The organism is Paenibacillus sp. S-12 (genome assembly GCF_030363895.1).
GTDB lineage: Bacteria > Bacillota > Bacilli > Paenibacillales > Paenibacillaceae > Paenibacillus_B > Paenibacillus_B alvei.
Genome location: NZ_JASIUF010000005.1, coordinates 692059 through 896926, shown reverse-complemented (window position 1 = coordinate 896926; position 204868 = coordinate 692059). Strand labels below are relative to the sequence as shown.

Genomic DNA, 204868 nt, shown 5'->3' with positions numbered 1-204868 from the left:
ACCATGTTGCGATGCTCCAGCATAACCCCTTTCGGATTGCCGGTCGTTCCCGACGTGTAGATGATATAGAGCAGATCGGACGGTTTATTGCCGTTCGGGACATTTTCACCGCTGCCTGCATACAGCGATTCATCGCGTACATCCAACTGACGAATCTCGTCCGGAATGATGCCCGGAAGCGCCGATTGGGCCAGCACCAGCTTGGCGCCGCTGTCCGCCAACATATAGCGAATACGCGTCTCTGGATATTCCGGATCGATTGGCACGAACGTGCCGGATGCCTTGAGCACTGCTAGTACGGCGACAACCGTCTCCAGCGTACGTTCGACGATGATGCCGACAGGCTGCTCAGCAGTTACGCCATGCTCCCTCAGCTTCCAGGCAAGCTGGTTCGCCTTCCGGTTCAGTTCCCCGTAGGTCAACTGCTTGCTGCCGCAGACAACAGCTATGGAATCCGGCGTCTGCTCCGCCTGTTCCGCGAACAGCTCGTGAATAGTTTTGTCGTTCGGAACCACCATTGCAGTGTTGTTAAATCCATTTTGCAACTGGCTCTCTTCCTCAACGGTTACCATCTTCAATTCAGACAGGCTTGCTTGAGGATTATTCAACACAGCAGTAACCAATTGCTCGAAATGACTTGCCATTCGCTCAATCGTGCTCGGCTTGAACAAATCTGTCGCGAATTCAATGCTGCATACGATTTCAGTACCATCCTCTTCGGCTTGGAAGGTCAAATCGAATTTGGATACGGTATGCTCATTTTGGGCCTGCTGGAGTCGCACTCCGTCAATGCTCATTTCACCTTGTTCCGCATTTTGCAAAATAAACATCGTATCGAATACCGGATTACGGCTCATGTCGCGCATCACTTGCACTCGCTCGACGATTTCCTCAAACGGATAGTTCTGATTCTCGAATGCACCCAGCGTCGTTTCTTTTATTTCGCCCAAATAAGTCAGGAATGGCTTGCTCGCAGCCGGATAACTACGTATTGCCAGCGTGTTGACGAACATGCCGATCAGTGGATGTAAGTCTCCATGGTTGCGTCCTGCAATTGGCGTTCCGACAATAATGTCTTCCTGTGCGGAATACTTGTGCAGCATTGTCATGTACAGGGCCAAAAGCACCATATACATTGTCGTTCCGCTGTCCTTCGCAATTTGCCGCAAGCCAGCGCTCTTCACTGGATCAAGGGCAAACTGCAGCAAACTACCGCGGAAGCTTTGCGTAGTTGGACGAACAAAATCCGTCGGCAATTCCAACACCGGAAGCTCTCCGCCCAATACTTTCTGCCAATAAGCCTCCTGTTGTGTCAATGCTGCTTGCTGGGCCTCCGATTGCTGCCACACCGCATAATCCTTATATTGAATCCGTAGAGGCGGAAGCTCCTCTCCGTCGTACAAGCGAACAAACTCATTGATAAGAATGCCCATCGACGTTCCGTCTGAAATGATATGGTGCATGTCGAACATAAGCGTAAAGCGTTCCGCTGACAATTCGATTACCCCGATGCGCAGCAGCGGCGGCTTTTCCAATTGGAAGGCACGTACAAATTGCTGCATATATTTCGGCGCATCTTCCTCGTTAGCGTGAATATGCTCAATTGCGAAATCTGCTTCTGGGTGAATGCGCTGCACAGGCTGACCGTTCACAATTTCAAAGCCGGTCCGCAACGTTTCATGGCGTGCAATCAGCTTCTTAAAGGCAGATTCCAATCGCCCAATATCTAAAGTCCCTTCAAGCAGCAACATGTTCGGCATATTGTAGCTCAGTTCGGCTCCTTCGAGCTGATGTAGAATATACAGGCGCTTTTGAGCTGATGACACTGGATAATGCATGCTTGAAGCTGCTTCCGGTATGTGAACATGACGGCTTCCCTCTGCACTGCTGAGCCGGTTCGCCATCTCTTCGAGTGTAGGATATTGGAACACGTCTTTTAGCGGTAGTTCGATGTTAAGTTCCTGATGCAGTCGGTTCACCAGTATCGTCGCCTTCAGAGAATGTCCTCCTACTTCGAAGAAATGATCCGTGACACTGACGCTGCCTAAGCCAAGCACATCCTGCCAGATGCCTGCAAGCTGTACTTCGAGCGGCGTCCGTGGCGCAATGCGTTCACCGTCGTTCAGATTATCCTCCGGAGCTGGCAGTGCCTTGCGATCTACCTTGCCGTTCGGCGTAAGCGGAAGCTGATCCATCTGGATGAAATGCGATGGTAGCATATAGCTCGGCAGAACTTGCCCCATAGCATTTCTGATCCCATTGGCTTCTAATGAGCGCTTTGCTACATAGTAGGCGCACAGCTGCTTCTCGCCAGCATCGGTATCGCGTGCAACAACGATTCCTTCCTGAACATCATCCAGCTTCAGCAATTGCGCCTCGATTTCGCCAAGCTCAATTCGATACCCGCGAATTTTCACCTGTTGGTCGATACGTCCTACATATTCAATGGATCCATCAGGCAGCCATTTCGCCAAGTCTCCGGTCCGATACATCCGTTCTCCCGGAACGAATGGGGAATCAACGAATTTTTCTACTGTTAACTCAGGCCGGTTCAAGTAACCTCTTGCGAGTCCGTCACCCGCAACGCATAACTCCCCTGCAACGCCTACCGGCTGCAGCTTATTGATCGCATCGACGATATATATCGACGTATTGCTGATCGGTTGTCCAATCGGAATGGTGACGGCGGTTTCTGCAACTTCGTTCACATTATGGCAGGTGGCAAACACCGTGCTCTCCGTTGGCCCGTATACATGTTTAAGCTTGCCTGGCCCGACTTCTCTAAGCGCTTTGCGCACATGACTGACGGATACCCGCTCGCCCCCGAACAAAATGGCCCGGACATTGCGCAGACATGCAGCTTGAACATCAACCAGCACGTTGAAGTACGCCGTCGTAATGAACATGACAGAAATGCTCTCTTTTACGATCATCTCAGCCAACTGTCGAACTTCCAGTAGTGTCTCTTGTGGAACGAGAACGAGCTTGGCTCCATTCAACAGAGCTCCGTATATATCGAATGTCGATCCATCAAAGGCGTAGCTCGACAATTGGAGCACGTTATCACGATCCGTTATTCCGATATACGCAGCGCCCCTCACTACACGCACAATATTTCGATGCGTCGTCAGATTTCCCTTCGGCTTGCCTGTCGTACCGGACGTATAGATTACGTACGCCAAATCCTCTGCGCTGCCGTCCAATTCAAGATTTGAACCGTCGTTATCGTAGAATCGCTCATCGTCCACAGCTATAATTGCATTCAGATCAAGATCTGGTAGTTTCGCTGTCAAGCGCTGCTGTGTCAACATAATGCGTGCCCCGGAATCCTTGAGCATGTACCGAATCCGATCTTCCGGGTATTCCGGATCAATCGGCACATATCCGCCCCCTGCCTTCAAGATCGCCAGTATGCCTACGATCATATCCAGCGAGCGCTCGACCATGAATCCTACCAGCTTATCCGTTCCAACTCCTTGAGCACGCAGCGTACGTGCCAAACGGTTCGCCTGCTCATTCAGTTCGTGATATGTCAACTGAGCCGTGCCAAAGGATACAGCAATTGAATCTGGGATTCGCTTCGCCTGCTGCTCAAATAAATGGTGCAGTGTCATATCTCTCGGATATTCCGCAATCGTGTCGTTAAAGCTATGAATCATTTCTAATTTTTCGGCTTCTGTCGCCAGTTCCAGCTCCTCTATTGCAACTCGAGGATTGGCGGAAACTTGCTCAAGCACATGCATCAGGTGACCCATCAATCGCTCCATATCGGCTCGCTTGAATCGGTTGGCGTTGTAATCAAATCGAATGGAAAGCTGCTCTCCCGGAACGACAATCAAGTTGAAATCGTAATTGGTTTGCTCCTCTACCGCTACATCCGTGATCGATGGCAATCCTTGTTCGTCGACGCCCGCCTGCTCCAGCCGCTCGTCCATCGGGTAGTTCTCGAACACCATGATTTGTCTGATCGCATTTTGCTTTAACGCGGTGCGGGACTGGATTTCGTATAGCGGATAGTAATCGTATTTCCCTGATTCCAGCGCTTGCTCTTGCAGTTGCTCCATCACTTCGGCAAAGCTGATGCTTGCCTCACAATTGACGCGGATCGGAATCGTATTGATAAACAGGCCAATCATCGTTTCGATGCCTGGAACTTCCGCCGGTCTGCCGGACACCACACTGCCAAAGACGACATCATTTGTGCCGTTGTACTTTTGCAAAATGACCCCCCACACTGCTTGCAGCAAGGTGTTGAGCGTAACCTGATGCTGTCTCGCGGCTCGGTTGATCGAAGCGCTAAGATGAGCATCCAATTCACGGCTCAATTTCTCAGCCTTGTACAATTCGCTGTCTCCTGCAGATGATTCCTGTGGGATTACCGTAACTTGATCGTAATCAGCCAAATATGCGGACCAGTATGACCCCGCCGCTTCTTGATCCTGATTTTCCATCCATTCAATGTACTGGCTGTACGCGGGCACTGCCGTCGAATCTGGTGACTGCTGATTCAATAAGGCCGAATACGTATCGAACAGCTCTTGCATCAATTGCGGCAAGCACCAGCCGTCCATCAGAATATGGTGTGAGCTCCACAGTACCCGGTAAGTCAATTCGCCCGTCTGAATGACGGACACGCGCATAAGCTCATCGTGCGCTAGATCGAATCCTCGCAGTTGATCATTGCCTGCTGTCTCCTTGATATAGGCTTGTTGTTCCTCTTTATGAAGACTGCGCACGTCAATGAATGAGTATCCAATCGATTTATGCCGGAACACAACTTGTACCGGTTCCCCTTGCGGCCCGCTGATGAAGTTCGTACGCAGCACGGCATGCCGTTTGGCCAATTCGTTCAGGCTGCGGGAGAAGAGTTCTCCATCAAGCTTGCCTTCGAGGGTAAACAGCGTTTGTTCATGATACGCTCCTGTCTGACCGTTCATAGCGCTGTGGAACCACATTCCCTTTTGCATCGGTGTTAGTGCATATACATTTTCAATCTCGCCGATATGCTGCATCTGAGTCACAAGCTGATCGAGCCAATCTACGCTCAGCCCCTTGAATAGAACATCGCTTGGCGTCAATTGCGGCCGTTGCTGCGCTGTACAATGAGAGATAATTTCCTTAAGAGACGCTTTAAGCCGTTCTCCCAATTCCTCCATCGTCTCTTTGCGGAATTCCTTGGCGCTGTAGCTCAAATCGAGTGTTAACAGTCCGTCGGCAATCACGCCGTTAATATCCAGTGAATACTTGCGCTCCTGCTCATCGCTGATATCTGAGCCGCTTGCATACGGAGATACGCTTAGCTCGTTATTGCTTAAATCCTGATCAAACTGCCCCAGGTAGTTGAAGCGAATTTGCGGTGTAGGCGCCTGAGACCAGGCTTGCTTGCCTGAATCGGTCAAATATCGGGATAAGCCGTAACCGATGCCTTTGTTCGGAATGAGGCGCAAGTCCTCTTTTACTTTTTTGATTTGGGAAGCAAGGCTGCTGCCCGGCTCGATTGCCAGCTCAAACGGATACTCAGTCGTAAACCAGCCGACAGTACGCGTAATGTCAAGGTCTTTCAAAATGGATTCACGGCCATGGCCTTCCATCGTTATTAGCACGCGTTCCATACCGCGCCACTGCATGAGAGATCTGCCCAGCGCTGTTAGTAAAATATCATTCATATCGGTGTTATAGGCTCGATGAACGTGCTTCAGAAGCTGCTCCGTATCATTCTGATCCCACTCGACCACAACAGATTCACTATCCCGCTGCAAGGAAGCTTCGACTTCGAAATCTGCAGGAAGGGCTGTCGATTTCGTTTGTGCAATACGATTCCAGTATGCATGCTCCTGCTCCATTGCCTCGCTGTTCGCATGATGAGCAAGCTGTTCTGCCCATGTACGGAAGCTGTCTGTTTTCATAGGCAGACGAATCGGTTCATTCTTCATTGCCTGTTCGTAGCCAGTCGCCAAATCCTCGAGCAATATTCTCCAGGATACGCCATCGATGGCCGCATGGTGGATAACGAGAAGCAAATGATCCCCGTCCTTGACTCGGAACAATCCAGCCTTAACCAAAGGACCCGCTTGCAGGTCGATGCCGCTCTGAATTTCGCCTGCTCTCGCTTCGATAGCTGCGCCTACATCGTCTATATTTGAATGATCCGTTAAATCAAACACTTCCATTCCGTAGAGTTCGCCTTCCGCAACAGCCCGATTCCAAAGTGAATATGACTCCTGCTCTGTCGGACGGAAAACGATGCGGAGTGCATCGTGATGCTGGATTAGCATGTGTAACGCCTTGCGTAGAGCTTCTGCGTCAAAGCCTTCCTTGCGATACAGCATAATCGACTGGTTGAAATGATGCGGATTCGCGAACTGCTGATGCTGGAACCAGTGAAGGATCGGCGTCATCGGCAACTCTCCGCATACTTCTCCTTGATCCGCTACTCGATTGATCGGCTGCATGTAAGGCAGAACCTGCGCGATAGTCGGATATTTGAACAGATCGCGAATTTCCAGCTTAAAGCCTGCTTGCTGCATCCTTGCCGCTACTTGAATAGACTTAATAGAATCTCCGCCTAGCTCGAAGAAGTGATCCGTTATGCCAACGCGGTCGATCCCTAGTACGGATTGCCACACAGAGGCCATCATTTGTTCGACTTCCGTACGCGGCGCAACATACTCGGCGCCAACCTGAAGGCTTCTCTCTGGAGCCGGCAGTGCTTTGCGATCCAGCTTGCCATTCGGCGCTAGCGGCATCTGCTCGAGCTGTACAAAGTAGGATGGAATCATATAGCTCGGCAGCTCTGCGGCAAGCGCTGCTCTCAAGTCGCTCACTGCTGGCTCACCGTCTGCTACATAGTAAGCGCACAGCGATTTCTGGCCGCTCTCGTCTTCCCGCGCTACGACGACCGTCTCTCTAATCGCATCGATATTTAGAAGCGCCGTTTCCAGTTCGCCCAGCTCAATCCGGTATCCGCGGATCTTCACTTGATGGTCGATCCGTCCCAAATATTCAATATTGCCGTCTGGCAGCCATCGTGCCAGGTCGCCCGTTCTATACATCCGTTCGCCCACAGAAGATACTGTGACGAATTTCTCTGCTGTCAGCTCCGGACGGTTCCAGTATCCTCGTGCTAATCCAACACCTGCAATGCACAGTTCACCCGCCACGCCGATCGGCTGCACCTGATTATGCCCGTTCACGATATAAATGCGCGTATTGTCAATCGGCTTGCCGATCGGCACGCTTACGTAGGCTTGACCAGGCTCGCAGTCGAAGTACGTAACATCTACCGTCGCTTCTGTCGGTCCGTACAGGTTGATCAGACGTGCATCACTTGCTGGCGCGATGTAGCGATAGAACCGTTCTACCTGTGACACAAGCAGCGCCTCACCGCTCGTGAATACCTGCCGCAGCGGCGACAAGCCGCGCTTGCGCTCTGCTTCAGGCAGCTGCTCCACATGCTCGAGGAAGGCGTGCAGCATAGACGGCACGAAGTGCATTGTCGTGATGCCGTGACGCTCGATCGCTTCGACGATCGCTGCCGGATTCTTCTCTCCGCCAACTGGAAGCATGAGCACCTTCGAGCCGACGAAAGCCCACCAGAACAGCTCCCAGACGGATACGTCGAACGTAATCGCCGTCTTCTGCATAATGGTGTCTTCTGCGCCAATCGGATACTGCTTCTGCATCCACAGCAAACGATTGATGACCGATGTATGCTCGACCATAACCCCTTTTGGACGGCCAGTCGTGCCTGACGTGTAGATAATATAGGCCATATCGGTCGGCTTATTGACCGCTTCTAGATTGGAAGCATCCTCATCGTACGCTCCAGCATCGTCCAGATCGATGACGCGTCCCGCAAAGTCTATTCCTTCTCCTGCACTGCCCTGCACGAGCAGCACTTGAGCCTCGGAATCCTCCAGCATGTACCGGATGCGATCTTCCGGATAATCCGGCGCAATCGGCACATAGGCGCCGCCGGCCTTCAGAATCCCCATAATCCCGACCATCAGCTCCAACGAACGTTCCGCCATAATGCCGACGATCTGATCCGGTACGACACCGGCCGCCCGCAATGTTCTCGCTAGTCGGTTCGAGCGTTCATTCAATTCCCGATACGTTAAGCACTCGTCCCCGAACAGCACGGCCGCCGCATCTGGCATCCGCTGCGTCTGCTCCTCGAACATCCGATGAATCGTCTGTTCGCAAGGATATTCGGCTGCCGTATCGTTGAATGCCGTCATCAGCTCCGCTTTCTCTGCTTCAGTTGCCAGTCGCAGCTCGCTTATGGCAATACTCGGATCAGCCGTTACCTGCTCAAGTACATGAATCAGATGATGCCGCACACGCTCCATGTCTGCCCGTTCATACATGCCGGCATTATATTCGAGGCGAATCATCATATCATCGCCAGGCATAACAACGAAATTGAAATCATAGTTCGTTTGCTCTGCCACTTGCACGTCTGTAATGTTCAATTGCCCTTGTTCGTCTCCAGCCTGCTCCATTTGCTCTTCCATCGGGTAATTTTCGAACACTAAAATATGGTTGAGCAAATCCTGCTTATGCGCGCTTACCGCCTGGATCTCATAAAGCGGATAATAATCGAATCGGCTTGACTCCAGCGCCTGCTCCTGAATTTGTCTCATCACATCGGAAAATCTGTTGTGTTCCTCGCACGCAACGCGAATCGGAATCGTATTGATAAACAGTCCGATCATTGATTCGATTCCCGGAATTTCCGCCGGTCTGCCTGATACGACGCCCCCGAACACGGCATCGCCGGTGCCATTGTACTTTTGCAGCATAATGCCCCATACCGTTTGCATTAGCGTGTTCAGTGTGACTTGATGCTGCTTCGCTACCCGATTCATCTTCGCCGTTAAGGCATCGCCTAAACTAAATACAAGATTTTCAGCTGTATAAACGTCGCTGCGTCCGCTTGATTTCTTTTGCGGCAGAACGGTTTGCTGCTCGTAACCTGCCAAATAATCGAGCCAATATGCGGATGCTGCTTTGTAATCCTGCTTGTACAGCCATTCGATATATAGACTGTACGGTGCAGTCTCTGCCCGGGTGCTTGCTCGTCCTTGCACAGAATCCGAATACGTATCGAACCATTCCTGTGTCAGCTGCGGCAAGCACCAGCCGTCCATCAGAATATGATGAGAGCTCCAAATGACGTGACTGCTGTTCGCGCTCGTTCGCAGCACCGTCACTCTCATGAGCGCATCGCGCTCCAAATCAAAACCGCGCTCCTTATCGACAATCGCCTTTGCTTCAACTTGATCCTGCTTCTCATGCTCAGGCCAATCGGTCAGATCTTCATAGCCGAATTCGATTTTTTTATTCCGATATACGATCTGCAATAATTCGCCGTCCCAGCCGCTGAAGAAGTTGGTGCGCAGTACTGCATGGCGTGTGGCAAGCACTTCAAGACTATTCGCGAATAACTGTACGTCAAGCTCTCCCTGTATCGTAAAGCGAGTCTGCTCGAAATACGCACCCGCCTTGCCATCCATGGCGCTATGGAACCACATTCCCTTCTGCATCGGAGTTAGCGTGTAAATGTTCTCGATTTCCCCGATATCCTTCGTCTGCTCCGCGATGCGATCCATATCCTCAATGCCGAGACCTTTCACCAATACGTCGCTTGGCGTCAGCTCAGGCTTATCTTTCGCGATGCAGTGCGCGATAATTGCCTGCAGTCCTTCCCGAAGCAAGCAAGCCAGCCGTTCGATCGTGTCGCGGTGATATTGCTTGCTGCTATAGCTAATTTCCAAGGCAAGAGATCCATCCGAGATCATGCCGTTAATATCCAGTGTACTCGTGCGTGTGTGGCGCGCGCTTAGCTCCGCTCCACCCGAGTACGGCGATACTTCCATTTCATTATTTTGCAAGTCCTGATCGAATTGCCCCAAATAGTTGAAGCTGATTTCCGGACGCAATGCTGTTTTTGAACGAACCTCAGAACCATTGCTGGAATCCGCTAAATAACGATAAATTCCGTACCCGATGCCTTTGTTCGGAATGCGTCGCAGGTTTTCCTTCATTTGCTTGATTCGGTAGGATAAGCTTTTGTCCGGATCACTTTCAAGCAGGAATGGATATTCGCTTGTGAACCATCCTACCGTGCGCGATATATCAACTGTCGGCACAATATTCTCCCGACCATGTCCTTCAAGCGTAACCAACACGCGATCATGTCCGCTCCATACTTGTACGGCAATGCCGAGAGCTGCCAGCAGAATGTCGTTCATTTCCGTATTATAAGCCCGGTGAACATGCTTCAAGAGCTGATCCGTTTCCTCGCGGTTCCATTCTACGACGACGGATGCACTATCTTGTTGCAAGGATATCTCCGCATCGAAATCCTTCGGCAAGGCAGCGATCGCGGTTACATCCGCTTCAATCCGCTCCCAGACGGCTTTTTCTTCTTCCATTGCTGCGCTATTGGCATATGCGGCAAGCTGGCTTGCCCATGTGCGGTAGCTGTCCGTTTTGGATGGCAGACGGACTGGCTCGCCCTTCAAGGACTGCTCATACCCGGAAGCGATATCCTCCAGCAATATGCGCCAGGATACTCCGTCAACGACGCCATGGTGCATGACGATCAGGAGATGGTCTCCTTCGTCGGTTTGGAACAATCCTGCTCTCACCAATGGCCCATTATGCAGGTCAAAGCCGCTCTGAATCTCATTGGCCTTGGTTTCAATAACTTGGCGAACCTCATCTTCACCACGATCTGAAGCATTTCCTCTCAGATCCAACACGTCCAGATGGAACAATTCTCCTTCTTCAATTGCCCGGTTCCAGGCCATGTACTCCCCTTGTTCGTTGCGGCGGAATACGATGCGAAGTGCATCATGATGCACCGTTACCGCTTGCAGCGTGCTGCGAATGGCAGCTTCATCGAAGCCTTGCTTTTTGAATAGCATGACTGACTGATTATAATGATGCGGGTCTTCGAATTGCTGTTCGAAAAACCAGCTGAGAATCGGAGTAAGCGGTACTTCGCCCGATACTTCTGCTTGATCCGCAATTTTGCTTGCCTGCTGCAAATGGGAACCAAGCTGAGCAATCGTCGGGTACTTGAACAAATCGCGAATTTCCAGCTTGTAGCCTGCTTGTAGCAAACGGGACGCGACTTGAATAGACTTGATTGAATCGCCACCAAGCTCAAAGAAGTGATCCAAAATGCCGACTCGTTCAACGCCAAGCACGGTTTGCCAGACAATGGCGAGTGCTTGCTCCGCTTCCGTCCGCGGCGCAACGTATTCTACGCCTGTATGCGCACCGCCTTCCGGAGCCGGGAGCGCCTTGCGGTCGACTTTGCCATTCGGCGTAAGCGGCAATCGTTCCAATTGAACGAAAAATGACGGAATCATATAAGCCGGCAATTCGTCCGCCAAAGCGTTTCTCATTTCGCTTACTGTCAATTCACGATCTGCTGTGAAATAGGCGCATAGTGCTTTCGTGCCGTTTTGATCCTCACGCGCTACGACGACGCTTTCTCTCACGGACTCCACCTTCAGGAGCTTGGATTCGACTTCGCCGATTTCGATGCGATACCCGCGAATTTTCACTTGGTGGTCGATGCGGCCTAAATATTCGATGTTTCCATCCGGCATCCAACGAGCCAGATCTCCGGTACGATACAGCCGCTGTTCTGGATAAAATGGATCGACGACGAATTTCTCTTCTGTTAAATCTGGCCGATTCCAATATCCGCGGCCCACGCATGGCCCGCCAATATATAATTCGCCGATGACCCCAACCGGAAGTAAATTCCGCTGGCTATCCATCATATACATCGTAACGCCTGGCATCGGTTTACCGATCGGCAAAGCTCTCGGGATGTCCCGAGTTGTCGGTTCGTAATAACTGGAATCGATGCATGTCTCTGTTACCCCATAGCTGTTAATTATGCGGAACTGAGAGCCGAAACGATCAAGCAGTTTCTGGAACTCTTCCGGCGGGCAATAGTCCGCCCCTACGACTGCGAGTTTCAAGCTGCTGATGTCCAGCTTGTTATCATACACGTATTCCATGAGCGGAATAACGATAGACGGCGTGCAATCGAACATTTGAATGCGATGTTCTCGAATCAGTTCGTATATTTCAGCCGGGTTCGCGCGTGCGTCCTCAGGGCAGAGGATCAGCTCGCCGCCGTGCAGCAGTGCCCGAATCAAATCACCTGAAAATACGTCGAACGAGAAGCTTGCCCATTGCATCCAGCGGATGCCTTCTGTGCCTTCTTCCCGCAGATGATATTCTTGTTCCCAAGCTTTTGACAGAACTTCCAGCTGCCTGTGCTCAATCATGACGCCTTTCGGTTGGCCTGTCGTGCCCGACGTATAAATGACGTAAGCCAAATGCGATGGTTCATTTACCATTTCCAGATTGGAAGCATCCTCGGCATAGGATGACTCCTCGTCCAGCATCACCCAAGTGCCCCCGAACGCAGAACGCGACTGCAAATGGCTTTGCGAAACGAGCACGCTCGAGTTCGAATTCTCCAGCATGTAGGCAATGCGCTCTTCCGGATATTTCGGATCAATCGGCACATAAGCGCCTCCGGCTTTCAAAATCGCCATAATCCCCACGATCATGTCCACAGAACGATCAGCCAAAATACCTACAAGCTGTTCAGGCCGAACACCGTGCTTGCGCAATGTTCGTGCCAAACGATTCGCTTTCTCATTCAACTCACGGTACGATAATTGTTCATTCTCGTCCGTTACCGCAATTCGATTTGGAGTAAGCTCCACCTGTGCTTCAAAGAGCTGGTGGACTGTATGTTCTTGTGAAATCGTTGTCGTATCGCTATTGAACACGAATCGAATCTGTTCTTGTTCTTCCTGTGTCAGCATGCCAAGCTCGGCAATTTGCAGCTCTGGTGATTGCGCGATCGAATGAAGCAGTTGTCTAAAATGGTTAGCCATTCTTACGATCGTATCTCGCGTATATAGAGCCGAAGCGTATTCGATGCTGCAAGCCAGCCCGTCCGTTCCTTCCGCTACGTCCAAGCTGAGATCGAATTTTGAGACCTGATGCTCGAAAGCGTACGGCTTTAATTGAAGACCAGGAAGCTCGAAATCTTTGTTATCCATATTTTGCAGCGAGAACATCGTATCGAATAACGGGTTGCGACTCATGTCTCTTGTCACACGAAGCTTCTCTACGAGCTCTTCGAACGGATATTCTTGATTCTCAAATGCAGATAGCGCCTGCTCCTTCACTTGATTCAAGTACGCACGGAACGGCATTTCCCCAGCAGGGTGATTGCGAATTGCTAATGTATTCACGAACATGCCGATCAGCGGCTGCAAATCATCATGTGTTCTGCCCGCATTTGTCGTGCCGACAACAATATCTTCTTGGCCTGTATACTTGTGCAGCAGCACTGTATAAGCCGCAAACAGCACCATGTATAACGTCGTTCCACTATTCGCGGCAAGACGATGCAGACCTTCGCTAATGTTCGTGTCGACCTCAAATTCATACGTTTCACCTTCATAGCTCTGGACGGCTGGACGCGCATAATCCGTTGGCAGCTCCAATACCGGCAGCTCGCCGGCAAATGTGTGCAGCCAATAAGCTTCCTGTTGCTTCATTCGTGCCTGCTGTGCTTCCGAATGCTGCCAAGCCGCATAGTCTTTATATTGAATCCGAAGCGGAGGAAGCTCCTCCCCGCCATAGAGACGAACGAATTCTTCCACTACGATTCCCATAGACGCGCCGTCGGAGATAATATGGTGCATGTCATAGAGTAGGATATGGCGTTCCGGTTCCAGTTCAATTAGGCCGACCCGCAGCAGCGGCGGTGTTTTCAAATCAAACGCACGTATGAACTCGCGGGATTTCTGCGCTGCTTCCGCGTCTCCGTTTGCCTGCATATATTCCACCGCAAAGCTGACATCCTGATGCACCTTTTGCACCGTTTCGCCGTCAACCAACTCGAATCCCGTGCGCAGCGTCTCATGGCGAGCAATCAGTTTTTGGAAGGCCTCTTCAAATCGTCCCCGATCAAGCTGCCCCTCCAGCAGCATTGCTCCCGGCATATTGTAGCTTTGCTCTGCTCCTTCCAGCTGCTGCAGAACGAACAGCCGCTTTTGCGCCGAGGACACCTTGTAATGCTCGCTTTCGCGAACGATCTCAATTGCACTAAATTCCTGCTGCTCCATTCCTTCTATTAGAAGAGCCAGTTCCTCGATCGTCGGATTGCGGAACAGCTCCCGCAGTGGAACATTCACGTTCAGCTCTTTGTGGAGCTTGCTAACCAACGCAGCCGCACGAAGAGAATGCCCCCCAAGTGCAAAGAAATTATCCTTAATGCCAACTTTCTCGACAGTGAGCGACTCCTGCCAGATTAGTACAAGCTGTTCTTCCAGCGGTGTGCGGGGAGCAACGTATTCCGTGCCGATGGCGATATTGGCTTGTGGATCAGGCAATGCCTTGCGATCCAGCTTGCCGCTCGGCGTAAGCGGAAACTGATCCATTTGCACAAAATGAGAAGGGATCATATAATCCGGCAATTCGGCAGATAGTGACTCCCTTAGTTCATTTACAGTAAGCTCACGTTCCGCCACCATATATGCACACAGCATCTGCTGTCCGTTCCCATCCTGCCGGGCTATCGCAAGCGCTTCTCTTACGCCTTCTATTTTCAACAAGCTCGACTCAATTTCGCCCAGCTCGATTCGGAAGCCGCGGATTTTGACCTGATGGTCGATTCGCCCCAAGTACTCGATCGTTCCGTCAGGCAGCCATCTGGCGGAATCCCCAGTACGATATATGCGTTCGCCTGGTGCATACGGATGGGACGTAAACTTCTCGGCAGTAAGCGCGGGACGATTCAAGTAGCCTCTCGCCAGCCCCACGCCTGCAATGCATAATTCTCCGGGAACTTGCATCGGCTGCAGCTCGCCGGAAGGATTCAAAATCAGCACGCGGGCATTCGAGATCGGCGTTCCAATCGTAATCGCCTGCCCTTTCTCCAAGCCGCTTGCGCATGTCGTTACAACGCTATTCTCTGTCGGGCCATATTCATTGAACAGTTCCACATGGGGCAGCAGTCCTTTGCTTCTAGCAACCAATGCGCTGCTGACAGCCTCGCCGGCCAGTGTCACTTTCCGCAGCGTGGACGCTGATTCAGAATCCGCCACGTTGAGCAATGCTCCGTACAAATTCGGAACACAGATGAAATGCGTTATGTTCGATTGACGGATTGCAGCATGTAAAGCCAACGGATCCTTTGCTTCTTCTTCCTTCAACAGATATAAGCCGGCACCAGACAAAAGGGAACTGAAGGCACTCATAACAAAACCGTCGAAGGAAAAAGAGAATAGTTGAAGAACGCGATCAGAAGAGTTTAACTCGTATGTTCGAATTCTCCACTGCAGCGCATTTGTTACGCTTCGATGTTCAATCATGACACCTTTTGGATTGCCTGTCGTTCCGGACGTATAGATGACATAAGCCAAATTGCTCGAATTGGAGACAGAAGCGAAATCAAGATCGTCCTCCTGATAGTTGTTAGCGTCGTTGATATCAATAACCGTACCTTCATAATTGATGCGGTCGCGAAGATGGCCTTGGAGGATAAGCGTTTGAGCTCCCGAATCTTCGAGCATGTAACGAATACGTTCCAACGGATATTCGGGATCTATCGGCACATAGGCTCCACCCGCCTTCATAATGGCCAGTAAGCCTACGATCATCTCAAGCGACCGCTCCGCCATCATGCCGACAAGCTGATCCGGCTGAACGCCGGACTCCTTCAATGTGCGGGCAAGCCTGTTCGCGCGGGCATTCAGTTCGCTGTAGGTTACATGCTGCTGCCCATACACAACAGCAACTGCATCCGGGGTGCGGTGAACTTGTTCTTCAAAAAACTCATGGATGGTTCCGTCGCGAGGATCATCCGTCGCTGTCTGATTAAAATCTTCCAGCAGCCGGGAAGTCTCAATATCTGAAAGCAGGCGAATGTCGCTCAATTTCGTAGTTGGCTCAAATACCAAAATGCTCAGCATTCGCTGCAAATGGTCAATAATTTGGGCAATAAATTCCGAAGAAAATGCGTGTTCATTGTAAACGACGTTTAATAAAAGACGATCATCTTCGAATTCAAACTGAAATAATATGTCGGCAACGACCGTTTGAATAAAATTAACGGTATGTATGTTTTTAAGAGCCACCATCGTATTGACGACAGGCAAGCCGTTCTTTTCCTGCATGTTCATCTGCTCAGTCATGAGCCGAAATGGGATATTTTGATGGCGAATCGCATCGGTAAATGATTTTTTCAGAGAAGTGAGTAAGGATTTGAATGTAAGCTCTTCATGGATGTCTTCCTTTAAAATCACGACTTGGTTAATCGGGAGTCTCTTTTCACCGGCTTTGCGTACGATAGGCATACCAATAACAACGCGCTGTTCGTTCGTATATTTGTACAGCAGGCACTGAATCGTGCCCAGCAGGATCATAAAAGCTGCTTGATGAGCCCCTTTGGAAAGTTGGATAATCCGTTCCGAAATGTCGGAAGGTAATGTAACGGAAGTAGAATAATACGGTGTCGCTTCGCTGCTTGGGGTGTTCGTGTAAGGCAAGGTCGTAGGAGTATCTTCAGCATCGAGTTTCAATCTCCAAAAATCTATTTCTTTTTCAAATGCCATTCTGATCATCTCCCTCTCAAGTCAAGTAAATCCTTGAAGCGGACGGCAATCGTCCATCCGGGTGCATGTGAGAATGCTGCACGCACCCGGTATGAACGAGGCCAGACCTTCTGCAATCACTGTTCAGACGGAACAGCAGCTTAGAGCGAAATTAAAAGGCAAAATCGATTTCTTCCTCCAACACTTCGTCTTCTTCCCCGCTGCCGCTCAATTGAATATCGCCCAATCTAATGTCAGGTCGATCACAAAGTTGAGACAGAATATCCAAGAAATCCTCCACAAAGTTCGCAATCATATTCGAAGAGAACAGCTTGGTGCAGTATTCGAATTGCCCGCTCAGCTTTCCGTCTTCGATCTCCATTTCCAAGGTTAAGTCGAATTTTGCTACGGTATGCGATGGAATTAATGGCTCAAAGGACATTTCTCCCACATTGACCGTGCGGGCAGTTGCATTTTGCAGCACGAACATGGTATCGAATACCGGATTTCGACCAGGAACCCAAGCTGACTGCAGTTGGTCCACAAGCTTGTCAAACGGGTAATCCTGATGTTCGAAGGCATTCAGCGTCGACTCCTTCACTTCCTCCAAATAATGAAGGAAGCTCTTATCCGCATGCGGATAATTGCGAATTGCCAGCGAGTTGACGAACATTCCGATCAATTGCTCCGTATCTGCATGCGTTCTGCCTGCGATTGGAGTACCGACGACAAGATCGTTTTGACCTGAATATTTATGAAGCAATGTCGTGTAAGCTGCCAGCAGCACCATATAAATGGTTGCTCCAGTTTGGGCTGCGAGGTGCTGCAGCTTTTCATTCAACTGCCCGTCAATCGCGAAATGCAGCTTGTCTCCGTCATAGCTGCGGCGATCGGTTCTGGCGAATTCGGTTGGGAGCTCCAACAACGGAAGCTCGTTGCCCAATGAGTTCAGCCAGAATTGCTCATGCTCTTTCATTCGCTCGCTTTGCGCTTCTGACTGCTGCCACAGCACATAATCCTTGTACTGTATCTCCAGTGGAGGAAGCTCCTCCCCGTCATACAAACGGGCAAGCTCGTCAATCAATATGTTCGTTGAAATCCCATCCGAAATAATATGGTGCATATCGAACAGTAAGAGATGCTGCTCCTCATGCTCCAGTTGGACGAGTCCGACTCTAAGCAGCGGCGGCTGCTCCAAATCGAATTCTCGGACGAATTGCGCAGCGATGTCTTCAGCATCCTTCTCTGTGGCATACGAATACTCAAGTTCAATTTCGACTTGCTGACGAATCCGCTGTACCGGTTCTCCATCCACCATTTCAAAGCTGGAACGCAGTGTATCATGACGGGCAATCAACTTCTGAAGCGCCGCTTCCAAGCGGGAGCGATCGATATGCCCTTGAACCAGCATAGCCCCTGGCATGTTGTAGCTCTGCTGCGCCCCTTCAGCCTGATGTAAAATGTAGATCCGCTTTTGAGCCGAGGAGAGCGGATAATGTCCAGCTACCGGTGCTATCGGAATCGCACGGTATTCCTGCTTCTCCAATTTGGCGATCGCCTGCGCCATCGTTTCAACCGTCGAATTGCGGAAAATGTCCCTCAGCGGAAGAGCAACGTGCAGTTCCTTGCTCAGCTTGCCGGCAAGCGCGGTTGCCCGCAGGGAGTGTCCGCCCAATTCGAAGAAGTCGTCCTTCACACCGATATGATCTAGACCAAGCACTTCCTGCCAAATACGCACAAGCTTCACTTCTAACGGCGTTCGCGGTGCTGCGCGCTCAACGTCGGTACGGATCATATCTTTCGGAGCCGGGAGTGCTTTACGATCCAGCTTGCCATTCGGCGCCAGCGGCATCTGCTCCAGCTGCACAAAGTAGGATGGAATCATATAGCTCGGCAGCTCTGCGGCAAGCGCTGCTCTCAAGTCGCTCACTGCTGGCTCACCGTCTGCTACATAGTAAGCGCACAGTGATTTCTGGCCGCTCTCGTCTTCCCGCGCTACAACAACCGTCTCTCTAATCACATCGATATTTAGAAGCGCCGTTTCCAGTTCGCCCAGCTCAATCCGGTATCCGCGAATCTTCACTTGATGGTCGATTCGTCCCAAATATTCAATATTGCCGTCTGGCAGCCATCGTGCCAGGTCGCCCGTTCTATACATCCGTTCGCCCACAGAAGATACTGTGACGAATTTCTCTGCTGTCAGCTCCGGACGGTTCCAGTATCCTCGTGCTAATCCAACACCTGCAATGCACAGTTCGCCCGCCACGCCGATCGGCTGCACCTGATTATGCCCGTTCACGATATAAATGCGCGTATTGTCAATCGGCTTGCCGATCGGCACGCTTACGTAGGCTTGACCAGGCTCGCAGTCGAAGTACGTAACATCCACTGTCGCTTCTGTCGGTCCGTACAGGTTGATCAGACGTGCATCACTTGCTGGCGCGATGTAGCGATAGAACCGTTCTACCTGTGACACAAGCAGCGCCTCACCGCTCGTGAATACCTGCCGCAGCGGCGACAAGCCGCGCTTGCGCTCTGCTTCAGGCAGCTGCTCCACATGCTCGAGGAAGGCGTGCAGCATAGACGGCACGAAGTGCATTGTCGTGATGCCGTGACGATCGATCGCTTCGACGATCGCTGCCGGATTCTTCTCTCCGCCAACTGGAAGCATGAGCACCTTCGAGCCGACGAAAGCCCACCAGAACAGCTCCCAGACGGATACGTCGAACGTAATCGCCGTCTTCTGCATAATGGTGTCTTCTGCGCCAATCGGATACTGCTTCTGCATCCACAGCAAGCGATTAATGACCGATGTATGCTCGACCATAACCCCTTTTGGACGGCCAGTCGTGCCTGACGTGTAGATAATATAGGCCATATCGGTCGGCTTATTGACCGCTTCTAGATTGGAAGCATCGTCGTCGTACGCTCCAGCATCGTCCAGATCGATGACGCGTCCCGCAAAGTCTATTCCTTCTCCCGCACTGCCCTGCACGAGCAGCACTTGAGCCTCTGAATCTTCCAGCATGTACCGGATGCGATCTTCCGGATAATCCGGCGCAATCGGCACATAGGCGCCGCCGGCCTTCAGAATACCCATGATTCCGACCATCAGCTCCAACGAACGTTCCGCCATAATGCCGACGATCTGATCCGGTACGACACCGGCCGCCCGCAATGTTCTCGCCAGTCGGTTCGAGCGTTCATTCAATTCCCGATATGTTAAGCACTCGTCCCCGAACAGCACGGCCGCCGAATCTGGCATCCGCTGCGTTTGCTCCTCGAACATCCGATGAATCGTCTGTTCGCAAGGATATTCGGCTGCCGTTTCGTTGAATGCCGTCATCAGCTCCGTCTGTTCGGCTTCTGTAGCCAGTTGCAGTTCGCCTACAACAATGTCCGGATTATTTGCCACTTGTTCGAGCACATGCTTAAGATGGTTTTGCAGCCGCTCCATGTCGGCACGATCGTAAACCTGCGCATTGTAATCAAAGCGAATAAGGAGATTATCACCCGGCACGATCATGAAATTGAAATCATAATTCGTCTGTTCGGCAGCCTGCACATCCGTTATGGCAAGATCCCGACCGATGCCATCGCCGGTTTGTTCCATACGCTCATCCAGCGGATAGTTCTCGAACACCATGATATGGCTGATCAAGTCCTGCTTCTGCGCCGTTCTGGATTGGATTTCATATAACGGATAATAATCGTATCGTCCGGATTCGAGCGCCGCATTTTGCAGTTGTTCCGCTACCTTGGCGAAGCTTGCGTCGGTTGTGCAGCTTACTCGTACTGGAATCGTGTTGATGAACAATCCAATCATCGATTCGACGCCCGGCACGTCAGCCGGACGACCCGATACAACGCCGCCAAATACGACATCTTCGGTGCCGTTGTATCTTTGAAGCACGATCCCCCACGCCGCTTGCAGCAACGTGTTCAACGTCACTTGATGCTGCTTGGCAGCCCGGTTCATGCGGGATGTCAGCTCGATTCCCATTTTGCAGGACGCTTGTTCTAGCATATACGGCTTATCTTTGCCTGCGATCTTACCGTTAGGCAATCGCGTTTGCTGGTCATATCCACCCAAATAGCCACTCCAATAGTCAGCCGCCGCATTCATGTCCTGACGCGCCAGCCATTCGATGTATCGGCTGTAGTCAGGCATATCAGCCTCCTCGTGCAGCGCCGATTGGACTGGTTGATCCATGAGGGCTGAGTACGTGCGGAATAGTTCTTCCGTCAGCTGTGGCAGGCACCAGCCATCCATCAGAATATGATGGGAGCTCCACAGCACATGGCAGCTTAATTCTCCTGTCCGCATTAAGGTGACGCGCACTAGCGGATCCCGCTCAAGATCAAATCCTCGCAGCTTGTCACCCGCCACGATACTTTCGATTGCTGCCGTTTGCTCGTCAGGCAGCAGCTCGCTCAAATCCTTACATGTGCACGTAATTCGTCCTTCGCGGAACACGATTTGCACCGGTTCGCCTTCCAAGCTGTAGAAATTCGTACGCAGCACGGCATGCTTTAGAGCCAGCTCATTCAAGCTTCTGGCAAACATGTCAGGATCAAGCTCGCCCCGCAGCGTAAATCGAGTTTGCTCGAAATAAGCACCATGAGTCCCTTCTTCCCCATCCACTGCATTGTGGAACCACATGCCCTTTTGCATCGGGGTCAGCATGTACATATTTTCGATGATACCAAGATCCTGCGTCTCTTCTGTAATCCGCTCCAACTGCTCAATGCTCAGCCCTTGCAGCAGTAAGTCGCTCGGTGTCAACTCCGTGTGCTCCTTCGCCATGCAATGATCAATGATCTCAAGCAGACTCGCACGCATATGGCTGGCCAACTGCTCAATCGTCTCCTGACGATATTCCGAACCGCTGTAGCTTATGTCAAAGGACAGTGCGCCGTCTGTAATCGCTCCGTTGATATCGAGCGCATATTGTCTAGCATGCTTGGCGCTTGCATCCGCTCCTCGCGAATACGGAGATACGGACATGCCGTCACCCATTGTTTCTTGATCGAACTGCCCCAAATAGTTGAAACTGATGTCAGGCGCAGCGCCCCAGTCCAAGCCTTCTTCCGTTGCTGCCAGGTAACGGCATATTCCGTATCCGATTCCCTTGCTCGGAATTCGGCGCAGATTTTCCTTGAGCTCCTTGATATGATAAGCCAAGCTCCGGCTCGGCTCCCATTGCAGCAGCACCGGATACTCGCTTGTGAACCAGCCTACCGTCCGCGTAATATCAAGCTCGCTGAGGATTGGCTCACGTCCATGCGATTCTAGATTCACGAGTACTCGATTTTGCCCGCTCCATTTCTGTGCAGCCATTGCGAAGGCAGCAAGCAATATGTCGTTCATGTCCGTGTTATAAGCACGATGTACCTGTTTCAACAGTTGCTCAGTTTCCTCTTCGCTCCACGCAACGACGACGGAATGGCTGTCTTGCTGCATGCTCTTCTCTGCTTCAAAGTCTTTCGCCAGCGGAGCAGCGCCGGCGCTCAAAACGTTTATCCAGTATTCACGCTCTCTGTCCATCGCCGTGTCTGCAGCGTATTCAACTAGACTACGCGCCCAAGCGAGATAAGAATCTGTCTTCGAAGGCAAACGGATATCGCCGCCATTGAGCGCTTGTTCATAGCCTGCCGCAAAATCCTCCAGCAGGATGCGCCAGGAGACACCGTCCACAACGGCATGATGGATAGCCAAAAGCAAATGATGTCCTTGTTCGGTGCGGAACAAACCAGCCTTCACAAGCGGACCGCTATGCAAATCGATGCTTGCTTGAATTTCGCTTGCTTTCACTTCGACGACCTGTGCAACGTCTTCTTCGTTCTCCACATCCAGAGTAACAAAGCCAAACAGCTCGCCCTCTTCGATTGCCCGATTCCAAGCTGTATATCCAGCATCGGTTTTGCGGAATACCATCCGCAGCACATCGTGATGTTCCACAATTTTACGTAAAGTTTTGCGTAGAGCCGTCTCATCAAATCCGTCCTGCCGATACAGCATAAACGACTGATTGTAGTGGTGCGCTTCATCCAATCCCAGTCCGAAATACCAGCGTTGAATCGGTGTCAGCTCGGCTTCGCCGAATACTTCTCCTTGGTCGGCTATTCTGCCGATCGGCTGAAGCTGGTGCGCCAATTGTGCAATTGTCGGGTATTTGAACAGGTCTCGGATTTCCAGCTTGTAGCCAGCTTGGTGCAGCCGTGAGGACACTTGGATTGATTTAATCGAATCCCCGCCCAGCTCAAAGAAATGATCGTTCGTTCCAATCCGTTCTACATGCAGGACGCTCTCCCATGCCGCAGCCAACGCCTTCTCTGCATCCGTGCGCGGCGCTGCGTATTCTATACCGGTATACGCAATGCCCTCCGGCGCTGGAAGTCCCTTGCGGTCAAGCTTGCCGTTCGGTGTAAGCGGCATTTGATCAAGTCTCAGGAAATGCGACGGTATCATATATGCTGGAAGTTCCTTCGCCAGCGCCGCCCTCCATTCGCCTGCTGTCAGCTCGCGTTCTGACGTATAGTAAGCACACAGCACCTTCCGTCCGCTGCCGTCTTCCCGTGCAACGACGGCCGCTTCGCCAACATTTGGCATGTTCTGTAGCTTCGATTCAACTTCTCCAATTTCGATGCGGTATCCGCGTATTTTGACCTGATGATCTGTACGTCCAATCAATGCGATGTTGCCGTCAGGCAGCCATTTTGCCAAATCGCCCGTGCGGTACATGCGTTGACCAGGTGCGAACGGATCATCTACGAACTTGTCCGCCGTCAATTCTGGTCTGTTCCAGTATCCGCGGCCCACCCCAGCTCCTCCGATATAGAGTTCTCCTGCCAAGCCGACAGGTTGGAGCGATTGGTTTTCACCCAGAACGTACATCGCAACGTATGGGAGCGGCTTGCCGATTGGGATTGCACGAACCGTCACCGCTGATTGCGGTTCATAATAGCTGGAGTCCACGCACGCTTCGGTTACCCCGTAGCTATTAACGATGCGCAGGTGTGAACCAAAGCGGTCAATCAGCCTGCGGAAATCATCCGCTGGACACAGATCCGAACCGATAATCAACAACTTGAGACTGCCGATGTCCACCCGATGCTCATGGACATGCTCCATAAGCGGAATGACAAGAGCAGGCGTCGATTCGAACATATGGATGCCGCAGTTGCGAAGCAGCTCGCAAATTTCGGCTGGATTCGCTCTTGCTTCGCTCGGGCAAAGTATCAGTTCTCCGCCGTGCAGCAGTGTGCGAACAAGATCTCCGGAAAATACGTCGAACGAAAAGCTGGCCCACTGCAGCCAACGGATTCCCGGCTCATGCAGTCCATATTCCGACTTCCAGGCATCGGCCATGGCAGCCAGATGACGGTGCTCGATCATAACTCCTTTCGGATTGCCAGTCGTTCCCGACGTGTAGATGACATAGCATAGATCAGAATGCCCGCTGATCGGCTCTAGATTCGTCGCGTCCTCCTGATAGGAAGCTCCCTCCTCAAGCAGTACCCACGTTCCGTCAAAGGATACTTTTGTCTGCAAATGGCGCTGTGTCAACAGCAGCCGTGCGTTCGCATTTTCCAGCATATAGCGAATACGATCCTCCGGATATTCCGGATCAATTGGGACATAAGCTCCACCGGACTTCAAGACAGCCATGATTGCAACAATCATGTCGAGCGAACGATCAGCCATAACGCCGATCAGCTCATTCGGCCTTGCGCCTTGTCCTCGAAGTGTTCTTGCTAGTTTATTGGCCCGTTCATTCAGCTCTCGGTAGGTCATTCGCTCTTGCTCGAACACGACCGCAGTGTGCTCCGGCGTGCGCGCAACCTGCTCTTCGAACAAGCTGTGAATCGTGCCCGCGGAAGGGATTGAGAAATTCTCACGATTGAATACAGTCAATATTTCTTCCCGCTCTGTCGTCGTCAACATGGCAAGCTCTTTCAGGCAAGCTTCCGGCTGTGTGACGATATCGGTTAACAATTGCTTGAAGTGCTGGGCCATGCGGACGATCGTTTCCGACTTGAACAAGGAAGTTGCATATTCAATGCTGCAGTCCAGTCCGTCCCCATCTTCTTTCACGTCCAAGCTCACATCGAATTTAGAAATTGTGTATTCCAACGGATATGGCTTCATCTCCAGCTCGCCCAGTGAATCGTTCATCAGCTCCGTATTGTCTAACGCGAACATCGTGTCAAACAATGGGTTGCGGCTTAAATCTCTAGTCAATTGCAGGCTGTCCACCAAATCCTCGAATGGATAGTCCTGATGCTCATAAGCGCCTAGCATTGTATTCTTGATCTCGTCCAAATACGAGCGGAACAGCTTCTCGCCTTCTGGATAAGTGCGAATCGCGAGCGTATTAACAAACATTCCGATAATCGGCTGCAGCTCGCCATGCGTTCTTCCTGCAATCGGTGTCCCAACCACGATATCGTCTTGGCCCGTATACTTATGAAGCATGACGGTATAGGCGGCCAGAAGCACCATATATAGCGTCGTACCGGTTTCAGCAGCAATTCGATTCAAGCCCTCGCTCACGTTCTTGTCGATTCTGAAAGGAAGTGTTAGGCCGTCATACTTCTGCACAGCCGGTCGAGCAAAATCCGTCGGCAGCTCCAATATCGGCAATTCTCCGCGGAATTCGTCAAGCCAGTACGCTTGCTGCTGCTTCAATTGTTCCTTATGTGCCTCCGACTGCTGCCATACTGCATAATCCTTATACTGGATGCGGAGCGGTGGTACGTCTTCCCCATGATAGTGCTGTGACAATTCCCGCAGCACGATACCTATCGATACACCGTCCGAAATAATATGGTGCATGTCGAACAGAAGTACATATTGATGCTTTGCTTCCGCAATTTCGATCAGTCCTGCTCGCAGTAATGGCGGCTTATTGAGATCGAACGAACGAATAAACTGCCGCGTTAACTGCTGGACGTCACGTTCTGCGGCTTTGTGGTATTCGATTGCAAAGTTCACGGTATCGAGTACACGCTGTACAGGTTCCCCAAACTCCAAATCGAAGCTCGTACGCAATATATCGTGCCGCTCGATCAATTTGCGGAATGCGGTCTCGAATCTGTCTCGATCCAGTTCTCCTTCGATCAGCATGACGCCAGGCATATTGTAGCCTTGCTCTGCGCCTTCAAGCTGATGCAGAATGTACAGCCGCTTTTGTGCGGAGGACACTGGATAATACTCGCGTGCTTCAGCTACCGCGATCGACGAATAAGCGTCCTCAGCCATTGCGGACACGGCGGCTGCCAGCTCTCCGATCGTAGGATAGCGGAACACATCTCGCAGCGGTAACTGAATATTCAATTCTTGATGCACCTTATTAACCAAAGCCGTCGCGCGCAGGGAATGGCCGCCGAGCTCGAAGAAATTATCATTCACGCCGACTCGTTCAAGGCCAAGCAACTGCTCCCACATGCGGGCAAGGCTCGCTTCGAGCGGTGTGCGCGGCGCTACATATTCCGTGCCTATATTGATGCTTCCCTCCGGAGCAGGCAGCGCTTTGCGATCTACCTTGCCATTGGAAGTGAGCGGCATGCGCTCCAGCTGCACGAAATAAGACGGTATCATATATGCCGGCAATTCCTGCGCCAGCTCGATTCTCAATTCGCCTACGGTCAACTGGCGATCCGCCACAAAATAGGCGCACAGTAGTTTTTCTCCGCCGTTTTCTTCCCGAGCAATAACAATTCCTTCCCGAATCGATGCTATCTTAGTAATTTGTGCTTCAACCTCGCCAAGCTCGATTCGATAGCCGCGGATTTTGACTTGATGATCGATCCGGCCCAAATATTCAATATTGCCGTCTGACAGCCATTTCGCCAAATCGCCGGTCTTGTACATCTTTCCTCCCAGCTCGAACGGATTGTCAACAAATCTGTCGGCTGTAAGCTCAGGACGATTCAAATATCCACGTGCAAGACCTTCTCCCGCGACATACATTTCTCCCGCCACGCCTACCGGAACGCATTGCCGGTTCGTGTCTAGAATGTAAATGCGCAAGGTCGGAATCGGGAACCCGATGTTGCTTCTCGCTTGATCGATTTCCGTCTCAGTTATCTCCTTGTACGTAACATGGACTGTCGTTTCGGTAATTCCGTACATATTGATCAGCTTCGTGCTCGGATATTTCGCTCTCCAATCCTTCAGCAGTTGTGGACTTAGCGCTTCTCCACCAAATATGACCATACGGATGTTCAGTTTCGGACTTCCGTCAGCCAATGCCTCCCGCATCAACTGATAAAAATAGGTCGGCGTCTGATTGAGGACAGTTACCTGTTCTTCGGCCAGCAGTTCTAGGAACTTCGCCGGATTTTTGGCCGTCAGTTGCGGCACGACTACCAATTTCCCGCCGTATAGTAACGCGCCGTACATTTCCCATACCGAGAAGTCGAAGCAGAAGGAATGGAATAGCGTCCATGTATCGGATGATCGGAAGTCAAACAGATTTTTGCTGTTGAACAGCAGGCGCACGACGTTTTTATGTTCAATCAGAGTTCCCTTCGGCTTGCCAGTCGTTCCCGACGTATAGATGACATAGGCCAAATCGGAAGGCTTGTTGACCGGTGCCGGGTTAGAAATGTCTCCGCTGTATGCTTGCTCGTCATCAAGGAACATAACTTTGCCTGCAAAATCAACCTGCTCCTGCAGATGCTGCGGCAACAGCAAAATATCCGCACCGGAATCGCTCAGCATATAGCCGATGCGATCGCTCGGATACTCCGGATCGATCGGCACATAGGCTCCCCCAGCCTTAAGAATGGCAAGAAGCCCTACAAGCATGTCTGTTGTACGCTCGGCCATGATGCCTACCAGCGTATCAGCGTTGACTCCTTCCGTACGCAGCGTCCAAGCCAAGCGGTTCGCCCGTTCGTTCAGCTCCCGATAAGTCAGGATACCATTCGCTGCCGTTACAGCAATTGCATTTGGTGTTCGTTCGACCTGTTCCTCGAACAAACGGTGAATCGTCATGTCTCTCGGATAGTCTGCCGCCGTATCATTGAACTGCTCCATTAATTGCTGCTTCTCTGCTTCGGTTACGATGCCGAGCTGTTCCAATCGAATGTCCGGATTATGGATAACCGCCTCCATCAATTGATTGAAATGGGCCGTCATTCGTTCAATCGTTTCACGCTTGTACAGAGCAGTTGCATATTCCATACTGCACATGAGGCCCGCATCGTTTTCTTCGATGTGCAGTGTAAGATCGAACTTGGCCACCGCATGCTCGATTGGATTCGGCGTCACAGTAAGTCCATCAATGGACCATAAGCCTTTTTCCGTATTTTGCAGGACGAGCGCAGTATCGAATACCGGATTGCGGCTTACGTCCCTCGTCGGCTGAATATGATCGATCAGTTCCTCGAACGGATATTCCTGATGTTCATAGGCCTGCAATGTCGTATGCCGGACTTCCTTCAGGAAGGAACGGAATGTCTTCTCTCCTGCCGGGTAATTGCGGAGCGGAAGCGTGTTGACGAACATACCGATGAGCGGTTGAATGTCATCATGCGTTCTGCCTGCAATTGGCATGCCGACAATGACGTCCTCCTGCCCCGTATACTTATAAAGCAAAGATGAGTACAGGGTCAGCAATACCATGTACATGGTAGCATCTGATCCTGCCGCAATCTGCTTCAGCGCATCTACCTTGTCAGCAGAAATGGAGAACTCCAGCGTGCTGCCTGCAAAGCTTCGGAAGGCAGGTCGCGGATAGTCCGCAGGCAGCTGCAGAACCGGCAGCTCGCCGTCCAACGATTTCAACCAGTATGATTTCTGCTCCTTCATCCGAGACAGATATCCTTCGCTTTGCTGCCACACTGCATAATCCTTGTACTGGATATGCAAATCCGGCAGAGTTTCGCCGCTGTATAGCGCTGCGAACTCTTCGAGCAAGATGCCCATGGAAGCCCCATCCGAAATAATGTGATGCATGTCGAACAACAACATATGGCGCTCAGCGCCTAATTCGATTAGTCCCACGCGAATCAGCGGAGGCTGATTCAATTGGAACGTACGGACGAAAGTACGCAGAATAGATTCGACTTCCGATGCTTCATCAGCTTGCCAATGCTCCACAGTGAACTCTGCCTGCTCATATACGATCTGTACAGGCTCGCCGTTCTTCATTTCGAACCCGGTGCGCAGTACCTCATGCCTTTCAATCAAGCCGTGGAACGCGGATTCCAAGCGTTCGCGATCTAGCTTGCCTTCCATCATCATGACACCCGGCATATTATAGGACTGCTCTGCCCCCTCCATCTGATGGAGAACGAACAACCGCTTCTGAGCGGACGATACTGGATACCACTCGCGTTCCTCTGTTTTGTTGATGGAATGGAAATACTCCTGCTGCATGCCTTCAATGGCGATCGCCATCTGCTCAATCGTAGGGCATCGGAACACGTCTCGGAGCGGCAGCAAAACACTGAGTTCCCGATGCAGCTTGCTGACGAGCGTCGTGGCGCGCAAGGAATGGCCGCCCAATTCGAAGAACGAATCGGTAACGCCGACATGCTCGAGACCAAGTACATCCTTCCAAATGCATGCCAGCTTTGCCTCCAAGTCCGTGCGCGGCTGGACGAGTTCATGGACACGAAGTCCTTCCTCTGGGACAGGAAGCGCCCTGCGATCGACCTTGCCGTTAGGCGTCAAAGGCAGCTTGTCAATCTGGATGAAGTGAGACGGTATCATATAGCCCGGCAATTCTCGGGCTAGTGCCTCGCTGAGTTCTGAAGGCGCAAGCTCATAGCCTGCCGTGAAATAAGCACATAATACTTTTTGTCCACTTGCATCTTCACGCGCTATGACCGCAGCTTCGCTCACTTGTTCGATCCGTAGTACATGGGCCAGTACCTCGCCGAGTTCAATCCGGTAACCGCGAATCTTCACTTGTTCATCACAGCGTCCCATAAATTCAATCGTTCCGTCCGGCAGCCATCTCGCCAAATCGCCGGTTCGGTACAGCCGCTCGCCTGGGACGAACGGATCGTTTACGAATTTTTCCTCCGTCAATTCAGGACGGTTCAAGTAACCACTAGCCAATCCGTCTCCACCTGTATACAGCTCGCCTACTACGCCAACCGGAAGAAGATTTCCAGCTTCATCAAGCACATACACCCGCGTATTGCCGATCGGGCGGCCGATCGGAATCGACGCACGCTCTAAATCCGCTTCTGCAATGTGATGGCAGCAGGTGAAGGTTGTGTTTTCCGTCGGACCATAGCCATTGATGAGGCGAATTCCGCTATGATGCTCCAACACTTTACGGGCATGTGCGGATGATACGACATCGCCGCCTACCAGCAGCTGCTTGACTCCGCTAAAACCATGAATATGCTGTTCAGCCATCACTTGGAATAACCCGGCCGTCATCCACATTGTCGTTACCTGATGGCGCTGTATCGCTTCTGCCCAATCCGCAAGCGATTGATTGCCTGGAGGCAGGATAGCAAGCGCTGCTCCATTCAGCAGACTGCCCCAAATTTCGAAGGTAGCCGCATCAAATGAAATCGTGGATCCCTGCAAAAATACATCATTTTCATTGATGTCTACATAGGTTGCGGCACTGACGAGACGAACGACCCCGCGATGCGTTACACATACGCCCTTCGGCGTACCTGTGGAACCAGACGTATAGACGATGTATGCCAAGTCTTCTCCCGTCCCTGCATCCGGCAGGTTCTCGCACTGCGCTTTGTTGGCAGAATAGTCTACTGCAGATTCAGTTTCATCGAGTGCAATGACGCTCATGCTTTCCGGCCACATGTTCCGCAAATGCTTCTGCGTCACCATCACTGCCATCGACGTATCTTCCACCATGGCATTTATCCGCTCTTGCGGATATGCCGGATCGATCGGCACATAGGCTCCGCCAGCCTTAAGGATAGCCAGCAAGCCTACAAGCATTTCCAATGAGCGTTCCACGCTGATGCCAACCCGAGCCCCAGTACTGATTCCGGTTTCCCGCAGTTGCCGCGCCATTCTGTTGGCCTTCGCATTCAGCTCCCGATAAGTCATCTGCTTATTGCCGAATATGGCAGCTATCGCGTCTGGCTGCTGTTCGGCCCGCTCTTCGAACAAATGATGTATCGTCTTGTCGCGCGGATAACTTACGGACGTATCGTTGAATTCGTTCAAAATAACCGTTTTTTCTTGCTCCGTTGCCAGTTCCAATTGACCAACAGCCGTTTGCGGATTGGTGGCAATTTGCTTCAATAGGTGCAGCAGATGCCCTTTCAATGCGGTTATGCCAGCCTGATCCAACGCCAGCTTGTTATAATCAAAGCGAATAACGATATTGTCGCCAGGCACAATGATAAGGTTCAAATCGTAATTCGTTTGTTCGGACACAATCACATCCGCCAATTTCAGACCTTTGCCGTCCAAGCTGCTGAACTGATCAAGCTGTTCTTCCATTGGATAATTCTCAAGCACCATGATGTGGTTGATTAAGTCCTGCTTCTGCGCACTCTGTGCTTGAATCTCATACAGTGGATAGTAGTCATGCTTGGCAGACGATAAAGCCTGCTCCTGTATCTGCGTCATCACTTCTGCAAAGCTGATGTCCGCTTGGCAGTTAACACGCACTGGAATCGTGTTGATAAACAAGCCGATCATGTCTTCGATTCCGACGAGTTCCGCCGGTCTGCCAGATACGACGCTGCCAAAAACCACGTCAGATGTTCGGTTATACTTTTGCAGCAAAATACCCCATGCCGCCTGCAGCAGCGTATTTAACGTCACTTGGTGCTGCGTCGCTGCTAGATTGATTTTAAGACTTAGATCTGCACCAAGCTCACACCGCAATTGATCCGCTTCATACGTGCCGGAATGTCCGCGCACAATGCTGTGCGGCAATGAAGTTGTCTCTTCAAATCCTGACAGGTAGTCCTGCCAGTAAGCTGCAGCAGCCGACTCATCCTGCCGTCCAAGCCACTCGATATATTGATTGTAAGAAGGAATGGAAGCTTGAACTGGCTTTTTGCCTCCGACGAGCGCGGAATATGTGCCGAACACTTCTTTAGCAACTAGCGGCAAGCACCAGCCGTCCATCAAAATGTGATGAGAGCTCCACATCACCTCATAAACCTCGTCTTCTGTTTGCAGAACGGTTACACGCATTAAGTCCCCATTCTCCAAATCGAACCCTTCAACACGTTCCCTTGTCTCTACCTTCTCAATAGCCTCAGCCCGTTCGGCTGGTTCCAAGGCACGCAAATCTTCATGCCTCAGTTCGATTTGCTTGCTTCGAAACACAACTTGCAGCGGCTCGCCGTTCGTATCGACAAGGAAATTGGTACGGAACACAGCATGCCGAGCCACCAATGCGTTCCAACTGGCAGCGAAGGCTTGAATGTCCAGCTCTCCCTTAAGCGTCAAGCGAGTAAGCTCAAAATATGCTCCCTTCTGACGATCCATGGCAGCATGGAACCACATGCCCTTCTGCATTGGTGTTAGTACATAAATATCTTCCACTTCTCCAATGCTGCTCGTCCGTTCAACAATTTGCTCCAGTTCCTGAATGCTGATTTGCGGCAGTGTTACATCACTAGGTGTTAGTTCTGCTCGTTCCTTACTCACGCAATGCTCGATAATTTCTTGTAAGCTGACCTTAAATAGACCAGCGAATTGCTCGATCGACTCCATGCGGTATTGCGTGCGTCCGTAGCTGATATCGAGCTGTAATTTTCCGTCTGTGACCATCCCATTAATATCAAGCAAATAAGGGCGCGGTTGATCTCCGCTAATATTGCTTCCCGTTGAAAGCGGCGACTGAGAAAATCCGCTGTTCTGGAAATCTTGGTCGAACTGCCCTAAGTAGTTGAAGCTTACTTCCGGTGTAGTTCCCCAATCCAATTGGGCACAAGACTTGGATAAATAGCGGCAAATGCCATAACCAATGCCTTTATTCGGTACGCCGCGCAAGTTTTCTTTGACCGCCTTGATCGTACGCGGCAAGTCCTTTTCCGATTCCGTCTCGAGAAGCAGCGGATATTCGCTCGTAAACCAGCCTACTGTTCGTGTAATATCGATATCCGGCAGGATCGACTCCCGCCCGTGTCCTTCCAGGTTAATTCTGATCTGCCCATGTCCGCACCATTTGCGGATGGCAATGCCAAGTGCTGCCAGAAGGAGATCATCCATTTGTGTGTTATAAGCACGATGCGCTTGCTTCAACAGCAGCTCGGTGTCGTTAGAGCTCCATTCAATCGTGACCGATTCACTGTCCCGCTGTAGAGCAACTGCCGATTCGTCCGTTGGAAGCGGCTGAACTTCTTTCTGGGCGATTTGCTTCCAATATGCTTTCTCCTGCTCCATTGTCGACTGCTGTGCGTATTCAGCAAGCTGCCGGGACCATAATCGGAAGGAATCGGTTTTGTCAGGAAGACGAATCTCACTTCCGTTCAATGCCTGCTCATAACCAGATGCGAGATCCTCAAGCAAAATACGCCAAGATACGGCATCAATGACAGCGTGGTGAATGGCGATAAGCAGGTGATCCCCATCCGTGCAGCGGAACAGACCCGCACGAACAAGAGGCCCTGATCCAAGATCAATTCCGGCTTGGATGGCTTCCGCAGCGTCCAGAAGCTTGTTCTGAACCGACTCAGCACTTTCGACTTTCTCCTTAAAATCTATTACTTCCAAGTAATATAACGAGCCTTCATCTGCTCGCCGATTCCAAGCCTCATATTTCCCGCGTTCCGTGCGGCGAAAGACGATGCGAAGCGCGTCGTGATGCTCTGTAATCTTTTGCAGCGCCTTGCACAGCGCCTCCTCCTCAAAGCCTTCCTTGCGGTGCAGCATGATGGATTGATTATAATGATGCAAATGATCCCCGCGCTGCCCGAAGTACCAGCGCAGAATTGGAGTGAGCTCGACTTCTCCGCTTTCTTCTCCTTGTTCAGCTTTCCTCCGAACCGCCACCATACGCGGGCTCAGCTGTTCAATAGTCGGGTATTTGAACATATCCCGAATATCCAGCTTGTATCCGGCCTGCTGCATGCGAGAAGATACTTGAATCGATTTGATGGAATCTCCGCCAAGCTCGAAGAAATGATCCAGCAGTCCGACTCTTTTCACACCCAGAACCGTTTGCCATACGCTTGCCAATGTTCGTTCCGCTTCAGACCGAGGTTCCAAATATTCCTTGCCCGTATATGCTTGTCCGGATGGAGCCGGCAGTCCGTTGCGGTCGATTTTGCCGTTCGGCGTAAGCGGCATCCGCTCCAGCTTCATGAAGTAAGACGGAATCATGTAATCCGGCAATTGATCCGCAAGTGCTGACCTCAATTGATGAATCGCAATTTCCCCGTCAGCAACATAATAAGCGCATAATACCTTAAGTCCATTTTCATCCTCGCGCGCAACGATGACAGCTTCACGAACGAGTGATGTTTGCAGCAAGCGAGTTTCAATTTCACCTATTTCTACCCGATTACCCCGAATTTTAACTTGGTGATCGAGTCTTCCAAGGTATTCAATGTTTCCGTCCGGCATCCATCTTGCCAAATCGCCGGTTCGGTACATCTTTCCTTGTGAATAGGGATCATCAATGAATTTTTCGGCCGTCAGGTCTTCACGGTTCAAGTATCCTCTTCCAACTCCAGCTCCGCCAATGTATAGCTCACCTACAACCCCAATCGGCTGCAGCGCCTTATTTTCGTCCAAAATGTACATGGATACCGAAGGAAGCGGCTTGCCTATCGGAAGCACTTGCAGGGATTCCGCATTATTTCTTTCGTAATAGCATGCATCAACGCAAGCTTCTGTTACGCCGTAACTGTTCAAAATTCGCATTTGCGAACCGAATCGTTCGACTAATTTGCGATACTCGGTGGTTGGGCAGTGATCAGATCCAACGACGAGCAGGCGTAAGCTGCTAATATCTTTGTTATGTTCATACACATATTCCATTAACGGAATAACGAGCGCCGGGGTCGATTCAAAAATATCGATGCGATGTGCTTCAATTATCTCGCAAATGGCCGCCGGATTGGCTCGCGCCTCGCTAGGACAAATAATCAGCTCTCCGCCATAGAGAAGTGCTCGCACCATGTCTCCTGTAAATACGTCAAACGAGAAGCTGGCCCATTGCAGGGTTCGTATGCCCGGCTCATCCAAGCGATAGGCTTCCTTCCAGGCGCTCCCTAATGCAGTGATTTGCCGGTGCTCTATCATGACGCCCTTCGGCTGGCCTGTTGTCCCTGAAGTATAGATAACGTAAGCTAAATGGCTCGAATCGTTTATTTGCTCCAGATTGTGGCAATTTTGGTCATAAAAGTTTTCATCATCAAGCATAATCCAAGTGCCTTTATAATCGACTCGCGATTGCAAATGACTTTGTGATACCAGCACTCGTGCAGCGGAATCCGACAGCATGTATAAGATACGTTCTTCCGGATACTCCGGATCGATTGGAACGTAAGCTCCGCCTGCCTTCAATATCGCTAGAATGCCCACGACCATTTCTAAGGAGCGATCCGCCATGATGCCAACGAATTGTTCGGCTGCTACCCCGTTGGCGCGTAAGGTTCGGGCTAGGCGATTGGCCCGGTCGTTCAACTCTTTATAAGTCAGTTGTCTATCCAGATATACGACGGCTACCTTGTCAGGCGTGCGTTCCACCTGCTCCTCAAACAACTGATGAACCGTTAAGGCAGGCTGCTGCACCGCCAAAGCTGTATTGAATCGGGTTAGAATCGTTTGGGCCTCTTTATCGCTGATCATGGACAGCTCATGCAGCGTCTGGCTCGGATTGCTCAGCATTTGATCCACGATGGTCATGATTTGTTCCATGTAGCGATTGATTTCATGCTCTCCAAACAACTGTACACGATAATCAAGATTGAAATTAATCTGCTTGTCGTCCAGCATGTCCTCTAAATGAATAGCAAAATCGTCTACTTCATGCCCGCAAAAGCTGCTGCGCTGGCGGACGGAAAGATCTCCGTAGGTTGTCCAATGAATCGGCATGTAGTTTATAGAGAGGCGATACAAATCCTGTAAATCGGAATTGTTATTTTGTTCTCTCAAGTCAAGAATAAGCTGGTTATAAGGGTATTTTTGATGACGCAGGTTCGCTTTTTGCTCTTTGGCGACATTATGTAGGAAGGTCAGCACATCGTGCTCTGGATCTAGCGTTAAACGGGCGGCTACTGTACTAACGAACATGCCGATCGCATCTTTGTCCTGTCTGGATGTTCGGTTGGCATAAGCGGTACCGACAGCAATATCATTGTTACCGGTCGTTTTATATAAGAAGGCGTACAAAGAACCCAAAAACAATGTAAATAGGCTAATTTTGTGCTGCTCGCTAAATAAGTAAATTTTTTCGTACGTTTCACCGCTAATCGCGATGCTTGTCCGTCTGGCCTCCGTTCCGATTGAAAAAGGAGGATATGATTTCATGCCTACTACTTCCGGCATTGTTCTGAACTTGTCCAGCCAATAAGATTTATCCTTGGCAGATCGTTCGGAGTTATCGTATTCCCGCTCCGCGAATATGTAATCCAAGTAGGTGCTATCTTGCTCATTCGCCGCCACGTTGCCGCTTACCAGCTCTGTGTAGTTCTTCATAATTTTATTGGCGATAAGATGGGATGACACGCCATCCGTGACAATATGATTCATTTTAAGATTGAACCAGAACTCTTCTTCATTGATGTTAAAAATAACAAAATGATACAACAATGAATCCGATATATGAATAGGGATATGGTTAAAGCGATTTAGCCAAGACTCGGCTTCTTCACGATTTTCCCACTCTAAGTAATCAATATTCGGTATAACTTGTTCCTCCGGCACGAATTGCTGCATCGGCTGATTATCAGCCGTTTCAATTCGGATTCGAAAAGCATCATGCTGCTTGATCACCTGGCTAATCGCCATCTTCAATATATCAACGTCGACCTTGCCTCGAATGTACATCGTACCGGCAACGGTAGAAACCGACGTATTAGGATGCATCATTTCCATGTACCAAATTCTTCGCTGCGCTTGCGTCAAAGGAAACCATTCGTTAGGATTTACGTTCACATTGACTCTCCCCTATTCGAAATATTCGTAAGCGTCCGAACCCGTCAATTGACGTTCCGGATAAGTTCGCGATCATCTCCGCAGAAGAGATTAGATGCATGGCTATATGAAATTAAATTTGCAATTGTTCGTCATGAGTGTGGGCAACAAAACAGTTGATAAGTCGGCAGCAGTGTAGCAGTGTTAATCATGAGGGCATCTAGGAAGTAAGGGCAAATAACCTGTTCATGTCAAAGATGCAATGTGGTCGGTCGATCAGAAGTTGAACTGAATAAGAGAACAAAAAGAACGTTCATGAGGCTTTGGCCAAGCCCTCCTGTTGAATATTGGACACCTCCTTAGTTCCCTCTTCCTTTGTAAATTTATGCAAGGAGATAACCTTTTGCAGGGATAGTTAATCATTTCCATAACGTATTATATACAGGATTGAGCCCATTAACAATATCATTTACTATAAATTAGTATAATTCTTTAATTTTATGTAAATGGACGCCGTTTTTTGTCAATCATTATTCACAATTGAACTCAACTTCTTTTGCAACGAAAAAAGACAGGAGTTACTCCTCCTCTAATAGACGATTGTATCTACAAAAGAAGGGCTCCTGTCCAGAATATTAGCTAAATAAAAATTCGTCCCCGCAAAAGCTTAACCATCATAATTAACGACATAACTGTGGAGCTCCGTGTGATAGTAACCTTCACTATATTCAATAAGCGACCCATCCACGTCATAGGAATACCGGGAACGTTTCAATAACGGTAGATCATTACTCACAGTAAGAATTGCTCTTGCGGTCTCTGGTGCTGTCGCGACAGCAAATTCGTCCTTATATTTCCCCAGTTCGATCTGCTGCTCTTCCAGCCATTCATATAATGACTGCTCATTTAATTCTGACAAATCAAGACCTTCCGCTTGATGCACCAAATAGTGAGTATAGTGGATATACGGTGAACCGTCCAAATCATATACGCGCTCGATGCACAGACATCGATCACCAAACAATCGGTATGGAACGCTTCCTTCCACATTCGGAACGACCTCGGCCCGAATAACCCGTTTTTGAATTGTATGTCCTTCCTCAACAAGAATTTCCGTAAATCGCTTCCATTTGGACAGCTTTGAGGCAGATGTATTGCGAATGACCTTCGTGCCTCTTCCGCTTCCTTTTTCTACATATCCTTCCTGTACAAGCTCTATAATCGCATTGCGTACTGTAATTTTGCTGACTTGAAATTCTTCTTCCAACTGAGGCTCTGACGGAATATAGGATCCAAGCGGGTATACCCCATGCAAAATGCGCTCGCGCAAAATATTTCTTACTTGTACGTATAAGGGTCGTTTGTTGCGTGACAATCTCAATGTTACGGCCTACCTTTCCACATCTATCCCTGACTCCATCATTGCCCGCAGCACCTCTCGTTCGGTCGCCATTGGCGTATCACCTTCGATCGTATGCGCCAGCATACTAGAAGCAGCAGCGAATTCTACCGTTTGTTCCGGCGAATAGCCTTGAAATTCTCCGTGCAGAATGCCGCAAGTGTAGGCATCACCTGCTCCAATTCGATCATGGACAGCAAATGTTAACCGTTCTGAAAACGCAAAGGATTGCTGCTTATATAAAAAACCTTGCAGCGAATGCATCTGATTCTCATGGATCGAGCGATGAGTACCTGCGATGACCGAAATATTATACTGCTTGGCGACGCGCGGAATCAACTCCTCTAGTTGTTCACGCCGATCCAGCTTCTCGGTCTCCATTCCTAATGTCAGCATGGCGTCCATCTCATTCATCATGACAATATCGGCTGCACGCAGCATTTCTTCATAGTGGGTTTTAGCCTTCGCATAACCGCCCTCTCCCCAATGCGCAGGACGATAATTGCAATCGAAGATGACTAATCCTCCTGCTGCCTTCACCGCATATGCCAGCGCCTTCATATGGCGGCGTACACTATCATTCATGGCAAGTGCAATACCGCAGAAATGAATCGCGTCAATATTGGCTGCGATATCTGCATAGGAATATGTATCCTCGGGAGCTGTATTGAAACTGCTCCCAAGCCGGTCTGTATAAGTCACACGGCCTGGACGCGCCCCGAACCCCTTCTCCAAAACGTACATTCCGATATATTTGCCGCCCTGGGTGATGAACGCCGTACCAATTCCAAGCTTGCGCAAATAGGCTTCAGCAGCTTCCCCAAACGGATTGTCCGGCAATCTGGATACTAAATATGCTTCGTGACCGAAGCGGGCCAGCTGCGAGCTGACATTAACGCCCGTTCCTGAAAACGAGTAATCAAGCCTGCTGGCTTGACTCAACCGCTCAACTCCCGGAACCGTCAGCCGCATCATCACTTCTCCGAAAGCAGCAACTCTCTTGAAGCCCTGCTTAGGCACATTAAGCATAATGCTCGACCCATTTTTTCATCACTGCGTATAGGGTATGGATGTCTTCCACCTTCGTCTTGCCTGTTGCTTGATCGATAATGGATGAGTACACATGCGGGATTACGATCGGCACGTTCGCTTCAAGCGAAATCCGCAAAATGGCTTCGAAGTTGTCAAGATCGATGCCGCCCGTTGGCTCAAGCGCGAATCCTGCCTCGCCGCATGCCTGCGCAACAGCACGAAGCTCCTGTTCACAGGCAAGCCCATTCATTGGGAAGTATTTCAAAGCATTTCCACCCATATCACGCACGAGCGCGATTGCACTCTTAATTGGAACAATCGCTTTGTCTGCTTGATCCGCACTTACAGGGCCCGTCGAAATGTTGACATATCCAACCTGTCCGGTCGGTGACACTAAGCTGTTAATCCAGCTATCCTTGCCGCCCAAGTTTGCACGAGTTGCCCCAACTGCCGGGAACACCTGGTTGATGTGTCCGCCGCCATAATATTTTGCAATCTCGGCTACCACTGCCGCTTGGCGATTGTCTCCGGCGCCAAGTCCAATCGATACCGCATCATCAATTGCTGCCCCGTACTCCTTCATCGCTGCGACGGCTGCTTCGACAGTCGGATAATTTTTGGACAGTACGCCTACCAGCACATGCCCTTCTGCCGCCTTGAATACTTCCTTCGCGTTCTCCACACTGTTGGCCAGCACGTTCAGCGCTGCACGTCCTTTGTACAAGCGTTTATCCATATTAGACATGTGTAGCCCCTCCTACTAGTTTACGAATATGTGCTGCAATAACATCCATGTCATCGCCCATAAGTGGACGCGGATCGATATCAAAGTATCCTTGTCTAACCCCATAATCTCGGGTATAAATAGCGATCTCACCCGCTTGAAGTCCTGTCACGACTTCTCTCGCAGTTGTGCCGGACAGAGCAGAATCAATGCTGATTCGTGCACGGAAAATGGCGCGTCCCGCTTCATCCTGCACGATCGTACAGGAAACGCCCTCAAGCTCATTAAGCGGCATTAGCTTGGCAAGCTCCACCTTCTCTTGCTCGCTTTTGTCTTCCTTCACCATATATTCATCCAACGCCTGCAGCAATCCAAATACCGATTCTTTTCCGACTTTCATGCTGCGCCCGATGCCATGCAACTGTGCCTTTACCCATTCAACGGCTTGCCGCTTCCCGGCAACGATGCCCGTTGTAGGTCCTTCAATAGCCTTCGAACCGCTATAGATCGCCAGATCGGAGACTTGCACGTACTTCTGCACATCTTCTTCCGCGGCCGCATCGACGATGAGCGGTATTCCATTTCGCTGTGCGACTTCCCAGGCTTCTTCGACCGAAATCATATTTTTCTGGACGGCATGATGGGATTTCACATACAGAATCGCTGCTGTCTTGTCGTGAATCGCATCCTCAATATGCTCAACCTTTCCCTCATTTGCATATCCGACCTCTACAAGCTTGCCTCCCCCTAAATACACCATCGTTTCAACAGGAGCACCGTACTGTACGTTGTGGCCTTTTAAAATGATAATTTCGTTCTTCTCGATCGGATCCTGATGCAGTCGAAGACTCTTACGACGATCTCCCTGCGTGACAACGCCAGCTACCGAGAGTGCAATCCCGCTCGATGCTGAATTCACGATTACAGCCGCTTCCGAGCCGATAAGTTCAGCAACATAATCCCCCGCTTTGTTGACAAGGTCAGCAACTTCTACATAGCTTTGTCCGCCGAGCTTCATGGCCTCCATAACCGTGTCCGACACAGCGGAAACTCCCAAAATGCTCATTCGTCCACTCGCATTAATGACGCGCTTCAGTCCGTACTTCGCATGCAACGTACTTGCCATTTGCAAATACTCCCTTCGTTACGATATGTTGATGCCCCGTACGGACATCGCCCTCCGAATCGATAAGCTGAATCGGTTCATTCCGTACTTCGAATAGCGTCAAGTTCGCGCGATCGCCCACCTGGATTCGGCCAAGCTCTGGCTTGCCAAGCCATGTTGCAGCGCGTGTCGTTACTGACGCAATCACTTCATTTAATGTATAGCCAAGATAAAGGAACTTGGACAACACGTGAGCAAGGCTATATACCGGACCTTTCAGCCGGTTCCCCCGATAAATGTCCGAGCTGATCGTGTGGAGCGGAACGCCGTTCCGCTTAGCTGCCTCCGCTACGCAGAAGGAGAAACTCGCGGTTCCATGACCCACATCGAGATGAACGCCGCGTGCGATTGCGTCGAGCAATACGCGAAGCGGTTCACCATTTTCATCAAATAAGTTATTCGGCTTGCCATTCAAATAATGAGTAATGACGTCCTTATCCTGTAAATATGGGACAATCTCTTCAATATTGGGTGGGGCCGATCCGATATGTACCATAATAGGAAGCCCTGTGTCCTCAGAAAATTGCCGTGCCATTCGAAGCGGTTCAATACCGCTGCCCCGTACAACACTACGGCTAATCCGCGCCTTTAGACCGATGATGAAATCCCTATGCTTTTCTATGGCTTCTTGCACAGCGGATTCATCAATCCATGCCAAATCCGATAATTCGTCGATTCGTTTTAGTCCGATTTTGGATATATTGAGAAACGCAAGTACATTTGTATCTGACTGTCCAGCCTTCTCTCTTAACTCACCAATCCGTTCCGCACCCAAGCTGCCGGCATCGACGATGGTCGCAACACCTTGTTCCACACCGATCTTATCGATCGCATCTCCATAAGGATCGAACTCCTCAAAAGCATGGACATGCATATCAATCCAGCCGCTGGACACAAAGGTATCGGAGCCGCTGTAATCCAGAATGTGTTCCCCTTGACCCTCGCCTGCTTCCGTGATATGTGCAAGGATTTCATCTTCAATCACGATGTCCATAGCTGTTCCGTCCAGACGCTTCACGCCTCTTACGACGATCCGTTCGCTCATGCTGTTCACCTCGCTTTGAGTAATAATCTATGAATGCCTACTAGATTCATAACAATAAATCCAATCAAACATTATAATGTTTGAATTCATAGTAGCACCGTATCATTGAGGAGTCAATATAACGTTATAATGTCTTGTGAAATAAAAAACGAGTCACCGTTTCCCCACGATAACTCGTTGATTTAACACATTTTATTTCTCCGGAAATAATTCACTTAATCGGTATAAGATTTTCGCAACATTCCCGTTTTGAACAACAGCAGCAAACAATCCTTCATTAAAACGGTCACCGCGAATATAGCAGGTCATCAGCTTGCGCAGCGTATCGACGTCCGCCTTTTTAATCTGCTCTTCAATATTTTGCTCGATATCCTTATATATTTCGTGCTCCGAAATCCACGCCCTCCAATCAAATACAATCAAAAATCCGCACTCTTCGAGCGCTTTCCGAAACGCAATAACCTCTTGGCTTTCACTCGGATATCCGTTCACGAATTGAAGATGTTCATGATCGGCGTTTTGAAAGCAATCAATGAATCCGAGCAGTCTATTGATTTTTGTTTTTGTTAGGATATGAATGTCATTCAACGAAGCAGCCTCCTAGTTAAGAAATCTATTCATTTTCAAGTTGTAAATTTTCCTTTGGTACCCATCCTTCTTCGAAGTTCATTCGGTGCGTACACCATACCCAGCCATTCAGTTCTTTGTGGCCTGCGAGTCTATCGCCTTCATTCACATTCAATTCTCGTGCGGTATAATCCACTAATGCAATTCCTTCCGCTCCCTTAGCATCGAGAAACTGCATCGGCACCCATCCGCTGATTTTTTGGTTTTCCTCTTTATTCGTCGTACAGAAAATCCAGTTCTCCCAGTTTTCCGTCCCTTTATAAACTTCCCCGACAATGACGGATTGTCCCTTCACTAATTTGAGCGGGTTGGGGTAATTGGATCTGTGGTTCTTAATCACGATATATTTTTCCATTTGCAACACCTCGTCATGGTAAATACTACTTCACCTTGCGTATTGTACTATCAAACTACTTCCTGATAAAGAACAAATGTTCTTGTTTATGATGTGAGCGAGTTTATAGAACGACCCATTCCTTGATACTTTCTATTATAAGACGGATCGCTCAAAATCCTCTTACTATAAGGACTAAGGCAATGAGATTTCCACTAAGCCGTTCATAATCGATCATAACAAGCCACCTGATGGTTGTAGGTTGGTTGGTGCGCACCCAAATTCATATAAAAATATAGCCCAGCGATATGCCAATAATAATTGTCATCTTATTGCCCCAATATTTTGCGCAATTGATTGGTATAGCTTTTTCCGATCTCATAGCCAATCTGCGAAGCTGCAAGATTTACAACAATTCCCTTTTTGGCTTGATCTGTTCCGATGGACAAATGATATTGTTCTACAGCGTTGTCCGAATAGTGGATTGTAACCATGTATTGCGGCACATAGTTCAGTTCACCTGACATCTTGGTTGCTGTCTCGATCGCCCTTTCGAATTTTTGAATGACCTTCTCGTCATTGCTTTCGTAATTGGTGCATTTCTCGGCCATTGATGTTTGCTCACATTCGAGCTTGATTGAAATCATGTGTCTCTCTTCTTCGCAGCCGGTTGTGAGCAAAAGAAGCAACAGTATTGCAATTGCAACAATTCCTTTTTGAATAGGTATCAATTCCCTGCTTGTCATTTCATGCACCCCTCAAAATTTAGGCATTTTTTAAGTATTGTTCAGGCAGCTTGTGAATGGCTATATAGAAGAACTGATTTGTAAGGAGGAGCAAACTCATGAGTTTTTATGGGACGATCGATTCCATCAAATGGTTTACAATTTGGCAGATAGCTCTTGCTGTCATAAATCTAATTGTCCTGTTCTGGTATGCAGTACCGATTCAGAAGACCCACAGATGGTTTGACTTTTTGCCAAGTGCCAACGTTTTGCTTGCTGTTCTCTGCATCGCATATGGTGACACATCAGACTTGTCTCTATTGATTTATGCTTGGACTTTCCTTCTCTTCCTCTGCACGATAAAGAGGGTATTTAGACCTGGCAACCACAGGCCTATGCCTAAGCATCGCGTGGCAAGAGTGATCTTGTGTATAATCGGGGCTATCCCATTCGTAATCGCCCTTATGTTTGCAGGTGAACTTAGGTACAATCCCACTAGTGAATTAAGTGATATGGGCTATTCGCAAGCTTTTGTGAAGATGAATGAACGATTGTCGATTGAGTACCCATTTGGAGAATGGAAAAAAATCAATTGGGATGAACTAAGAAGCAAATACGAGCCGCTTTTTCAAAAAGCCGAACAGAAACATGATAAAGCTCTGTATTACCATACCCTTAAGGAATACATCAGCTCGATTCCCGATGGTCATGTAGCCTTAACCAACATCATGACAGAGCTCAAAGCTGAAATCGGAGGAGGATTCGGGATTACGGCGATTCGGTTGGATGATGGTACGGTACTTGTAAATAAAGTAATCAAGGATAGCCCCGCAGACAAAGCTGGTATAAAAATTGGTGCAGAAATAGTGACCTGGGATGGACGCAACGGTAAAGAAGCTTACAATAACTCCGGCATCATCGCAGCCTCATTAGCTACCGAGCAAGCTAAAACATACAATCAAGGACTGCTTATGACAAGAGCTCCGATTGGTAAGGATGTTACAGTCGAATATATCAACCTAGACGACAAGGAAGCAAAAAAAGTTACTCTGCAAGCGTACGATGACAACTTCAAGACGCTGCAACGAGCAATTGCCGGCCATGATGCCATTGAAGGAAAACTTCTTAGTAGCGGCTACGGTTATTTGAAACTCTCTTGGTTTCCAGAGGATCTTCTCTCAACCTTTAACAACATCGTGTCCGATTATCTACAGCAGTTTCTCGATAAACAGATGAAAGGCTTAATTATTGATCTTCGCGACAATAAAGGCGGGTACGATCAACTAGCTGCTGATATAGCTGGGCATTTTGTCACGAAAGAACGCTTTTACGAAATAACGAGCTTTTATAACCGAAACACCAAGAAGTTCGAAATTAACTATAATGAAAAACGAATGGTTACTCCGAATAAGCCAATATATAATGGAAAGATTGCGATCTTAATCAACAGTCAAACGATCAGCACCGGTGAAGGACTCCCTCTCGTTCTAAAGGGCTTGCCGAACGTGAAAATCATCGGATTCACTCCTACAAATGGCTCTTTTGGTGTGGTTACAAACGCAATAGCGATTAACATGCCTGAGGGGTTCACGGTTAGATTGCCAGATGGAAGATCTTTGAACCAGCATTACGAGATTCAAGGAGACAGCGATTATAGCGGAAATGGCGGCGTTGTACCCGATATTCAAATTCCCTTGAATCGAAATACATTTATAGCGAAATATGTAGATGGGATTGATCTTGAATTGGAATATGCAATGAAAGTAATGCACTAAATTATCATTTCGTCATTCTTTATTCATAAGCGGCTTTAGCATTTGATTTAATTACAATTTGAATGACAATCCTGCTTCATGCAAAACAGATCTTAACTTCGGCATCGAGGCTGGCCCCATCCCATGCAGCTTCAATATCTCTTTTTCGCTGTATGTTGCCAGTTCGTCCAGAGAAGTAATACCGATGTTCTCCAATGCACGTCTAGCCGGCGCCGAAAGCAGGGACATAAATTCTTGATCCGGTTTTCGCTCTCGCTCACAGATTGGACAAATCGGACAATCACTGCTTCTCTCGTACTGGTGACCTCGTTTACATGTTCTAATTATTTTATTCGATCTTTCCATTTTCATTATTCTTCCTTCCTCTTACTCCTTATCTCAATGCGCATCTTAAATGTAGTTGGAAATGTTCTCCTAATCAGCTACCATACATTACGTGACGTTGAGGATTCAGTTCCTCTGTAAGTATTATTTCATTGTAGCATCATTGCATTCTCCACGATTCATGGCATCCAAGCGTCGTTAGCAAATAATAAAGCGGCCCCAATCCATGACGTACCGGATGAAGACCGCTTGCCTTTTGCTATTAGATGCGATTGTCTACATGACTGGCTGTAACTCATCGTGCAAACCAAGTGATTTTGCCGTTGCTGCTTGAATTTCACGGATAAGCTCAGGATTACCCGCTAAGGACTGACCATAGGATGGAATCATCAGTTTAATCTTTGGTTCCCATTCTTTCAAATGCTGAGGGAAGCATTGCTCAATGACTTTCAGCATGACATGAACAGCAGTGGAAGCCCCCGGTGAAGCGCCAAGCAGCGCAGCAATCGAACCATCTGCGGCATTAATGACCTCTGTGCCAAATTGAAGCGTTCCTTTACCGCCATGTGAAGTGTCCTTGATCACTTGCACACGCTGTCCTGCTACGACCAAGTCCCAATCCTCGCTCTTGGCGTTCGGAACAAAATCGCGTAAATCCCTCATGCGCTTTTCTTTCGATAACATAACTTGCTGAATCAGGTATCTAGTCAGCGGAACGTTCTTAGCCCCTGCTGCCAGCATTGTCACGAGGTTGTGCGGCTTGACAGATGTGATCAAATCAAACATGGAGCCTGTTTTCAAAAACTTAGGCGAAAAGCCGGCAAACGGCCCGAAGAGCAATGTTTTTTTGTTGTCAATATATCGTGTGTCAAGATGCGGTACAGACATCGGCGGAGCGCCAACAGGTGCTTTTCCATATACCTTGGCATGATGCTGCTCGATAATTTCTGGATTGTTGCACACCATAAATAGCCCGCTTACAGGGAAGCCTCCGATTCCTTTTCCTTCAGGGATACGGGACTTTTGCAGCAAATGCAGGCTTCCACCGCCGCCGCCAATAAAGACGAAATTGGCCGTATGTCGTTCAACAGAACCACTTTGGAGATTGCGCACCTTTAGTTCCCAAGCTCCATCTCTCGTACGCTTGAGGTCTTCCACACTTTGCCTGTAATGAATCTTGACATTTCTCTTCGTTAAATGATCAAGAAGTATGCGCGTTAAGGCGCCGAAGTTGACATCCGTTCCGGAATCAATTTTAGTTGCCGCCATCGGTTCATTTACAGTTCTGCCTTCCATAATGAGCGGAATCCATTCATGCAATTTAACCGGATCATCGGAAAATTCCATTCCCTGGAACAAAGGGTTCGATGATAGCGCTTCAAATCTTTTTTTCAGAAATGCAACATTATTATCCCCTTGTACCATGCTCATATGAGGCAAAGGCATAATAAAGTCCTGCGGATTGCGAATGAGATTGTTGTTAACTAGGTAAGCCCAAAATTGCTTGGACACCTGAAATTGCTCGTTAATTTTAATTGCTTTACTTATATCTATTGATCCGTCCGGTTTTTCGACGGTATAGTTAAGCTCGCAGAGTGCAGCATGCCCAGTTCCTGCATTATTCCACTCGTTGGAGCTTTCCTCTCCTGCGTTTGCAAGCTTTTCAAACACAGTAATTTCCCAGTCCGGTGCTAATTCTTTTAGAATTGTCCCCAATGTCGCACTCATGATTCCGGCACCAATTAAGATAACGTCTGTTTTAGTTTGTCTGTTGATCATTTTTACCGTCCTTACATGCTAATGTATTTGTAGAAAAGATATAGGCGCATCTGCCTGCTTGACTCATTCATCCAGATAGTCAATCGGAATGCACAAAACCAATGCCATCACTCAACTACTTACCGAGCGTTATTGTTTTGGTTTGCCGATTCCAGTGAATAACAGCCCTGCGAGCCCCCTTAATTGCGCTAGTACTGCTTTTTTGGACATAAAAAATGCTCTACGCAATAACTTCGTGGTACCACCAATTTTTGATTAGCGATCATCCCCATTATGCTTTTCTCACCAACGACTTGAAAACAGCAATCTTAAACAGCAAAAAAATTCAACCTGAGAGCAAAGACCCCTGTTCTCAGTGGAAAGGAATATCAATTGAGACCCCTTCGTTAAACTCTAGATTCAAAAACATTGAATCTCCTTATTTGACCTCATTTGCTGTTAAATCTGGGGTGCCGTGACTCCTTGAGGATTAATATTATCATAACATAAAAAAATCCATTTGTTAGTATTGATTTTAAACATAAATGTTTGGATAGTCTTTGATTTCTTATTGGGACTACTTCTCTTATGGTTTATAACTGATCATTAGTCATTACCTCTATAATAGTTAAGTTTTATCCTTTGATTATAGTACATACGAGGAAGTGACGGAGTAGAAGCCCACGCTGCTCTCGACAGAATGCACTCTGCGGTCTCGACAATGGCGCAACTTTCCCAGGCGTAAAAAGAGAGCGTGCATCAGGTCGATGAGTACATCATCATTGGCGAGATGCTGAAGGCAACGTCATTCTATGCCCGTGCGATCTATTAGTTCGCCAATCTGGAAGACTGATGGAAGCGGATGGCTCACAGATCGTGTTTTCCCTCCTCCTCTCGGGTGTATCAATGCAATTAGATCCTCCTGGGCATATTAGGGATATTACGATGAGGGAGGAATTGGGAACGTGAGTGATTTGTTGAAAAAAAGCGGTCTCCCTGGGCTGGGGCCTCGCCGTGGTCAGCAAGGAGAAAATCGAGGCAGCCGTGGACGAGCTTGTCCAGAAGGGACAAATCGCTCCCGAGCAGTCGAAAGCGCTTGTTAACCAACTCGTGGAACGGGGGCAAGAGGAGCAAGCCTCCTTTAGCGCCTCTATTCAGGATATGGTGAAGCGCAAGCTGCAGGACTTCGATATGGCCGCCAGTTCCGACCTGATCGCACTGAAGCAACGGATGATGCTGGAGCAGCGGATTGCCGCGCTCGAAGGGGCTAGCTCGGATGAACCTGGCGATGAGGATGGACAGCCGAATATGGAGACGGACGGCCGTGCGGATTAGGCATGCGGGCCGCTACCGCGATATCGCCTGGCGTTGATGCGTCATGGCTTCGGCGATGTTGTGGAGGAAATTGGACTGAGTCGGGTATTGTCCCTGCCCCGCCGCTGGATCCCGGCATTACTTCCATCATCGAGCGGGATCTTGGAATTCTCCAGGGGCTGACCAAAGCGGCGACGCGCCGCTGGCCCTGGGTATCCGAATATCAGATCCCAGAAATGGTTCAGGAATTCGCCCAGTCAATGATTGCCGAGCTCGACTATCAGCATGAAGGGCGCAACACCGATAAGATAGCACAACTGCTGCGCAGAGATCCCGGCATCCATATTCCGCGCATCGATTGGGAACGATCCTCGGCCAAGGTGCTGACAATGGAATATATGGACGGCATGATGCTGAACCACTATATGGAGCGGTTCCCGAACGGGCCAGAGCGCAAATCGATCGCCGAGCGCCTCGTGCATGCGATGCTGCACCTGATCTTCATCGATGGCTTCTTCCACGCCGACCCTCATCCGGGCAATATTATGGTGCTCGATCAGAACCGGATCTCCTTCAGCATCGTGCTGCTTGCCTTTAGTGTTATTATGGTCGGGCTGATCGTTGGCTCCTCGCTAAGCAGGAGGCCGACGCTGCTCTGGGACATTCCCGCGATCGAGATCGGCTTCCTCATCGCGGCCTTGATGTTCATCTGTCTGCTGTTGTCGATTTTCCGATCCGGCAGGTTCTAGCAAGGAAATACGGGGAGCTGTGCTGAAGGCGCAGCTTCTCCAGCATTTATTCCTCTTTACTCTGCGCAGCTTTGAAGCGGGATGTCCTTCCTCCCCCACCATCCCTCCGGATCCGGAGAAGCATACACAATCTCTTGCTTGGAATTCACATAGACAAAGTATGGATACTCCGTTATCTGGTAGGCTTCAAATATGTTCTCGTCAGCTTGCAAAAATCGGATTCCATTGCTATGTCTATACAGATCTTTGTAGCTACCAATTCCGCTTTCTTTTAGCAAAACTGCTGCATTTAGGGCGCTTCCCCGTTCCATGCTTGCTTGTATCCATCTCTCTAATGAGGGGATGCAGTATGGGCAGTGTGAATCGATAAATATAAGCAGGATTCCATTCTTCGCTATGGCATGGCTTAAGTCAAAACGGGTATCACCGACATCCGGCAACACAAACGAGGGAGCTTGCTGGTGCAATAAGGGGTATTGTCGGCGACTTTCCCATTCTCCCCCCATGCTTTTCGTCCGCTGAAGCATAGAAGACAAGGTTTTGTAAACAACGATAGTTGCAAATATAACGCATGCTAGCAAAGCGAATTGAAAATAGATAGCCATATCAACCTCCGCCATAAAAAATCTCGTCCTTGCGTACCTACCATATTATGTATATACTCGATTTATATCTTACCTGCCTTTTACTGTTATGGCAAATACTTACGAAAGGCGATAAATGATGTATTCTTTCTTACCTATTTGGCGAGGTTCCGGGTTTGCCCTTCTTTATATTTGGAGATTGAACAAACCCTATTTTTACGTTTCTATTACGCTTCATCTCGCGCTAGGTTTATTGCCTCTGCTTAGCGTATGGACAATGCAAGAACTCGTGAACGAGGTTATTTTAATCGCTCAACCCGGGCATGGATTTGCCACAGCGTTATCGATTTTATGCTTCCAAATGGTCATCATTCTGTCTGCCTATATTCTTCAATTTTTATCTCAATTAAATGATCAAAAACTTGAAAATCTGCTCGGACTGGTGCTCAAAAAACAGATATTCCGCAAAATTATGAATCTGCCTTACTCCACCTTTGAGGATCCGTCTTTTTATGATCAGAACCAGCGAATTATCAATAGCCACTTCCAAATCGTTTCGATGGTTAAGGCCATTATGTCTTTAGGAAGCACCATCATCACGGTTGTGTCGTTAGTGGGCTACATTACCCATATTCATTGGGGATTGCTGGTTATTATCTTTCTATTTTCAATTCCGATCCTGATGATTCATATCCGTTTCGGCAATAAAAGATATGCGCTCACTCGATTTCTGACTCCCTACCACAGAAGAGAAATGTACATATCCGATCTCCTAACCCAACGAGATTCCTTGAAAGAGATTCGCCTCTTTGGACTAGGCTCGCATCTGATCGAGAAATGGTCTTCCTTCTATAAGCGGAGCGCACAAGAAAAATACAATTTATCTAAAAATCAAGGCATATGGGAGCTTGTCGGCAGCATGCTGCTCACGTTGACCTATATTGTGTCCGGGATTCTAATTATCCTGCTGATCTCGGCCAAAAAGATAGCAATTGGGGCGTTCGTGGCGTCCCTGCAATCGATTCAAAATATTCAGTCCAGTTTAACCGAAATTTCCGCTTCACTATCCAATATCTACGAAATCAGTTTGTACATCGAGGATTTCAAATCTTTTCAACAAAAAAAAGAACTGTCAAGCTCATCTTCTCAAATCAAATGCGGCGCCATCAACCAGATCAGCGTGCAAAATCTCACGTTTACTTATCCGAATCAAATAGAACCGACTCTTAAAAATATTCATCTGTCTATAAAAAAAGGACAAAAGATAGTCATCATCGGAGAAAACGGCTCCGGCAAGACCTCGCTGATCAAATGCATACTAGGTCTGTATGATACGGTAGAAAATACGATATACGTTAACCAAGTTCCTTTGCACAACTATGATATTGCATCCTATCATCAACGGATTGCTGCTTTATTTCAGGATTTCATTGAATATGAGTTCAGCGCCTGGGAAAATATCAGCTTTGGCAATCTAAACAACCCAAGTAAGCCCGAAGTGATTGCTGCCGCCAAAAAAACAAAAATTCATGAGCACATATCCAAGCTGCCTGATCATTATGAGTCATTGCTAGGACGTCATTTTGAAGGAGGCCATGAATTATCAGGCGGACAATGGCAAAAGCTGGCCTTATCCAGAGCTCTATTTAAAAATAGCGATGTGATCATTCTTGACGAGCCCACCTCATCCATGGATCCGGAATCGGAGCTCGATATTATTCATGAATTATTCCAAGGGAACAATGATAAAGCGGTGCTGATCATTACGCATCGTCTTGGTGTCGCCGTCCAGGCGGACTATATTTTGGTGATGAAGGAAGGCCGCATCGTCGAGGAAGGCACACATCAGGAGCTTATGTACCAACAGGGAGAATACCATCGTTTATATCAGGCGCAGACCAAAATTTATAATAAGGAAAGCGGGGTTGTCGTCTAAAATGGCTCTCGTTGTTATGTTCCAAAATGTGCTTGCCTTTTTGTTTCTCTCCACCTTTTTACATAAAACGCTGAACTACCGTGAACATATTCGTATCATGAATGCTTATCACCTTGTGCCAGCCCGATTTATAGTTCCGTCTTTTATAGGGTTTGCCGCGACCGAGCTTACGATAGGCCTCTCGCTTCTCTTGTCAGGCATTACGGTTTATCATGTGGTTTCCATAGGTTCACTGCTAAGTATTTATACTTTTGCAATCGGTTTCAATTTGATGCGCGGGCATCGGCATATCCATTGCGGCTGTGGCGGGATACTCGAAAATGATCAGCTAAACTGGGGATTAGTGCTTCGTAATCTTCTTCTCGGTTTTTCGGTTGTAGGGATATGGAAATCTCACTCCTGGTATACAGGAGAGATTGCTTTTATCCATAAACTTGAGCTGCTTATGCTCTCGCTCATCCTTTTTTCGTTGCTCTATCTGTTCAAGGAATTGTTCAACATCAAGAAAAAACTTGTTCACCTTATGAAGATGTTTATCTGAAAACGAACGAGGAGGAAGATTCGAATGACCGATTTTATCGTTATCGTCACTTTATTGCTTGTGCTCATCCAGTTGCTGCTTATATTCATGCTGGCGAGGTTCATTGGACAATTTCTTACGAAAATAAAAAGCGTGGGCGGGATTTCGTTTACCGAGCTCCAAATCGGTGAGCAAGTTCCGCTTTTTCGTGAATGGGGCTCCCAGGGGCGCAAAGTGATTCTAAGGGAATTGTTGAGCCATAGAAAAGTGCTGCTTCTCTTTATCAATACGACATGCCAAACCTGCAAAAGCATATTGCCTGATTTAGAAAGAGTGGTTGAAAATTGGGATATACACATCGTCGTTATCAATACAGATAAGCAATCCAATGATGAAGAGATCCAGGCGATGCTCCCCTCCGGCATCGAATACATTCGTTCTGCTGACATTATGGACACTTATGGAGTAAGCAAAGTACCCTATGCTTTTCTAGTGAATCAAAATGGAATCCTAGAATCCCATCAATCGTTAATGAGTCCGAACATGCTGTGGAACATGCTGGAGAATGAAACGGCGAGTTCCCACGGAGGGATCCCCGGCCCCTTATCGGTTATGAATGAGTAGAGTTAGCGGTAAGAAAATGGCCACAGAAAGAAGCGATTTTGCATCTTGGTAGAGGCCAAATCGCTTCCCTGATTCATCCCGTTCCTATTCTGGCGAGAATAGACTTGTTTCTAGCATCCGCATCTTACTTTTGTTTGACTTGAACACACTTCTCCCGTATCTCGATCAACATAGTACTCCCAGGAGGACACTTTTTGCATAATGCACAGGACATCGGAGCGGCAGGAGACAACTTTGCGCGTCAAGATGCAGCGTGAGGCAGCAGGCTGGAATCCTGTCAACTTGCTCAGAAAATTTTTCATTCTTATCACCACCATTACCAATATTTTGATTGCATAGATATTATATACCATTTATATTATAAAATCCATATTTGGTTTTATTTTCAAGAATATGGCGCCATGTCATCTTATTTCATCCTGTACGATCCTGAAAACTTTAATGATCAAGTTGCACTCATAGATATCTATTGTTTATGAAACGGTATTTCTACACCTTCATCAATAAAGATTCCTTCAGAAATATGGATATAACTCATCGTATTTCGAATCCAATACAGGTTAGGTTCAACTTTAAATAAATGGGTATCATGCTGGTCATGGAAAGATAAAATATAGAAGTTTATCCCCTCTTTAATGATGAAGGATGTTTGATATTCATCAGCGAGTTGATAAGTACCTGCGATATGATCAGCACTATTGAATTTCATGATACTAGGATGCTTAGGAGCATCAGGTTCTTCACTGTCATTAGGTTGGACTAAGAATTCTATTATTTGCTGCTCGTAAAAAGGACTTACCTCTTCATTCGTTAAGAGAACCGTCACCTCTCCGCTTGTCAAAGAACATAAGCAATGCGACGAATAGCCAGGCCAACCACCAGAATGACCAAAAGAACCGTCTTGAATGATAAACCCACAACCATATGAGCTATGTAACGGTGAAGGAGTAAGTGCGCGATTCACCATTTCAAGCGATACTAATTTACCTTGAAGAAATCCTTTTACAAATTGGGCAATATCTTGAGCGGTAGCATAAATCCCTCCGTCACCATAAAAATCGTGTTTCTTATTGATATCTTTAAAAATCGGATCAGCTGTTACATGGATATATTTCTTATTTATAAAATCAAATAGCTTGCCGACAGCAACTGGTTTCGATTGTGGCATCGTGGTTGTATTTTGAAGTTGAAGAGGCTTGGCAATCATTCTTTGTAAATAATCCTCATAAGAAAGTTGACTTGCTTGTTCGATAATTTTAGCTAGCAAAACATAATTTGTATTTGTATAAAGCCAACCGCAACCCGGTAGGAAATAAGGCTCCTTGTTATGTAAAATATCTTCAAAATCTTCAACTGAGGAATTACCTATATATTCTGGGATACCAGATGTATGCATCAATAAATCCTCAATCGTTACATCTTTAAAAGTACTTGTATCAAACCATTTTGTCAGGTTGTCTTTAAAATGAATCACCTTCTGCTCTATTAATTGAAGTACCATCACAGCAGTGTACATTTTGCTTAAGGAAGCAATGTTAAATAGTGTTTCCCCCGTAATCGGAACTGAATTTTCCATATCTGCAAACCCTACTGTAACATCTATAATTTCGTTATTGCTCGTTTCTACATAAACTGCACCATTAAACTGGATTTTTTCAAGCGTAGAATAAATAGAGTTAAACATAAGTAAGCCTCCTAAATATATTAGTTATCTAACATATTGGATGTGAAGAACTCAAATGAACTCTTCAGCTGCAATTTGTTTCAATTTTTTTGTAATTCTTTCTAACTCGTTACGTTCGGCAACAGTTAGTTTAGAAAATAAACGATCGGCCACAGAGCGCTCGACATATTCTTGCTTTTCAAAGTACTCCTCACCTTTAATTCCTAACGTAATAAACACTTCACGGCGATTATCAGGATTAATTGCACGATGAATAAACTGGTTTTTCTCCATCTTCGCAATAAGCTGGCTTACTGCACTAGAACTAATGTTCATTTCTATAGCAATTTCACCAACCGTTATCTTGTTGGCAGCGTATACAATATCCAGCAATACAGCTTGCTGAGTGGTGATAGAGCTAGCTAAATATGGTTTATAGTGTTTGTAAATCAAGCGGTTAATGGCATAATCAGCTTCATTAATTTGTTTTACTTGTTCATAGATGTTCAAGCAGCTCACCCTCGGAAATATGTTAGATACCTAATATATTAGAGAAGGAGCTAAGATAAGTCAAATTTCGGTGAGTTACGATTAAAGCTCCCCCTATTATTTCTTCATTAAAGAGCACCTTAAAATAGTCACAAAATTGCATCATATCTGCTTGCCAACTCATGGAATCATATCCTGCTGGCCCACCAATTTCGTTATTATTGAAATGTTTTGATTCTTTATTAAAGCTGTTCGTTTGTATTTCGGCTAGTTTTTCTGCATCGCTCATTGTCGCTCGTTCTAGTTTCAACATTTGATGCGCCTCCATTATTATGCGTTTACGAGTCTCTCCAAACAATCCTTACGTTTGTTATTTCGTATTCTCTTGTTTCAGGCTCGTTTGATTCCGAAAATAGGCTCCGATATTCGGGCAATGCATCGTGTAAATCCTTTATAAACTTATACTCTTTGCCATCAAGCTTGTTTGTAAAATAGATATCATATCTCTTTACAACACCATGTATAATAGCTATCTGATAAGTAGTAAAAGGATTTGTTATTCCACCGCTATTCGTCATTTCCGCTTCGAGCTCATGTAATGATTTAAATTGTGTTAAAAACATGTCTTCATTGTGCCCAACGTAATCAAATAGCAAATAATCCCCCGCTACCATTTCTTCTCCCGATAAAGGGACTTCTCGCTTTCTGAAGTAATATACATTCTCGTCCAGATTCAGAGGATTCCGAAGAGGAAGATTGTCTTCTCCAATAACATCTACATATTCAAGAATGTAATTCACATTTTCCAGGAGTTCTTCCGATGTATATGAATTATCCATTAAGAAGGAGGATTTTGCTATGATTTCAGCTAAGCTTGATATTTTCATTTTCATGATCTAGTTTCCTTTCAAGTTTTTCGCATATTGTATTTCTCTGAGAGGCTCAGGATGCATTTTGCAATCCTTTCAACTAATCTTCCCATTCATAATCAAATACCTCATAAAACTCTTTCGTTTCAAGATTCCTTTCAAAGGCACATTGTGGCTCCCGATCTATAAACGCAAGAATCGAATCATCCATATTCAATACCTTTCCAATCGAAATAAATTGATAATTATCAACATCATCAGGATCATGTTCTTCATATCCCGTAAAGAAACTCCATCCCGTATCCGATTCTGAGCCTTCATTAGGAAAGTCCCTTACCATAAAATTAAACTCATTTCGATCCAACACGTCGTTCGTTACAACGACCTTCTTCTCAAAATAATAATCCCAATTGACAGCGCTAGGATCGTGCTGCATCGTGTCACAAATATGTTCGATTCTAAAATGAATTTCTTGACCGAAAACTAAATCCTTGATAGATATCGGCTCATTCCGTAAGGTTCCAATCAGTTCATCACCTGATCGATGGATGATTTCAACCCACATTCTCTCCCCACAATATTTTGCATCTTCTACATCACTAAGAAAGCTGAGCTTGACCAACTCACCAACCTCAACCTTGCTTAATACGTACTCACTTGGAACATAAAACGTATATAGCGCTTCCTTATGTTTTTCAACAACACTGTCCAAACTCCATGTCATTATATATGTATCTCCTTTGCACAATTGGAGGTTTCAGAATCATTCTACCCCGTTACATGAATCCCTCAAATAAAACTTGAAATTTACCTAATAAAGAATAAAATAATAAAAGTTGAAATAAGTTATCAATCTTTTGGCATCTTAGTTGATTACATTAGAAAAGAAGGAATAATTATGATGATGTTTTTGATGTTGGCATTAAGTCTAGGTTTACTATTTTTCATTCATTATTTATCGAACCATAAGATTCAATATGAAGCAAATCTTCCAATTTCAAAGAAGAGATTTATCATAAACCTTTTGCAGTTCGTTAAATTTTCTCCTTTCATTGCTTTACTTGTTCTACTCGTACTGGTTTTAACAACTCTACATACTAAAGCAGGCATTCGACTCTCTCATGCATGGTATGCTGCACAATTTTGGGCTTATTATACGTTCCTGTATTGCATTTATATGATAACCAAGAAAAAACTTTTTCTATTTTCCATGATTATATCTTTATTCATAGCTATTTATAACACGCCATTATTTCACTTTGAAAACCAATTTACAGGATATAATGTAGTTGTGGCTAATATTTTCGGAACTTTGATGTTTATCAATTTATGGATGGCAATCTCTAAAATTTTAGTGGAAATAAAAAATAAGTAGTACCTTCTGTACCTATGACAGACGGAACGGAAATAGCCAGTGAATTGAGGAAACTGCCACCATAACGTGAATCAAATCAAAACACCTTCAAGAGAATGACCTTATATCGTAAGATACGAGAGTCTACCTTGGAGGTGTTTTTACGTTGGCAATTCCCCCCCATGTAAATCAACTCGACCCTAGATAGCTTGTCTCTTAGGTCGGGTCGTGTAAGTACTCCCATGATTCTACATCTAGTGTTCAATTATATAGATTCATAATTCCCTCAATCATACTTTGCTCAATCTTCAATGGGCCGGGGATAGCGGAATGAAATATATGTACGATATGGCATATTTATCTATTAATAGTATACTTATTAAGTGTGGTTATACCTGTCCGGTAACCGCAAAATATGAATGAAGGAGGCGCTTGAATGACCATAAGCCCGACACTCCCGTCGTTCAATCCATTTTCATCCGATTTCAAGGATCATGCTTATACGCTGTATGAGAAGCTCAGAGAACATGATCCGCTTCACCGAATTACTTTGCCGAACGGCAGAACAGCCTGGATCGTGACACGCTATAAAGATGCCGTAGCAGCGCTGAAAGCCGATTATTTGAGGAAAAATTTGTTCCAATTCGTCACGCCCGAGGAAATGGGACTTCCCCCGTTCCAAATGGATCTGCTAGTCAGACATATGCTGAATTCGGATCCGCCGGATCATACCCGGCTCCGTGGCCTCGTGCAAAAAGCATTTACCCCCCGCATGATTGAGAGGCTAAAGGAAAGTATCCAGAACATAGCGAATTCGCTGCTTGATCAAGTAGAGAATCAGAGATCCATGGAGCTGATTCAAGATTATGCCTATCCCCTTCCGATTATTGTCATATCGGAGATGCTGGGTCTGCCCAACGAAGACCGGGATAAGTTCCGCGAATGGTCCCATGCGCTCGTCTCAGCCATCAATGTGCCGGAGAAATATAAGCAAATCGAATCGGACATAGACGCTTTTACGGACTATATTACGAACCTGATTGAGCGGCGCCGCCAAGATCCGAAGGAAGATTTGTTATCCTTGCTTGTGCAAGCGGAAACCGAAGGGGACTCCTTGTCGGAAAAAGAACTGATATCGACCATTATTCTATTGATCATAGCCGGACATGAAACGACCGTAAATCTGATTGGAAATGGAATATTCACATTGTTGACTCATCCGGACGAACTGGAGAAACTTCGGAACACTCCTTCCTTGATGGATTCCACCGTCGAAGAGCTGCTGCGGTTCATGGGCCCGGTCGAATTCGCAACGAATCGCTGGATCGGAGAAGATTATGAATGGAACGGCAAGCTCATCTCGAAGGGAGACATGGTGCTCGTTGCACTTGCCTCGGCCAATCGTGATCCTGACTACTTCAAGGATCCAGATCGGCTGGTCTTGTCCCGGGAACGGAACCATCATATCGCGTTCGGACTGGGGATCCATCATTGCCTGGGAGCTCCTCTCGCCCGCCTGGAAGGACGAATTGCAATTGATACGCTCTTGCGTCGCCGAAGCCGGATGAAGCTGGCCGTATCGCCCGAGCAGCTCGAATGGCAGCCCACTTATCTTATGCGGGGATTCGTCTCTTTGCCTCTTCAATTCCAATAAGGTAGCGAACCCGTTCACGCGGCTTGTTGTAGCGAAGCCCCTTCCTGCCACATTCCGCTTCCTGCTCCACTCCTTGTGGGGCGGGAGGCTTTTACCCGTTTGATCCAGGTATCTTACATACTTCATCATAGGAACAATCGGAATACCTACCCATCCCAACAGTTTTATGTTTCATTGCAGATTGTGCAATCAGACCACAGGAAATGTGCTATTAAAGGTTGATTTTCATCGGATGGATTGCACAAAATACAATTGCTAAGAACGATAACCCCTGAAGCCTGTGCTCAAAATCAAACTATTGACACAAAAGTGTATTACACGTATAGTACATGCATAAGATGTATGAACCACTTAGTACACACACTAACCGTATGGAGTTGGTTGTATGACAGAAGAACAAAAATTAGGTGTCAGCTTTAATGTTCGAGAACCGGTATATATTCAAGTTGTTCGCTACTTCAAGGAACAGATTGCTACAGGGCAAATCGGAGCGGGAGACAAAATTCCTTCACGGCGTGAACTGGCATCAGTAATGAAGATTAATGCGAACACGGTGCAGAAGGCGTATAAGGAAATGGAGGAACAGGGTTTGATCGTAACAGAAGGAAATTCCCCAAGTCGAATTACACAGGATCAGCAAATACTAAGCTCGATTCGTGCTGAATTAATCGAAAGTGCAGTCGATATATTCATCAGTTCCATTCGGAATATTCAAATTCCAGTTGAAGAACTGGTAGATATCATAAAGACAAAATATACATCCGAGCGAAAGTTATCTCCAGAGGGTGGTGACACAAGATGATCCAGGTGAATCAGATGGTGAAGAATTATGGATTCAAGAAGGTACTAAATGGCGTTAGCTTCACTGCTGCCAAGGGAGAGATTACCTGCCTGATCGGAATCAATGGTGCCGGGAAGTCAACGGTGCTGAAGTCCATCATGGGACTGACACCATACAAAGGAGAAGTCTTAATCGATAATGTAGCACTAACACCTGTGATGTATGAGAAAATTACTTTCATTCCAGATTCGTTAACGATGCCCTCCAATATGCGAATTGCTGATTGCTTGAGCTTTATGGCTGACTTTTATCGGAATTGGAACACTGAACGTGCAAAGGAATTGCTTAAGTTCTTCCAACTGAGCTCTTCGGATCGCGTATCCTCATTGTCGAAGGGAATGGCTGCGAAGTTAAATTTGTTGCTCGGACTTGCCTTGGATTGTGATTACATCCTAATGGACGAACCGTTCTCGGGGATTGATATGTTCAGCCGCGAGCAAATTGCCGATGTATTCACGAGTGAATTGATCGAGGATCGTGGTGTGATTATTACAACTCATGAAATTAACGATATTGAGTATTTAATTGATAAAGCGGTCTTGCTACAGCACGGGAAGGTAGAACGTGAATTCTACTGTGAAGAAGTTCGCGAGCAGGAAGGTAAGTCCATTACAGACGTAATGAGAGAGGTGTACATGAAATGAGCGCTTTTGTGAAACTATTGAATTTTGAAATGAATCGATTTGCCAAAATATATATTGGACTTATGGTGCTGACAGTCGCCTTGCAACTTGCAGCAGTCACCATCGGTGCTAATCAGTGGCTGGATTCTGCGAATGAGGCAATGAGAGTGAATCAATGGACCCTTGAGCAATATCACAATGTGACTGGATATATTCAGCTAAACAGTACGGTGTATGATCACTTTAATAGACTTCTATATTTCGGATCCATATTTTTGAGCATAACAATGTTGCTAGTATATAGCTGCATCATCTGGTACCGTGACTGGAGAGGTAAAAATACAGTAGTATATCGCCTGCTCACGTTGCCATCTAATCGGGCGAATTTGTATTTTGCCAAGCTGGTTACGATCTTGCTATTCGTATTTGGATTTGTCGCCCTGCAAATTGTCCTTGTTCCACTGGAAAGTTTGATAGCACAGTCGATTCTTCCTGCTGAATTATATCGAACCATCTCGGTATTTGATTATTTGAAGCATCCTACTGTGCTTAAAGTTCTGGTTCCGCCCAACTTTTCTGAGTTTGTACTATACTATGGTCTGGTCATTACGGGCTTGATCGTCTTGTTCACAGCGATTCTAATGGAGCGGAGCTACAGACTGAAAGGGCTCGGCTTCATCGTACTATACATAGCGGTTCTAGCTGGATTAGCCTCAATACCCTATCTAATGGGTTATAGCAGATACGATAGCTACTTCTATCCAGGAGAAATCATAGGCGCTTGTATCGGATTAATCGTGATCATTGCTGGAGGTTCGCTTTGGTACAGCTTGTATCTATTGCGTAAGAAAATATCGGTATAATTGAAGGGGTATGGAGGTTAAAGAATGAGGAAATATATGGTTAACGCCATTCTTGCAGTGTTCGCGGTTATTACAATCGGGACGTATTATGTACAGGCTTCACAAGAGACACGACCTAATTATAAGCTGACGATGGTTCAAGGGGATGCTTCTCTCGTTGAAGGTATAGCTTTATACGGAAATTACATGAGTAAGGACAGTGTTTTTGGCATCGAATCAGCCTATATCACGACAAATGGTACAGAGTATACAGATAAAAAGTTAACGATAAGCCAAAGGTTCAACCGAAGACCAGTGAAAACGCAATTGGATAAATGGGTGGATCAGCATCGTCAGTTCATGCGTGGGAAGAACGACTTAGCTGGGTTCTATGAAAATCAGGATATACTTGCTTATGTGAATTGTACCGTAGATGAGCAGCAATCCAATAATCCGTCAGCGAAGAAGAATGCTAAGCTCAGTATTTCTGTGCTTAACAAGCAGAAGGACAATACGCAGGAAATCAGATCCGTTATCCATGTAGATCAGGATGTTTCAGATATCTTTGTACAAAATGTACAGCTTGTTGATCAGCATCTTGTTGCAATGGTGTCTTTGATTCACAGTGCCAAAGGTTATGTATATGAACCGCAGATTATCCGTGTTAATCTAACAACAAAAGAGATTACAAATGAGCCGCTCACGTTACCAGGAGCTAAATCTGTAGCAGCAAATGGGGATAATCAATACGTAAGGTTAGCCAATCAAAATCTGGATCACACGGATCAATGGATTTTAAGTGTTAGTAAAGATAATCATAAAAAGTCATATCAAGTGGATGTTAAAACAGGACAAATCTCGCCGCTCGCGTTCCAAGGGCATGAAATGTTATTGAATAATATTATGAATGCTTATGGACAGAAAATTTATTTCCTGCAAAAAGCTGTATCGAGCAAGGAAAATATAGGATTCACTGTTATTTCTTACGATCTCGTGAGTAAAGAATATGAGACGATTCTGAAGAATACAAATATAGATTTAAGTGACAACATTACCTATGTTTTTAAACAAGACTATCTCTATATTATGGGTCATAAGAATTTCAAAGGTAATCGTCTATATGTATTCAATTTGACAAGCGGTAACCTTGAATACGAAGGAAAAGCAGTATCAACAGAGGCTGCAAATCAGGCTGAAGATGAAGCTAACATGGATTTGAATTATATCGATCTTGGTCAGTTTTAGAATTATTTTTAGAATGGAAAAAGAGAGATAAAGAGAGATAAAAAGGTGACAAAGGCCGAGCTAATGACTTCTAATAGTCAATTAGCTCGGCCTTTTAGTTGAAAATATAAAACAGCCAACAATCACTGTTTTTCGATTAAAATATATTGTAAAACGATAAATTATGTGATAAATTCAATTCACAATAAATCTGTGAGGGGTGTTTTTATGGAAAGAGGATCAACACTTTTTTTAAGGGCTGCGGTTATTCTTATTGGAATCCCGGTTCTTGCTTTATGCATATTTGTGGTGCCAGGGATAGCGAGTTTCGCAGCAGAACTATATCCAGATTTTGGTTTAATGAAATATCTCATTGTCATCGATTTGTATGCCTCGGCGATACCTTTTTACTTTGCGCTGTATCAAGCTTTTAAGCTGTTAGGCTATATTGACAAGAACAAAGCTTTTTCGGAAATGTCTGTACGGGTTTTAAAGAAAATAAAATACTGTGCAATTACAATCAGTTGCTTGTATGCAGTTGGTATGCCACTCTTTTATCTCATGGCAGAGAGAGATGATGCCCCAGGGATTATAGTCATCGGCTTGATTATCATTTTTGCTTCCATGGTGATTGCCGTTTTTGCTGCAGTTTTACAAAAGCTTTTAAAAGAAGCTATTGCTATAAAATCAGAAAATGACTTAACTGTCTGAGGTGCAAACAATGGCGATTATAATCAATATTGACGTGATGCTGGCTAAAAGAAAAATGAGTGTTACAGAACTTTCGGAGAGAGTTGGAATAACAATGGCTAATCTTTCTATATTGAAAAATGGTAAAGCAAAAGCGGTGCGATTATCAACTTTAGAGGCAATTTGTAAGGCTTTGGAATGTCAGCCTGGGGATATATTAGAATACAAGAATGATGTGGAAACTTAAGAATGAAGTCAATAACACAACTATTGCATTTCGGATATCATCAGGCGATGAGTTGCACGTTATTGGTTTGTTGCTGGTTGAATCAATTTCATAATCTAACCCCGTGCAGTGACAAGGTTTTTCAGACATAGAAAAAGGAGTTATCTTTTTCATGAATGACGCTACTAACAACAAGAGAAAGACCCACAAGGAACGAACAGATGATTGCACTAAGATTTAGTCGCTTCATGATTTGTCCTCCTTCAAATAAATGTAACCCATAATGGAACCAAGCAGCGTTCATGCCCCTCCCATTACTATACATTCCATCCCGCAAAAATTTCCACGAACTAACAAATACAATAACCCTCCCGTAAGGAAGGGTTTCAACCAAATCATTACCATTACTTCTTAGCTGCATATTTCCGCATATCGAAGGCAACAGCCGCTACGATGATCGAGCCTTTAATAATCAACTGCCAATACGGGCTTACGCCGATGAAGGTCAGACCGTAGTTAATGACCGTAAAAATCAGTACGCCGGTCACTACACCTGGAACGGTTCCGATGCCCCCAGTGGTCGATACGCCACCGACTACGCAAGCGGCAATCGCATCCAATTCGTACATATTCCCGTAATTATTTGTCGCTCCCCCGGTTCTTGCGGCTTCAAGAACCCCAGCTAGACCATAAAGCGCACCGGCAATGGCATAGATATACACAAGGTTTTTTCCCACGTTAATGCCTGATACCCTTGCTGCCTGCTGATTCCCGCCTATTGCATACATGTTCTTGCCCAGTCTCGTTTGGTTGAAAACAATCCATACGATACACGCAACTGCGATTGCAATCACCACGATAATCGGAATGGATACGCCGCCAAACCCGATGCTTCCTGTTCCGAAATATTCTTTAAAATCTGGCCGCAACCCGCCGATCGGCTGCGAATGATTCGGAGCTGTGTCAAAGTATAAGGAGTTGACACCATACACGGCCACCATCGTACCTAATGTCGCTATGAATGGTGGCACCTTGAACTTAGCGACGATTACCCCGTTAATGAGTCCAAATATTAGGCCTACAACGACCGCTAATAGAATTGGTACGAATAACGGCAACTCCTCCAAATCGGGAAAAAACCTGCGCGCATAATCGGTTGTCTGCAGCATAGACGCAGACACGACTGCGGATAAACCAACAATCCTTCCCGCTGACAAGTCTGTACCGCCTGTAATGAGAACAAATGCAACGCCCAGTGCGATAATGACCCGTGTAGATGATTGATTCAGAATATCCCGGAGTGGATTTAATCCTAGAAATGACGGATCGTAAATCGCAATTCCGATAATCAAAACGGCTAGAACCATATAGATCACATTTTGGGACATAAAACTTTGAATTCGCTTCGCATTCATCGTAGATCTCACCTTTCTCTGCCGCTTAATGCTGTGCCGCAAGCCGCATGATTTCCTCTTCCGTCGCTTCCTTTCCATTCAAAATCCCGGTCAATCGCCCTTCGGACATGACCATAATGCGGTCTGACATCCCGATGAGCTCCGGCATTTCCGAAGAGATCATAATAATGCTTTTGCCCTGCAAGGCCAGTTCAGCAATGATCGAATAGATTTCATATTTAGCGCCGACATCGATACCGCGGGTAGGCTCATCCAGCAGTAATATATCCGGTTCCGTCAGGAGCCAGCGTGCAAACAGCACCTTTTGTTGGTTCCCGCCAGACAGGTTCATGATGAGTTCGCGCGTAGATGGTGTTTTGGTTCTTAATTTCTGCACCATCGCATCCACTTCCGCCTTCTTCTTTTTCCCGTCTAACAGAAAATAAGGCTTGCGATAGTGCTCCAAATTCGCGATTGCCGCATTCTCATGCACCGATAGTACCGGGAAAATGCCAGTCACGCGGCGCTCCTCGGTTAACAATGCCATACCATGTTTCTTCGCAATGACGGGAGAATCGATCCGTACCTCCTTGCCTTGAATCGAGATGGTTCCCGATTGGATGTCCCGGAGTCCGAATAAAGCTTCCATCAATTCGGTGCGCTGTGCGCCTACCAATCCGCCGATCCCAACAATTTCACCGCGGTGCAAGTCAAAACTCACATGCTTGAATGATTTTGCTAGAGGAGAGGTCAACCCTTGAACGCGCATTACGACCTCGCCGGGCACGTTGTTCCGTTCCGGGAAGCGGTTCGTCAGATCGCGCCCGACCATACGGGAAATAATCAAATCCGTTGTTAAGTCGCATGCCGGCCACGTCCCGATTTTTTTACCGTCTCTCATAATCGTTACTTCATCTGATATTTGAAGGATTTCTTCCATTTTGTGTGATATATAAATAATGGCGACGCCATTTTTTTTCAACTCTCGAATGATTCGGAATAGCTGCTCAACCTCGACATCGGTAAGTGATGACGTTGGTTCATCCATTACGATAATGCGGGAATGGAAGGAAACTGCTTTGGCAATTTCGATGGATTGGATTTTGGAAACCGATAACGTGTGAACCATCGTCTCGGGCTGCAAATCGATATCCAGCTGCCTGAATAAATCACGCGTATTCTGTGCCATACGCCTATGGTCGATGAATTGTAAAGGGCCAAGCCCTCTCGTCGGAAATCGTCCCAGCCAAATGTTTTCCATTACATTCCGGTAAGGCACAGGGTGAAGTTCCTGATGAATCATGGATATCCCGATATTCAATGCCGCTTTTGAATTCGGAATCAGCACAGATTCGCCATTCACCATAATCTCGCCTTCATCAGGGGCATACATCCCGAATAGACATTTCATCAATGTTGATTTGCCCGCTCCGTTTTCGCCCATTAATGCATGCACAGTTCCAGGACGCACTTGCAGCGTCACCTGATCCAACGCCTTAACTCCCGGAAATTCCTTGGAGATCTTGTTCATTTCGAGCACGAATTCATGCTGTCCCATCCCTTTCGCCCCCTAAGTCTCTTCGTAAAAAGAGGAGGGACGAATAGCGAATATTCCCCCTCCTTAATCTGAAGCCTATCGCAACGGTTCACATTACTTCGCGTCAGCCATATTGTCTTTCGTAATTTTCTTATAAGAAATCCAAATGTATTGATTATCTGTGATCTCATAACCTACATTATCCTTCGCAGGCTTCTCGCCTTTCGCGAGCACGCTAGCGAGATTGATCGCGGCTTTTCCTTGGTTTTTCGCGTCGTTAAGAACGGTTCCAAGCAATGTGCCTTCTTCCAATGCCTGCAGCGCAGGCGCTGTAGCATCGACACCTACCACAGGAATATATTTGTTATCCTTGTAATAGCCATTCGCCTTCAATGCCTCAATGGCCCCCAAGGCCATATCGTCATTATTTGCAAACACGGCCTCAATCTTATCGCCATGCGCAGCCAAGAATGCCGCCATCTTCTCTTGCCCTTTTACGCGATCCCACATACCTGTGTCTTCTTGCAGCTTCTCGACTTTAATCCCCGCATCTTCGATCGCTTGGATTGAGTACTTCGTACGGAGTTCAGCATCCTGATGACCAGGCTCCCCTTTTAACATGACATATTGCAATACGCCATCCTTGTTCTTATCCGCTTCTGGGTTCGACTTCCAGTAATCTGCAATGAGCTGACCGGACATCGTACCGGATTCCTCCGCTTTCGCGCCGACATAATAGACTTTATCCCATTTCTTCATATCTTCCGGCAATGGCTCGCGATTCAGGAATACGACCGGAATGTCTTTGGCCATCGCCTTATCGATAATGACACCCGCTGCCGTACGGTCAACAGGGTTAACGACCAAGGCTTTAACCCCTTTCGTAAGAAACAAATCCACTTTATCGTTTTGGGTCGGCTGTGAATTCTGACTGTCCACGATATCGGCTTGGGCAATGCCTTTGGCTGAATCCGCAATCGCATTCCGTACGCCCGTCATGAACGTATCATCGAACTTATAAATCGCAACACCTACTTGCGGTTCACTGCCGCCATCCCCGCCTGTACCTTTTCCGCTCGCACAACCGGTAATGACAGCAGCAAATAATGCGCTCGCCATAATCAAAGCTGTTGCTTTCCTCATTTGATCTAGACCTCCTCCAACATCATTCCTGAATGCCCTTCAAAAGAATACGCTTTCATTATGATGGATTCCCCTGAGAAACGGTATCGAAAATCCTCCTGAGTTCTATCGAAATTCTCATCACCTTGCGCCTCATTTATTTCACGAATGGAATCAACAGCTTCTGGTTTTCTGGCCACAGCATATTATCCAAATCAATTAGCTTGATGCCCGTATCCATTCTTTCAGGCACATTCCGCCCCTCAATAATATCCACGGCATTCTTTACAGCGAGATACCCGTTATTAAACGGATTCTGCAGGATCAGCGCCTGAACAACTCCATCTTGCAATAATCCCATTGTCTCGGGCGGACTATCGAATGCGATCACCTTCACTTTTCCGCCTTTGCCGGATCGTTGAATCTCTCGCCCTACGCCGATCGAAGACTCTGCATTTAATGCGACAATCCCGTCCAGACTCGGATATTGTGCGAGCCATCTGCGTGTGATCTCCTCCGCATTTCGTTGATTGGACTGCGAATATTGAATATCTACAACACGAACATTCGGAAATCTCGCCACATAATCTTGAAACCCTTCCTCTCGTTGACTCGCGTTTTTGGCTGCTTGGACAAAATTCATGACTGCAATCTGCCCAGATTCATGAATCAATTCGATCATTCGCTTAGCGGCCAGTTGCCCTGCTTCATAATTGTTCGTACCGACATACGTCTTCACGCGTGCAGACCCCACCTCTGAATCGATGGATATGATCGGGATGTTGTGGTAGGCAATTCGATCGGTCACTTGTGCCAACCCCATATAATCGCTTGCCGCAAGAATTACGGCATCTGGACGGTTCTGTATAGATTGATTCACTAACTCGATCTGGCCTGAAATATCATCTTCATCATTCGGAGCCAGGAATTGAAGCTTCACATTGAATTCCTTAGCCGCAGCCTCAGCCCCGCTCCTCAGTGTATTCCAGTAATCGCCTTGATTCATTTTAACGATCAGATCAATGACGAACCTATTATCCGACATCACATCGGTTTGAATGGAACACGATGATAGGGAGAAAGAAAGTGACAAAATCGCGACTAAGAATAAATTCATTCGCTTCATCACTCGTCCTCTCTTTCATTCCGGACAATGGGAAGCCAGATTTTAACCGTCGTGCCTTCTTCCAGCTCGCTCTCGAACTCCAGTCCGTAGCCTTGACCGTAGCATAGCTGAATTCGATCATGAACATTTTTCACGCCTACGCCTGAGCCTCTTTCGCTTCTTACCTTCTTCGTTAGTAGACCCTTCAAAATCTGTGGCGGCATGCCTAAGCCGTTATCCGTTACTTGCAACATCAATTTATCTTCTACAATAGCGGCTGTTATGGTGATCATTCCTTCCTCCTGCATCATCTCAATCCCATGCACGATCGCATTTTCGACGATTGGCTGCAAAATAAGCTTCATGGTCATGCAATCCAGCGCCTCATCTTGAATATCAATTGCATATTGAAACTTTCGCTTATAACGAATGGTCTGAATAATTAAGTAATGCCTTACATGCTCGATCTCTTCCTTCACGGTAATGATGTTCTTCCCTTTGCTCAGGCTAATCCGAAAAAATCGCGATAAGGACGTAATTGCGGTAACAGCCTCCCTTGTCTCTCCCCGCTCCGCAAGCCGAATGACCGAGTTTAAGGTGTTATATAAAAAATGTGGATTGATCTGTGCTTGCAGCACGTCAAGTTCACTCTTGCGCTTCGCCTCTTGCTCCACAATAATCTGATCCATCAGCTGCCGAATTTGCCGAAGCATCATGTTGAATCGGTTGGACAATTGATCCACTTCATAAATGCCAATCGTCGTAATCGGTACTGTAAAATCCCCTTTTCCAATACTTTTTGCTAATTTTGCCAGATTCTGAATGGGCTGTGAGATTCTCGCGGATACGATGATCGACACGAGCAGCACGAACAATATGACGATGACGAGAAACCACAAAATAAAAGTATTCAGTTCTGACTTGGCCGTTACGATCTCATCTCTGTAGGCGACGCCTACAACCTTCCAGCCGATCGGATTCACCGTTTTGATCGTAATCAACTTACTCTCGTCATTCGTGTTATCTTGGAAGCTACCGTACGCATAGGTAAGGACGCGTTCTAAGTTCTCATACTTTAATCCTGCATAGATCAATTGCTGCTGCGGATGATAGACGATATTGCCGATGGAATCGATGATGTAGATATATCCTCTCTTGCCGAAAGAAACTTGCTTACTCAATTCATTGATCGTCTTGAAGTTCATATCGATAACTAACACACCTTGATCAGGCTTGCCTGCCCCCGCACGATAGGAAGTTTGCTTACTGATGGAGACAGCCCATTTATAAGTGGTTTTAAATAAATTCTGAATATGAGGTGATGAAAAAGATAACTGATCTGGACGCTCCATAGCAGCCTCGAACCAGCTTTGCCGCTCTAATTGTGTATTGCTCCGCATGGGCAGTTCAGGGGTGTTGAATACTAGCTTTCCCTGCTTGGTAAACAAGGCGATCGAAATCAAATCTTCTCTTGTTTTCATAATGGATTTCAGTTGCTCAATTAAAATGGGGTTCGTTACGGAAGAACTCTTACGAATCAGGTCTTGAACGACGTCGAAGATACTTGTCATGTTTTTCACATATATCTCCAGGTTATAGTTAACCTGTTCCACGACTTGCTGAATATTCAAGTCCGCATTTTTCTCCGCCGTATTAGAAAATTTGTTGTACAGCATAATGCTGACTATACACACCGCTGCCACGGTAATGAATATAAACGTTTTTGCAATAATAAACTGAATGCTCTTGGTGTTTACCATAATGCCTTCACCCTCGATCCCGATTGCGGTATTCCTTTGGCGACAATCCGAAGCGTTTGCGAAAGCAGAAGCTGAAATAATTCGGATCTGCATATCCTACCTTTTCGCCAATCTCAAATGCTTTGAGATCCGTCGACCGCAGCAGTTCCTTCGCCGCTTCCATTCTTAGCTCCAGCAGGTAACTTACGAAAGTAGTTTTGGCTTCCTTTTTAAAAATATGGCTGAAGTATCCTGTGCTGATGTGCAAATGCCTGCATACCGTATGAATCGAAATATTCGGATCCGCATAATGTAGTTTCATATACGCTTTTGCCTCATCCACCAGTTTCCTGTAGCCAGTCTGCCGCTCGACGGCGATGCAATTCATGATTTTCAGGCATCGTTGCAGCATCCAGTTCTTTGCCTCTGACGCATTATTGCAATGATAGATTTCCATCAAAGGGTGTACGGTACCTCCAAGGTGCTGCTCGTATTTTACGTCCATATCTTTCACTACTTTCATCATAGCTGTCCACATTTCGATCCAATAGATTTGGAAGTCTTGCAGCGACACCTCTTTGGATGATTCCACGATAGCAAACAGCTCGTCCATCATCGTCCGCGCTTCTTCTATCGTCCCTACCTTCATACAGCGGATTAAGGCCTGCTCCTTCATGTCATCGAATACAAGCGGATTCACCCGCTTCGCCTCTACATCTTCAATCCAGATGACGCGATGATTTCCGTGAATCAATCGATAATGCAGTGCCTGTACCGCTTCCTGATAAGAAGAGGCCAACTCGGACAGATCGTTCACGACAGTTCCCACGCCAATTGTAACTGTTATTTTGAGAAATCGGTGGACACTCTGAAGAACTTCTTCTACGAGCCCGATCGTCTCCCGACTCATTCTTTCTTCCTCTTGACTTATACTCATCGTTAACACAACGACATGATCATGGTGAATAAATACCCGTCCCGGCATATGCTTCAACATGAGCTCTTCGGCAATGTTACATACGGCGAATTGCAATAAATACCGGTTCTTCTCTTCTTTGTTATGATCCATTTGAATTGCAGAGACCAAGTAAGCGGAACCCGATAAATCCATCTCATAGCGCTCGCATTTCTCTTGAATGTCCTCCAAAAAGCACTTGCCTGTAAGGAGAGAAGATAGAAAGACATGCTGCAATACGGGCAAGCTCTTCCTATAATGATCCTGTAAGGTTCGTAGATTGTTCTTCTCCGCAACCTCCTGATCCATCTGCTGCTTGACCTTCACCAATGCGGCTTGCAAATCCAAAGCGGAAAATGGCTTGAGCACGTATTCATCAATTTGGAGCTTGATCGCCTTCTGCGCATATTCAAATTCATCGTAGCCCGTCAGGATTATGATTCTGATCGATGGATCATGGCTGCGAATCCATTCCGCCAACTGCAATCCATTCATGAAAGGCATATGAATATCGGTCACCACAATATCCGGTTGCAATCTTTCAATGTACTCCATTGCCTCTTGACCATTCTCTGCCGTCTCCACGACCGAAAACCCTAATGACTCCCAATCAATTTCATGCAGCACACCTTCTCGTACGTCTTCTTCATCATCAACGAGTATTAATTTGTACATGGGCATCCTCCTTTTTCAATAAAATATTAAAAAAAGCCGGCAATCGAATGCAAGCGTAACACTTTGCTTCAATACCGGCTGTTCCTTATATGAAACTATTATTCGCTAGTGAATTGACTTCACCTGTATATTTCGGAATTACATGACCGCATCTTCCGCATTCCAGTCTTTATCTAACCCCATTTATAATGTCTTGAATTTGTTGAATGTGCCTTTCTTCATGTACATACGTCGATTTCACCCAATCAATCAATAACATCTCTTTAAAAGCAGGGTGAACAAAATGTCTTCTACTCAGTATCGATGGATCCTCTAATGCGTTTAGCATCTCAACAAACTGTTGTCTAGAATTGTTTAGCTTTGCAATGATGTCTCCATATTCGAAACGTTCATCCGTTGGCTTCACAATGTCAGGAGCTTCTAACTTTATTTTTCTATCCAGTAAAGAATCAATTGATTTGTGTTCTGTGGATGATTCTTCTGTATTCTGTAACCCCCTCTTAATGGCTACGACATATATTTCTTCTACCTTGGCAAGGTGTTGACATATCTGACCAATACTCCAACTATCTTCGTCTTTTCGTTCGTTTAATTGCTCTCCACTTAATCCTTTCAGAATTCCGAGCAGTTTGTCTCTAGTTTCCTTTAAGTTCTGCTTGATTTCTTGCAGTTCCATAGAAACCTCCCTTTCATTAATTGTTGTGATGAAACGGTTAGAACGTTACGAAGTGTAAGTTAGGTGGGTGTAAAATGGCACAATAGATGGGGCTGCACGATGCGGATAAACGTAACTGCTGTTGTGACTGGGCTGTTACTATCATATGTAAATATATTTCATTTAGAATATTCCACAAAACGCCCCCCTGTTCCTGCCTCTCCGGAAGCCGTCCAGTGTACGAGAGCAATAAAAAAAGACAGCGTAACTCCTCTTCTTAATAGGAATTCGCTGTCTTTTCTCTATGTTCGAGAGCTAACGTAATGGCTCTTGAAACTCTCAAATCAACTTCCGGCTATACCACTTCTCCCCGCGGAAACGCCAGAGGAAGACGGAGCCGCGGATCCCCCACTCCGTGACCATTGCGATCCATACCCCCATAATACCAAGGCCTAGCGGTATCCCGAGTACATAGCCCAGAATGACGCGGAACAACCACATCGAGAGCATAGCGGTAATCGAAGTAAAGTTGGAATCGCCTGCTGCGCGAAGAGCCGATGGCATAATAAAGCTGATCGACCATAAAAATGGCTGGGTAATCGCAATCAGCACCGTAAGTGTAAAGATCTCCGGAATGATCTCTGCCGGAGGAGAGAACAATCTCACGATCCAAGGGAATAAAGGCATGAGAATCACTGCGGCAATAACGAATATGATGGAGGACAGCCACAGAAATGACTTGATAAACTTCCTCGCATCCTCAATGTTGCGTCGTCCGATGCATTGGCCTACGACCGTGACGATCGCGATGCTCAAGGCATTCGCTCCGATCTGGAACACAAGCGATATGGAACCGCTTATGGCATTGATCGTGATCGCAAGCGTACCGAGCTGAACGATAAACGTCTGCGTCAGCAGCTTCCCGCCGTTAAAGAACATCTGCTCCGCTGCAAATGGAATGCCGATAATCATAATTTTTTTCAAAATTGAAAAATCCAACTTCAGTGCATTCTGAATTCGGAACTGCAGCGTCTGATTGATCTTCAACAAATAAATTAACGATATCGCCATCCCCAGCACACGAGCCGTAAGCATAGAAATGATCAATCCGACTACGCCCATATCGAATACCGTAATGAACAATATATTTAGAAACAGGTAGGTCAAGTTCATAATGAACGATAGACCCAAACAGGCCTTCGTCTCTGCCACGCCGCGCAACGCCCCCGTCACAGCTTGGAAAATCGCAATGAACGGATACGTGAGGCAGCTCCCGATCAAAAAAATCCTTGCGTTATCCAATACATCCGCTTCCGCACGACCGAACAATAAGTCTAGTGTGGGGTTATGAAAAATAATAACGACCGCGCTGATCAAAATCGACAGCAGCGCAACTGCCGATATGGCTTGAGCAGCTGACTTCGAAACCATATCTGCATTGCCTCGGCCTTTATACTGTGCTACGATGACGGTTCCCCCCGTCGCCACAGCTACAAACACGTTGACCAAGAAGATGTTCAACGAGTCCACCATGCTGACCGCACTAACCGCCGCTACTCCCGAGGAGCTGATCATGGCCGTATTCAGCAGGCTCATCAAAATAATAAAAGCTTGATCCACAAATATCGGAATAATAATCGCGATAATTTGCTTATAATCAAGCGTTTCTCCTGTGAAATATTTATTCAACAGGAACGTCGTTCTTCTTTTTATACTGGGAACAATTGTACTCACCGTATCATCTCTTCTTCCTGTATTGTGCCAGATCCCTTGACCTTACATAGTGACGCACTATTATACCACTCTTTTGAGAAGATGAAAGTGAGCTTTGCTGCCTTATTCACGCATATTTCGAGGTTTTCGAGCAGAGTACTTGCTTTTGCAGTCATTTTATGTACATATGGCAGAGATACGGCTTCATACTCGCCTACACATCATGTCCAATCATAAACATACTTTACGGTTGAGTTCGAGATTACTCCTACAGAAAGTTCCTTTATACTGTCCCAGTGAGTTCTAATTGCCAGTCGCCAGTCATAGTATCATTGTTTATCGTATCGTGTTTTACCATTTCGCTTTTAGAAAAGTATCTAATCGTTTTCCCATTTTCAATTGCATACTCAATTTCATTTTTTGTACTACTACCGATATAACCGTCGCATCTTAAACCCAAGAGGCTTTATGGAGAAAAAGGATCTTTTGTTCTATTTCAACAATTCAGACCTTTGATACATCTTTTCGATTATGGTACTATATATGTAATAAAGACCAAGTGCTGCGAACACTTGGTCAATACAATTGGCTTGGATGGGTAATCCCTTCTTAGTCAATACGGAGTTAACCCACCTTTGGCTGCAACCTTGGGGTGGGTTATTACTTTCTCTTGTTGTTATGATTAATGTATGTTAAAAGAGCAAGAATGAACGTTCCAAAAAGGAGCATGATCGTTATTGCATCTTTTACTTCCATGGCTTCACCCCCTTTCGAAGGGAAACCATGCCCACCCAAGATTCAATTGTAGTTATATTTTACCTTTATTCACACTTGCGTACAAGTGTTCTTATCTTGTTTTTTGAATATGGTACTATAAAAATATTGTTTCAATTTGAGCCTGGCGAAGGGGTCTCTCCCCCTAATCTACTTAACTACTGTAGTTCCCCATCCATCATTTTCACCATTACATTCTCCTGCTATATCAACAAGAATATCCGTAACTTCATTTATCGAATGGAAGTCGACGTAATCAGAACGATAGATATGAGAATAAATTTTATCGTCATTAGGAGCATCTAATTCGATTTCGAATCCTAAAAGTTTAACCTTAGCATCGAAATTTTCTTTATCTTCAATAGATTGAAAATAGACCCAGTGATCTACTTTTCTCACATCTTCAAACGTATCCCCTGACTCTCGTAACTGCTCGACAGATCTTCGATTCCCCATATGTTGAATTTGATACTTGTTAGGGTAAAGGTACTCAAAATAAAAATCCCAAGGATTTTCCTCTTCAAGATGAAGAACCTCTGTCTCATATCCATGTTCCAATAAATACGTCTATGCTGCTTTTTCTAGCTCGTAAGGTTTAGAAAAATAATAAAATACATCCCGTATCCCATCAGTAGTCACCCTGCCAACATGGAATCCAAAACCTGCACTTTCATCATTGATTTTGTCTTCTAGGTTGTTGATTAATTTAGCCTCATCATTAATTGGAGTACCGCTTTCTCCAGGGTTCTTGATTCGTATTCTTAAAACCATCGAATGTGGATACTCAGATTTCTCAATTTCCTTCCAGATATCCATATCCAATACAACTGATGCAAATTTACCTTCAATCTCACAAAAATAAATATCCCAATGATCAGACATATCGATCTATACCTCCTAGGAAATTTCATCTTCTTTATACTATTTGGGGATCAAGCGCTTAGCCAAACATATATTTCGACAAAACCTTACTCAATCTTTCGTGTAACGTTGCTTCCTGCTTTTATTTCTTTAATCTTAATTCAAATTCTTGACATGCGATAACGAAAACGTCGTCATATGTATATATTACATATTGCTTCAGCTCTAGACCTCTTGCATTCTTTATATCTTTAAGTATTTTTGTATTATCTATTTCCACGAAGCTACTACTATCATGGTATGGATGATCAAACATCTGTAAACTTACATCCAACTCAACCATATTAAAGTAATAAACTTTCTTGAATAACAATTCGTATCCAATAAACTCATCATCATCTGATTCTGTACATAACAGTCCATTTATCTCGCCAATCAATTTAACTTCTTTCTTTTGATACTTGAATTGAATATCATCTAGGAAGATCGCGTCTCTTCCATGAATTTCACCAAGTTCGGTTTTTATCGCTTTGATTTCTTCCATCTCTTTCATCCCTTTCTAGCCCAATGCGTAGATCGTTGTTAAGTGATGTTCATCTTTTCCAGAGTTCTCGATCATAAAAGTCTAAGCTGAGAGACCATCCGACGTCCTTATAAAATCTTTACTTTCATAATTCTTTATAGATTACTTCATCTATTTTACTTGCTATCATACCAGCACCCTTATTAATATTTCCGATAATATGTGCTTGTAAATTGCTTTTTGGATATACGGATGACTGCATAATTACTCCCGGGTCACTACCCACTACAAAGTATTTAAAAATGGTGTTATCAAACACTGACATCCAAACACCATATCCGTAATACGTCTGGTCATTGTCCTTGATATGTGGAGTCAACAAAATAGTCGTGTATTCTTTAGACAACAATTGATGATCAAACAATGCATTCCAAAACCTACCTATATCATGAACTGACGTAAATGCTCCCCCATCAGGTCCACCTTTGATTGGAACTGAATAAATATTACTTTTCCAAGTTTTATCATCATTATCTATATACCCGATAGCTGTTCGTTCAGGTAGTTGATCCATTCTAAAATAACCTGAATCTATCATCCCACAGCGTTGAAATATATTCTTCTCCACGTAATCTGTAAATTCCATCCCCGTAATCTGCTCCACTACTAAACCTAATAGAATAAAACCTGCATTATTGTAGGAGAATCTCTCTCCTGGATAAAATTCCATTTGACCATTCTGGTGATTGAATGGAATACATGGGTAAGACCTTCCATAGTTCTTCAAAATCATTCATGAACTCTTCATCAACATAATCTGGTATTCCTGAACTATGGGTTAATAAATGATGTATTGTAATTTCGGGATCGAAATTAGGAAAAGAAATATCTAAACAATCTTATAAATATGAATCAATAGACAGTACCCCCTCTTGAACAAGCTGACATATAGCAACCGAAGTGAAAATTTTACATCCAGATGCTATCCCAAATCTCGAATAAGAAGTATTTTGTATTTTTTCGGAGCGATTTGCATATCCATATCCTTGCTCAAACGTCTTTCCTTGTTGTTGGAAGAATATAGCTCCTGAAAAGGGTAGTATTTCATTATGTTTCTCAATAATATTTTAAATCGATTGAAAGAGATTCATTTTATTGCAGTTCCTTTCTTTACCTCTGGTGGTTTCGAATTACATCGGGCTGATCAAGGGGGCTTGACCCCTGCAGCGTAGATACATTGTTATCGGATGTTCATGCCCTTCTTTGCTTCAACTGAAAACCTCTATGCAAAATCATATACATCAAAGTGAATTTCAGCATTTATTGTTCCAGCAAATTTAATAATTCTTTTATCTAAATAGAGTGCCGGTCCTTGCCCATCCCTTACACATATAACAATCATAAATAAAAATTCTATTTCAAATTCTTTTGATAGCTCTATCAATATATCTTTTCTTGATTCTAATACATTTAACACCTGATTTACTTGGTCCATAATGTCATATGATTCTTCGTATTCTATTCCGTAATTCCAGACGGTTTCTTTCCTTAAAAGTAAAGAAGGTTCTTTACGAATTACATCGCCTTTATTATATGATTCAGTTGGATTTAATAATAGTTTCTCAGTTACCTCATCAATCGGAAAAGAATCCCCGAATATACTAAAGTAGACTTTTATATGTGTATTCTCCAATGATATACACCTTCTTTATATTTGTTAATAAAGTAATCGCATGAATTTCCGACAACGTCTTTTTTTGCGAAGTTCGCAAATACGTTATATAAGGTTATATTTATGAACTTCGCGAATACCTGCAAATTCACGAGATTGTTCGAAACCTCCCTGCCGCCTCGAGAATGAGTAGTCTTTTACATCTCTTTTTCTTACTCCCCTATATCACTTATTATCCGATCGAACGGACTCATGATGCGGCCGGATAAGATCATTGCTGTATACTCACTCTCCCCTAAGTATACCGACAGTGTGTAATATTGGAAATATCATCTTATATACAAAGAGAGACACCTCCTCCGCCTGTAGGCAGATTACAGTGTCTCTGAAAAGAACGATGAATATCCTTTTTTATAGTTCGGTAATCCTCCAATGGTACATTTTGTTCTCCTGACTGGTTGTTATCTATGAATAGGTTATTCGTAGCCTGTTCCCACGATTAATCTCAATATAACCCCCATAAAAAACCCAATAGAACTACAATAATAATATGGAATAGTGGAATGAATAATATCCACTTGTTCACATGTGCGTTTCTACTGATTCTATAATGATTAATCGCATATAAGTACGACAGAGGATACGCACTTGACATGGATATAAAAAGAAACACAATTGTGATCAAGAATACACTTTCGTTTCCAGTCCGATGTGCAGCAAGCGCCATTAGGTTCGCGAGTAATACAAAGGGATAAATAAGTAGAGGTAGACCCTCTAGGACGAATAATAAATAAACAAGCGGTTTTCGTATCGATTGCACGTTATACTCCCTTACCTTATTAGGGTATTATAATAAAAGTAAAGTGCGCTAACACTTGGCCTTTCCAATTTAAAACGAATGATCGGACAACGTAATCTTTCTGAGATGACAGTCCACCTGCAGTTTGTTCCATGAATTACATCACGAATTTACCAATCATTCAATCCTACTCTTATGAAGAGATCAAAAAAGCTATTTTCCTTGTAAGGACTGTGCTGCAAATTGATAAAATGCCTCGGCATCCTCTCGAGTGGCAAATCCGGCCTGTGCCATCTTATCGCTGCCTCCACCCTTGCCCCGATAATCGGCCAAATGCTGTTTGAAGAAGGAACCGCAGGCGAGACCATCCTCTCCTCCTCGGGCGAGGAGTACCTTATGATCTGAATTGGACACGAAGAGTACGATGACGTCAGCTTGCTCGGTAAGCTTTGCAGCCAAGTTCTGCATGTCCTTCAGCGATTTATCCGTGAATACATGCTTAACTAAGCTTCCCTGACGGTCTGCCAACAGCTTTCCAGCCAGATAAGCGTCATTCTCGGCCTTTACTGCATTCAATTCAGCTTGCAGTTGCTTCTGCTCCTGATCCCATTTCTCAATCCGAACCAGAATCTCTTCCTTCCCCGTATTGAATCGAGCCGCTAGACTGCCGAGAATCTCCACTCCGGCATTAAATTCGTTCAACGCACGGTATCCGCATTTAAAATAGATACGCATATGCCCCTTCTGCTTCTCAGTTCTCAGCAGCTTGATCATTCCAATCTCACCAGTTGCTGAGACGTGTGTACCGCCACAGGCGTTATACTCGATACCTTCGATTTCAACGATCCGAATATCGTCAGTTACCTTAGGCTGCTTCACTAGCGGCAGCTTGGCCGCTTGCTCCTGAGTCACAACATAATTCGTTACCTTGCGATTCAAGTAAATCTGATCATTAACCTCGAGCTCCAACATCATAAGCTGATCGCGCGGCAAATCAGGTCGGGCAACATCAATAGTAGCGTAATCTTCACCTAGGTGGAAGCTGAGCGTCTCCGCCTGGCATACTTCCAAACACATGGCTGACAGCAGATGCTGACCGCTATGATGCTGCATATGGTCGAACCTTCTATCCCAATGCAAACGGCAGTCAACCTCTTCCTGCTCTGGAGAACTCTCGACTTTGTGAAGAATTTCCCCTTCTTCGAGAACGACATCAAGAACCGGAATTTTATTGATCCACCCTAGATCACAGGGCTGTCCCCCGCCGTGTGGATAAAAGGCTGTTTCATTCAATACTAGATAGGTTCCATCCTCCCGCTCCACTCTGCGAGTGATTTGTGTCTTCCACTCCCGGATATAGGCGGATTCATAATATAGCTTCTTCGTCATCTTCATGCCCTCACTATTCCTAGATTATATTTACTATTAAAAAGTTCTGTATTCCTTCAAAAGGATACTCCGTGTTTTTTATGTTCAAGTTGGCTTCATGATCAGTTTTTTCTTCGAGTTGCGCAAAAATGATCTGATTACACTTTTTGTAGTTCTTCCATCCATTCTTCAAGCGCCACTTTTATTAAAAAACGATCTTTTGAAGATATGCTTTTCATTTCATTCCATTTACCATCCACAAGTTGCAAATGGTAATGACCATTTATATCTGAATCTGGGTACCAGCCTAGATCAAAGAGTAATGTGTCTTCACTTTCAGGAATGTACCATTTTCCATTATGAATTTTTAGTTTAACTATTTGTAATAAATCTTCTGTGAAGAACCCCCAGTTTTCAATAAGGTAATCATTACCCTCACTCAGGACAGGATCTATATCATAGAATTTGTTATAGGTTACGGCATAACCTGCTGGCACCTTAAGTTGCATTAGATTCAATCTATCTCATCCTCTCATACATCATTTGGTCATTTCATTTGTTTTGAGAAAAAATCATCTATGCGTTTCCGAGATTTTTCCGGTGGAATCAGTTGAACCACATCTCCATTTTCATCACAGGTGAAAACTCCTTTGAACGCTTCCGGCATAGCATCGTATTGTTGTTCCAATTGATCATTAAAAGCCTTGAAGCATTCATAATTGTATTGTTTTAGTAAGTACGGCATCAAAAAAGCAGAACGCAATATTTCATACTCCTGGTAATTATATGGTGTGCTTTCTGGACGCTTTTTTAGAAGCTCCAGTAATTTTTTCATTAGGACAGCAACTTCATTCTGGTCGGCAAATGCCGCATAACCTCTTACTGCCATTAGCTTCATATCAAGATAGCGTTCTTTTTTAAATGCTTTAAGGAAAAAATCCTTCCCATCGGGAGGAAGATTAAAAATAAATTGCTTTAAAATCGCATTGCGCTTGGCTATATCTTTCATGGATACGTATTGGTCCATTAGCTCATTTGCATCGTCCATAATGTAATCCCCCTAAAAAAGCAATAATGTGCGCTCGGCCTGTCGGGTTTAGTCATAAGTAATCCTACAATAAAAATCATATATGGTGTTTGAAACCCCAAGAATGGAGAAGTCACCTTGTATATTCTACAAGAAAGTTTGTTTACCTTCGAGGGTCTGCTAACTTATGACCTGAGAGTTTGTAGGTTTCTATTTTTTGAAGCCAACACGGAATTATACAAATTGCTCAATTGCTCAATAAAGTATAAACATAAAAATCAAAAAATTAGTTGACACTATTTTTAATGCATGATAAAAATGTTAATATCAATTCGGAAAATAATATTTGGGCAATGAAGGGATAAAGTAGTGAAAATCTCCCTATATCAGAGAGCTGATGGTTGGTGTGAATCAGTATATAGATTATTCATGAAGTTCGTCCTGGAGCATCTTTCATAAATCTCACGTTGTGAGGAAATGAAAGACGGTAGTGAATACCGTTATCAAATAAAGTGGTGAAGAATTTTTCACAACTAGGGTGGTACCGCGATATATATCGTCCCTACGTATTTACGTAGGGACGTTTTTTATTTAGGTCTTACTCTTGTTGTATCTTTACAACTAGGGTGGTACCGCGATATATATCGTCCCTACGTATTTGCGTAGGGACGTTTTTATTTAGGTCTTACTCTTGTTGTTGTATCTTCACAACTAGGGTGGTACCGCGATATTTTATCGTCCCTACGTATTTGCGTAGGGACGTTTTTTTATTTGAAAGGAAGTGGTTGTATGAGAAAGGAATCACGGTAGAACAATATGAATAAAGATCGAATTGTAATAGACAAAGAAATAGAAGAAAAGAGGAGATAAACAGATGGATTCACAGCAATGGACATCGAAATTAGGTTTCATTTTAGCTGCAGCAGGTTCAGCAATAGGTCTTGGCGCGATTTGGAAGTTTCCGTATATGGCCGGTATTGGAGGCGGCGGTGCGTTCTTTCTTATTTTTATCGGTTTTACTTTATTAATAGGTTTACCGTTATTATTGGCGGAATTTGTAATTGGAAGAAGTGCACAAAAAGAGGCTGTCGAGGCATATAGAGATATTGCTCCTAAGACGCTATGGCCGTGGGTCGGTAAATTAGGGATTGTAACCTGTTTCATATTGCTTTCATTCTACAGTGTTGTAGGAGGATGGATTTTATTATATTTATGGAATGCAATTACAGGTAGACTATGGGAAGGAAATGGCGCGTACGAAGCAACTTTTGGTGAAATCATTTCCATTCCATATTTAGCGGTTGGATCACAGCTATTATTTATTCTGATTACTATTTTTATCGTAAGTAAAGGTGTACAAAACGGTGTTGAAAAAGTAAATAAATATTTTATGCCCGCACTATTTGTTTTATTCTTTGTATTAATTGTTCGAGCACTTACATTAGATGGTGCTGGAGAAGGAGTTCGTTTCTTCTTACAACCAGATTTCTCACATGTAACATCTGAAATTGTGTTATATGCGATGGGGCAATCATTCTTCTCATTATCTGTCGGTGTAGGAGTCATGGTAACGTATAGCTCATACTTACCGAAAGAAGAAAGTTTACCGCGCTCCGCATTTTCTATCGTCGGTTTAACGCTTGTGATTACATTGCTTGCTGGACTTGCTATTTTCCCAGTTGTATTCGCATTTGGAATGGAACCATCTCAAGGGCCAGGTCTATTATTTATTGTATTGCCAGCGATTTTCAGTAAAATGGCATTCGGAAAGCTATTCTTCATTATTTTCCTGTTACTATTTTTCTTTGCAACGATAACATCCGCAATTTCGATGTTGGAAATTAGCGTTGCCTCTTTAACGAAAAAAGGGAGCGGAAAACGCGAAAAAACAGCACTGATTGTTGGATTACTAATCTTTGTTGTAGGGATTCCATCGGCGCTATCATATGGCGTTTTAAGCGATGTGAAATTGTTTGGCAAAACCGTCTTTGATTTAGCAGACTTTACAGTAAGTAATGTTCTTATGCCACTCGGTGTATTATTAGTTGCGATCTTCGTACCGTTTAAAATGAAGAAAGATGTATTAATGAGAGAATTGGGTGTAAGTAAAAATAAAGGCTATCAATTATTTGTATTATGGTTATTCGTACTTCGCTATATAGCACCCATTGCAATTATGATCGTATTTTTAAATGTAATTGGAGTGATTTAAAAATATAAAAGGCCCCAGCATAACATTATGTTAGGGGCCTTTTCACTAGATTTTACACGTTTTAGGAGACAACACTTGCACATGACGTAACGTCATGTTTTATAGTATAGGTGCCGGCAAATAGATGCGCAGCACAAAAAGAGGTGATTATGAAGCAGCTTTGGAAAGTCGGAGATCTTGCCAAGCTCACAGGACTCACATTACGAACATTGAGATTTTACGACCAGATTGGCCTGTTTTCTCCTTCGGCGCATTCCGATTCGGGGCACAGGCTGTATAACCAGGCCGACCTATCGAGACTGCAGCAAATTTTGTCCTTAAAAGAGCTAGGCTTATCGCTTGAGGAGATTAAGTCCGTAGTAACCGGCGGCCATTTTAGTCCGCTGCAAATTGTGTCGCTGCAAATCGCCCGTCTAAAAGAAACGATCCAGATCCAGCAAAAGCTTTTGGCCGGATTGGAATCCGTGTCCGAACTCATGCTTTTGAAACAACCAGTGACGGTTGAAGATTTTACAAAATTATTAGAAATGATGAAAAAGAGCCAAGAAAAAGTGATCCTCGAACGTTGGATGAATTGGGAGCATCGCCTGGATCAACTGGGCGACCTCCTCGACAAGGATGCCGACGAATCGAATCAAGGGAGCTGAAAATCATGAACGAACGATCTTCCATTCATCACACTTTCGTCGTTGAGCGAGTGTACAAAGCTTCGCAGGCAAAGGTTTTTGCCTACTGGGCGAATCCTCGCATGAAGGAGCAATGGTTTTCGAAAGCAGATGAGTTTGACTACCGTGTCGGCGGTGGCGAACGCAGTCAAGGCGGGCCTCCCGGCGGAGCGGTATTTACCTTCGATGCCCAGTACCACGACATTGTGCCGGACGAGCGGATCGTGTATACCTATACTTTGGACATGGATGAGACGCGAATTTCCATTTCCGCAACGACCGTCGAGTTCAAGGCGGAGGGTGAAGGAACAAAGTTGATTTTCACCGAGCAAGGCGTCTTCCTGGACGGCCACGATTCGCTGGCTCAGCGCGAGCACGGCACCAAGGAGATGCTGGACAAGTTGGGTGTGCAGTTGGAGATCGACTAGCCTACTTTAACATGCGAGGGAGGAACGGGCATGACGGAAAACCGTGCAGCAAACAGCGAATTCAGCAGAGCGGAAGAAAACGAATTGGTAACAACGAGGGTGATGAATGCTTCTCCAGCTCTCGTTTACGAAGCCTGGACAAAACCCGAGCATTTGGCACAGTGGTGGGGTCCGAATGGGTTTACGAACACTTTTCATAAATTTGATTTACGGCCGGGAGGGATATGGGAGTTTGTGATGCACGGACCGAACGGAGTCGATTATCCCAATAAAAACGAATTTATCGAAATCGGGCCAGAACGGATCGTGCTGCGCACATGTAAACCCCATTTTCAACTTACGGCAACCTTCGAGGATCTTGACGGCACAACCAGATTAACTTGGCGCCAGCTTTTCAAAGACGAAGCCGAATTCAACGCCTTCAAGAAAATCGCAGCTCCAGCCAACGAGGAAAATCTTGACCGGCTCGAAGCACATATGCAGAAGATGTCCATCTGAGAGCCTGATTACCTGTTCCGATAGACTCCTGCCGGCCGAGAGGCCGGTTTTTTCAGTACAAATAAAGACCCAGCATCTAACAATCCTATCACTACCCTACAACAAAACCAACCCTTCCTGAAATCATACCGTATTATTTCATCTTCTCAGCTTGCAAACTTACCATCACATAACAACATATGATCTCCATTTTCAGAAATATTTCAATTGTTGTATGCTCCACACGACCCAGCCTTAGATAGCTCTATCTTAGACTGGGTCGTGTATTGTCTGAGTTATCGCCCATTATCTACCAGTTCTTTCATTCTGGCACTAACTTCAGCTCATTTCCTGCCTTTCGATATTCATTGGGTATGGAACTCGTAATGTGGTACTGTCCAGTAATCCAATCATCTACCTGGTCATGGTACCACTTGCTCAGCACATGTCCGGATTGGCCGGGTCCCACCACATTCAACGAATGGGTCGGATCGGACATATCGATGACCGTTCGCCACGGTGCTCCAAGAGTGACTTTGCCGTTCTCTGCATTCCAACCTGCAGCCCCGACGGTGACACGCCCACCGCCCATCGCGACAGACTTGGCGTTAAAAATCAGATCCAACGGCTTCACAGCGCCAAGAGGATGGGCAAAATCCACCTGATGGAATTTCCCCCATCGCCATTTGTCCGGATGTTTGCCCTGCAGTGAAGCAGCCTGATCCACAGCCAGATGAAATGCCTGCAGCGCCGCCTTTTCAATTCCGCCTTTTTCGTCGATCCATGGCTCCCGCAGACCTTGAAGCGCTCTGCGGAGCATTTCATCCTTTACGACGGATTTATTGTTAAACAGATCCATCAAGTCAGCATTGATTTCGGGTTTGAACAGCACATCATCAAAACTCTGCATCCATAGCTCATAGACAAGCGGAGCAGCCTGTTCCGGATCATTTACTTTATTCCAGCCTTGCAAGAGCGAAAGCGCGTCGCGGTCGATCTGCCGCAAATCCGGCAAGTCTTTAATCTTGGCAATCAACTCATCCAAAAACTCTGCCGCCTGAAGATTATGGCGATCAATTTGAAGGTTTTTCATATCCTCTACGGTCAGCTTCTCCTTGGCAGACAACACCTGTTGGATACGCGCTTCGCGGTATGGCTGGGACCAGACGTCCGTCAAATGATACGGGTAGCTGTCGCCGATCACTTTATTGTTCGCCGTAGCGATAAACCCTTCCTTTGGGTTCACGGTTGTGGGCAGTTCATCCCATGGGATATATCCCGTCCACTCATATTCATCCGTCCAGCCCGGTACCGGAACCGAACCGTCGCCTTTTTTGCGGATCGGAATCAGGCCGTTCCCACGGTAAGCAATCGTGCCGTCCGTAGAAGCAAAAACAAAATTTTGAGCAGGTGCTTCAAACTGTTTCAACGCCTGCTTGAAATCCTCCCAGTTCCGCGCTTTCGCAAACATCTGAATCGCTTCGAGCTCTGTCGTTGCATTCAGGGCAGTCCATTTCATTGCAAGTGCCGTTTCCTGCCGCTGGTCATGCGCGAATTCTGAGATAATCGGCCCATGCCGGGTCACGACAACTTCATATGGCACCGGAGCCTCGCCTTTTACCTTAATTTCCTCTTTATAAACCTTGGCATCTTCCCATTTTCCCATATATTCAAATTGATGCGGATTATCGGGGTTTCTTTTTTCAATATAGAGATCCTGCACGTCCGGACTCAGATTCGTCACCCCCCAGGCTATTAGGTCGTTATGCCCGAGAATGATCCCCGGAACACCAGCAAAAATCACCCCGCTCACGTTCATCTCCGGCGCCGAGAGATGCGTCTCATACCAGATGGACGGCGAACTTAGACCCAGATGCGGGTCATTGGCTAGTATCGGCTTGCCGGATGCCGATTTTTCTCCCGAAACGACCCAGTTGTTGCTTCCGTTATACGGATCCCGCGGAACCGCAGTAGTAGCCAGCACTGTCAGATCGACCGGATGTTCTGTTAGCGCCTGGATGATCATTGCCCCATCCTTCGGATAGGTTGGCATAAGCGACTGAAATTTTTCCAAGGACAGCTGTTGCGCCATGGCATATCTGAAAGCCTGCCCCTCCCAGTTACCTGCCAGATCATAGGCCATGAATTTGCCAATCGTCAAGGAGTCCACAGGCTCCCATTCCGCAGGTTCATACCCCAATATCGTAAATTCGACTGACAGCGATCTGGCGGCTTTGGCATGTTTGATGTAACTGTTGACGCCATCCGCATACCATTGCAGCACCTCTCTGGACTCTTTTGAGTAAGCGTCAAGAGAAATCTCTGCCGCACGCCGTAAACTGAACGCACGGAAAAATTTGTCGCGGTCGATAGCCTTATCCCCTACCACTTCACTAAGCTGCCCGGAAGCCTGCCTGCGGCTCAAATCCATCTGGAACAGGCGATCCTGCGCCGTTACGTAACCTTGCGCCATGTAGAGATCATGTTCGTTTTGCGCCTCGATATGCGGAACGCCGGAAGCATCTCTCCATACCGTCACTTCCTTTTTCAGTCCAGAAATGTTGAGTTTTCCCTGAACGACAGGCAGACTTTTATTCACGAACCAATATGCGTATCCCCCTGCGCAGGCAATCAAAAGCACTAAAACCAAAACAATGATTCCGATAACGCGCGGCCAACGTTTCTTGCTCCGTTTAACGCTCGGAACGGTTACTGCGGCCAAAAGCTTCATGCAGAACCCCCTCCAGACTTATTTGGATATTTGTGGATTAACATCCATTATAAGTGGTTAAGCGCTTACAAACAAGGTGAATATCTATTCATTAGTATATGAACGAATACTTTATCCAATGTTCATATTTACGGATAAACTTGAAAGCCGCAAGTCATCGGATAACCGGCGAAGAATGAGGATATATTTCTGCGACGTGGAGCGGCCGTATAACAAGAAGACACGCTAGGCGTGAAGAGGAAATCGCCTAGCGTGTTTCTGTTCGGAAGGAGGGGGATATATCGAGTATGTCGGAGCGGATTATTCTTTAATGCGGTATTCTTTAATACGTTATTGTTTAATGCGCTGTTCGATCTTCGCTGTAACTTCTTTCTTTTCCTTCATGTATTGTTCAACGACTTCATAAAGCGTAACGCCGGTATCGAGCGATTTCTTATTCATGAACATGGAGTAACCGTCGCCTCCGGCGATTAAGAAGTCGTTTGTAGCTACACGATACGTTTTGTCGGCTTCTACCGCTTTGTCGCCAACCTTCACATCCGATACGCGGCTTCCTGTCGGCTTATTACTATCGAAAGAGAAGGACAGGCCTGCAACTTGCGGGAAGCGTCCGGAACCGGCGTCAATTTCGCTAACGCCACTTTCCAAAGCGGCTATCAAATCGCTACCCTTTACCTCAACGACAGCCAGTGAGTTCGAGAATGGAAGCACATCATACAGATTGCGTTTCGTAATATCTCCCTTCATGATGCTCGTACGGATGCCGCCTGAGTTCGTGATGGCTACATCAGCTTCGAAGCCAGGCATCGTGCGCGTGCGCGCCAGCATCGCATCTGCCACTAAGTTGCCCATGATCGTCTCTTGCTTCCGCACTCTGGAGCGATCGCCGTCCAGATCCACGCTTGCGATCGCAATCTTCTCATTCAACAGAGTATCCGCTTCTTTCTTTACAGATTCTACGATTGCAGCGACTTCCGGGTCAGCCTTTGTGGATTCATCATACTTTATCAATCCGCCAGAGAAATGAACCAGTTCCTTGCCATGGTAGTATAAGTCTACTCGGCCAAGCGACTTGGCGTATTCCCAGTCCTGAACAATATAAGTACCGTTGACGAGCTCAGGCGCATCAACAGGTGTATGCGAGTGTCCGCCCACAATGATATCGATGCCGGGAACCTGCTTCGCCATCTCACGGTCATAGGATATGCCCGTATGACAGAGGACGATGACATGATCAGCTTCCTTGCGCAGCTTCGGCACCCATTCCTTCGCGACTTCGATTGGATCCTTGAACGTCAAGCCCTTAACGTTGTCAGGATGAGTAACGATTGGTGTATCTGCCGTTACCAAGCCAAGAATGGCGAACTTCTGATCGCCGATCTGCTTCGTTACGTAAGGCTGCAGCAGTGGCTTGCCTTGTGTATCGAATACGTTCGCACCGAGCACAGGGAACTTGAACATCTTCGCCACCTTTGCGAACTGCTCGTGACCGAAGTCATATTCGTGGTTGCCGGACGCCATGAAATCATATCCAAGAGCGTTTGCCAATTTCGTTGCATTTTCCCCTTTTGACAAGTTCACGTAAATCGTACCTTGAATCATATCGCCTGCATCGAGTACCATGGAATTCGGATTCTCTGCACGCAGTTCCTTCATTAAGGTAGCGAGTTTGGCATAGCCCATTTCCTTAGCCTGGGCGTCTTCCAGCATATGTCCGTGCGTATCGTTTGTATGACCGATCGTAATATGTGTCGTAATTGCGTTACCAAGTGCGGTAAAGAACTGCTCGCGTGTTACCGTATCGCCTGTTGCTTCCAGGTTCAGACCTGCTTTATTGGCTACAGCTTGAAGTGTCGCTGCATTTGCCGGACGATGAAGCTCCTTCCATTGCTCTGCATTCACGATGTTTTGTTGCTTCGCCCAAGTGAGTGCTTTGGCTGCCCAGCCTTTAATAGCAGGGTCGATCTGTTGAACTTCTTTTTCCCTGTCCTGTACGCGCGCGATCATGGCTACTGCTTCAACAAGCGTGATTGGACGATCTAGCGCGAGACCGTCATTCGACCCAGATATGTAGCTCTTGGATTGCATCCAATCGACATGGTTAATGGGCTGCAGGGGAGCTGCAAATAATGATCCGGCGAATAGCGTGCTAATCAATGTTGTCAGAACTGCTGATGTACCTAGCTTCTTCTTGTTCATAACGGACCTCCGTGCTTGTTTAATATTAAAATGTTTACGCAATAAAAATATGAAGATATATATGTATCGTAGTGCATGGGGGTTGGGGGGAGCCTGGAAAAGGCGTTGGGTTAAACGTTAAGCGCGCTGCGGTTACGTGTACAGCGTACACAACGACCCGATTCTTCCTCCACAACGATTCAATGTAACCGCATTCAATTGTATCTAAATTATGAAAAATACACAATTGAAAAAATCCCCAAAAGCACGTTATGTTGCACAAAATGAGGTTTGCTTCATCGCCCACTTGTCACGGAAACCTAATTTTATCTCCCAGCTTAAGTCAAGGCCAAGTTTGTACAACAAGGTACGCATGCCGCTAAGTGATAGGAATTGTCGACATTCGACATTTTCACGAAGATATTCCGGATAAATCTTGGCATCTTCTTTAAAGATACTCCGAGCTGACTTGAGACAGCTTAAATGATACGCTTGTGTCAAAAGGTTTCAGTATATCCCCGAGGAATCTTTCGTATTCATTAGGAATTTCAAAACTAATACCTCTTATCAGATCCATTCGCCCCTTTCCAGCTTTGATTACATCGAATGCTGAGATTTCGGATAGGATGACGCCGCTCGCTTCTTCGAATTTTCATTCAAAGACTCATAGCCCCCAGATCCTTCCATCCAAATGCCGTTTCGATTACTATTTGTTCCCCTATCTTGATCTCTTTCTTAGTTATATATTCTCCCCCCATTTTCTCGTAGAATCCAATCGATGGATTCCTTTCAAGTAGCCAGACCATAAGTGAGTTATAATTGTCTGATCTTAATTTCTTTACAAGTCTATTAAAAAGTAATTTACCGTATCCTCTTCCTTGGACTTCCTTCAATAAATAAAAAGAATATATCTCCGCATCATAATCCATTCCAAGCTCTCTATTCTTTCCACCATCTATAAATCCGATGATCTTTCCTCCATCTTCGATTACATAAATCGTTTCATCCTGATTTGGGTTCTTAAATATCAATCCCCAATTCTTCTTTCGTCCTTCAACGGATAAGTTTGATAAATATGCTTCTGGAATTATTCCTTGATATGTTGTCTTCCAGCTATTCACATGAACCATTGCTAATCTTTCAGTATCTTGGTGAGTAGCGACTCTAATGTTCATTAGATTTGTTCTCCTTCATGTTTTTTATGTTTTCGGGCGGTTTCAGCTAATGCTCCCATTGGTCGAATTTTATTGTATAGTCTGAATAATAAGCTGTCTTACATCCGCGATCCGGTTCGGCATTTCTGGAGTCGAACGATTCAGTAAATCACACAAGGCAATCAAATCTTCCAGTTTAGATAATTGAACCCAATTCCCATTCAAGAATCCACCAGAACTCTGGTATGCCTTTATAAAATGACGTTCGAACAAGGAATCTTCCTGTTCATACCGAAGTAAATTCCCAATATCCACATAGCGTCTTCCTGAAAAAGCAAATTCCCAATCCAATACCGCTGATACTTCGTAGCCACTTGGCTTTTCGATCATTAAAAGATTTAAACCATTGAAGTCCGAATGAACAAGGACTGGCGGTTCATGAATTTCAGATAATAGTGATCGGTGAGACTCACAAAATGTTCGAACCTTTTCAGTTGCTTCCGCTCCCAGCCAATGCCCGGTTGCTCCATTATCCAAGCTTTCAGAAATAAAAGAATAATATTCGTCCTCATCCATGTTAAATGGATGGGCGACGGTAAGATCCCCTGCAAAAAAACCTGGACATTCAAAAGAATGGCTGTGAATACGAGCTAGTACACTGCCGACAGACTCCGCAACTTTTGCAATCTCGTGTTCTTCTTTTCTTTGCAGGATATCACGCAGTAACACTCCCTCTTTCCACTCTATTAAAGCCCAGTCATATTCTACTAGCTTTCGGCTTGTATCAAGATATATATAATCGGCTACAGGCACGACGCCGCGCAATCGCTTAGCGATTGCTTCTTCTATTGAAGCTACGTCTGAACCTCCAGCAAAGATCCTTAAAAGGTAGGGTGTAGCAGATCCTTCAATCTCCACTTTATAGGTTCCATTACTAAGTCCTGTTTTTGTTCTTTCCGCTTTTATAAGCCGCTTTCCTCTGAAAACTTGGCTAATCATTCGATTTAGAATCTCATATGTGAAGTGCATACTTTTACTTGATCTTTCCCATGCTTCTTTCACCTTGTATCCCTCCCGTTCACTCAGTAGATCAAGTTCTGTTCTTTATAAAACATCTTTTTAATCATTCATTAAACCATGTATTAATAAAATCAATCTATTACCTTGCTCCATTTATCTATACCATTCTTAAAGAACTGCAATATACTATACCATCCTTAGAAAAAGGAGTGATATAGTTGGCAAACAGAGATTTACGTCTTGCGCTTTGGTCAGGTACCAATTTTACTGGTCGTCGGATCCTCTTCAGACGCGGAGGGGTTGCGGTTCGTGATCTTGGGGCGTTTCGATTTGACAATGTGCTTTCAAGCTTCCGACTCAGAAATGTTGTGCAAAGAAATCAAGTAACACTTGTACTGTTTTCGAGAATTAACTTTCAGGGGTCATTCCGGGTGTTCCGTGGCAGTCAAAATGTAGCTAACTTGGGTAGATTCAATTTCGACAATGTCACATCTTCATTCATTTTGGTAGGCCGTAATCTTACTAACGCGGAAATATCTCAAATTCAAAGAACTGGAATACCTCCTAGAGATATTCTTGTTATCAGTCAATAACTCTAAATAATATAGTCTTTTGAGATAAGAAAACGATAGCCTGCAGCGGCAGTCTAGGGCTTATTTATCGTCCTAGGCTGCCGACTTTATTGAACGTTGAGTTCCATTCTGTGCCACCACTTAGAGTTGCTCCGAATGTATTATCGTTTCTATCGTAGGGAAACACCGCTTAACTTGGGAAAAGCACTTTTATGCTTTGCCACGATTACATATAACGTCATTTTTGCGAAGTTTGCAATCCCCTACACACGATGATTCTATGGAACTTCACGAATACCTCCAAAGTCGAGAAATGGTACAAACCTCCTTATTTCTCATCTATAATATCCTCTGCTTTGCTACCTGGCGCAAAGTTGCGTTGAATCTCTTCCAAGAAGCATTGAACCGCAGGTGCCAAATACCGATTTTTCATAATCATTAAATAAACTGTGCGTTCCAACGCAGGCGAATCTAACGTTTTGCGGACAATCGATTCATCCTTCAACTCAACTAAATAATTTTCCGGAATAATGGCAACGCCTAGATTTTCGCTTACCAATGTCAAAGCGGTCTCAAACCGCTCGATTTCAAATTTGACGTTCGGAGATGCTTGCTCGAGCGCAAAGGCTTTCAATATATCCTCCCTTGTCTGGAATCCTTCCATGCTAATAATGAAGGGTTCTCTCTCCAACTCTTTGAATGTAATGAATTCCTTCTGGGATAGCCCGTGATCCCGATGCAGCACCAGGACTAACTTTTCCTTGTACAAAGGAATCGATTCAATATCGTCTTCGTGGATGCACTGGTTGGTAATGATAAGATGGGTATGATATTTACGCAATGAATCGACCACCGCCTTTCTGCTCAGTACCTCGAACAGCTTAATATGCATCGAAGGAAAACGGCCTTGATATTCGCGAATCACTTGGGGAACCCACTGCCTCACGGACTCGATCATGCCAATCACAAGCTCCCCTCTTCCAGTCAGCTTTACTTCTTCCATCTCCTTTTTCAAAATGTTCATTTGGGAGAGCAGTCGAATCGACTTTTCATACAAAACGCTGCCCGCGTCCGTTAGTTCGATCTTTCTTGTGCTGCGTTCAAACAGCGGCGATCCGACCTCATGCTCCAAATTTTTAATGGCGTTGCTTAAAGATGGCTGTGATATATGCAGTTTTTGCGCGGCTTTGGAATAGCTCAACTGATCGGCAACCGTCACAAAATAATGTAATTGTTTAATATCCAGAACGATCTTCCTTTCTCTATTTATAGCTAAAAACTATTAATTTATTTGTATTATATATTTAAAATTATAAGAATGTCATCATATAATGAAACAACAGCATACGAGAAAGGGTGGGGACATTGCGAAAATCAATTGGAGCCGATGTATGGATCGGCCGAACCGATCATACGGAAAGAAGAAGCAGCTTCCGCTACCATCAAATTGTGGAACGGATGGAGCTGGATGGACCATGTAAAACCTTCTCTACCAACACTTGTGCCATCATCGGTTTTGAATGTGAGGAAGGCGTTCGGCGCAATCAAGGAAGATTAGGCGCGGCAAAGGCTCCGAATGCGATCAGGCAAGCGCTCGCAAGCCTCCCCTGGAGAACAGCGGAAGGCCATCGCCTTGTCGATGCGGGAAATGTGACTTGTTCCAATGACAAGCTTGAAGAAGCCCAGAGAGCATTGGGCCATGCCGTCTCTGATCTCTTTTCCAAATCCGCTACCCCTATTATTTTAGGCGGAGGACATGAGACGCTATATGGACATTATTTAGGTGTTCGGCAGCATATCGGATCAGATGCTTCGCTAGGAATTATCAACATTGACGCCCATTTCGACTTGCGCCCCTACGACAATCAGCCTTCATCAGGAACAATGTTCCGCCAAATAGTAGAGCAGGATGGCAACAGCCGCTATTTTGTGCTTGGCATCCAGCGTTTCGGCAATACACAAGAACTGTTCGACAAAGCGGACGAGCTCGGTGCCCGCTACATTCTAGAAGAAGACATGCATGAAGGACAGATTGATAACATCCTTTCATCCTTACACACATTCATGGAACAACAAGATTATGTCATGCTCACCCTTTGTACCGATGTTCTCAATGCGGCATTTGCGCCAGGAGTTAGCGCTCCCTCTCCTTTCGGATTGACACCGATGGTAGTTCGTAGCCTAATTCGCACGATCGCCGCTCATAAGAAAACGCTTTCTTTTGATATTTGCGAGGTGAATCCTGCTGTTGACGAGAACGGAAGAACCATAAAGCTGGGAGCATACTTAACGAATGAAGCGATCATGACATTTATGGGGAGGAACACTGATGACGCTGGCGCTTAATCAAGTGAATACGATATTTTTGGCCGTAGCCCTGCTTGTACTAGGAACCTTTTTTGTCAAAAAATCAGGAGTACTGCAAAAGTTTTGTATTCCAGCGCCCGTTGTCGGAGGACTGCTGTTTGCTATCCTAGCTACGATCCTCAAAACGACAGGACTTTTGGAAATCACATTGGATACTTCGCTCCAAAGCCTATTCATGCTCACGTTCTTCACCACGGTAGGATTGGGTGCAAGCTTTCAACTTATCAAATTAGGCGGCAAGCTGCTCATCATTTACTGGCTTGCCTGCGGATTCCTCGCTTTGGCTCAAAACGTGATCGGGGTTTCCCTCGCCTCGTTATTCGGCTTACACCCACTGATTGGGATGATGGCGGGGGCCGTATCTATGGAAGGCGGACATGGAGCGGCAAGCGCATTTGGACAAACCATAGAAGATTTGGGAATCCACTCGGCATTGTCTATCGGGATCGCGGCAGCTACCTTTGGTCTTATCGCCGGCGGGTTGGTTGGTGGTCCGACGGTTAAATTTTTGATAGCGAAATACAATCTGAAGCCAACGGAAACAAATGAAGAAGCAGCGAGCGTAGAAGCTTACGTTCAACCGATAACGACAAATTCCTTCTTCATTCAAGTGCTGCTCATTACATTCTGTATGGCGATAGGGACGTATTTGGGAGAGCTGTTCACATCAGCAACAGGCTTTGTCCTTCCCGGATATGTCGGATCCATGTTCGTGGCCGTTATCGTCCGCAACCTCGTGGATAAACTGGGTCCGAATGCCATTGACATGAAGAGCATCAACTTGGTTAGTGACGTGACGCTTGGCATCTTTCTGTCTATGGCGCTTATGAGCATCAAGCTATGGGAAGTGGCGGATCTTGCCCTTCCGATTCTCGCCATCGTGCTTGTACAAGTCCTCTTTATCGTTCTGTTCGGGATTTTCGTTTTGTTCAAGCTGCTGGGCAAAAACTATGATGCCGCCGTGATGGTCGCCGGGTTCACCGGACATGGCCTCGGCGCCACGCCCAATGCGATGGCCAATATGGCTGCCGTAACGGAGCGCTTCGGCCCTTCCCGCAAAGCATACCTAATTGTCCCCATTGTAGGCGCCTTTCTTATCGACGTGTTTGCCGTGCCCATCATTATTACGACGCTCAATTTATTTAAATAGAATCCTCATATAGCTCATCTACCTTAACAAAACCTCCTGTCCACGATATGTGGAATTGGAGGTTTTTCTGCTTTTACATCCGTTTGAGAAAAAAATAAAAAGAGACTCCGAACCGACCTTTCCACTTCTGGCTGCGCGGCTTGGTAATCCGACAAGTGCAGAGATTTCGGGTCAAGGGCTGGCGGAGATTCCGTATTTTTGAACGCATCCGTGCCTTCTCTCGGGAAGAGTCTCTTTGGGATCAACCTACTGTGTTGATGGATGGGACGAACCAAATGATATCGCAGGCAATCCAAAAACTGACCGACAAGCAGCGAACCGTACTTATCCTCCGTTTTTTTCACGAATATACGCTTGAGGAAATACACAGGTTGATGCACAAATCCAAGCTGAACAAAATGGAGAAACTCCTAAAACCAGCCTTTTTCGTTTAAACGGCGCTTAGCATATCCGACAGCCATTAGTCTGGATGAACAACTATTTTGTTACATCACATCACGTAGTGGTTGACCTTAACACCAGTGTCAGGGTTTATAATGAGGAAGAATCATTCGAGAAGGGGATTTTGTCATGAGAATCGGTGAACTTTCCGCCCGAACTGGCGTTAGCCTTCGCTCGCTGCGATACTATGAGCAGCAGGGCTTGCTTGCTCCCGCTAGGCATGCAAATGGCTACCGCGAGTATTCACCTCTGGCGGAAGAACAAGTGCGCACTATTCAGTTTTATTTAGGCCTTGGACTCTCCACGGAGCAAATCGCTGGATTTTTGCAATGCGTTCTCAAGAATAAAGAAGCCTTCTGTCAAGAAGTGCTCCCAATCTATGAACAAAAGCTTGCGGAAATCGACGAGCAAATCCATCTTCTTGAATCTATAAAGTCCAATCTGCAGGAGCGCATCCGCTTTATTTTGAACGAAAGACAAACAACGAACCGGGAGGAATGACGATGAGTATGCACGAAGTTAATGAACAATCATTTCAGGGATCTATTCGTGAGCAGGGGGTGACCCTTGTTGAATTCGGAGCAACGTGGTGCCCGCCATGTAAAGCGCTTCTGCCCATTCTCGACGAGTTAGATCATCAATATGGTGAACAGGTAACCGTACTCAAGGTAGACTGTGACGACTCCCCTGCCATCGCATCCGAATACCGTGTGATGTCTATGCCAACCGTCATTATGTTTCACAACGGCGAGCCGGTCGAAAAACTTGTCGGGCTCCGTCCTAAAAGTGTGTATGAAACACTAATCAAGCGGTATGCTTGATATTAGATATCTGTCTCTGTAGAAAGGACAGCACGATATCGTGCTGTCCTTTCCTATGAAGTCAGTTCGATAATTTTTGCGAGATAGAATATGATATTTTTTGTTAATTGATACAAGATTTTAGATATTGTTTTTAAAGATGCTATTTTTATTACTATCGTTTTTTTTTGGTATAATTGTGATTTGTTTTATATATTACATTCTGGAATACTTGTTACTATTTTCACGTAGTGAAAACAATACAGGAGGTAGTAGCAATGAAATTGTTCAAAAAAGGAGCAGTCTTTGTATTCTCTATTGTGTTGTTGTTTACGTCTTTAGGTGTTGCTAGTGCTAGTGAAGTTCAGTCTACTGATGTTAATGGAGTGCAAGGTATTGACTTAAATCAATTTTTTGAAGAAAATGTTGTACCAAAAGAAAAACAGGAGCTACTTAAGGAAAAAGTCAGAAATAATGAATTATGGGACGCATATAAACCCGAATTGCAACAACAAATTCCTGCTGACTTTTTTGCATTCGAGCCTCAATTAGGTAACCAGGATAAATATTATCGTTTTCCTGATGGTTCTTTCATCTATGTCGGAACGGAGATTGGAACGACAAGTAAGGATCCTGGAATGATACAACCATTTGGAAGCTCAACAGATCAATATGGAACTACATATTGGGATTTTAAATGCCAAAAAATCGTTGGTACAGCAAGTGCCTATGTATACGCAGACTTCTTCTTGGCTTTCGAAGGGAATGGATACAAATCAAAAATCTTTAAATTATATGGTGCAAATGCTTCGGGGTTTGGAGTTACTGGTACTCCTAGCACAGAAATAATAAGACCGATTGAGGATCTTGAAAAAGAAAGATCCGCTCTGGCTCGTTCCTACTGGTTTGCAAAAACTGATCTTAATTTTTCATGGGAAGGAAATGGTATAAATACTTCTATTGGAACCACTTGTTCCCTTTGGCTCGGTGCAATAAGAGGAAAATTGTACGTAGACTCGAAACTTCCATATTGAGAAATCTTATATAATTTAGTGGGAGACATTTAAATGTCTCCCTATTACTTTCATAAGTTGCCTTAGATAAATGTGATGAAAAGGAGGGACCGTATGTTTAGAAAACACTTTGCGTTACCATCATTATGTCTTATTCTAATCGTGGCTACTATTATTCTTTCGTATCAGCAATTTCATTTCCGCCAGGACCCGAAAGTCTATAGCTTTACTATTGAAACACCTGACTTACGAATAAAAAACATCGAATTTGTAGTTTATCCAGGTTCAAACTCTGTGTATGTTTCTGATCACGATTTAGAAATCATTGGGGAAGATAAACAGTTTTCAAGTGTTGCCTACGGTATATCTATTCATGGAAAAATGATTTTGTCGTTAAGTCAAGCAAATGACCCCTTCACTTTACCGGATGCTTCTAATGGAAAGATAACCTATACCTCAAGAAATTTAATTCGAGATGTAAAGGTTCGAACTGATGATGAAATTAATATTGAAATCGTATATAAAGCAAACGGGGTTACTACTAATAAGGTGAGTACTGTTAAATTAACAAATATAATCAAACCTTTTTCCACAACAGGCGATAATAATAATAATATCATTCACTTATAGATCACATAAAGATAAATAAAGTTAGAACCTCCTTAGTCACACCCAATTTTTCAGCTTACTTAGATTTAGGGCATGCTAGATAATGTAAAAACTAACATGCCCGATTACATTACTTCTCCTTACTTATTCTTGTAAAACCCTCCATTATAACACCAGACCTTTACGTGATGATATCGTGCAAAGATGAGGTGATAGGATTCATGAATACGTTCAAAACAGCAGAAATAGCTCGCAGCATTGGAATCCATCCCAACACTGTGCGGCTTTATGAGGAACTTGGACTTATTCCAAAAGCGGAACGAAAAGCGAATGGTTACCGTGTTTTTACAGATTTCCATGTGGAGCAGCTTACATTTGCGAGAACAGCTCTACAAGTTGAGGTTTTGCAAAACGGTCTGCGAAAACAAGCAATTGATATTATTAAGACCTCGTCTGCCAGAAATTTTGACAAAGCTATTCATCTGACAAACCGTTATTACCAACAAATAAAAAGAGAACAAAAAAACGCCGAAGAAGCTATCGCGATTACAAAGAAGCTTTTGTCAGGCGAAAACCAAGAACTAAGTAACACTAACTTAACCAGAAAAGAAACGGCTGACCTTCTGCAAATCTCAATAGACGTCTTAAGAAATTGGGAATTGAATGGTTTATTGACTGTGAAACGAAAGCAAAATGGGTATCGTGTTTATTCCGAAGAGGATCTCAGGAGGCTGAAAATTATACGTTCTTTACGCTGCGCAAATTATTCCCTTGCCGCAATTTTGCGGATGCTAAATGCTTTATCCAGTGATCCCAACGTGGACCTACGAGAGGCAATTGATACACCCGAAGAGACGGACTACATTATCTCTGTATGCGATAAACTGCTTACATCCTTACAATACGCCGAGAACAACGCTCGAATAATGCTCACTCACCTTGAGAAAATGAAAAGGCAATTTACCACAAGCCCTATCCTTTAACACCAGACTTTGCTCTGGTGTTATTTTATTTATGCAAAGAGAGCATTTAGGAAGGATTTGATACCGTGGAAACATCGATCAAGATAGAAAAGGTTATCTAAGTGGTATCGTTCACAAAAAGGCACTCTGGATAAGAAGAAAACCGTACTGAGGAATAAGTAAAGGGCTTGCAGGAAAACCTAAATCCGGTAACTTCATTAATTAACAGATCTGGGAGGTTGGCAAATGGCAAAGTTTTTCGTATTAGCAGTATTATTATTGGTGGCAGGTTGTTCGTCCCATAACAATATGACGCAACAGCAAGTGACTCCTAAACAAACACGAACATCAACTCATGGTCAAACTACTGCGCCAAACTCTGTCCTCACACAGGCATCATCAACAGCTACGTCATGGAAAGAGCGATCTTCCATGACAACAAAAGAAGCACAAAATGGAATTCCGTTGGATTTATTAGATCTGATTCGAACACCGGATGGAAATCCAGCAAACCAGGCGCCTACAGGAAATCCTGAAAATAAGGAGCCGACAGGTTCAACAGGATCAGTACAGGAAGGTAATAAAGAAAATAATCTATCCGAATTCGAGCAGCAGGTTCTGGATCTAGTAAATCAAGAAAGGTCTAAAACAGGATTAGGTTCATTGAGTAGGAGTGGAGAATTGTCAAATGTGGCTATGGTCAAGGCACAGGACATGTACAACAACAATTACTTTGATCATATTTCTCCAACACATGGATCCCCCTTCGATATGCTGAAGGAATTCGGGGTCACATTCAATACCGCTGGAGAGAACATCGCAAAAGGGCAAACCACCCCTACCCAGGTTATGAATGACTGGATGAATAGCCCAGGCCACAGAGCAAATATACTGAATAATAGTTATACCCATATCGGTATTGCTTTTTATAACAACACATGGGTTCAGGTATTTACTGGATAACGCCTTTCCTCTCCGAACAATAACGTACCAAAACCCGCAATTTATGCGGGTTTTTGGTGCTTCAGGCTGTCGACATTCTTATTTTTTACGAGAATTCTCCTTTTACGAATACTGAAATGAAACCCACGAATCCGCACTCGCTTCGGCAAACTTCACCAGTTCAACTCCACTGTACTTATCCATGCTTTCGCAACGCTCGCTTCCCCTAAGTATACCTACAGTATGTAATATTGGAAAATATCATCTTACACTGAAAATAGCCCACTCCTCCACCTATTGGCAAGTTGAAGTTCTCTGACGCTCCCAGATAACATTGTACGAACATCCCACTTACAGCCTTCAACTCACTTTCGAAATTCAGGTCAATATGTTAATGTGTTGGTTATATATTGAATAAATAATCATTTTTAAACGAGGTGGAACAGTGTTAGAAAATACCCCAAAATTGATTGCCATCGTGATATATATGGCAACTATGCTAGGTATAGGGTGGTATGCTTTCCGAAAAACGACCAACTTGACGGACTATATGTTAGGGGGACGTTCCTTAGGGCCTGCTGTAACTGCTTTAAGTGCTGGCGCTTCCGATATGAGCGGATGGCTCTTAATGGGGCTTCCGGGAGGGATTTACCTAACGGGACTGTCAAATATCTGGATTGCCATTGGCTTATCGGTTGGCGCCTATCTTAACTGGCTGTTTATTGCCCCACGTTTGCGCACATACACGGAAGTTTCCGGGAATTCCATTACCATTCCGTCGTTTTTGGAAAATCGATTTAAGGATCGCACCAAACTTCTGCGGATCGTTTCCTCTATTGTTATCCTAACTTTCTTTACGTTCTATGTTTCCTCAGGTATGGTGGCAGGAGCCGTCTTTTTTGAAAATTCCTTCTCCCTTCCTTACATAGCGGGGCTGCTCCTCGTTTCCGGAGTGGTTGTAGCCTATACATTGTTTGGGGGCTTTCTTGCGGTCAGTTGGACGGACTTTGTCCAAGGGCTTATCATGCTGCTTGCCCTTATCCTTGTACCGGTGTTAGCAATGAGCGAGACCGGTGGGTTTGCCAACACCGTTGATACAATCAGAGCCATAGATCTGTCCCTCCTGGACTTATTTGCCGGTACTACTGCGCTCGGCATCATCTCTGCAGTTGCCTGGGGACTTGGCTATGTTGGACAACCGCATATTATCGTCCGCTTTATGGCCATCCGCTCTGTACAAGAGACCAAAACTGCACGACGCATTGGTATGGGCTGGATGGTTGCTTCATTACTTGGCGCTTCATTAACAGCATTGGTGGGTCTTGCTTTTTTTACACAAACAAATTATACATTGTCTAATCCAGAAGCTGTCTTCATTCAACTTGGACAAATTTTATTCCATCCGTTTATTGCCGGACTTGTCCTTGCTGCCGTATTGGCTGCAATCATGAGCACGATTTCTTCTCAGCTCATTGTAACCTCTAGTGCATTAACAGAAGATTTATATAAGCTGATTCTGCGTAAAAATGCCTCTGACAAAGAACTTGTGTTCTTTGGACGAATGGCTGTTCTAACGATTTCAGTCATCGCCTGCCTGCTTGCGTTGGGCGGTGAAAACAAAACCATTTTAAGTCTCGTCGCTTATGCCTGGGCCGGTTTTGGCGCTTCCTTTGGCCCCGTTATCCTGTTAAGCCTGTACTGGAGAAAAATGACCAATTGGGGCGCCATTGTCGGAATGTTAGCAGGCGCAACAACAGTAATCATTTGGAAAAATATTGATTTGCAAATTACGAAAGATATATACGAAATCATTCCCGGATTTATTGTCAACCTTATTGTCAGTATTGCCATAAGCCTATTTACCTATCAACGAGACGAATCAATCGAGAAAGAGTTTGATACCAGCTTGAAACGGTTGCACACGAATGATGCTCACACACCTTGAGAAAATGAAAAAGCAATTACCACAAACCCTACACTTTAACACCAGACTTTGCTCTGGTGTTATTTTATTTATGCAAAGAGAGCATTTAGGAGGGATTGGATAACGTGGAAACGACGATCAAGGTAGAAAACTTGAGCAAATCTTACGCCAACGTCAAAGCGGTTGAACATCTAAACCTATCGATTTGTCGTGGTGAAGTATTCGGCTTGCTGGGCGCAAACGGTGCAGGAAAAAGCACCACCATTGAGTGTATATTAGGCACCAAAAAACAGGACAGCGGTACGGTGGCCATATTGGGAATGAATCCGCAAACGGAACGTAAAAAGCTGTTTGAGAAGGTCGGTGTTCAATTTCAAGAAGCCAATTACCAACAGAAAATAAAAGTGTCGGAACTTTGTGAGGTCACTGCATCTCTTTACAAAACCGCTAAGGATTACACGCGCTTGTTACATCAATTTGGACTTTCCGACAAGCTGAAAAGTCATGTAAGCGAGCTTTCGGGAGGACAGAAGCAACGACTGTTCATCGTTCTTGCGTTAATTCCAAATCCCGAGGTTGTATTTTTAGACGAGTTGACTACTGGGCTAGATGCGAGAGCAAGACGGGATGTGTGGAAAAGCCTTGCTAATTTAAAAGTAGAAGGGTTAACCATTCTGTTGACCTCTCACTTTATGGACGAGGTGGAAGCTCTGTGTGACAAAATCATGATTCTGAAAAAAGGGAAAAGCATTTTTTGCGGAACCGTACAGGAAGCGATTGCAGCCAGTCCTTATGAGAAATTTGAGGATGCATATCTTTGGTATACAGATGAGGAGGAAAGAAAATGAGAGCATTTAGGGCGCTGCTCAAAACAGAGTGCAAACTGTCTCTTCGCGGGATGGACATGTTCATCTTTGCGATCTGCATGCCTGTCGCCGTCGTGATCATTTTAGGCACAATTTTCGGAAATAAGCTAGCATTCGATGGCGCAGCTTATACCTTCCTGGAACAATCGTTTGGAGCAGTGGCCACGATTGCAATATGCGCTGGCGGAATTATGGGACTTCCTCTAGTGGTATCCGATTACCGAAGCAGGAGGATACTAAAACGTTTTAAGGTTACGCCGACCAGTCCCGCTCTTATACTAGCTGTACAAGTTGTAATCTATGCCCTTTATTCCATTGCTTCCCTTATCCTCGTTTATATGACTGCAGCGATTTTTTTTGGTTATCAATTTCATGGCTCGTGGCTGCAATTTTTAGGCGCATACTTACTGGTTATGCTGTCCATGTTCAGCATAGGACTACTGGTGGGTGGACTCGCGCCAAACATGAAAATAGCAAGTGCTGTAGCCAGCCTGCTATATTTTCCAATGCTTATCTTCTCTGGTGCTACCTTGCCTTATGAAGTTATGCCTGCAGCGCTTCAAAAAGTGGCCGATATATTACCGCTGACACAGGGCATTAAGATGTTGAAGGCCACTTCACTCAGCTTGCCAATGGATCGTGTCATCATCCCCGTGGTTGTGATGATTGTGCTTACAGTGACATGTATGAGTATGTCTCTTCGCTTCTTCAAATGGGAGTAAATGGATGCGTCAGGAACGTCAGACGCTAGTGATATAAACAGTGACAGTCTAGGACTTTATTTTCTCGTCCATACTGTCACTGTTTCCTAACAATTTTTATTTTCATAAAACACCTTGCACTACTTTTCGAGGAAAATCTGAGGCCGCTTTATGCCCAGGCGATCATTTTACAATTATGGTTGTGCCGTCGAATTTCGTAAGCGTAAATCCGCGGAATGGTTCGTTAAACGTATGCCTGTAGTTGCGAAGCAAACCAATGGCGGCAGTCTCGCCCAGATTCATTCCATGGAAGCAGTCGGAACGATAATGAATGCCTGCAAATCCCCGACCGATGCCCAAGTTATTGGCAAGCTTATTCAATTCACCGCCTATTGTGAGCGGCGCCCCGTTAAAAGGCTCAAGGGTCAGGCCGTCGTCGCTCGCTATAACTGGATTCGGTAGAACAAAATCTTCTTTGAAGAACGCCTTTAACATGGTGACGCCTGCGCCGGCAATTACGGCATGACCTGCCGGATAAGAAGGATGTGCCGGGCAACCTTCCGGGTAAGCCTGCGGCAGCAAGTAAGTGCCATATTTATTGAAGGTTAGTTCAACTGCGGGAGAATCCAGAAGCTGATGGTTAATCGGATAATTTACTGTGTTCGTTCGTTGATTTTGAACGAGACCGCCAAACTCTTCCGGTCGCAGTCTCCGATGCACCAGAAACTTCTGATACCAAGCAGATTCCATCGAGAAATTCGCGGCCCGAGCGACCAAATCCAAAATATACGGAGCACCAAAGGTGACAAATCCAGTCTGGGTGCGCGATTGGAAATACGGATTGGCCGGGTCAAGTGCGGAAGGCCCCAAGCTCAACAAATATAAACAGGCCATTAACACACCTTGATAAGAAAAATCTTTATGCACCCATTCGCTTAGATCTCTTCCGTTTCTTAAATATTGGGGCTCTGGATCATAGGCAATAGAAGCAGATGGAGCAGCGCCATTTTGAATGCTTAGCCATGATTGATAATCCGTTAAAAAATGTTGTTCTGCCAAAGGAACCTTGTATTTTTGAATAATGGCAGTGGCGCCAAATGGAATCTCTTTATATAAAAATTGCGAGAGATATGGACCTGCCAGATCGCCTTGCGTAACGCCGCGAAATAAGGTTTGCGGCGTTACTTGTCCATTTATTTTGGGTCCGTAAAAATCCGTCAGATTTGACAGGTTTTCCGCTGCTGCAGCCGCTAATGGATCCCTATCGTACCGATTGAAAGGAACATCGCGCAACAGCGATGCCCAATACAGTTCGACCATATCGCTGGCGGCCGCAGCACTGTTTATCGAAGGCGGAGCTGGAATCGTTAATGAATGCCCGTCGGGTCCGGCAAGATCATACACGTATGAGGCTTGCGGATTAACGAGCTTGAGCGTTCCCCCGAGCGGAATTTTTTCAAATTTACTTGGCTTTCCGCTTTTTAATGCTTTGAGATAGGTCTTGTAAGCATGCTGATCAACTTCTCCAAGAACGTTATGCGGCAGGCCTTTCGAGAAGTTCCCGATTTTGTTCGGATATTTTTTTTCATCGTGATTGCAGGGCTGCGGCAGGATTTTGCGCAACTTTTCTTCAATGGCGGCTTGTTTCCGAATTTGGTACGCTTTACATCGCCTTTCCTCCGGGTCGATGGGGCCGAGTACACACGAGTCATCCATATGATTCCTCCTTGAGCATTAGTAAGAAGCACAAAGATCTATATAATTTATTCAAATTTATCGATTTAGTATTGGATATATGTAGAGGACTTGACCATAAAAGAAAAAAGGGCTTTATTCCCATTTTTTCGCATCTGTAAATGCAATCTCGCCAAAGGTGTTCAAACATGGAATGGTGTTTTTAAGGAACGCATTTAAAATAGGGAGGTATCTAGTCGGTGCTTCTTTTAGATGTACGAAAAGCCTGTCCTTATATCGAAGAACAGGCTCATGTATAGATAAAGACCCGCACACTGCGCGGGTTTGCCGATAATGGACAAATATGCTCTTTCCAATAGCAGTGGTGTTGCATGTAAACGTGGAACCTGACGAAATTAAGATCTCATTTTAAAACAAAAAGCGTAAAATGATAATGGAAATAATACCTCCCACTACGGTTCCCAGCAAACTTCGTGTTTTTATCGCAATCAAAAAAGTCGGTATGGCTGCAAAAAATTCGATGTTATTTGTAAGCGGTGGAATCTTTCCATCATGGATAAATATCTCTTGACCTATCAGAGCTGCTATGACAGAAATCGGAACATAATTTAACCATCGCATTCCCCATTCTGGCAATTCAAAACGACTAAGCACCATAAGAGGAACAACCCTTGGAAGGAACGTTACAAACGCTGAGCCGAGAATAATCAAAAAAATGTCCCATCTTACTTCCATTTTTCCACCACCATTCCTATTGTTGAGGCAATAATTGTAGCAATAATAACCCCCATACTGCTGGATAACACGAAAGAACTTCCCACTGCAATGATAACTGCGATAATGGCGACAAAGATATCCAGTTTGATTTTATTTCGCCCTAACATGGAGAGGATGAGAATGCCAATAAACATAGCGGGTAAGGCAAATGCTAGTCCGAATTTCTCAGGATTTGAAATCCATTGTGCCAAAAATGCTCCTGCTACATTAGCTGCAAGCCAATTGATATAAGCGGTTATGTTGAGGCCATGCATCCATTTCTCACTGATTCGTTTTTTCTTTGCAGCCTCGGTAATCGCGACACCGAATGTCTCATCGGTGAGTAGAGAGCCTACCAGCATGTTTCGAAGCGGAGAAAGATGCCGAAAATAAGGTGCTAGTGCTGCACTAAGTAAAATATGACGAAGATTAACAAAGAAAATCGTAATAATTATAGCAGTAAGCGAACTACTTGTTGCGATCATGCCTGCAGCAATAAACTGAGCTGAGCCCGCATAAAGAATTAAAGACATTAGAGCGATCTCAGCTATGCTAAGTCCCGCAGTTTTTTGGATCACGCCAGCAGCTAATCCGATACTTAAATACCCTAGTAAGGTAGGGATACAATCTTTTACTCCTTGGATAAAGCTGTCTTCATCTTTCTGAGTCGAATTCATTTGGACATTCGACAGACTCATTTCATCCCCTCCTTATTTTTAAACATTAGAAGCTAACACACTAACTACTATGAAAAAGAGAAAGAAAATACGGTTCAATTTATTTGAACCGTTTTCCAGTAACAACATGAAATAGGTTAGGGTCGTTTTTCCAAAGTGCTTCTGTTTTCTCTGGACCCACTTCTTTCACTAATTCTGAAAACATAATGTCATGTCTGATGTATTCCATCGCGATTAACACAAGTGCCGGGTCTTCTGTTTTTACCGCCCATGCCGGTGTGTTTGGCGAAAAGTTTGCAATTAATACTTCTTCATTGTCCCGTGCAACAATCGTTAAGCGACCATTCATACGTTCCTCAGCTACTTCTGGAGCCATATAATTGTGATGAGTCGTTACACCAAGCCGAATCTCAGGTGCTCCAAAAAGAATCGAAAAAACGTGAATATCCTCTTTTATCCGCCTATCTACAGCACCTTTTACAGAAGAGACTTGCGGTTCCCAAATCGACAACCATATTTCTTCTTCCGCTTTATCGATAATGTCAATCATTTCGGCCGCAACGCGTTCATCACTGCTGATGCGTCGAATGACATCTACTTCCTGTTCACTTTCTAACGCAGATAAATTCTTTTCCAGATAATCCATAGAATTATCAAAGTCATTACGCAAGCGACGGATTAATTCTTTTGCGGGTAAGGGTGCATAGGTTACAGGGTCAGAAGGTACTGTATAAACCGCACCTTTATCCATTAATTTTGCTAACACTTCGTAAATCGTTGAACGAGGTACACCTGACCTTTTACTTATTTCATATCCGGTAATGGGGAAATTTTTTAACAGCCCTATATACGCCTTACATTCATATTGCGAAAAGCCCCACTTCTGAAGTTCTTTAAAAAGTTCTTCCATGGCAACTCCTTTAGTAGTTAGTGTGTTACTTACTATAAAATAAAATGGATTACCTGTCAAAGCAATCCTGGTTCCGTTTTTGAAAAATGATCGTCAGCCCACTGTTTTATTCCTGATTCTCCAACTTATGGACGAGGTATAATTACCCAAAAACGAAGGATAAATCCTTTTAAATCCATCAAAGGAACTATTTAGTTGCATGAATTTGACTTATAAGGAAAGTTATATTCCGTTATTATTTTGCGAACTCTGGCTCGTTCACCCACACTGCAATACATCTCCCATCCTCCCTAAGACCTACTGCCCAAGCCTTTCCGGACATGAAGAATCTGTAAAAAAGCATTACAAGGAGTAACAAGGGAACGTTGCAGTTACAGGCTTGATGTCCAGTATCAAACCATATGGAATTAACATACATCCCCTTATTCCATCCGAATTTCAACATGATAGATTTCAACTGAATAATAATATCGTCCTATGTTCATATATTCACATTTGAGCCGCATGACCCATTAACGAAACGCGAAACTGCTGTATATTTAACGGTGTAAACATGTATCGTTATGCAAGAGTATGCATGTTTGCACAAGCACGACTAGGCAAAGCTAGGGAAATCTAGTGACGCAAAACTAAAGGGGCTAAGGAAGAAATTCCATGCCTGCCAGACGCCGATTAATAGAACCCCATCTCTATTAGTCGTATTCGTTGTTTCTGTATGATTCATGGCGAGATGCCCCACCCTAGCTGCCTATTAATAAAATCTATTGATAGGAAGTGAATAACGGATGAAGACTGGGAGAAAGCGGAGTGCCCGAAGATTGTTCGCAATGACGGTAATGACCATCATGATGTTCGTATCTTCGTTGGCGCCGGCTTACGCAGGAACGACTGTTTCCGCAGCACAGGAACCTGTGGTCAAAAATGCAACAAAGGAAATCCGGAATGTCATGTACTATGGCGATTGGTCAATTTGGGGAGGACAAGGAAACTTTTATCCCAAGGATATTCCGGCCGATCAATTAACCCATTTGAACTATGCGTTTCTCGATTTTGATGCCCAAGGCAACCTTGTATTTACGGACAAGGATGCGGCTGTAGAAGCGCCTGTCGGCCAGGATGGCGTTCAATGGCAAGCGGCCAATGCAGGCATCCTTATCGCCCTGCAGCAATTGCGCGCAGAAAACCCGAATCTGAAGATCGGCATCTCTCTTGGCGGATGGTCGAAATCAGGCGACTTCGCTGTCGTAGCAGCCGATGCTTCAAAACGGGCGAATCTGATCCAAAATGTCATGAAATTCATCAAGTACACAAACATGGACTTCGTGGATGTCGATTGGGAGTTCCCGGCTGAAGTTCGACAGCCCGATTTGGTCGATAATAAGAACGATGAAGGTACGAAATACGCCATGCCGGAGGACAAAAACAATTATATTTTGCTCCTGCAAGACATCAAAAACGCATTGAATAAGCAAGGAGCCGAGCTTGGTAAAGCATATGAACTGTCTGTTGCGCTTCCAGCGCCGAAGAGCAAGATTGATATCGGCATTGATGTGCCAAGACTGTTCAACATTGTAGACTTTGCCAACATTATGACTTATGACATGCGCGGCGCATGGGATGAAGTAAGCGGCCACCATACCGGCTTGTATACGAACCCGAACGACCCGCTCACGGGCAACAACCTGTCCATCGACGAGAGCGTGAATTATTTGATTCAGCAAGGTGCTGAGCCGAATAAGATTGTGATCGGGGCAGCCTACTATACTCGCGGCTGGGATAAAGTGTCGCAAGGATCCGATCCGAATCATCCGGGTTTATTCGGCGATGCGGCACTATCCGCGAAGGATGCGGATCTGACTCCATCCCGCGGCGCGGTTGGCGAAGCAGCGCTCGCTATTGGGGACGGCGGCCGCCGAACAGGGATTTGGTCTTATCGCAACCTCGACAAGCTGAAGGCCACTTACCCGAATCTCAAGGAATATTGGGATGATGCCGCCAAAGCTCCATATCTGTATGATGGGACAACTGGCGTATTCTACACGTATGACAATGAAAGATCTATTCAAGAGAAAACGAAATATGTGCTTGAAAACGGTCTGGGCGGCGTCATTGCTTGGATGGCTTCCAATGATGCCCCTACTACGGATCCTGCCAAGCGCGACAAATTAACAAAGGCAACGAAAGAAGGCCTCTTCGGAAGCCAGGCGTTGACAACACATGAAATCCAATATACCAAGCTGGACGTAACGGCGGATGTGAAACCGTATACTGAGGCTTGGGGCAACAGCAAAGGGTATGAAATTACCCTCTTCAATAACGAGTCTTTGACCGAATCGAATCAAGTGTTGAAAGCGGTGGAAAGAGGAGCAAAAACGGTTAAGCTGCCGAAGCTTTACATCCAAGCCGATGGGCCGTTGACTTCCGGCGATTATTTGGCGGGAACCGTAACGAATGAGAACGGTTACACGGTCGTCGATTTGAAATCGGTCTATGATGCAAAAACGATTGAAACTGGCAGATCCTATACGTTCAAACTGAAGGGAGATGCCAAGATTACAAGCATGGAGCTGGTTCAGCGGGTGTCGAATAACAGCCCGGAAATGAACAGACAACTCATTCTGGGTGATGAAGCTCCAAGCATGAATCAACCGCCTGTTTTGCATGGCGTAGCGGATCTGACGCTTACAGTCGGCGACGACTTCGATAAGCTGGCCGGCGTAACTGCTACGGACGCAGAAGACGGAGATCTCACATCACGTATTGCCGTGACGGGAGATGTTAATACGAATGCAGCCGGCAAGTATGAGCTGGTGTACTCCGTTACGGATTCGCAAGGATTAACGGTCGAGAAAAAACGCACCATTACTGTTGTCGAAGAAGCTCCAAGCAAGAATCAACCGCCTGTTTTGCATGGCATAGCAGATCTGACGCTTACAGTTGGCGACAACTTTGATAAGCTGGCCGGCGTAACTGCTACGGACGCAGAAGACGGAGATCTGACTTCCCGTATTGCCGTGACGGGAGATGTTAATACGAATGCTACGGGCAAGTATGAGCTGGTGTACTCCGTTACGGATTCGCAAGGATTAACGGTCGAGAAAAAACGCACCATTTCCGTTATCGAAGCGACAGCCCCGGGATATGATTTTGGGGTTGGCCAAGGAATCGAGTGGCCGAAGCAAGTCAATTCTCCATTCGTTGATATGGTTGCATGGGTTACCAAGCCAGGATACTCCAACAACGGCGCCCCTAACCTCGCTAGAATTTCCGAGGATACCGGCGTGAAATTTTTCAATCTCGGCTTTATTCAATCCAGTTCGCAGCAAATCGCGGACGGCAAAGTGCAATGGGGCTGGGGAGGATATTCCGTATTGAATGAAAAGAATGCGGATAACACCCAATACCAAGGGATTAAGCAGTCTATTCGGGAAATTCGCGAAATGGGCGGCGATGTCACGATCTCGCTGGGCGGTTTGAATGGCGTATCGTTTTGGGAAGTGACTCAAGACACCGATACCCTCTTCCATACGTATATGGAAATTGTTCAAGGCTATGGACTGACCCGATTAGACCTCGACATTGAGGGCGGCGCTCAGAACAAAGCGCTGAATGTCGCTAACGCGCAGGCGATTAAGAAGCTTCAGGATGCAACGGGAGTCGATATTGTATTAACACTTCCTGTACTGCCAAGCGGTCTGACTTCTGTTCAATTGGATGTATTGGAAGCTTACTTGTCTGCCGGCGTGGATGTCAAAGTCGTGAACATCATGACGATGTGCTATGGCAGCGGAACGCTCCTGCCTGGCGAGAACTATGGTTCCGCTTCGTTGAGAGCCGTTGATTCGACGAAGAATCAAGTCAAGCAGTACTTCAAGCAATTTGCCAACACGGATCTAACGGATCAAGACGCTTACGGCATCATTGGAACGACGCCATCCATCGGCTTTGAAGGCGCGGCTCATCCGATCTTTACGACAGAGTGGTCCCAGTTGGTTGTGGATCATGCGATCGAGAAAGGGCTGGCGATGACCTCCTTCTGGTCGATGAATCGGGATGCGATGTTGGAAAACAACAATGGAGTAACGGCGCAATATCAATATACCGATATTTTCAAAGCATTCGGAAATGGAAGCACCCCGCCGGTTGCTACAAAGCCCGTGATTCATGGCGCAACAGATAAAACGATTTTCGTTGGCGAACAATTCGATCCGAGAGAAGGAGTTACCGCTACGGACAAATTGGACGGCGACCTGACCGATCGCATTATGATCGAAGGAGCAGTTGATTCCTCTGCTACAGGAACCTATAAGCTGGTGTATACCGTAGAGAACAGCCAAGGGCTGCAAGCGGTTGTTGAACGTACGATCACTGTGGCAGAAAAGATGAATCACAAGCCAGTCATTCATGGTGCAACAGATAAAACGGTTCTCGTTGGCGAGCACTTCGATCCGAAAGATGGGGTTACCGCTACAGATGAAGAGGACGGCGACCTGACCGATCGCATCGTGATCGAAGGAACGGTGGATTCCTCTACTCCGGGAACCTACAAGCTGATGTACACCGTAGAAGACAATCAAGGTTTGCAAGCCTCTGTAGAGCGCAATATTACCGTTCTCGACGGGCTTGCGGATACGTATGATCCGACCAAGATCTACTATCAAGGGGATACGGTCATCTACAAAGGAGAGAAATACACGGCAAAATGGTGGGTACAAGGCCAAGCGCCGGATTCCTCCCAAGCATGGGAAAAAGAAGTGATTCCAAATGAAGACGGCAGTGTGGATTACGTGCCGGGCAATGTGTATGTAGAAGGCAATTTGGTTCGCTATGAGGGCAAGCTCTACCAAGCCAAGTGGTGGACGAAGAGCATTCCGGGCAGCGATGAATCCTGGAAGCTTGTAGAATAATCACAAGACGCAGTTGCCGGGACTGACCCTTTACGGGTTAGTCCCTTTTGCTTTCTTTCATGACTGCGCATGCGCGGTGGTAAGACTTTCAAGATAAAAGATCCTACTTCTTCTTTTTAACCATTATGATGGCTACGATAGCAAGTATAAATAATATTCCCGCTCCAATGATCGTAGGATTCATAAATGCCGTCATCTCTGTTTTGTTTGTATCAACATTGTCTGATGTATTGTGGTTGGCTGTATTGTTAGATGATTTATTACTATCATCATCTGTACTAGTTGTCTTGCCAAAGGAATTATTGACAAAAAGCAACAGTTTGTCGGCTAATGCTTTACGTTCTTGTTTTTGTTCACCAGTCGAATCCTTGGAAAGCTTGGAATACCTGCCCTCCTCAGACAACATATCTGTACCATGTTCACTACTATCGATAACGTGAAACTGCTTTTGTTTTGAGGCGGATGCCTCATAAAGAGCTTTGACTTCATCATAATAATTTCCGGTAGGATCTTTCTCTGATACCGCGAAAAAAGCGGGTACATCTATCTTTTTAACAGCCTCCAACGCGCTTATTGCCGGATTTATACCAAATTGTCGTGGAGAAGATAATATTCCTAATCCTACTAATTCCGGTATATTTGGCGCAGCAACAGCTGTAGAAGTACCACCTATAGATGCTCCCATAGATAAGATTTTAGTTGCACCACGTTCCCTTAACACCTGAGCAGCAGCCAGTACATCTAAATCCCTACGATAAGTTGCATCTCCAGATACCGAATCAGAAGGTTCATCATTTCTAAATGCCCAAAGAATCACCATATATCCTTCCTTTACAAGTCTTTCAGCAAAAGGAAGCCAGCTATCAACCATCCATCCATTTTCATGACCAAGTGTGATACCTTTATTGCCACTGCCTAACACATAACCACATAATTTAACTCCATCTTGCGTAACAAACTCAACAGCATTAGCAGGGTATTTCTCTGGAAGGCTTCCTAGAATACCACCTGTAGGAACATCTTTTCCAGTTGCTACAATGATGCTTGTTTCCTTTTTATCTGCAGCAAATACAACGGAAGGTAACAACATGACTACTACACAAAGTATTGCAAGAAGACGCATAGCTTTTCTTTTCAACTCCACTCACCTCTTTCTTTTCGTCTTCGACATTGAAAAATAAAGCGATTTTTTCCTTCGTATACGAATCGTTCGGCCTTAATTGCCAACGACGTAACTAAGTATAACTCAGAGTTTTCGTTTTCATCAAAACGTGACCAAAGTGTCAACAAATTATTTCCAAATAATAACTCAATTCTCTAATTCTATTCTTCATCGCCACCATTCATCTTTTTCTTTAAAGTTGACCTAATTATGCTCTGCAACAATATTTGTGTAATAAATAAAAATAAAGGTACAGTAACAGACATCTTATTGAGCAAATTAATAACTATCCAAACTGCAAGAAAAGTGACCATGTAAGCATAAGTCCAAAATACACTTTTAGATGAAATATATTTCTCCATTTCATCCATTTTTTTAAAGTCTTTCATAAACATCATCTCCTTACTAAATGTAAAATAGTTTTTACATTTTAATTATATGTATCTACATTCATGAATGTCAAATAGTTTTTACACCTTAATGATTTGATCACGATCCGTATAGGAGGTCAAAACACTGACTTTCATTCTCCCGAATTTGTTGGGGCGCCTCGATCCCTTTCATGTCCGGCAAAGTCCTCCCTTCAGATTAATTAGATCATTGGAACCAAATCATAATTCCCGATGTGATAATGGATTCGAATAAAGATCTAAGCAAATGAATCGGTTTGCAATCCGAAATTAGTACTAGAAGAAGCAAGGGGATCTCCCTTGCTTCTTTCCTTGCTTGCATGTTAGAACGAATTCTTTTTTCTCCTTTTGAATCGAAACCCACATCATTGTCGCGATTTCATCAGTGCCCACTCGCCGCACGACTTCCCCTAACGCGAGAAGCTCCTTCGTTTCTAGCTGACTCCACCAGACTTAGAATTCGAACGAGCGAAGGAGAAATTAACACCATTAACTTGGACGAACAGTTACGCAAAATTGCAAGAAATATCGCGAAGAAGCGAGTGCAGACCGAGAACTTCGAGCACAGCAATCTTGAGCAAATGGCAAAACAAAACAGAATTAAAAATACGATGGTTGAAATTCTTCAACGAGGAGATCTGCCCGCGCGTTCTGAGGTTGCCGAATCGTTGGTAAGAGAGTGGATAGCCCCTCCGGGACACAGAATAATTATTATGAATGAATAATTTCGCAAGATGGGGGTGGGGATCGTCTATTCCGAACAAAAAGGCGGCTTCTAAACACAGTCCAAGCCAATTTGGAAGTATCAAACCCAACATTACTCTTGATATTCGAGAAGAATGAATCTTTCTTTGCGTTTTGTAATTTTAAAAAAAACTTATCACTAGGGACAAAAGTCTAGAATACACTATCGTGAACTGTTGTTAAATAAAATAAGAGGACTAGACATTAATGGATAACTCCCAACTTTAAACTCCCCCTGCCCCTTGGGTCACCTGCAATGTAAAACTAGATATTGGGCTATATTACATAAATAGGGATTTATCCTCGTTTTAGTCTTTGCAGCGGTAAAGGAGGGCCATTTTGCAGCCAAAACCAATTAATGAACTTATTTTCAAAGGAACGCATAACTCCTACAATAACAAAGATGGAGATCTGGATTGCCCACGCATGGCCCACCCGCCCGAAGTACAAATTGATGATTTCGGCGTTTGGGTGGTAGAGCTAGACTACAGCGTGGCCAGAGAAAATGGAATACCAAGAGCTATGGTGGGGCATGATCGCCCGGGGCACGGTACTAGCTGGGGTGTCTATCTGGTTGATTTCCTTCACAATATTCGCAATACCATGTCCGTTAATTTAAATTATCGCCCCGTATTTATTATTTTGGATATAAAAACATGGGGAGAATTAGATCAAGAGTTTGATTATAACTTCAAAAAACAGGTGGGCATTGAAGCGATCAGTGATGTATTTAGGGGAAGGTTTATTTTTTTGGAGGAATTTAAACGCCAACACGGTGGTCGATATCCAACTGTCCCGGAAATAGCCGGAATGGCAGTGGTATGTACCAGTACTGATCCCTGCTTGCCTGAACTAACTATTTATAATCGTTGTGCCTCGAAGGAGGAAGTAGAGAACGGCATAAGGGTTGGAAACATAAATTTCATCCGGTTGGGCCAATATCAGAACGATTGGACATTCGAATATGCCGTCCCCCCCAACCCGCTGCATGTTGATGGAACCCGGCAACCCCCATGGAGAGTAATCGATTCTGTCGGAGACCCGTGTGATCCTTGCCCAAACGGGGATGTTTGGAAGGGGCAGGTAGTTGGTGAGCACGGGACCTTCCGGTTTCCCTATAATATGATCGGTAAAGCTGTTACCCGAGCAGAAGGCACAACGCCGAACGGTGTTCGCGATCCCAGACGCAGCGGATATGGTTGGACTGTTCTAATCAGGCCAGGATTTTATGACGAAAAAATTAATATCAATATTCCATTAACCCTTAAAAGGGATGATCGTTTTCCGGGATCCGTTGTAATCGGGAAACCAAGCTAATGTCTGCGGCCTCCAGCAACGTCAAACTTTAATTTTTTTAGAAGAAAGAAGGTAACATGATGTATCAAAACCTGTATTATCAAGCATGCCCGCAATTTACTTATCCGCATCATTATCATCAATTGTATCCGCAGCAACAGTATCCTCAAATGCATCCAATCCAACCGCTACCAGAAGAATTCAGGCAACAGGCAGATTGGCTGCTCAGTGGCAATGCCGGCACCAATCCGCCAACACACTTCTTGGGCACAACAGACCAAAAGCCACTCGTTTTCAAGACGAACGGAAGAGAAGCAACGCGTATCGATGTTTCCGGTAATATTGGCATAGGAATTGAAAATCCGGAAGCGAAGCTTCATGTTAGTTCAACAGGCGATTTCAGTTCTCCCCAATTAAAAATTACACAGAGAACCCTTTCTGAATACTCACGTTTGCGGTTTCAAAACTACGGTATTGACCCGGATCGACCGGGGGTACCCGTACCTTTTCCCCTTTGGGACATAGCCGTAAGTGGTGATGTCATGAATTTCTATAATCAGGGATTTGGCAACATAATGACACTACGTGGGGGACGTGTCGGAATCAACAATGAAAACCCTCAGACGCCACTGCATGTGAACGGTATGGCGACCGTGGATATTCTCCAAATTACAGGAGGAAGTGATCTGGCCGAGCCTTTTTCAGTGGAGAAAGATTCGGGAGTTGAACCAGGTACGGTCATGGCCATCGATGAGTGTCATCCCGGCAAACTAAAGATAAGTGATATGGCGTACGATCGTAAGGTAGCAGGAATAGTCAGCGGAGCAGGCGGAGTGAACACAGGGTTGAAGCTTCAGCAGGATAACGTGCTGGAAGGAGAAATTTATGTGGCACTTGCCGGACGCGTCTATTGCAAGGCAGAAGCCCTTTCAGTTACCATTAAACCGGGGGATCTTTTGACAACCTCATCTATTCCGGGATACGCAATGAAAGCTTCTGACCCTGAGTCTTGTCACGGAGCCATTCTTGGCAAGGCATTAGGTACACTTTCACATGGAACGGGGCTAATCTTGGTTTTGGTCAACTTGCAGTAATAAAGGAGGCATACTTTGCAGCCAAAATCAATTAGCGAACTTATTTCTAAGGATACCCAGAACTCCTATAACTGTAAAGCATAAGGCTTTATCATTGGTGACTGCAACATGTCCGCTATCCCGCTCTTCTCCATCCATCCGAGGATTCTTGGACGGCGTGGCGGAAATCGCTGGTGGCGCGTACGGCAATTTCGTCGCCACATACATGACGATACGCTCCATCGTTCGGAATGCCGCTCGAGCTCGTTGAACCGCATCAACGCCTTAAGGAGAATTTCTGGCGGCTGCCGATGTTCCGGAAGCCTCTCGCTTGACTAGATCTTTTCCTTCTCCGTATCAGTGATTAGTGCATAGCCTGAAAAGAAGCACCCCTGTGAGGGAACACTGCAAAACACAACCCAATTTGTTCCAGAATGGTCCGTCGGTAACGACAGGCCTTTTCTTCCGACATTTTCTTTCTAGTTAAAGGCGTACTTAGCACCGAATCCTCTGCCCTAACAGAATTCACCACGGAGCTTATTATATTATTACTTTCATCCTTGTAAAGAGTAATATATCCATCTTGCTTTTTATTTGTTGTAAAAACTACTACTTTAAGGTCGTTCTTTTTTCTATTTTTCCGTTCCACTTTGATTAACATCCGTTACTTGAAGTGATAGATTGTCGTTCCTTTTTGAAATTTCCTTATTATCTTTAGATAAAGCTATAATTTGAAATTCTGATCCTTCAAATGGAGACATATCCATCAACCATAATCTGGAGTCTCTTCCCTCAATAATTTTTGCCCGTCCATCCATACCTCTTTTCTGTTCTATAATTTTGATTTGGGCTATATCGGGATTTTGAATAAGACCATAATACATAGGGGGAGAAGTATTTTTTATAGATGGAAAAAACATATAAGTGAATCCGAACCGATTTAATGGTTCACTAATATCACCTTGAGCGGCGCTATAAATCACTTTATAGTTACCAAAGCTTTCTTTTAAAACTGCTGCTGAAAATCCAGCATCACTGAATTTTTGGTAAAAAACTACAATTCCGTGTTCCGTACTTTCTTCATGGATAATATTTATTTTCTCTGGATGTGAAATACTTAACGCTTCTTTTATGGTTTTTGGGCCGCTATTGTAGCGTATAACCAAGAAAGAAAACAACAACAATACGAAAAAAGCAACCGAAATAGATAGCATTTTCTTCATATAAAAGTCCCCCTCCTTTTATTTCATTTAAAGCAAATATACATTATTATTCTTCGACAGTCTGTAATGTTTCTTCTTGATTTTGACTGTGATCCTGCCAAATACGAAAGGAACGTTGCCCAAGTCTATTGACGGCTAGCCTCACTCATGCAGAGAGGGTTTCAGCTCGATCTCTTCTCACCAAGTCTGTTCGTTTTCTACAATCGGGAAAGCAATAAACTCAAGATTCTTTTCTGGAACACAATGGAATTGGGCAGTTTATCGTCATTTGGAAAGGGGGACATTCCAATGGTCGAGCAGCGGCAAAAGAGTATCTAATCCGTTGTCGCAAACGATCATACCTGTATTGCAAAATCATTCGTTTATAAAGTAGAAGTAATTGTGCTGTAAGAAGTCTTCAATATCTAATTAATTGTTTTGGAGCGTATCAAAGTTATGGAGATATTATAATGATCTACGATCCTTTTTCTTTTTTCCGAAATAGCGAAGTATCGATCAGATAGATAATAAGAACAAAAGCGATCTCAAAAAAATAGAAAAATGAAAGGTAGTCATCCATTCATCAATCAGATGAACGGCCATAAAATCGAGGAGTATTCGGAAAATAGCGTCATGGTACTGCTTAAAATGTAGACCTAGAGAGGAAGTACCTTGTCTTCATAGCCACGCCAAGCAGAATAATGAGCAATAGTATACTTACTATCACATTAGGAATTATCTTTTTCATAAATTATCTTTATTCCTTTTCATTTTCTATCCTCAATTTTAATAACATGGTTACAAGTAAAGAAGCCAACTATTTGAAGCTGGCTTCTTTTTTCATCATATCTTCACTTCGAGTAATTATTAAATCATTACTCTTCTATTTCATCCTCAATCTCATGGGGAAGGAGCTTTTCTTTTAATAGAACTGACCTTTTGCTTGCTTCCAAGCTATCCAGAATTTCTCTAGCGTCCCATTTCAGTAAAAGGCTCTGATAATTTTGATATATTACTCTAACTAATTACTGAACTCATAAATTGGACTATCTTTTCGAAAGCGTCACTTCCTCTTCTTTGTTATTCCATTTGATCTTTGCTTTTAATGAATCTGATTGAAGTTTTTCACCTGCATCTTGTTCTTTTACATACTTCACACTATAAATGTAGGGAGGTTTTTTGTTGATCTGCGTCGATCCAGAAGCATTGAAATCACTATTTAGAAACTTGAATTCCAATGATTCTAATAAACTTTCTTGTCCAATATATTCGAAGCCGATCTCAAAGTGATCGGGAACTGAATTTTGCACAACTTTAACATTCCAATACTCACCACTACCTTTATAGACTTCACAGCTTGTTAATGTGAACGAAGTGATAATAACGAGTATAGTAAGAAATAAAAGCGAACTTCTTCTAACCTTCAAAGTCTCAACTCCTAGACAGACTGAGGGTCTAACATAATCATTTCTTTTATTCCTTAATTTCCAAGCCTCGTGCCTCCTTCAAATTATGAGGGAGAACTCACAAGCACAAGTTTCTGTTCCTGTGAGTTCAATCCGCTTATTTAAGCTTACTGAGATTTAGGGCACGCTAGATAGTGTGATACCTAATGTGCTTACTACATCACTTCTTCTTACTCCACAAGAATGTTTTTAGTGCAAATAAAATCAAGATAACCGTCATAGCAATCGAATAGTATATGTTTGCATGGTCATATGAGATTGTATAATTCCATGATAAGATAACCATAAGTACAAACAATACCATTACAGTTTGATCTGATTTGAAAATGTTTTTTTTGAAAATCAAGCTACCTACGAGAGCGGCTATTACTAAAACAGCAAATACAATTAGCAAGATATTGTGCATAGCCCCTCCTTTTTGTTCGATTAACTATTTGAGGTTATAACAAAATATGGTGCAGGGAGCCAATGAAAATTAAACGTTACTCCCTTTCCATCGTTTTTGTAGGACAGCTCATTCGCAAACCATAAAGCGCCGAAACCAGCAACCGCCGACCAGAACGACACGATTTGACCTCCAGGAATCAATGACGCCATGCTTGCTAAAAACCCCGATAAGCCTGCACCTTGATTAAGTGCATATACCCAGCTCTTTGTTTCTGAATCGCTGTATGTGACAGCAACTCCCCACCAGTATACATTGCTCGCATTTGTTTGAAATTCACTTGGCGGCACAATCTTGACCTGCCCATTTTGAATGGACAGATACCCATCCTGTAAAGCTTCATTCATTCTTTCTACACCTATAACGTATTGGTTGTAAACTTCTGGGGAGACGATGCTTTTTGCCACAGGATCAAGAGAGAAGCTTTCTTCACCAATGATGATGTATTTATCCATCACCTGAGCTGCTTCCAAGACACTTCGAGAAAAAGCATCCTTGCCAATCTCAAGAATTCGACTCTCCTGTGACTGTTGCTGAAGATTTTTTGCAATCGAGGCCTCTGATGCGAATGCGGCTGGAGCAAAGACTGACAATAACAAGCTTACACTCAATACTGAAGTGATGATTTGCTTTTTCATTTTTTTCCTCCTTAATCATATAATGATTCGATATCTCATGGATCTGACTTTAGAACTAAATCAATTTTTTGATGAGATTTGATGCGGTATGGACAAAAGTACTTACTAAAGCAATCCATTTAGTGTCAATCACTACAACCAAATAAAATAGGCATACCTCCTCTGTTTAGCGGCTACCCGATCCAATATTACAAAGATTTTGTTGGTGTTATAATAATTTCTAGCTGTTTTCTTTGCACGGCAAAGGAAGGAGCGCTTCGGAGTCGATTTCCGATGTTGCCTGCTATGCTCGTCTGGAATCGACTCTAAATTATTTGAAACAAGAGTGCTAGCATGACTAACATGTAGCATCCTTGAGACAACCTCTTTAATCAGGTTATCTTGCTTGAAAGACTAGCTCCTTCTATCGCCTTTTGGTTACCTTTATTCTTCGTATCCGAATAATTCTTTTTTTGAAGCTGCAATATGTACCAATCGAGTTCCTGACTAATTTCCACTACACGTCTATCGCTTAGGCTTTTCATACCTTCTACTCTTCTTTCCAAGCGTTTGCGCAACTCTTTAACTTTTAATTGAATTAATTCTTCTTCCTGAGTTAGCATCGAGATTGGATACCCCCTTCTCAATGTAAATTTAAACCAGGTTTCCTATATTCATTATTTTTTTCCTCTAACAAAACCTTTTCGACATATTCCGCCACAAACAAAAATAAGAGGTAGGATAAGTAATAAAAATTACTTCCCTTCCTCTTACTAGGTCGACTCATCAACTTGTTGTTGTGCCCATTTGGGTAATATAAATAATATTAAATTGAAACAATCATTCGCCCTGACACGAGAATCTACACCTATATAATGCAAAATACTCAGCATGAAGCAGTCAATAGCTTCTTCATATTTTTTAAGCTGTATGTAATATCCTGCCTTTAACTTAAAATACAGAGCCAATTCAGATTTTTTAAAAGGCGTCTTATATTCAGTGTTTATTATTTGAGATTCATACTTCTTTAGTAACATGTTAATTGAAACTAGATCTTTATTATGAAGGTATAATTCGAAAAGCTCGTTAATGATATGGATGGTTTGATCAGATGAGGATTGCTGTAAACAGATAAGGAGTTGTGATATGGCCTGCTTAGTATGTCCTTTCTTGCCAAGGATGCAAGCTTCATTAAGCTTAATGTTTTCTTGTATTTCTTTAAACGAATACATGTTACATTCGTGCATGTAATGCTCTGTCAAAAAGTAGTTACCCAAATAATAATAGGAATTGCTAGTCAGAAGCAAAGCACGAGCTCTCGTAAGTGGATCGCTCTTATACTTTTCCACAACAGCAGAGAATAATTCAATGCTCTTCTCATGCATTTGTAGCGCATAAGCATGAAACCCTAATTTGAAATGGATAAGCGCTTTCTCCTCTTCTGGAAAAAAATCAATGTAATTAAGCAGGTATATTCCTGTATGAAATGTCTGCTCCAGCCTGCTAAAATCATTACGCTCAATCAAGTAGGTTTGAAAAAAAGCTTTGGCAACGTAAGGTTGTACTCCGTGCTCTCTGGCATACTTTGCGATTAGAGCAAATAATGTGAGTCTAATCGTATTATCAGTCACAGCTTCTGTCATTATGTACAGTTCTTCAACTAAATCATAGCTGTCTTCACTGTCAGATTGCAGGAACCTAGCTGCTATCTTTTCAATAACTGTGCTTTCGCCCCTCTGAATAGCTTCCAGTAGCAGACGTTGCAGCACCTTCTTACGCCTCTCCGTTACGATGTAATGACCAACCACATCTGAATATGGAATGGATAGCGAAGAACTTAAGGCGAGAATAGAATTCAATTCAGGGTACTTCGTCTCCCCTCTTTCGATTTTCGATATCGTTCCTTTAGGAATACCTGATAAAGTAGATAAATGCGGTAAAGTGTATCTACGACTCTTCCGATAATCGTAAATTAACTCACCGATTAGCCTATCTTCTTTACTCAAACCATCACCTTCCTTCATAAGCACGCTTACAATTCTAAGAAATACTCGCTTTGAATATGGGCTTTAAATCTGCGGTGACTTTTTTCAGATCCTTATAGGAGACATAACGAGTTGAATTGCGGATTTGGTGAATGATGCATTTTTGGATCGTTTTCGAATAACAAGGTGAAATCGCTTGAGAGAAGCCTGTCAGGTTATCGATGCAGGTTGATGAGGATATCTTGTACGCCACGGTTTTTGAGATCGTTCAGAACACTGAGCCAAAACTTCATTTTCTCTAATCTACATGCCGAGCACATCCTTATTGACCTCCAGGTCGATGCCAGCACCATGCAGGCAGCCTTGTTCACAATAGCGCCATCCTGCTTTACTTTGAAGTGGATTGCATCCAGAAATACAACTGCGTACAAGCCCTGCAACGGACGGTTCTGCCACTCCTTGATAAGCGGCAAATCTGTTTGTCACATTGGATCATCGTCGGTGATACGTCAATACCGTACAGGTGGTTCATATGATCCTGAATATCTCGTGTACTGACGAACTTGGCCTACATGGCAATGAACTGGTCTTCGATGCCGGCTATATTTTTCTGGTCCTTTTTGACAGTTGACGACTCAAACTCACTGTTGCAGCACGCGGAACGTCTAGTCTAGTTCCCGATATTCACCTAATTACAGTTTACTTGGTCTTTCCATTATAGCCGTTACGAGTCTTTTTTTCTTGACGGTGATGTTTCTCATAACTAAACTCTGTGTCGTGTTCAGCCTCTAACATAGACTGCAACGTCTCAGCGAACAATTCTTTCAACGAAGACTGGACATCATCCATTATTTTAAGATTGTCATCTTTGACAAATGCCTTCACCTCTTCTTTGTTAAAACGTGCCATTTGCGTCATCCTCTCAAACCGACTTTTCTCTATAGCTTGATGTAGGTTCAAGAGTTTACACAATTTATTTTACAGTCTCATCTTCAACAAAGCCATAAAGGTCTATAAATTCTTCAATATTACGGATTAGTTCATTAATATCTCTTCTTGTTACCTTAATACTAACATCAAGATGTACTATGTCATTTCTCAAAATTCTAAACTTATGGGCTTTATTTGCCCATATTCCCCATTTCGTCTCATCCAACCTATTGTTTTTATAACTATTAATAGTATTGAATATCGACTCGTCACTATCTCCTTTCAGAAAACTCTCATATATCGAAAATATATACACAAAAGTAGATGCACTTTGTATTTGGTATATTGGCAAAGCTTCCTGTGGTTCCATAAAGCTCTTGACTTCATTGATTGAGTTACGAATTTTATATTCCAAGTGGGAAAAAGAGGTGATTGTATTATTTGAATCTTCCACTATCATTTCTTCGTACTCATTAATATCTTCCCCCTTATCTATAATAAATTGTACAAATTCGGTATTAGCATTGATTTTGAATGCAACTGTTTCACATTTAGGTACAATTTCATTAGATAAACTTATTAAGCTCTCCATTTGACTTTCTAAAATTTCTTTATAGCTTGATGAGAATGTATCCAAATAAAACACTACAGAGTCAATTTTCTTTAAAAGAGATTCTTTTGTTTGCTTAAAATTCTTTATCATTTTCTCCTCTTCCTTTTAGATCATTTCTTGTATTCACGACGAGAGCCGGCCTTAGAATAGCTCCTATCTTAAACCGGCTCGTTTATCGGCTGCAACATATTCCAAACATCGGAGGAATAATGGGTGTTAGCCCTGCAGCGTGATACTTTGTTAGGTGTAATTGCTGCTTTAAGAAGTAACATAGAACTAACAATCAAGTTGAAATTGTTCCTTACGCTATTAATTATTTCAACCAATACTTCTGAAAGCCCTTTGAATATTATAAGCTTGATTTTTTCAAACCCATTCTCCGAAGCTCAATTACAAACAATGGCCAAGGTGGGTGAATATAGCCAACTTCGGTTTTGAATCAGGATCAGTTAAAGTACACCGTATGAATATATATACATGTCTCGAACCCATAATTAGCTAAACTCATCTTATATTCCCTCTATTAAGTTAGAAATATGAGTGAAACATAGATGCTTGAACATAAGGTTTTAAGTGTTTATTTTTTTACTAGTACTTATTTCACGCACTTGTATCTATGAACTCGAAGGCATCAGGTATTCACTTTACTAATTTCAACAACGAATTCTGCGTATTCATCATATCCTTCTAATAATCGATCTAATCCCTCTTGTGAAACAAAATATATATTTTTTATAGGGTTATCAATTATTGGAACTATAGTAACAACTTTGAATTTCGCTTGTTCAAATTGATTTAGCTCGTCTTCTGATATTTCAATAACTTCAGAAGGTTCCATAGAGTAATCTTGTATGAATATACTTAAAACTCTCATCAACCAAGTTCCCATATCTATAATAGAAATTGCGTCTGGTTTTCTCACTTCTTCTGAATGTATTGCACGGTTACACAAAGAAATTACTTCTTTTAGAGGACTTAATATCTTTTCGGGTAAAACCCCTTGAGAAGATAACTCGTAAATTAATCTCCCTAATGGAAGTTTAGAAGTTCCTGGGTTCGAAAACCCATACAATTTGTTAACTAGTTTTTCTAACTCAATTCTAACTTTAGCGAGAGCTAATATATGGTCATGTTCAGCCAAGTCTTCAATACTTTCTATTGTATTAAGCAATTCAATGGAAGGTTCAATTTCAAAGTCAATTGCATCGTCATGCATACTTTTGTTTATTTCATCCTTAACCTTCTCGACTTCTTTAGGATGAATTTCTGCTTCAAAATCTCCAACCTTTATTCTCTTAAGATTAGATATGTAGGGGCTTAACATCATGATTGCTAAAAATATAATTGTAATGTTATCAATTTTAAAATTTGGAAGTGAGAATGTATGTGCAACTAATAAAAAAAATGAACTAACAAATGAAAGCCACCAAGCATGCTTAATAAAATATTTCTTCATAAATAAATCGCATCACTTTCTAATAGAATAATGACTTATTGCGGTTTCAGAAAAATGTTGATGCATTTACGAACCCGAAAGGTTTAAGGAGCATAAAGACCGAGTGGTCTCGCCACTTTGCCATGCAGGATTGACTGCTGAATTACTACTTTAAGATTCCTCTTGCGAACCAATGGGCGTTATCTGAAATATGACGATTTATGATTAACAAAACCTTTATTAAACAGTGCAAATATTGAAATTAAATAAATAACATTTATTATGATTGGTTTATGTGGAATATAAAATTTAATATCAACTGAAAATACTACTAAAATCAGTAAGCAACGTCCCCTTCTTTCTCTCTCAATTCTAAACTGGCATTTTTTGTTCTGAATACGAATTTTTCATATTCGTCATCTTTATAATATTGTTTAAACACCTTCTTTTTAATTTCTGACAGCATAGTTTCTGAGGGATATATTTGTTTATCAGGAAAATCATTTAGCCTTGTGTTCCATTGGTAAGCGTAAAATTTAGGAGACTGATTAATAAACTCCATATGCATTTTATCCATTTTGGGATTACTAGAGGCTTGAATATGCATAACAAACTTATCAAATATTTGTATTAAAGCAATTCCATGTTGTCTTGCATATTCTGTTGCTCCACTTTGAAAACCAGATGTAGAAATTAATATTCCTTTGTGTGCACCTAAGCTCCGTACCTTGCCTGCTAAAACCACAAATTTCTCACGTTCCACTGGTCGCGTATAACGCTTGCACTCTACAACAACTTTAAAGCCAACAGATAGTGCCACAAATTCAGCAATAATGTCAATTTGGTACTCTCCATCATTGGTTTGAATCTTTTGGTTATGAAGTATGGAGAAATCTTTAAGTGCTTCATCCTCAGCGTACGCATTCAAAATTTCCAAACAATACTTTTCAAATTCAGTAGCAGAAATACTTGCAACAAACTTACGATAGGGATTAATTATCTCCATTTTCACACATCCTATTTAACAAAAAGATCTGGAATAGATAAAAATAGTGTTATATTAAGGTTAAATTTCATATCATGCTTGATTCCCAAAAACCAATTCAATTTACTGTATAATATTTTTTTGGTTTATAAGGTATAGTCTTTGGATAGAATTTTTCATAACGTTTTTTGTATATACGAATGAGAGGCTTAGGGTGTGAACGCGCCCGATCCGACGGACTTAGCCTCAAAGTGTTGTGAGCTGATCCGCTTTCCACTTCTCACGAACCAATGGCAATGCCCGTAGCGTAGATACGGTGTTAGCTGATGGGGGATGCCATCTTCGAGATTTTTTCGATTGTGAATGACTACGTCTTTTTTGTTTCAACATTTTTTCAATCCTTTGATACATTTTTTCTGATATGGTACTATATATGTAATAAAGACCAAGTGCGCTAACACTTGGTCCATACAATTGGCTTGGATGGGTAATCCCTTCTTAGTCATTCATGAATGGAAACCCACCTCTGGCGTCCAACCTTGGGGTGGGTTTTTACTTTCTCTTGTTGTTATGATTAATGTATGTTAAAAGAGCAAGAATGAATGTTCCAAAGAGGAGCATGATCGTTATTGCGTCTTTTACTTCCATGGCTTCACCTCCTTTCGAAGGGAAACCACGCCCACCCAAGATTCAATTTTAGTTATATTTTACCTTTTTCCACATCCGCGTACAAGTGTTCTTATATTGATTTTGAACTTACAGTTTGAACATGGTTTTAATACAATTCGCATACCTTCCAAATAACGTTCCCATACGTATTTTACGACACAAACCAGCCTTAGATAGCTCTTATCTTAGGCTGGCTCGTCTGTTGTCTAACCTTCATCCATTATTATACATCTGGCAACCAAGGGGCGAAAGCCCCCAGCGTGAATACTTAGTTATAGGAACTCTGCGGCATCATACAATCACTTCAAATTAACGCTCTTCTGAATGTAATATCTGATCATTTACAAACGCTTTAATGAAGAATAGTTCATCTCCAATAGGCTTCCTTTTATTTTCATTTTCAAAAGTCTCTAATGATTCCTCTAATGAATTTGAATTTGTGGCTTTACTGGCCGATCTTAGCTCTTTCCAGAACAAATCCATTTCTTCGATATCGCAAATCGATTCATGACCAACTATGAAATGAGTCGCGTCAAATTTCTGAATATCTTCTATCATTGGCTCTAAATGAGACTTTTTATAGTGAAATAAAGAATTTTTGGTTGTACCATAAATACTATCTCCAAGGAAAATTGCTTTTTCATCGGGAACATAAACAATGGTAGAATCATCTGTATGTGTGCTTCTAATTCTCTCAATAACACAACTCTTATTACCTAAGTCAAGAACGAGAGATCCATCAAAAACAATATCCGAAGTATTTAACTTGAATACATCCCGATTTGGCACTTCATTCTTGATAATCTCCACACACTGCGAAGTCATCTTTTTAGCATCTACATATTCTTGAAGAGAGTGATCGTCAAAAGAATAGCCTCGCCACGTATTCAATAATTGATTGGTAAGGCTATTCACAATGATCGTTGCATGAAACTCATTCATCCCCAAAAAATGATCCCAGTGTGCATGTGTGATCACCAGGTACTTAACTGGAGGTACGTTTACGTTTTCGATTTCACTCAAAAAATCTCTAGCATGTTGAACAGAATTTCCTGCATCGATGACTAGACTATATTTGTCTCCACAAACCAACCCTAATGTAGGTCTTTCTTTCTCGTTTTGGTTAGATAAATAATAAACGGAATCACTTAATTTATTTAGCATACAATATCCCCTCTTGTAAGAGCTTTCGTTTCTCGCGAGTTTCTTCATCACAATTTTTCATTAGTTACCTACTCCCTACTATTTTCTTATATTTTACAATTATAGCATCACACAAATGATTTAGAAGGTAGTAAACAATTATAACTAAACTGTACTTAAGCTCACTAAAATGAGTAGGCTGCGATAGTCTGCTCAACAAGATGTTTTTGCCTTACCTTATCAACCGAAAAAGAAATCAAGAACATTCGAGCCAGCCGAAGATTTTTTATTGTAAAATTCGGAATACCCGCAATTTGCACAGTACACGACTATAAATTGATTGTGCTGGATATCGAACATTTTGGATAGCCCTGTGCCGGTCATTGCTACTTCTTTCGTCCTTGCGTCTCTGCTTCCGCATTTGATGCATCCCTTTTCACTCATATATCTGTCACTCCCCAACATGTTATGTTTCTTCCTACGTTTCCAAAGCATATAAGGTTGCGAAAAAAACAGAATGAGTTTATTTTCAATAGGTTCCAAATGTGGAAAATCAGCAGTCGCGTCTTAGTAATTTATTTTGCTATAGTGTCATGTTAGCGTAGTTTCTTATTTTTTGATCACTTTCGCCATCGCTTGAGCTAGATAGGATTGGTCAATTGCCTAGTTAGGGATATGCTTACTTGGTCACCCACCGAGACTGTATCGCAATCTGTTTTTCTAATAAAAATCAGATAGCATTTGGCTGAGCGTCTTCCAATATTTCGTTTAGTGGTACGGTGTTATGTAAAACCAAATCTTTTTCGAATGCAATCACAATTATTCAATGAGTTCTTTATCTACTATCATTATCCCTTGTCTTCCTATCTTAGTTATTTCTAGTGTTTCCTTTAACCTTTTTATTTTTTCAAACATCTCCTGATTAATAATACTTATTGGGTTTATAGAAGGTGGCTCTCCTTTTTTTATAATATTTGTATCGATCGGTCCACCATCAAGTTCCAAAACATGACTGTAAAGTGTAGACTGAACTTATTTCCCATATGTGTTTACATAGGTCTTTGATTTGTTCAAAGCTCTCAGCTTTAAACCTCCATTTATCTTCTTCCACTAATACATCAATTTCCGGGATAATTAGTGAGCTATGGATCTCATTCTTTCTATATCTCCAAAAATGTCGTATCTCGCTATGTGAGTTACTCAATAATAGAATTTGCTTATAGATGTTATTGACGTGCTCATCGCAGCCAAGAATAAACTTGTTTTCGAGATGTTTTTGATTCCACGTGGTGATTTCTTCTAAAGTGTTATTTTCGCTATTCCAATAACCTGATTTATAAGGAAATGTATTAAATAATATTGAATAAAATTCTCTTACAAATGTATTATTTAAGGCTTTATAAGGAAACGTCATTTCGATGGAAAAATAAGATGGAAATAGTATTACTCCTTTAATTTTTTTTATATTGTCCCTACACTATTTCCCGTTACTCTTTAACTGAAATAAAATCGATTTTAGTTCATTTAAGTCTTCTATAACTACATCAGCCTTAGCAAGTTCATCTTCTTGTGCAAAATCAAAATTACATCCGATTGCAACCAAACCATTATCCTTAGCTGCATTTATATCCGAAATTCGATCCCCTACTACTGCACCATGAGTAATACCATACTTATCTATAATGGTCTTCACCAAATCTGATTTATTCAACGATTCGATTTGCTGGATGCTACATGTTTCAGTAACCCAGTTATCCAAATCATAAAACTTAACAATCGCAGCTAAATACTCTGTTAAGCCATTACTTGCTATGTAAATGGAGCAATTATTCTCTTTTAAAAAGCTGAAAACCTCCTTTACATTCGGATATAAATCCCCTTTTCCACTTTTTATATTCTCAATTAATCTCTCTAAAAAATACGCATCCATTTGTTCTCTAACTTCTATAGAATGATTGGGTAATAAAGTTTCCCATACTTTGGGTAGTGGTGCACCCATAATTTCACGATACTTATCTATAGGAGTTTCTTTATCCCATTTATTTCGTGACTTCAAATGATTAAAGGTATCTTCGAGTGAACTTTCTAAGATCTTATCGGTTTGAAAAAGTGTGCCATCCATATCGAAGATGAATGATTGAATCATTGAATTCTGCTCCTTTTCTTGTCCCCTACAACAAAATATATTTCCCACGATGCCCTCTGATTTTAACTGATGAGATGTGCCTTCTTCGATCTACCCATTCAAGATCTTTCAAGTTGCTTTAAATAATAAATAATCCCGGCTCGATCAACATTTGAAAATTGTAATGGGTTGCTATTGATTAAATCTGATAGCTCCTTTATAGAGATCCATTTAATATCTGTCGTTTCATCCCCGCTCTGTACTATCTCTCCTTCAGCTTTACATCTAAAGTAGTACCCTACTGAATCAATTGGCCCTCTTATTGTTTGATATGCTCCAAAGGGTTTCATACATTCGACTTCAAATTCTGGATCTATTCCGGTCGTATCAATTCTTGTGTCTTCTCCCTCAATTTCTGTTACTTCCAGTCCGGTCTCTTCCCTTACTTCTCTTCTCAATGCTTGCGTTAATGATTCATATGGTTCAATGCGTCCTCCAGGTAATTCGATCTTTAATGGTTCGTGGGGTTTATTTCTTGTCTGAATTACAATTTGTCTTTCATTATTAAAATTTCTTTCAATTATCGCTCTGGAGTTAACAAAGAACATATAATCAGTCCCTTCCAATAATTTGTATTCCAAAAAAGAAAGAGAGAATTTCTTCTCTCCTTCCTTACTTAGAAAGATAACTAAGCCTTATTAAATTGGTTCAATTTTACAACAAATTCACGTAATTTGTAACCACGAATCGGATTCACTGGTCAAACCTATATTTGCTCAAAAAGGGCGGAATCTTCCTCTGAAAGCCTTTGCCTAGCTTCTTCCACCAGTTAGATGTTTTTCTATTAAGCTGACGAATACGGAATACCGCTCACTTCCACTCATCCGGCAGCAATGCCGCATAATGCGGGTGCAGATAACGGTCATCGATCAGCAGTAATTGTCCCTGATCCGTCTCTGTACGGATTAGCCGCCCGCCGGCCTGCAGCACCTTGTTCATACCCGGATATACGTAGGCATAGTCAAATCCGTTCTTGCCCTGCGCGTCGAAGTAGTCGCGGATGATATCTCGCTCCAAGCCAATCTGCGGCAGCCCTACACCAACGATGGCAACGCCGGTCAAGCGGTCTCCCACTAGATCGATCCCTTCGGAGAATACTCCACCCATAACCGCAAAACCAATCAATGTCCCTTCATTTCCAGCATCAAAGGCTGACAGGAAACTCTCCCGCTCCTCCTCCGTCATATCCCCCCGCTGCAGCAACAGCCGCAAGTTTGCATCTTCTGCATGAGCAGCAGCAAAGGCTTCATAGACGAGATTCATATAAGCATAAGAAGGAAAGAAGAATAAATAGTTTCCGGGTTCGGTAACCATCTGCCCCAGTACGCTTACCAGCCCAAGCTTGCTTCCCTCGCGATCGTGATAACGCGTCGACAACGGCTCGATCCGAACCGCGAGCTGCTCGCGGAAGAAAGGTGACGGCAGCGATAATGTATAATCCTGCTCTGGACTTGCCCCCAACATGTCCCGATAATAGGAAATCGGCGTAAGGGTAGCCGAGAAGAAAATATGCGAGCGGAAGCCCTTACCCATTTCCCGCAGCAGATGAGAAGGATCGAGACAGAACATCTTCATGGATACTTCTCTGGAAGAAATCTCGGCATAGGTTATATATCTTTCATCGTACAGCTTGCTGATTCTCACGAAATTCTGAGCCGCAAAATAAACCTGCAGCAACAACTGCGACTGCGCTGTATCCTGACGGGAGCCAAGCGCCTCTTCTGCCGCGAGGATAAATGCCTCGGCTCGTTCAACCAGTTGTACAGGAACCTCCTGCGTTATTTGTGCGTTTCCGTCCGATTCTTTGCGCAGTAGTATAAAGAAGGCGTTCACTGCCTTAGCCGCCTTGTGCACCTCGGTGTTAAGCTCCTTATATTCCCGCTGCAAGCTGAGGAAATCCCCTTTATTCAATGTAGCTGAATACATCTCTCGCGCCCGATCCACCAGATTATGCGCCTCGTCAATCAGCAACGCCGTCCGGCTCTTCCGCTCGGCGAACATTCTTTTCAACGAAATTCTAGGGTCGAAAATATAATTATAGTCGCAGATTACCGCATCCGCCGTATAAGCGAGATCAAGCGAAAATTCAAACGGACAAACCCGGTGCTTGCGTGCGTATTGTTCAATGATTTGCCGGCTGATAAGCAACTCGTTAGTCAATATATCAAGTACCGCCTCATTAATCCGATCATAGTAGCCGTCCGCGAATGGACAATCTTCCTTGCGGCAGCTCACCTGATCCTGAAAACAAATTTTCTCCTTGGCCGTGATGGTTACGGTATGCATCTGCAATCCTTGCGTCTGCATCAGGGCGAACGTCTCCTCTGCTGCGGTACGGGTAGTCGTCTTGGCGGTCAAATAGAACATCTGCTCAAGCTGTCCCGTCCCCATTGCCTTTACGGCGGGAAACGTTGTCGAGATCGTCTTTCCGATCCCTGTGGGAGCTTTGGCAAATAAGTTTACTCCCTCTTCAATCACTTTATAGACCGCTCCTGCTAATTTACGCTGACCCGCCCGATATGAGGCGAAAGGGAATTTCAACCCGCTAATACTTCTGTCCCGTGAAATCCGGTGAGCGCGAAGCATCCGTGCATAAGGAGCGTAACTCTCCACCACATCCCGTACAAACAACTCCAAATCAGCCAAAACCGCCTCTTGCTGGAACCGCCGTTGTTCACCTGTTACGACTTGTACGTAGGTCAATTGGATTTTCATTTGAGCAGCTCCATGCTCTCTGGCGTACATATAGGCATAGCATTTAGCTTGAGCCCAATGAACCGGATAGGTATCCTCCAGCGTCTGCGGGATGTCGCCAGAAGTCGACTTAATCTCATCGATGACGATGGAACCGTCTTCTTCTACCAACAATCCATCGCAGCGCCCGTCTATAACAAACAGCAGATCTCCACAAGGAATCTCTGCCGATAAATATACTTCTTTCTGATCCGCCTCACCGTAAGTTCGCTGCACCTGTTGATGCGCCTTAGTCCCCTCCGTCAGGGCCGTTCCCGTCCTGAACCCGCTCTCCAAATCCCCGCTGCGGTACACGTACTCCACCAAAGGTCTCACAGCGATTTTCACTTGATCCTTCATCGCTTCACCCGCTGACTTTCGATATAGAACATTTGTTCCATAGTATATCATAAAACTGCGAATTCCCTTACTTTTATCGAAATGAAATGTTTTTTTTGCAGACCCTTTTTCACCATATCCTTTCTTCACAAAAACAACAGCGCCTCCGCAATCATGATGAACGCAGGGACGCTGTCAACTCATTAATCGGAAATTCAATTTTTATTAATAATCTATCCTAGTTATGTATCGACGTTGATAATTATTCCGTAGAAACGGTCTGATCAGGGGCACTTGCTGTTCTTTTTTTCGCTAATCTTACCAGGGCATTTACCATGCTGTCACGACAGCACGTTAAAGAGAATATCCATCGGTGCAGATAATGTTCTTGTATCTACGAACTTAAGAGGCTTAAACCCTGCATACGTTAGATCCGACGGAGACTTAGCCTCGCAGGGGTGTGAAATGAATCCGCCTCTGCTTTACACTTCTAGCGAACCAAAAGAGAGTGCCTGCAGCGTAGATTATCCGGAATTATTGCCTGCTCCGAAACAGGATAAAATTTCCTCGAGTCATTTAACCTCGGTTATTTTAAAATTAATTCACCTACACTGACTATACCTTCAGTTAATTTAGGGTACACCGCACTCCAAATCAATAATGAAATAAATAAAATTAAAAATATACTGGGATATCTCGCCCTCATACAGCGAGACGTTTGAATCATGCTGAGTAATAAAATAGGAATTGTTATGAATGATGTTATATGCCACCCCCACTCTCCCACCTTAGTCCAACTTCCAATCCCAATTAAGTCCAAGAAACTATCCAATAATGAGTATCCATATAAATGATTGCATCCTAATATCAACACAACAAAATACATAGTCATCCAAATACGGCCTATATTCATTTGATTGTGTTGTTTGAACAAAATAACATCTCCTACTTTTGTGAATTACTTACAAAGATGTGTTCTTAAAAAGACGATCACCTTTTCAAAAGCGATTTGAACTTGTGGGTCACAAAAGCTCTGATCGAAAACATGATCCGCCCCTTCTATAGTTATTAACTTTGTAGCTACTCCCTTTTCCTTTAACTTCTTGTACATTAAAACTGATTGTTCGTAGGGTACATCTGTATCTTGATCACCATGAAGAAATAATGTTGGGGGAAAATCTATCGTTATATTATGGATTGGGTTATATTGAATTAACCTCGTATAATCATGTTCATTATTGATTCCCGTCACCTCTTTTAACCAGGAACCCTGCTGTCGGCAATATAAATAATAATCAAATCGTTCCCATTGACCATTAGTAATTTCACTATCCCTGACATGCTGACAGGCTCTTTCCCTATTTATAATTGGTCTCTGACAGTAATGTTCACTCGGTTTAGAAAGCCATCCCCCCAGAATATCTCCATAACCATAAAATGAAACGATCACTTTAGGTCTAATATCCATTGTCCCAATTAACAAGCTAAGATAGCCACCAGCTGAACTGCCCATAACTGCAATATTATGTACATCGAAATCATACCATTCGATTGTTTTCGTTCTTACCCAATTCATTGCGTCTTTGATGTCTTCTATAATCTCCTCAAATCCAGTTTCAGGAGCAAGTCGATAATCAATATTGACTATACTAAAGCCAGATTGTCTGAAAAATTCAATTTGATCTGAGGATAACCATGATCTTGCCCCAAAAATTAGCGCTCCTCCATGAATATACAAGATCACTGGAGAATTACTACCCTGATAATATATATCAGCACATATAGAGCAATTATTTACTTCTTTGTAGACCCTAGTATCTTTCAAGACTTATTCCCCCTTTTGATCTTACCGCATTCCAGTTAACGTTCATCTGCTTCAACTTTTCTTTCGAAGTTTCATTGAATTCTTCTAAATCCCTTTATAATATTCTTTAAATTTCGATCTTTATAATCTCGATTCCCTTGAATTATTGTTATAAACACTCCAGTATCCTCGTTAAAAATAGAATCATAATCTTCTTTTTCTTTGGTTATTTTGATTGTATATTCATTTCCATTATGAGTTGTAAACTCCCACATTGCTCCCGTTGCATTTCCTATAGATACCCCCGCGGATAATTTACTTGATGCGTACTGCTCCTTTGTTTTAGTTACCTCCGCCAAGTAATATACGTTACTTCTTTGTTCGATAAGCAATACTGTTTCATGATTACTTAAAACAATCTCAATAATGGCTCCTTTTTTTATAGCCTGTTCTTCAACAAAATTGCTTATTGCTTTTTCCTTTGTTTGAAACAGTTGCATATCATTTTTATTCATACATCCAGTAACACAGATGAAAAGAACAATAAGAATTAATTTACTCTTCATTTTCATGCACTCCTCGATACGGTTTGAGATGCACTTAACGTTTTTGCGGGGATTTCTTATAACGTTGTTGTAATTACAAAACGACCCAGCCTTTGATAGCTCTTATCTTAGGCTGGGTCGTTTGTTGTCTGCTATGTTTTCTTTGATTATACATCTGACAACCAAAGGGCGGTAGTCCCGCAGCGTGAATACGGTGTTATTGGATGCCGGCACTTCTCCGAAATCTCTCGCCGGGCCGAGGGCCGAATGGCCCGAAGTCGAATATAGTGTATGTGAAGTTCGGCACTTCGCAGAACAATCAGAAGCCATTATTGTTAAAAATTAATTGTACGTCTATATTGCTATCTTCACTTATACCTGCGTCATATTTTTTTGATAGTATTAATAATTCATTACGGTTTCCTTTAATTTTATTTGTGAATTCCTTTATTTTCTGATCATTATATTCCTGTAATAAATTTATATCAGTAAACAAGATAACGCCCGAATTAACTAAATGAGTTGCTTCCAACATAAATTCATTTGAGTAATTTTCAATACTATCTTTAGACAAAAATGAGAGCAATGTCGAAATTTTCTTTATCGAAATACTATTATTGTACTTATATCTTTCAAAATCCATTTGGCCATTAATAGCCATCATGTGACTATTTATACTTTTCTCTAAATATCTATCATAGAGAACTAAAAATTCCTGAATGGATACAGGTTGAATAATATCTTCAAGAGCTTTTTCTAAATCAACTTTTGGAATTTGTTCCTGTTCAAGTTGTTCCATTGATAACTTTTCATCTTTTGAACTACAAGCAGTTAAAGTCATACATAAAAGAATAAAGACAAGCATTTTCTTCATTATTTGCTCCTTGTTTTTCATTTGTCGTATTTCACATAACTAAGAAACAAATTTGCCGTTGTTATGCTTATTATCTGGTATTTGACTACAGCTTCCTCGCTTTAAAAATAGCTGTTAACGGAACCATTTGCGATTTTTTAGTCCAATCGCTAAGTTCGCCGGTTGATTGCAAAGTTTCGTCGTTTGTCTGCTCAATCATTTGCTCAATTATAAAACCTGCCTTCGCCAAGGCGTTTACGTAAGTTGATATTTTCCGGGAGCAAAGTAAGATATTTTTCCCATCAAGATCCCGCTCAGACCATGTTTCATCAAAATAGCTATTTTTAAAAACGGCTTTACCTTCTTCAAATGCCACGCACATATGAATATGGTGCGACCAGCTAAATATAAACACGCCATCCTTTTTTAAATAGGATGCAACCCTATCAAATGTACCCTGTAAATCCGTTGTCCATCCAATTGCATAAATAGAGTAAATATAATCAAAGTAATCTGTTGGCAGTCCGTGTTCGTCCTCCATTGCCCCACAAATCAGCTTTGCTGCATAACCATTTTCTGAAAGGCATTTCGCTGCCTTCTCAATCTGGTTTTTAGAAATATCTATGCCCCAAAGCTCGGCGGCCTTGTTATTACCATGATATGTAAGGGATTCGCCATTGCCGCAACCAATATCTAAAAGTTTTTTGCCTGCTACATCACCAAATAAGTTCAATTCATGTTCTGTTAACGTATTACAACCGTAATAAGGCAGTACAATCGCTTCTAAAAAATCGTTGCCATTCTCGTCCCAATAACTCTTGTTCGTGCGATGTATATTGCTATTATCCGTTTTGTTCATGTGATTACCTCCACGTAATATAAATTATCTTACTTCAATCGTTTACTATTGTTGTCACATGGTGTTATCAGATGGCTGAACCTTCTTCGAATTGCTCAATCAGACTTATCAATTCCAAGAGATTGGACAGTTCTGCAGTCGGATACACGTTCATCTGCTTCAACTTTTCTTTATCTGATCGATAAGCGATGAACCGTATTCCTGCGCTTATTGATGCCTTCCCATCTATCCATGAATCGCCTACAGAGAGCCATTCATTCGCTGAGTGCTTAAACTCATCCAACACTCGCAAATATCCATCAGGTGAAGGCTTCAATGCTTTCATTACCTCCCTGCCAATAATGAAATCAAAGTATTCCATAATATCATTATCTCTTAATGCGATTTCTGCAGCTTCAACAGAATTATTCGTTACAATTGCAATGTGATATCTGCCTTTGAGTTCACTAAGAACCTCCACCGCACCAGGCTCCAGGTCTGCCCCCTGCATTCCATACACTTCATGCTTCTTAGCGATATCCCACATTTCATTTAGCAATTCTTCAGTCATTCGATTCGTCTGTACTGCTTCTTCAATAATAGTTGATGTTGTATGGTAATCAAGACTGTATCCATCAGGTAGGATCTCTTTCGATACGAGAAATTGATAGGTTTCATTCTTCATGGCTTGAAAGTCAATTCTTGATCGTAAAATCGTATTATCCATATCAAATACAATGCCTTTTAATTGATGCTTCATAGGATACCTCGCTCTAAACAATGATTTGCACAGCTTTCCGATAGCGTTCTTGTATCTACGAACCTGAGATGCTTAAGGTCCGACGCGACCGGATCCAGTGGACTTAGCCTCGCAGGGTTGTGAGCTGATTCAGCTTCTCCGTTAACACATCTTGCGAACCGAGGACGCAGTCCGCAGCGTAGATATGGGGTTAGGTGAAGATCCTGACTTCATGTGACTACCTACACTTTCCCTTCTGATGTACTGTTAGGTTGTTTTGATTGTCTAACAAGTTTTCCTCCTACAAAGTATCTACCGTGTTCCGTTATTGTTTTTTCGATTTCTATTTCAGTTGGCACCTCTTTTATTCTCCAAGATAAAAAATAAGCTTCTACTTTTCCGCCATAGAAAACCCAAGAAAAAAATCTCTTTGCAAATTTATGTGCTCCATTTGTTCTAAATCGATTCATTGATTCCCTATCTCTCCAAATTGTAACCGTTTGACCAATTCCCCCCTGCAGTTGCCCTGAGAGTTTCGCATATATTAGGTTTTCATTCTTGGTGAGTTGTTTTTTTACAAATTCATTTACAATACCATTTATTATTATTCTGATAAGATCAAATTTCTCTCCACGAGTTACTGAGATAATTGCAGTTTCAGGCAAATCTGTATCGCTTTCACCTAATGTAAACGTAGCTCCGTATTTATTATTTGGATCTGGATTCTTTTTCCACACCTTCATAAAATCCTCCCCATTAGCTTAACTCCCGAATAATCCATTGCATTCGTTCTTGATATGCAGCATCGCAATTGGTGAATAAATGGTCCGTTTCGTACCAAGCAATTTTTTTCGGCAAACTTGCAGCATGATAGTACCCCTCCGCTTGATTTCTTGATACAAAAAAATCATCTTTAGCAAATTGGAAATATAGAGATGCTTGAGAAGCATTTTTAATGTAATGAATAGCATCTAAAGACTCTACTGCAGATATAAATTTATCAAACCGTTCACTAGTTAAATGATGACGAATAAAGGCCGCAAATGGATGATCACTTGTTTTATGCCACTCGGAAACACTAGATAAGCCAGCCATCAGAACATATGCCTTAAGACGTTCTTCAACTCCGGCAAGCACCCCTCCCCATGTAGCCCCCAAACTATGTCCAACATACATAAGACGGTTGGAGTCAACATTTTCGAAAGTAGAAAGTAAATCAATACCTCTTCGGAGATCTACTACTGTCTGAATGTATTTCTCAACATCGACTACCTCTTCTATTATCAGTGCTAGTTTCTGTTCTTCGGATTGCTCTTGTGGGAGGGGATTTCTCTTGGAAGGTGCATCAATTAAAAGAGAGATTATACCTCTCAAGGCTAGTTTCTCTGCTTCGGATAAAAACGTTGTCTTGTTGCCTTGGCCTGGATGCAAAAAAATAACTGCTGGAAAAGGCCCTTCTCCATTTGGAACAACTAAATAGGCGGGTACTTTTCCACCATGCGGACTTAAGTAAGAAACATCTTTGATCGTATGCTCATCTTTCCTAATAGATGAAAGTTCCTTAAAACCTAATGGCAATGAACGGTCATATTCTATACTTGATTGGGTTTTCATTTCCCTCCACTCCCTTTTGATAAATAAATGCAAAATAACTTTTTCAAATAAAAAACTTCGCTGACCGTTAGTAAAATAGCGTCTAGGTAGTGAAATGATGCAATGGTATGTACTTCATATTCATTTCGATCAAATTCTTTATACTCATTTTTCTTATCAAAAGATGTAGTTATATTTTACCTTTCATCACATCTGCGTACAAGTGTTCCTATATGGTATTTTTGAATACATTTTTATATTTGCATCCCTTTCTGTATTCACGACGGCTGGCCTAAAGCCTTGTAGCCGGTGTTACCGTCTATTTTCCGGTGTTTGCGGAGGGGGTGCTCTTCCATCTTGGGGACGGGCATGCCGTTCAAGGCTGCGGGGAAATTGTAGGCACCGGTATAGAAATATCGCTCGATGTCCGTTTCACTGTTCAGGTATTTAAGGGGAAAACGATCGGTTGGCCGCGAGGCGAATCGGACACGCACTGGTTTTGCATCGGCAACGCTAGGCCGCTTGAACAAACGATGCAGCATGCAACGACGGAAATGCTGGCTATGCTGACGAAAGACTACGGCCTGACCGCTCAGAAGCAAGCCTGCTCCTGGGTCAGTCTGTGGAATACGAGGTGGCCAATATATTCAACCCCGCCTACAGCGTCGTTTGTAAAGTTCCAAAAGCCGTGTTGTCCATGCTATAAAAGAACTGTTTATCTGGAATGGCGATCGCTCTACCGTATAGAACCGGGATCGATCGCCATTTTGCTCTGACATAGCCAGGCAATCATATCGTTTCTCGTATCGAACATGGACGTTGATACGATTGAAGACTTCAGTGTCCTTACCGGGTTCAGGATTTATCTGTCCCGAATCATCAAGGACTCGTTACGTTACACCGTTAGCTAGTTCACCTGCTCGCTCTGTTGCAGCATTTCCGCTAAGTAAGGGTTCAAGAATATGCCCGCAGGGTCAAGCTCTTGACGAAGGCGAAGAAATGCATCCCACTTCGGATATACCGTACGTAGCTGCTCCGCGCGCATCGTGTGCATCTTGCCCCAGTGCGGCCTCCCGCCATTCCGTCTACAGATCTCCTCTACTTTGGCAAAATAGTCGGCATACTCCATCCCACGGTACATATGTACAGCGATATAGCCAGAATTACGTCCATTCGCCGGACTGAGCCATATATCATCTCTCTGGACATAACGGCATTCGATTGGAAAATGAACAGCAAATTGGTTCTGATCTACTGCATCGCGTATTTCCTCAAGTACAGTTCGCATGCGGTCTGCCGGGACGCTGTACTCCATTTCATTAAATCGAACGAGCCGCGGCGTCGCGAAAATACGGTGACTGTACCCCACTTCCTCCACATCCGGTACGGCTGTTGCTGATAAGCGGCTTATTGGCTTACAAAGGCGCGGAATGAAACGGCAGCACTCCGACAATAACCAGAATAGTGCATTCTCCATCAGCATAACTTTCCAGTAACTCCAGCGGCTCGGCGTTCCGGGAACCTCATCTGTCTTATTGGTCAGTTTTACTTGAGCGATATCCGTATAAGGGAACCAATAAAATTCGAAATGACGGTTTTCCTTTTTAAAAAGATCGAGCTGTTCAAGACATTGGGAGAATGGCATTTTGCTGCTTGTATAGCGGAGAGCGTACGAAGGTACAACACGAAGCTTTACCTTCACGATAATCCCGAACATCCCAAGTGACACCTGCATCGCCTGAAAAAGTTCTTCATCCTGCTGGGCTGAACATTCGAGGATTTCCCCCGCCGCTGTCACTACCGTCAAACCTACCGCTTGCGTTGCGAGGCTCCCGAGCCGCTCCCCTGTCCCATGTGTTCCTGTACTGATCGCTCCTGCAATGGATTGCGCATTAATATCGCCCAGATTCTCTTGCGCGACCCCATAGGCATGCAATTCTTTCCCGAGACGATCCAACTTCGTTCCACCCCACACCTCGGCAATCCCCTTCTCCGAATCAACAGCAATCACACCCTGCAATTGATCCAAGGAGACTAATACATCATCGGTCTGTACGATTCGAGTAAATGAATGTCCGGATCCGACGACACGCAGCTTCCGCCCTTCGGCGGCACATGCCTTAACAATCCCGACCACCTCTTCTATGCTGACCGGATATACAATGCTTCTCGGCAATGCGCGTACGAGTCCTGACCAATTATGCCATACTTTCGTATTGCGCTCCTTCAAATTTACAGAAAGCATAGTCCGTCCCCCCGATATGTCGTTGTCTTGCCCACGATACTGCCATTCGAAATGTAGTAGAGATGTGCGAATCGCTCACATAGCTCTCCTGCTTTGCTATGACGCATGAAGATTGGATCGCCGAGTTTCAGCTCCTCTAGCCCGTTATAGCGGATCGGCGTCTGGACCTCGCCCGCCCCTTCCATCGTAAGAAGTGCCGTACCTTGCGGCAGGTATGGACTCGGCAGTTTGTCGCTGCCTGCAGCGCCCGAAGCCGTGTATCCGCCGCCTAAGCAAGTGTAGAGATCGCCGCGCGGCTGACGCACGATCTCGATCGCAAACCCTGCGGCGGGCAGCAAGGTAAAGTCACGGTAGTGGTCGAACAGACCGGGCGAATAGAACCCCGAGCCGGCTGTAACCTCGGTGACAGCCGGCTCCATGCTGCTTGTATGCAGGCTGCCCGTGCCGCCTGCATTCACGAACCGCAGCGGAGGAATACCCAGGCGCTCGATCGCCGCGACCAGTTCGGCCCGCCGGGCAGCGGCTTCACGGATTGAGCGGCGCTTGAGCAGCCGCACGACCGCGTTCTTCAGCGCCTGTCCAGGAACGCGGTCGCCTAAGCCTGCGACCTGCGCTTCGTAGCCCATGAGCCCGTCGAGCACGACGTGCTTCGACTGCGCGATGCGCTCGATGAGGCCGAGCGCCGCAGCTTTAGAGCGTATAGGCGAGCGCCATACGCCGAAATGCAGCCCAGGGACATCGATCGACATATCGATATCCACACAGAGCGGCAGCCTCACACCATATTTGGCGGCTGCCGCTTCCGCCTGCTCGACATGCGTCTCGCAGTCGACCATCAGCGTGATGCTGCACCCTTCACGCTGATACATGGCGACGGACTCGAGCAGACGTGCATCCGTCGCAGGGTAGCCTAGCAGCAAGTCGGTGAATCCTTGCTGCGCGAGATAGAGTGCTTCGGGCACCGTGAAACACATGATCCCTTGAAACTGCGCATTTGCCAGCAAAATGCGCCGAAGCACATCAACAGAGCGGATCGATTTGCTCGCAATGCGGACTTTTTTTCCATTTGCCCGATGAAGAACGCTCTGAATATTCTGCTGCAACAGATCCAGATCAATGAAGGCAAAGGGCATCGTAAGCCCCGTGCAGACTTCTTTATAGTAACGATAATCACGCACTTAACTCGACCTCCTTTGTCTGGAAGATAACGATTTCTTGTATTATTAGTATTCTAACAATTGAGAGATAGCCCATTTTTCTTAGGTGTTATTTCTACAAACGATCTTACATCAGAGCGTTAAATATCTTGTGTACATTCTATTAATTTCGATAAGCAATTGATTATGGAAGTTTTGAAATGAATACTGATTTGGTTTCTTATCCTTTTTAAGGTCCTTTGAAATTGTTGTTTCTAGATTTTACGGCTTCTTCTTATATCGTTATTGTATTCACGAAACGACCCAGCCTTAGATAGCTCTTATCTTAGGGCTGGGTCGTCTGTTGTCTGGTATCCTTCCATGATTATACATCTAATAGTCCTACACCGTGAATACAGTGTTATATGATCTGGAAGGACTTACCAGTATTCTTTCAGAAATCCCTTACTTTGTCTTCTCCAAAATAAAAGCCCTTAAGCTGAGTATCAAAAAAATTTTTTAATTCTCCTTGATTGATTGAATAAACAACTTGGCTTTTTTTTAGATCTGTTCTTGTTATATATATCTTTTCAAGATCATATTGAATTCGTATTTCTTTATTGGTCTTTAATCTAAATACAATCCCTGAACTAATGCTTGTATTTGAAGGTATTTGGTTCAATTCTATAATTTCTGAATCTGGTACGGAATTAATCCAGTTTGCAATATTTTCAACTTCGTCTTGCCTTAATTTAATATCTACCCAATTGATAAATGCACCAGTTCCTTCTTTTGTATATACCGCTTTGGACATCTCAGTACTTGCAATTTGTTTTATTTGAATCTCACTTGTGACATTGTTCAAATCAACAAACAAGAGATATGTTACCCCTAATAGAAAAATGAGAATAATGATCGCTTTTATACTAGTTAATGAGAGCTTAATCGTATCCCCCTCCATTTCATATAAACATTGTTGTATTCACGAAACCTTACTGGCTTAAAGGGACACAAGCCCCCGATGGACTTAGCCAGTGCGCTGCAGCCGCTTCCCGAAATGCCCCTGCTGGGCCGAGAGTCGAATGGATCGATGCGTGGATATAATGTTATAAGTTGTGGGCGCCTTCTTCGAATATTCAAGTATCTGCAGTTTTTTTCTATTTTTGATGTACTTATAATCCCTATAAATACCATTTACAAAAAGTAAGAGAAGTGCTATTAGTGCAAAGAACAATGAAAATACCATTAGCCATAATATTGCGCCACCCATTATTAGTAATGAAAGAAATGCACCAACATAAAAATTAATAAGAATCAAGGATAATTCAAACTTGCCAAAAATGTAATTTTACGGAAATAAAATATTACAAATACTAAATAGCCAATCAGGATACGGAAACATATTATTGAATATTTAAATGCTTCAATTTTATTTGGTATTTCATTCTCATTAAAAAAGCCCTTATTATCAGCGTATGGTACAATAACATAAAATATATAAAATAAAATAATCAATGATCCTAGTAATACTATTAGATTTATTTTATGTATTTTTATTTCCCTTATAAACTTACTTTGCAAATTGATACATTAACCCTCCTCTATGAGCTTGCTATTATTAAGTATATTGCGTCAATTTCTTATAACGTTCAGATATTAGATTCTAAATTCTTGTTTAATTATGGTATGGATACCTTCTAATCCTTCAATCTCAAAAGACTCCTCTTTCTCTGATAACTTTAAAATGCTATGTTCCTCATAAAACTTATTCCAAAATCTAACTGCCGAATTGTTTACCTTTACCTGTTCTACTCTGATTATCCCCTCTAATGCTCCTAAAACTAATTCAACTGCTTGTTTAGTAATATTCTTTCCTCTATATTTCCTTAAAACAAATAACTCCTGTATAGCAAAATCTATGTTTTCATCTACGAATGGAGGTGAACATACCAATACAAATCCAATAATTCTACCGTTTTTCTTAATAAAGTAAGGAAACAACTCACTTCGTTCAAGATATAAATAAGTATTAGTCGGATCAAACATTCCATCATCTCTAAGTTCATCACCTGTGTATTCAGATAGATCATATAAATAAAAATTATATAGGTTCAAAAATAATTCTTTCTGATCCTTGTTAATTTGAGTAATTTCAATATTCATTTTTTTCATCTCCTTTAATGTTCTTGCGAATCCTCTCTGCCTTCCTCTTCTTGCGAACCAAGGGCGTAGCCCACAGCGTAGATATGGTGTTTACTGATGATGTTGCGATCATCATTGAGTACGCTTATAGAATCCCTCTTTGTATTAAAAAACTTTTTCCCTTTTTCTTGTACCATTCTATAAAATCATTCGTTACGTGCTCATGCTTAATTACCCCCATATAATCTGTCCCTGGTTTATTAGGCCTGTAATCCGATTCTATTAGATAAATATTGAAGTACACCTTATTATTGTCTTCTTCCAACCCAATTCCATCGATCATGCTTAACAATTCGTCTACCACTATGTACTCAAATTCATTCTCACTTTCAATTAGGTAAAACGGGTAATTCAAGTTCTTATGTTCAATTAATTTCTGACAGTCCTTCAAGTCTGTTGGTATATTTTCAATGTATTTTTGAACTTCCTTCTCTTCTTTAAATATTCCTGATATCCACTGATACTTCCCGTTTGATGCTTTGACAATAAACACTTTCATCATCCTAAATATAAGTTTTGAAATATTATAATATTCTTTTTTATCCATACCTCAATTTCAGTTAACGTTCCCGTATTCAACGACGCTGACGGAGTCGGATGTGTCCGACTGCTTCGCCGAAGCCCCTCGGTCGGATCGAGGGCCGGTTGGTCCGATACGTGAATACGGTGTTATCTGATGTCAAAGTCCATCCCGAACTACTTTCAAGGAGATTTATATATTATCCTAATCCCTTTATATTCTATTTTGCTTCGTTTTATTTTCTCTGTATTGACAACCACTAACTCAATAGTATTCTTATCAATCCACTTTACACTGTAATGAGAAACTTCAAATCCATCATAAGATGAAAATACATTACCCTCTTTGTTATCCAATTCTTTTCCCTTATGTATTATTGACATTTGATAACTGTGACCTGTTGTAGCTCTACAATCCCTAGTAAACAACACCAATTCATACTTTCCGTTTTGTGGTTGACTTTCTCGATATATTATTTGATTTCCACACAATGAAGTTTCGACAACTTGAGCTAACGAAAATATACCGATACCTAAAATGACTAACACCGCCACAATTGCAATTGTTATAGATCTCTTTCTAATTATTTTAATTTGTTCTTTTACCTGGTTCTCTGAAAGCCAATCATTTGGCTGCTCCATACAAAAGTCTCCTAATAAATATACTTGCCTTTAATTTCAGATAACGTCTTTTTTGCGAAGTTCACAAATACCTCATATTCAGTGATATCTACGAATTTCACGAACATCTACAAAAATGCAGGTATGTATGAACCCCTATCCTCCTTGGTTCGTAGGTTCTTGAGGACTGTGCTCATTTTCCTCTTATGCATTCTGAGTTAGGTATGCCTGAAAACGATATAACTCTTTGTCACTGTCCTTTTCCATATTTATACTGAACCTGCTCGCTTCCCCCTAGTATACCGACATTATCTACCATTGGAAATATCATCTCACATAGAAAATGACACCATTAGGTAGACAAAAGTGTCGCCGATCCTTTCGGTAAACGGAACGAAAATTATTCTCTTCGTGTCAATGTGTCCGTATTAGGATGACTCATGGACTTCATTTGTTTTGCAGAAACTACATCGCCATTCATATGGTTCTTGATCATCACTCTGTATGCAGCAGTCTCATGACAACGATTCGTAAATTCCTTTCATGTATCCCGAAATGGTTCTATCATAATTCGGATACGGATATCCATGATGTTCAGCCACGGCTTTCGAGTATTTCCGAAATAACTCACAGCACGTTAACAAGGATTTCCACATGCTTGGATAACTATTTTCAGCATAGGTTGATAGTAGCGTTTCCCAATCTTCCGTTGTCAGGTAACGATCGATAAATTTATAATTTTTTCCTACGCTGAAGGTATAGCCATGCTCCGCACCGATATGCCATGCCATCATTCTGAGTAAATTAGGCCGGGCGACTTCGTGCAAATGATCAATGGCGAACAGGATTTCCTTTCGCGCTAATCCCTTTACGACGTAGGTCGACACCATCCAGAATTCATTGCAGCAATCATCGTATTCTCTTGCAGTCGGCTTCTTAATCCAATATTGGCGATCGTTCGGCACGACTTCGTTGGTAATAAGCGAATCCTTATCAAGCAGCACCTCAACCAAGCCGTCACTATCAGCGAAATAAGCCTCGACCTCGTTCAGCGGGATCAGCGTCAGGTCTAATTTGTTGCCGTCCTCGAACAAGATGATATAGGAAAACCAATTTCCTAGTTCGGGCGGAAACAGTACCATGTCCTCCGGCTTTTGCATCATTAAACGAGCTCCGAAAACATCCAGCCACTGATCGTTTGCCTTGAAAGAATCGAGATCGGTCACAAAATAAGAAATATCATAATCCTGATAGGTATCGGGGGTTATATTTTTGTTCGTGCGCGAACCTTCCAAGGTTACCAATCGGATACGATCATCCTGCTTGGCATACTCGATAAACATGTCCATCATTTCGCGTTCCGTTCTCAATAGATTCAATTTCAATTCTCCCTTCTTTTGCACATGAAATTAGAATATTTTTTTAATTTTTACAAACATCATATCCTGTATAAAAAACTCGAATGAATACTATTATTTTGTCAATTTATCAAACAATCTCGAAATCCTTTACAAATATATATTGAATAAATCAAATATTGTTTTGTTCATGTTAGTTTCTTTCCGGTAGAATGTACCCTGCATTGTTAATCTTTTCAATATATATAGGGGGTTTTGTTTGTGGGCAAAAAAATGCTTTCTGCTTTTTTGGCTGGGTTGATGTTATTTTTAATGATCCCAGTGACAACGGTTTTCGGGGCGGCGAAGGTTGGGGAGACATTGGTGAAGCCTGAAGAAGGATGGACAAGATATTCGTATAAGTCTCCTCAGATTACTTACTCCGGGAAAGGATGGCACGAATATGGAGGCATCGAATTTGAAACCGTCGCTAAAGATGCCGCCTTTAAATTTAACTTTACAGGCACTTCATTCCGTATCATTTCGATTAATTATAGCACTGCCTCGGATAATATTTCGGTTATCATTGATGGTAAAGAGGCAAAAACACTTTCCTTAAAAGGACCTTCGGATTATACACATAGACTGAAATATGAGGTTACCGGATTGTCCGATAAAGAACATTCCGTGCAATTTATTAACAATAAAGATAATGAATTTATTATTCTTCAAGGAATCGATCTTCCGGCTTCGGCTGAGTTGAAACCTTTCAACCCTGACATTCCTTTTACTGAACCGGTTCTGGACGTTACGTCTGTTTCAGATCGCGTGTATCTTAACGAAGAATTTACAGTGCAGCTAGCATTAAACAACGTGCAAAATATTTATGCAGAAGATTTTACGATCGACTACGACAAAACTCGTTTTCAACTTGTTGGCTTCGAAACGACTGACAAAATGATGATCGTGCATCACAGTGATGATCCATTGCGGTTTATTACGGCAAGTAAGGGGAAAGCTAACGGGATCAATGGCGACGGCGTTCTCTTACATCTAAAATTCAAGGCAATCGGCTTGGGAAAAGGCAAGGTAGATGCGACCAAAGCGAAAATTGCGGACAATGGAAAAACCGAACTCACATTGGCAACTGAGAATGTTGGCGAGAAAACGATTGAAGTTATCGCGAACGCCAATACGGATTTTAGCCTGAAACACTTGGGACAACTCGCTTACTATTATGAGGATGATAAGTCCAATCTTTCTACCGATTTGAAAGATTTGTTAGGACAAGCTGGTTCTATCGGCGATGTGGATCTTAATAAACTCGTACAAGAGATTTTGGCAAATCCAAACTATGATTTCAATAAATAATAACGAAAAAACTTATGCTCACGGAAGGTTTCCCGTATAAGAAACCTCCGTAGGGTAAGCTGCAACTGGCGTCGGCGTCAATCCGGCGTCAGTTTTTTCTTTTTTATTTGCAGACATACGATCCCGTTTCTCTAGCATCTACTATAGAATAAATATTGTGGAATCTTTTACTATGGCTTCCGTGGAGTTATGAATTGGAGGGTAAACAATGACATGTGAAAATGGACAGTTCCCAAACAGCATCTTCAACATCGACCGTACCTATACCACTCATCTAGTGAAGGCAATCGAAGCGGCTCAAGCGAAAGCGGATGAACTAGGTCTGGATCTCAGCAAGTGTTCCATCGACTGTCGGGAGGAGCAACCTCCAGAACAGCCTGATTCCCGCATCCTCGCGTTTTGGTTCTATTCGGAGGATGTAGTAGACTGGATGGAAGGGTACAGCAAACACTTTTATGATATTTCAATCAAAATAGACGCCGATACAGGACAAGTCATCTGGAACATTGGTCCGAGCCGCCGATAAACATCTGTTCGATTAAAAAGGTTAGCTTTCAGGATTTCATCGAAGTATCGTAATCGTGCTCCAAAATATAGAGAACACGTATGAATCATGATACTCCCCTTTGCTCCATAAATGCTCCCTCATATGCCCTTCCTGCTTCATGCCGATTCGTTACCTCAGGATTGGAGGCGTATGCATGTACATCAAGCCAATCTTCTCTCCGTAAATCACGGATAAGCAATCGTGGCGATTCCAGCTTTATGGGGCATCTTCCTTTATGATTATTTTGAGGGCAGCTTTATGATTAACTTACCGTGTCATCTGAATGTCCGCATATTTCTGATACGTTTTCACCTGATTGTCCCGCGCATACAGCCGGATCGGATGAACGTCAAAGTCTTGGCTATCCTGAAAATGAAGAAAAGAGATGTGACACGAGCTGCGGTTCTATACGTTACTTCTTTCAAGAATAAGTTGATAAATGACTTCACCGTCTTGATTATGCTCTTGTTGGTTTACAAAGCCGAAGCTTTCATAAAGCCGCTGAGCCCGCTTGTTGTCCTGCTCGACCGTCAAGGAGATCAGCCTGCACAGGGGATGATTCACTTGAATGAATTCAATGATTTTTCCCAATCCCCGTCTGCCGTAGCCGTTTCCCTGATGGTACTTATCGATTTGAAGGCCCCCTATCCAGTAATTATCCGCGCTATTCGGTGTATAGCTGATGTAGAAAAATCCGATCGTAATATCTTCATCACATATAAGAAAAGGATCCAGCGCCTCATCCCATGGCTTAATATATGCATACGTTAATGCCTCATAAATGGAAGGAACGAAGGGCACCTGCTCCTCATGAATCTTGATCTGAAGGGCTTTCTCCCAATTATCCCGCGTAACAGGATGGATAGATAGTTTTTTCATCATAGATCTCCCCATGCTAGTCTAATTATTATGTACGCTATGTATTACTTGAGCTAGCATTGTGATGGACGTACCCACCTCACCAACTGGCTTGAACCCGAATCGCTGATACAATTTCACGGCTGCCGCATTCTCGGGATCTACGCTTAAGGAGACCCGGTCAATCCTCTGTTCACGCAATCCAGCAAACATTTGCTTCATTAAGGAAGTTCCTAATCCTTGTCCGCGATAAGCCGGTAAAATGGCCATCCCCAATTCCGGCACCTCACTGCTGACATATCCGAACCCTGGGTTACCTTCTCTAAAATATCTCACCGTGATAGAGCCAATGGGTTCGCCTGCGGCATTTTCTGCAATATATCCCAAGTCGCCTTCCCTGCCCCAATCTTCCACATATTTTGAAATAGAAGGTTCTTGTATGATATCGGGACTGAACGGCTCTTTGCCTTCAGGTACATGCAAGGATTCATATAACGTTATCCATAGAAATGGGATGTCTTGTTCCGTTATTGGTCTTATATTGAATGTCACATGGATTCCTCCTCTTTATAAGCGTTATTATAATATATACGCAGACGATGTATCAGTCATTTTTTTCCTTGTAAATGAAAAGGCCTGGCAAAAAGAATGCACTCTTCGGCCAGACCATGATCTATTCGATTCGAGTCCAAAATCGCTCTAACTCATTCGTTCCGTGATAGATTACGAGTTACGAGATTGCGTATGTTTTCGCTACATTCCATCTAACGGGAGCAATGCAGTTTTATAGAGGATACATCTCGGAATCAATCCCATTTCACTGTTTATCATCTGAACGTCAATCTGCCCATCCCCTGAATTTGGCCATCGCTTGGTCGTAGTTGTTCATATCGTGTACTTCTTCCAGCAATACCGCAACCTTTTTCTTATTTTTCATGTTGGAATACCGTTCCTGATTGATCGGCTGCTTGATCGTGTGCCCGGATGGCAGCGTCATAACCGCAAATTGACGGTATTTCCCTTGATATTCCGTTTTATATACGCCAATCAATTCCACTTCTGCCTTTAGACTGAGCTTTACATTTTTCAGTTCCTTTTCCGCTGCCTGCTTGGAAGGATAGGTTTTGATCGCCTTCCATGGGGACAGATGCACGTCGTTACGCTTGCCGTCTTTGATGACCATGTCGGCCGTCATGTATTTCAGCGCCCATATGGTATCGCCGGTTGCATAATTTCCATCGTTCGGCAGCAGCTCGTTATCAGGGGAAAGCGTCATGTCTCCACCAATGAGATCGCCAACCTTGACTGATTCGACTTTATAATCCCACGGTACCGTCGTTGCGTTCACGTTGGCAGTACTCTTACCGCTGCCCGCCCGCTCTTCTGAACGATGATTGCACATATTTGCGACTAAAATAATGATGGCGATTGCTATTACCATCGTCAATATTTTACGAGAATTGTAGGGTTTGTGGCTCATGACTATTTTTTCACTCCAATCGCGATGAATTGGCTGTTATTGCCTGTGATTAACCCGCCGGCACGGCCCAGAATTCCGCACGGGACACCATTAATGACGAATATCCCCGTCAGCAGCCGATACGTGCCGTGGCTCAGCTCGATGCTTGCCAGCTCTGCCCGCTTCTGGAATACGCGGCTAAAGAAGCAGCTCGTATCGAATCCGTCCTTATCCTCGACTTCCATGTTGCCTTGTCCATCGAATAAGCGTACGGAGCCTCCTTCGCGCCCGAACATTGATTTGGACACATAGCTTCCATCAAATATGGCCTTATTGTAGGTGGGCAGCATGTAATGCTCGATAACGGCATGCTCCTCCTGTGTGTACATCTCTGAGCCCAATTCGTGAATGGCCCATATGACAGCTTGTAGGCCTTTCGATTGCAAAATGATGGCATGCGGGGAATTCAGGATCTTGATTCGGTCTGTCTCGATCGAATAAGCGAGCGCTTCTCCGCCATCGTCGATACCCATCCATTCCTTTGGATACAGCGCGAACAGGCTCCGTATTGTCTGCTGTCCCACCTTGACTTCTCCCTCATCGATCCACATGTCCAAGCAATCAATGCAGCTTATCTGCAGCTCCGAATGCTTGACCAGCATCTCGATCGTTCCTGAATCCTCGGCATGCTCACCATACGCGACACAAGCCGCATATTCCGGCCGCTCATCGGCCCAAGCTTCTTTTACTCGTCCTGCCATTCCAACGTTCGGCGTAGCTAGTCCGTATTGCTCGCACATCCAAGGCGTCGCAACCGCCGCTTCCACATATCCTGTAGGGGTGTCTGCATTTAATTCCAGCAGCTTTATCGCGCCCTCATCATCTATGGCGAAGTCGAAGCGCGCATATTTGCTCAGCTTGCCGAATTCCTTCGGTTCTATCCTATCCAAGCCATCCCAGAGCACTTCCGGTATCGATAATAATGCATATATGTCCCTACGGCCGATAACGAAGCGCGCCGTCTTATCGAAAATGTTCCACAGCTTGGCCGATACGACCAAAAGCTCCTGAGCCATGCCTTCACTTATCGCGATCACCTGATCGATCCAGTATTGCTCCTCTCCGATATCGGCCCATGTGAATCCAAGCTCTTTCAGTTGATCTACGCGTGCCGCGCGATCGGCATGCGGTCGCCCCAAGATTTCAAATTTCATTATCCGCCGAACCCCCCGCTCCAGGAGCTGCTTGAAGAACGACTTGAGGAGCTATATCCGCTTGATCTCCCACCGATACCGCCAACGGATGAGGATCTGGATTTAGAAGATCCGAATGACGAACTGCTGCGGCTTGAAGAACTGCTATAACCGGAACTGCTGCGAGTCGATGAGCTGCTGTATCCAGAGCTGCTGCTGGACCTCGATTTGCTGCTGGTTCCTGATCCGCTGCCACTCACGCGATATGAATGATTCACTGAACCCCGGCTCACCGAAGTCTTCGGTTTGCTGCTGGTTCCTGATCCGCTGCCGCTCACGCGATATGAATGATTCGTTGAACCTCGGCTCACCGAGCTGCTGCCGGTCTTCGATTTGCTGCTTGTTGATGATTTTCCTCCAGACACGATGCCGCTGCCGCTCTTGGTTGGCGACTTGCTCGTGCTGCCGTTGACAGAAGTGCTGCCGGCCTTCGCTTTATCGGTACCGCTTCCGTTCGGCGTTCTGCGCGTCACACTTCCCGTACCCTTCGAGGTAAACGGACGTACGCTCGAATTCACTACAGGTCGGTTCTGGAAAGTATCGCTCGAGAACGATTTTGCTCGATAAGGCTTATTCGTGCGAGTATCAAAAACTTTCCCGCTTGTCGCCCAACTGGACGAAGAATAGGGTCTGCCACTATTGAAAATCATGTGGTACAAAAGGATATCGTCCCAGCCAAATCCTCCATCGCGGATGACAATCGGTTGAGACGATTCACCAGTTCCATGGAATCCAGCCGTTCCAGCCGCTCCGTTCGTCCCGCTTGAAGAAGGTACGCTTTCGCTAGTTTGTCCCGCCTTCTTTTCTTCTTTTACAAAAGGGATATTCCAGTCTGCCCTAGGATCAAAATAGACCTTGACTTCCTCCGTCGACCATTCGGTCAATTGGGGTGATTCCGACTGAGCGGCAATTGCTTGTCCCGTTCCGAACGGAATCATGAGCAGGTTTGCAGCCAAGGCAACGCCAAGCGATGTGCTCAATACTTTTAGCTGCTTCTGTTGATCCGCACATAGATGGCAGTCATCCTGCGCATGTACATGTTCTTTCTCTTTCTCTCCCATTCCATCCAGCCCCCTTATTGCTGCTTACTCATGGTTGATGTACCGCTTCGACGAGCAGCTCGAAATTACCTGAATTCACATTCAAGCGCCCTTCCAGCATCTCATATTCCATGTCTTCCACGAGCAAATAGTTGGCGTGATTCAGCAATTGAATCATCGCAGCGTTCCATTCCCGCTCATCGAGCAAGACTAGTTCGCCCGAAGAGGTCTTTTCAAATATGATCATTTTGGTCTGCATGCTCTTCTCTCCTATCATAATCATGGATCTTCCACCAAAATTCCTCAATTAGTATATCACCTCTCGAAAAAATGTTAAGTAAAAATTTTCTTTTTTTGCTATTTAGACTCTATTTACAATGAAATATCGCTTTACACAAGAAAATTAAAGTTAATATTTTACATTTAACCACCAATTTCATCTCTCTTCAAATGAGAAATTGATAACTGTCAACTTATGAATCCTTATTCTAATAATGAATCAAATCGTTTCTTTCTAAATGGTCGAACCTTGTTTAATCCAAATAAAAAATGACCGACGCCTTTAATCAGACGTCGGTCATCATCATTACAGCAGCTTCTATCCATTATTGCATTATCGGTATAGGAAGTAAGGTACGGTTTACGATATCGGTTACCTGCGTGGTGTACTCGTTAAGGAAGAAATGGCCCCCTGGAAGCATATGTACGGTGCAGTCGGCCGAGCTGTGCTGCTTCCAAGCATGCAAATCTGGCAATGAGATCGCATCCGCTTCCCCGCTTAATACAGAAATGTTGCAGGAAAGCTTGCTCGGACGCTCTTTATATTGATACAAGTCTACAAGTTTGAAATCCGTCCTCAATACAGGAAGAAACATCATTAATAGCTCTTTATTTTCGAGCAGCTCTTTGGGCGTTCCCCCTAATCGATAAATTTCATCCAGAAATTCATCGTCCGGGAGCTCGTAATATTTTGTCCGTCTGCTTTCGATATGCGGCGCTCTTCGCCCGGAGAAAAAGATATGCTCAGGCAAGGGTTGCTTAAGCTCCGATATTTTATGCGCTAGATCATAAGCAATCCAGCTTCCCATGCTGTGTCCGAATATTGAGTAGGGGCCGTCATCAAGCTGACTTTCGATCTTTCGATACACGTCTTCGATCATGTCTTCGAAGCTGTCATAGAACGGGGTTCCATAATACTTGCCTCTGCCGGCCAATTCTACAGGAATCAGTTCAATGCCCTCGGCCAAATGCGCTTTCCACTTGTTATAAATCATGGCAGATGCTCCTGCATACGGGAAACAAAATAATTTCATCGCTGGCTTCATCTTTACCTCCTAAAATATATAGCTTTATATCTATAAAAGCATTGATATCGCTAGAACTTTACGGTCGTGCTGGTATTAGCACTGCCATGCCCGTTCGCCCCAAGAATGAAACATTTTGAAACATTTCTATCCCCTTAATCTGTAACCTGCACAGAAACTTTCATTATATCGTACTCCATGCCTTTTCCATATCCTGTATACAGTTTACTAGGTTCCCGTTAGCGAGGCAATTCATCCCGTGTAAATAATCATCCATTTATAGAGGAACGTACAGCTCAATCAACATTGACAGCGACAACAATCATGAAAAAAAGACTTCCCGCTGAAAGAGTCCGTCTCCTTGTACTCTCTATAAAGGAAGTCCTTATGCATTCAAGCTATTAAATAATCAAGCTGCTGATTGCGAATCCCATCCCGATATAAAGAAAGCATAGCAGAACGCCAACTGCTACATTTCTGTTTTTCAGCTGCTCTGACACACTCATTTTCGGAGTTATGAGATCAAACAATAAATATGTTGCAATCAAGCAAATATACCCCACGGCAAACCAAAGCGCCATATATAAAATGGACGAGTTCGTAAATGCGGACACACCGAGCACGATAGCCGTACCCATAAATTTTCCGCCCATCGCAAGACCAACAGCAACATTGCCCTGCTTCAATTCTTCGAAATCATTAAATGGCGTCAGCAAGCTGAAAATATACATGCCTACAAACTGCAGCGCCATGATCGTAAGAATACCTACTGCGATATTCATCATTATCATTCTGCCCACCCCCGGAATTTGGCCATCGCTAAATCATAGTCCACAAAATCATGAACTTCCTCCAGCAGCACGTTGACCTTTTTCTTGTCTTTGAACTTCTTATAACGCACATCATCAATCGGCTGCTTCACCGTATGTCCGGATGGCAGTGTGATAACAGCAAATTGACGGAATTTGCCCTGATACTCTGTTTTGTACACCCCTACTAAGTCGACCTCGGCCTTCAGATTCTGCTTTAACTCCTTCAAATCTCTTTCCGCCGCCTGCTTGGACGAATACGATTTAATCGCTTCCCATGAGGACAGCTTAACATCGTTCCCTTTCTCATTCACAGGAAGCATGTTGGCCGTCATGTACTTAAGTGTCCATATTTGATCGCCAGTCGCATAATGGTTGTCATTCGGAAGCAGTTCATTATCCGGCAGAATCGTCATATCTCCTCCGATGATGTCTCCTACCTTAGCACTCTCAATCTTATAATCCCATGGTACCGTTGCCGTATCCAACTCTGTTGAATAGTCGTTCTCTTCTGCACCCAGCTTTATGACGTACACGATAAAAATAATAATACAAGCAAAAATACCGAGCGCCAACAGATTGTTAATCTTTCGTTGTCTCCGTTGTTGCGCACGAATTACATTCATATTCCGACTCCCGTGATTCTGGTTGCGGCCCATTCTTATTTTTTCACTCCAATCGCTATGAAATGGCTGTTGTTCCCGGTAATTAGCCCCCCAACGCGGCCGAGTATCCCGCAGGGCACCCCATTAATCACGAACACGCCGGTCAGCAAATGAAAGGAGCCGTGATGCAGCTCAATTTTGGCCATATCGGCACGCTTTTGAAATACTCTGCTGAAGAATCGGCTCGTATCAAACCCATCTGTATCCTCGGTTTCTACATTTCCCTGCGAATCAAATAGCCGCACAGATCCGCCTTCGCGGCCGAACATCGATTTGGATACGTAGCTGCCGTCAAAGACAGCTTTGTTGTAGGTTGGCAGCATGTAATGCGCAATGACAGCATGCTCTTCCTGCGTGAACAGTTCAGACCCAAGCTCGTGAATGGCCCAGATAACTGCCTGCAAACCTTTCGATTGCAAAATGATCGCATGCGGAGCGTTCAGTATCGTTGTATGTCCATTTTCAATCGAATAAGCAAGCGCTTCCCCACCTTCGTCAATGGCCATCCATTCCTTCGGGTACAGCGCGAACAGACTGCGTATCGTTTGCTCCTCCACCTTCAGTTCACCCTGATCCACCCATAAATCAAGGCAATCGATGCAGCGTATCGGCAATTCGGAATGCTTAACGAGCATGTCAATCGTACCCGAATCTTCTGCATGCTCGCCGTATCCTACACATGCAGCATATTCAGGCGGATTACTCGCCCAAGCTTCCTTCACTCGCTTCGACATTTCGCTATTCGGCGTCTCGAGTCCGTACTGCTTGCACATCCACGGTGTGGCGACTGCTGCTTCCACATACCCGGTTGGGGTATCCGCATTCAGCTCCAAAAGCTTAATTGCCCCACTGTGATCAACAGCAAAATCAAAACGGGCATATTGACTCAGCTTGCCGAATGCATTGGGCTGAATCCGATCCAAGCCATCCCACAGCACTTCCGGAATGGATAATAATTCATATAAATCCCTACGGCCAATTATAAACCGGGCTGCCTTGTCAAAGATGCTCCACAGCTTCGCTGACACAACAAGCAGCTCCTGACTCATGCCCGCATTGATGGCAATGACTTGATCTACCCAGTATTGTTCCTCTTCAATATTCGCCCAGTCGAATCCGAGCTCTGCCAATTGCGCAACGCGTTCAGCTCGATTTGAATGCGGCTGGCCGATGACTTCAAATCCCATTATCCGCCGAACCACCCTCCGCTCTTCGAGCTGCTCGAAGAACTAAAGCTGCTTGACTTGCCCCCGATCCCTCCAGGCGATGAGGAGCTCGACTTGCTTGATCCGACAGCCGATCTGCGAATAATAGATCCTGACCCATTCGATGTAGAAGGACGAACCCTCGAGTTCACGACAGGACGGTTCTGAAAACTATCCGAGGAGAACGACTTCGCACGATAAGTTGAATTCGTTCGCGTATCATACACACTGCCGCTTGACGACCAGCTTGAAGAGGAATAAGCGTTTCCTCGATTGAAGATCATGTGATACAGCAGCATGTCGTCCCAGCCAAATCCTCCGCCGTGATGGACATAGGTATGATGAGATGTCCCGCTTGACGAACTGCTTCCACCAGATGATCCACTTCCGCCACTCGTGCTGCTGCTGGCATTGTCCCCTATTTCTTCTTCTTCCGGCAATGGTATGTTCCAGTCCATATTGGCATCGAAATATTGCTTCACTTCCTCCGTCGACCATTCAACCAGCTTCGCCTGATCAGACTGAGCCGCACTCTGTTGTCCCATCGCGGATGAGCTCATGAGCAGATTGGCAGCCAAGGCAACGCCCAAGGATGTACTTAATACTTTAAGCGGCTTGGCCGGGGTCGCACAGGATTCGGGTTCTTGGCTTGATGACTTCTGCTCCTGTTCATTACGTTCCATTGATCGTTACCTGCTTTCCGCTATCTATTTTCAAGGCTTTCGAGCTGACTCAACGAGCAACTCAAAATTGCCTGTGTTCACATTAAGTCGGCCTTCCAGCATCTCATACTCCACATCGTTCACGAGCAAATAATTCGCATGTTCAAGCAACTGAACCATACTGGAAGTCCATGCACGCTCGTCTATTTTCACCAGTTCCCCTGAAGGCATTTTCTCAAGTATCAGGATATTTGATTGCATGACAAGTTCCCCTCACTATAAAGGATAAAATATACCTATTAGCTTAACTAGTATACCATCTCAGTGTAAAAAATGTAGACCGGAACCGTACTTCCTGCATGTAAAAAAACCGTTCTAACGCAAATGGACTGACTCCATTTTACGTTAGTACGGTTTCTCCTCTTAAAAAATCTCGTTTTTAGGCTCCCCCTCTTCCCCCAATCTTCCAGCCGCCAATCTTCTGCTGCTCTTGCCATAAGCGATGGTACGTGCCTACTTGCGCAAGCAGTTCCTCATGTGTGCCTTGCTCCGCAACCCAACCCTGCTCCATCACAACGATGTTATCTGCTCCGCGGATTGTCTTCAAGCGGTGAGCAATGACGAGCACTGTTTTGCACTGCGTCAGCTTGTTAATTGCACGCTGCAAATGCATCTCGTTCTCCGGATCCAGCGAGGCCGTCGCTTCATCCAAAATGATGATCGGAGCATCCTTCAGAATGGCTCTAGCGATCGCAATTCGCTGCTTTTCTCCTCCTGAGAGCATTGCTCCGCCTTCTCCAGCGATCGTATCGTAACCGCGCGGAAGCTTCATAATGAAGTCATGACAAAAGGCCTCCTTGGCCGCCTCCACCACTTCCTCATCCGATGCATCCGGCTTGCCCATCCGAATATTGGCTGCAATCGTTTCATTGAAAAGATATGGCTGCTGCTGCACCGTACTAATTCGGCTTAACAGTTCCTCGCTTCTTATCGCACGCACATCTACGCCGCCAATTTTTACAGCTCCCTTCGTCACATCCCAATAACGGGATACTAATCCCACTAACGTTGACTTGCCTGCACCGGAAGGCCCCACGATTGCGGTCAGGCTATTTTCAGGAATATGCAAATGAATATCCTGTAACACTTCAGCATCCCCGTGACTGAAGGACACATGATCAAATTTTATTCCGTATGATTGCGGAAGCTGGGGCTGAACAGGCTCTACTAATGGCTTCTCTTCAAAAATGTCCCTGATGCGTTCCCCTGCTGAGGTCATATAGCGAATTTGAATCAGTGAAGCGCCTGCTGCGCGAAGCGGCTGATAGAACTTCATGCTGACAACCAGAAAAATGAGCAGCACAGAGACGTCAATAAAGCCGCCTTCCAGCAAGTAGCAGCCCATCATAAGCAGCAGGATAAATCCAAGCTCCAGCACGATGGAGAACAGCATGACGACAGGCGAAGTCATCGCCTCCACTCGGATACTGTCATCTCGCAGCCGCGCCATGGCTTGCTCTAATCTGATAAATCGCTGACCGGTTTGATTGTGAGCCTTCATCAGGCGGATCGTCTGCACGTATTCCAATAGATGCGAGTTTACAGCTATTGCTGCTGATTGTCGCTGCATGCTGCGCTTTCCCATTACCTGCTGCGACCAGAATAATAATGGCAAGGCGAAGGGCACGGATACAAATACAGCGAGCGCTAAACGCCAATCGACAAGCAACAGGAACAGTGCGCTTACGACGGGCAGCGTAATCGCCCCGATAAATTGATTGAATAGATGCGTCAGAATCATTTCCACCTCATCTACATTTGCCAAGAGCGTGTGACTAATCTCCCCTTGGTTCTTCCGTGAAAAGTACCCCATCGGGAGCTTGCGCAAATGTTCGCCCAGACGCAGGCGTACATCCTTCATAATTAATGCGCCAGTGCGCTGTGCATCAATCTGCCCCATACTTGCAAATATCGCCTGTACGCAAAATAACAACAGCAGAATCGCCAGCCACCAGCCAATTTGAAGAAACGTAGGCGTGCCGTTGAACAAGGATATCAATACTACGTATAGCAGTCCCATTGGCGCGGCATTTGCGGCCATTTCAAAAATGGTGAAAAGTGTTGCTCGAGTGAATAAGGCTCCCGAACGACCGGTTATGAAGCGGATTGTGTCAAACATAGGCCCCGTCCTTTCCTTCCAACGACCAATCGTCCGCTTCGCGATGCGCCTTCCACATGCGGGCATACAGCGGATTGTGCTCAAGCAGTTCGTCATGCGTGCCCATGCCGGATATGCATCCATCCTCCATCACGACGATGCAATCGGCATCTGTTATCGAAGACAGTCGATGCGCGATCACGATGACGGTCCGTTGATGCACCAGTCTGCTGAGCGCGTCCTGAATTTTCGCTTCATTTTCCGCATCTGCGAATGCAAAGGCTTCGTCTAAGATAAGAATCGGAGCATCCTTCAGAATGGCACGTGCGATTGCAATGCGCTGTCGTTCTCCGCCGCTGATGTGCACGCCGCCCTCTCCGATCAACGTCTGATAGCCGTTTGGCAGCGCCATAATGAACTCATGCGCCTGCGCGGCTTTAGCGGCAGATATCAGTTCATTATCCTGAGCTTCCTCTTTTCCCATGCGCAAATTAGCTGCTACTGTATCACTCACGACGGGTACATCCTGGAACACAAATGACACCAAATCCATCAATTGCTCTGGTGGGATCGAGCGGATATCAATCCCGCCAATCTGAATCGCTCCACTCGAAACCTCGTAGAAACGCGCGATTAATTGAGCTGCTGTTGACTTGCCCGCTCCTGAAGGCCCAACGAGTGCGGTCACCTTACCGTGCTCTGCCGTAAAATGAATGCCTTGTAGCACCTGCCGGTTCTTATACGCAAACGTGACATTTTGAAAGGAAATATCGAATTGGGTTGGCATGTTTCTCGTGCAGACGGACATGGAGGATGACAGCTCCTCTTCCGCTAATATCTGTTGAATACGCCGAACCCCTTCCATGTTGTTCTGCATCATATGGGCCAAGGTAGAAATCTGGCGCAGCGGTGCAGTTAAGCCGACACCGAGCAGCAGGAATAATACAAGCACAGGGAAGGTCACATTGCCCTGAACGTACAACCATGCTCCCAGCGGCATAATAAACAGCAATCCCGATTCCAATAAAAGCAGGAACAGCGTATACAACGGTGTTTTTTTTCGCGCAATCTCCCCCCACAGGGCCGCATAGCTTTCAACAGAGTTGCGATAGCGGGCGAAGGAATGCACGGTTTGATTAAACGATTTAATGACAGGCATCGCATGAATAAACTCAACAATCGCACCGTTCATCGTTTCCGATAAATGATGCATCTGTTTCATATCCTCTGAGCGTTTTCCACGCAAAAATATAATGCCCTGAACCGCATAGGCTGCTGGTATCGGCAGCAAGGCGGCGATCGCAAGTCTCCAGTCGACGCTGAACAAGTATGCAATCGTTAAGCACGGTGCCACAAGGGACGCCGTCAAATCCGGAAGATGGTGGGCGATGAAGGACTCGATTCGCTCCACATCATCGGCTACGATTTTTTTCACACGTCCAGAGTGCTGTTCACTGAAGAAGCCAAGCGGCAGCTTACCCAACTTACCGATCAAGCGCACACGCAAATCATAGAGCACATGAAATGCTGCGGCATGCGCCAGCATCGTCGAAGCCCCCATCAAGATGAATCGCAGCAATATCGAAATGAAGGCCATCAGAACGTGCCAACGTATGTCTGGCCATTCCACAGTCGCGCGCAGCAAGAGATCCGTGATGCGGAACACCAGCACGTACGGAACCAAAGCAAATACGGAGCTTGCCGCGGAGCAGATACAGGAAGCGATTAATTTAGCGCGCTGCTTCTGTACCACCCGCAGCATAAACGGCAATGGTGTCGTTGCCATGATGCACATCTCCCTTCCTTATTACCCAGAGCTAATGAAATTCGGGTGATTGGAATTTTGAACTCATTTCTCTTTTTTCCCCATAGCTTGCATGATCTCTTCGATCCCGTCGATCTTCGCTAATGCCATCGGCCCAGGCAGTGAAGGGTCTGCAAGCTCATACACTCGGTTGTTCTTCACCGCATTCATGCTGTTCCACACCTTGCTATTCTTCATGGCTTCCCTAACACCGCCTTGGATCGGATTCTGCCAGTTGTTGATGACGAACAAGTGATCCGGGTTCAAGGCAGCAAGGCTTTCGAGCGTAATTTGTCCGTTCGCCTGTGCAGCTTCTACCAGCTTCAAGCCAAGTCCCTTATAGAACGGATCAAATCGACCGTCATTCCACATCACGAACATCTCTTTGCCGCTATACATCGTAAATAGAACAGACTCATTCTGACGGAACGCCAGTTTTTCCTTATACGCCGCGCTCTTACGGTCGAATTCCGCGAGTACCTGCTCAGCCTTCTCCTCCTCGCCAATGACTTCGGCAATTTGCTTCAGCGTTTCTCTCCAATCTCCAGCCTGCGGGAAAATAACCGTCGGGGCAATTTGCGACAATCGCTCATACTGCTCCTTCATATCATCTGCCGCGATGATCAAATCCGGCTGCACCGTCAGCAGCTTCTCGAGATTGGCCTCCATTCCCAAGTCCTGAATTCCTTTGCCAGCAATTCGCTTGCTCAAGCTTGGGAAATTTCGCTCGATAATCTCGATTCCTTGACCGGCAATCGGATAAGTGTCCAATACGGCCATATAATCGACAAAGGATATATAAGGCGTTGCGATCTTGAGCGGCTTGGCTTCCACGATCGTCTTGCCAGACAAATGTGTAATCGTTCTCGGATACACTGCCACAGATGCAGTTTTGCTGCTCGCGGCTGCCTGCTGCACCACTTCTTTCTCCTTCTCTGCATTTACCTTGGCATCATGATTGCCGCATCCTGCAACTAGCAGCAAACATGCACAGAGCAATACCGTGAATCGTTTCATTGTTTTCATCTTCTCTACTTCCCCTTTGCAAGTTCTAAACTGATTTGATAAATCAACTATAATGAGAACCATTATCAATAGATTCATGTTACTACCTGCCGTTTCTCCTTCACCACCAGTAGGCGGAATTGTTTGACGGTTGTACGGATAAAAGTAACAACAAAATTCCATATCATCTATATTCACCTGCTTCATTTCCGCCGGGGAGCCAACGTAACCAAGGGGCGTAATCAGTCTCGCGGTATCCCCCACCTTGCTTCCATTTTTTCAACTCCTGATCTATGACTCCCCTCAACACAGAAAAAAACCGCTCCTAATGGAGCGGTCAGGTAAAGAACGATCAATATATGGAAATGGTAAGGTCACAGTTGCAAATAAAGACGATAAAGCATTCGTGCGGCTTCCCCGCGCGTAACCGCCTCTTTTGCTTTAATCTGTTTATCGGCAGGAACATCGATCAAGCGCTGCTTCACCGCCAAGGACATCGTTGGCTTAGCCCACTTGGATACCGTTTCTTTATCTACAAATCGATTTAAATACTCCTCCGGATTCGAAGGATAATAATAATGCTTCCGCTCATGCAGGAATCTTGCGCCGATAGCGGTCATTTCTTGCCGCTCTATCGTACGATCCGGCTTAAATGTGCCGTCAGGATAACCTTCGACGATATGATTTTTTTCGGAAGAAGCGATAAATGGATGATACCATTGCGACGGCTCCACGTCCGAAAAGCTTTCCTTCGCCGTTTCATCCATAGCGTTAAACGCTTTGACCAGCATAGTCGTAAACTCTGCACGGGTTAGCAGAGAATCGGGCATAAAATTGCCGTTGCCTTTTCCAGAAACGATTCCTTTGGAACCTAAAAATTGTACCGCTTGCTTTAACTCTGGATCTCTATCGTCAATATCAGGAAATGATTTCGCATTATCGTCCACAAGATAAGTTCCAGAACGGTTTATTTCCGCTTCCATGCCGTTCTTGGACGGATTGTACTTCCCGCCAATCGGCTCCTTTGTTTTTCCATTCATATAGAACATACTGCTATGTACGGCGTCTGCATCATTCGCAGGCAAAATGAGCTGGATGTTGCTTTCTACACCTGAAAGCTCCTGCCCTTGTTCATTTAGAAATTGGATGCGGTACCCGCCGTTATTCTCTTTCACCAGATGAATGACAATAACCGGTTGCGTATGGAACAAGCGCTCTACCGTCGCGACATTGAATACGAGTTTTGCATCCCCTGCATAAACGGTAATATAGTCAATATCCTTCCGACCAACTAATCCATTTTTATCCAATTTGTATCTATATTCATTCTGTCCAGGCAAAGACAATATTTCCGCATTCACGATCAGCTCTCTCGCCGGAACAATCTTATTTTCTGACAGCGCCTGCTGTACCGCTGACTTCGCCTTTGACGCATTGCCTGCCAGTCGGTTAAGTAATTCGGGCGTTATGACGAGCTGGCCGTTAACAGGAGCCGGCTTTTCGCTGCTCGCGGCAGTGATTACAAGCTCTCCTGCTTGCGTTAGTCCTTCCACGATAACCGAGTTCTGCTTGTCTGCGTCAGGAATAGACCGGACGGCAGTGAAATACGTATCGGAAGCCATACTGCTGTCCGCGACATACAACAATATGTAAGTCGTCTCATCCGGAAAACCAGCTCTGTTTGTTGTGGCCCGTACAATGGTTTGTCCGGATTTATTCGCTGTGATGACCGGCATGCCATTCACATTCGTGACCGTTCCTATGCTCGGATCGTCAATGGTATACACTATTTTAGTTCCAGGAAGCACATTGTTTGCGACAATAGGCTGTTGTCCGCCAGGCTGCAGCATCGTGATAAACGGATAAAGGCTGACTTCCGGCGAAGTCATCCGTATCAACTCCGGTTGAGTTTTGGTCTCAGGGCGATCACCTGTTGGTTTGTTAACGGCCTCAGAATGATCGCCTGTTGGTTTGTTTACGATCCCTGAACGATCATTAGCTGGTTTGTCTGTTGCCCCAGAATGATCGACAGTTGATTTGTTTCCTTTTCCAGAGCGATTGCCAGCTGCCGTTTCTTTCGTGAACACAACAAGCTTTGGGAAGGCAGAAACTTTATATTCCCATGCCCACAAGGTCTGATCCTTTTTCAATACATAGTTTTCCATATAGCTGTCCTTGTCCTTGTAGTGTACGGAAGCGATATTCGAAAGCTCGGGGAACACTTTATCGCTGTCAATTGACCAGAGCTTATCGTCTGCTCGCAAAGCATAAGTAGTATCGATATTCGAATCTTTCAGCTGTGAGCCAAATTGAACAATTCCCTTAGCGCCTGTTGCTTTATGTAATTGAATCGGAGTACTTTCAGAATCATAAGTTTTCCAAGACCAAACCGTGCCATCTTTCTTATAAGCATAATTTGTTGTACCGCCCATCTCTATGTTGACGATGCCGTCAAGCCCTTTGATCTGCTCTGGACCTTTGTTATCAGATTGGTTTGGTTGGTTATTATGCGGCCAGTACATGTATGCTCCCCATTTCCATACCGAACCATCTTTTTTAACTGCGTATACGCGACCGTTCACAGATTTTATAGATGCGACATTATCAAGAATCTTAGCATAAGCCGTAGACGAAGCTTTGCCTTGTCGAGCTAACCACCACCAGACCGAACCGTCTGATTTTAATACAAACAAGGTCTTATAATTTTTAGAGTTGCCGGTATAATCGGCGACGAGAGATGTTACGTGATTCAAATCTTTGATAGGCTTCGGAGCAATCCTAGAATCTTTAGGATAGGTGTTGTTCCTAGAATCCCAATACCATACCGTTCCGTCTTTTTTTAATGCAGCGTAATTCGTCATTAATCTACTTTCCCCGTTCTTGCTCTCGAACGAGAATTGTTTCACATCCCGCAAGCCTGGAATTTGCTCGAGTTTGGCTTGATAGAATGGATCGGAAGCTTGGGCGGAATAATCAAGTGTGTCCCAATACCATACCGTTCCGTCTTTTTTTGATAGAAGCATATTCCCATCAAGTATTTCGTAATCCTCGCCGATACGTGTATAGTGCTGTTCGCTAATGGCACTTCCATTATTCCCCTTGGCCTGCACCGAACCTGTATGGACCGTGAGGATTAACATCAGGCATAGCAACGCTAAAATGAACCGTTTCTTCTTTATCAATTTCGTTTCCCCCTTTTATTTCTTTTCTTACTATCCCTTCATCGGTTAATAACTGCTTCGATTTCACTTTTTCCTGAATTTTCATCTATGTTTTCAAAAAGGACGAACTGAAAAAGTGCCGGCAAATATACCGGCACTGAATCAACACACCCAATCTAACGCGCATCGCGCAATACTTCCGTCTTCAGGCTATTTGCGTTTACCTCGTGTCGTGGACCTGGTGATTGTTCAATATGACCCGACTTCCCCGCTATCCGGCTGTGCAATAATCTGACAAGCGATCCCTGTGTACGCAGCGAAAAAATTTTCTTCACTCATCACCCGGCAATATTCGGAATCCGACGTATACCAAGGATACCAAGGATCTAAATAATAAAAATTATTCTCTTCCTTCCGAAGCAGCACTACCCAGTGGGTTTCCGTTTTGTGCTCCAACATTCTACACCCTCTAAATAACCATTACGTCGGGATCAACACCGTCCACGGCTCGGTGACAGTGGCAAACGTCAGACAGACCTTCTTGTGCAACACAGCGGTTCTGCTTCTTTAAAGCGTAATCAGCATATGGATATCCTTCGGCTCTTTTTGGAAGAGCTCAGGATCTACTTCATCCGTCAACTGGCTTCCATTGCTCTTGTAAAAAGATACCGCCGAGCGAGTTTCCGTTGAAGAAACATAGAGGTGCTTCGCGCCCCTTCTTCTTGCTTCTTCCGCAAGCTCATTCATAATGCGCGATCCGATCCCTTGTCTACGATAGTTCCGAGATACATACATGAGATCAACCTGAAGCTGGTCGCGCTGCTCCCCGCGCCATTGATGGGCCAAGACGCCGAAGCCTACTAATGTGTTTCCATCGAAAGCACCGACGGCCATCCCGCCGTTTTGCAGCTCGAATACATATCGTTCTTCCATCTCTTGCAGCAACTCGATGTCCCAATTCGGACATTCGTGGTTCGCATGAATTTCCGTCATCTTGCCGTCGTGCATTTCATAAATCAAATCAATATGCTCCGAGCGATCGATTTCCTTCAATTTCTCCACTTGAGCTTCCGTCATTACTTGATAGTTTATCATTGTGCTTCCTCCCATTTTGTGTGAATGTGTCATTCTAATCGCTTTTCTTACTGGTACAACCAGTTGCGACTTTTCATGCAGCATTCAAGCAAAATGCAGGACGGTCAGCCATAAGAATCGTGACTCTACAACTATGGATTACCCTTTCACCTCCTTTTTAGATGCTAATCTATTATGGCAATGAAATGCTATTGACGCTATTGTTCTACTACTTGGATGCAAGTTGACCGCAAATGGTTTCCGTATAACACCATCCATTATTATACATCCGTTCATGCGCTAACGATAGTATCATAATTGGAAACATGCCGATATAGTCAAATAGGAGGATCACAAAAGAGCATGCTCGAAAAGCCTGTTAGGGTAGCTTTAACGAACATGCTCAAATATCGATTCCAATCACGAAACTGGCGTAATGCGATAACTACATACATTTCCGCCCTCAGCCATACATGCTGTTCGTTCTACGTGAGCTTGGAGCAAGGTGCGAAATAACTCGAGCTCGCAGCGGCAGACATGACCGTACCTGCATGCAACTTTTGCAATCGGACAGTTTTTCTCTTCAAAGGAATAGGAGCCGTCTGCATTCGGGTGCATGTTTGCCATGTAACCTTGTTCATTTTGCACTCGGACGAGCGCCTCCAGCCGATCCTCCAGTGTTTCTCCTGCGACTTCTCCTTCATACCGCTGCTGCAGCATAGCGCCTCTCCGTTCGAAAAACAAGGCCACGCCCGCTTCCCCGAACAATGTCGCCAATTCATCAAATAGCTCTGTCGCTAGTTCATCATATTGACGCGGATACAGCTGGGCAGCCGAATCTGTAAGTTGATAATAATGCGTCGGTCTGCCGACCTGATGCCGGCGCACCTTTGTTTCAATATGTCCCTCTGCCTGCAGTTCCGTCAAGTATCGACGTATCGCAACACCAGTCACTTCCATGCGGTCAATAAGATCCTGAACCGTGACGGTACCCAGCTTTTTCAGCCAGAACAATACCTGTTCTCTGGATGTGCTGTCTTGGCCGGAAAGACTTGCTGCTCTCATGCCATGCTCCTTTCCATCGTTTCTACCGGATCGCTTATTATTCAGAGCTTCGTTTTCGTCATGCCCCGTGATGCAGCCCACACCTTGCAGAAGCAGCGTCCTGCTTCTGCAAAGTTTGCACACATCAATCTCAGCGAATGGCATCATTGTAGCGGCGGTTCACTTCTTCCCAATTCACGACATTCCACCAGGAGGATACGAAATCGGGTCTCCGGTTCTGATATTGCAGGTAATACGCATGCTCCCATACATCCACCACCAAAATCGGCGTTTTATTCTCCATTAACGGCGTATCTTGGTTCGGTGTACTCATGACCTCAAGCTTATCTTCGTTTACGACTAGCCAGCCCCAGCCTGAGCCGAAGCGGCTAATTGCCGCCTTCGTCAGCTCATCCTTCATTTGCTCAAAGCTGCCGAAGTGCTTTTCGATTCCCTTCGCAATGTCACCATATGGGCTGCCCCCGCCGGTTGGACTCATGATTGACCAATATAAGCTGTGGCCGTAATGTCCCCCGCCTTGATTGCGAACGGCAGTGCGGATATCTTCCGGGACGTCGTTCAAATTGCTGACCAATTCCTCGATCGAAGCATTTGCAAATTGCGTATGACCTTCCAATGCCTTATTTAAATTGGCCACATAAGTGGCGTGGTGCTTCCCATGGTGAATTTCCATCGTTCTCGCATCCAGATGAGGCTCCAGCTCATCGTATGCATACGGAAGTTCTGGCAATGTAAATACGCTCATGTAATCATCTCCTTCTTGGTTCATATCCGGATACATCTTTGATTATATATTTATCCAATTATTTTGTACATAGCTAAATATGTTTCCTGAAGGAAACTTTTGAAAAAACGAATCGATAAGGCTTGAATGGTATCGAAAATAAAAAAGGCGCACCATCCGAAAAAACTCGAAGGCGGCCTTTTAAGTGTACCTATTTAGGAAAAGACTTGTGTGCTTTCTTTCACCTCTGCAAATAAGCGGAGCACATGATTGTGATGGGCAATAAGCTGTTCAGCAGCTTGTGTGCTTCATTTCACAGGTAAAGCCGCTTGAGATGCCGCGGTTTCATACAAATACAGCTTTCCATTTTGCGGCTTCAAGAAAGCTTGGCCCTTGTACCCCCTTCGAATGAGCTCTTTATGCAAATACTTCATGAGTGCCCCATGGCATACGATCAGCACATTCGACTGACAATTTTCCTCGATCCAATCCGTTACTTCTCTGATTCTTCTCAAGGTATCTTGCTTCTTCTCCTCCTGCGACGGATGAGAGAACGACCAGGCTAATCGCGCCAAGATCATCCAAAAACTGTGCGGAAGCTTCATTTTCGTGTGAAATACAGCTTTCATTCCAATCTCACGAAGACGATTCGTTGCCATGATACCGCCTTGATGTATGTACTCTGCTGTTGTAACCGCTCTTGGTAAATCACTGGACACGCATATACTCCATGCGATATTGTCAGCAGGGGGATCCCCTAGAATAACCTTTGCTTGATCATACTGCTCAACCCAATGGTTGAACTCCGCTGAAGTCATCCACTTCGTTTCTGGTTCACACTGCACTTTAAAATGGCGAACTAAACCAATTTTCATTCCTGCTCCATCTCCTCATTCAACAGCACCATATGAATATGGGCTTCCCATATGAATCCGCGCTCTTATAATGAGTCTTTCGGAATGGATTAATTTATTCATAGATTCACCTCATGATTAATCAATCTCACAGCTCGAGCCTCATTAGAGCGACAACAGCCCCTTGACCGCGGAAACGCCGAACCACCCGAATTCCCGATTTGACCGCATAGGTTTTACCTTAAGTATAACAATGGCTTCTCTAACAGGAAATAAAATCTATCTAAAAAAGAAGATATCTCCTTTAACGGAAATGTCGCCGAACCCTATTCCCACCTCCTTATTGATCGTATATAATGAGAATCATTTTCAATGATGAGGAACTATCTGTACGACCACCATTCCTCGATTCTGGGATTTTAAATATGCGCGGGCAGAAAAGGAGGTTGAACGCAAATGAATTCGAACACAGTATCCGTTCGGACTGAAATATTGAAGCTATCTAAACGAAGCGGCTGCTCCCATTCGTATCGAAAATCACTGTTGGAGCAACTCCAGCAGGCCATTCCCTTCGATGCCGCTTGCTGCACCACTGTCGATCCCGACACCCTATTGTCCACAGGCTCTGTGACAGACGAGGAAATAGAACAAATCCATGACAGCTTATTTGCGTATGATTATTTGAGAGAGGACTATATTCCTTATCATCAGCTAGCTCAATCCGAGGACTCGACCGCTACATTAAGTCTAGCTACGGCAGGAAAACTGGAGAGAAGCGCACGCTATCGGGACGTATTGTTACCTGCGGGCTTTCAAGATGAATTGCGGGCCGCACTTCTATACAAAGGGGCCTGTTGGGGATACTTGACCTTATTCAGACGATTTGAAAAGCCGACATTTACAGAGGAGGAGCGGCTCTTTATTGCTTCCCTAGTGCCGTCCATCGCTCAGCGGCTGCGCAAATCCAGCTTCGCTGTACCCGCTGCAGTTCAGGCAGAACCGGAAGTTGAGCCCGGGATACTCGTGTTAAACGATAAATTTGATACTTTATCCGCCAACGATACTGCATACCAATGGCTGCGCCGACTCCGCGAATGGGAAGGCATCTCCAGCTCAACGACGCTGCCTAGACCCGTCAGAACTGCTTGCTTCCGAGCACTGTCGATGACGAATGTCTCTTCTTCATGCAAGTCCTGCGTGCATATTCCCGGATATCCATACATAACGATTCGAGCAAGCAATCTGCACGGCGATATGGATAATGCTCCTCTGCTTGCGGTAACCTTCGAGCCGGCGGGTCCGTCCGATACGCTGCGGCGTATGGCGGAAGCCTTTGAATTGAGCGAACGGGAGAAGCAAATTCTCGATGCACTCATTAGAGGGCTGTCAACCAAGGAGATTGCACTCTTGCTGCATATATCCGCCTAAACGGTACAGGATCACCTTAAATCCATTTTCACCAAAACTGGAGTTACGAGCCGTCGGGAGCTCGTATGGAGCTTCTTTTCACGATTTGGAGTTGTATAAACGTTCATAACTACTCGGCTAGAACAAATCCATTGGAATAATACTTACGAAAAAAAGCAGTTGTCACAGGCTCCCTGTACAACTGCTTGTCTTCTTTTTTTCGAGTATGTAGATATGATCCAGCAGACCAGAATCAGACAGCCTTTCTTATTTGTTCAGAATACCGTACATGAGCATATCAACGGTTCTGCGCAATGCTTCCTCGATTGACATACGGCTTCCTTCCCTCGTTCTGCGCTCCATCAATTGATACAGAGCCCCTATATAAATATCAATAAACAGCTCCCGATCAAATGGGCGGATCACTTGCTCTTGAATGCCCTTATCCATCAGCAGTCGGATATTATCCCATCCTTCCTGTACATATGAATCTACGAGCTTCCATTGTCCCGGGTACAATTTCTTCAACTCGTCCAAAGTACGGATATCAATAAAGGCAATCGCACTTGGAAGCATCATTAACGCCTGCTCTATCTTTTGTATCAGTGATAAGGAATCGTCACCTATCAACCGCGCCTCGGCATCCTTCATTTCCTGGATGGACTGTTCAATCAAAAACGAAATGATCTGTTCCTTCGATTCAAAATACTGATACAGCGTCTTCGTGCTGATTCCGAGGAGGCCTGCAACATCGCGGATTGTAAATTTTAATCCCCGAATTTTGATCTCTTCTATGGCAGCCTTTGCAATTCTATCCTGCATAAGAATAACGTTCTCCTTTCATGACTTTTGATATAAAAAAAAGCGGATATAGGAGAAGGAACAAGTTCGGTGTCCACCACATCATATCGAAGTCAAGCCGAACTGACCAAAGAGCGATAGCCTGCAAGCCTGAACAAAAGGTAAGCAGCAAGGAGGTGAAGCATAACGCTGACCACACTGGCTTCTTCTTATGATAATAATAAATGCTTAACAGACCCGTTATGGATATGAACAAATCCAAAGGAATAAAGGACATATTCCATGCAACTAACAGTTCGTTGCTGTAATCCTGATACAAGTACTCTTTCGGAATCCAGCCCATGAACGTAATTGTCCAATACACGAGAAATCCAATATCCGTGAACAACATAAAAGCCTTCAATGTTCTTCCCATTCTACTCTCTCCCTATGAGAAATGATGCAAGGAAAACAAATATAATATTTTGTTTTCCTCAGTTTCCATCCATCATACTTTTTTCTGTTATAAGAATCAAGAAAAAAATACAAAAGATTCCCAATAAAGTGAATGAAACTCCCGCAATGTTCATACTCATAAATCGGAAAATGCTGCAAGCTGAGAGGTGATCACATGTCTCTTTTCCATGGATTCCGTGAAGTAACAATTGCGACATCTGGGGCTAACATTTATTTGCTTATTGGGGGATGCGGCTATCCGTTGCTACTGCTGCATGGCTTTCCTCAGACCCATGTGACATGGCACAAGGTTGCTGCGGAATTAATGAAAAAGTACACCCTTATTATTCCTGATCTGCGCGGCTATGGCCGCAGCGAAGGCCCGCTCCCTGATCCTGAGCATATTCATTATTCCAAAAAGGCGATGGCTCTAGATATGTACGAAGTAATGGAGCAGCTCGGCTACCGCCACTATTATGTAGCTGGTCATGACAAAGGCGGGCGCGTCGCTTATTCCTTAGCGCTATACTACCCAGAACAGGTTACCCGGCTATCCGTACTGGAGGTCGTGCCTGAACTGGATACGATGAACCTAATCAATTTCCAATCCGCCTATTCACACTACCATTATTTCTTTTTGTCACAGCCGCAGCCCTTTCCGGAGACGTTGATCTCACAAGCGCCGCAATATTTTGTACGCCACACTCTTTTTAGTTGGGCAGCTAATTCGCATGCCTTTACCCCGTATGTGATGCAAATCTATGAACATGCGTATACGAAATACTCCGTAATACAAGCAGGCTGTGAGGATTACCGTGCCGGCATTACCGTCGACCTTAAAAACGAGTACACAGCGCGGCAAAATCAGCTGCAAATTCGATGTCCTATGTTGTTTCTATGGGGAAGCAAGGGATTATTGAACTTAAAAAACCCCCTCTCCATCTGGAAAACATGGGCTCCATTAGCTGTCGGAGCGGAAGTACAATCCGGCCACTTTATCATGGAAGAGAATCCTGCGGAAGTGATTAGCCACTTTACTGCCTTTTTCCCTTAACTGCTGCGGTTGATTCACCTGATACGCACACAAAAAACATGCCCTCATCTATCCAAGGGCATGTTTCTCTATTTTCAAGACAAGCGACGAGCGTAATCAAACCGCCTGATTCGCCTTGATCGCATAGTTCTCTGTTATACATGCTGCGGAAGTCTTTTCTTTATAAATCTCATTTGCCCTCGATGATTGATCTCATCTTCGAATACATGGAACCATTTGAAATAATTATTCGCAGGCTTGTCATGCCAAAAAGACGTTTCCTCATAAAGCCACGCATCATTTCTGCTACTAAACCCAGTTAAGGTATGTTGTCTAACCTCGTCTAATGTTGATAAGTAAAAGTCCAAATCATTCCCTCTAATCGCTTGCTTTCCTTTTTCGCCTAACTCTAATGCCGCGCCCCACTTTTCCCATTCTTGCTCATTTAATTCCCGATTTTCAAAAGTTTCTGCCTGATAAGCATATTCAACTGCTGCCATATGATACAGTAATGCCCCAATAGTATTGCTGTTCTGATCAAACCTATAATCTAATTGCTCCCGACTCAACCCCTCAACCGTCTTCAATGTAGTAAATCGTGCATAATTCATCATCGAAATAAGCCTGCTTAATTCCGGAGTAAATCCATCCACATCCTTTATCAGAAACAGCTTATCCATGTCCATCCTTTTTTCCTCCTTACATACATTAGTCTAACTATCGTATGAATCAAGGGCTCTAGTTGACCTGTTGCTTAAGATATAAAAACCAACTCTTAATAGAATGCAATCGTATCTTCCGCAGAGCCCGCGCAAATATATATTTTTTCGGCTCCCCACTCACGCGCTTTTTCTGCGCATGCGAGAAATAATCTTTTGCCTATCCCCTTGTTGCGATGTTCTAACGAAATAAACAAAGAATCAAGCAGTACATATTTGTATGCGCTCCCAAAAATCTCTCGGTCAATCGTGCCAAATCCAACGAGGCTGCCTGTATTCTCAGATACACCTACAGCATAGCCATCTTCCATTAGCGTATTGCGTAACTTCGATAAATAATGCTCATAACCGTCTGGCCAGTCGTTCTCTTGGTAGTTAATTTCCACTAATTGTCGTGTACCGTCTATTTTCCGCCATGCCCTTTTAATATACTGCGAGGGATTAATTTCATTAATTCGATCACATTCTTCTATCGTTAAACTTCGATATGTATATGTCATGTTTCTCTCCTAAAATAATTCAAATGATTCAGTGGTGTCGTTAACACCTAATCATTTGCTAGCAAATCCTTCTTATAGAAGTAATGCCGATAACCTATCGGTGCGTCCTCTATCATCGCAATTGCTTCATAGCCATACTTTTTGTAAAAATTCGGCGCCTGAAAGCTGAATGTATTCAAGGTTATGAAGGTGCAGTTCTTTTCTCTGGCGATGCGATCCGCTTCCTGCAGCAATTGCGCACCATGGCCTTCTCCGCGATGACCCTCATCCACCCATAAAATATCGATCTCCATCCAATTCCAGCATACGACACCGTTAAGTCCGGCGATAATTTCGCCTGTTTCATTTTTGAGACAAAGATGAACCTCTTCAAATTTAACATTTGGGACATGTTTTTTATTGAATTCGATTAGTTTATTGCGTACATATTCAGCTTCCTCGTTTGTACCGCTCGTTACACTATACTTGTCCGACATATCTCAGTGCCCCCATTTTCATAGATTGGCGCTCGCAATTCTGCACGAGCTTCATTAGTCATCTACCTTGAGTATACACGAGTCATATCATCCAAAACAAAGTACATACTCCTAGTTCTAAAATGACACCGACCTTTAAATTGGAATAGAATATTCCTTATAGTTATCACGCAATGAGCAATATTGTAAAAAGTCCCTACGCACATCAGGACGCTTGATGCATGTAGGGACTTTTGGGTATGCGTTTATTGCTTACGACTTGCTCTATTGAATCTTGCGGTTGCCGTGCCGAACCGATGCTCTACTTCATAAAACGAACAGTATGTGTACGCCCCTTGGCTCCCGCAGTATTTACTGTCAGTTTAATCGAAGGCTCTGTCTGCTGCACCGTAATCGTCGAATCTGCCGATGCCAGCCTCCATCCCTTGCGATTCAATTCCATCACAACTTGCGATTGGTTCTGGGTTGGGTCGGATACGGCAATAACCAGTTCCGAATCTGTCTCCTTGACAAGTGCGGAGGCCGGTTGCCTGGAAGCGATTCCGTCCACGACCGCGGGCGTCCAAAAATTGATCGCGGTTATACCCAGCTTATGTTCCCGGACAGACTGCACGCTAGTGCCATTGCTCAGCACAGTAATGTCCGGTGCCTGGCTATAACGAAGAGTCGCTTGCGCATCATAATTCGGCAGCAATACATACGAATAGGAGCCTTTATCCGGGTTCACGCCATGATCGAAGGCAAGACTGACGTACTCTCTCGTAATCGGTGATGCGGAACCGCCGTTATTGACGTCCTTCCATGATCCCGTACGAGCCTCGCGCTTGCCCTGAAGCATAGCTGCTTTCGGGAAATAATATCCGATATCCCCCTTGCCGTTCCCGTCGAGATGCGCCCATGACACATCTGAAAACTTCTCCGACCATCCCGGTTGTACAGGTGGAATGTTGCCATTTACAGTTAGCGACCCACTGCCTCCGCTTACTTTGCGGTTATCGACAATCGTTTCGACTTGACGCCCATCCCCGCCCGCAATGCCTGTGCCGAGCGCCACGATTTCATTGTCGAAGGAGAACCATGACTTTTTCCCCGTTAAAGAACTTTTCTCCACAGCAAACTCCATGCCGGCTGCCCCATACTGATCGTCGAGGGAGGCTCCGCCTACCCATGATTTCGGACTAAGGTAATATTTCCAGTCGCGCAAGGAACTGTACGAGCCGTCCGTGGTCGTGCCCGGCAATCGCAGCATGTCCGCAGTTGCCCAGTAACCGTCGCTGTATTGGGAAAGGTCGTCATTATATAAGTAGGTCATGCCGTTTCCTGTATGCCATGGTTTCTTGTTCTCTCCATTGCCATACTCATAGCTCGCTATTCGCTTGGAGGACATACTGATGCCGAATCCAAAGCCTGGCCGCAAATGAATGACCCTGTCCATGCTGGCAAAAACCTTATGCTTGACCAAATCTTCTTGCGGTAAGATGGAAGAGTCTTGCAACAGGTTTTTCATTAAGGCGATATCGTATGTGCCAAGGCCGATATAGTAATTGTCGAAGGAGACATCCTGCTGAAGCCATGCCTTGACGGCAGACTTTATGCGAGCAGACTCGGCAGCAGGAGCAGATTCGGATAGCCGCAGGATGCTCTTGATCGTGCCGCGGCCGGCAGTGTGATCGGTCGATTGTTCGCGGGATATTGCGCGACCGCGCACCATATCCATCATGGCGCCCTTGTATATTAGGGGCTCGAAGGAATCCTCAATCCAGCGGTATATGTTTCCAGCCTGCGGATCGATAACCTTCCACGGCGAACCATTCAACAAATAGAGCATCTCGGACAGTCGATCCAGCAATACCGTTCCGTAGCTGCCCGTATATGCAATGACATCATGCTGCACGAATGAGCCGTCCGCATAGAAGCCATCCCTCCGAGTTACATATGGGAATACCGGACTAATCGCGTCTCGCCCTTGCATCAGCTTTGCGTCCGAAGTACCTGTTGCTCCTCTCAGGGTCACAACGAAGGCCTTGTCTACTAAGTTAGCGCCCGTTTCGAGCAAGCTGGGCTGCATCGTTCTTCTCGTCGGATCAGGGACGAATGCATCAATCGCGCGATTGTAGCTATTGATTTGAGCGGCAGACAGATCCTCGAACAGTAACACCGTGATATCGTTCAAATATTGCGGAGAGCCGATCTCCCAATCCCACCAGTTTTTATAAGGAGCAACACGCTCATTGTAGCGATTGGCATACATCCAATCGAGTCCGCTTATAAGATCGGCGCGCAGTTGCGGATCGTGATACAGCAATGAGCCTTGCGTCGCGTATGCCAGCGCCATTTGCCGCAAACGTTGAAATGCGCCCGTTACATGCGACGATTCGGCGCCGCTGGACAGATCGCTCCATAGCGAGCTGCGATCTGCATGCTTGTTCATCGTATTCCAGTACCCAGTGCCGTTACTATTGCTTACACTCTCCACTACCGAAGCAATCGCCGCGTTCATATCAGAATCCGCCGAATGATAGCTGGCATTGCCGGTCAATTGCTGAATGCGCTTGTCGCGAACCGCTTTGAATTGTGCTGCATCTGCTGGAGGATCGGTTGGCTCGCTGCCGCTATTGCTTAGACGAATCGAATCGTACCATGCCTCACCGACTGCACTCTCATAGAACAGCTCTACCTTTAATCGAGTTGCCTGCTGCGGAACGGACAGCTCCAAACGATGCTCCGTCCAATCATGCGTTCCGAGCAGCGGCGATGAGGATGGACCAGAACTGATGGTAGCATTCGAGCTGTTCAAATATTGCGTGCGAATAAAGGCCCCACCGTAAGAAGCACTCGACTGTAAGTCCTTGGTGCGCAGCCAGCCCGAAAGGGTGTACGTATCGCCTGGCGTTACGTCAACGATCTGCAGAACGTCTGCCCGTGCATATTCAGCGCTGCTGATTGTAAGCGACCGCCCCCCTTCATAATAGATGTTTGGATCTAAGGAAAGGATCGGCTTGCCGGATGGAACCCACTCACTCCAGTAGCTGGGCTGTAATGCGCTCCAATATCCGCCTGCGGGCTGTCCCGCTTCAAAGCTGCCGTTAAGCAGAGTACCTGCTTCTGCTCTGGCATGAGGCTGTCCCATGACAGGAATTAGAGAGCCAAGCAAGAACACCGCTAACGTGACACGAATAACGCGACGTGACCATTGTCTCATTATGTATATCCTCCTAGATGAATTGTCGACTCGATTGTAAGCGTTATCACAAATCGATAGCTCAACTATAAGCGATCCGCCCAAAAGGAGTGTGTGTCTTTTTTTGACTTCATTGTGCATTATTTTGCTCCATGAGAAATAGGCCAGCACACATGAAACCATTTCTGTTTCATGCACGCCAACCTCCATTCCTGATTCGTAGGCATGACTCTCAATGGCTGTTCATTTCAAGACTACCTTCTAACTCGTAGGAAATAGTGATACTTCACTTCATCCTTCTCATATCCGTTGCCTTCATACAGCCGCTGCGCCTGAAAATTATCGATTTCTGTCGACAGCTCAAGTCCTTTAGCATTCATTTGCTGTGCATACGTCTTCGCAGCATCCAGCAGCAGCTGTCCGAATCCCTGCTTGCGGTATTCTTCTCGAACGAATAAGTCATTTAGTATGAACAATCTCTCCAGCGAAATGGATGAGAAGCTCGGATACAACTGCGTAAATCCGCCGATGACATTCGAACTGCTCTCTTTTACAATAAAAATAATGGATTCCCGATGTTCAAAACGTTCAAACAAAAAGCGCTGGGCTTGATCTACATTCGATTCCTGTCTATAAAATACGCGATACTGATTAAAAATGTCTACGAGTTCAGGCAAATCCTCTATCGTAGCTTGTTTTACTTCATATGTTGCCATCTTTGTTCTCATCCTTTCTTTGTTTCAAGCTCAATTTTCTCGTAGTGCTCCACTGACGAAGAAGATTCATACTCTTTCACTAACTATGCTCATTTTTGTTGTACGATGGACAGCCTATGTAATAGAGTGTGAGGTGTACACCAGCCCCTTTTAGCTGTTCCAACAATCCATTCATTTTTCGCCCTTTCTTTCCTATGTTTAATGCATTGCGAGCCATTCCAATCCTCTTTCATTCGATCATCGTTCCAAAAAATCCTTCTGCGCACATTTGCTGACAGACTTGAAATATCGAAACTTATACTTGCTTAGGTGTGCAATTTTCCCCTGTTCCAACAAATACAATTGATCGGACAAGTCGTTTCCTTTAGGGAATGGTGGCGTGCATTCGAAAAATTAAATGCACATTTACCGTATACGTCGCCCCAATGCTTAAAGTTGGAATCAGGAAGTCAATTTCATGTTGCTTGCACGACAAAACCCAAGCATTTGCAATCTTGCAGACTGCGCAGCGCTTGGGGTTCGATTACGTTCGTATGATGTTGTTCATCTTAGTGGTGCATTGCTTGGCCCAAGATTATATATGTACCTTCTTATTTGGCAGGAACGGATAAACCTTGTATTCCCCATTTCCGGAGGAAAACCGTAATATGTTCCAGTCATCAGGCAGTCCATTGTAATACGCGCCAATACATCCGGTCGTGCAGCGGTGACCCGCAATTAATATATTTTTTTCCTGCAGACTCTCGTCTTCCAGCAGCTCATTCATGAATTCAAATACTCTTGCGGCATACCTGCGGGGATTTTCAACTCCTTTATATACATGGGGATCAGGGATTCCCCCTTGCAGTTTGACTTCACTTTTGAGCATCCCATCTGCTTCGCCCAGGTCATATACATCCAGTCTGGAATCGATTGTAGCTCGCATCCCTGTTGCAATTTCAGCGGTCTGCACAGCTCGCTCCTGTGGTGAAGAAAAAACAAAATCAAACGTTATTGATGAAAGTGATGCTCGAAGTTCTTCCGCTTGCCTAAAACCATTCTCATTTAAAGGCAGTCCGCCATTTCTCCCTTGAATCCTGCCATCACGATTTACATTTGTTTGACCGTGTCTCACCACATAAATCATCATCCAGCCCCCTTTTTGCATACATCATTCCACTTGAGCTCCAATTCCTTCTAAATAACTAACAAGAAACCGAAATTGGTTGCCTTAGCTTCCTATGGCCGCATACCCTACCATCATCACTCGAAACAGTTCAGCAGTTCCAGTGCCTCCTCATGATCAGGCTCCAACACCAATGCCTCGCGCGTATACGTCAGCGCTTGCGCCTCCTGACCGAGTTCATAACAGCAAATTGCTAGACAGAACAATACCGTTGCCACAGGCTCCTCTTCATCATTTTGCACTGACGTTTCCAGAAATAGCTTCGCATCTTCGTACATGCCCATTTCAAAGAGTACGATCCCGGCATCTAAGGCCAAATCATAACGCTGCTCCATCACATAAAAAGCGGACCACATGGCATGGATACCCTGCTGAATATCCAGCTTCTCTTCGTCGCTCGCTTCTGGCAGCCGTTTGGAAATTTGCTTCGCGCTCTGTATGAAAAATTCCGCGTCATACCCGCCTAGTCTCCAGAAGGCTAAAATATGCTGCAAGTCCATCGTATCCAGATGCCGATCCACCCACACCTTCAGACTGAAGAAATCATCCGGCCCAAAGCGTTCAATTCCTTGACGATACGCTAATCGGGTATTCACATATTTCATGGGGTTCTCCAGCATGAAGAAGCAGCCCACATTGATATCTTTATAATGATGCGATGGGAACAACGACAGGGCACCACGCTGTTCTAATACATACTGGATCGCATGGTAATTGGCCGTCAACGAGAAGCTGCCATGATGAATAATTTCTGGCGGTTCTGCAAACTTCCAGTTTTCTATTCTGTGATCACCCTTATCCGCAGTGAGCAGCAGATATCCTTTCTGAGAAAGTGCATTCAATCGCTCTAGACATGTTAAGCCTACTTCTGGGAAAAGAATATGAGAGTCCTCAAGCTCCTGCTGATACAATGCAATTACGTCACGATATGGATAGGCTTCTTCTTCATATTCGGAAGCACGGCGATGCTCATACGTCAGCGTCATGTTTTCAAGCGCCTCGGATGGGGTCAGGCTGTTATCATCCAGCGTTGACTCGACCAGAACATCACACTCATAAATGCTGCCTTCCCCTACATAAAGTAGCTCTTGCGGAATACCGTCAAAGAAATAATTTGCGACAATGAGAAGCGGCTGCTTCATCTCACCTGCTCGAATATACTCGCCAGATATGGCAAGATTCAGTTCTGAATCATGGACAGCATCAAATGTTGCAAAGTCAAGAACTCCTTGCGCGACATAAGGCTGCAGCGCGGGATGCTTCATCCAGCCTTCCACATTTTTCGCAGCCAGATCAGTCATGATATAGCGGAAAGGGGGCAGCGATATGCCTGCATAATCTCGCAGCTCACACAGCTTATGTAGAATGTGGAATGCCAGCCTCCCTGCTCCCGCTCCCAACTCCAGAATCATAACAGGCTCCGAACTGTCCTCTTGCCCTGCTCGATCCTGAAGAAATCCGAAAATAATGTCCGCATATGCAGCAGCTATCATCGGATTGCTAGTAATATATTGCGGTACCTGATCATTATTCCATGCCTTCAGGCCTAGCTGTTCATAATAGGCCCGCTGCAAGTCCCATATCGGTGCTTCGCTAAAGCGGTATCGTAGTTGTCTCTCTTTCATTCCTGCCAACCCTGCTCTCTCTATGTGATAACGTGCCATCCAGCTTAGACTCATTTCCTGTGAGGCACTGGATAATCATCTTCATTTAATTCTATCTTCTGAATCGTAACATAATTGCGGCCAGAACCAAAATCTGTTCTCATTGCTCGTACACGTAACAAGAAAAAAGAGAACCTCAGCAGGTTCTCCTTTAATGATCATATTCTTACCTTGCAACAAGCTCGCCAAGCACATATTTCTCAACCACTTTGGCAACGCCATCGTTCATATTGGTATCCGTTACATAGTCAGCCAGCGCTTGAATGTCTGCAGGGGCATTTCCCATGGCAACGCCGAGACCAGCGAACTTAATCATCGCCACATCGTTATAGCTGTCGCCGATCGCAATGACTTCCTCCTGCCGTATGCCTAATTTCTGAATAAGCTCATGCAGGCTCGTTCCTTTGTCCACTCCATGCTCAGTAAACTCTAGGAAGAATGGCTTGGAACGCATTACACTTAATTGGCCCTCCAACTGCTTCTGCAGCTTCTTTTCGATAACGGCCAGCTTATCCGCATTACCAACCATCAATACCTTTACAACAGGCTGCTGCACCGCATCAGTGAAGCTGTCCACCTCCACGACTGGCATGCCGGTAATCTCCGCTTCCTTCTCCACATATTCATTGCGGGCTTCTGTCACGATATCATCGCCTACATAGGTTAAGACAGACATTCCCTCCTGCTGACTAAGCGCATAGATATCACGAACAGTCTCAACGGGCAGTGTGCTGCTGAACAGCTCTTCTTTCGTCGTAAAATTCGTAATCTTGGCGCCATTAAATGATAAAATAAAGCTTCCGAATCGATCCAGCTCTAATTCCTCTGCTATTGCAATCATTGCATAGGTTGGTCGTCCTGATGCCAGCACTACCTTCACTCCAGCCGCCTGTGCATCGAGCAGCGCTTGCTTCGTGCGAGGAGAAATTGTACGATCATCGCGCAGCAATGTATCATCCAAATCTAGTACGATCATTTTATAGTTCATCTGTCAGCATTCCTTTTCGTCGAATAGATTAGCCCCTCTACTATACCATTTTCGCAGAGGATATGGCTATTAAACGAAGGAATAAGAGACATACCAACAGATCATACCAAGTGAATCAACAGAATCTTGTACGTAAGCATCTTTTCAAATCCTGTTTTTTCTGCAACCTTCTTCGAAGCAATATTGGAGCTCCAACAATCCCAATGCGGAATGATTCGAGCTGATGCACAGTGCTCTACGATTTGAGCTGTCGTAGCTGCTGCGATTCCCCTTGGTCTAGCAATCCTAAATCAGTATCCGTATGTGATTCTTTTGTATTCACATACAGACAATGTCCTCTATCCCATATCACAATGAGAGTATCATCTTCATTTCCACATACATCTGCCTGCTTCTTGCCTTCTACAATCGAATCCATTACATAACTAGCTTCTTTATTCCACGAAAATTGTGAAATGAGGCCTATCCGATCACTCTGCATGTATGGTTTCAATGATGAACCTTCCTTTCGAAAAATAGCCGGTATTATCCAAATCGATTTCCTATTTGGCTTGAGGACAATTCCGCATCGCTAGAAACTCATAGTCCTGCTCTCCAATCTTGCTGGTGAACGAAATGCCTCTGACAAATCCTGCACGCTCATACACCTTCATAGCTCGTTCGTTGAAGGTCGCTACAACCAGTTGAACACACTCTCCCCGCCCCTGCTTACGAAGGAAATTCACAGCATCGGTTACAAACTCCCTTCCTTTGCCCTTCCCTGTATAGTCAGGCCTCAGACCAAGGCCAATGTCAATGACCTGCTCGTCTTCATAGATGCCAACCGCATAGCCTCCAGGCACGCGGGCAGAGTCGCCAAAAGAGATGTATCCGACAAGTTCATTCTCGTTATCGATTGCATAATAATATTCCTCTTCCAGCATTTCTTTGATGCTGCTGTCACACCCCTCCATACTGTACAGAGAATAGGGTTCTTCATACTGCCATGAACCAATGATAGAAGCCTGCTCCTCCGTCATCGGGTGAAAATGGTATGCTACTGTCATGACGATCCATCCTCTCATTCGTTGAGGTTGTAGTTGCCTTTTCATTTCTCACTATCCTGCATGGATTCAACGATAAATGTTTCCTGTTGATTGATGCAGTAATCAACTTACATAATAAGGAGAAGAACAAGACGGGGCTCTCTTTTAAGCTAAATACTTTCGATATCCTTCTACCTTCTCATCCTTGAAGCCCAGCTTTTCATAAAACACATGCGCTTCTTTCCGCTGCTCGCCAGATACAAAGATAATGTAAGCACAGTCTCGATGTCTGGCGATATTTTCAATATCCTGCATCAGCTTCTTGCCGACCCCTTGTCTGCGAACCGTTGGGGAGACAATGACATTCTCAATTACCATGAATGGCTTGCATTCTCCTACAAGATCGTGACAAATAATCCCCATAAGCGTGCCTGCTAATTGCCCTTCATGGAATGCACCAAGTATGATGTATTGATCATCATGCTGAATCTTCCGGTACACTTGCTCCAGCTTCGCCATGTTCGTCTGGCTTCCCATTAACTCGGTATAAAGCTGGCTTAATGCAGGAAGCTCACCCTGTGTAATTGGCCTGATTACTAGCATCGTTATCCTTCTTTCTTGTCCAAGTTTTCACTCCATACTTTATAATCCACTAAATCCGATGATGAGTGTCAAGTTGCTTCTCTACTTCACTATTCGTTTGATTTCAATGATGACGCCAATAGAAAGAATAAATTACACATAAAGGCTCGACATACGTGTAATCAGTGACTGGACAATACCATAGCCCACAATAAGCAGCATATTCCCCCTCCTCATTTTTAGCAACGATATTCTACTTGTCAGCCCTCCTGCATTCACTTCTGATATACGATAAAGTTTGCAGTGAATCTGAGATAAGATACTGCCAAGGTCTGTACAGACAAGTAGAGCTGACAATTTGCTTGGTCAGTTTTTAGGTAAAACCCAGTACGAATTACATGTATGGCTTGAGTTACGAGGTGCTATCTTAGACATTGCAATTAAGCAAGAAGAACAATTCTTCGAGTTTAAGGAAAAGCCATTTATCACTGGCAAGGTTCCAGAAGGATTAGAGCTAATTGGTTACCGTGAAGTCACGAAAACAGCTAAGGATTATGCTAGGATGGCTGCTAAATCAAATGGCATGAAGTACAATGACTGGATAGCTATGCATTCCCGTGCAGCGACAAAAGCATATTTGCTGTTATAAAAAAATTAGGATGACCCAAATAGGGCATCCTTTTATTATTCTGTATCAGGCTTGAAAATCAAATACAGCACATAAATAATAAGTGTAGCGATACCCAATTCAAACAGCAACCTCAAATAGTTCAACTGATAAAATACAAAGAAACCATCGACTTTATGCTCACTTTGTATTTCCCACAAAGGAGCGTATCGCTCTGAATGAAACTTCTTTTCAAATCCATAAAACGCAACAACTGGAACTTTGAACACTCCTAAAATTGTAATCGTAATCAAATAGATGCTCAGAAAAATTCTCTTGATAAGCATACAGAACCTCCTAAAATATTTTTTATAGCATCAATTTTCGACAGACAGGCATTTGGGCATATGGCAAAATTAGAAATGTACTCCAAAGGCATAATGGCTAAAGAGTACATTTTATGAAGGAGGGGTATGTAGTGTTTATTAATCCATATAAGAACCGAAACAAACTTTATCTTTCATTGGAATTAATCGTCACTCTAGGTGCAATTGTATTTGCAGTCGTCTCTGTTACTGGAAGTAATAGTATACAATTTTCTTGGTTTTTCCTTTTAATCACACTCATATTCTTTTTTAGATTGCTTGATCTTAAAAACAGAAATAATGCCATCAACTTCGCTACATTCTTAATTTTGTCTATTATCTTTTCCTTATAACCCATATTACCCCAGTATGTCATATAAGTCACAAAAGAAGCGGAATATCGTCGACCAGACGGATGTTCCGCTTCTTTTCTCTATGCAATTAAATTACAAATCTGTCCGTAATCAAATAGATGCTCAGAAAAATTCTCTTGATAAGCATACAGAACCTCCTAAAGTATATTTCCAACATTCGACATCTTGATTACAAGATTCCCAAAAAAATTTTTTATAGCATCATTTTTCGACAGACAGGTGCTTGACTGAATGTTAAATTAAGATCAACATTTAGATAACTTCTAAATGTATCAAATTATAGGAGGAATTAGAAGATGAAAAAAGTATCTATCGCATCTTTGACTTTACTTCTGAGTTGCAGTCTGTTCATGTCGGCTGTATCCGCAAGCCCAAAGCCAGTTGAATCACCAGATCAACGAGTCGTAACACAGTCACCAGTCTCGGTACGTGATCTTGTCCCGACAGAGTATTTTGCGAAATATGCAGGAAAGTTTAGCACGTATTCAGAAGTAGAGCGAGCAACAGGATTTTCAAAATGTGGGGAACCGCAATTGCTTTCGGACGTAGGCACAAAATCTATTAAAATCAATTCGGTTGATGAATATGCCGCCTTGCTGAATTATTTTAGCGAGTTTTCCACACATAACACTTCCATGCAAGTACAAAATACTACAACAATCGAGACTCTAGACAATGGGGAATATACAAAGACACATGAGTCGAAATTCTACGACTACGGGGTTTGGTGGATGAAAGCGTTTGTCATTGCTAAGTACAATAAAGATGATAAAGTCATCGGCACTCCAACCACGGACAGTGGATTGTATGGATTTCATCCAATGAACACATACAAACATAGCAGTAGCAAATCAACAGTTCAAATCAACAGCAAGAAAACTGGTGGAAGTGCTCAAATCAAAGGTGACCTGACCTTGAGAATTGAAGTTGGAGGAGTTGGCGATATAATAACAAAAGAAATCGAACACGACATGTTTTGGGGTAACAATTAGCTAGTTGTTGTTAATTACTGGTCATTATTGTAAAATAAATAACGGACAACTCATAATGTTGTCCGTTATTTAATATCTTAAATGTAGGAGGTGGTATTCGTGGACGAACAGGAAAATAAAAAAGTTTTGAAATTTATTCTTAGAACTATTGCAGTTATTTTAATTCTTGTCATCATCTTAGTTGTTTTTGGCGTAGTTCAATTCATCATCTTGACAAATAGTTGACGGGCATAAAGATGGAAAATCCAAATTTATTTCCCTTATTCAGAATAAGGGTTTTTTTATTAAAAGGGACTTTATGTCGATTAACACCATGGTGAGAGGCATTAAATCAAAGATAGTTAAAGTCAAAGACATTAGTGCAAAACACAGCTTTGGTGAAAAGTCTATATGTAATTATATACATATATTGTCGATTGAACTTAAAGTTGTTGCATAATAAAAAAGCCTTAATATATAAGGCTTTTAATACAACTTAAACTTATGTAGTTCACCGTACATTACACAAAAATACTAGATAATGGACGATTCATAGCTTATAGAAGCTTCAAAACCTCTCAGAAGATTTAGCCGATGTTTTATCTTAATCCTTTTATGTGAGATCATTTCTACTTCACTTTTGAAAAAGTTTTCGAAAGTACTTTTCATTTTTTTTTATATCTTTGTTCTCATATCGCTGAGGAATTTTTTCAAAATCTTAGAATATAAACCTGACCCTTTGGCTTGCTTAACCCAAAACCTTTTTTAATTCAAAAAAATCCATAACCATCTGACATTTCAAAGAAGATTAATTCACCTTCACTTATCAACGTATCAAACTTTGCTCCTTATTCTACTTTTTTGACATCTGGCTTCGTTCGGAATATTGCTAGTTACAAGTGTTTAATTTCTTGATCGTTTCTTCTTTTTTTGCATTTTTAGTATTAATCTATCTAGTTCTTGACTAATTTGAACCACATCTTCATCTGCAAAGCCGCCTTTAATCTGAACAATCTCCGTAAGCTTCTTCCTAAGATCGTTAATTTTATTCTCTAAAGAGTCTATTATCACTCACCTCACGTACACTATCTCTTCTTTTTGAGTATAATGCACGTTCTAGTAAGATATGTGAAAATATTACACTTCATCACTTTGTCGAAAAATGAAAAGGAGCATCAAAGGATGCTCCTAACACCATTTACCACGGGAATACGCTCCCTGATTCACCAGAGAGTGCCGCTACTGTTGTCACAAAGACCACTGTGTAAAGAAGGGACTTGGAATACAGGCTTTTGATTAAGTTTTTCATGCTTAACCCTCCATTTCTTTAGCGCTTTGAATAAAATATTTACTCAACTTTTCAAATGTAGTTTGTGGGGAGACGCGGTGCTCTAAATTGATTCGCATAATCACATTAAGGCATTCTTTCTCTTTCTTAGTGTCGTTGACTTTGGAATACCATGAGGCACTTTCCACCATCAGTTCTATGCATTGTGCATAATCACCTAGTGTTAAATAGCACTCCCCTTTGATTTTCAGTAAGTCTCCGTACATTGAACAGATAAAAGGATTATTAGAATTAGCAATAGGGACGATCTCTTTGCATTTGTCCAACGTATCCTTTATTCCTGTTTGGTTGTTTTGTTGTAAGTACAATTGAAGAAGTTGCCTGTATGCAGAAACTATGTGGGTATCGCTGCAAGTCTCAAGGAAGGGCAAAAGTATCTCTATTGCTTTTTCAACGTCGCCTTTCTTGGCGGCAAATTGTGCATCCATAAGGACAACATGCTCTTTAGTGTGCGGATAATTTAGATAATTGAATTGTTTATACTGTATAGAGTACATCTCAGCCTCTTTATAATCCTCTATACAAAAGTTCGCGTCTCTAAGTATTCCAAGTGCATATATTTTGTATGGACTTAGCCCATCCTCCTCCCCGAGTACTTTTTTACAGTGGTCAATGCTCTCCGTGTAAATTCTCAGATTAAAGGCATGGATACCTAGCTTATAGTATAGCTCAATCCGATCATTTTTTGGTAAGAACTCAATGTAGTGAAGAATATATTTTCCACTGTAGTAAGTTTCCTTTAATTTGCTGAAATCGTTTCGTTCAATAAGATATTGTTGGTACAATCCTTTTGCAATATAGGGCATGATTCCGTGTGAACGTGAGTAGTCGATGATGAGGTTATATAAGGATAGTTTAACAGAGGTATCTTCAATGGAGTCGATGTGTTGATACAGCTTTTCGGTTAAGTCGAAGCTGTCTTCGTTAGGAGCTTCAAGGTATTTTGTTGCAACTTTTCTTATCAGATCGATGTCACTATTTTGCTGTATCGATACTGATAAGATATATAGCAATACGTCAGATCTCTTCTCGGTATCTACATAATAATGCACGATTGTATCAAAAGGAATCTGTAACGCTACTGATAAGGCATATATAGCTGCAAATTCAGGGCGCTTTACATCGTTATTCTCAAGCCTTGATATAGCGCCTCTGTTGACACCAGATAGTTCAGACAGTTGCGTAATTGACATATTTGAGGCACGTCTAGTGTCAAGTATTAGTTCTCCTATCGTCTTTTGAATAAGAGTTGATTCCAATTTTGTTCCTCCTCTTACTAAATTGACTAACTATATTTTACTATATTGTATAGATCATGTAAATTGAATAATGCGATAAGTAATAAGAGGAGTAGCTACCAAACGGTAATAACAATTCCTAAGAAGCAAAGGAGCAAAAAAATAGGAAGGACATTATTCATATGTTTCGGAAGTTAATAGATGTAACTGTCTGTAAATGATGACGAGATCGCAATAATAAGTATCGCCCAATACATGACGGTGAACTTCGTATTAAGCTTAAATATATGTAAAAGAAACTGTACGAGCTTGAAAGAAAACGTAAATAATAGGGACAATAGGATGGTTAGCATCATGTTCGTCTCTTTGCCTCCATATGCAATCACAATCAACACGTCTAAAAGTTCTTGAAATTAGAAATGACCCAGCCTAGGTAGTACTATTTAGACTGGGTTATTTGGTTATCTATGCATTCTTAACATACATCATTGCACATCTGAAATAGTTTGGCGATTCCCCGGTGTGTGGAAGCTACGTTTACTTAGTGATGATCTATTTGATTACACCAAGCTATACGTTGCGAGCATTTCGCCCCATTCAGCAATTCCTACCTCATTAAATCCAACTGATGCATATAACTTCCGGGCAGCCTCATTATCTGGATGATAACCAATACATATTACATCTGTTCGGTCGTCTCTGTTCGCAATATCGGAAACAATCAATTCCAACCCCATTTTGCCGTAGCCCTGACCTTGAAACTGTTCATCTATCATAAATCTGTAAATCCAGTAGTTGTGATCATCACAATCCAGTCCATACATCGCAAATCCGATTAGTTGATCTTCCCAATAAATTGACTTTGTCACAAAACCGGGTAAAAATTGTGATTCAGCAATCGAATACAAATTCGAGGCAATATATCCTTCCTGTTCCGGTCTGACTTTCAATTGCGTGCATGCTTCCCAATTTTCCTTGTCTACATTTCGTAAACTGATCATTTTTGGATTCCTCCCATTGTAGTAGAGAAACCCATAGGTTCCCTACTTATTCAAACCTCACAAACCTCACCGACACACTGCATGTGAATAAGAAATTATGTTTCATTGCACATCACTCCTCTCAATGGATTACATTTTGCCTATTGCCTTCCGCAGTTACGCAGTCACATCAATAGATAACGTCGGTTCAATGTCTAAGTCATCTTTCCATGATTATACATCGGTTAAACTAGAGGGAATAGTCCCGCAGTCTGTAAATCATGGTTAGCTCATATTTAAAGCTACCTTTATCTGTTTTGGTACTCGATATCTAATATCGAATAAAAATATTGGTCAACCCATTGATTATTCCAGCATATTTCATCTTTAAATATCCCTTCTCTTCTCATTCCTAATCTCTCCATCAATTTCATTGATTTTCGATTATGACCATTACACATGCCTACGACTTTATGGGCTTGTAAATGATGAAATGAAAATTCAAGCAAGAGGTTTACGGCTTCGTTGCCATAACCATGACCTTGATATTCAGGAATAATTGCAAATCCTAGCTCCCAGCTCTTTCTGTGTTCTACATAACTCCATATTTGAGCTAGACCGATTGGTCTTGCTTCTCCTTCTATTGTCCTTGTGATTATAAAGTCATAATGAGTCGGAGAGTCCATGTTTTCAAGATATTTTTCACGAACAATCTCTTTGTCAGACTCAACAGATTCTTCAAAGAACCAGATGTCTTTATTGCATTCTAGTTCACAAATAAAATCCAAGTCCTCAGCTGCAATTCTGGATAGACCTATACGTTCTCCATTGATCTTAATGGGAAACACTGTTGAAACACTCCCTTTCCCCTATAATGGCTTCAATTAGCCGTAGATCGCATCTCGTATTCACGACATGACCCAACCTTAGATATGAGATAGCTCAATCTTAGCTGGGTCGTGTGTTGTTGAGTCGCCTTTCCACAATTATACATCTGATCTTCAAGGGGACAAAGACCTTACTTGCAGCATGATTTATCGGAGCTTAAAGCTACAGCATTACAGTGATTTTTTCCTCTCCATCACTTCACCGTTGTTACGGAAGCCAAAGCTTTTATAAAGCTTTTTGGCAGGCTCGTTATCCGCGTTGCAAGAAATCCAGCAGGAATTTCTGTGATATCATACTTTACCACGTCAAAAAGGAGCTGCCATGCCAGCCCCCATCTTTCGTTCCTATAGGTTTAATCATAAAGACAATGCCCGTTAATCTTTTTTATCAATACCTACTACATTTATTCTTCCTTGGATTGAATCATCATTATCTTTTACTAAATAAAAATGGGAATCCCCTTGAGCTTGTTCATCCATTAAAGCTTCATGCCTCATTTTAAACATCTCGGGCTTATAGTAGGCCTCTCCGCGAGACGGTACCATCTGTTCAAAAAAGATCATTCGAAATAACCACCTGCCATTATCCTTTTTTAACACAAAATCACTGGCCAGCGATCACATCTTTTATCGGATTTACCGGTCGTTTAATCCCTTTCCAGCGAGAATGTCCGGCATGCATTTTTCAATCCTTGACTCCCGAGTTTTAGATTGTTTGGGTGCGGAAAAGAACATAGCGTATGCTCGTTGCCGTCCCGGCGTTAATGCATCAAAAGCGGCTTTCAAAGCAGGATTTTCATCTAGCTTGATTTGAAATTCTTCAGGAATGTTGATTTCCTTTTTCATTTCTACTTTCAAACCTGACTTTTCCACTTCAACAGCTTCATAAATATAGGATTTTATGATCGTTTCCATCTCAGCGATTTCTCGAACATTGGAGAAACGAATCTGGCGGCCCGCCTGCGTGTTCTCCCCAATATTGGATAGAATACCGTTGGGATCCTTCAACAGAGCCCCTTTGAAAAACATAAGCGCACAGAATTCTTTGAATCCTTGTATGATCACAATGTTACTTCCCTGTGACATATAACAAGGCTTCCCCCACTTTAACTCTTCGCTAAGCTGGCAGTCCAAACAGATCATTCTTAGTTTGGTCATCTCTTCTTTCCACTTTTTTGCCTTCCCTATAAAGGCATCAACCTTAGGATTTATATTATTTATCTGTGTCATGTTCCTTCTCCCTATCGTTTTTCTCGCCATGGATAGGCCATATATACATATTTATTTACAGAAAATTGTATTCTGATACGAATGGGAATCACAATACAAGAATTCCCCCTATAATTCCAAGGTATCCCTTACTCTAATTGCACTTTCTAAACCAAACCATCTATGGAGCAATAAAATCAATTTTTCTTTACTTGATTGTAAATAGATTTAACCCCAAGGAGCATACCGTAAATGATTGCAACATCTACTAAATATATAAATAATTCAATCCTTACACCTTGGAGAAACCACTTATTAGCATTCGACTCACTATAATAGTGTATGAAAAATCGTAAAGGAAACCCGTATTCAGTTCTTTGTACACCTTCAGCAGGGATATTTCCAGGAATAAATAGTACAGTAAGTAATGCAACCCAAAATGATATATTCAATATCTTCTTGTTTACCTTCATTACTCCCCCTCCAAGAAACTAATACGTTTCATTACTTTTCTAAAAGGTTTTCAATCTTTCTTCCAATACCCTTTCATTAACTTCGTGAATCGCCCCGCTTGAATTACATCATTCTTTTCCTTCATCACAGACTTAATATCTAAACGCCCCTTATCTAGGACAAGACCCGACTTTAGATAACATTTATCTTAGGTCGGGTCGAAATAAGTTGTTTGAAAATTCTTCTATGCATATGTACTTGAACAACCAAGGTGGTCATTTTTTTGCTTAATTATGTTTGTTTAAATAACGTTTATCCTTTTTGATACCAAGAAGTAAGCTTACTGGAAGAGCGACTATCGGAAAAAGAATTGTCATATATACGATCCCTATCATGCCAAAACCCTTTTTACTAAGAGCCAAAAAACAAAGTCCAAGATAAATATTTGCTACAAACAATGGGTAATTAAGGAACCTCAAAAAAGTAGTCTTCCGCAAAAAAATACTCACTACTATAAAATAACCAATTATGACTGGATAACTAAGGAGATTGTATTCCATAACTTTCTCGCTTCCTGGCATTCCATTTACAGAAAAAAATTTATTCTGATCAGCATAAGGAAACAGAAAGAAAATCATATACATAGTTACTAACAATGACATAAGTAAAATAAAAATATTGAATTTATGTTTCTTCATTAATGGCATAACTGTACCTTTCATATCGAATACCACCTCTTATGGAATAAATTTGCTTTTCCTGCTGCGAATTTATCGACTATTCGTAGATCTTCCCCATATAAATGATTTGCGCACATCTCTTCCATGGATTATCAGGTTTATCATAGAACCGAAGTCCCTGTATTGATTCTTTTCCCCAATCATATGCAGATTCTAAAAATGCTTCGATTGATTCATTCTCCCATTCTTCTTTCCTGTTGATCCTGTCATTTCTAAGTTCATTAATAAAATTCAAAAAAGACTTCTCATCCTTTACCTCATTAGCAATGTCAAAAAGAGTCTTCTTCATAGACGGTTTCCTTCCTTCCTTATCTTTCAGTATTATATCACTAACATTCAATTGTATGATCATTCCCACATAAACTGTATTGTTTTCAATAAACTACGCATAACTTGTATCTAAGAATCTGAGAGGCTAATATAACAAAGACCAAGTACAAACACTTGGTCTTTCAATTGGCTTGGATGATATTCATTTCTAAAGAACACTGAGTATGTCCTTCAACTCTTCTTTACACTTTTCAATATCAAATTGGGAATTATCGATTTTTTGCTTATTCAATTTCAATAAATTAAAAATCTCAAGTTCAATACTCTTCCTTTCCTGAAGAACTTGAACAGTCCCATCAACCCCACAATATCCTTGCATCTTGCCGAATCCTTGATTTGTATAATATTCGATAAACCCGTCCGACCATTCCTTAGGTCGTTCATTTATTGCTTTCTCAAACGTAGATCTGATATCTTTTTGATCAACATAAATGACGAAAGGATTCAATGACTTCACAATTTCCTCTAACAGTAATACATAGTAAATAACTTCTTCTTTCTGCACGTTATATTTTACAGTACCGATCGTCAGTGGATTTTGGATGAAGCAACACTCAAATATATGTACAGAATTACGATGAATCTTATCTTCCTTAAAGCAATTCCACTTCTCCGTAAGTAACCTTACGTGTTGGTCGAACGGCAGCTCATAAATATCTTTTGCAAATATCTCTTGCAGCAACTCATCTGGAAAATCAGATCCCAGTTCATCCTTCATTTTTCGATAGGGAATTAAGAAATCACTTCCGTGTTTAACGGCCCTACTCTCTAATATTTCCTTACATCCTTCATAGTCTAATAACAACTGATCAAATTCATCTTGCCTATAAAAAGAAACACCATCGTAATCAGCAGGATGTTCTGCATTACCTTCTAGAAATAATTGAGCCTTTATACCTTTTTCAGCAAGAATTTCAGAAACTAATCGTGCGACAGTAGACTTTCCAGACCCAGGCAATCCCTCAACAAGAATCAATTGTGTTTTCATAGGTTTTCCTCCTCACTCTAACATTCAAAAAAGGGGAACACAGATACTAGCTCATTAAATTTACATTCCCATTCATTCCAATCACTTGATTTTAAAACTCCTGCAATCTGAAGACCTGATGGCTCCACTGATGCCCATAAAAAATAATCCGCTTTCCCTTCTTCACCAAACCAACACGGTTGTCCAATATGATGAATACATATTTGAGATGGGAGCAAAGAATAAATTTCAGCTAATCTATCCCATGAATCGTTAGTGAATTGACTAAAATCTAAACAATATACACGATCAATATGAACAATTGGTTCGTCCTTCAATTCGGAATTATCGTAAAAACAAATAACCAATGAAGTCACTCCTTGTTGGCACTTATAGATTTGCTCGTCGGTTGTAATTGCAATGGAATCCCTTCCTATAATTTCTTTGTCAAAAAGAGAGCCACCTCACCATTTTCCACATCTGTGTTTGTGTAGAATGATAAATCGATACCTTCAATCATGAAGCCACATTGATTATAAAACTTAATAGCCGGTACATTATAATTTTGAGTTTCTAATCGAATTGCTCTGAGTCCATTTTCCCTAGCCGTTTCAACTACTTGATTCATTAGTGCCGTTCCAATATTCCTTCTCCTGTATTCGCTAGAGACTCGCAGCTCCCATATCAATACAGTGTTATTCCACATTTGCGGTTCACCAATGATGACTCCAATTAATTCATCATTTTCATATGCTCCAAAACTATACCCTAATGGCAACAATTCTTCATATCGATCGATATCATTCTGGTCATCTTGGTAGGTTTTCACGTATTCATTTTCTAACTGTACGAGTTCAAGCACGATCGATATATTGTCGTCTTGCTGTTGTCTATGTACGTCATATTTATATCTGGACGTATAACCGAATTCGCCCAACTGATCGGATGTAAAATGGATTAATTTTCTTATTTCCACGGCTACAACTCCCTTTCATGATATATTGTTTTCCGAGTTTCACACGTTCTTGCATTCAAGATGACATCCATCACCATTAGAATTCTTCTTAACTCTCGAATTAGATGTAACGGCTTTATAGAATCTTCGTAAATTTCACTTGTAATTGCTATAACCATTCTTAATTTCGGGATTACGCATATGTATTGGCCTCTATATCCAAGAGCGAAAATTCATTAGCAATAGATGGATTCAATATCTTGGCCCCATTTGCATTATCTCATATAACGTTCCATGGTCACGATGCCCCACCGCCCATACCTCCACCAATTCCATCTCCAGGACGGCGTATTTCATAATATAGACCTTTACCTTCACCTTCGTTACAATCCCAAGCAATGGAATCTAAATCATCTAATAGGTTATGTAATATTTCTTCACTGCAATTTATATATTTCATGGGATAAGACAAATATATTTGCCCTCCCCAATCCCCCTCCATAATTACATATGTATCAGGAATAGCTTTGGCTTTTTTAAAATCTTCGATAAACATATCATTTGAAATTTCATTTGCTTCATTGATAATGTGTCGAATTGGGCTATGATAGTCAGGTATAATATTTATCTATTGCTTATCATTTTTATTGTCCACAATGTTGCACCTCTTTAAATATTACTCATCGATTTCTGACAACGTTCTTCTATTCACGAGCCTACACTGGCTTAAGCGAGCTACGGTAGTGTACTCAATTATGCAGAACAGGGGGGGTCTGACTCAAATAATTCTTTTTTAAAGCTAAAAAAAATACTCCACCCACATACCTCGCAAATACTTACCCCATCTATCAACTTCAAGAGTCTTTATTTTCTCCTTTTTAAAATACTCCATGAGCTCAATCAAAGACTTCACTCTTTCAATTAACAATGTTTTTCTGAAAGCTTGTCACATAACGTCTTCAAAATTCCATTCATGTACTGTTTAGCTATCCATGATTTCATATTCCTTTTTATATATTCATTGTAGAATTCTCTAAAAAACCTACTATTTCACTCATAGTTAATTCAGTATCAAAATCAATAAATTAAATAATATCTTGCAGCCAAAATTCGAAATTCATTCTAGCTCTAGAACCTCTTTCGCAATAGAGAATCAACAAATTTCACCAACTATATCTTAGAGATTTTCGAACTATGCATGTTCCTGCCAATTGAAACGTTTATGAAGTCGTTCCCCTTAGTATAACCTCGATCCTACGCGATGGAAATATCACCCTACAAAAAGAAAGACACCCCACCTTTAAATGGTGAAAGTGCCTTTCATCTTATCGCTATCCATTCAAGCGGCGATACTGTAATCGGTATGTCCCTGAACCGAGCGTCGTGCCATAGGATTCAATCCTGTATCAAATGATCCTTTTCTTCCTTTAGCAGTTCCACCAAGCGCTTTAACGCTCGTGCCTGTACACGTTCAAAATTATACCTTGACTTCACATTATTTGGAATAATTATTAATAAAAATTGATTGTTAAAGAGATTAGTTTCTAAGCTTCTATACTTTCCTACATTTCTATTCAAATGAACAAGCCGCCACGTCCTTAAAAACAAGTTGCTGTACAATAGAAAAAGACGTGCCCGCTTAAATCCCTGGCAGCACGTCCTCTTCATTTTATATTCGCCAAATACACGACCTTTACCCGTATACATCCTGCTATTGCAGATTTTACGGATTAATGAAGCTCATTGGAATGATATTCATTTATTCTTTCTGCTTCTGCCGCCACAAGAACATCGATTCGATCCGACTCAGTTGAACCTTCATCTTCATCCATGAACCACGGCGTTTCATCCTTTTTTGAGTTTCTCCCCTCTGGTTCGATGTTCAGCTCGGATGAAGCGGCAGCAGAGGCACGCTTCGCCGAAAGCTCTTCTTTCACTTCCGATGCCAGCTCCTGATTGCGAATCCAACGGGCTATGATGCCATTCATTTCGCGCGCCTGCTTCGTTGGAATTTGATGCTTGGCGCCCTTCAGCCAATATAGGTGATAATGGGGCAAATAACGCTGCAGTTGCACCGCATAATGGTGGAAGCTCTTGTCCTTCTCCCCATAAATAAGCAACATTGGAGCTTGAATGCTCTTCATTTGCTCGGAGCAGCGATGCTTCAAGCTTGCCTGGTAATATTGCTTCCAGTTCGAAACATCGCCGCGCAAAGCCGTTCGTTTCAAATTCTGGTATGTGATGCGGCTATCCGCGTTCCCCCACGATATGGCCCAAGCTAGGAGCGATTTGGCTTTCATCACCGTCAACGCAATCGCGAGCGCAATTCTGCCTTTTAACCAATAATCATTCGCTTCAGCCATCGTGCTAACTAAAATTCCGCCCTTAAAGCGATGCGGATAAGACATCATTGCATGCAGCGCAACCGCTCCTCCAGTTGAATAGCCGCATACATATGCCTGCTTAATTCCTAGCTCATCGAGCAGCTCGACCATATCGTTCACAATAAGCGGATACGTGATGGGTTCCTTGGAGGCGTCACTCTCTCCATGACCTCGAATGTCGAACGTAATCACTTGATGAGTCGATGATAATTGCGCTGCTTGGTATCGAAAGTTGGCAGAAGTCAACAGTGGCGGGTGAATGAAAATTATCGGCGTACCTGAGCCATACACGTGATAGTGCAGATGGATTCCATGAATAAGCCTTTTGGGCATCAGTCTCACCTCGTTAGCGATATAGTGGTAAAGATGCCCTCTATCCTTATGCTCTATGCACAAATGCACGTATATTTGCAATCACGGATCATGAGCTTGCCAATATACATGAACTGTACTGGCATTCACCCATATTTGTGTGATTTGCATACGAGACAGTACAGGTGTACAGACTCAATCACAAGTTCCCCAATATAATGTACCATCTCAACAGAAGGAGTTGTTATGAATGACATGTCCTCGTCCGTTCTGCCCGCCCGCTGAACCGATTGTATGTCCACCGAGACCCATAATCCGTGATTTCTTCCACCCGCAAATTCTTCCTATTATTCATCCAATCGAGGTGATTAATCGCCATCATTGCTGCCCAATTCCAAAGCATGTATTCACTGTGGTGGAAAGAGAAGAAGTTATCGGCCCAGTAGGAATCAGAAGCGTGAATAACGCCAAGCCTCCAGTTCGAACACGTGCTGTTCGCTCGAAAACAAAGCGTAAGTAACCTCACAACAGGCATTAATGAAATGACTACGCATCTTCCTTTTTGACAGCTTCTATTGTCAAAAGAGCCGACATCCGGCTCTTTTTCTTCGCGACTCATGGGACATGCACCCTACTTTTTTATGAGTCAGTTCTTCATCATTCATCATTTAGCCATCATCATTTTTCATTCATAGAGAACTGTATCCATTCGTATTCAATCACGATGCTTGCGCAATATGGATATACGTTCTAATCTGCCCAAAGTGCATCGCTTCATGACTCAACAGAAAAAGGAACATTTGACTAGCCTTCGTATTTTCAAAGAAGGGATGAACCAAGTCCCTATTCCAATTTCCCTGCATGCGCTCACAAATTGATTGTCGCTGTTCCTGTAAGCAATCGATAATCTCCGCAAGTGAAGGAGCTTCCCCGCTCCAATTAGCAGGACTTGTATTCATCGTAAAATAGCCCTCATAATGGTCAGGCAAGCGCTTTTCTTTGAACACATTTTGAAAGATCCCCCGATCCCAAGCTACTGCGATGTGACCCGCATGCCAGTGAATCGAATTATTGCAACCAGCCGGTATCGTATCAACGATGTCCTCATCTACCTTCTCCAAAGCCTCAACCAGCCAGCCTCTCCAAGTTTGAAAATTCTTCAGCACTACATCTGTGAATTGAAATGCTTCCATAATTTCTCACTCCGATCTGAATGTAGATAGACACCCTAAATTCCCTTCCGATATCAATATATCATGCTTATGGAAATTTTAGATCAGTTAACTATAAAATACATTTTTACCGTTCCTGATTTCCACTCACATCCATTCACAATTGCCTATAAAAAAAGACGGCTGCTTCCAGCCATCTTCTTGTGTGTGATATTCACCTGTAAATTTACGATCAATTACTCGTGAGCCTCCAAGCTGACTAAAACAATCTGATGTTATGCATCAGCGTCCTTATCAACGTGACCTACGAGACGATCCAATCTTGCAATTTGGAAGCCGTACTCGTACATAGCCGCTGCAACAATCGACAGTCTGAGCATGCCGTTCCCTTCTTGGGAACACAGCTCCATTGTTGCCTGCATAAAATGTTCATTGTCTTCTTCCATCTGCTCCAGCTCCAAGCTGTGCGGCTTCACCTTATCCTCGAATTTCAGCAGCACATGCTCATGGCATTTAATCAACATTTCCAGATGCTGATCGAACCATTCATTCGTCTCCGGCTCGGGGGTGGCCTGAAAATAATGCTCATCAATCGCCTCTAACACTTCGATGCCGCTGCGCAGCGTATGCAGCAACTGCTTATATACAACCAGCTCTCGCGAACGGCTGTACTTCGCCCGCTTTAGCTTCTTCGTTTCTTCTTCGAACAGCTTGTATTTGTCAGCCAGTGCTTTCAATGCATCCTCCAGGCCTTGCTTCTCCTCCTGGAATACCGATTCCTTTATTTCATCCGAAATGACGGTTCGCAGCAGCAGTGACATTCTTCGGAAGCACGATTCAATTAACGTTATAAACTGCGCCTTCGGATTCGGCGGAAAGAACAAAATATTAATAAGACAAGCAGATCCAATCCCGATTAAGATTTGCGCAAATCTAAACAACGCGAAATCCCACTGCCCTGACGCCTCCATGACAGCTATGACCGTAACAAGCGTCAAGCCAACTGTCTCTTCCATTTTCATTTTCAGACAAATCATAATGACCAGCACGCATACAATGCCGACAGCAATCGGCTCATGTGAGAAATACATCCCCGCCAACAAAGCGATCGCAGCACCAACTGTGTTCGTCTGGAGCTGTTCGAGGAAATATCTCCATGAGCGATAGATCGAAGGCTGCATGGCAAATATCGCGGCAACAGCGGCGATAACCGGTGTTTTGAATTGCAGCAACTGGCTGATAAATAGGGCCAATGTTACAGCAATCCCTGTCTTCAGCACTCTGGCTCCGAATGCCATCCACTATCCCTCCATTTCTGCCAGACGGCACTCATTCTACCTTATTGTATACACGAATGCCTTCCGCTTCAAGACAAGGTATGCAGCAATTCTAATGGTTATTATCAACTCCGTCATTTCCGTTCAGCCAATCGAATGGTAAAGAATTGTATAACAACCAGTACAACAAATAACCCCTGCTTTATCAGCAGGGGTAATCTCAATAACTTCACTGGATGAAGTTATATTTTGTTCAATCCGGGCTATGTCTATGTAACCATCAGTGTAATGACTAATAATTCATAGAGGACAAGCGGCAGAATAACGTTGTTATACATGTAGGCATTATACAAGCCTCGCTGCATTACCGGCTGCTGTGTCTGTACATAAACGATTCCCCGATCCACATTTACGATCACACCATCACAGGTAAAACCATCAATTGTTTGAATGCGAACTGGTCGGTTCATATACGAATGGCAGACATGATGTATATGATCACGTGTCTCGCGCAGCGCCTGAACCAAGGAACCATCCGCCTGATACACAACCTGCTGCTCTGCTTGAGACGGCTGCGGCTGATGAAATGACTGAGTCGGCATATTCATGGCATTCGACCTCCATTCCTTCAGAATGTCATACACTTCCACCTTATGAATCACTTGTTTCATTCATAACCGCAACGCATCATTTCTTATCCCTCGCTTGCATGCTTTCACCGCTATCACTGCCTGATCCAGTGAGACCAGCTTGTTACAGATTCCGCAGCACCTTCCATCCCAGCGGCAAATTCGTATACACTCCTCAAAAAAACAACGCACTCCCCCTCTACAG

The 204868-nt window shown here is 44.1% G+C and carries 176 protein-coding genes, 2 pseudogenes, 1 riboswitch and 1 other annotated feature; of the genes and pseudogenes, 46 read left to right on the top strand and 132 right to left on the bottom strand.

The window, feature by feature from the left end; all coding sequences use genetic code 11:
* The 10 genes from NO352_RS06920 to NO352_RS06875 all read right to left on the bottom strand — a co-directional run.
* Positions 1 to 16673 (bottom strand): non-ribosomal peptide synthase/polyketide synthase (locus NO352_RS06920; RefSeq protein ID WP_289355162.1); only part of this gene is annotated, 16673 nt, incomplete at its 3' end.
* Between the two features lie 151 nt (positions 16674 to 16824).
* Positions 16825 to 36726: a non-ribosomal peptide synthase/polyketide synthase gene (locus tag NO352_RS06915; protein ID WP_289355161.1), complete on the bottom strand. Its 19902-nt coding sequence runs from the start codon at positions 36724 to 36726 to the stop codon at positions 16825 to 16827.
* A gap of 646 nt (positions 36727 to 37372) precedes the next feature.
* The gene (locus NO352_RS06910) at positions 37373 to 38086 is read right to left on the bottom strand and encodes a GntR family transcriptional regulator (protein ID WP_289355160.1); all 714 of its coding nucleotides are present in this window, start codon (positions 38084 to 38086) and stop codon (positions 37373 to 37375) included.
* Positions 38087 to 38095: 9 nt separating this feature from the next.
* Positions 38096 to 39133, bottom strand: coding sequence for a sugar kinase (locus tag NO352_RS06905; protein ID WP_289355159.1), 1038 nt, complete (start codon positions 39131 to 39133; stop codon positions 38096 to 38098).
* Positions 39126 to 39881 carry a 2-dehydro-3-deoxy-phosphogluconate aldolase gene (gene dagF, locus NO352_RS06900; protein WP_289355158.1) on the bottom strand — a complete coding sequence of 252 codons (756 nt, stop codon included), beginning with the start codon at positions 39879 to 39881 and terminating at the stop codon, positions 39126 to 39128. The genes NO352_RS06905 and dagF overlap by 8 nt, the downstream gene beginning before the upstream one ends.
* Entirely contained in the window at positions 39874 to 40986 is a 1113-nt protein-coding gene (locus NO352_RS06895) for a DgaE family pyridoxal phosphate-dependent ammonia lyase (protein WP_005550275.1), read from the bottom strand. The genes dagF and NO352_RS06895 overlap by 8 nt, the downstream gene beginning before the upstream one ends.
* Entirely contained in the window at positions 40940 to 42070 is a 1131-nt protein-coding gene (locus tag NO352_RS06890) for an amidohydrolase/deacetylase family metallohydrolase (RefSeq protein ID WP_289355157.1), read from the bottom strand. Before NO352_RS06890 ends, NO352_RS06895 begins: the two co-directional genes overlap by 47 nt.
* 192 nt (positions 42071 to 42262) lie before the next feature.
* Positions 42263 to 42658, bottom strand: a complete 396-nt coding sequence (locus NO352_RS06885) for a DUF6508 domain-containing protein (protein ID WP_005550277.1) — start codon at positions 42656 to 42658, stop codon at positions 42263 to 42265.
* 25 nt (positions 42659 to 42683) lie between these two features.
* Complete coding sequence (locus tag NO352_RS06880; protein ID WP_005550278.1) at positions 42684 to 43052, bottom strand: SH3 domain-containing protein; 369 nt, start codon at positions 43050 to 43052, stop codon at positions 42684 to 42686.
* A gap of 308 nt (positions 43053 to 43360) precedes the next feature.
* On the bottom strand, positions 43361 to 43777 hold the full coding sequence (locus NO352_RS06875) for a YhfM domain-containing protein (protein ID WP_005550280.1): 417 nt from the start codon (positions 43775 to 43777) through the stop codon (positions 43361 to 43363).
* Positions 43778 to 43875: 98 nt separating this feature from the next.
* Here NO352_RS06875 and NO352_RS06870 point away from each other — a divergent pair, with 98 nt between their 5' ends.
* A complete protein-coding gene (locus NO352_RS06870) occupies positions 43876 to 45531 on the top strand; it encodes a S41 family peptidase (protein WP_289355156.1) in 1656 nt (551 codons plus the stop codon).
* A gap of 51 nt (positions 45532 to 45582) precedes the next feature.
* Here NO352_RS06870 and NO352_RS06865 read toward each other — a convergent pair whose 3' ends face one another.
* Both NO352_RS06865 and NO352_RS06860 read right to left on the bottom strand, forming a co-directional pair.
* Positions 45583 to 45876, bottom strand: a complete 294-nt coding sequence (locus tag NO352_RS06865) for an RNA polymerase alpha subunit C-terminal domain-containing protein (RefSeq protein ID WP_289355184.1) — start codon at positions 45874 to 45876, stop codon at positions 45583 to 45585.
* Positions 45877 to 46131: 255 nt separating this feature from the next.
* Positions 46132 to 47634, bottom strand: a complete 1503-nt coding sequence (locus NO352_RS06860) for a malate:quinone oxidoreductase (RefSeq protein WP_289355155.1) — start codon at positions 47632 to 47634, stop codon at positions 46132 to 46134.
* A gap of 993 nt (positions 47635 to 48627) precedes the next feature.
* On the opposite strand from NO352_RS06860, the gene NO352_RS06855 reads away from it, so the two are divergent.
* Positions 48628 to 48948, top strand: a complete 321-nt coding sequence (locus NO352_RS06855) for a phasin family protein (protein ID WP_353961224.1) — start codon at positions 48628 to 48630, stop codon at positions 48946 to 48948.
* A gap of 2 nt (positions 48949 to 48950) precedes the next feature.
* Positions 48951 to 49676: an AarF/ABC1/UbiB kinase family protein gene (locus tag NO352_RS06850; protein ID WP_483311812.1), complete on the top strand. Its 726-nt coding sequence runs from the start codon at positions 48951 to 48953 to the stop codon at positions 49674 to 49676.
* 56 nt (positions 49677 to 49732) lie between these two features.
* On the opposite strand, the gene NO352_RS06845 is transcribed toward NO352_RS06850, so the two are convergent.
* The gene (locus NO352_RS06845) at positions 49733 to 50281 is read right to left on the bottom strand and encodes a peroxiredoxin family protein (RefSeq protein WP_289355154.1); all 549 of its coding nucleotides are present in this window, start codon (positions 50279 to 50281) and stop codon (positions 49733 to 49735) included.
* 178 nt (positions 50282 to 50459) lie between these two features.
* Between NO352_RS06845 and NO352_RS06840 the strand changes: the two genes are divergently transcribed.
* The 4 genes from NO352_RS06840 to NO352_RS06825 all read left to right on the top strand — a co-directional run bounded on the left by NO352_RS06840 (position 50460) and on the right by NO352_RS06825 (position 53679).
* On the top strand, positions 50460 to 52196 hold the full coding sequence (locus tag NO352_RS06840) for an ABC transporter ATP-binding protein (RefSeq protein ID WP_289355153.1): 1737 nt from the start codon (positions 50460 to 50462) through the stop codon (positions 52194 to 52196).
* On the top strand, positions 52186 to 52737 hold the full coding sequence (locus NO352_RS06835; RefSeq protein WP_268646669.1) for a MauE/DoxX family redox-associated membrane protein: 552 nt from the start codon (positions 52186 to 52188) through the stop codon (positions 52735 to 52737). Before NO352_RS06840 ends, NO352_RS06835 begins: the two co-directional genes overlap by 11 nt.
* Before the next feature lie 24 nt (positions 52738 to 52761).
* Positions 52762 to 53340, top strand: coding sequence for a TlpA family protein disulfide reductase (locus NO352_RS06830; RefSeq protein WP_289355152.1), 579 nt, complete (start codon positions 52762 to 52764; stop codon positions 53338 to 53340).
* A gap of 201 nt (positions 53341 to 53541) precedes the next feature.
* Positions 53542 to 53679 (top strand): hypothetical protein, encoded by a 138-nt coding sequence (locus NO352_RS06825; RefSeq protein ID WP_197267719.1) that lies wholly within the window; start codon positions 53542 to 53544, stop codon positions 53677 to 53679.
* A 127-nt stretch (positions 53680 to 53806) separates the two neighbouring features.
* On the opposite strand, the gene NO352_RS06820 is transcribed toward NO352_RS06825, so the two are convergent.
* From NO352_RS06820 to NO352_RS06800, 5 genes are all read right to left on the bottom strand, one after another.
* The gene (locus NO352_RS06820; RefSeq protein ID WP_289355151.1) at positions 53807 to 55024 is read right to left on the bottom strand and encodes a serine hydrolase domain-containing protein; all 1218 of its coding nucleotides are present in this window, start codon (positions 55022 to 55024) and stop codon (positions 53807 to 53809) included.
* Between the two features lie 51 nt (positions 55025 to 55075).
* Positions 55076 to 55522 (bottom strand): MarR family winged helix-turn-helix transcriptional regulator, encoded by a 447-nt coding sequence (locus NO352_RS06815; protein WP_289355150.1) that lies wholly within the window; start codon positions 55520 to 55522, stop codon positions 55076 to 55078.
* Between the two features lie 13 nt (positions 55523 to 55535).
* Positions 55536 to 55805 carry a hypothetical protein gene (locus NO352_RS06810; RefSeq protein WP_289355149.1) on the bottom strand — a complete coding sequence of 90 codons (270 nt, stop codon included), beginning with the start codon at positions 55803 to 55805 and terminating at the stop codon, positions 55536 to 55538.
* 25 nt (positions 55806 to 55830) lie between these two features.
* Positions 55831 to 56385 (bottom strand): hypothetical protein, encoded by a 555-nt coding sequence (locus NO352_RS06805; RefSeq protein ID WP_289355148.1) that lies wholly within the window; start codon positions 56383 to 56385, stop codon positions 55831 to 55833.
* Positions 56386 to 56461: 76 nt separating this feature from the next.
* On the bottom strand, positions 56462 to 57085 hold the full coding sequence (locus NO352_RS06800) for an immunity protein Imm33 domain-containing protein (protein WP_289355147.1): 624 nt from the start codon (positions 57083 to 57085) through the stop codon (positions 56462 to 56464).
* Positions 57086 to 57262: 177 nt separating this feature from the next.
* On the opposite strand from NO352_RS06800, the gene NO352_RS06795 reads away from it, so the two are divergent.
* The 8 genes from NO352_RS06795 (at position 57263) to NO352_RS06760 (ending at position 63836) form a co-directional block, all read left to right on the top strand.
* Entirely contained in the window at positions 57263 to 57736 is a 474-nt protein-coding gene (locus tag NO352_RS06795) for a hypothetical protein (RefSeq protein WP_289355182.1), read from the top strand.
* A 415-nt stretch (positions 57737 to 58151) separates the two neighbouring features.
* Positions 58152 to 59369 carry a cytochrome P450 family protein gene (locus tag NO352_RS06790; protein ID WP_289355146.1) on the top strand — a complete coding sequence of 406 codons (1218 nt, stop codon included), beginning with the start codon at positions 58152 to 58154 and terminating at the stop codon, positions 59367 to 59369.
* A 385-nt stretch (positions 59370 to 59754) separates the two neighbouring features.
* A complete protein-coding gene (locus tag NO352_RS06785) occupies positions 59755 to 60171 on the top strand; it encodes a GntR family transcriptional regulator (RefSeq protein ID WP_005550309.1) in 417 nt (138 codons plus the stop codon).
* Positions 60168 to 60854, top strand: a complete 687-nt coding sequence (locus tag NO352_RS06780) for an ATP-binding cassette domain-containing protein (RefSeq protein WP_289355145.1) — start codon at positions 60168 to 60170, stop codon at positions 60852 to 60854. Before NO352_RS06785 ends, NO352_RS06780 begins: the two co-directional genes overlap by 4 nt.
* Positions 60851 to 61696 carry a hypothetical protein gene (locus NO352_RS06775; protein ID WP_289355144.1) on the top strand — a complete coding sequence of 282 codons (846 nt, stop codon included), beginning with the start codon at positions 60851 to 60853 and terminating at the stop codon, positions 61694 to 61696. The genes NO352_RS06780 and NO352_RS06775 overlap by 4 nt, the downstream gene beginning before the upstream one ends.
* A gap of 24 nt (positions 61697 to 61720) precedes the next feature.
* Positions 61721 to 62920, top strand: a complete 1200-nt coding sequence (locus NO352_RS06770) for a hypothetical protein (protein WP_289355143.1) — start codon at positions 61721 to 61723, stop codon at positions 62918 to 62920.
* Positions 62921 to 63127: 207 nt separating this feature from the next.
* On the top strand, positions 63128 to 63610 hold the full coding sequence (locus tag NO352_RS06765) for a DUF2975 domain-containing protein (protein ID WP_163977275.1): 483 nt from the start codon (positions 63128 to 63130) through the stop codon (positions 63608 to 63610).
* 10 nt (positions 63611 to 63620) lie between these two features.
* Entirely contained in the window at positions 63621 to 63836 is a 216-nt protein-coding gene (locus NO352_RS06760) for a helix-turn-helix domain-containing protein (protein ID WP_005550318.1), read from the top strand.
* Positions 63837 to 64219: 383 nt separating this feature from the next.
* Here the strand turns inward: NO352_RS06760 and mglC are convergent, their stop codons facing one another.
* The 17 genes and pseudogenes from mglC to NO352_RS06675 form a co-directional block, all read right to left on the bottom strand.
* Positions 64220 to 65230, bottom strand: coding sequence for a galactose/methyl galactoside ABC transporter permease MglC (gene mglC, locus NO352_RS06755; protein ID WP_289355142.1), 1011 nt, complete (start codon positions 65228 to 65230; stop codon positions 64220 to 64222).
* 25 nt (positions 65231 to 65255) lie between these two features.
* Positions 65256 to 66767 (bottom strand): sugar ABC transporter ATP-binding protein, encoded by a 1512-nt coding sequence (locus tag NO352_RS06750; RefSeq protein WP_262866832.1) that lies wholly within the window; start codon positions 66765 to 66767, stop codon positions 65256 to 65258.
* A 93-nt stretch (positions 66768 to 66860) separates the two neighbouring features.
* Positions 66861 to 67889 carry a galactose ABC transporter substrate-binding protein gene (locus NO352_RS06745; protein WP_289355141.1) on the bottom strand — a complete coding sequence of 343 codons (1029 nt, stop codon included), beginning with the start codon at positions 67887 to 67889 and terminating at the stop codon, positions 66861 to 66863.
* A gap of 136 nt (positions 67890 to 68025) precedes the next feature.
* Entirely contained in the window at positions 68026 to 68994 is a 969-nt protein-coding gene (locus NO352_RS06740; RefSeq protein ID WP_289355140.1) for a substrate-binding domain-containing protein, read from the bottom strand.
* Entirely contained in the window at positions 68994 to 70733 is a 1740-nt protein-coding gene (locus tag NO352_RS06735) for a cache domain-containing sensor histidine kinase (protein WP_289355139.1), read from the bottom strand. The genes NO352_RS06740 and NO352_RS06735 overlap by 1 nt, the downstream gene beginning before the upstream one ends.
* A gap of 7 nt (positions 70734 to 70740) precedes the next feature.
* Positions 70741 to 72342 (bottom strand): response regulator, encoded by a 1602-nt coding sequence (locus NO352_RS06730; RefSeq protein ID WP_289355138.1) that lies wholly within the window; start codon positions 72340 to 72342, stop codon positions 70741 to 70743.
* 169 nt (positions 72343 to 72511) lie between these two features.
* Positions 72512 to 73018, bottom strand: coding sequence for a DinB family protein (locus tag NO352_RS06725; protein ID WP_289355137.1), 507 nt, complete (start codon positions 73016 to 73018; stop codon positions 72512 to 72514).
* Between the two features lie 318 nt (positions 73019 to 73336).
* Positions 73337 to 74731: an MATE family efflux transporter gene (locus tag NO352_RS06720; RefSeq protein WP_289355136.1), complete on the bottom strand. Its 1395-nt coding sequence runs from the start codon at positions 74729 to 74731 to the stop codon at positions 73337 to 73339.
* Between the two features lie 639 nt (positions 74732 to 75370).
* On the bottom strand, positions 75371 to 75466 hold the full coding sequence (comI, locus tag NO352_RS06715) for a competence inhibitor ComI (protein WP_021255831.1): 96 nt from the start codon (positions 75464 to 75466) through the stop codon (positions 75371 to 75373).
* 168 nt (positions 75467 to 75634) lie between these two features.
* Positions 75635 to 76042 (bottom strand): ribonuclease E inhibitor RraB, encoded by a 408-nt coding sequence (locus NO352_RS06710; protein ID WP_289355135.1) that lies wholly within the window; start codon positions 76040 to 76042, stop codon positions 75635 to 75637.
* Between the two features lie 9 nt (positions 76043 to 76051).
* Positions 76052 to 76366, bottom strand: a complete 315-nt coding sequence (locus NO352_RS06705) for a DUF695 domain-containing protein (RefSeq protein ID WP_289355134.1) — start codon at positions 76364 to 76366, stop codon at positions 76052 to 76054.
* Between the two features lie 121 nt (positions 76367 to 76487).
* The gene (locus tag NO352_RS06700) at positions 76488 to 76889 is read right to left on the bottom strand and encodes a hypothetical protein (RefSeq protein ID WP_289355133.1); all 402 of its coding nucleotides are present in this window, start codon (positions 76887 to 76889) and stop codon (positions 76488 to 76490) included.
* 124 nt (positions 76890 to 77013) lie between these two features.
* Positions 77014 to 77992 (bottom strand): annotated as a pseudogene (locus tag NO352_RS06695) (serine hydrolase domain-containing protein).
* 158 nt (positions 77993 to 78150) lie between these two features.
* On the bottom strand, positions 78151 to 78561 hold the full coding sequence (locus NO352_RS06690; protein ID WP_206703727.1) for a DUF4279 domain-containing protein: 411 nt from the start codon (positions 78559 to 78561) through the stop codon (positions 78151 to 78153).
* A gap of 991 nt (positions 78562 to 79552) precedes the next feature.
* On the bottom strand, positions 79553 to 80728 hold the full coding sequence (locus NO352_RS06685) for an alanyl-tRNA editing protein (RefSeq protein WP_289355132.1): 1176 nt from the start codon (positions 80726 to 80728) through the stop codon (positions 79553 to 79555).
* A gap of 137 nt (positions 80729 to 80865) precedes the next feature.
* A complete protein-coding gene (locus NO352_RS06680; protein ID WP_241752071.1) occupies positions 80866 to 81216 on the bottom strand; it encodes a hypothetical protein in 351 nt (116 codons plus the stop codon).
* Between the two features lie 38 nt (positions 81217 to 81254).
* Positions 81255 to 81755, bottom strand: a complete 501-nt coding sequence (locus NO352_RS06675) for a hypothetical protein (protein ID WP_171418979.1) — start codon at positions 81753 to 81755, stop codon at positions 81255 to 81257.
* Between the two features lie 323 nt (positions 81756 to 82078).
* Positions 82079 to 82301: a binding site (T-box leader), on the top strand.
* A gap of 307 nt (positions 82302 to 82608) precedes the next feature.
* Here NO352_RS06675 and NO352_RS06670 point away from each other — a divergent pair.
* The 4 genes from NO352_RS06670 to NO352_RS06655 all read left to right on the top strand — a co-directional run bounded on the left by NO352_RS06670 (position 82609) and on the right by NO352_RS06655 (position 85537).
* Complete coding sequence (locus NO352_RS06670) at positions 82609 to 83946, top strand: sodium-dependent transporter (protein WP_289355131.1); 1338 nt, start codon at positions 82609 to 82611, stop codon at positions 83944 to 83946.
* Between the two features lie 149 nt (positions 83947 to 84095).
* A complete protein-coding gene (locus tag NO352_RS06665) occupies positions 84096 to 84593 on the top strand; it encodes a MerR family transcriptional regulator (protein ID WP_289355130.1) in 498 nt (165 codons plus the stop codon).
* Between the two features lie 5 nt (positions 84594 to 84598).
* A complete protein-coding gene (locus tag NO352_RS06660) occupies positions 84599 to 85039 on the top strand; it encodes an SRPBCC family protein (protein WP_289355129.1) in 441 nt (146 codons plus the stop codon).
* A 30-nt stretch (positions 85040 to 85069) separates the two neighbouring features.
* Positions 85070 to 85537 carry an SRPBCC family protein gene (locus NO352_RS06655; RefSeq protein WP_289355128.1) on the top strand — a complete coding sequence of 156 codons (468 nt, stop codon included), beginning with the start codon at positions 85070 to 85072 and terminating at the stop codon, positions 85535 to 85537.
* 301 nt (positions 85538 to 85838) lie between these two features.
* Here NO352_RS06655 and NO352_RS06650 read toward each other — a convergent pair whose 3' ends face one another.
* The 5 genes from NO352_RS06650 to NO352_RS06630 all read right to left on the bottom strand — a co-directional run bounded on the left by NO352_RS06650 (position 85839) and on the right by NO352_RS06630 (position 92641).
* A complete protein-coding gene (locus NO352_RS06650; RefSeq protein WP_289355127.1) occupies positions 85839 to 88247 on the bottom strand; it encodes a penicillin acylase family protein in 2409 nt (802 codons plus the stop codon).
* Between the two features lie 330 nt (positions 88248 to 88577).
* Complete coding sequence (locus NO352_RS06645) at positions 88578 to 90446, bottom strand: bifunctional metallophosphatase/5'-nucleotidase (protein WP_289355126.1); 1869 nt, start codon at positions 90444 to 90446, stop codon at positions 88578 to 88580.
* Between the two features lie 427 nt (positions 90447 to 90873).
* A complete protein-coding gene (locus tag NO352_RS06640; RefSeq protein WP_244965871.1) occupies positions 90874 to 91002 on the bottom strand; it encodes a DUF2691 family protein in 129 nt (42 codons plus the stop codon).
* A gap of 79 nt (positions 91003 to 91081) precedes the next feature.
* Positions 91082 to 91600 (bottom strand): GNAT family N-acetyltransferase, encoded by a 519-nt coding sequence (locus NO352_RS06635; RefSeq protein ID WP_289355125.1) that lies wholly within the window; start codon positions 91598 to 91600, stop codon positions 91082 to 91084.
* Between the two features lie 69 nt (positions 91601 to 91669).
* Positions 91670 to 92641, bottom strand: coding sequence for a phosphotransferase family protein (locus NO352_RS06630; RefSeq protein WP_289355124.1), 972 nt, complete (start codon positions 92639 to 92641; stop codon positions 91670 to 91672).
* 176 nt (positions 92642 to 92817) lie between these two features.
* On the opposite strand from NO352_RS06630, the gene NO352_RS25255 reads away from it, so the two are divergent.
* On the top strand, positions 92818 to 93192 hold the full coding sequence (locus NO352_RS25255) for a hypothetical protein (protein WP_005550354.1): 375 nt from the start codon (positions 92818 to 92820) through the stop codon (positions 93190 to 93192).
* A gap of 307 nt (positions 93193 to 93499) precedes the next feature.
* Here the strand turns inward: NO352_RS25255 and NO352_RS06625 are convergent, their stop codons facing one another.
* Positions 93500 to 94417: a LysR family transcriptional regulator gene (locus tag NO352_RS06625; RefSeq protein ID WP_262866860.1), complete on the bottom strand. Its 918-nt coding sequence runs from the start codon at positions 94415 to 94417 to the stop codon at positions 93500 to 93502.
* Between the two features lie 110 nt (positions 94418 to 94527).
* Here NO352_RS06625 and hutG point away from each other — a divergent pair, with 110 nt between their 5' ends.
* The 12 genes and pseudogenes from hutG to NO352_RS06565 all read left to right on the top strand — a co-directional run bounded on the left by hutG (position 94528) and on the right by NO352_RS06565 (position 104967).
* Positions 94528 to 95517, top strand: coding sequence for a formimidoylglutamase (gene hutG, locus NO352_RS06620; protein WP_040736645.1), 990 nt, complete (start codon positions 94528 to 94530; stop codon positions 95515 to 95517).
* A complete protein-coding gene (gene gltS / locus NO352_RS06615; RefSeq protein WP_005550359.1) occupies positions 95501 to 96688 on the top strand; it encodes a sodium/glutamate symporter in 1188 nt (395 codons plus the stop codon). The genes hutG and gltS overlap by 17 nt, the downstream gene beginning before the upstream one ends.
* Positions 96689 to 96798: 110 nt before the next feature.
* Positions 96799 to 97065: pseudogene (locus NO352_RS06610) on the top strand (sigma factor-like helix-turn-helix DNA-binding protein); the annotation flags it as partial.
* Positions 97066 to 97258: 193 nt separating this feature from the next.
* Entirely contained in the window at positions 97259 to 97630 is a 372-nt protein-coding gene (locus NO352_RS06605) for a MerR family transcriptional regulator (protein WP_005550360.1), read from the top strand.
* Between the two features lie 2 nt (positions 97631 to 97632).
* On the top strand, positions 97633 to 97950 hold the full coding sequence (trxA, locus tag NO352_RS06600) for a thioredoxin (protein ID WP_005550361.1): 318 nt from the start codon (positions 97633 to 97635) through the stop codon (positions 97948 to 97950).
* A 257-nt stretch (positions 97951 to 98207) separates the two neighbouring features.
* On the top strand, positions 98208 to 98963 hold the full coding sequence (locus NO352_RS06595) for a hypothetical protein (protein WP_171418990.1): 756 nt from the start codon (positions 98208 to 98210) through the stop codon (positions 98961 to 98963).
* Positions 98964 to 99056: 93 nt separating this feature from the next.
* Positions 99057 to 99572 (top strand): hypothetical protein, encoded by a 516-nt coding sequence (locus NO352_RS06590; RefSeq protein ID WP_289355123.1) that lies wholly within the window; start codon positions 99057 to 99059, stop codon positions 99570 to 99572.
* Positions 99573 to 99772: 200 nt separating this feature from the next.
* Entirely contained in the window at positions 99773 to 100534 is a 762-nt protein-coding gene (locus NO352_RS06585) for a MerR family transcriptional regulator (RefSeq protein ID WP_268622497.1), read from the top strand.
* Positions 100535 to 100759: 225 nt separating this feature from the next.
* Positions 100760 to 101476: a CAP domain-containing protein gene (locus NO352_RS06580; RefSeq protein WP_005550368.1), complete on the top strand. Its 717-nt coding sequence runs from the start codon at positions 100760 to 100762 to the stop codon at positions 101474 to 101476.
* A 424-nt stretch (positions 101477 to 101900) separates the two neighbouring features.
* Positions 101901 to 103400 carry a sodium/proline symporter PutP gene (putP, locus tag NO352_RS06575; protein WP_289355122.1) on the top strand — a complete coding sequence of 500 codons (1500 nt, stop codon included), beginning with the start codon at positions 101901 to 101903 and terminating at the stop codon, positions 103398 to 103400.
* 104 nt (positions 103401 to 103504) lie between these two features.
* Positions 103505 to 104227, top strand: coding sequence for an ABC transporter ATP-binding protein (locus NO352_RS06570; protein ID WP_289355121.1), 723 nt, complete (start codon positions 103505 to 103507; stop codon positions 104225 to 104227).
* Positions 104224 to 104967, top strand: coding sequence for an ABC transporter permease (locus tag NO352_RS06565; protein WP_289355120.1), 744 nt, complete (start codon positions 104224 to 104226; stop codon positions 104965 to 104967). The genes NO352_RS06570 and NO352_RS06565 overlap by 4 nt, the downstream gene beginning before the upstream one ends.
* 162 nt (positions 104968 to 105129) lie before the next feature.
* Here the strand turns inward: NO352_RS06565 and NO352_RS06560 are convergent, their stop codons facing one another.
* The 4 genes from NO352_RS06560 to NO352_RS06545 form a co-directional block, all read right to left on the bottom strand.
* Entirely contained in the window at positions 105130 to 106662 is a 1533-nt protein-coding gene (locus NO352_RS06560; protein WP_289355119.1) for a vanadium-dependent haloperoxidase, read from the bottom strand.
* Positions 106663 to 107049: 387 nt separating this feature from the next.
* On the bottom strand, positions 107050 to 107376 hold the full coding sequence (locus NO352_RS06555; RefSeq protein WP_262866837.1) for an AzlD domain-containing protein: 327 nt from the start codon (positions 107374 to 107376) through the stop codon (positions 107050 to 107052).
* Positions 107367 to 108095, bottom strand: coding sequence for an AzlC family ABC transporter permease (locus NO352_RS06550; RefSeq protein WP_197267699.1), 729 nt, complete (start codon positions 108093 to 108095; stop codon positions 107367 to 107369). The genes NO352_RS06555 and NO352_RS06550 overlap by 10 nt, the downstream gene beginning before the upstream one ends.
* A 79-nt stretch (positions 108096 to 108174) precedes the next feature.
* Positions 108175 to 108984, bottom strand: a complete 810-nt coding sequence (locus tag NO352_RS06545) for a TrmB family transcriptional regulator (RefSeq protein ID WP_262866839.1) — start codon at positions 108982 to 108984, stop codon at positions 108175 to 108177.
* Positions 108985 to 109572: 588 nt separating this feature from the next.
* Positions 109573 to 109657: riboswitch (cyclic di-GMP riboswitch) on the top strand.
* Between the two features lie 112 nt (positions 109658 to 109769).
* Here NO352_RS06545 and NO352_RS06540 point away from each other — a divergent pair.
* On the top strand, positions 109770 to 113891 hold the full coding sequence (locus NO352_RS06540; RefSeq protein ID WP_289355118.1) for a glycosyl hydrolase family 18 protein: 4122 nt from the start codon (positions 109770 to 109772) through the stop codon (positions 113889 to 113891).
* Between the two features lie 103 nt (positions 113892 to 113994).
* Here the strand turns inward: NO352_RS06540 and NO352_RS06535 are convergent, their stop codons facing one another.
* Positions 113995 to 115029, bottom strand: coding sequence for an alpha/beta hydrolase (locus tag NO352_RS06535; RefSeq protein ID WP_268595012.1), 1035 nt, complete (start codon positions 115027 to 115029; stop codon positions 113995 to 113997).
* A 185-nt stretch (positions 115030 to 115214) separates the two neighbouring features.
* Positions 115215 to 115442: a hypothetical protein gene (locus NO352_RS06530; protein WP_289355117.1), complete on the bottom strand. Its 228-nt coding sequence runs from the start codon at positions 115440 to 115442 to the stop codon at positions 115215 to 115217.
* A 1104-nt stretch (positions 115443 to 116546) separates the two neighbouring features.
* Here NO352_RS06530 and NO352_RS06525 point away from each other — a divergent pair.
* From NO352_RS06525 to NO352_RS06515, 3 genes are all read left to right on the top strand, one after another.
* The gene (locus NO352_RS06525; RefSeq protein ID WP_289355116.1) at positions 116547 to 117524 is read left to right on the top strand and encodes a hypothetical protein; all 978 of its coding nucleotides are present in this window, start codon (positions 116547 to 116549) and stop codon (positions 117522 to 117524) included.
* Between the two features lie 56 nt (positions 117525 to 117580).
* Complete coding sequence (locus NO352_RS06520) at positions 117581 to 118597, top strand: hypothetical protein (protein WP_289355115.1); 1017 nt, start codon at positions 117581 to 117583, stop codon at positions 118595 to 118597.
* 97 nt (positions 118598 to 118694) lie between these two features.
* Positions 118695 to 118847 carry a hypothetical protein gene (locus tag NO352_RS06515; RefSeq protein ID WP_289355114.1) on the top strand — a complete coding sequence of 51 codons (153 nt, stop codon included), beginning with the start codon at positions 118695 to 118697 and terminating at the stop codon, positions 118845 to 118847.
* A 361-nt stretch (positions 118848 to 119208) separates the two neighbouring features.
* Here the strand turns inward: NO352_RS06515 and NO352_RS06510 are convergent, their stop codons facing one another.
* Positions 119209 to 119799, bottom strand: coding sequence for a hypothetical protein (locus NO352_RS06510; protein WP_289355113.1), 591 nt, complete (start codon positions 119797 to 119799; stop codon positions 119209 to 119211).
* Positions 119800 to 119946: 147 nt separating this feature from the next.
* On the opposite strand from NO352_RS06510, the gene tnpB reads away from it, so the two are divergent.
* Positions 119947 to 120117 (top strand): IS66 family insertion sequence element accessory protein TnpB, encoded by a 171-nt coding sequence (gene tnpB / locus NO352_RS25055; RefSeq protein WP_353961223.1) that lies wholly within the window; start codon positions 119947 to 119949, stop codon positions 120115 to 120117.
* 707 nt (positions 120118 to 120824) lie between these two features.
* On the opposite strand, the gene NO352_RS06505 is transcribed toward tnpB, so the two are convergent.
* From NO352_RS06505 to NO352_RS06390, 24 genes are all read right to left on the bottom strand, one after another.
* Positions 120825 to 121205, bottom strand: coding sequence for a hypothetical protein (locus NO352_RS06505; RefSeq protein ID WP_289355112.1), 381 nt, complete (start codon positions 121203 to 121205; stop codon positions 120825 to 120827).
* Between the two features lie 465 nt (positions 121206 to 121670).
* Positions 121671 to 122327: a hypothetical protein gene (locus NO352_RS06500; RefSeq protein ID WP_289355111.1), complete on the bottom strand. Its 657-nt coding sequence runs from the start codon at positions 122325 to 122327 to the stop codon at positions 121671 to 121673.
* A 371-nt stretch (positions 122328 to 122698) separates the two neighbouring features.
* Positions 122699 to 122929: an aspartyl-phosphate phosphatase Spo0E family protein gene (locus NO352_RS06495; RefSeq protein ID WP_289355110.1), complete on the bottom strand. Its 231-nt coding sequence runs from the start codon at positions 122927 to 122929 to the stop codon at positions 122699 to 122701.
* A gap of 150 nt (positions 122930 to 123079) precedes the next feature.
* Positions 123080 to 124312 (bottom strand): helix-turn-helix domain-containing protein, encoded by a 1233-nt coding sequence (locus NO352_RS06490; RefSeq protein WP_289355109.1) that lies wholly within the window; start codon positions 124310 to 124312, stop codon positions 123080 to 123082.
* A 34-nt stretch (positions 124313 to 124346) separates the two neighbouring features.
* Positions 124347 to 124544 carry a transposase gene (locus NO352_RS06485; protein WP_289355108.1) on the bottom strand — a complete coding sequence of 66 codons (198 nt, stop codon included), beginning with the start codon at positions 124542 to 124544 and terminating at the stop codon, positions 124347 to 124349.
* Positions 124507 to 124722: a transposase gene (locus tag NO352_RS25050; protein WP_353961228.1), complete on the bottom strand. Its 216-nt coding sequence runs from the start codon at positions 124720 to 124722 to the stop codon at positions 124507 to 124509. The genes NO352_RS06485 and NO352_RS25050 overlap by 38 nt, the downstream gene beginning before the upstream one ends.
* A gap of 268 nt (positions 124723 to 124990) precedes the next feature.
* On the bottom strand, positions 124991 to 125200 hold the full coding sequence (locus NO352_RS06475) for a hypothetical protein (protein ID WP_289355106.1): 210 nt from the start codon (positions 125198 to 125200) through the stop codon (positions 124991 to 124993).
* Positions 125201 to 125264: 64 nt separating this feature from the next.
* Entirely contained in the window at positions 125265 to 125924 is a 660-nt protein-coding gene (locus NO352_RS06470; RefSeq protein WP_289355105.1) for a hypothetical protein, read from the bottom strand.
* 541 nt (positions 125925 to 126465) lie between these two features.
* The gene (locus NO352_RS06465) at positions 126466 to 127290 is read right to left on the bottom strand and encodes a hypothetical protein (RefSeq protein WP_289355104.1); all 825 of its coding nucleotides are present in this window, start codon (positions 127288 to 127290) and stop codon (positions 126466 to 126468) included.
* A 316-nt stretch (positions 127291 to 127606) separates the two neighbouring features.
* On the bottom strand, positions 127607 to 128275 hold the full coding sequence (locus NO352_RS06460) for a restriction endonuclease (protein ID WP_289355103.1): 669 nt from the start codon (positions 128273 to 128275) through the stop codon (positions 127607 to 127609).
* A gap of 531 nt (positions 128276 to 128806) precedes the next feature.
* Positions 128807 to 128902, bottom strand: coding sequence for a competence inhibitor ComI (gene comI, locus NO352_RS06455; RefSeq protein WP_021255831.1), 96 nt, complete (start codon positions 128900 to 128902; stop codon positions 128807 to 128809).
* Positions 128903 to 129232: 330 nt separating this feature from the next.
* Positions 129233 to 130087 carry an MBL fold metallo-hydrolase gene (locus NO352_RS06450; RefSeq protein WP_289355101.1) on the bottom strand — a complete coding sequence of 285 codons (855 nt, stop codon included), beginning with the start codon at positions 130085 to 130087 and terminating at the stop codon, positions 129233 to 129235.
* A gap of 219 nt (positions 130088 to 130306) precedes the next feature.
* Positions 130307 to 130510: a zinc ribbon domain-containing protein gene (locus NO352_RS06445; protein WP_021260544.1), complete on the bottom strand. Its 204-nt coding sequence runs from the start codon at positions 130508 to 130510 to the stop codon at positions 130307 to 130309.
* 1033 nt (positions 130511 to 131543) lie between these two features.
* A complete protein-coding gene (locus NO352_RS06440) occupies positions 131544 to 132212 on the bottom strand; it encodes an HAD hydrolase-like protein (protein ID WP_289355099.1) in 669 nt (222 codons plus the stop codon).
* A 98-nt stretch (positions 132213 to 132310) separates the two neighbouring features.
* Positions 132311 to 132817 carry an NUDIX hydrolase gene (locus NO352_RS06435; RefSeq protein ID WP_289355098.1) on the bottom strand — a complete coding sequence of 169 codons (507 nt, stop codon included), beginning with the start codon at positions 132815 to 132817 and terminating at the stop codon, positions 132311 to 132313.
* A 244-nt stretch (positions 132818 to 133061) separates the two neighbouring features.
* Positions 133062 to 135344, bottom strand: coding sequence for an ATP-dependent DNA helicase (locus NO352_RS06430; protein WP_289355181.1), 2283 nt, complete (start codon positions 135342 to 135344; stop codon positions 133062 to 133064).
* A gap of 565 nt (positions 135345 to 135909) precedes the next feature.
* Positions 135910 to 136257, bottom strand: coding sequence for a hypothetical protein (locus NO352_RS06425; RefSeq protein ID WP_268599258.1), 348 nt, complete (start codon positions 136255 to 136257; stop codon positions 135910 to 135912).
* A 24-nt stretch (positions 136258 to 136281) separates the two neighbouring features.
* Entirely contained in the window at positions 136282 to 137148 is an 867-nt protein-coding gene (locus NO352_RS06420; RefSeq protein ID WP_289355097.1) for an alpha/beta hydrolase, read from the bottom strand.
* Positions 137149 to 137219: 71 nt separating this feature from the next.
* On the bottom strand, positions 137220 to 137693 hold the full coding sequence (locus tag NO352_RS06415) for a hypothetical protein (protein WP_268599260.1): 474 nt from the start codon (positions 137691 to 137693) through the stop codon (positions 137220 to 137222).
* Between the two features lie 298 nt (positions 137694 to 137991).
* Positions 137992 to 138546, bottom strand: a complete 555-nt coding sequence (locus NO352_RS06410; protein WP_171419042.1) for a hypothetical protein — start codon at positions 138544 to 138546, stop codon at positions 137992 to 137994.
* Positions 138547 to 138631: 85 nt separating this feature from the next.
* Positions 138632 to 139384 carry a class I SAM-dependent methyltransferase gene (locus NO352_RS06405; RefSeq protein WP_289355096.1) on the bottom strand — a complete coding sequence of 251 codons (753 nt, stop codon included), beginning with the start codon at positions 139382 to 139384 and terminating at the stop codon, positions 138632 to 138634.
* Between the two features lie 67 nt (positions 139385 to 139451).
* On the bottom strand, positions 139452 to 140123 hold the full coding sequence (locus NO352_RS06400) for an HAD family hydrolase (protein WP_268599263.1): 672 nt from the start codon (positions 140121 to 140123) through the stop codon (positions 139452 to 139454).
* A 221-nt stretch (positions 140124 to 140344) separates the two neighbouring features.
* Complete coding sequence (locus NO352_RS06395; RefSeq protein WP_268599264.1) at positions 140345 to 140845, bottom strand: hypothetical protein; 501 nt, start codon at positions 140843 to 140845, stop codon at positions 140345 to 140347.
* A gap of 13 nt (positions 140846 to 140858) precedes the next feature.
* Positions 140859 to 141716 (bottom strand): alpha/beta hydrolase, encoded by an 858-nt coding sequence (locus NO352_RS06390; RefSeq protein WP_268599265.1) that lies wholly within the window; start codon positions 141714 to 141716, stop codon positions 140859 to 140861.
* A gap of 323 nt (positions 141717 to 142039) precedes the next feature.
* Between NO352_RS06390 and NO352_RS06385 the strand changes: the two genes are divergently transcribed.
* Entirely contained in the window at positions 142040 to 142471 is a 432-nt protein-coding gene (locus NO352_RS06385; RefSeq protein WP_268622444.1) for an acetamidase/formamidase family protein, read from the top strand.
* Positions 142472 to 142602: 131 nt separating this feature from the next.
* Here NO352_RS06385 and NO352_RS06380 read toward each other — a convergent pair whose 3' ends face one another.
* From NO352_RS06380 to ant(6), 7 genes are all read right to left on the bottom strand, one after another.
* Positions 142603 to 143940, bottom strand: a complete 1338-nt coding sequence (locus NO352_RS06380; protein ID WP_268599267.1) for a D-arabinono-1,4-lactone oxidase — start codon at positions 143938 to 143940, stop codon at positions 142603 to 142605.
* Positions 143928 to 145118: an amino acid deaminase/aldolase gene (locus tag NO352_RS06375; protein WP_289355095.1), complete on the bottom strand. Its 1191-nt coding sequence runs from the start codon at positions 145116 to 145118 to the stop codon at positions 143928 to 143930. Before NO352_RS06375 ends, NO352_RS06380 begins: the two co-directional genes overlap by 13 nt.
* Positions 145119 to 145530: 412 nt before the next feature.
* Positions 145531 to 145953: a hypothetical protein gene (locus NO352_RS06370; protein WP_289355094.1), complete on the bottom strand. Its 423-nt coding sequence runs from the start codon at positions 145951 to 145953 to the stop codon at positions 145531 to 145533.
* Positions 145954 to 146732: 779 nt separating this feature from the next.
* On the bottom strand, positions 146733 to 147239 hold the full coding sequence (locus NO352_RS06365) for a GNAT family N-acetyltransferase (RefSeq protein WP_289355093.1): 507 nt from the start codon (positions 147237 to 147239) through the stop codon (positions 146733 to 146735).
* 124 nt (positions 147240 to 147363) lie between these two features.
* Entirely contained in the window at positions 147364 to 147825 is a 462-nt protein-coding gene (locus tag NO352_RS06360) for a hypothetical protein (protein WP_289355092.1), read from the bottom strand.
* A 155-nt stretch (positions 147826 to 147980) separates the two neighbouring features.
* A complete protein-coding gene (locus tag NO352_RS06355) occupies positions 147981 to 148439 on the bottom strand; it encodes a DUF5412 family protein (protein ID WP_289355091.1) in 459 nt (152 codons plus the stop codon).
* Positions 148440 to 148933: 494 nt separating this feature from the next.
* Positions 148934 to 149788 carry an aminoglycoside 6-adenylyltransferase gene (ant(6), locus tag NO352_RS06350; RefSeq protein WP_268599320.1) on the bottom strand — a complete coding sequence of 285 codons (855 nt, stop codon included), beginning with the start codon at positions 149786 to 149788 and terminating at the stop codon, positions 148934 to 148936.
* Positions 149789 to 150037: 249 nt separating this feature from the next.
* Between ant(6) and NO352_RS06345 the strand changes: the two genes are divergently transcribed.
* Together NO352_RS06345 and NO352_RS06340 are read left to right on the top strand one after the other, a co-directional pair.
* Positions 150038 to 151126, top strand: coding sequence for a cohesin domain-containing protein (locus NO352_RS06345; protein ID WP_268599272.1), 1089 nt, complete (start codon positions 150038 to 150040; stop codon positions 151124 to 151126).
* Between the two features lie 208 nt (positions 151127 to 151334).
* A complete protein-coding gene (locus tag NO352_RS06340; protein WP_268599273.1) occupies positions 151335 to 151652 on the top strand; it encodes a hypothetical protein in 318 nt (105 codons plus the stop codon).
* 426 nt (positions 151653 to 152078) lie between these two features.
* Here the strand turns inward: NO352_RS06340 and NO352_RS06335 are convergent, their stop codons facing one another.
* The 21 genes from NO352_RS06335 to NO352_RS06235 form a co-directional block, all read right to left on the bottom strand.
* Positions 152079 to 152555 (bottom strand): GNAT family N-acetyltransferase, encoded by a 477-nt coding sequence (locus tag NO352_RS06335; protein ID WP_289355090.1) that lies wholly within the window; start codon positions 152553 to 152555, stop codon positions 152079 to 152081.
* An 18-nt stretch (positions 152556 to 152573) separates the two neighbouring features.
* Positions 152574 to 153083: a GNAT family N-acetyltransferase gene (locus NO352_RS06330; RefSeq protein WP_268599275.1), complete on the bottom strand. Its 510-nt coding sequence runs from the start codon at positions 153081 to 153083 to the stop codon at positions 152574 to 152576.
* A gap of 286 nt (positions 153084 to 153369) precedes the next feature.
* Positions 153370 to 154011 carry a hypothetical protein gene (locus NO352_RS06325; protein WP_163979729.1) on the bottom strand — a complete coding sequence of 214 codons (642 nt, stop codon included), beginning with the start codon at positions 154009 to 154011 and terminating at the stop codon, positions 153370 to 153372.
* Positions 154012 to 154013: 2 nt separating this feature from the next.
* Complete coding sequence (locus NO352_RS06320) at positions 154014 to 155204, bottom strand: glutathionylspermidine synthase family protein (RefSeq protein ID WP_289355089.1); 1191 nt, start codon at positions 155202 to 155204, stop codon at positions 154014 to 154016.
* Positions 155204 to 156304, bottom strand: coding sequence for a hypothetical protein (locus NO352_RS06315; RefSeq protein ID WP_289355088.1), 1101 nt, complete (start codon positions 156302 to 156304; stop codon positions 155204 to 155206). The genes NO352_RS06320 and NO352_RS06315 overlap by 1 nt, the downstream gene beginning before the upstream one ends.
* A gap of 28 nt (positions 156305 to 156332) precedes the next feature.
* Positions 156333 to 156542: a hypothetical protein gene (locus NO352_RS06310; RefSeq protein ID WP_268599279.1), complete on the bottom strand. Its 210-nt coding sequence runs from the start codon at positions 156540 to 156542 to the stop codon at positions 156333 to 156335.
* Positions 156543 to 156888: 346 nt separating this feature from the next.
* On the bottom strand, positions 156889 to 157608 hold the full coding sequence (locus tag NO352_RS06305; RefSeq protein ID WP_268599280.1) for a thioesterase II family protein: 720 nt from the start codon (positions 157606 to 157608) through the stop codon (positions 156889 to 156891).
* Positions 157609 to 157988: 380 nt separating this feature from the next.
* On the bottom strand, positions 157989 to 158378 hold the full coding sequence (locus NO352_RS06300) for a DUF350 domain-containing protein (RefSeq protein WP_289355087.1): 390 nt from the start codon (positions 158376 to 158378) through the stop codon (positions 157989 to 157991).
* Positions 158375 to 159022: a hypothetical protein gene (locus NO352_RS06295; protein WP_171417779.1), complete on the bottom strand. Its 648-nt coding sequence runs from the start codon at positions 159020 to 159022 to the stop codon at positions 158375 to 158377. Before NO352_RS06295 ends, NO352_RS06300 begins: the two co-directional genes overlap by 4 nt.
* Positions 159023 to 159057: 35 nt before the next feature.
* Positions 159058 to 160248 carry a glutathionylspermidine synthase family protein gene (locus NO352_RS06290; RefSeq protein ID WP_289355086.1) on the bottom strand — a complete coding sequence of 397 codons (1191 nt, stop codon included), beginning with the start codon at positions 160246 to 160248 and terminating at the stop codon, positions 159058 to 159060.
* Entirely contained in the window at positions 160248 to 160949 is a 702-nt protein-coding gene (locus tag NO352_RS06285; RefSeq protein WP_289355085.1) for a hypothetical protein, read from the bottom strand. The genes NO352_RS06290 and NO352_RS06285 overlap by 1 nt, the downstream gene beginning before the upstream one ends.
* Before the next feature lie 30 nt (positions 160950 to 160979).
* Positions 160980 to 161189: a hypothetical protein gene (locus NO352_RS06280; RefSeq protein WP_171417775.1), complete on the bottom strand. Its 210-nt coding sequence runs from the start codon at positions 161187 to 161189 to the stop codon at positions 160980 to 160982.
* A gap of 178 nt (positions 161190 to 161367) precedes the next feature.
* Complete coding sequence (locus NO352_RS06275) at positions 161368 to 163107, bottom strand: ABC transporter ATP-binding protein (RefSeq protein ID WP_289355084.1); 1740 nt, start codon at positions 163105 to 163107, stop codon at positions 161368 to 161370.
* On the bottom strand, positions 163100 to 164872 hold the full coding sequence (locus NO352_RS06270) for an ABC transporter ATP-binding protein (RefSeq protein WP_289355083.1): 1773 nt from the start codon (positions 164870 to 164872) through the stop codon (positions 163100 to 163102). The genes NO352_RS06275 and NO352_RS06270 overlap by 8 nt, the downstream gene beginning before the upstream one ends.
* 63 nt (positions 164873 to 164935) lie before the next feature.
* Positions 164936 to 165916: an iron-siderophore ABC transporter substrate-binding protein gene (locus tag NO352_RS06265; protein WP_289355082.1), complete on the bottom strand. Its 981-nt coding sequence runs from the start codon at positions 165914 to 165916 to the stop codon at positions 164936 to 164938.
* A 353-nt stretch (positions 165917 to 166269) separates the two neighbouring features.
* Positions 166270 to 169077 (bottom strand): S-layer homology domain-containing protein, encoded by a 2808-nt coding sequence (locus NO352_RS06260; protein WP_289355081.1) that lies wholly within the window; start codon positions 169075 to 169077, stop codon positions 166270 to 166272.
* Positions 169078 to 169305: 228 nt separating this feature from the next.
* Positions 169306 to 169515, bottom strand: a complete 210-nt coding sequence (locus tag NO352_RS06255) for a hypothetical protein (protein WP_268599289.1) — start codon at positions 169513 to 169515, stop codon at positions 169306 to 169308.
* A gap of 108 nt (positions 169516 to 169623) precedes the next feature.
* Positions 169624 to 170151 (bottom strand): GNAT family N-acetyltransferase, encoded by a 528-nt coding sequence (locus NO352_RS06250; protein ID WP_268599290.1) that lies wholly within the window; start codon positions 170149 to 170151, stop codon positions 169624 to 169626.
* Positions 170152 to 170550: 399 nt separating this feature from the next.
* Entirely contained in the window at positions 170551 to 171195 is a 645-nt protein-coding gene (locus NO352_RS06245) for a helix-turn-helix transcriptional regulator (protein WP_268622938.1), read from the bottom strand.
* 130 nt (positions 171196 to 171325) lie between these two features.
* Positions 171326 to 171940, bottom strand: a complete 615-nt coding sequence (locus tag NO352_RS06240) for a superoxide dismutase (RefSeq protein ID WP_163979715.1) — start codon at positions 171938 to 171940, stop codon at positions 171326 to 171328.
* 287 nt (positions 171941 to 172227) lie between these two features.
* Entirely contained in the window at positions 172228 to 172794 is a 567-nt protein-coding gene (locus tag NO352_RS06235) for a histidine phosphatase family protein (protein WP_289355080.1), read from the bottom strand.
* Positions 172795 to 173229: 435 nt separating this feature from the next.
* On the opposite strand from NO352_RS06235, the gene NO352_RS06230 reads away from it, so the two are divergent.
* Positions 173230 to 174201, top strand: a complete 972-nt coding sequence (locus tag NO352_RS06230) for a helix-turn-helix transcriptional regulator (protein ID WP_353961222.1) — start codon at positions 173230 to 173232, stop codon at positions 174199 to 174201.
* Between the two features lie 246 nt (positions 174202 to 174447).
* On the opposite strand, the gene NO352_RS06225 is transcribed toward NO352_RS06230, so the two are convergent.
* Together NO352_RS06225 and NO352_RS06220 are read right to left on the bottom strand one after the other, a co-directional pair.
* Positions 174448 to 175002 (bottom strand): TetR/AcrR family transcriptional regulator, encoded by a 555-nt coding sequence (locus tag NO352_RS06225; protein WP_268599294.1) that lies wholly within the window; start codon positions 175000 to 175002, stop codon positions 174448 to 174450.
* Positions 174992 to 175396 carry a DUF5360 family protein gene (locus NO352_RS06220; RefSeq protein WP_289355079.1) on the bottom strand — a complete coding sequence of 135 codons (405 nt, stop codon included), beginning with the start codon at positions 175394 to 175396 and terminating at the stop codon, positions 174992 to 174994. The genes NO352_RS06225 and NO352_RS06220 overlap by 11 nt, the downstream gene beginning before the upstream one ends.
* Before the next feature lie 195 nt (positions 175397 to 175591).
* Here NO352_RS06220 and NO352_RS06215 point away from each other — a divergent pair, with 195 nt between their 5' ends.
* A complete protein-coding gene (locus NO352_RS06215; RefSeq protein WP_289355078.1) occupies positions 175592 to 176470 on the top strand; it encodes an alpha/beta fold hydrolase in 879 nt (292 codons plus the stop codon).
* A gap of 134 nt (positions 176471 to 176604) precedes the next feature.
* Here NO352_RS06215 and NO352_RS06210 read toward each other — a convergent pair whose 3' ends face one another.
* The 12 genes from NO352_RS06210 to NO352_RS06160 form a co-directional block, all read right to left on the bottom strand.
* On the bottom strand, positions 176605 to 177129 hold the full coding sequence (locus tag NO352_RS06210; RefSeq protein WP_268599296.1) for a DinB family protein: 525 nt from the start codon (positions 177127 to 177129) through the stop codon (positions 176605 to 176607).
* A 95-nt stretch (positions 177130 to 177224) separates the two neighbouring features.
* Positions 177225 to 177668 (bottom strand): GNAT family N-acetyltransferase, encoded by a 444-nt coding sequence (locus tag NO352_RS06205; protein ID WP_289355077.1) that lies wholly within the window; start codon positions 177666 to 177668, stop codon positions 177225 to 177227.
* Between the two features lie 47 nt (positions 177669 to 177715).
* Entirely contained in the window at positions 177716 to 178144 is a 429-nt protein-coding gene (locus tag NO352_RS06200; RefSeq protein ID WP_289355076.1) for a GNAT family N-acetyltransferase, read from the bottom strand.
* A gap of 301 nt (positions 178145 to 178445) precedes the next feature.
* Positions 178446 to 181346, bottom strand: coding sequence for a polysaccharide lyase 8 family protein (locus tag NO352_RS06195; protein WP_289355075.1), 2901 nt, complete (start codon positions 181344 to 181346; stop codon positions 178446 to 178448).
* A gap of 233 nt (positions 181347 to 181579) precedes the next feature.
* The gene (locus NO352_RS06190) at positions 181580 to 182041 is read right to left on the bottom strand and encodes a GNAT family N-acetyltransferase (RefSeq protein WP_268599300.1); all 462 of its coding nucleotides are present in this window, start codon (positions 182039 to 182041) and stop codon (positions 181580 to 181582) included.
* Between the two features lie 574 nt (positions 182042 to 182615).
* A complete protein-coding gene (locus tag NO352_RS06185; RefSeq protein WP_268599301.1) occupies positions 182616 to 183167 on the bottom strand; it encodes a histidine phosphatase family protein in 552 nt (183 codons plus the stop codon).
* A 116-nt stretch (positions 183168 to 183283) separates the two neighbouring features.
* Positions 183284 to 184831, bottom strand: a complete 1548-nt coding sequence (locus NO352_RS06180; protein WP_289355074.1) for a tetratricopeptide repeat protein — start codon at positions 184829 to 184831, stop codon at positions 183284 to 183286.
* A gap of 205 nt (positions 184832 to 185036) precedes the next feature.
* Complete coding sequence (locus tag NO352_RS06175; RefSeq protein WP_163980180.1) at positions 185037 to 185858, bottom strand: Cof-type HAD-IIB family hydrolase; 822 nt, start codon at positions 185856 to 185858, stop codon at positions 185037 to 185039.
* 101 nt (positions 185859 to 185959) lie between these two features.
* Positions 185960 to 186100 carry a GNAT family N-acetyltransferase gene (locus NO352_RS25045; RefSeq protein WP_353961227.1) on the bottom strand — a complete coding sequence of 47 codons (141 nt, stop codon included), beginning with the start codon at positions 186098 to 186100 and terminating at the stop codon, positions 185960 to 185962.
* Positions 186094 to 186351 carry a hypothetical protein gene (locus tag NO352_RS06170; protein WP_289355073.1) on the bottom strand — a complete coding sequence of 86 codons (258 nt, stop codon included), beginning with the start codon at positions 186349 to 186351 and terminating at the stop codon, positions 186094 to 186096. The genes NO352_RS25045 and NO352_RS06170 overlap by 7 nt, the downstream gene beginning before the upstream one ends.
* A gap of 49 nt (positions 186352 to 186400) precedes the next feature.
* Complete coding sequence (locus NO352_RS06165) at positions 186401 to 186904, bottom strand: GNAT family N-acetyltransferase (protein ID WP_289355072.1); 504 nt, start codon at positions 186902 to 186904, stop codon at positions 186401 to 186403.
* Positions 186905 to 187048: 144 nt separating this feature from the next.
* Positions 187049 to 187486, bottom strand: a complete 438-nt coding sequence (locus NO352_RS06160; protein ID WP_289355071.1) for a GNAT family N-acetyltransferase — start codon at positions 187484 to 187486, stop codon at positions 187049 to 187051.
* Between the two features lie 337 nt (positions 187487 to 187823).
* On the opposite strand from NO352_RS06160, the gene NO352_RS06155 reads away from it, so the two are divergent.
* On the top strand, positions 187824 to 188114 hold the full coding sequence (locus tag NO352_RS06155) for a hypothetical protein (protein ID WP_268599306.1): 291 nt from the start codon (positions 187824 to 187826) through the stop codon (positions 188112 to 188114).
* A gap of 35 nt (positions 188115 to 188149) precedes the next feature.
* On the opposite strand, the gene NO352_RS06150 is transcribed toward NO352_RS06155, so the two are convergent.
* A complete protein-coding gene (locus NO352_RS06150) occupies positions 188150 to 188419 on the bottom strand; it encodes a hypothetical protein (RefSeq protein ID WP_171417722.1) in 270 nt (89 codons plus the stop codon).
* A 688-nt stretch (positions 188420 to 189107) separates the two neighbouring features.
* Between NO352_RS06150 and NO352_RS06145 the strand changes: the two genes are divergently transcribed.
* A complete protein-coding gene (locus NO352_RS06145; RefSeq protein ID WP_268622929.1) occupies positions 189108 to 189803 on the top strand; it encodes a hypothetical protein in 696 nt (231 codons plus the stop codon).
* Positions 189804 to 189902: 99 nt separating this feature from the next.
* Complete coding sequence (locus NO352_RS06140) at positions 189903 to 190028, top strand: hypothetical protein (protein ID WP_268622928.1); 126 nt, start codon at positions 189903 to 189905, stop codon at positions 190026 to 190028.
* A 657-nt stretch (positions 190029 to 190685) separates the two neighbouring features.
* Here the strand turns inward: NO352_RS06140 and NO352_RS06135 are convergent.
* The 14 genes from NO352_RS06135 to NO352_RS06070 form a co-directional block, all read right to left on the bottom strand.
* Positions 190686 to 190853, bottom strand: coding sequence for an aspartyl-phosphate phosphatase Spo0E family protein (locus tag NO352_RS06135; protein ID WP_289355070.1), 168 nt, complete (start codon positions 190851 to 190853; stop codon positions 190686 to 190688).
* A gap of 240 nt (positions 190854 to 191093) precedes the next feature.
* Positions 191094 to 192389 (bottom strand): helix-turn-helix domain-containing protein, encoded by a 1296-nt coding sequence (locus NO352_RS06130; protein ID WP_268622926.1) that lies wholly within the window; start codon positions 192387 to 192389, stop codon positions 191094 to 191096.
* Between the two features lie 539 nt (positions 192390 to 192928).
* Positions 192929 to 193369 carry a GNAT family N-acetyltransferase gene (locus NO352_RS06125; protein WP_163980143.1) on the bottom strand — a complete coding sequence of 147 codons (441 nt, stop codon included), beginning with the start codon at positions 193367 to 193369 and terminating at the stop codon, positions 192929 to 192931.
* A 287-nt stretch (positions 193370 to 193656) separates the two neighbouring features.
* Positions 193657 to 194196, bottom strand: coding sequence for a GNAT family N-acetyltransferase (locus tag NO352_RS06120; RefSeq protein ID WP_289355069.1), 540 nt, complete (start codon positions 194194 to 194196; stop codon positions 193657 to 193659).
* Between the two features lie 414 nt (positions 194197 to 194610).
* Positions 194611 to 194799, bottom strand: a complete 189-nt coding sequence (locus NO352_RS06115) for a hypothetical protein (RefSeq protein ID WP_268600915.1) — start codon at positions 194797 to 194799, stop codon at positions 194611 to 194613.
* A 72-nt stretch (positions 194800 to 194871) separates the two neighbouring features.
* Complete coding sequence (locus NO352_RS06110; RefSeq protein WP_289355068.1) at positions 194872 to 195465, bottom strand: YdeI/OmpD-associated family protein; 594 nt, start codon at positions 195463 to 195465, stop codon at positions 194872 to 194874.
* Positions 195466 to 195641: 176 nt separating this feature from the next.
* Positions 195642 to 195917: a hypothetical protein gene (locus NO352_RS06105; RefSeq protein WP_163980150.1), complete on the bottom strand. Its 276-nt coding sequence runs from the start codon at positions 195915 to 195917 to the stop codon at positions 195642 to 195644.
* Between the two features lie 267 nt (positions 195918 to 196184).
* Complete coding sequence (locus NO352_RS06100; protein ID WP_163980152.1) at positions 196185 to 196619, bottom strand: hypothetical protein; 435 nt, start codon at positions 196617 to 196619, stop codon at positions 196185 to 196187.
* A gap of 55 nt (positions 196620 to 196674) precedes the next feature.
* Entirely contained in the window at positions 196675 to 196926 is a 252-nt protein-coding gene (locus tag NO352_RS06095; protein WP_005550409.1) for a DUF7660 family protein, read from the bottom strand.
* Between the two features lie 189 nt (positions 196927 to 197115).
* Positions 197116 to 197955, bottom strand: coding sequence for an adenylyl-sulfate kinase (locus NO352_RS06090; RefSeq protein WP_289355067.1), 840 nt, complete (start codon positions 197953 to 197955; stop codon positions 197116 to 197118).
* Positions 197956 to 197972: 17 nt separating this feature from the next.
* The gene (locus NO352_RS06085; RefSeq protein WP_289355066.1) at positions 197973 to 198302 is read right to left on the bottom strand and encodes a hypothetical protein; all 330 of its coding nucleotides are present in this window, start codon (positions 198300 to 198302) and stop codon (positions 197973 to 197975) included.
* A 65-nt stretch (positions 198303 to 198367) separates the two neighbouring features.
* Positions 198368 to 198910, bottom strand: a complete 543-nt coding sequence (locus NO352_RS06080; protein WP_289355065.1) for a GNAT family N-acetyltransferase — start codon at positions 198908 to 198910, stop codon at positions 198368 to 198370.
* Between the two features lie 277 nt (positions 198911 to 199187).
* Entirely contained in the window at positions 199188 to 199445 is a 258-nt protein-coding gene (locus tag NO352_RS06075; RefSeq protein WP_289355064.1) for a hypothetical protein, read from the bottom strand.
* A 1174-nt stretch (positions 199446 to 200619) separates the two neighbouring features.
* Positions 200620 to 201606 (bottom strand): alpha/beta fold hydrolase, encoded by a 987-nt coding sequence (locus NO352_RS06070; RefSeq protein WP_005550416.1) that lies wholly within the window; start codon positions 201604 to 201606, stop codon positions 200620 to 200622.
* A 229-nt stretch (positions 201607 to 201835) separates the two neighbouring features.
* Here NO352_RS06070 and NO352_RS06065 point away from each other — a divergent pair, with 229 nt between their 5' ends.
* Complete coding sequence (locus tag NO352_RS06065) at positions 201836 to 202105, top strand: hypothetical protein (protein ID WP_005550417.1); 270 nt, start codon at positions 201836 to 201838, stop codon at positions 202103 to 202105.
* A 199-nt stretch (positions 202106 to 202304) separates the two neighbouring features.
* Here the strand turns inward: NO352_RS06065 and NO352_RS06060 are convergent, their stop codons facing one another.
* The 3 genes from NO352_RS06060 to NO352_RS06050 all read right to left on the bottom strand — a co-directional run bounded on the left by NO352_RS06060 (position 202305) and on the right by NO352_RS06050 (position 204642).
* A complete protein-coding gene (locus tag NO352_RS06060) occupies positions 202305 to 202778 on the bottom strand; it encodes a DinB family protein (RefSeq protein ID WP_005550418.1) in 474 nt (157 codons plus the stop codon).
* Positions 202779 to 203032: 254 nt separating this feature from the next.
* Complete coding sequence (locus NO352_RS06055) at positions 203033 to 204055, bottom strand: FUSC family protein (protein ID WP_005550422.1); 1023 nt, start codon at positions 204053 to 204055, stop codon at positions 203033 to 203035.
* A gap of 248 nt (positions 204056 to 204303) precedes the next feature.
* Positions 204304 to 204642, bottom strand: coding sequence for a hypothetical protein (locus NO352_RS06050; RefSeq protein WP_005550424.1), 339 nt, complete (start codon positions 204640 to 204642; stop codon positions 204304 to 204306).
* Between the last annotated feature and the right edge of the window lie 226 nt (positions 204643 to 204868).

Bases quoted from the DNA above. Each gene is read 5' to 3' on its own strand.
- NO352_RS06875 (WP_005550280.1), bottom strand. From the start codon at position 43,777: ATGACAAGCAGGGAATTGATACCTATTCAAAAAGGAATTGTTGCAATT.
- NO352_RS06465 (WP_289355104.1), bottom strand. From the start codon at position 127,290: ATGAAGAAATATTTTATTAAGCATGCTTGGTGGCTTTCATTTGTTAGT.
- NO352_RS06165 (WP_289355072.1), bottom strand. From the start codon at position 186,904: ATGACAGTAGCATACCATTTTCACCCGATGACGGAGGAGCAGGCTTCT.
- NO352_RS06530 (WP_289355117.1), bottom strand. From the start codon at position 115,442: ATGAAAGACTTTAAAAAAATGGATGAAATGGAGAAATATATTTCATCT.
- NO352_RS06115 (WP_268600915.1), bottom strand. From the start codon at position 194,799: ATGATCTTTTTTGAACAGATGGTACCGTCTCGCGGAGAGGCCTACTAT.
- NO352_RS06215 (WP_289355078.1), top strand. From the start codon at position 175,592: ATGTCTCTTTTCCATGGATTCCGTGAAGTAACAATTGCGACATCTGGG.
- NO352_RS06545 (WP_262866839.1), bottom strand. From the start codon at position 108,984: ATGGAAGAACTTTTTAAAGAACTTCAGAAGTGGGGCTTTTCGCAATAT.
- NO352_RS06650 (WP_289355127.1), bottom strand. From the start codon at position 88,247: ATGAAGCTTTTGGCCGCAGTAACCGTTCCGAGCGTTAAACGGAGCAAG.
- NO352_RS06555 (WP_262866837.1), bottom strand. From the start codon at position 107,376: ATGGAAGTAAGATGGGACATTTTTTTGATTATTCTCGGCTCAGCGTTT.
- NO352_RS06250 (WP_268599290.1), bottom strand. From the start codon at position 170,151: ATGATAAACTATCAAGTAATGACGGAAGCTCAAGTGGAGAAATTGAAG.
- NO352_RS06700 (WP_289355133.1), bottom strand. From the start codon at position 76,889: ATGGAAGAAATCAAAGCGATAAAAACCGAACTTGGTGAAATTCATGGA.
- NO352_RS06060 (WP_005550418.1), bottom strand. From the start codon at position 202,778: ATGGAAGCATTTCAATTCACAGATGTAGTGCTGAAGAATTTTCAAACT.
- NO352_RS06340 (WP_268599273.1), top strand. From the start codon at position 151,335: ATGACATGTGAAAATGGACAGTTCCCAAACAGCATCTTCAACATCGAC.
- NO352_RS06450 (WP_289355101.1), bottom strand. From the start codon at position 130,087: ATGCTAAATAAATTAAGTGATTCCGTTTATTATTTATCTAACCAAAAC.
- comI (WP_021255831.1), bottom strand. From the start codon at position 75,466: ATGGAAGTAAAAGATGCAATAACGATCATGCTCCTTTTTGGAACGTTC.
- NO352_RS06500 (WP_289355111.1), bottom strand. From the start codon at position 122,327: ATGAAAAAGCAAATCATCACTTCAGTATTGAGTGTAAGCTTGTTATTG.
- NO352_RS06050 (WP_005550424.1), bottom strand. From the start codon at position 204,642: ATGAATATGCCGACTCAGTCATTTCATCAGCCGCAGCCGTCTCAAGCA.
- NO352_RS06185 (WP_268599301.1), bottom strand. From the start codon at position 183,167: ATGATTTATGTGGTGAGACACGGTCAAACAAATGTAAATCGTGATGGC.
- NO352_RS06880 (WP_005550278.1), bottom strand. From the start codon at position 43,052: ATGGAAAAATATATCGTGATTAAGAACCACAGATCCAATTACCCCAAC.
- NO352_RS06190 (WP_268599300.1), bottom strand. From the start codon at position 182,041: ATGGCAACATATGAAGTAAAACAAGCTACGATAGAGGATTTGCCTGAA.
- trxA (WP_005550361.1), top strand. From the start codon at position 97,633: ATGAGTATGCACGAAGTTAATGAACAATCATTTCAGGGATCTATTCGT.
- NO352_RS06265 (WP_289355082.1), bottom strand. From the start codon at position 165,916: ATGAAAACAATGAAACGATTCACGGTATTGCTCTGTGCATGTTTGCTG.
- NO352_RS06240 (WP_163979715.1), bottom strand. From the start codon at position 171,940: ATGAGCGTATTTACATTGCCAGAACTTCCGTATGCATACGATGAGCTG.
- NO352_RS06820 (WP_289355151.1), bottom strand. From the start codon at position 55,024: ATGTTTAACTCTATTTATTCTACGCTTGAAAAAATCCAGTTTAATGGT.
- NO352_RS06430 (WP_289355181.1), bottom strand. From the start codon at position 135,344: ATGAAGGATCAAGTGAAAATCGCTGTGAGACCTTTGGTGGAGTACGTG.
- NO352_RS06245 (WP_268622938.1), bottom strand. From the start codon at position 171,195: ATGAGAGCAGCAAGTCTTTCCGGCCAAGACAGCACATCCAGAGAACAG.
- NO352_RS06200 (WP_289355076.1), bottom strand. From the start codon at position 178,144: ATGTCGGACAAGTATAGTGTAACGAGCGGTACAAACGAGGAAGCTGAA.
- NO352_RS06800 (WP_289355147.1), bottom strand. From the start codon at position 57,085: ATGACATGGAGTTTGGACAGTGTTGTTGAAAAACATAAGGAAGCGCTA.
- NO352_RS06645 (WP_289355126.1), bottom strand. From the start codon at position 90,446: ATGAACAAGAAGAAGCTAGGTACATCAGCAGTTCTGACAACATTGATT.
- NO352_RS06640 (WP_244965871.1), bottom strand. From the start codon at position 91,002: ATGGATCTGATAAGAGGTATTAGTTTTGAAATTCCTAATGAATACGAA.
- NO352_RS06590 (WP_289355123.1), top strand. From the start codon at position 99,057: ATGTTTAGAAAACACTTTGCGTTACCATCATTATGTCTTATTCTAATC.
- NO352_RS06775 (WP_289355144.1), top strand. From the start codon at position 60,851: ATGAGCGCTTTTGTGAAACTATTGAATTTTGAAATGAATCGATTTGCC.
- NO352_RS06255 (WP_268599289.1), bottom strand. From the start codon at position 169,515: ATGTTGGAGCACAAAACGGAAACCCACTGGGTAGTGCTGCTTCGGAAG.
- NO352_RS06415 (WP_268599260.1), bottom strand. From the start codon at position 137,693: ATGAAGAGTAAATTAATTCTTATTGTTCTTTTCATCTGTGTTACTGGA.
- NO352_RS06730 (WP_289355138.1), bottom strand. From the start codon at position 72,342: ATGTACAAATTAATACTCGTTGATGATGAAGAAGACGTACGAGAAGGT.
- NO352_RS06870 (WP_289355156.1), top strand. From the start codon at position 43,876: ATGAGTTTTTATGGGACGATCGATTCCATCAAATGGTTTACAATTTGG.
- NO352_RS06205 (WP_289355077.1), bottom strand. From the start codon at position 177,668: ATGACATATACATATCGAAGTTTAACGATAGAAGAATGTGATCGAATT.
- NO352_RS06405 (WP_289355096.1), bottom strand. From the start codon at position 139,384: ATGAACAAAACGGATAATAGCAATATACATCGCACGAACAAGAGTTAT.
- NO352_RS06110 (WP_289355068.1), bottom strand. From the start codon at position 195,465: ATGACACAGATAAATAATATAAATCCTAAGGTTGATGCCTTTATAGGG.
- tnpB (WP_353961223.1), top strand. From the start codon at position 119,947: ATGCAGAGAGGGTTTCAGCTCGATCTCTTCTCACCAAGTCTGTTCGTT.
- NO352_RS06895 (WP_005550275.1), bottom strand. From the start codon at position 40,986: ATGGCAAGTACGTTGCATGCGAAGTACGGACTGAAGCGCGTCATTAAT.
- NO352_RS06470 (WP_289355105.1), bottom strand. From the start codon at position 125,924: ATGATAAAGAATTTTAAGCAAACAAAAGAATCTCTTTTAAAGAAAATT.
- NO352_RS06830 (WP_289355152.1), top strand. From the start codon at position 52,762: ATGACCGATTTTATCGTTATCGTCACTTTATTGCTTGTGCTCATCCAG.
- NO352_RS06365 (WP_289355093.1), bottom strand. From the start codon at position 147,239: ATGAATATTGAAATTACTCAAATTAACAAGGATCAGAAAGAATTATTT.
- NO352_RS06280 (WP_171417775.1), bottom strand. From the start codon at position 161,189: ATGCAATCAAATATCCTGATACTTGAGAAAATGCCTTCAGGGGAACTG.
- NO352_RS06395 (WP_268599264.1), bottom strand. From the start codon at position 140,845: ATGAAGGTGTGGAAAAAGAATCCAGATCCAAATAATAAATACGGAGCT.
- NO352_RS06595 (WP_171418990.1), top strand. From the start codon at position 98,208: ATGAAATTGTTCAAAAAAGGAGCAGTCTTTGTATTCTCTATTGTGTTG.
- NO352_RS06100 (WP_163980152.1), bottom strand. From the start codon at position 196,619: ATGAAAGGTACAGTTATGCCATTAATGAAGAAACATAAATTCAATATT.
- NO352_RS06810 (WP_289355149.1), bottom strand. From the start codon at position 55,805: ATGTTGAAACTAGAACGAGCGACAATGAGCGATGCAGAAAAACTAGCC.
- NO352_RS06660 (WP_289355129.1), top strand. From the start codon at position 84,599: ATGAACGAACGATCTTCCATTCATCACACTTTCGTCGTTGAGCGAGTG.
- NO352_RS06890 (WP_289355157.1), bottom strand. From the start codon at position 42,070: ATGAGCGAACGGATCGTCGTAAGAGGCGTGAAGCGTCTGGACGGAACA.
- NO352_RS06065 (WP_005550417.1), top strand. From the start codon at position 201,836: ATGACATGTCCTCGTCCGTTCTGCCCGCCCGCTGAACCGATTGTATGT.
- NO352_RS06355 (WP_289355091.1), bottom strand. From the start codon at position 148,439: ATGGAGCAGCCAAATGATTGGCTTTCAGAGAACCAGGTAAAAGAACAA.
- NO352_RS06805 (WP_289355148.1), bottom strand. From the start codon at position 56,385: ATGAAAATGAAAATATCAAGCTTAGCTGAAATCATAGCAAAATCCTCC.
- NO352_RS06090 (WP_289355067.1), bottom strand. From the start codon at position 197,955: ATGAAAACACAATTGATTCTTGTTGAGGGATTGCCTGGGTCTGGAAAG.
- NO352_RS06790 (WP_289355146.1), top strand. From the start codon at position 58,152: ATGACCATAAGCCCGACACTCCCGTCGTTCAATCCATTTTCATCCGAT.
- NO352_RS06285 (WP_289355085.1), bottom strand. From the start codon at position 160,949: ATGGAACGTAATGAACAGGAGCAGAAGTCATCAAGCCAAGAACCCGAA.
- NO352_RS06400 (WP_268599263.1), bottom strand. From the start codon at position 140,123: ATGAAGCATCAATTAAAAGGCATTGTATTTGATATGGATAATACGATT.
- NO352_RS06320 (WP_289355089.1), bottom strand. From the start codon at position 155,204: ATGAAATTTGAAATCTTGGGGCGACCGCATGCCGATCGCGCGGCACGC.
- NO352_RS06850 (WP_483311812.1), top strand. From the start codon at position 48,951: ATGCGGGCCGCTACCGCGATATCGCCTGGCGTTGATGCGTCATGGCTT.
- NO352_RS06150 (WP_171417722.1), bottom strand. From the start codon at position 188,419: ATGCTTATCAAGAGAATTTTTCTGAGCATCTATTTGATTACGATTACA.
- NO352_RS06745 (WP_289355141.1), bottom strand. From the start codon at position 67,889: ATGAGGAAAGCAACAGCTTTGATTATGGCGAGCGCATTATTTGCTGCT.
- NO352_RS06725 (WP_289355137.1), bottom strand. From the start codon at position 73,018: ATGGAACTGCAAGAAATCAAGCAGAACTTAAAGGAAACTAGAGACAAA.
- NO352_RS06865 (WP_289355184.1), bottom strand. From the start codon at position 45,876: ATGGAAAGATCGAATAAAATAATTAGAACATGTAAACGAGGTCACCAG.
- NO352_RS06585 (WP_268622497.1), top strand. From the start codon at position 99,773: ATGAATACGTTCAAAACAGCAGAAATAGCTCGCAGCATTGGAATCCAT.
- NO352_RS06220 (WP_289355079.1), bottom strand. From the start codon at position 175,396: ATGGGAAGAACATTGAAGGCTTTTATGTTGTTCACGGATATTGGATTT.
- NO352_RS06095 (WP_005550409.1), bottom strand. From the start codon at position 196,926: ATGAAGAAGACTCTTTTTGACATTGCTAATGAGGTAAAGGATGAGAAG.
- NO352_RS06795 (WP_289355182.1), top strand. From the start codon at position 57,263: ATGATGTTTTTGATGTTGGCATTAAGTCTAGGTTTACTATTTTTCATT.
- NO352_RS06310 (WP_268599279.1), bottom strand. From the start codon at position 156,542: ATGCAGACCAAAATGATCATATTTGAAAAGACCTCTTCGGGCGAACTA.
- NO352_RS06580 (WP_005550368.1), top strand. From the start codon at position 100,760: ATGGCAAAGTTTTTCGTATTAGCAGTATTATTATTGGTGGCAGGTTGT.
- NO352_RS06750 (WP_262866832.1), bottom strand. From the start codon at position 66,767: ATGGGACAGCATGAATTCGTGCTCGAAATGAACAAGATCTCCAAGGAA.
- NO352_RS06180 (WP_289355074.1), bottom strand. From the start codon at position 184,831: ATGAAAGAGAGACAACTACGATACCGCTTTAGCGAAGCACCGATATGG.
- NO352_RS06655 (WP_289355128.1), top strand. From the start codon at position 85,070: ATGACGGAAAACCGTGCAGCAAACAGCGAATTCAGCAGAGCGGAAGAA.
- NO352_RS06705 (WP_289355134.1), bottom strand. From the start codon at position 76,366: ATGTCTGATCATTGGGATATTTATTTTTGTGAGATTGAAGGTAAATTT.
- NO352_RS06475 (WP_289355106.1), bottom strand. From the start codon at position 125,200: ATGGCACGTTTTAACAAAGAAGAGGTGAAGGCATTTGTCAAAGATGAC.
- NO352_RS06520 (WP_289355115.1), top strand. From the start codon at position 117,581: ATGATGTATCAAAACCTGTATTATCAAGCATGCCCGCAATTTACTTAT.
- NO352_RS06290 (WP_289355086.1), bottom strand. From the start codon at position 160,248: ATGGGATTTGAAGTCATCGGCCAGCCGCATTCAAATCGAGCTGAACGC.
- NO352_RS06785 (WP_005550309.1), top strand. From the start codon at position 59,755: ATGACAGAAGAACAAAAATTAGGTGTCAGCTTTAATGTTCGAGAACCG.
- NO352_RS06685 (WP_289355132.1), bottom strand. From the start codon at position 80,728: ATGACGAAGAAGCTATATTATGAATCCGCCTATATCCGGGAGTGGAAG.
- NO352_RS06160 (WP_289355071.1), bottom strand. From the start codon at position 187,486: ATGCTAGTAATCAGGCCAATTACACAGGGTGAGCTTCCTGCATTAAGC.
- mglC (WP_289355142.1), bottom strand. From the start codon at position 65,230: ATGAATGCGAAGCGAATTCAAAGTTTTATGTCCCAAAATGTGATCTAT.
- NO352_RS06055 (WP_005550422.1), bottom strand. From the start codon at position 204,055: ATGGCATTCGGAGCCAGAGTGCTGAAGACAGGGATTGCTGTAACATTG.
- NO352_RS06275 (WP_289355084.1), bottom strand. From the start codon at position 163,107: ATGTTTGACACAATCCGCTTCATAACCGGTCGTTCGGGAGCCTTATTC.
- NO352_RS06825 (WP_197267719.1), top strand. From the start codon at position 53,542: ATGCACAGGACATCGGAGCGGCAGGAGACAACTTTGCGCGTCAAGATG.
- NO352_RS06125 (WP_163980143.1), bottom strand. From the start codon at position 193,369: ATGATCAGTTTACGAAATGTAGACAAGGAAAATTGGGAAGCATGCACG.
- NO352_RS06445 (WP_021260544.1), bottom strand. From the start codon at position 130,510: ATGAGTGAAAAGGGATGCATCAAATGCGGAAGCAGAGACGCAAGGACG.
- NO352_RS06315 (WP_289355088.1), bottom strand. From the start codon at position 156,304: ATGGGAGAGAAAGAGAAAGAACATGTACATGCGCAGGATGACTGCCAT.
- NO352_RS06295 (WP_171417779.1), bottom strand. From the start codon at position 159,022: ATGAATGTAATTCGTGCGCAACAACGGAGACAACGAAAGATTAACAAT.
- NO352_RS06740 (WP_289355140.1), bottom strand. From the start codon at position 68,994: ATGAAGCGAATGAATTTATTCTTAGTCGCGATTTTGTCACTTTCTTTC.
- NO352_RS06390 (WP_268599265.1), bottom strand. From the start codon at position 141,716: ATGAAAACCCAATCAAGTATAGAATATGACCGTTCATTGCCATTAGGT.
- NO352_RS06360 (WP_289355092.1), bottom strand. From the start codon at position 147,825: ATGGATAAAAAAGAATATTATAATATTTCAAAACTTATATTTAGGATG.
- NO352_RS06270 (WP_289355083.1), bottom strand. From the start codon at position 164,872: ATGGCAACGACACCATTGCCGTTTATGCTGCGGGTGGTACAGAAGCAG.
- NO352_RS06845 (WP_289355154.1), bottom strand. From the start codon at position 50,281: ATGGCTATCTATTTTCAATTCGCTTTGCTAGCATGCGTTATATTTGCA.
- NO352_RS06335 (WP_289355090.1), bottom strand. From the start codon at position 152,555: ATGATGAAAAAACTATCTATCCATCCTGTTACGCGGGATAATTGGGAG.
- NO352_RS06765 (WP_163977275.1), top strand. From the start codon at position 63,128: ATGGAAAGAGGATCAACACTTTTTTTAAGGGCTGCGGTTATTCTTATT.
- NO352_RS06175 (WP_163980180.1), bottom strand. From the start codon at position 185,858: ATGAACTATAAAATGATCGTACTAGATTTGGATGATACATTGCTGCGC.
- NO352_RS06225 (WP_268599294.1), bottom strand. From the start codon at position 175,002: ATGCAGGATAGAATTGCAAAGGCTGCCATAGAAGAGATCAAAATTCGG.
- NO352_RS06230 (WP_353961222.1), top strand. From the start codon at position 173,230: ATGAATTCGAACACAGTATCCGTTCGGACTGAAATATTGAAGCTATCT.
- NO352_RS06635 (WP_289355125.1), bottom strand. From the start codon at position 91,600: ATGAACATTAGAGTCGCTACTCACCAAGATACTGAAAGATTAGCAATG.
- NO352_RS06905 (WP_289355159.1), bottom strand. From the start codon at position 39,133: ATGCTTAATGTGCCTAAGCAGGGCTTCAAGAGAGTTGCTGCTTTCGGA.
- NO352_RS06210 (WP_268599296.1), bottom strand. From the start codon at position 177,129: ATGGATAAGCTGTTTCTGATAAAGGATGTGGATGGATTTACTCCGGAA.
- NO352_RS06565 (WP_289355120.1), top strand. From the start codon at position 104,224: ATGAGAGCATTTAGGGCGCTGCTCAAAACAGAGTGCAAACTGTCTCTT.
- NO352_RS06770 (WP_289355143.1), top strand. From the start codon at position 61,721: ATGAGGAAATATATGGTTAACGCCATTCTTGCAGTGTTCGCGGTTATT.
- dagF (WP_289355158.1), bottom strand. From the start codon at position 39,881: ATGTCTAATATGGATAAACGCTTGTACAAAGGACGTGCAGCGCTGAAC.
- NO352_RS06410 (WP_171419042.1), bottom strand. From the start codon at position 138,546: ATGAAGAAAATGCTTGTCTTTATTCTTTTATGTATGACTTTAACTGCT.
- NO352_RS06550 (WP_197267699.1), bottom strand. From the start codon at position 108,095: ATGAGTCTGTCGAATGTCCAAATGAATTCGACTCAGAAAGATGAAGAC.
- NO352_RS06510 (WP_289355113.1), bottom strand. From the start codon at position 119,799: ATGAAGAAAATGCTATCTATTTCGGTTGCTTTTTTCGTATTGTTGTTG.
- NO352_RS06070 (WP_005550416.1), bottom strand. From the start codon at position 201,606: ATGCCCAAAAGGCTTATTCATGGAATCCATCTGCACTATCACGTGTAT.
- NO352_RS06735 (WP_289355139.1), bottom strand. From the start codon at position 70,733: ATGGTAAACACCAAGAGCATTCAGTTTATTATTGCAAAAACGTTTATA.
- NO352_RS06460 (WP_289355103.1), bottom strand. From the start codon at position 128,275: ATGGAGATAATTAATCCCTATCGTAAGTTTGTTGCAAGTATTTCTGCT.
- NO352_RS06105 (WP_163980150.1), bottom strand. From the start codon at position 195,917: ATGAAGGTAAACAAGAAGATATTGAATATATCATTTTGGGTTGCATTA.
- NO352_RS06325 (WP_163979729.1), bottom strand. From the start codon at position 154,011: ATGAGCCACAAACCCTACAATTCTCGTAAAATATTGACGATGGTAATA.
- comI (WP_021255831.1), bottom strand. From the start codon at position 128,902: ATGGAAGTAAAAGACGCAATAACGATCATGCTCCTCTTTGGAACATTC.
- NO352_RS06300 (WP_289355087.1), bottom strand. From the start codon at position 158,378: ATGATAATGATGAATATCGCAGTAGGTATTCTTACGATCATGGCGCTG.
- NO352_RS06675 (WP_171418979.1), bottom strand. From the start codon at position 81,755: ATGGACGATGCAAATGAGCTAATGGACCAATACGTATCCATGAAAGAT.
- NO352_RS06145 (WP_268622929.1), top strand. From the start codon at position 189,108: ATGAAAAAAGTATCTATCGCATCTTTGACTTTACTTCTGAGTTGCAGT.
- NO352_RS06235 (WP_289355080.1), bottom strand. From the start codon at position 172,794: ATGAAAATTGGTTTAGTTCGCCATTTTAAAGTGCAGTGTGAACCAGAA.
- gltS (WP_005550359.1), top strand. From the start codon at position 95,501: ATGACGCTGGCGCTTAATCAAGTGAATACGATATTTTTGGCCGTAGCC.
- NO352_RS06440 (WP_289355099.1), bottom strand. From the start codon at position 132,212: ATGATTCAATCATTCATCTTCGATATGGATGGCACACTTTTTCAAACC.
- NO352_RS06195 (WP_289355075.1), bottom strand. From the start codon at position 181,346: ATGAGACAATGGTCACGTCGCGTTATTCGTGTCACGTTAGCGGTGTTC.
- NO352_RS06670 (WP_289355131.1), top strand. From the start codon at position 82,609: ATGGATTCACAGCAATGGACATCGAAATTAGGTTTCATTTTAGCTGCA.
- NO352_RS06305 (WP_268599280.1), bottom strand. From the start codon at position 157,608: ATGAAGCCAGCGATGAAATTATTTTGTTTCCCGTATGCAGGAGCATCT.
- NO352_RS06380 (WP_268599267.1), bottom strand. From the start codon at position 143,940: ATGCTTTCTGTAAATTTGAAGGAGCGCAATACGAAAGTATGGCATAAT.
- NO352_RS06860 (WP_289355155.1), bottom strand. From the start codon at position 47,634: ATGATCAACAGACAAACTAAAACAGACGTTATCTTAATTGGTGCCGGA.
- NO352_RS06760 (WP_005550318.1), top strand. From the start codon at position 63,621: ATGGCGATTATAATCAATATTGACGTGATGCTGGCTAAAAGAAAAATG.
- NO352_RS06680 (WP_241752071.1), bottom strand. From the start codon at position 81,216: ATGCAACTTAAGGTGCCAGCAGGTTATGCCGTAACCTATAACAAATTC.
- NO352_RS06780 (WP_289355145.1), top strand. From the start codon at position 60,168: ATGATCCAGGTGAATCAGATGGTGAAGAATTATGGATTCAAGAAGGTA.
- NO352_RS06075 (WP_289355064.1), bottom strand. From the start codon at position 199,445: ATGTTTATCGAAGATTTTAAAAAAGCCAAAGCTATTCCTGATACATAT.
- NO352_RS06605 (WP_005550360.1), top strand. From the start codon at position 97,259: ATGAGAATCGGTGAACTTTCCGCCCGAACTGGCGTTAGCCTTCGCTCG.
- NO352_RS06495 (WP_289355110.1), bottom strand. From the start codon at position 122,929: ATGCTAACTCAGGAAGAAGAATTAATTCAATTAAAAGTTAAAGAGTTG.
- NO352_RS06665 (WP_289355130.1), top strand. From the start codon at position 84,096: ATGAAGCAGCTTTGGAAAGTCGGAGATCTTGCCAAGCTCACAGGACTC.
- NO352_RS06540 (WP_289355118.1), top strand. From the start codon at position 109,770: ATGAAGACTGGGAGAAAGCGGAGTGCCCGAAGATTGTTCGCAATGACG.
- NO352_RS06560 (WP_289355119.1), bottom strand. From the start codon at position 106,662: ATGGATGACTCGTGTGTACTCGGCCCCATCGACCCGGAGGAAAGGCGA.